The 230,686-nt window shown below is 56.5% G+C and carries 205 protein-coding genes, 1 tRNA gene, 1 pseudogene and 1 riboswitch; of the genes and pseudogenes, 117 read left to right on the forward strand and 90 right to left on the reverse strand.

Annotated elements, in window-relative coordinates; genetic code table 11:
- Window positions 1-165: 165 nt before the first annotated feature.
- The 3 genes from phnD (at window position 166) to ADN01_RS06130 (ending at window position 4,054) form a co-directional block, all read left to right on the forward strand.
- The gene (gene phnD, locus ADN01_RS06120) at window positions 166-1,335 is read left to right on the forward strand and encodes a phosphate/phosphite/phosphonate ABC transporter substrate-binding protein (RefSeq protein WP_147239050.1); all 1,170 of its coding nucleotides are present in this window, start codon (window positions 166-168) and stop codon (window positions 1,333-1,335) included.
- Between the two features lie 142 nt (window positions 1,336-1,477).
- Complete coding sequence (phnC, locus tag ADN01_RS06125) at window positions 1,478-2,230, forward strand: phosphonate ABC transporter ATP-binding protein (protein ID WP_062418408.1); 753 nt, start codon at window positions 1,478-1,480, stop codon at window positions 2,228-2,230.
- A gap of 108 nt (window positions 2,231-2,338) precedes the next feature.
- Window positions 2,339-4,054, forward strand: a complete 1,716-nt coding sequence (locus tag ADN01_RS06130) for an ABC transporter permease subunit (protein ID WP_201778645.1) — start codon at window positions 2,339-2,341, stop codon at window positions 4,052-4,054.
- A 75-nt stretch (window positions 4,055-4,129) separates the two neighbouring features.
- Here ADN01_RS06130 and aguA read toward each other — a convergent pair whose 3' ends face one another.
- From aguA to ADN01_RS06150, 4 genes are all read right to left on the reverse strand, one after another.
- On the reverse strand, window positions 4,130-5,224 hold the full coding sequence (gene aguA / locus ADN01_RS06135) for an agmatine deiminase (protein WP_062418410.1): 1,095 nt from the start codon (window positions 5,222-5,224) through the stop codon (window positions 4,130-4,132).
- A 2-nt stretch (window positions 5,225-5,226) separates the two neighbouring features.
- Window positions 5,227-6,567 (reverse strand): APC family permease, encoded by a 1,341-nt coding sequence (locus tag ADN01_RS06140; protein WP_201778646.1) that lies wholly within the window; start codon window positions 6,565-6,567, stop codon window positions 5,227-5,229.
- A 69-nt stretch (window positions 6,568-6,636) separates the two neighbouring features.
- Window positions 6,637-7,665 carry a putrescine carbamoyltransferase gene (gene ptcA / locus ADN01_RS06145; RefSeq protein WP_062418412.1) on the reverse strand — a complete coding sequence of 343 codons (1,029 nt, stop codon included), beginning with the start codon at window positions 7,663-7,665 and terminating at the stop codon, window positions 6,637-6,639.
- 25 nt (window positions 7,666-7,690) lie between these two features.
- Window positions 7,691-8,179 carry an Lrp/AsnC family transcriptional regulator gene (locus ADN01_RS06150; protein WP_062418413.1) on the reverse strand — a complete coding sequence of 163 codons (489 nt, stop codon included), beginning with the start codon at window positions 8,177-8,179 and terminating at the stop codon, window positions 7,691-7,693.
- 180 nt (window positions 8,180-8,359) lie between these two features.
- Between ADN01_RS06150 and ADN01_RS06155 the strand changes: the two genes are divergently transcribed.
- Entirely contained in the window at window positions 8,360-8,965 is a 606-nt protein-coding gene (locus tag ADN01_RS06155; protein WP_062418414.1) for a queuosine precursor transporter, read from the forward strand.
- Here ADN01_RS06155 and ADN01_RS06160 read toward each other — a convergent pair.
- Entirely contained in the window at window positions 8,959-10,176 is a 1,218-nt protein-coding gene (locus ADN01_RS06160; RefSeq protein ID WP_062418415.1) for a radical SAM protein, read from the reverse strand. The two genes, ADN01_RS06155 and ADN01_RS06160, sit on opposite strands and share 7 nt — an antisense overlap.
- A 91-nt stretch (window positions 10,177-10,267) precedes the next feature.
- Here ADN01_RS06160 and ADN01_RS06165 point away from each other — a divergent pair, with 91 nt between their 5' ends.
- Both ADN01_RS06165 and ADN01_RS06170 read left to right on the forward strand, forming a co-directional pair.
- Window positions 10,268-11,908, forward strand: coding sequence for a PucR family transcriptional regulator (locus tag ADN01_RS06165; RefSeq protein WP_062418416.1), 1,641 nt, complete (start codon window positions 10,268-10,270; stop codon window positions 11,906-11,908).
- 221 nt (window positions 11,909-12,129) lie between these two features.
- A complete protein-coding gene (locus ADN01_RS06170; protein ID WP_062418417.1) occupies window positions 12,130-13,710 on the forward strand; it encodes an APC family permease in 1,581 nt (526 codons plus the stop codon).
- Window positions 13,711-13,806: 96 nt separating this feature from the next.
- On the opposite strand, the gene ADN01_RS06175 is transcribed toward ADN01_RS06170, so the two are convergent.
- Window positions 13,807-14,718, reverse strand: a complete 912-nt coding sequence (locus ADN01_RS06175; RefSeq protein WP_147239052.1) for a patatin-like phospholipase family protein — start codon at window positions 14,716-14,718, stop codon at window positions 13,807-13,809.
- A gap of 65 nt (window positions 14,719-14,783) precedes the next feature.
- Between ADN01_RS06175 and typA the strand changes: the two genes are divergently transcribed.
- Complete coding sequence (gene typA / locus ADN01_RS06180; RefSeq protein ID WP_062418419.1) at window positions 14,784-16,643, forward strand: translational GTPase TypA; 1,860 nt, start codon at window positions 14,784-14,786, stop codon at window positions 16,641-16,643.
- A gap of 2 nt (window positions 16,644-16,645) precedes the next feature.
- Here typA and ADN01_RS06185 read toward each other — a convergent pair whose 3' ends face one another.
- The gene (locus ADN01_RS06185; protein WP_062418420.1) at window positions 16,646-17,371 is read right to left on the reverse strand and encodes a hypothetical protein; all 726 of its coding nucleotides are present in this window, start codon (window positions 17,369-17,371) and stop codon (window positions 16,646-16,648) included.
- 40 nt (window positions 17,372-17,411) lie between these two features.
- On the opposite strand from ADN01_RS06185, the gene ADN01_RS06190 reads away from it, so the two are divergent.
- Entirely contained in the window at window positions 17,412-18,740 is a 1,329-nt protein-coding gene (locus ADN01_RS06190) for an MFS transporter (RefSeq protein ID WP_082142797.1), read from the forward strand.
- Here the strand turns inward: ADN01_RS06190 and ADN01_RS06195 are convergent.
- Genes ADN01_RS06195 through ADN01_RS06210 form a run of 4 tightly spaced genes read right to left on the reverse strand, consistent with a single transcriptional unit; the run spans window position 18,693 to window position 24,030 of the window.
- Window positions 18,693-20,303 carry a proline--tRNA ligase gene (locus tag ADN01_RS06195; protein ID WP_062418422.1) on the reverse strand — a complete coding sequence of 537 codons (1,611 nt, stop codon included), beginning with the start codon at window positions 20,301-20,303 and terminating at the stop codon, window positions 18,693-18,695. The two genes, ADN01_RS06190 and ADN01_RS06195, sit on opposite strands and share 48 nt — an antisense overlap.
- Window positions 20,304-20,316: 13 nt before the next feature.
- Window positions 20,317-21,279 carry a prolyl aminopeptidase gene (gene pip / locus ADN01_RS06200; RefSeq protein WP_062418423.1) on the reverse strand — a complete coding sequence of 321 codons (963 nt, stop codon included), beginning with the start codon at window positions 21,277-21,279 and terminating at the stop codon, window positions 20,317-20,319.
- A gap of 46 nt (window positions 21,280-21,325) precedes the next feature.
- Entirely contained in the window at window positions 21,326-22,999 is a 1,674-nt protein-coding gene (locus tag ADN01_RS06205; RefSeq protein ID WP_160318387.1) for a phospholipase D-like domain-containing protein, read from the reverse strand.
- Window positions 23,000-23,022: 23 nt separating this feature from the next.
- Window positions 23,023-24,030 (reverse strand): tyrosine-type recombinase/integrase, encoded by a 1,008-nt coding sequence (locus tag ADN01_RS06210; protein ID WP_062418425.1) that lies wholly within the window; start codon window positions 24,028-24,030, stop codon window positions 23,023-23,025.
- A gap of 580 nt (window positions 24,031-24,610) precedes the next feature.
- Between ADN01_RS06210 and ADN01_RS06215 the strand changes: the two genes are divergently transcribed.
- The gene (locus ADN01_RS06215; protein ID WP_062418426.1) at window positions 24,611-25,666 is read left to right on the forward strand and encodes a DNA gyrase C-terminal beta-propeller domain-containing protein; all 1,056 of its coding nucleotides are present in this window, start codon (window positions 24,611-24,613) and stop codon (window positions 25,664-25,666) included.
- A 9-nt stretch (window positions 25,667-25,675) separates the two neighbouring features.
- On the forward strand, window positions 25,676-26,326 hold the full coding sequence (locus ADN01_RS06220; RefSeq protein WP_062418427.1) for an MBL fold metallo-hydrolase: 651 nt from the start codon (window positions 25,676-25,678) through the stop codon (window positions 26,324-26,326).
- A 29-nt stretch (window positions 26,327-26,355) separates the two neighbouring features.
- Here the strand turns inward: ADN01_RS06220 and ADN01_RS06225 are convergent, their stop codons facing one another.
- A complete protein-coding gene (locus ADN01_RS06225) occupies window positions 26,356-28,320 on the reverse strand; it encodes an aldehyde ferredoxin oxidoreductase C-terminal domain-containing protein (protein ID WP_062418428.1) in 1,965 nt (654 codons plus the stop codon).
- Window positions 28,321-28,458: 138 nt separating this feature from the next.
- On the opposite strand from ADN01_RS06225, the gene ADN01_RS06230 reads away from it, so the two are divergent.
- The 7 genes from ADN01_RS06230 to pckA all read left to right on the forward strand — a co-directional run bounded on the left by ADN01_RS06230 (window position 28,459) and on the right by pckA (window position 36,623).
- Window positions 28,459-28,845, forward strand: coding sequence for a VOC family protein (locus tag ADN01_RS06230; protein ID WP_062418429.1), 387 nt, complete (start codon window positions 28,459-28,461; stop codon window positions 28,843-28,845).
- 8 nt (window positions 28,846-28,853) lie between these two features.
- Window positions 28,854-30,116, forward strand: coding sequence for a nickel-dependent lactate racemase family protein (locus ADN01_RS06235; RefSeq protein ID WP_062418430.1), 1,263 nt, complete (start codon window positions 28,854-28,856; stop codon window positions 30,114-30,116).
- Between the two features lie 12 nt (window positions 30,117-30,128).
- Window positions 30,129-31,583 carry an MFS transporter gene (locus ADN01_RS06240; RefSeq protein ID WP_062418431.1) on the forward strand — a complete coding sequence of 485 codons (1,455 nt, stop codon included), beginning with the start codon at window positions 30,129-30,131 and terminating at the stop codon, window positions 31,581-31,583.
- 43 nt (window positions 31,584-31,626) lie between these two features.
- A complete protein-coding gene (locus ADN01_RS06245; RefSeq protein ID WP_062418432.1) occupies window positions 31,627-31,992 on the forward strand; it encodes an Asp23/Gls24 family envelope stress response protein in 366 nt (121 codons plus the stop codon).
- Complete coding sequence (gene nusB, locus ADN01_RS06250; protein ID WP_075071017.1) at window positions 31,989-32,426, forward strand: transcription antitermination factor NusB; 438 nt, start codon at window positions 31,989-31,991, stop codon at window positions 32,424-32,426. The genes ADN01_RS06245 and nusB overlap by 4 nt, the downstream gene beginning before the upstream one ends.
- Window positions 32,427-32,647: 221 nt before the next feature.
- Window positions 32,648-34,990, forward strand: a complete 2,343-nt coding sequence (locus tag ADN01_RS06255) for a carboxypeptidase regulatory-like domain-containing protein (protein WP_062418434.1) — start codon at window positions 32,648-32,650, stop codon at window positions 34,988-34,990.
- Window positions 34,991-35,015: 25 nt separating this feature from the next.
- A complete protein-coding gene (gene pckA, locus ADN01_RS06260; RefSeq protein ID WP_062418435.1) occupies window positions 35,016-36,623 on the forward strand; it encodes a phosphoenolpyruvate carboxykinase (ATP) in 1,608 nt (535 codons plus the stop codon).
- Between the two features lie 74 nt (window positions 36,624-36,697).
- On the opposite strand, the gene ADN01_RS06265 is transcribed toward pckA, so the two are convergent.
- Entirely contained in the window at window positions 36,698-37,444 is a 747-nt protein-coding gene (locus tag ADN01_RS06265) for a prepilin peptidase (protein WP_062418436.1), read from the reverse strand.
- Window positions 37,445-37,446: 2 nt separating this feature from the next.
- Window positions 37,447-38,742, reverse strand: coding sequence for an MFS transporter (locus tag ADN01_RS06270; RefSeq protein WP_062418437.1), 1,296 nt, complete (start codon window positions 38,740-38,742; stop codon window positions 37,447-37,449).
- Window positions 38,743-38,880: 138 nt separating this feature from the next.
- On the opposite strand from ADN01_RS06270, the gene ADN01_RS06275 reads away from it, so the two are divergent.
- Genes ADN01_RS06275 through ADN01_RS06295 form a run of 5 tightly spaced genes read left to right on the forward strand, consistent with a single transcriptional unit; the run spans window position 38,881 to window position 44,863 of the window.
- Window positions 38,881-40,131, forward strand: coding sequence for an MFS transporter (locus tag ADN01_RS06275; protein WP_062418438.1), 1,251 nt, complete (start codon window positions 38,881-38,883; stop codon window positions 40,129-40,131).
- 9 nt (window positions 40,132-40,140) lie between these two features.
- Window positions 40,141-42,684, forward strand: coding sequence for a DEAD/DEAH box helicase (locus ADN01_RS06280; RefSeq protein ID WP_062418439.1), 2,544 nt, complete (start codon window positions 40,141-40,143; stop codon window positions 42,682-42,684).
- On the forward strand, window positions 42,684-43,919 hold the full coding sequence (locus ADN01_RS06285; RefSeq protein ID WP_082142800.1) for a ribonuclease H-like domain-containing protein: 1,236 nt from the start codon (window positions 42,684-42,686) through the stop codon (window positions 43,917-43,919). The genes ADN01_RS06280 and ADN01_RS06285 overlap by 1 nt, the downstream gene beginning before the upstream one ends.
- A gap of 12 nt (window positions 43,920-43,931) precedes the next feature.
- Window positions 43,932-44,501, forward strand: a complete 570-nt coding sequence (locus ADN01_RS06290; protein WP_062418441.1) for a class I SAM-dependent methyltransferase — start codon at window positions 43,932-43,934, stop codon at window positions 44,499-44,501.
- Between the two features lie 11 nt (window positions 44,502-44,512).
- Window positions 44,513-44,863 carry a putative signal transducing protein gene (locus tag ADN01_RS06295; protein WP_062418442.1) on the forward strand — a complete coding sequence of 117 codons (351 nt, stop codon included), beginning with the start codon at window positions 44,513-44,515 and terminating at the stop codon, window positions 44,861-44,863.
- Here ADN01_RS06295 and ADN01_RS06300 read toward each other — a convergent pair.
- From ADN01_RS06300 to ADN01_RS06380, 17 genes are all read right to left on the reverse strand, one after another.
- Entirely contained in the window at window positions 44,860-45,717 is an 858-nt protein-coding gene (locus tag ADN01_RS06300; protein WP_062418443.1) for an aminotransferase class IV, read from the reverse strand. The genes ADN01_RS06295 and ADN01_RS06300 overlap by 4 nt on opposite strands.
- Window positions 45,714-46,340, reverse strand: a complete 627-nt coding sequence (locus tag ADN01_RS06305) for a nucleotidyltransferase family protein (RefSeq protein WP_075071018.1) — start codon at window positions 46,338-46,340, stop codon at window positions 45,714-45,716. Before ADN01_RS06305 ends, ADN01_RS06300 begins: the two co-directional genes overlap by 4 nt.
- A complete protein-coding gene (gene yqeB / locus ADN01_RS06310) occupies window positions 46,341-47,147 on the reverse strand; it encodes a selenium-dependent molybdenum cofactor biosynthesis protein YqeB (protein ID WP_201778647.1) in 807 nt (268 codons plus the stop codon).
- Window positions 47,148-47,167: 20 nt separating this feature from the next.
- A complete protein-coding gene (locus ADN01_RS06315; RefSeq protein WP_062418446.1) occupies window positions 47,168-49,393 on the reverse strand; it encodes a xanthine dehydrogenase family protein molybdopterin-binding subunit in 2,226 nt (741 codons plus the stop codon).
- Window positions 49,394-49,444: 51 nt separating this feature from the next.
- Complete coding sequence (locus ADN01_RS06320) at window positions 49,445-49,813, reverse strand: hypothetical protein (protein ID WP_062418447.1); 369 nt, start codon at window positions 49,811-49,813, stop codon at window positions 49,445-49,447.
- Window positions 49,814-49,815: 2 nt separating this feature from the next.
- Window positions 49,816-51,228 (reverse strand): FAD binding domain-containing protein, encoded by a 1,413-nt coding sequence (locus ADN01_RS06325; protein WP_075071019.1) that lies wholly within the window; start codon window positions 51,226-51,228, stop codon window positions 49,816-49,818.
- Between the two features lie 16 nt (window positions 51,229-51,244).
- The gene (locus ADN01_RS06330) at window positions 51,245-52,039 is read right to left on the reverse strand and encodes an XdhC family protein (RefSeq protein ID WP_082142801.1); all 795 of its coding nucleotides are present in this window, start codon (window positions 52,037-52,039) and stop codon (window positions 51,245-51,247) included.
- 7 nt (window positions 52,040-52,046) lie between these two features.
- Window positions 52,047-55,055, reverse strand: coding sequence for a molybdopterin-dependent oxidoreductase (locus ADN01_RS06335; RefSeq protein ID WP_062418449.1), 3,009 nt, complete (start codon window positions 55,053-55,055; stop codon window positions 52,047-52,049).
- Window positions 55,055-55,819, reverse strand: coding sequence for an FAD binding domain-containing protein (locus tag ADN01_RS06340; RefSeq protein ID WP_062418450.1), 765 nt, complete (start codon window positions 55,817-55,819; stop codon window positions 55,055-55,057). The genes ADN01_RS06335 and ADN01_RS06340 overlap by 1 nt, the downstream gene beginning before the upstream one ends.
- Window positions 55,820-55,948: 129 nt before the next feature.
- Entirely contained in the window at window positions 55,949-56,947 is a 999-nt protein-coding gene (locus ADN01_RS06345; protein WP_062418451.1) for an LLM class flavin-dependent oxidoreductase, read from the reverse strand.
- Between the two features lie 44 nt (window positions 56,948-56,991).
- Window positions 56,992-57,594: a 2-phospho-L-lactate guanylyltransferase gene (gene cofC / locus ADN01_RS06350; RefSeq protein ID WP_062418452.1), complete on the reverse strand. Its 603-nt coding sequence runs from the start codon at window positions 57,592-57,594 to the stop codon at window positions 56,992-56,994.
- A gap of 93 nt (window positions 57,595-57,687) precedes the next feature.
- A complete protein-coding gene (locus ADN01_RS06355) occupies window positions 57,688-58,224 on the reverse strand; it encodes a 2'-5' RNA ligase family protein (RefSeq protein ID WP_062418453.1) in 537 nt (178 codons plus the stop codon).
- Window positions 58,224-58,991 (reverse strand): coenzyme F420-0:L-glutamate ligase, encoded by a 768-nt coding sequence (cofE, locus tag ADN01_RS06360; RefSeq protein ID WP_062418454.1) that lies wholly within the window; start codon window positions 58,989-58,991, stop codon window positions 58,224-58,226. Before cofE ends, ADN01_RS06355 begins: the two co-directional genes overlap by 1 nt.
- Window positions 58,992-59,000: 9 nt before the next feature.
- The gene (npdG, locus tag ADN01_RS06365; RefSeq protein ID WP_062418455.1) at window positions 59,001-59,687 is read right to left on the reverse strand and encodes an NADPH-dependent F420 reductase; all 687 of its coding nucleotides are present in this window, start codon (window positions 59,685-59,687) and stop codon (window positions 59,001-59,003) included.
- A gap of 29 nt (window positions 59,688-59,716) precedes the next feature.
- Window positions 59,717-61,057, reverse strand: a complete 1,341-nt coding sequence (gene ssnA / locus ADN01_RS06370; RefSeq protein ID WP_062418456.1) for a putative aminohydrolase SsnA — start codon at window positions 61,055-61,057, stop codon at window positions 59,717-59,719.
- 1 nt (window position 61,058) lies between these two features.
- The gene (locus tag ADN01_RS06375) at window positions 61,059-63,860 is read right to left on the reverse strand and encodes a molybdopterin-dependent oxidoreductase (RefSeq protein WP_062418457.1); all 2,802 of its coding nucleotides are present in this window, start codon (window positions 63,858-63,860) and stop codon (window positions 61,059-61,061) included.
- Window positions 63,861-63,878: 18 nt separating this feature from the next.
- Window positions 63,879-64,772, reverse strand: coding sequence for an FAD binding domain-containing protein (locus ADN01_RS06380; protein WP_075071020.1), 894 nt, complete (start codon window positions 64,770-64,772; stop codon window positions 63,879-63,881).
- A 193-nt stretch (window positions 64,773-64,965) separates the two neighbouring features.
- Here ADN01_RS06380 and ADN01_RS06385 point away from each other — a divergent pair, with 193 nt between their 5' ends.
- The 8 genes from ADN01_RS06385 to ADN01_RS06420 are packed head-to-tail and all read left to right on the forward strand — an operon-like array spanning window position 64,966 to window position 72,266.
- A complete protein-coding gene (locus ADN01_RS06385) occupies window positions 64,966-66,345 on the forward strand; it encodes a dipeptidase (protein ID WP_062418459.1) in 1,380 nt (459 codons plus the stop codon).
- Window positions 66,346-66,353: 8 nt separating this feature from the next.
- A complete protein-coding gene (locus ADN01_RS06390) occupies window positions 66,354-67,286 on the forward strand; it encodes a DUF1385 domain-containing protein (RefSeq protein ID WP_075071021.1) in 933 nt (310 codons plus the stop codon).
- Window positions 67,287-67,315: 29 nt separating this feature from the next.
- Complete coding sequence (locus tag ADN01_RS06395; RefSeq protein ID WP_062418461.1) at window positions 67,316-67,903, forward strand: helix-hairpin-helix domain-containing protein; 588 nt, start codon at window positions 67,316-67,318, stop codon at window positions 67,901-67,903.
- A gap of 29 nt (window positions 67,904-67,932) precedes the next feature.
- Window positions 67,933-68,379 carry a GatB/YqeY domain-containing protein gene (locus tag ADN01_RS06400; protein WP_062418462.1) on the forward strand — a complete coding sequence of 149 codons (447 nt, stop codon included), beginning with the start codon at window positions 67,933-67,935 and terminating at the stop codon, window positions 68,377-68,379.
- A gap of 2 nt (window positions 68,380-68,381) precedes the next feature.
- Entirely contained in the window at window positions 68,382-70,556 is a 2,175-nt protein-coding gene (locus ADN01_RS06405) for an HD family phosphohydrolase (protein WP_062418463.1), read from the forward strand.
- The gene (gene ybeY, locus ADN01_RS06410) at window positions 70,553-71,011 is read left to right on the forward strand and encodes an rRNA maturation RNase YbeY (protein ID WP_062418464.1); all 459 of its coding nucleotides are present in this window, start codon (window positions 70,553-70,555) and stop codon (window positions 71,009-71,011) included. The genes ADN01_RS06405 and ybeY overlap by 4 nt, the downstream gene beginning before the upstream one ends.
- A gap of 4 nt (window positions 71,012-71,015) precedes the next feature.
- Window positions 71,016-71,399 (forward strand): diacylglycerol kinase family protein, encoded by a 384-nt coding sequence (locus ADN01_RS06415; RefSeq protein ID WP_062418465.1) that lies wholly within the window; start codon window positions 71,016-71,018, stop codon window positions 71,397-71,399.
- 6 nt (window positions 71,400-71,405) lie between these two features.
- The gene (locus tag ADN01_RS06420; protein ID WP_062418466.1) at window positions 71,406-72,266 is read left to right on the forward strand and encodes a TIM barrel protein; all 861 of its coding nucleotides are present in this window, start codon (window positions 71,406-71,408) and stop codon (window positions 72,264-72,266) included.
- A gap of 43 nt (window positions 72,267-72,309) precedes the next feature.
- On the opposite strand, the gene ADN01_RS06425 is transcribed toward ADN01_RS06420, so the two are convergent.
- Complete coding sequence (locus tag ADN01_RS06425; RefSeq protein ID WP_062418467.1) at window positions 72,310-72,963, reverse strand: response regulator transcription factor; 654 nt, start codon at window positions 72,961-72,963, stop codon at window positions 72,310-72,312.
- A gap of 106 nt (window positions 72,964-73,069) precedes the next feature.
- Here ADN01_RS06425 and ADN01_RS06430 point away from each other — a divergent pair, with 106 nt between their 5' ends.
- Window positions 73,070-73,633 (forward strand): cysteine peptidase family C39 domain-containing protein, encoded by a 564-nt coding sequence (locus ADN01_RS06430; RefSeq protein WP_062418468.1) that lies wholly within the window; start codon window positions 73,070-73,072, stop codon window positions 73,631-73,633.
- Here ADN01_RS06430 and ADN01_RS06435 read toward each other — a convergent pair.
- Window positions 73,594-74,367, reverse strand: a complete 774-nt coding sequence (locus tag ADN01_RS06435) for an exodeoxyribonuclease III (protein ID WP_062418469.1) — start codon at window positions 74,365-74,367, stop codon at window positions 73,594-73,596. The genes ADN01_RS06430 and ADN01_RS06435 overlap by 40 nt on opposite strands.
- Before the next feature lie 71 nt (window positions 74,368-74,438).
- On the opposite strand from ADN01_RS06435, the gene ADN01_RS06440 reads away from it, so the two are divergent.
- The 12 genes from ADN01_RS06440 to ADN01_RS06495 all read left to right on the forward strand — a co-directional run bounded on the left by ADN01_RS06440 (window position 74,439) and on the right by ADN01_RS06495 (window position 83,536).
- Complete coding sequence (locus tag ADN01_RS06440; RefSeq protein ID WP_062418470.1) at window positions 74,439-74,843, forward strand: response regulator transcription factor; 405 nt, start codon at window positions 74,439-74,441, stop codon at window positions 74,841-74,843.
- A 14-nt stretch (window positions 74,844-74,857) separates the two neighbouring features.
- Window positions 74,858-75,226 (forward strand): DUF192 domain-containing protein, encoded by a 369-nt coding sequence (locus ADN01_RS06445; protein ID WP_075071022.1) that lies wholly within the window; start codon window positions 74,858-74,860, stop codon window positions 75,224-75,226.
- 112 nt (window positions 75,227-75,338) lie between these two features.
- Entirely contained in the window at window positions 75,339-76,616 is a 1,278-nt protein-coding gene (locus ADN01_RS06450) for a peptidoglycan DD-metalloendopeptidase family protein (RefSeq protein WP_160318389.1), read from the forward strand.
- Between the two features lie 181 nt (window positions 76,617-76,797).
- Complete coding sequence (locus ADN01_RS06455; RefSeq protein ID WP_160318390.1) at window positions 76,798-78,303, forward strand: hypothetical protein; 1,506 nt, start codon at window positions 76,798-76,800, stop codon at window positions 78,301-78,303.
- Between the two features lie 5 nt (window positions 78,304-78,308).
- A complete protein-coding gene (locus ADN01_RS06460; protein WP_062418474.1) occupies window positions 78,309-78,749 on the forward strand; it encodes a hypothetical protein in 441 nt (146 codons plus the stop codon).
- A gap of 22 nt (window positions 78,750-78,771) precedes the next feature.
- A tRNA-Arg gene (locus ADN01_RS06465) sits at window positions 78,772-78,847 on the forward strand.
- A 33-nt stretch (window positions 78,848-78,880) separates the two neighbouring features.
- Window positions 78,881-79,408 carry a thiol peroxidase gene (gene tpx / locus ADN01_RS06470; protein WP_062418475.1) on the forward strand — a complete coding sequence of 176 codons (528 nt, stop codon included), beginning with the start codon at window positions 78,881-78,883 and terminating at the stop codon, window positions 79,406-79,408.
- A 13-nt stretch (window positions 79,409-79,421) separates the two neighbouring features.
- Window positions 79,422-79,847, forward strand: coding sequence for an Hsp20/alpha crystallin family protein (locus ADN01_RS06475; RefSeq protein ID WP_062418476.1), 426 nt, complete (start codon window positions 79,422-79,424; stop codon window positions 79,845-79,847).
- A gap of 131 nt (window positions 79,848-79,978) precedes the next feature.
- Window positions 79,979-82,453, forward strand: a complete 2,475-nt coding sequence (lon, locus tag ADN01_RS06480; protein ID WP_062418484.1) for an endopeptidase La — start codon at window positions 79,979-79,981, stop codon at window positions 82,451-82,453.
- Window positions 82,446-82,805: a response regulator transcription factor gene (locus ADN01_RS06485; RefSeq protein WP_062418477.1), complete on the forward strand. Its 360-nt coding sequence runs from the start codon at window positions 82,446-82,448 to the stop codon at window positions 82,803-82,805. The genes lon and ADN01_RS06485 overlap by 8 nt, the downstream gene beginning before the upstream one ends.
- Entirely contained in the window at window positions 82,798-83,313 is a 516-nt protein-coding gene (locus ADN01_RS06490; RefSeq protein ID WP_201778648.1) for a MogA/MoaB family molybdenum cofactor biosynthesis protein, read from the forward strand. Before ADN01_RS06485 ends, ADN01_RS06490 begins: the two co-directional genes overlap by 8 nt.
- A 22-nt stretch (window positions 83,314-83,335) precedes the next feature.
- Window positions 83,336-83,536 (forward strand): CDGSH iron-sulfur domain-containing protein, encoded by a 201-nt coding sequence (locus ADN01_RS06495; protein WP_062418478.1) that lies wholly within the window; start codon window positions 83,336-83,338, stop codon window positions 83,534-83,536.
- Window positions 83,537-83,555: 19 nt separating this feature from the next.
- On the opposite strand, the gene ADN01_RS06500 is transcribed toward ADN01_RS06495, so the two are convergent.
- From ADN01_RS06500 to ADN01_RS06525, 6 genes are all read right to left on the reverse strand, one after another.
- A complete protein-coding gene (locus ADN01_RS06500) occupies window positions 83,556-84,701 on the reverse strand; it encodes a DUF58 domain-containing protein (RefSeq protein WP_236690986.1) in 1,146 nt (381 codons plus the stop codon).
- A 128-nt stretch (window positions 84,702-84,829) separates the two neighbouring features.
- Window positions 84,830-85,807 (reverse strand): AAA family ATPase, encoded by a 978-nt coding sequence (locus ADN01_RS06505; protein WP_062418480.1) that lies wholly within the window; start codon window positions 85,805-85,807, stop codon window positions 84,830-84,832.
- On the reverse strand, window positions 85,791-88,160 hold the full coding sequence (locus ADN01_RS06510; RefSeq protein ID WP_062418481.1) for a YfhO family protein: 2,370 nt from the start codon (window positions 88,158-88,160) through the stop codon (window positions 85,791-85,793). Before ADN01_RS06510 ends, ADN01_RS06505 begins: the two co-directional genes overlap by 17 nt.
- Window positions 88,157-89,728, reverse strand: a complete 1,572-nt coding sequence (locus ADN01_RS06515; protein ID WP_075071023.1) for a hypothetical protein — start codon at window positions 89,726-89,728, stop codon at window positions 88,157-88,159. The genes ADN01_RS06510 and ADN01_RS06515 overlap by 4 nt, the downstream gene beginning before the upstream one ends.
- On the reverse strand, window positions 89,721-91,892 hold the full coding sequence (locus ADN01_RS06520) for a YfhO family protein (protein ID WP_147239054.1): 2,172 nt from the start codon (window positions 91,890-91,892) through the stop codon (window positions 89,721-89,723). Before ADN01_RS06520 ends, ADN01_RS06515 begins: the two co-directional genes overlap by 8 nt.
- Window positions 91,892-93,403, reverse strand: coding sequence for a hypothetical protein (locus tag ADN01_RS06525; RefSeq protein WP_062418487.1), 1,512 nt, complete (start codon window positions 93,401-93,403; stop codon window positions 91,892-91,894). The genes ADN01_RS06520 and ADN01_RS06525 overlap by 1 nt, the downstream gene beginning before the upstream one ends.
- Before the next feature lie 126 nt (window positions 93,404-93,529).
- Here ADN01_RS06525 and ADN01_RS06530 point away from each other — a divergent pair, with 126 nt between their 5' ends.
- Both ADN01_RS06530 and ADN01_RS06535 read left to right on the forward strand, forming a co-directional pair.
- Complete coding sequence (locus tag ADN01_RS06530; RefSeq protein WP_062418488.1) at window positions 93,530-94,231, forward strand: zinc ribbon domain-containing protein; 702 nt, start codon at window positions 93,530-93,532, stop codon at window positions 94,229-94,231.
- Window positions 94,232-94,234: 3 nt separating this feature from the next.
- Window positions 94,235-96,727, forward strand: a complete 2,493-nt coding sequence (locus ADN01_RS06535) for a HEAT repeat domain-containing protein (protein WP_062418489.1) — start codon at window positions 94,235-94,237, stop codon at window positions 96,725-96,727.
- A 50-nt stretch (window positions 96,728-96,777) separates the two neighbouring features.
- Here the strand turns inward: ADN01_RS06535 and ADN01_RS06540 are convergent, their stop codons facing one another.
- From ADN01_RS06540 to ADN01_RS06595, 12 genes are all read right to left on the reverse strand, one after another.
- Entirely contained in the window at window positions 96,778-97,092 is a 315-nt protein-coding gene (locus ADN01_RS06540) for a DUF167 domain-containing protein (protein ID WP_062418490.1), read from the reverse strand.
- Window positions 97,093-97,094: 2 nt separating this feature from the next.
- Window positions 97,095-97,358 carry a YggT family protein gene (locus ADN01_RS06545; protein WP_062418491.1) on the reverse strand — a complete coding sequence of 88 codons (264 nt, stop codon included), beginning with the start codon at window positions 97,356-97,358 and terminating at the stop codon, window positions 97,095-97,097.
- Between the two features lie 22 nt (window positions 97,359-97,380).
- Window positions 97,381-98,112 carry a YggS family pyridoxal phosphate-dependent enzyme gene (locus ADN01_RS06550; protein ID WP_062418492.1) on the reverse strand — a complete coding sequence of 244 codons (732 nt, stop codon included), beginning with the start codon at window positions 98,110-98,112 and terminating at the stop codon, window positions 97,381-97,383.
- A gap of 18 nt (window positions 98,113-98,130) precedes the next feature.
- A complete protein-coding gene (pgeF, locus tag ADN01_RS06555) occupies window positions 98,131-98,919 on the reverse strand; it encodes a peptidoglycan editing factor PgeF (RefSeq protein WP_075071024.1) in 789 nt (262 codons plus the stop codon).
- A complete protein-coding gene (locus ADN01_RS06560) occupies window positions 98,906-99,925 on the reverse strand; it encodes a DUF2085 domain-containing protein (RefSeq protein WP_062418494.1) in 1,020 nt (339 codons plus the stop codon). Before ADN01_RS06560 ends, pgeF begins: the two co-directional genes overlap by 14 nt.
- On the reverse strand, window positions 99,922-100,467 hold the full coding sequence (locus tag ADN01_RS06565; RefSeq protein WP_160318392.1) for a TlpA family protein disulfide reductase: 546 nt from the start codon (window positions 100,465-100,467) through the stop codon (window positions 99,922-99,924). Before ADN01_RS06565 ends, ADN01_RS06560 begins: the two co-directional genes overlap by 4 nt.
- A 12-nt stretch (window positions 100,468-100,479) precedes the next feature.
- Window positions 100,480-101,199 (reverse strand): cytochrome c biogenesis CcdA family protein, encoded by a 720-nt coding sequence (locus tag ADN01_RS06570; protein ID WP_062418496.1) that lies wholly within the window; start codon window positions 101,197-101,199, stop codon window positions 100,480-100,482.
- Window positions 101,200-101,226: 27 nt separating this feature from the next.
- Window positions 101,227-102,312 carry a L,D-transpeptidase gene (locus ADN01_RS06575; protein WP_082142805.1) on the reverse strand — a complete coding sequence of 362 codons (1,086 nt, stop codon included), beginning with the start codon at window positions 102,310-102,312 and terminating at the stop codon, window positions 101,227-101,229.
- A 40-nt stretch (window positions 102,313-102,352) separates the two neighbouring features.
- Window positions 102,353-103,900 (reverse strand): histidine ammonia-lyase, encoded by a 1,548-nt coding sequence (hutH, locus tag ADN01_RS06580; protein WP_062418498.1) that lies wholly within the window; start codon window positions 103,898-103,900, stop codon window positions 102,353-102,355.
- A 10-nt stretch (window positions 103,901-103,910) separates the two neighbouring features.
- Window positions 103,911-104,492, reverse strand: a complete 582-nt coding sequence (locus tag ADN01_RS06585) for a diacylglycerol/polyprenol kinase family protein (protein WP_236690981.1) — start codon at window positions 104,490-104,492, stop codon at window positions 103,911-103,913.
- Between the two features lie 147 nt (window positions 104,493-104,639).
- Window positions 104,640-105,089, reverse strand: a complete 450-nt coding sequence (smpB, locus tag ADN01_RS06590) for an SsrA-binding protein SmpB (RefSeq protein WP_062418500.1) — start codon at window positions 105,087-105,089, stop codon at window positions 104,640-104,642.
- Between the two features lie 18 nt (window positions 105,090-105,107).
- A complete protein-coding gene (locus tag ADN01_RS06595) occupies window positions 105,108-106,376 on the reverse strand; it encodes an MFS transporter (RefSeq protein ID WP_062418501.1) in 1,269 nt (422 codons plus the stop codon).
- Window positions 106,377-106,430: 54 nt separating this feature from the next.
- Here ADN01_RS06595 and ADN01_RS06600 point away from each other — a divergent pair, with 54 nt between their 5' ends.
- Genes ADN01_RS06600 through ADN01_RS06610 form a run of 3 tightly spaced genes read left to right on the forward strand, consistent with a single transcriptional unit; the run spans window position 106,431 to window position 108,507 of the window.
- A complete protein-coding gene (locus ADN01_RS06600) occupies window positions 106,431-107,630 on the forward strand; it encodes an aminotransferase class V-fold PLP-dependent enzyme (RefSeq protein WP_062418502.1) in 1,200 nt (399 codons plus the stop codon).
- Window positions 107,631-107,642: 12 nt separating this feature from the next.
- Window positions 107,643-107,867, forward strand: coding sequence for a hypothetical protein (locus ADN01_RS06605; RefSeq protein WP_062418503.1), 225 nt, complete (start codon window positions 107,643-107,645; stop codon window positions 107,865-107,867).
- Window positions 107,857-108,507: an alpha/beta hydrolase gene (locus ADN01_RS06610; RefSeq protein WP_062418504.1), complete on the forward strand. Its 651-nt coding sequence runs from the start codon at window positions 107,857-107,859 to the stop codon at window positions 108,505-108,507. Before ADN01_RS06605 ends, ADN01_RS06610 begins: the two co-directional genes overlap by 11 nt.
- Here ADN01_RS06610 and ADN01_RS06615 read toward each other — a convergent pair.
- Window positions 108,504-109,130, reverse strand: a complete 627-nt coding sequence (locus ADN01_RS06615) for an SH3 domain-containing protein (protein WP_062418505.1) — start codon at window positions 109,128-109,130, stop codon at window positions 108,504-108,506. The two genes, ADN01_RS06610 and ADN01_RS06615, sit on opposite strands and share 4 nt — an antisense overlap.
- A 77-nt stretch (window positions 109,131-109,207) precedes the next feature.
- Between ADN01_RS06615 and ADN01_RS06620 the strand changes: the two genes are divergently transcribed.
- From ADN01_RS06620 to ADN01_RS06635, 4 genes are all read left to right on the forward strand, one after another.
- A complete protein-coding gene (locus ADN01_RS06620) occupies window positions 109,208-109,792 on the forward strand; it encodes a zinc ribbon domain-containing protein (RefSeq protein WP_062418506.1) in 585 nt (194 codons plus the stop codon).
- A gap of 71 nt (window positions 109,793-109,863) precedes the next feature.
- Window positions 109,864-110,859 carry a P1 family peptidase gene (locus ADN01_RS06625; protein ID WP_062418507.1) on the forward strand — a complete coding sequence of 332 codons (996 nt, stop codon included), beginning with the start codon at window positions 109,864-109,866 and terminating at the stop codon, window positions 110,857-110,859.
- Between the two features lie 8 nt (window positions 110,860-110,867).
- Window positions 110,868-111,818, forward strand: a complete 951-nt coding sequence (locus tag ADN01_RS06630; protein ID WP_062418508.1) for a ribose-phosphate diphosphokinase — start codon at window positions 110,868-110,870, stop codon at window positions 111,816-111,818.
- A 55-nt stretch (window positions 111,819-111,873) separates the two neighbouring features.
- Complete coding sequence (locus ADN01_RS06635; protein WP_062418509.1) at window positions 111,874-112,725, forward strand: DegV family protein; 852 nt, start codon at window positions 111,874-111,876, stop codon at window positions 112,723-112,725.
- A gap of 45 nt (window positions 112,726-112,770) precedes the next feature.
- Here the strand turns inward: ADN01_RS06635 and ADN01_RS06640 are convergent, their stop codons facing one another.
- Together ADN01_RS06640 and ADN01_RS06645 are read right to left on the reverse strand one after the other, a co-directional pair.
- Entirely contained in the window at window positions 112,771-113,937 is a 1,167-nt protein-coding gene (locus ADN01_RS06640; protein ID WP_113918863.1) for an iron-containing alcohol dehydrogenase, read from the reverse strand.
- Window positions 113,921-114,244 carry a putative quinol monooxygenase gene (locus ADN01_RS06645; RefSeq protein WP_062418511.1) on the reverse strand — a complete coding sequence of 108 codons (324 nt, stop codon included), beginning with the start codon at window positions 114,242-114,244 and terminating at the stop codon, window positions 113,921-113,923. Before ADN01_RS06645 ends, ADN01_RS06640 begins: the two co-directional genes overlap by 17 nt.
- A gap of 103 nt (window positions 114,245-114,347) precedes the next feature.
- Between ADN01_RS06645 and ADN01_RS06650 the strand changes: the two genes are divergently transcribed.
- Both ADN01_RS06650 and ADN01_RS06655 read left to right on the forward strand, forming a co-directional pair.
- Complete coding sequence (locus tag ADN01_RS06650) at window positions 114,348-114,641, forward strand: hypothetical protein (protein ID WP_062418512.1); 294 nt, start codon at window positions 114,348-114,350, stop codon at window positions 114,639-114,641.
- A gap of 78 nt (window positions 114,642-114,719) precedes the next feature.
- Window positions 114,720-115,403 (forward strand): RluA family pseudouridine synthase, encoded by a 684-nt coding sequence (locus ADN01_RS06655; RefSeq protein WP_082142806.1) that lies wholly within the window; start codon window positions 114,720-114,722, stop codon window positions 115,401-115,403.
- 60 nt (window positions 115,404-115,463) lie between these two features.
- On the opposite strand, the gene ADN01_RS06660 is transcribed toward ADN01_RS06655, so the two are convergent.
- Entirely contained in the window at window positions 115,464-117,782 is a 2,319-nt protein-coding gene (locus ADN01_RS06660; protein ID WP_062418514.1) for a sodium-translocating pyrophosphatase, read from the reverse strand.
- A 367-nt stretch (window positions 117,783-118,149) separates the two neighbouring features.
- Here ADN01_RS06660 and ADN01_RS06665 point away from each other — a divergent pair, with 367 nt between their 5' ends.
- From ADN01_RS06665 to ADN01_RS06705, 9 genes are all read left to right on the forward strand, one after another.
- Complete coding sequence (locus ADN01_RS06665) at window positions 118,150-119,121, forward strand: ABC transporter ATP-binding protein (RefSeq protein WP_062418515.1); 972 nt, start codon at window positions 118,150-118,152, stop codon at window positions 119,119-119,121.
- Between the two features lie 16 nt (window positions 119,122-119,137).
- Window positions 119,138-119,875, forward strand: coding sequence for an ABC transporter permease (locus tag ADN01_RS06670; RefSeq protein ID WP_062418516.1), 738 nt, complete (start codon window positions 119,138-119,140; stop codon window positions 119,873-119,875).
- Entirely contained in the window at window positions 119,875-121,434 is a 1,560-nt protein-coding gene (locus tag ADN01_RS06675; RefSeq protein WP_062418517.1) for a GldG family protein, read from the forward strand. Before ADN01_RS06670 ends, ADN01_RS06675 begins: the two co-directional genes overlap by 1 nt.
- A 2-nt stretch (window positions 121,435-121,436) precedes the next feature.
- Window positions 121,437-121,994: a DUF4340 domain-containing protein gene (locus ADN01_RS06680; RefSeq protein WP_062418518.1), complete on the forward strand. Its 558-nt coding sequence runs from the start codon at window positions 121,437-121,439 to the stop codon at window positions 121,992-121,994.
- Between the two features lie 141 nt (window positions 121,995-122,135).
- On the forward strand, window positions 122,136-123,353 hold the full coding sequence (locus ADN01_RS06685; RefSeq protein WP_062418519.1) for a sigma-70 family RNA polymerase sigma factor: 1,218 nt from the start codon (window positions 122,136-122,138) through the stop codon (window positions 123,351-123,353).
- A gap of 171 nt (window positions 123,354-123,524) precedes the next feature.
- Window positions 123,525-127,112: a tetratricopeptide repeat protein gene (locus ADN01_RS06690; RefSeq protein ID WP_082142807.1), complete on the forward strand. Its 3,588-nt coding sequence runs from the start codon at window positions 123,525-123,527 to the stop codon at window positions 127,110-127,112.
- Window positions 127,113-127,129: 17 nt separating this feature from the next.
- On the forward strand, window positions 127,130-127,585 hold the full coding sequence (ndk, locus tag ADN01_RS06695) for a nucleoside-diphosphate kinase (RefSeq protein WP_062418521.1): 456 nt from the start codon (window positions 127,130-127,132) through the stop codon (window positions 127,583-127,585).
- 90 nt (window positions 127,586-127,675) lie between these two features.
- Entirely contained in the window at window positions 127,676-127,906 is a 231-nt protein-coding gene (locus tag ADN01_RS20315) for an FmdB family zinc ribbon protein (RefSeq protein WP_062418522.1), read from the forward strand.
- A gap of 2 nt (window positions 127,907-127,908) precedes the next feature.
- Window positions 127,909-128,748 (forward strand): SDR family oxidoreductase, encoded by an 840-nt coding sequence (locus ADN01_RS06705; RefSeq protein ID WP_062418523.1) that lies wholly within the window; start codon window positions 127,909-127,911, stop codon window positions 128,746-128,748.
- Here ADN01_RS06705 and ADN01_RS06710 read toward each other — a convergent pair.
- A complete protein-coding gene (locus ADN01_RS06710) occupies window positions 128,677-129,624 on the reverse strand; it encodes a COX15/CtaA family protein (RefSeq protein ID WP_062418524.1) in 948 nt (315 codons plus the stop codon). The genes ADN01_RS06705 and ADN01_RS06710 overlap by 72 nt on opposite strands.
- 198 nt (window positions 129,625-129,822) lie before the next feature.
- Here ADN01_RS06710 and argF point away from each other — a divergent pair, with 198 nt between their 5' ends.
- The 7 genes from argF to ADN01_RS06745 all read left to right on the forward strand — a co-directional run bounded on the left by argF (window position 129,823) and on the right by ADN01_RS06745 (window position 138,394).
- Window positions 129,823-130,752 carry an ornithine carbamoyltransferase gene (gene argF, locus ADN01_RS06715; RefSeq protein WP_062418525.1) on the forward strand — a complete coding sequence of 310 codons (930 nt, stop codon included), beginning with the start codon at window positions 129,823-129,825 and terminating at the stop codon, window positions 130,750-130,752.
- Window positions 130,753-130,760: 8 nt separating this feature from the next.
- Window positions 130,761-131,963: an ornithine--oxo-acid transaminase gene (rocD, locus tag ADN01_RS06720; RefSeq protein ID WP_082142809.1), complete on the forward strand. Its 1,203-nt coding sequence runs from the start codon at window positions 130,761-130,763 to the stop codon at window positions 131,961-131,963.
- Between the two features lie 30 nt (window positions 131,964-131,993).
- Window positions 131,994-133,307 (forward strand): acetyl-CoA hydrolase/transferase family protein, encoded by a 1,314-nt coding sequence (locus tag ADN01_RS06725; protein WP_062418527.1) that lies wholly within the window; start codon window positions 131,994-131,996, stop codon window positions 133,305-133,307.
- A 24-nt stretch (window positions 133,308-133,331) separates the two neighbouring features.
- Entirely contained in the window at window positions 133,332-134,792 is a 1,461-nt protein-coding gene (pyk, locus tag ADN01_RS06730) for a pyruvate kinase (protein ID WP_062418528.1), read from the forward strand.
- Between the two features lie 104 nt (window positions 134,793-134,896).
- Window positions 134,897-136,027: a hypothetical protein gene (locus tag ADN01_RS06735; RefSeq protein ID WP_062418529.1), complete on the forward strand. Its 1,131-nt coding sequence runs from the start codon at window positions 134,897-134,899 to the stop codon at window positions 136,025-136,027.
- A 31-nt stretch (window positions 136,028-136,058) separates the two neighbouring features.
- On the forward strand, window positions 136,059-137,546 hold the full coding sequence (locus tag ADN01_RS06740) for an MFS transporter (protein ID WP_062418530.1): 1,488 nt from the start codon (window positions 136,059-136,061) through the stop codon (window positions 137,544-137,546).
- Between the two features lie 2 nt (window positions 137,547-137,548).
- On the forward strand, window positions 137,549-138,394 hold the full coding sequence (locus ADN01_RS06745) for a sulfurtransferase (protein WP_062418531.1): 846 nt from the start codon (window positions 137,549-137,551) through the stop codon (window positions 138,392-138,394).
- 82 nt (window positions 138,395-138,476) lie between these two features.
- On the opposite strand, the gene ADN01_RS06750 is transcribed toward ADN01_RS06745, so the two are convergent.
- From ADN01_RS06750 to ADN01_RS06810, 13 genes and pseudogenes are all read right to left on the reverse strand, one after another.
- A complete protein-coding gene (locus ADN01_RS06750) occupies window positions 138,477-139,526 on the reverse strand; it encodes a 2-oxoacid:ferredoxin oxidoreductase subunit beta (RefSeq protein WP_062418532.1) in 1,050 nt (349 codons plus the stop codon).
- Between the two features lie 2 nt (window positions 139,527-139,528).
- Complete coding sequence (locus tag ADN01_RS06755) at window positions 139,529-141,370, reverse strand: 2-oxoacid:acceptor oxidoreductase subunit alpha (RefSeq protein ID WP_062418533.1); 1,842 nt, start codon at window positions 141,368-141,370, stop codon at window positions 139,529-139,531.
- A gap of 37 nt (window positions 141,371-141,407) precedes the next feature.
- Window positions 141,408-142,112 carry a FadR/GntR family transcriptional regulator gene (locus ADN01_RS06760; protein ID WP_062418534.1) on the reverse strand — a complete coding sequence of 235 codons (705 nt, stop codon included), beginning with the start codon at window positions 142,110-142,112 and terminating at the stop codon, window positions 141,408-141,410.
- Window positions 142,113-142,248: 136 nt separating this feature from the next.
- Window positions 142,249-143,136, reverse strand: a complete 888-nt coding sequence (locus ADN01_RS06765) for a helical backbone metal receptor (protein WP_062418535.1) — start codon at window positions 143,134-143,136, stop codon at window positions 142,249-142,251.
- Window positions 143,137-143,162: 26 nt separating this feature from the next.
- A complete protein-coding gene (locus ADN01_RS06770; protein ID WP_062418536.1) occupies window positions 143,163-144,338 on the reverse strand; it encodes a M20 metallopeptidase family protein in 1,176 nt (391 codons plus the stop codon).
- On the reverse strand, window positions 144,335-145,042 hold the full coding sequence (locus ADN01_RS06775) for a PIG-L deacetylase family protein (RefSeq protein WP_075071025.1): 708 nt from the start codon (window positions 145,040-145,042) through the stop codon (window positions 144,335-144,337). Before ADN01_RS06775 ends, ADN01_RS06770 begins: the two co-directional genes overlap by 4 nt.
- Window positions 145,043-145,046: 4 nt before the next feature.
- Window positions 145,047-146,075 carry a PSP1 domain-containing protein gene (locus ADN01_RS06780; protein WP_062418538.1) on the reverse strand — a complete coding sequence of 343 codons (1,029 nt, stop codon included), beginning with the start codon at window positions 146,073-146,075 and terminating at the stop codon, window positions 145,047-145,049.
- Window positions 146,076-146,078: 3 nt separating this feature from the next.
- Window positions 146,079-147,161, reverse strand: a complete 1,083-nt coding sequence (locus tag ADN01_RS06785) for an Mrp/NBP35 family ATP-binding protein (RefSeq protein ID WP_062418539.1) — start codon at window positions 147,159-147,161, stop codon at window positions 146,079-146,081.
- Window positions 147,162-147,183: 22 nt separating this feature from the next.
- The gene (locus ADN01_RS06790; RefSeq protein WP_062418540.1) at window positions 147,184-147,522 is read right to left on the reverse strand and encodes a hypothetical protein; all 339 of its coding nucleotides are present in this window, start codon (window positions 147,520-147,522) and stop codon (window positions 147,184-147,186) included.
- Window positions 147,523-147,538: 16 nt separating this feature from the next.
- Window positions 147,539-148,132 carry a 4Fe-4S binding protein gene (locus ADN01_RS06795; RefSeq protein ID WP_160318393.1) on the reverse strand — a complete coding sequence of 198 codons (594 nt, stop codon included), beginning with the start codon at window positions 148,130-148,132 and terminating at the stop codon, window positions 147,539-147,541.
- A gap of 42 nt (window positions 148,133-148,174) precedes the next feature.
- A complete protein-coding gene (locus ADN01_RS20320; RefSeq protein ID WP_062418610.1) occupies window positions 148,175-149,278 on the reverse strand; it encodes an NADH-quinone oxidoreductase subunit D in 1,104 nt (367 codons plus the stop codon).
- Window positions 149,279-149,536: 258 nt separating this feature from the next.
- A pseudogene (locus ADN01_RS20325) lies at window positions 149,537-149,932 on the reverse strand (NADH-quinone oxidoreductase subunit C); the annotation flags it as partial.
- Entirely contained in the window at window positions 149,910-150,518 is a 609-nt protein-coding gene (locus ADN01_RS06810; RefSeq protein ID WP_113918904.1) for an NADH-quinone oxidoreductase subunit B, read from the reverse strand. The pseudogene ADN01_RS20325 and the gene ADN01_RS06810, both read right to left, overlap by 23 nt.
- Window positions 150,519-150,707: 189 nt before the next feature.
- Here ADN01_RS06810 and ADN01_RS06815 point away from each other — a divergent pair, with 189 nt between their 5' ends.
- From ADN01_RS06815 to ADN01_RS06825, 3 genes are read left to right on the forward strand one after another with little or no spacing between them, the layout of a single operon-like run.
- Window positions 150,708-151,346, forward strand: coding sequence for a helix-turn-helix transcriptional regulator (locus ADN01_RS06815; RefSeq protein WP_062418543.1), 639 nt, complete (start codon window positions 150,708-150,710; stop codon window positions 151,344-151,346).
- 22 nt (window positions 151,347-151,368) lie between these two features.
- Window positions 151,369-152,709, forward strand: coding sequence for a uridine kinase family protein (locus ADN01_RS06820; protein ID WP_062418544.1), 1,341 nt, complete (start codon window positions 151,369-151,371; stop codon window positions 152,707-152,709).
- 25 nt (window positions 152,710-152,734) lie between these two features.
- Window positions 152,735-153,685, forward strand: coding sequence for a 1,4-dihydroxy-2-naphthoate polyprenyltransferase (locus tag ADN01_RS06825; RefSeq protein WP_075071026.1), 951 nt, complete (start codon window positions 152,735-152,737; stop codon window positions 153,683-153,685).
- On the opposite strand, the gene ADN01_RS06830 is transcribed toward ADN01_RS06825, so the two are convergent.
- The 4 genes from ADN01_RS06830 to ADN01_RS06845 are packed head-to-tail and all read right to left on the reverse strand — an operon-like array spanning window position 153,655 to window position 156,858.
- On the reverse strand, window positions 153,655-154,371 hold the full coding sequence (locus tag ADN01_RS06830) for a ubiquinone/menaquinone biosynthesis methyltransferase (RefSeq protein WP_075071027.1): 717 nt from the start codon (window positions 154,369-154,371) through the stop codon (window positions 153,655-153,657). The two genes, ADN01_RS06825 and ADN01_RS06830, sit on opposite strands and share 31 nt — an antisense overlap.
- Window positions 154,372-154,385: 14 nt before the next feature.
- The gene (locus ADN01_RS06835) at window positions 154,386-155,126 is read right to left on the reverse strand and encodes an ABC transporter permease (RefSeq protein WP_062418546.1); all 741 of its coding nucleotides are present in this window, start codon (window positions 155,124-155,126) and stop codon (window positions 154,386-154,388) included.
- Window positions 155,123-155,896: an ABC transporter ATP-binding protein gene (locus ADN01_RS06840; RefSeq protein WP_062418547.1), complete on the reverse strand. Its 774-nt coding sequence runs from the start codon at window positions 155,894-155,896 to the stop codon at window positions 155,123-155,125. The genes ADN01_RS06835 and ADN01_RS06840 overlap by 4 nt, the downstream gene beginning before the upstream one ends.
- Window positions 155,897-155,913: 17 nt before the next feature.
- Window positions 155,914-156,858, reverse strand: coding sequence for an ABC transporter substrate-binding protein (locus ADN01_RS06845; RefSeq protein WP_062418548.1), 945 nt, complete (start codon window positions 156,856-156,858; stop codon window positions 155,914-155,916).
- A 189-nt stretch (window positions 156,859-157,047) separates the two neighbouring features.
- On the opposite strand from ADN01_RS06845, the gene ADN01_RS06850 reads away from it, so the two are divergent.
- Window positions 157,048-157,887, forward strand: coding sequence for a DMT family transporter (locus ADN01_RS06850; protein ID WP_147239057.1), 840 nt, complete (start codon window positions 157,048-157,050; stop codon window positions 157,885-157,887).
- A gap of 57 nt (window positions 157,888-157,944) precedes the next feature.
- On the opposite strand, the gene glmS is transcribed toward ADN01_RS06850, so the two are convergent.
- Window positions 157,945-159,786 carry a glutamine--fructose-6-phosphate transaminase (isomerizing) gene (gene glmS / locus ADN01_RS06855; protein ID WP_062418550.1) on the reverse strand — a complete coding sequence of 614 codons (1,842 nt, stop codon included), beginning with the start codon at window positions 159,784-159,786 and terminating at the stop codon, window positions 157,945-157,947.
- Window positions 159,787-160,208: 422 nt separating this feature from the next.
- Here glmS and ADN01_RS06860 point away from each other — a divergent pair, with 422 nt between their 5' ends.
- The gene (locus ADN01_RS06860; protein ID WP_062418551.1) at window positions 160,209-160,415 is read left to right on the forward strand and encodes a hypothetical protein; all 207 of its coding nucleotides are present in this window, start codon (window positions 160,209-160,211) and stop codon (window positions 160,413-160,415) included.
- Between the two features lie 39 nt (window positions 160,416-160,454).
- Here the strand turns inward: ADN01_RS06860 and ADN01_RS06865 are convergent, their stop codons facing one another.
- Window positions 160,455-162,623 (reverse strand): aldehyde ferredoxin oxidoreductase family protein, encoded by a 2,169-nt coding sequence (locus ADN01_RS06865; RefSeq protein WP_062418552.1) that lies wholly within the window; start codon window positions 162,621-162,623, stop codon window positions 160,455-160,457.
- Between the two features lie 201 nt (window positions 162,624-162,824).
- Between ADN01_RS06865 and ADN01_RS06870 the strand changes: the two genes are divergently transcribed.
- The 21 genes from ADN01_RS06870 (at window position 162,825) to ADN01_RS06970 (ending at window position 186,456) form a co-directional block, all read left to right on the forward strand.
- Window positions 162,825-164,348, forward strand: a complete 1,524-nt coding sequence (locus ADN01_RS06870) for an AAA family ATPase (protein ID WP_062418553.1) — start codon at window positions 162,825-162,827, stop codon at window positions 164,346-164,348.
- 4 nt (window positions 164,349-164,352) lie between these two features.
- Window positions 164,353-167,034: a WD40 repeat domain-containing protein gene (locus ADN01_RS06875; RefSeq protein ID WP_062418554.1), complete on the forward strand. Its 2,682-nt coding sequence runs from the start codon at window positions 164,353-164,355 to the stop codon at window positions 167,032-167,034.
- Window positions 167,035-167,039: 5 nt separating this feature from the next.
- Window positions 167,040-167,546: a nucleotide exchange factor GrpE gene (gene grpE, locus ADN01_RS06880; RefSeq protein WP_062418555.1), complete on the forward strand. Its 507-nt coding sequence runs from the start codon at window positions 167,040-167,042 to the stop codon at window positions 167,544-167,546.
- A 2-nt stretch (window positions 167,547-167,548) separates the two neighbouring features.
- Window positions 167,549-169,138, forward strand: coding sequence for an Hsp70 family protein (locus tag ADN01_RS06885; RefSeq protein WP_062418556.1), 1,590 nt, complete (start codon window positions 167,549-167,551; stop codon window positions 169,136-169,138).
- Between the two features lie 32 nt (window positions 169,139-169,170).
- Complete coding sequence (locus ADN01_RS06890) at window positions 169,171-169,551, forward strand: DUF1257 domain-containing protein (RefSeq protein ID WP_062418557.1); 381 nt, start codon at window positions 169,171-169,173, stop codon at window positions 169,549-169,551.
- Between the two features lie 24 nt (window positions 169,552-169,575).
- The gene (locus tag ADN01_RS06895) at window positions 169,576-169,785 is read left to right on the forward strand and encodes a DUF2997 domain-containing protein (protein WP_062418558.1); all 210 of its coding nucleotides are present in this window, start codon (window positions 169,576-169,578) and stop codon (window positions 169,783-169,785) included.
- Between the two features lie 15 nt (window positions 169,786-169,800).
- Window positions 169,801-170,364 carry a 4Fe-4S single cluster domain-containing protein gene (locus ADN01_RS06900; protein WP_062418559.1) on the forward strand — a complete coding sequence of 188 codons (564 nt, stop codon included), beginning with the start codon at window positions 169,801-169,803 and terminating at the stop codon, window positions 170,362-170,364.
- Window positions 170,361-172,610 (forward strand): WD40 repeat domain-containing protein, encoded by a 2,250-nt coding sequence (locus ADN01_RS06905; protein ID WP_062418560.1) that lies wholly within the window; start codon window positions 170,361-170,363, stop codon window positions 172,608-172,610. Before ADN01_RS06900 ends, ADN01_RS06905 begins: the two co-directional genes overlap by 4 nt.
- A 28-nt stretch (window positions 172,611-172,638) precedes the next feature.
- A complete protein-coding gene (locus ADN01_RS06910) occupies window positions 172,639-173,913 on the forward strand; it encodes an MFS transporter (RefSeq protein WP_062418561.1) in 1,275 nt (424 codons plus the stop codon).
- A 105-nt stretch (window positions 173,914-174,018) separates the two neighbouring features.
- Window positions 174,019-174,375, forward strand: coding sequence for a rhodanese-like domain-containing protein (locus tag ADN01_RS06915; RefSeq protein ID WP_062418562.1), 357 nt, complete (start codon window positions 174,019-174,021; stop codon window positions 174,373-174,375).
- Between the two features lie 262 nt (window positions 174,376-174,637).
- Window positions 174,638-174,751, forward strand: a riboswitch (glycine riboswitch).
- Window positions 174,752-174,885: 134 nt separating this feature from the next.
- Window positions 174,886-175,278 carry a glycine cleavage system protein GcvH gene (gcvH, locus tag ADN01_RS06920; protein ID WP_062418563.1) on the forward strand — a complete coding sequence of 131 codons (393 nt, stop codon included), beginning with the start codon at window positions 174,886-174,888 and terminating at the stop codon, window positions 175,276-175,278.
- Window positions 175,278-176,630: an aminomethyl-transferring glycine dehydrogenase subunit GcvPA gene (gene gcvPA, locus ADN01_RS06925; RefSeq protein ID WP_062418564.1), complete on the forward strand. Its 1,353-nt coding sequence runs from the start codon at window positions 175,278-175,280 to the stop codon at window positions 176,628-176,630. Before gcvH ends, gcvPA begins: the two co-directional genes overlap by 1 nt.
- The gene (gene gcvPB, locus ADN01_RS06930; protein WP_062418565.1) at window positions 176,623-178,086 is read left to right on the forward strand and encodes an aminomethyl-transferring glycine dehydrogenase subunit GcvPB; all 1,464 of its coding nucleotides are present in this window, start codon (window positions 176,623-176,625) and stop codon (window positions 178,084-178,086) included. Before gcvPA ends, gcvPB begins: the two co-directional genes overlap by 8 nt.
- Before the next feature lie 151 nt (window positions 178,087-178,237).
- On the forward strand, window positions 178,238-178,390 hold the full coding sequence (locus ADN01_RS06935) for a pilus assembly protein (protein WP_236690984.1): 153 nt from the start codon (window positions 178,238-178,240) through the stop codon (window positions 178,388-178,390).
- A gap of 260 nt (window positions 178,391-178,650) precedes the next feature.
- Window positions 178,651-179,856, forward strand: a complete 1,206-nt coding sequence (locus ADN01_RS06940) for a saccharopine dehydrogenase family protein (protein ID WP_062418566.1) — start codon at window positions 178,651-178,653, stop codon at window positions 179,854-179,856.
- 89 nt (window positions 179,857-179,945) lie between these two features.
- Window positions 179,946-181,229, forward strand: a complete 1,284-nt coding sequence (locus tag ADN01_RS06945; protein WP_201778649.1) for an aspartate aminotransferase family protein — start codon at window positions 179,946-179,948, stop codon at window positions 181,227-181,229.
- 20 nt (window positions 181,230-181,249) lie between these two features.
- Window positions 181,250-182,950 (forward strand): aldehyde ferredoxin oxidoreductase family protein, encoded by a 1,701-nt coding sequence (locus tag ADN01_RS06950; RefSeq protein WP_062418568.1) that lies wholly within the window; start codon window positions 181,250-181,252, stop codon window positions 182,948-182,950.
- Window positions 182,910-183,224 (forward strand): MoaD/ThiS family protein, encoded by a 315-nt coding sequence (locus ADN01_RS20195; protein ID WP_082142812.1) that lies wholly within the window; start codon window positions 182,910-182,912, stop codon window positions 183,222-183,224. The genes ADN01_RS06950 and ADN01_RS20195 overlap by 41 nt, the downstream gene beginning before the upstream one ends.
- A gap of 71 nt (window positions 183,225-183,295) precedes the next feature.
- Window positions 183,296-183,823 (forward strand): type 1 glutamine amidotransferase domain-containing protein, encoded by a 528-nt coding sequence (locus ADN01_RS06960; protein WP_062418569.1) that lies wholly within the window; start codon window positions 183,296-183,298, stop codon window positions 183,821-183,823.
- A gap of 15 nt (window positions 183,824-183,838) precedes the next feature.
- Window positions 183,839-185,050, forward strand: coding sequence for a metallophosphoesterase (locus ADN01_RS06965; RefSeq protein WP_160318394.1), 1,212 nt, complete (start codon window positions 183,839-183,841; stop codon window positions 185,048-185,050).
- Window positions 185,047-186,456 (forward strand): leucyl aminopeptidase family protein, encoded by a 1,410-nt coding sequence (locus tag ADN01_RS06970; protein WP_062418571.1) that lies wholly within the window; start codon window positions 185,047-185,049, stop codon window positions 186,454-186,456. Before ADN01_RS06965 ends, ADN01_RS06970 begins: the two co-directional genes overlap by 4 nt.
- 96 nt (window positions 186,457-186,552) lie before the next feature.
- Here ADN01_RS06970 and alaS read toward each other — a convergent pair whose 3' ends face one another.
- From alaS to ADN01_RS07005, 7 genes are all read right to left on the reverse strand, one after another.
- Window positions 186,553-189,288 carry an alanine--tRNA ligase gene (gene alaS / locus ADN01_RS06975; protein WP_062418572.1) on the reverse strand — a complete coding sequence of 912 codons (2,736 nt, stop codon included), beginning with the start codon at window positions 189,286-189,288 and terminating at the stop codon, window positions 186,553-186,555.
- Between the two features lie 168 nt (window positions 189,289-189,456).
- Window positions 189,457-192,222: a C25 family cysteine peptidase gene (locus ADN01_RS06980; protein WP_062418573.1), complete on the reverse strand. Its 2,766-nt coding sequence runs from the start codon at window positions 192,220-192,222 to the stop codon at window positions 189,457-189,459.
- The gene (locus ADN01_RS06985) at window positions 192,219-197,615 is read right to left on the reverse strand and encodes a tetratricopeptide repeat protein (protein WP_062418574.1); all 5,397 of its coding nucleotides are present in this window, start codon (window positions 197,613-197,615) and stop codon (window positions 192,219-192,221) included. Before ADN01_RS06985 ends, ADN01_RS06980 begins: the two co-directional genes overlap by 4 nt.
- Window positions 197,616-197,667: 52 nt before the next feature.
- Window positions 197,668-197,973, reverse strand: a complete 306-nt coding sequence (locus ADN01_RS06990) for a hypothetical protein (protein WP_160318395.1) — start codon at window positions 197,971-197,973, stop codon at window positions 197,668-197,670.
- 77 nt (window positions 197,974-198,050) lie between these two features.
- Window positions 198,051-199,226 carry a sigma-54-dependent transcriptional regulator gene (locus ADN01_RS06995; RefSeq protein WP_062418576.1) on the reverse strand — a complete coding sequence of 392 codons (1,176 nt, stop codon included), beginning with the start codon at window positions 199,224-199,226 and terminating at the stop codon, window positions 198,051-198,053.
- Between the two features lie 3 nt (window positions 199,227-199,229).
- Window positions 199,230-201,176 (reverse strand): ATP-binding protein, encoded by a 1,947-nt coding sequence (locus ADN01_RS07000; protein ID WP_062418577.1) that lies wholly within the window; start codon window positions 201,174-201,176, stop codon window positions 199,230-199,232.
- Window positions 201,173-202,594 carry an RNA polymerase factor sigma-54 gene (locus ADN01_RS07005; protein WP_062418578.1) on the reverse strand — a complete coding sequence of 474 codons (1,422 nt, stop codon included), beginning with the start codon at window positions 202,592-202,594 and terminating at the stop codon, window positions 201,173-201,175. Before ADN01_RS07005 ends, ADN01_RS07000 begins: the two co-directional genes overlap by 4 nt.
- A gap of 101 nt (window positions 202,595-202,695) precedes the next feature.
- Between ADN01_RS07005 and trmFO the strand changes: the two genes are divergently transcribed.
- Genes trmFO through ADN01_RS07035 form a run of 6 tightly spaced genes read left to right on the forward strand, consistent with a single transcriptional unit; the run spans window position 202,696 to window position 209,025 of the window.
- A complete protein-coding gene (gene trmFO, locus ADN01_RS07010) occupies window positions 202,696-204,093 on the forward strand; it encodes a methylenetetrahydrofolate--tRNA-(uracil(54)-C(5))-methyltransferase (FADH(2)-oxidizing) TrmFO (RefSeq protein WP_330218295.1) in 1,398 nt (465 codons plus the stop codon).
- 10 nt (window positions 204,094-204,103) lie between these two features.
- Window positions 204,104-204,970: a M28 family peptidase gene (locus tag ADN01_RS07015; RefSeq protein WP_062418580.1), complete on the forward strand. Its 867-nt coding sequence runs from the start codon at window positions 204,104-204,106 to the stop codon at window positions 204,968-204,970.
- Window positions 204,971-205,016: 46 nt separating this feature from the next.
- Window positions 205,017-206,246 (forward strand): sensor histidine kinase, encoded by a 1,230-nt coding sequence (locus ADN01_RS07020; RefSeq protein ID WP_062418581.1) that lies wholly within the window; start codon window positions 205,017-205,019, stop codon window positions 206,244-206,246.
- Between the two features lie 13 nt (window positions 206,247-206,259).
- The gene (locus ADN01_RS07025) at window positions 206,260-207,462 is read left to right on the forward strand and encodes an aminotransferase class I/II-fold pyridoxal phosphate-dependent enzyme (protein WP_062418582.1); all 1,203 of its coding nucleotides are present in this window, start codon (window positions 206,260-206,262) and stop codon (window positions 207,460-207,462) included.
- A gap of 7 nt (window positions 207,463-207,469) precedes the next feature.
- Entirely contained in the window at window positions 207,470-208,819 is a 1,350-nt protein-coding gene (gene hflX / locus ADN01_RS07030; protein WP_062418583.1) for a GTPase HflX, read from the forward strand.
- On the forward strand, window positions 208,816-209,025 hold the full coding sequence (locus tag ADN01_RS07035; protein WP_062418584.1) for a hypothetical protein: 210 nt from the start codon (window positions 208,816-208,818) through the stop codon (window positions 209,023-209,025). Before hflX ends, ADN01_RS07035 begins: the two co-directional genes overlap by 4 nt.
- Window positions 209,026-209,065: 40 nt before the next feature.
- On the opposite strand, the gene rpmF is transcribed toward ADN01_RS07035, so the two are convergent.
- Window positions 209,066-209,263 (reverse strand): 50S ribosomal protein L32, encoded by a 198-nt coding sequence (rpmF, locus tag ADN01_RS07040; RefSeq protein WP_075071031.1) that lies wholly within the window; start codon window positions 209,261-209,263, stop codon window positions 209,066-209,068.
- A 72-nt stretch (window positions 209,264-209,335) separates the two neighbouring features.
- Between rpmF and ADN01_RS07045 the strand changes: the two genes are divergently transcribed.
- From ADN01_RS07045 to secF, 5 genes are all read left to right on the forward strand, one after another.
- A complete protein-coding gene (locus tag ADN01_RS07045; protein ID WP_160318396.1) occupies window positions 209,336-210,010 on the forward strand; it encodes a class I SAM-dependent methyltransferase in 675 nt (224 codons plus the stop codon).
- A gap of 42 nt (window positions 210,011-210,052) precedes the next feature.
- Window positions 210,053-210,781, forward strand: coding sequence for a PP2C family protein-serine/threonine phosphatase (locus ADN01_RS07050; protein ID WP_062418586.1), 729 nt, complete (start codon window positions 210,053-210,055; stop codon window positions 210,779-210,781).
- Window positions 210,778-211,827 carry a potassium channel family protein gene (locus tag ADN01_RS07055; protein ID WP_062418587.1) on the forward strand — a complete coding sequence of 350 codons (1,050 nt, stop codon included), beginning with the start codon at window positions 210,778-210,780 and terminating at the stop codon, window positions 211,825-211,827. Before ADN01_RS07050 ends, ADN01_RS07055 begins: the two co-directional genes overlap by 4 nt.
- A 107-nt stretch (window positions 211,828-211,934) precedes the next feature.
- Window positions 211,935-213,413, forward strand: a complete 1,479-nt coding sequence (gene secD / locus ADN01_RS07060) for a protein translocase subunit SecD (protein WP_062418588.1) — start codon at window positions 211,935-211,937, stop codon at window positions 213,411-213,413.
- 12 nt (window positions 213,414-213,425) lie between these two features.
- Window positions 213,426-214,349 carry a protein translocase subunit SecF gene (secF, locus tag ADN01_RS07065; protein ID WP_062418589.1) on the forward strand — a complete coding sequence of 308 codons (924 nt, stop codon included), beginning with the start codon at window positions 213,426-213,428 and terminating at the stop codon, window positions 214,347-214,349.
- A 60-nt stretch (window positions 214,350-214,409) separates the two neighbouring features.
- On the opposite strand, the gene ADN01_RS07070 is transcribed toward secF, so the two are convergent.
- From ADN01_RS07070 to ADN01_RS07080, 3 genes are read right to left on the reverse strand one after another with little or no spacing between them, the layout of a single operon-like run.
- The gene (locus ADN01_RS07070) at window positions 214,410-214,829 is read right to left on the reverse strand and encodes a hypothetical protein (RefSeq protein ID WP_062418590.1); all 420 of its coding nucleotides are present in this window, start codon (window positions 214,827-214,829) and stop codon (window positions 214,410-214,412) included.
- Window positions 214,826-215,731 (reverse strand): fructosamine kinase family protein, encoded by a 906-nt coding sequence (locus tag ADN01_RS07075; protein ID WP_075071033.1) that lies wholly within the window; start codon window positions 215,729-215,731, stop codon window positions 214,826-214,828. Before ADN01_RS07075 ends, ADN01_RS07070 begins: the two co-directional genes overlap by 4 nt.
- On the reverse strand, window positions 215,731-216,297 hold the full coding sequence (locus ADN01_RS07080) for a low molecular weight protein-tyrosine-phosphatase (protein WP_407936233.1): 567 nt from the start codon (window positions 216,295-216,297) through the stop codon (window positions 215,731-215,733). The genes ADN01_RS07075 and ADN01_RS07080 overlap by 1 nt, the downstream gene beginning before the upstream one ends.
- A 74-nt stretch (window positions 216,298-216,371) precedes the next feature.
- Between ADN01_RS07080 and ADN01_RS07085 the strand changes: the two genes are divergently transcribed.
- A complete protein-coding gene (locus ADN01_RS07085; protein ID WP_062418591.1) occupies window positions 216,372-217,655 on the forward strand; it encodes a hypothetical protein in 1,284 nt (427 codons plus the stop codon).
- Here ADN01_RS07085 and ADN01_RS07090 read toward each other — a convergent pair.
- On the reverse strand, window positions 217,645-219,615 hold the full coding sequence (locus ADN01_RS07090; RefSeq protein WP_062418592.1) for a hypothetical protein: 1,971 nt from the start codon (window positions 219,613-219,615) through the stop codon (window positions 217,645-217,647). The genes ADN01_RS07085 and ADN01_RS07090 overlap by 11 nt on opposite strands.
- 112 nt (window positions 219,616-219,727) lie before the next feature.
- Between ADN01_RS07090 and ADN01_RS07095 the strand changes: the two genes are divergently transcribed.
- From ADN01_RS07095 to rffA, 9 genes are all read left to right on the forward strand, one after another.
- On the forward strand, window positions 219,728-220,456 hold the full coding sequence (locus ADN01_RS07095; protein WP_062418593.1) for an MBL fold metallo-hydrolase: 729 nt from the start codon (window positions 219,728-219,730) through the stop codon (window positions 220,454-220,456).
- On the forward strand, window positions 220,453-220,899 hold the full coding sequence (locus ADN01_RS07100) for a YcgN family cysteine cluster protein (RefSeq protein WP_062418594.1): 447 nt from the start codon (window positions 220,453-220,455) through the stop codon (window positions 220,897-220,899). The genes ADN01_RS07095 and ADN01_RS07100 overlap by 4 nt, the downstream gene beginning before the upstream one ends.
- Window positions 220,900-220,916: 17 nt before the next feature.
- Complete coding sequence (locus ADN01_RS07105; RefSeq protein WP_062418595.1) at window positions 220,917-222,089, forward strand: lycopene cyclase family protein; 1,173 nt, start codon at window positions 220,917-220,919, stop codon at window positions 222,087-222,089.
- A gap of 115 nt (window positions 222,090-222,204) precedes the next feature.
- On the forward strand, window positions 222,205-223,128 hold the full coding sequence (locus tag ADN01_RS07110; RefSeq protein WP_062418596.1) for an alpha/beta hydrolase: 924 nt from the start codon (window positions 222,205-222,207) through the stop codon (window positions 223,126-223,128).
- Window positions 223,129-223,274: 146 nt separating this feature from the next.
- A complete protein-coding gene (locus ADN01_RS07115) occupies window positions 223,275-225,299 on the forward strand; it encodes a hypothetical protein (RefSeq protein WP_062418597.1) in 2,025 nt (674 codons plus the stop codon).
- A gap of 11 nt (window positions 225,300-225,310) precedes the next feature.
- Complete coding sequence (locus ADN01_RS07120) at window positions 225,311-226,279, forward strand: glycosyltransferase family 2 protein (protein WP_062418598.1); 969 nt, start codon at window positions 225,311-225,313, stop codon at window positions 226,277-226,279.
- Window positions 226,280-226,282: 3 nt separating this feature from the next.
- Window positions 226,283-226,993, forward strand: a complete 711-nt coding sequence (locus ADN01_RS07125; RefSeq protein WP_062418599.1) for a WbqC family protein — start codon at window positions 226,283-226,285, stop codon at window positions 226,991-226,993.
- The gene (locus ADN01_RS07130; RefSeq protein ID WP_062418600.1) at window positions 226,990-227,628 is read left to right on the forward strand and encodes a class I SAM-dependent methyltransferase; all 639 of its coding nucleotides are present in this window, start codon (window positions 226,990-226,992) and stop codon (window positions 227,626-227,628) included. The genes ADN01_RS07125 and ADN01_RS07130 overlap by 4 nt, the downstream gene beginning before the upstream one ends.
- A 17-nt stretch (window positions 227,629-227,645) precedes the next feature.
- On the forward strand, window positions 227,646-228,785 hold the full coding sequence (gene rffA / locus ADN01_RS07135; RefSeq protein WP_062418601.1) for a dTDP-4-amino-4,6-dideoxygalactose transaminase: 1,140 nt from the start codon (window positions 227,646-227,648) through the stop codon (window positions 228,783-228,785).
- A gap of 62 nt (window positions 228,786-228,847) precedes the next feature.
- On the opposite strand, the gene folB is transcribed toward rffA, so the two are convergent.
- From folB to ADN01_RS07150, 3 genes are read right to left on the reverse strand one after another with little or no spacing between them, the layout of a single operon-like run.
- Window positions 228,848-229,201: a dihydroneopterin aldolase gene (gene folB, locus ADN01_RS07140; protein ID WP_062418602.1), complete on the reverse strand. Its 354-nt coding sequence runs from the start codon at window positions 229,199-229,201 to the stop codon at window positions 228,848-228,850.
- On the reverse strand, window positions 229,194-229,979 hold the full coding sequence (locus ADN01_RS07145) for a prolipoprotein diacylglyceryl transferase (RefSeq protein ID WP_062418603.1): 786 nt from the start codon (window positions 229,977-229,979) through the stop codon (window positions 229,194-229,196). The genes folB and ADN01_RS07145 overlap by 8 nt, the downstream gene beginning before the upstream one ends.
- The gene (locus tag ADN01_RS07150) at window positions 229,979-230,554 is read right to left on the reverse strand and encodes a redoxin domain-containing protein (RefSeq protein ID WP_062418604.1); all 576 of its coding nucleotides are present in this window, start codon (window positions 230,552-230,554) and stop codon (window positions 229,979-229,981) included. The genes ADN01_RS07145 and ADN01_RS07150 overlap by 1 nt, the downstream gene beginning before the upstream one ends.
- Between the last annotated feature and the right edge of the window lie 132 nt (window positions 230,555-230,686).

The raw sequence follows: 230,686 nt of genomic DNA on the forward strand, positions 1-230,686 counted from the left end.
ACCAGTTATGATAAAGGAGGTCGGTCGGCATTGGTTTACTCCGTTTCTAAAATGCTTCCGGAAAACCTATTTTAGTGGAGATCTGGTGCCGATCAACTATTCTTTTGTTAAAGTGTCAGGTGGCTAGTCTATTTGCAACAGGGGAGTATGATCGGGTAGACGTGGGTGGCATTCACCCAAAACCTAGACAAGGAGAAGAAAATGCATCAGAAAAGCCGTTTCCCTTACCTGCTGCTTGCTGTTACGCTCATTTTTGCTTTTGTTTTGAGCGCCTGCCAGCCGGCTGCAACCCCGACTCCGGAACCTGCGGCGCCTGTTGAGGCCCCGACTGAAGCTCCGAAGCCGACCGAACCGCCCGCCGAACCGACCGCTGTGCCGGAACCGGAAGTGGGCTCGCCGGAACACCCGATCAAAGTTTTGTTCGTCCCCTCCGTGGACGCTCAGGTGATCGTGAGCGGCGGTCAGGTGATGGCCGATGCGCTGAACAAAGCGACCGGCATGACCTTTGAAGTGACCGTGCCGACCTCGTATGCCGCGACCATCGAAGAAATGTGCGCTTCACCGAAGGACACGATCGGCTTCATCCCTGCGTTGGGTTATGTTTTCGCGAGCGAACTTTGCGGCGTGGATGTCTCCTTCAAAGCCGTACGCCGCGGTTTTGATGTTTACTGGGCGCAAATTCTGGTCGCCCGTGACAGCGACATCAAAGAGCTCAAAGACCTGAACGGCAAGAAGTGGGGTTATACAGACCCCGGTTCCACCTCCGGTTATATGGTTCCCTTGGCGATGTTCCAGGATATGGGCATCACCCCGGGCGAATCGGTTGAGACTGGCGGACACCCTCAGGCGGTCAAAGCCGTGTACAACGGCGAAGTTGACTTCGCGACCACCTTCTTCAGCCCGGCCACCAAGCCCGAAGGCGAAGAGCCCTGGAAAGTTGGCGATGATCCTGAAATCCCGGCTGACAAGATCGAGAGCTGCGCGCTGACCGAAGATAAGAAAAGCATTGTCTGCGACGGCTGGGTGGTGAATGATGCCCGCGGTAACATCCGCGAGGAAGCTCCGGATGTTGTGCAGAAGGTGCGCATTCTGGCCATTTCCCCCGCGATCCCCAATGACACGCTTTCCTTCAGCCCCGAATTCCCTGCGGAAATTCGCGCGAAGATCGAAGCCGCTCTGGTGGAATTTGCGAAGACCGAAGAGTGGAATAACTCAATCGGAAACAAAGATTTCTACGGCTGGTCTGGTTTGAACCCCGCCGAAGATGCGGAATATGACTTCGTCCGCAAGATGGTGGAAGCTGCTGGCGTGAAGTTGGAAGATTTGGGTAAGTAAGTTGTTTTGATGTACATTCCCCGGGCAGATGAAAATCTGCCCGGGATTCCTGTTATTTATCTGAAATCATTTTTTCCAGGCGAGAATCCCCAGCCGAGCAATTGGCTTTCATAACATTACCCAGGCGACACCCCAGAAGATCATGTTAAAAGTCTCGAAACTAAAAAAAGTATATGATGGCGGCGTCCAGGCGCTTGAAAACGTTAGTTTTGAAGTGCCAAAGGGACAGTTCCTGGCCGTAATTGGATTGAGCGGATCCGGTAAGTCCACCCTGCTGCGGTGCATTAACCGGTTAATTGAGCCTACCGAAGGGAAGATCATTTTTGACGGCGAAGATGTGACCGCAGCGTCTGAAGACGAACTTCGGCATATTCGCCGGAAAATCGGAATGGTTTTCCAACATTTTAATTTGGTCCAGCGCTCCTCTGTGTTGACGAATGTTTTGGCAGGGCGGTTGGGTTATGTGAACCCGGTTTGGAGTCTGTTCAACCGCTTCCCTGCGTCGGATTTGGAAAAGGCGATGCGCGAGCTGGATCGGGTGGGAATTGCTGATAAGGCAAAATATCGGGCAGACGAACTTTCAGGAGGCCAACAACAGCGGGTTGGCATTGCACGGGCGATGATGCAGGAGCCGCATTTGGTGCTGGCAGATGAGCCGGTGGCCAGCCTGGATCCGGTGTTAGCGCACAGCATTATGCAGTATCTGGAAAAAATCAACAAGGAAGATGGGGTAACGGTGCTGTGCAGCCTGCATTTCTTGGATTTGGTGCACCGGTATGCTGACCGTGTGATTGCTTTGAACCAGGGGCAGCTGGTTTTTGATGGTCTCCCTCAGGAGATTAACGACGAAAAATTCAAAGAAATTTACGGACGCGACGCGGAACGCGTAGGCTAAGAGGGTGCGAACGTGAAGAACCTTAGACAAATTGGGAAAAGTGCCCTTCTTGGGGTTGCAGTGCTGATTGCATTGGTGATTTACGCGTATGGGTTCAAAGTCACAAAAGTGAACCTCGACGAAACCCGTTCACCGCGCCGTCAGGAACAGTTGGTACGCATCTTGCGCGCATTGGCACGTCCAGACCTTGTGACCTATGATCAAGAAGAATATGTGGTGAACGCCCCCGTTCATGTTCCCTGCCCGGCGGGTGGGTATGAGGCTCCTGCGCCGAACACTGATGAACCCTATATGATCGTCACACCGGCTTGTGTTGAACCTGGCGGAACCGTGGTGGTGAAGGGCTTCAATTTTAACCCGGGAACGACTGGCCCATTGAGTTTTATCCCTCCCAGCGAGGTGAGCCTGCGGATGGGGAATATTCAAGTGGGCGCGGACGGCACGTTTGAAATTGAGGCTAAAGTCCCCAAACGCGAATCAGATGAAAATCAATATGTTCGCGCGATCACCCGCAAGCAGGTTGGGGGGCCGAAAATTTCACAAACAGCGGTTGATACGTGGGATAAAATTGTTGAGACGGTTTTCCTGGCCTTGTTAGCGACCACGATTGGTTTGCTTTTCGCGGTTCCTTTGAGCTTTTTTGCGGCGCGGAACTTGATGAAGGATGTCAACAGCCCATTGACGGTTGTGGCGTTGAATTTGCTGGCGATCCCGATTGGGCTGTATCTGGGCGGCAGACTCGCTGGTTGGATTGGCGGACTGAGCCAGGGGATTGACAGCATCGTGATTATGCTGTTAACCGTGATCCTGGGGCCTGTCATCGCTTACTTTGGCCTGCGGTGGGCCTTGCCGCAGGAAGAGTTGACCACGCCAACTTTGCAGACGCGGGTGATTCGCATCCTGGGGCTGGCCGCGGTGGTGTTTGTGGCCATCTTTAGCCTGTACATGCTCTCGGCGCTGGCGATGCGCATTGGGGATGCCTTGGAAATCGCGTTGGGGGCCGCGGGTTTCTTGGGAACCTTCCTGGCAGATCTGGGCGATATTCTGGGCATGGCGCTGGCTGTGATCACAGCTTTTGTGGGAGCCGGGGTGTTGAGCGGCCTGGCGGGGCGGCTGGGCAAATTCCTTGTGCGCGGGGTTCAGGCTAGAACAGCAAAAATTGTAATGATCGCGCTCGCTATAATTTCTGGAGCGGCGATTTTCATTCTGATCATGATGGGGATCAACTGGCTGTACCAGTTTAACAAGCCGGAATTGATTTACTATTGGCCGGGGGTGCTGGGCGCACTGGGCGGACTGTTCCTGGGTGTGCGGATGAAGCCGCGTGATCCATTCCCGATTGGGATGGTGATTTACAACCTGGCGCGGACGATCTTCAACGCTTTGCGTTCGATCGAAGCGCTGATCATGGTGATCGTTTTCGTGGTTTGGGTTGGGATTGGTCCTTTCGCGGGCGTTTTGGCGCTTTCTCTCCATACGGTTGCGGCTTTGGCCAAACTGTACTCGGAGCAGGTGGAGAGCATTTTGGTCGGCCCATTAGAGGCCGTCACAGCTACGGGCGCAAACCGGCTGCAGACGATCATCTATGCGGTGATCCCGCAGATCATTCCGCCGTACATTTCGTTCACGATGTACCGCTGGGATATCAACGTACGTATGTCTACGATCATCGGCTTTGCGGGCGGCGGTGGTATTGGCTTCCTGCTAATCCAGAACATTAACCTGTTGAACTACCGTGCGGCGAGCGCGCAGATGTTGGCGATTGCCCTGGTGGTGGCTTCTATGGATTACTTGAGCTCGGCATTGCGTGAGCGAACGGTTTAGTCAGACGTAATTGGCGAATGAAAAAGGCAGGCCGGGAAATAACCGCGGCCTGCCTTTTTTGATCAAAACATCGGATTACGGTTGGGGCTGCTGCTGGGTGATGCAGTGAATATTGCCGCCGCCTAACAGAATTTCCCGAGCAGGAATGGGGACAATGGTGCGATCCGGGTAGAGTACTTGCAATTCTTGTAGAGCTAAAGCATCATGAGGATCGTTAAATGTTGGCACGATGACGGCGCCGTTGCAGCAGTAATAATTGACGTACGAGCCCGCCAGACGGTCACCTGGGTTGCGGGGGAGGGTGCCCTCGGCTGAATCCACGCCCTGGCTTTCCTCTTCTGTGATGAAGATTGGGTTGGGAACGTGAATTTTATGCACTTCCAGGGCGCGACCGCGCGCGTCAGTGGTTCGGCGCAGCCGTTCGTAAGCGTCAGCGGATATCTCGTACTGAGGATCCTGCTTGTCATCGGTCCAGGCCAGAGCGATGACCCCTGGGCGCACGAAGCAGGCGATATTGTCTACATGCCCGTTGGTTTCATCGTTGAAGATGCCTTGACCCAGCCAGATGATCTTTTGAATATTGAGGTAGTCTTGCAGGTAGGACTCGATCTCGCCTTTTGAAAGTTCCGGATTGCGGTTGGGGTTCAGCAGACATTCTTCGGTGGTGAGCAGGGTGCCTTGTCCGTCGACATGGATGGAGCCGCCTTCCAACACCAGAGGGGCTTTGTAGCGGTCTACGCGTTCTAATTCGGCCACTTTGCGAGCAACCTTGTTGTCGTTGTCCCAGGGGAAGTATAAACCGCCTGTAAGGCCGCCCCAGGCATTGAATTCCCAGTCCACAACGCGGACGAGACCCTGGTCGTTTTTGACAAAAGTGGGGCCGCAGTCGCGCATCCAGGAATCGTCGTAAGAAAGTTCCACCACCCGAACGGTGGGGGGTAACAGGCTGCGCGCGTTGAGGTACTGGGCGTTGGATACCCCTATGGTGAGCGGCTCGAACTGCGCAATGGCTGCGGCGACCTGGGCAAACGTCTTTTGGGCGGGCTTTGCTCCCAGGCGCCAGTTGTCGGGGCGTTCTGGCCACAGCATCCAAGTGCCGGCGTGAGGCTCGAATTCACCGGGCATACGAAAGCCGTCCTGGCGGGGCGTGCTTGAAAGCGTTGCAGACATGGCTATGCCTGGACTTTCCTGCGTGCGGCGAGAAAGAGAAGGAGTTCGCCGAGCAGAAGGGTGACAGCTACGCCGATCAGGATGGGGGCAGCATAAGCCCAGTCAATCGGCTCGCCCGGAACCCAGATAAAGAAGACGATCGCCTGGATGATGAAAAGCTCGCAGATCACGGCGACGATCCGCGCGACACCATTGTTCACTGGAACGCGGTAAGGCCGTTCGCGGTTGGCGTCCGTCTTACGCAGTTTCAAGAAGGCGGGGAACAGCCCCAGGTAGGGCATGAGGAAGACCATCGAGGAGAATGCGAACAGGGTCCAGAACAGGTCTTCGGCGCTGCCGGCCATAAAACCGTAAAGGACGATCACCAGGGTGGAAACGGCGCCGGTGAGGATGAAGGCACTGACAGGGGTTTTATTGACAGGATGGAGCCGCCCAAAAATGGCAGGCAATTCGCCTTCGCGGGCGGCTTCGGCGGCGGTGCGGTTGGCGCCAATGGTCCAGGTGACCATATTGGCCAGCAGCGTGAAGAGCGCGCCGATGCCCAGGACGGTGACAATGGCGGTGCCTGCGGCAGATTGGCCAAAGATGATGGTGAGGGTATCGATGATGCCCTCAACCAGCCCAAGCTGATCCAGCGGAAGGGCCATGAGCATGCCCAGGGTCCCCAGGATGTAGAATAGGGCAATCAGCGCACCGGAGATGATGATGGCCCGGGGTATGTCTTTGCCAGGGTTGTGCATTTCTTCAGCGGCCCCGGACATCAATTCGAACCCCATGAAGTTATACACGATGACGGGGAGGAAAGCTAACCCCGCGTCCCATTTGGGGAGGATGCTTTGAAAGGAAAGATCATTAGCAATGCCGTTGCGCGAGGCAAACACGAAAGCGCCAACCCCAATGACGACCATGATCAGACCTTTCAGGAAGGCGCCGATATTGGGAATCCATTTGCCAGCATCCAAGGAGATAATGCCAAAGCCGACGGTTACCCATGTGGCGATGACACCAATGAGGATCTGTCCCCATAGGCTGAGGTCGGGGGCAAACAGCTGAGAAAAGATGCCCGCGAAGGCGATATATACTGACGGCATCCACAGGGCGACATTAATCCAATAGAGCCAGGTGGTGCGGGCAGCCCACTTTTCGCCGAAGGCCTGCTTGATCCACACGTACAGACCGCCTTCTTCGGGATAGGTGGTGCCTAACTCGGCAGTGATGAGCCCGTAGGGGATGAAGAACAGGAGCAGGGTGATGATCCACCAGGAAATGGCCGACGGGCCGATGGCGGCTGAGGGGGCGACTGTTTCGATGACGAGGATGGCGCTGACAGTGAAAAGGGTCATGTCCAACCCGCGGAGGACTTTTTTGAACCCTTTCGGGCTCGATTGTGGTTTTACAGCTGTGGTCATTGTTTAGGCTCCGTTCATGAATTTCTGATCGATGAACCCTTCGATTTTTCCGGCGTGGTAGCTGCGCAAGGCTTCGGAAGGCTTCTTTAGGCGGGGGTATACCAACCAAACCATCAACCCTTTTTCGGTATGCAGGCGGTTTTCGGATTGATCGTAGATGATGGACTGGGGGCAATCCATGACTTCATCGGTGACTTCGACACCGCGAGAAGCGGGCAGGCAGTGCATAAATTTACAATGGGCGGGGGCTTTCTTGAGCAGGTCCATGGTGACCTGGTAAGTAGGCATGAAAGCGGCGCGGCGCTCGGGGATCTGATCTTCTTGATCCACCCACCACCAGAGATCGGTGTAGATGAAATCGGCGTTGCGAACAGCTTCGACGACATCTTCGGTCACGCGCACACTTCCACCGGAGGCAGCGCAGTTGGCGTTGGCGATGTCCATCCAGGCCTGGGGGGGCTGATATTTCTTGGGGGCGGCGTGGGTGAAGTTCATGCCCAACTGTGTGCAGATGTGCATGAGGGAGCTGAGTACGTTTGTGGCATCCCCGATAAAAGTGACATTGAGGTCTTCGAGCTTTTTGCCTGCGGGCATGTGCTCCATCATGGTCACTACATCACAAACGACCTGGGTGGGGTGGTTGTAGTTGGTCAGCCCATTGATGACAGGAACTGTGGCTCCGGCAGCAAAACTGGTGACGGTTTCATGCTTGAGGGCGCGGATCATGATGACATCCACCATACGCGAGATTACCTGGGCGGTGTCGTAAATGGATTCGCGCGCGCCCAAGTGAATTTCGCCGGGCTTGAGATAGAGGGCATGGCCGCCAAGTTCAGAAATGCCCACTTCAAAGGAAATGCGGGTGCGGGTGGAAGGCTCTTCAAAGATCATCGCCAGCGAGCAATCTTGAAGCAATTTGGGTGTGGCTCCTTGTTTGTCAGCCTCTTTGATCTGAAGGATCAGGCTCATTAAATCCAAAAGTTCGGCTTTGGTGAAATCTTGAGTGTCAATAAAGTGGCGAAGCGGTTTCATACACAAATTCCTTTCAGGAGGGGGATTATGGATTTGAGAAGGAGCCAAAGTCTTCTTGTTTGGGCATCCATTCATCAATATTTCTCAAAATTCGAGGGACAAGGGCATATCCGGTAACTTTGATCCCAGGGATAGATGGGAGAACTGCGCGGATGAAATCTCGAAGCGCACCGTTATCTTTGAAGCGGGCTTCAATGGAGATTTCTTTGGTGCCTTGGCCTAAAGCCAGATAACTGATTTCCTGCATGGCAAGCAATCGGGCGATGATATCTTCTTCAAGTTGGGGATCGGCTTCGATGAATATGTCCGCGGCGGTGGCATAATTGAAATAAGCCGGGTTGACCACTGCGGTCAGGCGGACAGCGCCGAGATCTACCAGGCGGTCAATGCGCTTGCGGATGGTGCGTTCATTGGCCCCCAAAAGGCGAGCGATTTCTGAAGAAGCTATACGAGCGTTTTTCTGTAATTCGGTGATGATTTGGTAATCGAGCGTATCCAGGAAGTTTGTGTGCATCTTACCTCGCTTTGAAGTTCCGAAACGGAACAAATAAATACCGATTACGACATAATTATACAAAATCTGAGAGCCGCTTCCAAGTTATAAATGTCATGAAAAAGAGGAGATTCCGCACGGTTATTCAAATTCGTTTATAATCGCTGGGCTTTTATTTTGATCTTGCTTGCGGAGGACAGGTTGATTTCTCAGTTGTTGGTGAGCATTTTATATATTGCGGCGCAGATGCTTTCGGATATTGGCAGCCTGCAGATTGTCCGATTTGCTGGATTGTCTTTTGATGCTGGCACATTTATATACCCCATCACATTCACCCTACGCGATCTGGCCCATAAGACTCTGGGCGTTAAGGGGGTGAGGGTGTTAATCCTGGCGGGGGCAGGGATTAACGTTTTGATGGCGGGATACTTCTGGTTTGTTTCCACTTTGACCCCGGATGAAGCAGCAGGCAGCAGTGCGCTATGGGGGAGCGTGTTGGCGCCCGTTTGGAGAATCACTGCAGCCAGCATTGTGGCTGAGGTGATTTCCGAACTCCTGGATACAGAAATCTACCGGTTGATCGTGGAAAAAGTCACCCGCAAATATCAGTGGGCGCGTGTGTTGGTTTCCAACAGCCTGAGCGTGCCCGTGGATTCATTCGTGTTTAGTTTTCTGGCTTTCTATGGAACCATGCCCACGGAAATCGTTTTTGCGATTGTAGGAGCGAATATTCTGATAAAGATGCTGGTGACCGTGTTTAGTTTGCCGTTGATCTATACCGTTCGGGAACAGCAGGAAGTTCAATAGACAAATTCGCGGATGTCATAACGGCTGATGTGGGGAACGCCGCTGGATTCTGAGAAGCGCAGGGACGCGTTGATTTCTTCCGCCTGAGCGGCTCGCTCGGCAGCATTGAGCGGGCCGTATTCGTGTGCATAAGCCGATCGAGTGTATTCCATGCTCTCATGTTCGACCAGCTCCGAAAAATAGATGATGTCTTCGAGGTCGAGCTGCATTGCGTTGAGGATGCGAATGGTCTCGCGTACATGCTGAGCGGCATATTTCTTGCCTCCGACGCCCAGAAGAAAGATGACACCAACGGAAATCCCCGCCTTTTTAAGCAGAGCAACGGTTTGCACAGCGTCCGCGGCACTTCCGGACTTCTTGAGCGAACGTAGAAGCTCATCGCTACCAGTCTCCACGCCGATGTAAACCCGTTTTAACTGCATTTGGGCCAGGGTGTGGTAATCGGCGGCGGTTTTCTTTTCACCGCTGAAGCCGTCAAGGAATGCGAAAATTCCGCCGAGTTTTTCGACGGAAAACGTATTGTGGGTGATTTCCAGAAGGGGAACCAAGCGCTTCATAGGAATGACCAGGGCATTTGCATCGCCTAGAAAAATCGTACGGCGCAGGGATAGACCCTTTCCCAAATAATCGCGGACGGCCAGGGAGTGGACAGAAAATTCCTGCGGAGTTTTGATGTGAAAGGGACGGGATTTATAAAAATCACAAAAGGTGCAGGTATTAAAGGAGCAACCTTCGGCGGCTTGCAGGACAACAGCCATGTACTGATCGGGGGGCAAAATTCCCACGGGTTTATAGACCTGGGCGTATTGAGCGGCATCGGAAAGAGACTGCACCCAGGTAAAGTTCGCTGCGGATTCGAGGGCGGTGATGAGATCTGCATTTGCGGGAGGCTGAACCTCCGCTGTGCCATTTTGCAAGGCGATTAAGAGATCGGAGACAAAAGACTGCGCATAGCCAATTAATTGCTGCGATTCTTCGGCCGAACACCAGCGACGACCGCGCTCTTGAGTGGGGGAGATCCATTTCGCGATGACCTTCCCGTCGAGACCGCGACGGTAGGAGACGTTATTCATCATCGCTGTCCACAGTCGACCTGCCAGATCCCAGGAGAAAACAGCAGCATCTGTTTTGGTTTCACAGCTCAGGGTGAGGCTATTGCTCTTCCGGCTGAGGGTGATTTTTTGATTCTGCCACTGCCCAAGGTGGATCATACGAATTGCGCCTCCAGAATTTAATTGCGTAAGAAAATTATATGCTAGAATTTTGCAATATCCATTCCCCATGTTCTACTAAAGAAACCATATGCCTTTAACCCTTCAAACTGCTTTAGATACGCTGCCGATATTTTCCACCGCGAGCGTTATCGCTGGCCAAGGCGGATTGGGTCGAGAAATTCGTTGGACGCATATTGTTGACAATCCAGATATCTTGCCCTGGGTGAGAGAGGGCGATTTACTGTTAACGACAGCGTTTGCGATTAAGGATCACCCTGAGTCCTCGCAGGAGTTGGTGGCTAATTTACAGTCGAAGGGTCTGGCGGGGATGGTGGTGGCGGTGGGGCGGTATGTGCTGCAAATTCCGGCAGCAATGGTGGCGGCAGCGAACCAGCTGGACTTCCCCATTTTGACACTTCCGTGGGATGTGCCTTTTGTGGAGGTGACTCACGCTATCCACGAATTTTTACTGAAGGAACAGCATGCGCTGACGGAACGGTCCCTGACCATTCACACGGTGCTGACGCAGCTAGTAGTGGATGGGGGCGGTCTGGATGATCTGGCTGCAAAATTGGCGGCGCTTCTTCAACGATCGGTCACGATTGAGGACGATGCTTTAAATTTGTTGGCCTCTGCCTATTGTGAAGTCACGGATGAACTGCGAGATCGTAGTGTGGCCGAGAAGCGAACTCCCAGTGAGGGCATTCAATACTTTCGCTCAATCCGATTGTTTCAAGATCTGCAAAATGATCCGCGCCCAAAATATGTGGCGCCTGCCCCGCGAATTGGTATGACGCTGGAGCGATTGGTTTCACCAATCCTGGTTGGGTCACAATTGTACGGCTATATTTGGATCATTGCTGAGGCTGATTCGCTCTCTCCCATTGATTTCCTCGCTATTGAGCGGGGGGCGGCTGTGGCGGCGCTGGTGATGTCTCGGGAACACGCAGTATATGAGGCTGAGCAGCGTGGGAAAATGCAAATATTGGGGAGTTTGATTGACCCAAGTTTATCCAAGAATGTTTACGATCTGACAGACACTTTGGGAAAATTGGGGTTGAAGGGCGATTACCAGGTGGCTGCATTTGAGGAAATCAGCTCACCCCCCAAACGGCTGGATTTGCTGGTGCCAGTGATTGAGCAGACCCTGCGAATGGAAAACATTCAAGGGACCGTTGTTGAGTGGGGACGGAAAATTGTGGTTTTGATGGGAGACCTGCATAACGGCATTGGGCGTGAGGTTGTTGAGAAAATCGTTGCAAGCGGATCTCTGCACGGCGCTGAACTGCTAGCTGGGTTAAGCGGAACAGTACGCCAACCAGCCGCTGTACGAGCCTGTTATCAGGAAGCCTCCGAAGCCTTACATATTGGCAGGGTATTATGTGCCTCTGGCCGCCGTATTTGGGAGTTTGATCGGCTAGGATATTTGCAATGGCAGACCGTGATCCCCGAAGACCTCCGCAAAGCCAGTTTCTTTGAAAAGGTTGTGGAGCAAATTGCCAAGTATGACGAGGAGCGCGGTACAGATTTCTTGTTGACCCTGGAAGTATATACGGATGAACTAGCGAATGCGCAAATCGCGGCGAAAAAGTTATTTGTGCACCGCAACACCTTACGACAACGTTTATTAAAAATAGAAGACTTATGGGAGGTTGACCTCAGCGACAGCAACGCATTGATCAACTTGCATGTGGCGATCAAGGGTCTACGCTTGCGAAAAGCACATTAATTGTGCATGTTGAACAGCGGCTGCACTTAACAGGGGTTTTTTCTTGTGCAATATGGACTTTGGTTCACAGCCTCTTTTGATATGATTAATTCTGATATAATCCCCACTCTTATTGAAAATTAATGATATTTGGTTGATTCGGTTTCTGTTCGGCGTTCTTTTACCCGTTTTGCAGAAAATTCTCCACCCATTTTTCAGCGCAGGCTTCAAGGAGGAAGAACATGAGTGAGATTAACCATCAAGCGGTCCATGAGATTTCTGTGGAGCGAAAGAAGCTCAAACGGGAGTTGACCGTGCTGCCTTTATTCGGCTTGATTTATTTCACAGTGTGCGGCGGTTCGTTTGGCTCTGAAGCGATGGTGGGATGGTCGGGGCCGGGGATGGGGCTGCTGCTGCTGATCATCACTCCACTCATCTTCAGCATTCCGAACATGCTGATGGTGCGGGAAATGAGTTCGATGATGCCGGCAGAGGGCGGCTACTACCACTGGGTGAAGCAAGCTTTTGGACCGTTCTTCGGGTTCATCACCGGCTGGATGAATATCGTCGTGTCATGGGTGGATGTTGCTATCTATCCGGTACTTGCGGCGTATTACCTGGGGTATTTCATCCCCGTTGTACGAAACGGCATGATGGTTGGCGACACGTTCATTTCCAGCAATATCATTTCATGGGTGGTCGCCCTGGTATTAATCTGGCTCATTGCGGGCCTGCAAATTCGCGGCGCGCGTCTGGCGGGTCTGACCACCAACTGGCTAGGCGTTTTGATGCTTTTACCGCTGCTGATCATGTCCATTTTTGGGTTTATCAATTGGGCACAAAGCGGAGAAACGATCGCCATTCCGCTGCTGCCTGACGGTGAGACCTTCGTTGGGGCGTTTTCGGTCGGGCTGTTTGTGGCGATGTGGAATTTCATGGGCTGGGAACTGCCGACTTCGGCGGGAGATGAGATTGTAAATCCAAAACGAACGTATCCAATTGCGATGGCATTGACGCTGGTGGCTGCGATTGCGACCTACTCAATTCCCATGGTTTCCGGCCTTTTTGGTGGGGCAGGTGCGGATGGGATGTACCAGTTATGGGGCATCGAGGAATACGCCACGGATGAAGGCATTGGGCCGGTGCTGGCGGATTATGGGGTGAGTGAAGAGCAAATCGCCAGTTGGGGTGTAGATCCTACGGCGGCGATTGGGTGGGAATATCCAGAAATTGCACACATGATTGGGACGAAGTTTTCTGGGGAAGACGGCGCCCTGGCAGCCTTCTTGGGTACGATTGTAACAATTTCGGCGATGTTCTCGATGATTGGGTTGTTTATCGGGAACAGCCTGGGTGCCAGCCGGGTTCCTTTTGCTATGGCGGCAGATGGGATGATGCCGCGCTGGTTTGTGCGGGTGCATCCGAAGTTTGGCACTCCGTGGGTGTCTATTTTGGTGGCAAGCCTGGTATTTAGCGTGCTGTCGCTGAGTACTTTTGCCTTTCTGGTGGTGGTAGATGTCTTTCTGAATGTCGTGGCGTTGATGCTGCAGTTCCTGTCATTATGGAAACTACGCTTTTCACACCCGCACGTGCCGCGGCAGAGAGTGCCGGGCGGTTGGTTTGGGTTGGTTTTGGTGACGCTGCTGCCTTTCTCGATCATCATTCTGGCGATCGTCAGCCAGGTGCTCGAAGAAGGATTTAGTTCGATTTGGCTGGCTTTGCTGGCGATTGTGGTGGGTGTGGTGGTTTATTTGCTGAACCGGAAGTATGTGAAACCTGGGGTGCCTGATGTAAACCCGTGGGAGCCTGGATCAGCAGACTAGGCAAATATCCGAACAAGCAGAAGCACCGGCAACCTGATTTGTTTGCCGGTGCTTCTCTTTCGATTAAATGCGTGTAGCCATATATTCATACTTTTTTCATCGCATCTTTTCCATCAATAACGGCAAAACCTCCAAAGCCGAGGTCTCGCCGCAAGCGATGATTTCATCCGTGCGTGCAAAGCCCATGAAGATAGTGATATCTTGAGGGATGGAAGGGTGGAGATAAAATTCTGGCTTGACTTGTTCCAAATGCGCCTGTGTAAGTTTGGCTACCATCATCAACTCAGCCCTGTAGAAATCCAGAAAGAAATCCGGGAATGGGAACGGCCAGCTAGGGCGCATATTAATCTCTTGCCAGGGCAGTTCCAGCAGCGGGTTAAATTGCACATCCACCGCAAGGATGATATCTGCGCCCATTTCGCGGACCTGGCGCACCGGCAAGTTATTCAAGACGCCGCCATCCACCAGACGGCATCCATCCATTTCTAGAGGGGGGAATAAGCCCGGAAATGCCGTTGTAGCCAATACAGCGGGCAACAGCGGGCCGGAGGATAAGGTCACTTCCCTGGCTGAGATCAAATCCGTCGCTACCAGCGCCAGAGGAGTCGTCAGCTCTTCAATACAGATTTCTTGAGGAAACAGGGTCGTGAGGTATTCCTGAAACTGCTTTCCTTTTACAATTCCTCGTGTAGGGCTGGATACATCCACCAATTTGATCATTTCCCGCATCCGTGTAATGCGGCGGGCCTCTTCTTCCAACACATCAACTGAAATACCTGAAGCATAAGCTGCGGCAATCAAGCCGCCCATGCTTGTCCCGGAGATGCAATCAATCGGGATACCCGCGCTGGTAAGAATTTTCAGCACCCCAATATGCGCCAACCCACGCGCGCCGCCTCCGCTCAGGGCCAGGCCAATTTTTGGTCTTGTCATTATGAAATCTCCTTTGGCAAAAATCAGGCCAACATCCGGCCCTTCCCAAACATGGTGTAGTTTGGTATCATTCAATGTTGCACGCCGTCCAACGATGGGCGGCTTTGATTGTGTTTATGCACATTATAAAAGGTTGATCTATGCAAAGTCAGCGAAAAGATTTACGCAATATCGCAATTGTTGCCCATGTTGACCATGGCAAAACTACGCTAGTGGATGGAATGCTGCGCCAGGCTAAAGTGTTCCGAGAAAATCAACATGTGATTGAACGTGTGATGGACTCTAATGACCTGGAACGTGAACGCGGCATCACCATTTTAGCAAAGAATACCGCAATCACCATCCCAGATCCAGAAACTGGGGAAATTGTCAAAATCAACATTGTGGATACGCCTGGACACGCGGATTTTGGCGGAGAAGTGGAACGTGTTTTGAATATGGTCGATGGGGTGCTGCTGTTAGTAGACGCCGCTGAAGGGCCTATGCCGCAAACACGTTTTGTGCTGAAAAAGGCGCTTGAAATGGGGCTGCGCGCCGTGGTTGTGATCAACAAGATGGACCGAAAAGATGCAGAGCCGGACCGGACTCTTGACGCCACCTTCGATTTATTTGTTGAACTGGGTGCAAATGAAGAGCAGGCTGATTTTCCGATCATTTATGCCAACGGAATCACCGCAGAAGCCGGCACCAGTCACGAACTATCCCCAAACTTACAGCCCTTGTTCTCAGCGATTTTAAAACATATCCCTGCTCCGCGGATTGAAATGGATGAACCCTTCCGGATGTTGGTGACCAGCCTTAGTTATGATGACTACCGGGGTGGTACGGCAATTGGGCGGATTCATTCGGGAAAAATTACGGTGGGGCAGCGCCTGGCCCGCATTCTGCACGACGGCCAAACCCTCTATGAAAAAGCTCAGTATCTGTACCAATTTCAGGGTCTGGGAAAAGTTGAGGTTGAAAGCGCTGAGGCAGGCGACATTATTGCCATTTCCGGATTGGAGCGGGTAGAAATTGGGGAGACTCTGGCGGATGCCGATCAACCCATGGCGCTGCCGCCAATCACAGTTGAGGCGCCCACCGTGCGAATGACTTTTGGGGTGAACACCTCACCATTCACGGGGAGAGAGGGAAAATGGGGCACGTCGCGGAAGCTGCGCGAGCGTTTGTTTGGTGAGCTGCGCAACAACGTGGCTTTACGCGTGGAAGAAACCGACAGCGCCGACACTTTTATCGTTTCAGGGCGGGGTGAACTGCACCTGGCGATATTAATTGAGACCATGCGCCGTGAGGGATATGAGTTTCAGGTATCCAGGCCTGAGGCTATTTTTGAGCGCGGGCCGAACGGGGATATGCTGGAGCCTTTCGAAGAAGTTCACATTGAAACCAGCGCAGATACGGTGGGCACCGTAGTGGAAATGCTGGGGTCGCGACGCGGGAAGATGGTGGATATGGTCAATAATCCGGATAATTCCGTCCACCTGACGTATATTGTCCCAACCCGCGGTTTGCTGGGCTTCCGCTACCAATTCCTGACCGCTACACGCGGCATGGGGATCATGAACTCAATTTTCCGAGGCTACGAACCCCTGGCGGGGCCGATCCTCTCACGAACTTCAAGCTCAGTGGTTGCGTGGGAAAGCGGAACTACCAGCACTTATGGACTGAAAAACGCTGAAGAACGGGCAACTTTGTTCATTGGCGCAGGTGTGGATGTGTACGAAGGCATGGTTGTTGGCGAAACGCCGCGGCCCGAAGATTTGGTTGTCAATGTGTGCAAGAAGAAACATTTGACCAATATGCGATCATCCAACAAGGATATAGAAATCCGCCTGACCCCGCCGCGGGAAATGAGCATTGACGAGGCAATTGAGTATCTGGCCGAAGATGAGCTGCTGGAAGTCACCCCGGTCGCTTTCCGCATCCGTAAGCGCATCTTGAATACTGAGGAACGCGGAAAGCAGACCAAGAAAGCCAAAGAGATGTTGGGTGAGTCATGAAATCACCTGGGTTGTCGGTAAAGCTTCCACAACCGGTTGAGGCAATCTTCCAATCGGGAAGCTAACTCAGGGCCGCGATCGGTGGTGACATCGTCGGCATTTTCAAAAACCACATAGGGAACTGGACGGTTTTGGATGGTGATCCATTCTGGGTCTGAACTGCTCAACTCCGTCCAGTCCTCTTCTTTATACAGGCGTTCCAGTTTTTCATCTGGCAGGCCGTGTTCCAAAATACTGTCGGGACGGTCTGGATTGAATCGTCTCCGATTTTTCCGGAGAGACTCCTCCCACGGGACATTAACATAGAGAATGGCCATTCTTTCAGCAATAGCTGGATCAATATGCTGAAACGCAGAACGATAGCCGCCGTGCTCTTTTCCGCGGGAGAACTCCAGGAGGGCGGTCACATCCACGCCAGTGTTGACGTCACGGCAGGATTTTTGGTATTCGAGGCAAATGCGCTCGATGAGCAGGTCCCAAAGATATGGGTATTTGAAATTTTCCTGATCGTCTGTATGGAGACGAGGTAAACCCATTTTCGAAAGGAGTCGGTCCTCTTCAAACCAGGCCCACAACATGGGAAAATCATCAATTTGATGAAAATCCCCAACATGAAAGCGGGTTATCCGCTCTGATTTGGGCAGGTTTGTGAGAAAATGAATAATCTCACTTTTCCCAGCCGCCGGACGAGCAATCAACAGCAAGATGTCGAAAACAGAGGATTGCATTTTTTCTCCCAATTCAATTCGAAATTAAGGCAATTTTAGCATGGAACTCGATACGTGCCAGGAAACAGCAGAAGCTGCAAACTCATCGACACCCAAAGCGCCCGCCATCGTTGATGCGAAGGTAGTGAAACGAAACTTCTTTTACGGGGTCACCAATGGGGTGCTTTACATCACCGCAGAAACTGTTTTAGATCCGACTTTAGTGTTGGTCAGCTTTTTGAGTCAACTGACACAATCGCCAATATTGCTGGGGTTGGTCTTACCGATTCGCGATGGGGCCTGGTCGCTGCCGCAGCTGTGGGTATCGGGCTTTTTGCAGAACCAGCGTCACAAGCTGACGTTTTACCGCCAGAGTTCGTATGTCCGCATCGCCAGCTGGGTCTTATTGGCGCTTACCATGAACCTGGTCCATGAGCCGCAAAAACTGCTGATTGCATTTTTCACTGTGTATATCCTCAGCTCGCTGGCGAACGGTCTGGGAGGGCTGCCGTTCTTAGAAATCGTCAGTAAAACCATCCCTTCTGTGCGACGGGGTGAGTTTTTCGCCTGGCGTTTGGGGCTGGGTGGGCTTTTAGGGGTGGCCGGCAGTTTCTTTGTTCGGTGGGTGCTGGATCCCAGGAGCGGCATCGTCTTTCCATACAATTACGGCCTTCTTGCCAGCCTGTTTTGTGTTTTGGCTACGATCTCAATGATTGTTTTCTATAAAGTGGAAGAGCCGCTGGATCCGGTTGTGGTGCAGCGCAGCTCATTCGGTGAACAATTTAGGCGCGCACTTGTGGCGCTTAGAGAGGATGTGGATTACCGCCGGTATCTGGCGATGCAAAGCTCATTCTTGATGGCTGGCTCGGCTGCGCCGTTTTTTGCCGTGTTTTTGCAGCATGAATTGGGCGGCAGCCCGGCGATGATCGGCGTGTATCTGGCGGTAGTGACGGCAACCAACTTGCTGGCAAACATTGGCTTTGGGCGGATTTCTGGAAAAGTTGGCTACCGCAAGGTGCTCATCCTGGCCGCAATCGCCGGCACATTGATGTCTATCCTGGTGTTATTGCTGAGTGTACTGGCCAAACCAATGGGAATCTCGACACTGGCGGCTTCTTTGTGGCTTCTGCCGGTATTTTTCCTTTCCTCCATTCGCGGAACTGGCAATGGCGTCTCTTCCAGCAGTCTCCTGCTGGGGATCACGCCCGAAAAAGACCGATCATTGTATATCGGCTTTACCAACACCATTCTTGGCGGGGTGCTGCTGCTTACCGGCGCAAGCGGTCTGCTGGTGAATGCATTGGGCTACCCGGCGCTCTTCGGGTTCACAATCTTGATGCATTTATCCGCTTTGTTCTTCGTGCTGAAGATCCGCCAAAAAGGTTTGTAAGGCTTCGGGGATCTCCGAAAGCGGAAGCACCTGCCGTTCTTCTTGGGCGCGCGCTTTCCATTCTACGCCACCAGCCTTGAGGGAGCGGTCGCTGAGGGTAAGCCGAATGGGCAGACCTATGAGGTCGGCATCGGCAAATTTTACCCCGGGTGATTCGTCGCGGTCGTCCCATAAGATTTGAAAGCCGGCCTGGGTGAGTTCCTGGGCCAAGGCCTCGCCCGCAGCTTCGCCGCCCCGCAGGGTGACCAGATGAACATCCAAGGGACTCAACGCAGCCGGCCAGCACAGACCTGCTGGATCACAATTTGCTTCAGCAGCGGCGCCTAACCAGCCGTTGACAGAAATCTCACAAATCGCGTGAGAGGCTGGTTTTTGCTGACCCGAAGGATTCAGATACGTCACAGGTAGAGCAGGGGAGTGCCTGGATGATTCGGCCAGAGGTACTGCTGAGACTACCTGCAGCGGCTGTCCGCAGTTTGGACAGGGGTGACCGGGCTGCACCATCGCAAAATCAGCGGTGAGAGAAGGTTTGTAATCTCGACCCAAATTGACGTTGCGCAAATGGGTATCCTCTTGATTGGCCCCAGCCACGAGGTTGGGCGCAGATGCAGAAGGATCTGCCACAACATACACGCCGCGCAAACCCACCGGAGAGGCAAAGCCAGGCACAGCGCCCACTGCGCGGATTTCGTCCTCCGATGCAGGGCGTAAGGAGGAAGCGCCTAAGGCTCTCATCAATTTGTGCTCGTTGACCTCCAGATCACCGCGGATAACAGCAAAAACGAAGGTTTCTTTGTGCCCTTCGGGTCGGTCAAATCGTGCTACCAGAAAAACGGCTTTAGCCGTTTGCGACGCAGAGATATTCAAAAAGGAAGCTAGTTCGTCAATCGTCTTGACTTTTGGGGTATGCACCGGCTCCACCGGCAGCAGTTCTGCCTGCGGAACGGCAGGGCGCTGAAACTGCGCAGAGGCGAGCGGCGCACCGTAACAACAGTGGGGACAAAAGGCAAAATCATGAGAACCGCCAGGGTGAATGAAGACCTCATAGATCGAATGGTTGAACTTATCCTCCAGGGTCTGGTAAGGAATTCTGCTCTGCGTTAACAACTGCGTAATCTCACGCTGCATCTGCGCTGCCCAAGCCTGTAATGCTGTATCATCTGCTGCGGTGCAGCAAAACACAGTTTTTTGCAGCTGCGGAGGGTTGAGCAAGCCTGCATTGGATTTGAACTTTCGGTTTTCCTGCTTCACTTCGGCGAATAGAGTGCGCGGGAGATCTTTGTAAGAGCGGATAAAGGGGCGCAGGATGTTGGCAAAAGATTCCACCTGGTTCTCATTCATACTCCCACCAGGCGGAAGGATCACTTCTTGGGTGGGGGTGAAGGAGCGAACCCGTTGAACCAGCTTTTGCAGCAGCAGTGCGCCTAAGGGGGGAAAAGCAAGCTGATACCCAGGGGTGAATGTGATGCAGCCTGCTCGAAAGAGAAAACGAGCCCCCGGCGCATCAATTTCGGATGGAGCTTCGCGAAGTGTGCGCAGCAACAACTGGCTCATGCGGATCATATAAGCACCGTCCTTAGACCTTAAGACTGCGAAAATCATTCGCCGCCTGAACCAATTCCTGGCTGATGCCTGGTTCGTGAGCGGAATGGCCCGCCGCCGGCACAATTCGCAACTCCGACCCCGGCAGGCTTTTATGCACTTCCCAGGCTGTGCGCATGGGGCAAATCAAATCATAGCGTCCCTGCACAATGCGGCAGGGCATGCCCAACAGTGAAGATTTGATTTGATTCAAGAGGGCATCATCGCTAGGGAAAAAGGCGCGGTTGATCATGTAATGGCATTCAATGCGGGCGATAGCCAGAGCATTACGCGGGTCTTCTAAGTAGCTGGCGGCTGCATCGGGGTCAAGGTTCAAGTGAGCAAGTCTGGCCTCCCAGGTGGACCAGGCGACGGCCGCCTGAAGCCGTGTGGCTTCATCCTCAGAGGTCATCCGTTTATAATACGCACTGACCATATCCTGGCGTTCAGAAAGCGGGATGGGTTCCAAGAAATCTTCCCAGGCGTCCGGGTAAATCTGCGAAGCCCCTTGCTGATAAAACCAGCTAACTTCAGAAGAACGGCAAAGGAAAATACCACGCAGGATCAGGCCTATGGCGCGCTGGGGGTGCTGAGAGGCATACGCCAGGGCCAGGGTGCTGCCCCAACTGCCGCCAAACACCAACCATTTTTCAATCGCCAGGGTCGTGCGAAGAGTTTCGATATCCTGAATCAAGAGCGGGGTGGTATTCTCCCGAATTTCAGCATAGGGAGTAGATTTTCCGGATCCGCGCTGATCGAAGAGGATGATACGGTAATGGTTGGGGTCAAAAAATTGACGATGAGCAGGGCGGCAGCCGGCACCCGGACCGCCGTGTAAGAAAACCACCGGGGTACCGTTCGGGTTGCCGGATTCCTCATAGTACAGAGTATGCAGATCGGATACCTTGAGTTCGCCAATGCGATAGGGTTCAATCTCAGGATAAAGTTCAGTAGTCATAGTTGGGTCCTTTGAAGTGTATTTGAAGAGGGTTGCCAGATACAGTTTATTCGTGCCCAGAGAACACCTGGCGGTCGCGAAATTTGTAGCTGCGCGAGGAAGGATTGAAATAGATATTACTCCAGGCCTCCGCTTCTTCCAAATAGCGATCTGGTGATTCGACCGCGGCATAAATGGTATTCAGAAATGCGCGCGACTTATAATGATCAAACATACGCATGAATTCCGTGGCCATAATGGCCGCCAGACGTGAATCACCTTTGATTAAGAAGGCGTTTTCGTCATTTTCGCGGCAGGATGCACGGCTAAAATTGGCAGAACCTACCAAGACCGCAGGGGTATCACCCCAGGGATCGATGACCATCAATTTGGTGTGAATCTTGTGTTTTCCAAAAGCACGGGCATCCCAGCTTTTTCCCATGTAGGTTTCCAAGCGGGTGGGGGTGAAAAAGCGAGTGTTCTTGCGGCTTAGGCCTTCGATGCTCTTTGTTGCAGTGCTGTTAGCCAGGCCGTATTCCACAACGGCTTCTGGGTTTTGGCCCAGGGCTTGCTTGAGGCGCGCATCCATCCCAAAGGGCGTGCTCAACAAGATGACGCTTTTGGCTTCGCGAGTCAGTTCAATGGCCGCGTCCACGATGTGGTCACGGCGAACGGGAGAGAAATACACCCCCGATAGGCTGCGAGTCGGATGGTAGGTGATATTGGAGAGCGAAAGCGCCTGGATTTGTTCTGGCGTGCGCGGTGGGTTTTCACGGCGGCTGGTGGGAAGGTTGGACGCTAAAATTTGGAAATACTGCTCATACGCATCGGCCACGGAAGGCTGCTCAAAGGTCAATGCCAAATTGGTCTGCAAGTAAAAGCCGGCCTCGGTGAAATTGGTTGTGCCAACCCATAAATGAGTGGGGCTGCCGCCCGTCAACCGGACGACAAACTTGTTGTGGCTGATTTTCGGCCAGGTGCGCGGAATGGAAATGGCAGGTTGCGCCAGCCCAGCCTGGGATAGGATGTGCTCGCTTTCTTCGGCAGTATCATTGGGAGATTGCCCTTTGTGATAGACGATTTTGACATCTACCCCCCGGTTGAGGGCTTCTTTCAAGGCACTGGCGATTTCCGGATCATGAAATTCATAAATTGCCACGTGCAGGCCGTCCCCCTGGCCGGCGGCAGCGATAAATTCCAATAACGATTCGCGCAGGCTGCGCGAAAGCCAGCGGTAGGCGGCGCCATTGGGAACTTTGGATGGCTCCACATTGTGGAATTCCGTCAGATAGGCGTGGGCCGAGGTGACCCCACGGTTGACGTAGACGCCCACGTGATCCTGGTCATACAGGCTGGGGCGCGCCCACAAACGCACGGGGTCTAACAAGCGGGTGGATTGCCCGTGCTCCAGAACGGGAAAAATCTCGTACTGATAGGCATAATTGGCGCGAACGGTGTAATCGGACCAGCGAAAGCGCTGAAAAGGGGCTTTAGCCGAGGATACTTCAGGACCTTCTGTGTCTTGATCTTTAAACCGTTTCTGCCCCGAAAGCCAGATCATGCGCTTCATTTCGCCGGTATCGGGATCATACGAGGCGCGGCGGACGGCAAATCCTAAGAGTCCTTTGCGGTCGTAGGTCGGGTCGATATCCCAGCCTAGAAGGATGGTGTTTGTGCCGACTAAGGCTGCGCCCGAAAACGGGCCTTGTTCGGCGCGGACTACTGGTTGATAAGTCGGCATCACCATACTGTACCTCCTGTGGGTTATTCCTCAACAGTGGGGGCATCCTTGGTTTCAAATATTTGATAATAGCCGCGGTCTAACTCATTGTCTGACAAATGGGCGTAGCGCTGCGTCACGGCGATGTTGCGGTGGCGCGCCAGCTCCTGAGCCAGTTTCAAGTTACCCGAAGCCTGGAGGATGCGGGTGACAAAGTAGTGCCGAAACGAGTGGGGGGTGATGCTGCCTTTCGCTTGTGGGCCAATGGCCAGCATAACACGTTCATTGACGATATTGCGTCCAGTAGCAGTAGTGATGGCACTGACCCGCTTCTGATTGCCGCGATCATGACGAGCAAAGAGGGGGAGGGCGGTCAGCGGGCGGCCCGAAGCACCGTCCATTTGCGCTCGCGCGCGCAAGTAGTCTTCCAAGGCGCTTTGCGAACGGCGGGTAAAGCGGATGACGGCTTCGCGATTACCTTTCCCGATGATCACCGCGCGGCCTTCCTGCCAGTTTAAATCTCCGCGGCGCAAGTTGCAGGCTTCATGTACGCGAAGGCCGGTGTCTGCCAGTGTGATTAAAAAGGCGCGGTCGCGTAAATTGCGCAGGCGCTCTGGCTCGTTCTCTACGGGGGCATGGAGCAGCCCTTCAGCGTAATCAAGGACTTTTTCGATATCATTCTGTGGAAATTGAGGCAAGCGTATCCCCGGGCGGCGGGCGCGCTGGCGGATCAACAGGTGTACGCGCGGTAAATTGATGGGAGCCAGGTTTTCAGCGGCGAGAAACTCAAAAAATCGGCTAAGCACGGTCAGGTGAAGACGTTCGGTGGTGGGGGCTTTATCGCGCATAGCGGAAACCAGCCAGGTTACCGCGTCTTCTTTGAAGGCTGTGATGGGGGAACTGGCTGATAGCCGGTGAGCTGGCAGCACCTCGGTTTCGAGGAATTTCATCACGTTGCGGTAGGTGCGGGTGGTATTCTGGCTGCGCGCCAGGGACACACCTTCCAAAAAACGATCGACAGCCTCAGAAATCGAGATGGTTTTGGCACTCATGGGATTATTATCTCACAATTGGATCAAAAGGAATACAGAGAGTATGTGAATTAATTCACAAATAGAATATGAAAAGAGGACCCACATAATTACACAACAGTTTGATAAATCCCTGTAAATGAATGGCTATAACTGCACTCAGGAGGTTCGGAAAAGGAGGTCAAAAAGAGTTCTGAAATCCAGATGGAGAATTTGCCAAGGGGGTGTGAGAGATGAACTCCAGCGGGTTATGCGCTAACCCTATCTAAATGTGGGATGTTCGGTGGGTTAAACTCAAAAAGAGACAACAAGAAGTGGGTATTTTGGGATCTTGTCAATTCGATATTGTTTTTGATAATGATACTTATCAAAAACAATAACCGTTGTTTTTTACATGCACCTCCTCAAAAGCTCCCCCTGCTGTCGCTTCATCGTGAATCTCGGGCTAATTTCTTTTTTTCATACCATGTTGGTGAACAGATGAGGAAATAGTCCGAGCTGGCGATCCAACCACTCGTACTGGGCTTTTATGGCTGCCCCCCTCCCCCACTGAAATGATGATAAAATCACGCTATCTTAATGACGGCTTTATGAGGTAACCATGCAGCGACCCGATCTACGGCCCTTACCCGACGATGTGCGCAAATACATCGAATTTCTGGAAGCGAAAATTCAAATTTTAGAAGCCCCACGAGCAGCTCGCACAGCAGCCTCCCGCAGCGAAACGGTTGAGCGCGAAGCACCGATCAATGAGGAGCCGATTGCCCAAGAGGCCGCATCACAATATCAATTACTCACCATTAGCCAACAGGGTGTCGTAAAACGTACAGAACGGCATCTGTTTTCCCGCCAACACCGCGGTGGTATGGGTGTTTTTGATCTTGAGGTTCAACCTCCCGATCAGCCAGCCGCACTGGCTTGCCTGACAGCTGCGCAGCATTTTCTCGTGTTCACCAATCACGGCCGGGTTTTCCGATTCGCTTCCGGTAAATTGGAACTCAGCCCGGTGCGCAGCCGCGGTGAAGATATTTTTGACCGGATCCCATTCGAGGCCGGCGAAGCCGTGGCGGCGATCTTGCCGGAACGGGCTCAGGGATATGTGGCGATGGTGTCCGCTTCCGGAAGGGTTCGCAGCCTACGGCATCATCTCTTTGGCGAGCATATGAAGCCGGGCGTTTCCGTGTTGAATTTCCAGGAATACGGTCCCCTGGCCAGCGCCTGTTGGACGAGCGGAGACGGCGATATTTTTCTGGCCACCAACAACGGCATGGGGATTCGGTTTAATGAAAAATTGATCCCACCTCAGGGAGATTGGGGGATCCGTCTGGCAGAAGGCGCTCAGGTGGTGGGAATCGCGCCGGTGTACGATGACAGCCGTTTGTTCCTGCTCGGCGCGGATGGACGCGGGACGGTACGTGTGATGCCCAGTTTTGCGGCCAACAAGAGCCTGGGCGGCAGCGGGAAACAAACCATCAAAAATGCGCAGGTGGTAGGCATCGCCGCTCTGGAGCGCAATCAAGACCTGTTCGTTCTATCGCGTTTGGGCAAGCTCATCCGCTTTCCGGCGAATGAGGTGTCAGAAACAGAGGGCGTGGTACAAGGCGTTTTGTGCATGAGTCTGCGCGGTGATGAAGTTGTGGCACTGCTCAACTGCTAGACAAGGCCAATGATGAAACCCATTTACCCCGGTGTTTTTCGAAGCAGGTCGCTGTTTGCCAATCAATTTATCCTGAGAAGTGGCGAGCAAAGCCTGGTGATTGATGTGGGCTTGCCCGGGTTTGGACAACATTTGTTGGGCACCATCCAAAAAACGGGCGCGGATCCCCACACACTGGCGGCGATTCTGATCACCCACGCGGACGGCGATCACTTTGGTGCATTGGCGGAAATTCGGGCTGTCAATCCTGCTCCCGTGTATGCGTCCCCGCAGGAAGCCGAAGCCATTCAAAAAGGCGTTTCCTCGCGCGCGCTGAAGCCGCGCGGTTTTGAAAAATTTCTCTACAGCGCCGTTTCTCCGCTATACCGCCCATCCGCGGGTGTTGTTGATCACTTGTTGGAACCCGGCCAGATCCTGCCGTTTTGGGACGGCTTGCAGGTGCTGGACACACGCGGCCACACACCGCAGCACGTATCTTTTTTTGCAATTGAGCATGGGGTTTTATTTTCCGGCGATTCCATCCAAATCGCCAGAAAAAAGCTGCTCCCCTCTTCAGGCGGGAATACCTGGGATGAGGAGCTAGCGAAGCAATCTTTTGAAATGCAATTAGCCCTGCATCCCGCTGTCATCTGCGGCGGGCACGGCATCTGGGTTCGCTAGCCCTGCCTGCCCCCCCCCTGCCCTGCCGTCTATTTTTGTAACATGCCGTGCTCCTGGTGCTGCGGCTCATCCACTCCTTCAGCAAAGGCATCGCACATACCCTGGAACATTTGTTCCCAATAATCCCGCGCCGCGGCCCATTTGTCAGTGCGGAAGCGCTGTACCCACTGCTCCAGGTCGGCGTTCTTCAGTCCGCGTTCCAGCCACCATTCCAGATAGGCATGAATCAAATCCACCACCCGTTCACTTTCCCAAAAATGAGATTGGTGGGATTGGAAATCGTGGATGCTTTTTGCTAATTCAAAGTTCACCCGCCAAAAATCCAACTGCAAGTCAAAATGGCTGAGGGTGATATCATCCACAATATCTTCGACCCAACGGCGGTGGAAGCGGCAGGAACCGCTGTTTTCAGAGTAGAACTCATACACATTGCGTTCTACATTTTTTCGCCCCAACGCATAAGGGGGCATAAAATCTACCCCGTAGTAGGAGAAATACTTGCCCATCAGCGGCATGGGGGCAAACATCCCAGGAACCCAGTACTGGTTGGGAACCATACAGCCGTCTTCCCCGTGGGCCGTGTACACGGCACGGTCGATGGAGCGGATGCCGTATTTTTGATCCAACCATTTGGCTGCAGAGCGGATCCCCTTACGGAAGGGTTCGCCCTGGGGTGTAAACAAGATCATGCGTAAAACAGCCTCCGCGTAGCGGGCGTTATGCATGGATAATTCCGCCAGCGCTTCTGGCTGCATATCGCTGATAAAACCAAAGCGGGGGCCGTCTGCCGGCAGACCAAAATCCTGCGGGGGGATCAGTTTTTCCGCCACCAGCTCCATCACCCAGGCAATTGTGCCGCCCGTCTGGATCGAATCGAGACCCATGGTATCCACCCACTTGTTGATGTATTCAGCCGCGCGCTGATCGAAAATGCCGCAGGTGGGGCCTAAGGCCTGGTAAGGTTCGTAGTCTTTTTTGTACTCGCCGATGTATTTCTTGCAGACAATTGCGCAAGGCTCACCGCAGTGATCGAAGTTGCGGGGCGCGATCGTCTCCTGGTTGAACTGCTTGAGGTAATGCTCCACAATCAGCTTTTCATGTTGTTCAAAACGGCGCTGGCTGGGTTGATACACGGAGGTATAGTTGTAGCTGAAGAGGCGGTCCTCAGCTTCGTGCATGTTGACCCCAAAGGTGCCGCCAGTGTCAAACTTCGGCACATAGCGGTATTTCTGACTGAGGATCATATCTGCGGCGATGGCACGCTGGCCGAAGTGAGCCAGGAAATATTCATCCAGCTCTTTGCCTTCTTTCATAGCCGGGTCCTGCCAGTCGCCGCCAAAAACGATTCCGGCCACATGGTGATGCTGCAATAAGCGCGACCCCAATCCACCGCGGCCAGCCCAATCATCCACGATACTGATATCGCCTTTTTTAATGGCATTTGAACCGATGGCGCCTTCACGCGTCAGGCGTGCGCCTGGGCCCACCGTGAGGATGCGCCAGGCGTCGCCGTCAAAATCCCCCTGGTATTTCTCAAATAAATACCGCTGGAGTGCATAAAAGCCTTCCCAACCGCGCCCGGTCTGGTCGGTGTACCCAGCCCATATGGTTTCGGGCTGCACAGGATCCAGACGAACGGTATATTCACCGTTGCGGTGGTTGATAAACAGAACGACATCTTGGGTGCTTTGGCCGCGCAGCCATACGTAATTTACGCCCACGCGGTGGAACACATACATGGCGCCGCCCAGCGCAGAGACATAAAATCCCTGCCACTGCGGCGAATAGCCGGTAAAGATCATGCGGCGCGTTCCGGGCAAAGGTGAACCTGCCAGGAGCCCGCCGCCAAAGGTCATTGATTCGGGGTCTTTTTGAAAACGATCCCACCCGTATTGCACAGGGCCGATCAAACTTTGATCTGTGGGGCAGGCGATCCCCCACTCCCCAGAGGACAAATCCACAGTTAATTCGTACAGAACTGAGCGGTTTCGCATAATGAACTCCCTGAGCGTCAGCGTTTAATCCAGCGAATTATACTTGAATTATCCATTCGGCGCGGAATTCAGAACCTTTGCTGCGGGTTCTGTGTTAAACTGATAAAAGTTCCACACCCTATTCCGGCGAGTGTGCTCATGCCTCTTCATGCGATTGAACGACTAATCACCTTTCTCTATACACAAAAACTTGCCGAAACCGCCCATTTTTATGAAAACTTGCTTCAATTGCGCCTGGTGCTGGATCAGGGGGATTGCCGTATTTATGAAACTGCTCCGCGAGCCTATGTAGGTTTCTGCAAACGAATGCAGCCCGAAGGTCAGACGCGGGAAGGCGTGATCTTGACCCTGATCACACCGGATGTGGATGATTGGTACCGATCTTTATGCGCACTCGGGGCTGAATTTGAGCATCCGCCAGTACTGAATCCCAAATACCAGATCTATCATTGTTTCCTGCGAGATCCCAACGGTTACCGGATCGAGATCCAGCAATTCATCCAGCCGTTTGACATTCAGGAGTAAAGCCGCCAATGCCCACATTCTCACTGCCCTACGGAAAAACAAAACTGAGCTTTACTCTTCCAGATTCCGTCCAGGTAGACACGCTTTTACCACCCAAAGCCATCCCGCCTGCCCCACCTGAAACACTGATCGCCAATGCTCTTCAGAACCCAGCAGCGGAGGCACAGGTTCGCGCCAAAGGCGGCCGCCTGACCGCCGCAATTGCCATCAACGATAAGACCCGGCCAGTCCCTCACCAGCTTTTACTGCCGCCGTTATTGAAATGGCTGGAAAGCCTGGGCATCCTGCCTGAGCAGATTCATTTCTACATTGCCACCGGAACGCATACCCCCACTCCGCCAGAAGAATTCCACCGCATAGCTCCAGAAGCCATCATTCAGCGATATTCAATTGAATCGCATGACTGCGACTGTGCCGAAAACCTAACCTTTTTGGGCGATACCCAGGCCGGCACACCGATCTACGTTAATCGCAAGTACTACCAGGCGCAGCTAAAAATCGTTGTGGGAAATCTGGAGCCGCATCATTTTATGGGCTTTTCGGGCGGGGTCAAAAGTGCCTCTATTGGTCTGTGCGGGCGAGAAACCATTAACAGAAATCATGCCTTTCTGACCCATCCGAACGCTCGTGCGGGGATCTATGAAGAAAACCCCATGCGTCAAGATATTGAAGAAATTGGGGAGCGGATTGGGATTGACCTGGCTTTAAACACGGTGATGAATGTTCAAAAGGAAATTATCGCGGTCTTGTTTGACAACCCCAAAGCGGTGATGCGCGCCGGCATTCCGCTTTCCTTGCAGGCCACCCAGGTGCAGCTCACCGAACCGTACGACCTCGTCATCGCTTCGGTGGGCGGTGCACCTAAAGACCTCAATTTATATCAATCCCAAAAAGCGCTGACTCATGCTTCGATGGTCGTACGCGACGGCGGCATGGTGATTTTGGCGGCGGAGTGCGGGGAAGGCTCTGGCAGCGCCAGTTTTGAGAAGTTCATGGAAGACGTGGATACATATCAAGAAGCGATTGCGAAATTTACCCGTGAAGGCTTTCGCGTAGGGCCGCATAAAGCCTTTCAGATCGCCCAACAAGCCGCCAGGAGCCAAATTTACCTGGTTTCGGAGATGCCCAAGGAACTTACCACCCGATTCTTGCTTCACCCCGCTGAAAGCCTGCAATCTGCAGTGAATCTGGGCATCCAGCAGCTGCCGGCCACGGCCCGGATAGCCGTGATGCCGTATGCAACCAATACCTTACCCATTCAAGCCCCTTAGGAACCAGAACGCATGAAACGAGACATCCGGTGGTATGACTATTTGACCCTCAATGCCTTCTGGATGGGTCTGACAACCCTCTCCCAAACGATGACGCCGTTGATCATCCCACTGCTGGTGCAGCAGTTCGTAGGCGAAGCCCTCAAGGGCACCTATTACGGCCGGCTGCGGTTGTGGACCTTGATGACTGCGCTGCTGGTGCAAGCCCTAATGGGCATGTTATCAGACCGTTCAAACCATCCTTGGGGACGGCGGCGGCCTTTTATTGTGGCGGGCACTCTGGGGTTGATCGTAGTGCTCACCCTGGTGGGCTTCACCGCGGGTCTGGAAGGGCTGGGCGGCTATTGGGTGCTGTTCACCCTGATCATTCTGCAAATGGTGGCGGCCAACACAGCCCACGGCGCACAGCAGGGCTTGATTCCTGATTTGGTGCCCAACGATCTGCGCGGCCGTTTCTCTGGGGTGAAGGCGGTGCTAGAAGTCCCCATTCCTGTGATTTTGGTTTCCTTCACCATCGCCCGTCTGGTTGCATCGGGTAATTTGTGGGGCGGGCTGTTGGTGCTCATGTTCATTCTGCTGCTTTGTATGGGATTGTCACTGCTCATTCCCGAAGAACGCAATCAGCGCGAATATGAGGCGTTGGATTGGCAGCCTTTCCTGCGCCTGGTGGTGATGACCGCTACCTTCACACTGGTAATTCTGCTGATGGAATGGGTGATCCAGGGGGTGAGCAGCCTGGCCGCGGGCCTGTCATCCACCGCCGTCGTAGCTGTTTTGTTTCTGGCCGGTGTGGTGTGCATGGGCGCAGCTGTGATCCTGGGGGTATGGTTCAGCGTGCGTGTAGGGCTGGGAAAAGACGCGGTAAGCAATTCCTCGTTCACATGGTGGGTCATCAGCCGGTTGGCGTTTTTGGTAGGCTCCACCAATTTGGCTAGCTTCACGGTTTATTTTCTGCAAGGCCGCTTTGGGTACGTGGGCGAACAGGCGGCCAAGCCTGCCGCACAACTGACCATGTTCGTCGGCATCTTCATTCTGCTTTCAGCTATCCCTTCAGGATGGCTCTCGGATCGTTTTGGCCGTAAACCGATGCTGGTGCTCAGCGGGATTGTCGCCGCGGTCGGAACATTGTGTGTGATTTTTGCGCCAGGGATGAGCGTCGTGTACCTGGGCGGCGTACTCATTGGCATGGCCACCGGTTTATTTTACGCGGTCAACTGGGCGTTGGGAACTGAAATTGTGCCCAAAGCGGAGGCTGGAAGGTTTTTAGGGATTTCGAACCTGGCTGGGGCTGGCGCGGGAGCCGTGGGCGCTTACATCGGCGGTCCGATTGCAGACCACATCACCCGCCTGGCGCCGGATCTGCCCGGTGTGGGGTACGCGGCTTTGTTCGCCATCTACGCCATTTTGCTGCTCTTTTCCGTCCTGGCTTTGAAGGGCATTCACCAAAAGCCAGCTACCGTGAATTAGAATATCAGTTATAATTACCCTGTACGTTAACCTGGAGAATATTATGAGCGATCAGACGAGACCCCCTGGAAAAACTACCATTGCGCCCGATGTGCTAACCAGCATCGCGCGTTTGACCACACTCAGCGTCCCCGGCGTCAGCCGTCTCACCACCATCCCTGGAACCGTAGATCGGTTTCTCAAGCGGGCGGACACCGACGGCGTACGCATCAGCGTTGAGAACAATACCGTTTACGCTGATTTATATGTGGTTCTCCTACAAGACGTCAATGTCCGCGACGTGAGTCGGAACATTCAACAGAAAGTTGCGCGCGCCATTTCTGAGATGGTTGGCATGGAAATTGGCAAGATCAACGTACATGTTGAAGACATTGATTATCCATCAGACCAAGAATCTTCCAACCTATGAAATCACGCACCAAGGCACGAAGTGTCGCCTTGCAAGTTCTTTACGAAATTGATCTCACGGGTCACCCCATCGGGACGGTTTTTCAAACGCGCCTGGATACCGAACCGTTGGACAAGAGCACCGCTGATTTTTCCTGGCAAATTATTGCCGGGGTGGTTCCATTGATGGCAAAACTGGATGCTTTTATCGCCCAACACGCCCCGGAATGGCCCATGGATCAGGTCGCGATCATTGATCGTAATATCTTGCGCATTGCGGTGTGGGAATTCGCTGTATCAGAAACCACGCCGGTTAAAGTGGCCATTAACGAAGCCATTGAATTAGCCAAACTTTTCGGCTCAGACAGCACCCCGCGTTTCGTCAACGGCGTCTTGGGGAGTCTGGCCAACCGACAGGCAGAAATAAAGAAAGCCTTGGGCTTAACAACGCTCTAAGATCATCTATTGGATTGCCCGACGGACAGGCCAATTCGGGCAAGCTTAACAGGGGTTATATGACGCGAAGAAATCGCTTGCTACAAAAAGCTGGTGGATTTCTGATTAGTTTGACCTTGCTGAGCGTGTTAAGCGGTTGTTTTTCTGTACCTGCTGTCCCCCTATCCCCTACCCCACCGCCTACCCCCACCCCAGCGACGCCGTCGTTTGACACTACCTTTGTGCTGCGCTGGGCTGGCACTGGCCCTGGGCTGCAAAATGTGGCCTTGGAAATACTGGATGAGGTGACCGGCCTGAGCCTGAATCCGCAGCGCTATGGGATGGAATCCCAGGGCAATAACACTTTCAAGGTCACCATCCCCATTCCCGCGGGGTCCCTGATCAAATACCGCTACATTCTTGCCGGTTCACCGCCGGTCATGGAGGCCTACGCTGCTGATCAAGCGGTGCGTTACCGTATGGCGTACATCACCTCGGCCCAAGAAATTCAAGATGTTGTGGTGGGTTGGACGGATCGGGCAGTGGGGGTTAAAAACGCCGGGCGGATCATCGGTAAGATTGTGGATGCAGCCACACGTGCGCCAATTCCGGACGTGCTGGTGTGTTCGGGCGGACAGCAGGCACTTTCCAGCGCAGACGGCTACTTTATCCTTGAAGGGTTGGCGCCCGGAACACACAACCTGGTGGCTTACCCCATCAACGGCTCACATCAACCCTTCCAACAGGGCGCTCTCATCGCCGAAAACGCCACCACTCCGGCTGAATTTGCCCTCAGCCCATCAAAAATGATCCAGGTCTTGTTCCTGGTAAAAATTCCTGATAGCGACCCTAATGCCGTAGTGCGTTTGGTGGGCAGCCTGTATGGGTTGGGGAATATGCACGGCGACCTGGCGGGCGGGATCAGCGCCCCGGCCTCACGCGCACCGGTGATGACCCGGATGCCAGACGGACGCTACAGTCTGCTTACATCGTTACCCGCCGGTTGGGATTTGCGCTACAAGTACACCCTGGGAGATGGTTTTTGGAACGCGGAGCACCGCGGAGACGGTAAATTTCAAACCCGCCAGGTGATTCTGCCCCAGCAGGATGTGGTCATCGAAGATGTGGTGGAAACCTGGAAAAGCGGAGGCAGTTCTGCGCCTATCCAATTTTCCGCGACCGTCCCCGCAAATACGCCGGAAACCGATATCATCTCGATTCAATTTAACCCGTACGGCAGCCCGGGCGGATGGACGGAACCTATCCCCATGTGGAAGCACCGCGGGCGGGAATGGCGTTTTACGCTCTACAGCCCGCTGGGCATGCTGCGTGAGGTGGGCTACCGTTATTGCCGCAACGACCAGTGCGGCGCGGCAGACGACGCCGCCACCAAAGGGGTGAAAGCTAACGGGTTCCCCTTCTCCACCAGCCCGATCCAACAATTATTCCAAGATGACATTGCCAACTGGGCCTGGATGAAGAAGCCCAGCCAGCCCACAGCCGTGGTTGCGATGAACATTACCCCCCGCGACCGTAGTTTTTGGGTGGGGGTGGAACTCTATCAGCGCGATGCTTACCGTCCTTCCTGGCTGACGTACTCCATCGAGGGCTTTAAAAATATTCAAAACATCGGCGGTAAACAGGTGGTGCTTTCACCTACCTGGACGTTCACCCGCGAAACGCCGCCGATTTTGCAGCCGTCTGCGGGTAAAGATCCTCTGGCTTATGATACGTTAGCTCTGCTCCAACAGGCGAAGGCAAATCAATTGGATGGAGTGTTATTTCCGCGCGTCCGCGCCAATAAAACCCTGAGCAAATGGTGGGCAGAAGCCAAACGGGATGACAGCTGGTGGCAGAGCTGGTTTGACAGATACACAGAGTTTTTACGGCATCAGGCAGCCCTTGCCCAACAAACCGGTGCTTCTGCAATCATTTTGGGTGACCCTGGAGTCGCCCCGGCCTTCCCGGCAGGCGCGCTCAGCGACGGCAGTCTATCGGGTGTTCCCGATGATGCCCTGGATCGCTGGGTGAATCTAATTGACCAGGTGCGCGGCCTCTACAAGGGCGAAATTTTATGGGCGGTTAACGCCTCAGAAACACCCCCGCCGCAAGAGATTTTGGTCAAGGTAGATCGTATTTACTTGTTGTGGTCTGTACCGCTTTCGGCGTCTATGGAACTGGACCCATCTGCGATGGCCGCAGAAGCAGGTCATCAGCTAGACGAAAAAGCGCTCCCGCTGGTGCAGTCTACAGGCAAAGGAGTTGTGCTGGGGATGGAGTACCCATCGGCGCAAGGAGCGGCCAGCGGCTGCGTACTGGCGAAAGATGCCTGTGTGCGTTTTGAAAACTTGTATCCATTGCATCCTGACCAACCAGATGCAGTTATAAATCTGGACGAACAAACCCAGGCATACAATGCCGTGTTAGCTGCGGTCAATCAACGCGAGTGGATCACAGGCATTTTGAGCCGCGGGTTCTACGTGCCCGCCTTGTTGGTGGATAAATCCGCTTCGGTGTATGGAAAACCGGCTGCGGATGTGCTCTGGTATTGGTTCCCCCGACTGTCTGGACAGCCGGAATCATGAATTCCTATAAGGAGGATGTGCTCTAATGAAATCTGAAAGCCTTGTCGGCGTTACAAGATTGGAAGATCAGGGGTTAAAGCACCTCAAAGCAGCTTTATTCAACCTGCCCCCAGCCGCCCTGGTGGAACAATCGATTGAACGGAGCGAGGCAATCTTATCCAATTCGGGCGCAGTGATAGTGAACACCGGGAAGTTTACCGGCCGATCCCCGAACGACAAGTTTGTTATTCAGCACAACACCGCCCAGGATGACGAAATCTGGTGGGGAAAAGTGAACGTGCCGATGTCAGAGGAGGCCTTTGATCGTCTGCATCAAAAAATGCTGGCCTACCTCCAAGGGCGTACAGTCTACATCAAAGACATGATGGTGGGCGCACACCCCGACTATAAGCTCCCCATCCGCGTAATCACCGAAAAAGCCTGGCAGGCCTTATTTTCGCATGATTTGTTCATTCGCCCCACCGCAGAGGAACAGATCACGCATACACCCGAATACACTATCCTGGTTTGCCCAGATTTTAAGGCAGACCCCAAAGTGGACGGAACCCGCTCTTCCACCTTCATTCTGGTCAATTTTCAAAAGAAGCTGGTGTTGATCGGCGGCACCCACTACGCGGGCGAGATCAAAAAATCTGTTTTCACAGTGATGAATTATGAAATGCCGCGCCGGGGCGTGCTTTCCATGCACTGCTCGGCTAACGTAGGTGCCAAAGGTGATGTGGCCTTATTCTTTGGCCTTTCGGGCACGGGAAAAACCACCCTTTCCTCCTCCCCCGACCGCCAACTCATTGGGGATGATGAACACGGCTGGTCCGATACAAGCATCTTTAATATTGAGGGCGGTTGCTACGCCAAAACGATCCGCCTTAAACCCGAACTGGAACCGCTGATTTGGGATGCATGCCAACGTTTTGGGTCGGTTCTGGAAAACGTGGATTACAACACGGACAGCAGGAAGATAGACTTTGATTCGGAACGGTTTACCGAAAACACCCGCGGTGCATATCCGTTGGATTACGTAGCCAACCACGTGGAGAGTGGCTATGCTGGTCATCCCGAAAATATCTTCTTCCTCAGTGCAGATGCATTTGGTGTGCTGCCCCCCATTTCGCGGTTAACGCCCGAACAGGCCATGTATTATTTCCTGTCGGGCTACACCTCAAAACTGGCAGGCACGGAGAAAGATTTGGGCAGCGAGCCGCAGGCCACCTTCTCCACCTGCTTTGGCGCGCCCTTTTTGCCCCTTCACCCAGGGCGCTATGCTGACCTTCTGGGCGAGAAGATCCAAAAGCATCAGGTGCGTGTGTGGTTGATCAACACCGGTTGGTCCGGCGGCGCGTACGGCACTGGCTCGCGCATTAAGCTGCCGTACACACGCGCCATGATCCGCGCAGCCCTCAACGGAGAACTGGACCGCATCGCCATGCAAAAGGACCCCTATTTTGGGCTTTCGGTGCCGGTTAGCTGCCCGGATGTGCCCGCCGAGATGCTTCTGCCCCACACGCTGTGGAAAGACACCACTGCTTATGAGAAACAGGCGCGCGGCTTAATCAGCCGCTTCGAAGAGAATTTCAAGCAGTTTGCCCAGCAAGTTCCGGCCGAGGTGGTTAAGGCTGGCCCGCACAACGGGTAAGCGAAATCAGGCTGTAACCATAAAACGCCAACAGCCCCTGCTCGGACTGTTGGCGTTTTTTATTGCATCTTTGATTAAGGCCGGTAAAGAAGGAAAATGGCGGCCAGGATTAAAAAGGGCGCATAGGGAATGGCGGTGAACATTTGATATTTGCGCCGCAAGACAGCAACCAGAATGATGCCGGCGCTGGTGACGCCCCCCAACAAGATACCAAACAGCAATCCCAGCGTGATCCCCGGCCAGCCCAGGATCAAACCTAACACCCCGCTCAAGTTCACATCGCCAAAGCCCAGGGCGACTTCTTCAACTTCCTGTCCTCGGCGTTTAGAGATAAAGCGCGCAAACAGCTCACCAAAATAATACAGCACCAGCATGACGCCAAAACCTGCTGCCCCGCCGATGAGGGTTGTGGTCAAGCCGTGCAGGTACCAGCCCAGGGCCAACCCGCCCAAGGCCCCGGCCAGACTCACCGGGTGCAATATGATGCGGTATTCCAGGTCGGTGATGGCTACCAGGGCAAAATAAGCCAGAAGTAGACTGCCCACCCAAAACCCCAGGCGCGGCGGTGTCCACAGCCACAAGGCCAGCACCGCCAGGGGAAAGGCGACAAGAACGATCCAGGTGCGAACAGAGGCCCGCATCTGGCAGCTGGGACACGCGCCCCCCGGCCAAAAGAACTGCATCGGCGGGAGGGGTTCGTGGCAAGAGGTGCAGACAGGTGCAGTGAACCGGCGGTGGATGGGCAGCACATCGGCCAAATAATTCACCGTACAGCCCAAGCCGTAACCGAACAGGAGTACACCGATCCAGACGAGGTTCATGGTTACGCCGCCTGCGCCGCAGACTTTTCGTTCGCCGCCCGCTGGGCCATTTGGCGGCGCAGAACCTGCACGTCCCGCGGCACAAAATGCGCGGTCACCAAGAAAAAGATGAAACAGAGCGCCCAGGCGCTCAGGCAAATCCAGAGAATGGCCGATTGCAGCGAAAAGGCGTCCGCGATGATCCCCGCAATCAACGGGGCCAGGGCTGAACCGATGGATTCAGAAAAACTCAGCAAAGCATTGGCCGTGCTTCGCACTTCTGGCAAAGTCACATCATAAACCGTAGAAAGCACGTTGGGGGAGGCAAAGGGGATAAACAACGCTGTCGCGCAAAGCAGCACCATAAATAACCCCGTCTGCTGATTGGGAACATTCATGGTGAAATACAGAAGCACCGCGCCGATAATGACCCCAATGGAGGAAATATAAGCCCGACCGCGCGGCGTGCGCTTAAACCACAGATCACCCAACGCCCCGCCCAATGGATACCCGGCAGCCAGAATGAGAATCGCCGGAACCATGGTGATCAGGATAGTATTTTCTGCATACCCGCGATCTTTTTCCAAATAAGCAAAAAACCAGTAGGTAATCACATTCCAGGGAAACACCCCAAAAAAGCCCTGTACAAACAGCAGGATCAGGCTGGGCTTTTTCACCAGGTCGCGGGCGATTTTCCATTCAAAGCGGTAGATGCCAATTTCCGCCAGGTTTTCGAATTCCGGTTCGCTTTGACCGCGCAGAGGATCCTTGACCCAGATGAAGATGCACACCGCCAAAACGATGCCCAGACTGCCGGTGATATAGAATATGGCCCGCCATCCGATCACACCGCCCAGAAGCAGTGCTAAAACCATCCCCAGCAGATACCCAAACGGCATGGTCAGTTGGAGCAAGCCGTAGATTTTTCCCCGCACCTGCGGGCCAAAATAGTCCGAGATCAGGCTGTACAAACCCGGGTAGCTAGAGTCGTCTACGCCCGTTGAAGCCCGGCTGGCCACGAACCAGCCGTAAGTCGGCGCGACAGCGCTGAACCAGGTGGTAACACCCCAGATCAACGAAGCCAGAGCCAACAGACGCGCCCGCGCATAGCGGTCATAAAGCCAACCCCAAAGCGGGTATAATACAGCACCGACAATTAGCGCGCCCGTGAACACAGCCCCCATTTGGGTTTGCGTGATTTGAAATTCTTCCATGATGTCCACAGTCAGCGGCCCGATTAAGAGACGATCGGATTGGTGTAGGAGCATGAAAGCGAAGAAAATCCAAACGGCAATCCAACGTGTTTTTTGAGAGGGCATCGTAGGTTTCTCTCCTGAGATTATGGATCGTTGGGAACAGCGAACACTCCAGCTGCAAGTAAGAGTATAATCTGGAATATGAGGAAAGGCAAACGCCCGCTCGTTCGTGTTCTTTCATCACTCTTATGAGGTAGCCTGTTGGCCAATTCTCGTTTTCCAGCCCTGCAATTTCGAAATTACCGGATCTTTTGGCTTGGCCAGTTCGTATCGCTGATCGGCACCTGGATGCAGAGTACCGTCCAGCCCTATTTGGCGTACCAATTAACGGATCAGCCTATTTATCTGGGCCTGGTTGGGTTTGCCAATACCCTGCCGGCCTTTTTGTTTATCTTACCCGCCGGGGTCATTATTGAAAGGCTGAACAAACGCAAAACTGTGATCACCATGCAGATTGTGATGATGCTGCAAGCCTTTACCCTGGCTTATTTGGCCATCACCCACCAGGTGACCATCTGGCACATTGTGGGTTTGACCTTTATTTTGGGGTTTGCCAATTCCCTCGAAATCACTGCGCGCCAATCCATGCTGATTGAGCTGGTAGATCGTGAGGCGCTGCCGAATGCCATCGCGCTCAACTCCACTATTTTTAACGCTGCCCGCGTGATTGGCCCATCTCTCTCGGCGCCGTTCTTGATGCTGCTTCAAAACACGGGAGAGGGCTGGGCCTTTTTTGCCAATGGGGTTTCTTATCTATTTGTCATCATCGGTCTGTTCATCATCCAAACCAAACCCAAGCAGTTGGCGCAGAACGATCACCGCCTCAGCACAGCGGACTTCTTAGAAGGTCAGAGATTTATCCGCAGAACGCCGATCATTCTGTTCATTCTCATGTTAGTTGCCATCCCCAGCTTTTGGGGCTTTCCGTTTGCCCAGCAGATCCCGGTTTTTGCCCGCGACGTTCTGAAAGCCGTGGGGGACACCAATGCCGTCGTCGCCGGGAGGAACAGTTTGATGGTTACAACGCAGGGCGTAGGCGCCCTCGTGGCTGCGGTGACCCTGGCCGCTTTCAGTACCATGCGTCATAAAGGGCGATTGCTGATGATCGGTCAGATCGTCTTTGCAATCGGGCTGGTTGGTTTGGGTTTCAGCCGCTCCCTCTACCAGGCAGTTCCATTTATTCTGATGATGGGCTGGGGCACTGTGACTCAGCTGGCACTGGCCAACACCTTGATTCAATTGACTGTGCCGGATCACCTCCGCGGCCGGGTGATCAGCAGTTACCTGTGGGTCATGAACGGTATTGCCCCCTTCGGCAGTCTGTTCTTGGGTTGGTTGGTGCAGACCGTTGGAGCCTCAACCGCAGTGATGATCGGCGGTTCGGTTTGTCTGGTGGGGTATCTTGGTTTTCATTACCTTCGCCCGGATATTCGGCGTTGGGGCGGCACATAAGGCAGTCTCATGATGACGACTCTTTCCCCCCTCGAACAAATTCTGTCCCGCTGGCAAAATGAGCCTGGGATCGCTGCCAATATTGTCGAAACCCGAGAAATTCCAGCCAGAGAGGCCGTATTCGGGGAGCTGTTCGAGGACATCCACCCCGGCCTGAAGCGCGTTCTTGAATCCTCCGGGATCACCCGAATCTACAGTCACCAGGCCGCCGCGTTTGAGGCCGCATCTGCCGGTCAAAACGTGGTTATGTCTACAGGAACCGCCAGCGGGAAATCGTTGGGTTATCAGCTGCCGGTGCTAAACACCTTGCTGAATGATCCTGCTGCCAGAGCCTTATTCTTGTTTCCGACCAAAGCTCTGGGTAATGATCAGGTGCGGAGCATCACAGCTCTTTTACAGATGCTTAACCCCATCAGCGGAACCGTCCCCATTCACGCGGCCGCTTACGATGGGGATACCCCGGCCTCGCAGCGCTCGTCTATTCGTGCTCAGGCGCGTATATTGCTTACAAACCCCGATATGCTGCATATCGGTATCCTTCCTCACCACACGAACTGGGCGGAATTCTTTCGAAGCCTGCGTTATGTGGTCATTGATGAAATCCATATCTATCGCGGCGTTTTTGGCGCACATTTAGCCAATTTGGTGCGCCGCCTGAAGCGCGTCTGCCAGTTTTACGGCGCATTCCCCACCTTCATCATGACCTCCGCCACCATCTCGAACCCGCGGGAACACGCCGAGCATCTTGTGGAATCCCCGGTGACGCTCATTGACCAGGACGGTTCCCCCGCTGGACGGCGCTTCTTCCTGATCTACAATCCGCCGGTCATCCACCCCGATTTGGGGCTGCGGCGCTCCGCGGCCGCCGAGAGTGTGCGTTTGGCCCAGGATTTGTGGGCGGCCAAGATGCAAACCCTCATTTTTGTCCGTTCGCGCCGGGCGGTGGAAATTTTGCTGCGCGATCTGCGTGATAAAACCAATTCCAACGATGTTCAAGGGTACCGCAGCGGCTATCTCCCCCAAGAGAGGCGGGCGATTGAAGACGGCCTGAAGCAGGGTGAGGTTCGTCTGGCGGTATCCACCAACGCCCTCGAATTGGGTGTGGATATCGGTGGGATGAACGCGGTGATCCTGGTCGGTTATCCGGGCAGCATCGCCACGATCCGCCAACAAGCTGGGCGGGCCGGGCGGCGGCTGGGCGACGCCCTGGCGGTGTTGGTGGCTTCCGCCGCCCCGCTGGATCAATACCTGGCTCGCCATCCCGAATATGTGCTGGAACGATCGCCTGAACACGCTCTATTAAACGCCGATAATCTGGTGATCCTCCTTCAACACCTGCGCTGCGCGGCCTTTGAGCTGTCCTTTCAAGAAGGGGAAAAATTTGGAGCTGTTCCTATGGATGTGCTGCAAGGTCTGATGGAATTTCTTGCGGCAGATCGCCAGGTTCATCATTCAAATCAACGCTACTTCTGGATCAGCGATCAATATCCTGCTAACTCCGTTTCTTTGCGCACTGCTTCGGCTTCTCCCTTTCGCCTGCTTTCTACCCAAGACCCTCTCCGCATGGAAACGATCGGTGAAGTGGATGAAGCCAGCGCGAACTGGATGGTGCATCCCGGCGCCGTCTACCTGCATGCCGGCCGCAGCTACCAGGTGGAAGCCCTGGATTTTGAACAGCATCAGGCTCGCCTCCGTCCTGTGGAACTGGACTACTTCACCGAACCCATCCGAAAAACCACTGTGCAGAAAATTTCTACCCTCAAAGAAGAAGAAGTCCCCGGCGGGATCAAGGGATACGGCGAATTGTTGGTGACTACCCAGGTGGTTGGTTATCGTGAGATCCAGTGGTTCACCCGTGAAACCCTGCGCATGGTGGACCTGGAAATGCCGGCCACCCAGCTGCGCACCGTGGGGTATTGGGTTTACTTGAACGAGGCCAGCCTGGAACAGCTGAAGCGGAGCGGCTTTTGGCGCAGCGACCCGATCCAATATGGGCCAAATTGGGAGCGGCAGCGCCAACTCGCACGCCAGAGGGATCGTTACACCTGTCAAGCCTGCGGCGCGGCTGAAGGAAGAAGCCCCCATCATGTGCACCATAAAACCCCCTTCCGTATGTTTACATCGGCTGCAGAAGCCAACCGACTGGAGAATTTGATCACCCTCTGTCCAGCCTGTCACCGGCAAGCCGAGGCGCAGGTTCGCGTCCGCAGCGGGCTGGCAGGCCTGAGCTATCTCATGCGCCAAATCGCGCCCCTGATTCTGATGTGCGATTTGAGCGACATTGAGACCCATGTGGATCATGAATCCGTCTTTTCTGAAACCTGTCCCGCTGTGGTTCTCTACGACCAGATTCCAGACGGTATCGGCCTGAGTGAAAGCGCGTATCAGGAGCATCTGCTGTTGATGGCGCAGTGCCGTGATCAGCTCGTCCATTGCGGCTGCCCAGACGGCTGCCCGGGTTGTGTGGGCCCATCTCCAGAAAATGGGTTCGGCGGCAAGCCCGAAACCCTGGCCATGCTCAACCAACTGGTTCCTTTCGAGGATCAAAATTGATGGAATCGCTCTTTGATCGCCTGAAATCATTAGGGGTACAGGTAGGTGCAAAGGAGACACCTGCCCGGCTTCCAGAAGAAGAATCTAGAGAATTTCCCATTCAGGAAGTAGTTCCCGGCGAAGATGTGCTCACCCCGTTTGGGCCGGTGTTTGTCAGCCGTAAGCTCTACGGGCCGGAAACCCTTCAGGGTTCTGTGCCGTTGTGCGAATTTCGTGAAGTTGAGATCCTGGCGGAATGGAACCGCACACCAGAACTTAAAGATCTCCATCCCCATTCCTATCTCTTTCTGGACGCCGAAACCAGCGGGTTATCTGGCGGCGCAGGAACTTTTGCGTTCCTGGTAGGTATTGGCTTTCTATCCCCTCAGGGATTTGAACTTCACCAGATCTTCTTGCGCGACCCAGGGATGGAAGCCGCATTCCTGGCCTATATCGAACAGTTGGCTGCGCGATTTAAAGTGATTGTTTCCTTCAACGGAAAAGCTTTTGATATTCCGCTGCTCAACACACGCTTCACTTTATACGGCTTTCAAAATGTTTTTTCGGAACACGTCCACGTCGATCTGCTTCAGTTGGCCCGCCGACTGTGGCGAGACCGACTTCCCAGCCGCCGATTGGGCAGCCTGGAGAATGAAATCCTGGGGCTGGAGCGCACTGCCGAAGAAGTCCCCGGTTGGATGGTCCCCGAGCTATACATTGATTATCTGGACCATCAGGACGCTCGCCCGCTGCAAGGCGTTTTTTATCACAACGACATGGACATTGTCTCGATGGCGGCACTTTTTCACCTCTGCGCGGATATTTTGGCTCAACCTAACTCGTCTCGCTCCCTTCCCGGCCTCGATCGAGCTGCTCTGGCACGGCTGTATGAGGACCTGGGGCGCATTCCTCAGGCGTTGAATTTATATGAAAGCGCTTTGCAGCAAGGCGATCTGCCGCCAATCCATTTTGCGCAGACCCTTCATCGCTACGCCCGAATTTTCAAACGACGCGGGGATTGGCAAACCGCCGCCGACCTATGGAGCCGCGCCGCCGACCTCGGGGATGCCGAAGCCTGCATCGAATTGGCAAAATACTGTGAACACCAGCTTAGGCACCCTGGCGAGGCCATTATTTGGACGCAACGGGCGCTGCAAGCCGGCATTCCAACTCATTGGACCCCTGCCCAATGCCGCGATTTTGACAGCGAGATTCATAAGCGGCTTGCCCGCCTGAAACGCCTGCTCGCTCCGTGATAGAATAAATGTATGGCTCAATCTGATTCAATTCGTTGGGATGAGCGCTACCGTGAAGCGCAGTATGATCATCCCCTTCCGCCGCGCCGGCTTCTGGTCGAAAATGCGTCGCTGCTGCCCAAAGGGGGGCGCGCGTTAGATATCGCCGCCGGCACAGGCAGAAACGCGTGCTTTCTGGCGCAGCGGGGCTTTCAGGTGATCGGCGTGGATGTTTCCTGGCAGGCCATTCACCGCGCTGCTCGGTTTTCTCCTGCTGCGCATTGGGTGCTGGCTGATCTGGAACATTTCTCCGTTCCTGAATGTGCGTTTGATGTGATCCTGAATTTTTATTATTTGCAAAGGAACCTTTGGCCTGTCTTTTGCCGGGCGCTGCGTCCGGGTGGACTGCTATTTCTGGAAACCTTAACTCAAGACATGCGCTTGCACCGGCCTGACCTTCAGGACTGTAATTTGCTAGCCGCCGGTGAATTAGCAAATGCTTTTCAGCAAATGGAGACCCTATATCATTTTGAGGGCTGGGTTGAATCGGATCATGGAAAACAAAAAGCTGTGGCGAGTTTGATCGCACGGCAGCCTACATAAGGATGACGGCTATGGAAGATTTGTACGAAGTCGTTTATCACGCCGAAGGGCGTTTGGAAGCCTCAATGATCCGTCTCTATCTTGAATCATTCGGCATTCGCGCTTTGGCTTCTCAGGAAAGCGTCGGCTTGACCTACGGACTCACGGTTGGGCCGTTAGGGGTGTCCAAGATCTACGTGCCCCGTGAAAGCGCGCCGGACGCTCGCAGAATCCTCATGGAACTGGACGAGAAGATGGGCGTTTCAGCTTTGCTGACCAACAGCCTGCGAGCCCTTCAACAAGAAAAGCGAAAGCCTCTGCGCGCCCCGCAAAACCACGCAAAAGGCCTTCGCCCTTATTATGCGAAACGGGTTCGCTACTAAACGAACAGCTGTTCCAGGCTTTCTTTCAAAACGATCTGAAAGGCCTCCATCAAGGCCTTTGTTTGCTCGCCAGGGCGGCCGTCCCCAATGACATGCTGATCCACCTGCACCACCGGTAAAATCGCCCGACTGGCGCTGGTGATAAATGCCTCTTCTACCTGGGGGATTTGCCGGAGCGGGAGGGGTTCTAAATGAATGTTGATGCCCAGATTCCGGGCCGCCTCAAACACCATCAGGCGGGTAATCCCAGATAAGACTCCCTCTTCCGCGGTCCAAATTTCGCCGTTTTGGATGGCAAAGAAATTACTGCTCAATCCCTCCAGGATAAATCCCTGGGGATCCACCATGAGGATTTCTTCCACCTTTTGCTCAGATGCCTGTACAGTCTGCTGTGCGGTATGCAGAAAAGCTGTCAATTTAGCTTTGGGATTGCTGCGCTGCATTTTTCGGGTGAGGGTGTGAACCCCGCGTTCATAGGCTTCTGGCGGCGGGGTTTTCAACGGCTCCAGGCTGATATACACATCTCCGACATGCTTCGTTAAGTCCAATGTCAGACGAATTCTGGCCTCGCCGTGCGGATAGCGCTGCACAGCCAGGGACAATGCTTGCCGCAAAACCGCCTCGTCCATCGGCACCGGTCTTGAAAGGGTAAGCAGTGCGGTTTCTTGCAGGCGGCGAAAATGTTCGTCAAGTTTCGGAACCCAGGCTTTCTGGTACGTTCTGAAGGTCGTATAGGCTCCTTCGGGCAAAACACCCGAAGCTTGATTCAAACCAATCACGGAATCAGGAAGAGAGATTGCCAATAAAAGCGGGTCACCGCCAAAATTCACCCTCCAAACCGCTGTGTCATTCATTCAGGCACTTCTCCATGATCGAAAGATCGAGGTTTCTCGCGGGCGTAATCTTCACGCGTATCCACATCCCGCAAGATCGAATCGGAATCCGTTTCAAAATACAGGATTTGATGGGCGTGGGCAGACAGGAATTCTCGCATGGTTACGCTGGACGGCAGGCCAGCGATTACATCCCAAAACCCACGAGCGATCACCCAGGGGTGTCCGCGGCGCATCTGGTAACTGGGAACCACCAAAAGGGGCTGCTTTTCTTGATACACATCCATCAGTCTTCTCACCGTGTCCAGTTCCATCTGCGGTTGGTCCCCCAGGGCCACCAGACAGGCGCTGACGTCGGCCGGCATGGCGGCCAGCCCCACCTGGAACGTGGTCAGCATGGATTCATTTTCAAACTGCGGGTTTTTCACACAGACTGCCGGATGCCCGTAAAGGGTTTCTAAAATTTCGGTATGCGCTCCCCCGGTGACAACCACAATTGGACTGGCCCCGGCTTCATGCAGCACACCGACCACATGCGAAATTACCGTTTGCCCCTCACCCCACGGCAAAATCAGCTTGGGTTCGCCCATGCGTCGAGAGAGGCCCGCCGCCAGGATGACTGCTCCGATCCGATTCATGATCATTCAGGCGATTTTGGCCCGCAGCGCTGGCCGGCTTAAGATGGCTTCTAACACACCCCCGCCCACCGCCAGGGATTTATCAGACACCATATAGCAATACCGTGGTTCGCCTCGCGGATCCAGGTCGCCAATCTTCATTCCCGCTTCTACTGGCAATCCGCTCATCAGGATCCCGCGCAGCACGCCGAACCACGGTGCTGTCACCTCATGCCCCGCGACGCGCGCGATCAGCTCGCCCTTCTGGATCACGCTCCCAATGGCTGGAATGACTTCGATCTCGCCGTCTGCTGGTGAACGCAGCACGCGGTCCGCCTCGTGATTCAGCACCGCTTCGGGTATACGCGTATCATTTTGCGCCTGCCCTTGCCAGTAAACCCGCCCCATGCAGTGCCCGCGGTTAGTTTCTACGACCGCATGACAGTCTTGCCCAGCGGTGAATCCTGGGCCAATGCCGATCACAAGAGCGGCAGCATCCAGGCCAGTCTCCGGCGGCCGCTTCAGCATCCGGCAGTCCACCAATACATCCGGCTGATAGGCAGACAGACAGGTCAAATCGGGGTCCACCAATACAGCCACATCTCCCTGTTGATGAACCACCTCGGCCTCGTCCACTGCGTGAATGAGCTGTCCGCTGACACCTTCAACATCAATATTCTTTTGATAAACTGCCTGACCAAAAGAAACCAATCGTCTCACCATCACCGGAGCTGACAGCTCCGTGACAAGAACCCTAGCTCCGGCACGATACAAACGTAAGGCAATTCCGCTGGCAAGGTCCCCGCCGCCGCGGATCAATACTTTAATGCTCACATTGCGCCTTCCTCTAAACGTTATTTGCCTTGCTGCAAGCCTTCCAAAACGCGTTCTGGGGTTAGCGGAAAACGGTCAAACCACACACCAGTCGCCGCATGCAGCGCCGCGGTAATGGCTGGAACCAGCGGTAAGAACGGCATTTCGCCCATCCCGCGCGCACCCCACGGGCCAATCGGGTCAGGGTGTTCCATAATGACAGACTGCACCTGATCGGGAATGTCCAACACAGTGGGGATCAGATACGTGGAAAGCGTTTTGGTGATAACCTCTCCATTTTGCTGGATGAAGTTTTCCAAAATTGCGTACCCTGCAGCCTGAACCACGGCCCCTTCAATCTGTCCCTGCACCAGGCGCGGGTTGATCGCCTTCCCCACGTCATCTGCACAAATTACATTCAGCAAACGGATCTGGCCGGTTTCAACGTCAACCTCAATATCCACCGCCTCAGCCACATAGCCATAAGAGAAATTCGGTTCCGATTTGCCGGTCTCCGGATCGTAAGGTGTGGTTTTCGGCGGTCGGTATTGGAAAGTAGCCCGCGCGGGGCGCTCCTCATTTATCCACTTCTGCAGTGCCTCCTGCGCTGCGCCGCGAATGGCGTTTCCGGCCATGAAGGTCATCCGTGAGGCAGAGACACTCCCCGAATTTTCGGTCACAGCCGTATCAGAAGCCACCAGCCGTACCCGAGTCAAGGGCAGCCCCAGGGCTTCTGCCGCCATTTGCAGGAAGACGGTGTGAGCGCCCTGCCCAACCTCAGCGCCGGCATGGTACAAGACCGCCTCTTCCACTTTGTCTTTCCCATGCAGCTCAATGGTCGCCCAACAATTTTCAGGCGCACCAAATGAGAAGCCCACATTCTTGAACGCGCAGGCAAACCCGCGACCTCGTTTTTTATGCGCAGAGGATATTTGTACGGGCTTTTTATTTTCAGGCAAAACATAATTCGCATCTTCCAGCTGCCAGCCTGCTTCTTGGGCGCAGGCTTCCACAACTGCCTGGATGCTGACACCTTTTGGCAGCGGTGTCCCCACAGACAGCAGCGAACCTTCCTGCAGCAGATTGCGGCGCCGAATTTCCACCGGATCCATCCCCAGCGCCTCAGCCAGTTTGTTCATCTGTGATTCCGCCGCAAAAGCCCCCTGCGGGCCGCCAAAGCCTCGGAAAGCACCATTGGGAATGGAATTGGTGTAAATTGCGTACGAATCCACGCGCACATTTGGAATTTCATAAGGACCGGTGCACATCAGCGTAGCGTTTCCAAGCACCTTGGTGGAAGTGTAAATATACGCCCCGCCGTCAGCGTACACATCCACATCCGCCGCAATGATTTTCCCCTCGCGGGTCGCTCCCCAACGTGTGCGGATGTGGTACGGGTGGCGTTTATGATGCCCAAACATTGATTCTTCGCGGGTCCACACAATTTTCACTGGACGGTGAATACCGCGTTCGCTCAGGCGCAGGACTGCTAAACCCAAAACAATCTGCACCGACATATCTTCACGCCCGCCAAATGCACCGCCAATCGCAGGGTAAATCACGCGCACCCGTTCGAGCGGCAGGTTCAGCGCATGGGCGATCTGTTCTTGATCCTCATGTGTCCACTGTCCGGCCACCACTACCGTGACGCGCCCTTCCTCGTCCATATACCCCAGCCCCGCTTCAGGTTGCAAGAAAACATGTTCTTGGGCGGGCGTATCATAAACACCTTCAACTACGACATAGGCTTCCTTGAGTGCCGCTTCAGCATCCCCTTTGCGGATGCGGTAATGGCCAAACACATTCGACCCGCGGTCTGGGTGCAGCAAAAAAGCGTCTGGTTTCATCGCCGCCAGAGGGTCTGTGACAATTGGGAGATCTTCATATTCGACATGGATCGCGTCGCGAGCCTGTGCTGCAATGGCTTCCGTTTCCGCCACAATCACCGCCACCTGGTCGCCCACAAACCGCACCCGGTCGGTAAAAGGTTTGCTGGCTCCGGGGCCGCATAGCACCGGCTGATCCGCAACGATCAAGCCGTATTCATTAACTGGCACATCTTTGGCAGTCAAGACCGCCAGCACCCCGGGCATCTGCTCAGCCAGGCTGGTGTCAATTCGTTTCACAATCGCATGCGGCCGGTGGCTGAACAGGATCTTCATATGAACCTGCCCATCCATCTGAATATCGCCAGGGTAAAGCGCTTCTCCGCGAACTTTGCTGACTGCATCCACCCGCTGTATAATCTTACCCACAACCTCTGTCATCGCTGCAAAGCCTCCTGAACTCACCCTTACAGATCATCATCCCGTCTCAGGTTACCGTTTATAGCGTTTCCCGCGGTACTGCACCGGGGGTACGTCGTACGGCCCATACCGTGGGGGAGCAAATATCTGGTAAAGCGCAAACGAAAACAGCGAAAAAACCGCGAAGAGCAGGAACATGAGCACTAGCGTCAGGCCGGCCTTGATGTAAAAATAGGGTTCGATGATCGGCGAAATCATATCCGGCGTGATTCGAAGCCAATGATATTGCTTGTTCAGATCAAACAACACCAATGCTCCAAAGTAAGACAAAATGGGGATCAAGACAATCAGAGCGAACCCCACCCCACGCCAGATGGGATGAATTTCTCTGGTTTTGGGTTGTTGGTCTGGCCGACCGGTGTACGAGCTGTATTTTCCCATTCTTACCCTCGCTGAGCCGCCTTATCAATCGCCTGAATGATCTTGTAATACCCCGTGCATCGGCACAAATTGCCGGTAATTCCCTGCTGAATTTCTTCCAATGTTGGATGCGGACGTTCTTCCAGCAGTTTGACCGCAGACATCACAAAACCGGGCGTGCAGTAACCGCATTGAACCGCATCCTCGGTGACAAAGGCCTCCTGAACGGGGTGCAGCGAATCCGCTTCGGAGATACCCTCAATCGTGCGGATATCCGCGCCGTGGGCACGTCCCGCCGGAACCAGGCAGCCCATCACCGCGATCCCATCCAGATACAAGGTGCACGCCCCGCACTCTCCTTCGCCGCAGCCTTCTTTGGAACCAATTAAACCTGCATCCTCGCGCAGTAAATGAAGCAGTGTTTTTTCGTAACCGCTTGCGAAAGAATACCGTTGGCCGTTAATGGTCGTTTCAATCGGCTGAGTGCCGTCAAATTGGACCATCTGTTCCAGGTGGCTGGGCACGTTGACCGGTTTTCCCCACAGTAAAACTGGTGATTCCGGCAGGTTTGCATGCTCTGTATGGTTGTGGATCGCTTCCAACGCCCGTTTGGTAATTAGTCGGGCCATATGGCTGCGGTACACCGCCGAACTGCGCAAATCGTTAATCGGCTTCGCAGCTTCTCTTGCCAGTTCTCCCGCCTGCTCAATAACCTCTGAACTCAGCGCTTTTCCAACCAGGAATTGCTCGGCTTTCACAGCATGGATGATCACCGGCGCGACTGCGCCCAGAGTGATCACCGCTTTTTGAACGATCCCGCCCTCCAGGCTTAATACCACCGCCACATTGACCAAAGAAATGGCCTGCGCACGTCGCAGTGCAAATTTGATGAACATTCCGCGCTGGCCGGAGCGCATGGCGGGGAAGAAAATGTCCACTACCATCTCATCTGAGCGCATCACCGTCTTGCGCACACCCGTATAGAAATCCGCCAGATCTACCACACGTTCCCCAGTCGCAGAACGTAAACACAATTTTGCGCCCAACGCCATCAAGGGAGAAATTGTATCGTTGGCAGGTGAGGCCGTAATCAAGTTACCGGCCACCGTCCCCCGATTTCGAATTTGTGGAGATCCCACTTCCCAGGCCGCCAGCGCCAGCGGCAGCGCGTATTCCTGGATCAGCTTGGAACCCACGCAGTGGTTGTGTGTGACCAGCGGCCCCATGTGGATCAGCCCATCTTCATCCATCTGGATGACATCCAGACCCGGAATGCGGGAAACATCCACGAGCGTTTCAATTCCTTTGCGCTGTCCGCGTTCTAACTCTAAAACTAAATCGGTGCCCCCCGCAATAATGCGTGCCTTTTCACCCTCACGCGCAAGGATATCGAGGACTTCTTCAATAGTTGTTGCGTTGATGTAGTTTTTCCACATAGCTCCTCCACACCACTTATTGTTTCATGCTTTTCCCAGTGCCGCCATTTTGCACCATGATTATCTCTGCGAGAATACTCACTGCAATTTCTTCGGGAGTCTCGGCTTTCAATTCCAACCCAATCGGTGAATGTACCCTGTCCAGCTCCGCCTCAGTAATATCGGTTGATTCTAATATTCCTTTGCGTGTGGTAATCCACCGCCGCCGGGACCCAATTACGCCGATATACCCAACCGGCTGCCGCAGCAGGGCAGGCAGCCCCTCAATGTCCACATTTGAACCACGCGTGGTAAGCAGTAAGTACGTAAAGCGGTTCATTTCAATGTGCTGCGGAATCTCCTGCATGGGAACACTCAGATACAAATCCACATCCGGGTTTTCTTCCGGTGTACAGAGCTCAGGGCGGTCGTCTGAAATTACCACACGGAAATCCAACCATTTGGCCAGATGAGCAACCGCCTTCCCCACATGTCCGGCGCCCACGATGACCACCACCGGCTTGGGAAGAATAGGTTCAACGAAGATATCCAACTGCCCTCCGCAAATTCCGGGGTCGCCTGCTTGTGGGTTTGACATATTGTAGTGTAACACACGGTTCTTGCCGTCTTCAAGAGCTGCTTGTGCCTCTTGTAAAACGCGGTTTTCCACTTCTCCGCCGCCCACCGTGCCAATGAAACTCCCATCGGGGTACACCAACATCTTGCTTCCCGCGTGCCGCGGCGTGGAGCCGTGTGTGTTCATGATGGTACAAACCACACCGGCTCCACCTCGTTTTTCCAGTTCAGCTAAAGCTTGATAAATCGATTCCATCTCTACCTTATTCTTTATTCTGCATCGCCAGCCACACCCGCTCTGGCGTCACAGGGTTAATATCCACATTCGCGCCGCAGGCGTCCAACACTGCATTGCCCACAGCCGGCGCCACCCCGTCCAGGGGGATTTCTGCTACGGCTTTCACGCCAAAGGGATGCGACGGCTCAAAGGTTTGAATGAACAGCGTGGACAAATCCGGCATTTCATCGGCCCGGAAAATGTGGTAATCCACCAGATCACGTTCCAACGCCGCGCCTTTTTCGTCATAAAGCATTTCTTCGCATACTGCGTAGCCCAAAGCCTGGGTCATACCGCCTTCTACCTGCCCAGAAGCGGTGATGGGGTTCACGATCACGCCGGAATCAACCGCCATCAGCAGTTTGTCCACCGTAACCTGCCCCGTCTCAAGGTCTACCGTCACCTCGGCAAATTGCGCAGCAAACGGCGGCGGAGAAACCGGTGAGACGTAGGAGCCAATCCCCATGATTTGTTCTTGATCCTTGTGGTGCAGGGAATCGTGACCAACCTCTGACAATGTCACAAACCGCTTATCCGGAGCCATTGCCTTGCGGTCTTCCAACAAAATATCTTCCGGTCGAACCGTGGGCCCATCCCCGCGATCATTCAACATGCGCGCCGCACGAATCTTGATCCGTTCCGCCGCCTGTTCCGCAGCCCGTACCGCCGCTGCCCCAGATATATAGGTCGTGCTGGAGGCGTATGCACCCTTATCAAAGGGGGTAAAGTCGGTGTCGGAGGAATAGACGATCATATCCTCAACTGGAACGCCCAGCACTTCGGCCGCCATCTGTGCCAACACAGTATCAGAGCCGGTGCCCAGGTCAGTCGCCCCAATCAACAGGTTAAACGAGCCGTCATCATTCATCTTGATGCTCGCCCCGCCCATGTCCAGATACGGGATGGCCGTTCCCTGCATTACCATCGCCACGCCAATCCCGCGGCGCAAGTGGGGTTTCCCCGGCACCATATGCCATTCCGGATTCCCAAATTTCGAATCCCAGCCCATTTCGGCACGCCCCTGGCGCACACAATCTTCAAGCCCCACTGTATGGATGATTTCAGGGTTAGGTTCGCGGCCTTCGCTCCATGCGGTACTGAAGGGATGCAGTTCTCCAGGGCGAATGGCGTTCTTCAGACGGAATTCCAAAGGATCTAATCCCAACTCGCGGGCGATCTTTTCCATGTGCCGCTCGACCGCCCAATATCCTTGGGGAACGCCGTATCCGCGAAACGCTCCCGCTGGCGGATGATTGGTGTACACAATATCCGCGTGGAAACGGATGTTCGGGGATTCACGATACGGCCCATCGCCCACATATAAAGCCATGGATTTATGGCCGGTATTGCCCGTCACCGTTAAAGCGTGACAGCCGTAAGCGCCCGTATCGCTGAGGGCGATCATTTCGTTCGCGGTGAGGGTGCCGTCCTTCTTAACGCCGGTCTTCATATGAATCCGCATGGGGTGGCGCGAGCGGGAGGCGGTGAATTCCTCTTCACGCGTATACTCAAACAAGACCGGCCGGCCAGTTGCAATGGTTAAATGCGCCGCCACATCTTCGATGAGCACTTCTTGCTTTCCGCCAAAACCGCCGCCAATGCGCGGTTTGATCACCCGGATTCGTTTTACAGGCAAACCCAATACCGGTGCTAGCATCCGGCGCACATGGAAGGGCACCTGCGTGCTGGTTCGGATCACCAGGCGGTCATCCTCATCCCAATAGGTGACCACCACATGCGGTTCAATGTGAGCCTGCTGAACTTTGGGGACCTCATACTCTCCTTCGAAGATGAAATCCGCCTCTGCAAAACCCTTATCCACATTCCCGATATCAATATGAATTTCTGCCGCCAGGTTCCGTTTCGGATCAGAATCAGCAAAATTGACATATTCCGGCTCATCATGCAAAATCACCGCGCCGGGCTTCATGGCGTCCGCTGGGTCCAGCAGTAACGGCAGTTCTTCGTATTCAACTTCAATCAGCTTCAAGGCCTCATAAGCAATCTCAGCCGTTTCAGCAGCCACAAAGGCTACCCGATCACCCACAAAGCGCACTTTCTTATCCAGAGAGAACATATCCAGCGGCCCAGGGATCGGGTCCGACTGGCCGGCAGTGGAATAAACCACCCGTGGCAGATCCTCCCATGTCAGCACAGCCGCCACCCCAGGCAACGCCCGTGCTTTGGACACATCAATTTTCTTGATGTTGGCATGCGCCACTGGGCTGTGTAAAACCTTAGCGACCAACATCCCCCGCATTTCCATATCCGCGGTGAACGCTGGCTTACCCTGGACAAGTTTGATTGCGTCAACCTTGATGTCTGGCTGGCCAATACGTTGGTATGGCTTCATGCCAGAGGAATCCGTCCAGATTTGCGGCATGATGCGCGTCTGGGTTTCAAGACCTCCGCCAGCCGGCTCTTCCGGTTCACGATTCTCAACAGGATGGAGAGGATCGCCGCTATCCGGCATCGGCGCATTGGAAGGGTACAGCGGTTCCACTGGTTCGCCGCGCAAAACCGCCGCCGCGCGTTGTACCGCCTGTACTGGCTTTAAATAACCCGTACAGCGGCACAAAACGCCCGAGAGGACATCCCGAATTTGTTCATCGGTGGGATTCTTCTCCTTTTCAAGCAGCGAGCGCGCCGCCAGCACCATCGCTGGGGTGCAGTAACCGCATTGCACAGCGCCGACCTCAATAAATGCCTGCTGGATCGCATCCAGACCGCTGGTCTGCTTCCATCCTTTTCCTTCGCGTTCACCCACATTCTGCACGGTCTGAATGGTGTGCCCTTCTGCTTGTGCCGCCAGCATACCGCATGAATTGACCGGCTTCCCGTCTAGTAGCACAGTACAGGCTCCACACTCACCGTTATCACATCCCCCAAACTTCACTTCAAAAAATCCAGCATTCCGCATGAACGTCAGAAGGGTCGTATTGGCAGGGGCCTCTTGTTCGATGCTTTTCCCGTTAATGTTCAGTGTGAGCTTCATCACTTCACCTCCACATCCCGCAAGCAGCGGGCTGTCAGCGTGGTTATTTCGTGTTCAATGAATTCTACAGAATATCTCGATGTAAAATAATGGCTACACGCATTAACAGCAGTTTCAATCGCTCCGCTGCTGTCCGTACCGTCCAGGACCAACACCACCCGCTCCATCAATCGTCCGCCGATCACGATCCGCGTCCGCCCCGACGGCCATCTCGCCGCAGATGCCATGACCAGGGCCACATCTGCCGGGCTTCTCCCCACCGCATGATACGCAGCTCGTGCATTCAACGGCAGGGTAATTTGCGTCATCAACGCCCCGAACGGCAGATCTGCTTTTTTCGTCGCCAGCCAATCGCCCAGGCTGATTTCTTTCCCACCCGGTTCCCAGGTTAATTGCGCGTCTAGCGCCAAACACACCGCCGCAAATGGGCTGTGACCTCCCCCGCTGACCAATGTCCCTCCGGCAGTGGCCATCTGCCTCAAATTGTGGCTAGCCTCAGCCCGGATAACGTCCACCAAAACAGCCGGAGACTGTGGATCTTCAAGCAGCCCTTGCAGCTTCACACCGGCCCCAATTTTCAAGTTCTGCCCTTCAACCCGGGTCGCGTGCAGGGGCAGCGCCTGGATGTCAACCACCGCAATAGACTGCTTACGGTATCGGCTCAGACTTGTGCCGCCGCCTAACGGGACCGTTGGTGGCGCACTTCGACCCAACAGTGATAGAGCTTCTTCCATTGTGTGAGGGCGGTGATATTCAATAATCATTTTTCACTCTCCTTGTCGGGGCGTTTCCCTGCCCATCCAGACAAATTGGCTTCAGTAGATGTGTTGACCACCCCTGGGAAGTTTCCCTCCCAAGGGTGGAGATCAGGATCGGTAAACTTCCTTTTGCGTTTACTGGGTCGCAAAAGTGTCAATCAGCAAACGCACATCGCCGCCCACCGGATATAAGATCGGGCAGGTGCAGCCGTTTTTCACATATTCAGCGACTTTCGCTTTGGCTTCCGACGGCGTTCCAGAGGCCGTAATGCGCAGGATCAATTCTTCCGGAACCAAATGCTTGGCTTTCTGAATCTGCTCATGCGTGGCAGGCCACCCTAAAATGGATTGGATCTCAGCCACGACGTCCATGGAAACGCCAGATGCCTTGGCGATGTGGGGCTGCTGGGCCAGATATTGGGTCAGCAGTTCACGCGAGGTGTCAATGGCTTTATCATGGTCTTCATCCACCGAGCAAACCACCAGCTGCGGCCGGTCAATGTCGTCGAGTGTACGGCCCGAAAGCTTCGCGCCCGCTTCTAACAATTCCAGGGCTTTGTGGTTGTATTCCGGAGGTACGCAGTAATTCAACACAGCGCCGTCCGCAATCTCACCTGTCATTTCCATCATCTTATCGCCGGTGGCGCCGATAAAAATGGGCACATTTCGCGGCTCCCGGCGGCCGTGAACCACATCCAGTTCAATCCCGTCCACATTGATAAATTCGCTGTGGAATGTAACCCGCTCCATATTGAGCAGTTTGCGCAGAACGACCACCGTATCGCGCATGGCCTGAAGCGGTTTTTTGCGGTCAATCCCCACATTTTTCGCCAGCGGATCCCACCACGCACCAATACCGCAAATCACACGGTTCGGCGCCAGATCGTCCAGGGTCAAAAAGGTCGCCGCCAACAGGCCGATGTTGCGCGTCCAGTTATTGATCACCCCAGAGCCTACGATTAACTTCTCGGTAACAGCCGCATACGCCGCCATAGGTACGATCGCGTCGCGCACCAGTCGGCTTTCAGCCTGCCATACTGCTTCAAACCCACGTTTTTCGGCATATTTCACATAATCCAGGCCGTCGCGTAAATCATGCGAATCCTGCAAATAAAGGGCTACACGGTCGCTCATGAGTTCCTCCAAAATTGGTTAAGGGCTGGGCGTTCTACCTCTGGTTAAACCTGCTCCACCTGGTTGAGGTATTCAAGGTCTTCCGGAGAATCAAGGTCGAACGCAAGGGTTGGAAGTGACAAGATTTCTAACCGGGTTCCGTGGGCTATCGCCTGTTTTTGATACCGTTCCACAGATCCCTTTCCAAAGGTTACTTTGAACATTTCAATCGGGTTAATCAGCACTACATTAACCCCATCGTTTTTTCGGTCGGGAGCAATGATCATCTCAGGCGGTTGAACCGCGTGAGCCAACATCGTTTGCACATCTTCCGGCGCCAACAATGGTAAATCTGCTGCTACGATCAGTAATGCGCGGGCAGCGTAAGCCCTTGCCACCGCCGCGGCTCGCTGCAAAACCACTTCGAGCGGCGAGTTCGGGTCTTCCTGTAAGGTTCTCGCCCCGTAATCGCGTGCCATAGACAGGACAGAAGAATCACGGCTGATCACCAGGACCTGATCGATTTCCTGCACGCTGGACAAAACTTGCAGCGTATTTCCCAACATGGTAAGGTTTAATGTTAAGCGTTCTTCTTCGTCCAATACATCCGATAACTGCGGCTTGCTCATTCGTAAAGGCTTTACTGGAACGATTGCCCAGAGGCTCATCAGCTTTGCAGCCCTCCATACAGAAATTGATATATTAAATTATACTCCCGCGCGCCAGTCATGAGCCGTCAGCTCAGGCAGCAAAATTCCGCTTCACAACGGGATTTTTCGGTAAATGCCCTCCTCGTGATCAGTTTGATAAATTACAGCCAGATTATTGATCTCAAAAGAATACCGCTCAGGTGGTGTTGGAATCAGCGCATCCAAAGCACAAGGCGCTTGCCGCAAGGTTCCATCGTGATACACCATCGTGATGTGCGGCATCCATACCGCCGGGGCATAATACGCATTGATGCCCTTTGCCCGCAGGCTCAATACGGCCCACAATTGCTGGTGCATTTTCTGAATCGCTTCAGTCTTCAATACCCCAAGGGTCACCGTGGGGAAATCCCCTGGAAACACACCGTACCCCCACACATTCGCCTGTGTTGGCGCAAAATTGCGTGATAGCCGCTCAAGCTCAGTCATACTACCCTCAAGCTCCAACTCCTCTACCGCCATCCAGGTCAGATGCGGCTGATGAACCGCCTGTAAGTCTTCTGATTCACATACAGTCTCTGCCGGGGCCTGAGCTGTTTTGCCAGACCATACCTGACTTTCGTTAACCAGAGAGACAATCGCGATCATCATTATCGAAAAAGATCTTGTTCCTTAGGCCGGATTATTTCCGTCAAAGTCGAATTTCGCAAAGCATAGGGGAAGCCGCGAACATGCACTGCGGGTGATCCCTCCGCTGCCTGCCCCATCATTAAAGAGGCCGCCGCCGCCAATTCATCCGCCGCCCCAATTTGGGTGATCCGCAGTCGAAAACCAAACAAATCCGGCACACCGCGCATATCCACCACCCCTGGCACACCCGCCAGCCCAATGGTGACGCCTACCGTCCCATTCCGCCAGGCTCTTCCGTGCGAATCAATGATACTGACGCCAATATGAATATGGCTATGCGCATATATTTGCTCTTGCAGCCGCCGGGCGGACGCATCTGGATCTTCTGGCAGCAATAATACCCAATCCTCTTCTTTTCCCCACGGGCCGCGCACATTCGAATGATCAATTCCCGCGTTTGCGCAGATAAACCCCAAACGGTGCTCGACGATGATGGTGTTCAATCCCGTCCGCAGCACCGCCCGGCTTTCTCGCAAGATCAATTCCAGCAGCCGCGCATCTTTCTTTGTGATCTCTCCCAATTCATTCGCGCGAGCTGAGGGCTCAACCGTGCTCAAATTCACCAGCCTTCCTTCAGCTTTCGACACAATTTTCTGGGCAAGTACCAGAATATCGCCGTCAGCAATTTGGATATCCGTCGCCTCCAGCGAGTGTATCAACAATTCCGCAAGATCATCCCCAGGTTCGATGAGTGGGAAATTGCTCAGGGGGGTTAACACCAATGACATGCGCTCTCCCTATACCCGCCGCGGAATTCCCGTGATCCGAATCCCAGAAGATTCAACTCCATATTTTTTATTCAGGCCGATCAAAATCGAGGTTAAGCCTTCGACAACCACAGAATTTTCAATAGGCCCAGCATCCCAACCGATCAGCCCCGCATCTTCTACCAGCTTGATCACCGTTTCGCGGGCAGCCTTGCTGCTGCCGGTTACCAACACATCGCACTCCACATCCTCGCCAGACAGCAGGTTCTCATAGGAAATATTTTGGAAGGCGGCCACCACTTCTGTTGCCTCTCCCACTATCTCTTTGGCTTCTTGCGCCGCGCTGCCGGCCGGGGGCATTTGCACCTTGGTCACCTTCGGCGGAACCAGCGGCACCGTCACATCCACTAAAATCTTCCCCGCTAAATTAGGCTTGACACTTTCCAGCATGGTTCGATGCGCCGCAAACGGAACCGTCATCACCACGATATCCGCCTGTTCAGCCGCTTCGGTGTTCGTAACCCCCTGAATATCCGCTTTCCCGCCCGTCATCTGCAGTACATCATCCGCCGCGGCCTGAGCTTTTTCAACCTGCCGCGAACCGATCAAGATCTTGTATCCAGCCTTTGCCCATGCAAACGCCAGACCTTTACCTTCTTTGCCGGTCCCCCCCAGGATGGCAATTACACGAATGGTCACTTCCGGGTTGTCGCTCATTCTCCTCCTGATGCAATAAAAGGATGCCTTTAAAACTTCTGGTTATAACGCTCCCATACCTGCGGGGCGATGCGCAGCGCTTCTTCCATCACCGCGGCCTCATCCAAAACCAGGATCTTCCGGTCGCGCATGAGCACTTTACCCGCCACCATCGTGGTAGTGATCATGCTTTCATTGAAGCCAAACAAAATGTGCCAGGGGGCGTTGCCGCCCGTGAAGGGCGTAAACGGCTTGTAATCCACAAAAATCAGATCTGCCCAGGCTCCTGGCGCAATCACACCCACAGGTACGCCGCCAAATTGAGTCTGCGCCAGCTGCTGGTTGTTATAAACGGCCATTTCCACCAGGTCATAGCCGCCCATCCGCCGCGGATCCAAGTTCCAAAGTTTGTGCGCCAGATAAGCGGTTTTCCATTCCTCCCACATCGCGTTGGAAAAACCGTCATTTCCCATGCACACTTTAATGCCCGCCCGCATCATCGATTCCACCGCGGGCAATCCCACAGCATTATTCATATTCGAACGCGGTTGATGGCTGACCCAGGTTTTGGTTTCTGCCAGATAGGCAATCTCTTTTGCGTCCACATGTACCGCGTGCACGATGATCGAACGGTCGCCCAAAATGCCAAATTGGTGCAGCCGGTCCACGACACGCTTGCCAGTTTTCGCCAAGGAGTCATACTCATCCACCGAATGTTCGGCCACATGAATATGAAAGCCGTAGCCCGATGGAATTTCCGCCCGGCAGCGCTCCAGGGTTGCATCCGAAACCGTCAGGCTGGCGTGAATTCCAAAAGTGGCCGCCAACAGCGGATTCTTTTCCTGTTCCACCCGACGGATAAAGCGCACATTCTCACGGATCCCCGCCTTCGAACGATCTTCGCCGTCCCGGTCAGTCACCTCGTAACACAGCGAGCAGCGCAACCCCGTTTCTCTCGCAGCCTCCGCCACAAGGTCCAGCGATCCGTCGATCGCGTATGGTGAGGCATGGTGATCAATCAACGTCGTGGTGCCGTGTTTGATGGCGTCTATCATGCAGACCAGCGCCGAATACTTCACCGCCTCATCGTCCAGCGATTTATCCAGCGGCCACCACAATTTCTCCAATATTTCGGGAAAGTCCTTGGCGGGTGAACCAGGGATAGCCATCCCGCGCGAATAGGCTCCATAAAAATGGGTATGCGCGCAAATGTTCCCCGGCATCACGTACTGTCCGCCCGCATCCAGCTTTTCTTCCTGCGGGTAGCGCGCCGTCAGGTCGGCCTGCGGCGCAACTTCCACGATTATCCCATCGCGAATAAGGACGGCATAAGCGTCCAATATCCGGTTCGGTTTTTCCCAGGTCAAAATCTTACCGTTGACAATCAGCATACTAACCTGCCTTTTCCGCCGCTAAAGCCTCGGCGATTTTTTCTTGATCCACCGGCAGCGAGTCCACCCGCACACCGACTGCGTTGTAAATTGCGTTTGTAATGGCCGGCGTGGTGGGAATGCTGACGATTTCGCCGATTCCCTTGGCCCCATACGGTCCGCCGGATGTCGCGTGCTCCACGATGATCGAGGTGATTTCCGGCGTGTGCGTGATGGACGGAATACGGTAGCGTGCCAACCGGTCGGTGACCACCCGACCCTCATCCAAAATGAAATGCTCCGTCAGCGCATTCCCCAACCCCATCATCACACCCCCTTCCACCTGCCCTTGCAGACCCAGGGGGTTGATGGCGGTTCCCACATCCGTCGCCGCCACAATGCGCACCACGCGCACTTCACCCGTCAACCGGTTCACTTCCACTTCTGCGGCCTGCACCCCAAACCCAAAAGCAAAGTGCATATCACCTTCTTCACCCAACGGGCGGGTGGCCGGGGCCCAATACTCAAACATCGACCGCGGCGCGCGTCCTTCGCTCTGCATCTCGGTTGCCAGAGCGCCCAGAGGGATTTCCTGGCCGTTCACCTGCGCCAGCCCCTCGACAAAGCGGATCTGTTCCGGCGGGACGTCGTACTTTTCGGCCAGCATCGAGGTCAGCGCCTGCCGCAGCGCCACAGCCGCCCCTCGGGCAGCATTCCCGGTCACATACGTCTGCCGTGATGCGGTTGTAGGGCCGCCGTCCGGGGTCAAATCCGTATCCGACAGCAGTACATGGACGCGTTCGCCGCGCACCCCAAACTCCTCTGCCACGATCATGCGCAAAACCGTCACCAACCCCTGCCCAATCTCTGCAGCCGAGGTGCGCACTTCCAAAGTCCCATCGGGATACAGTTCAACTTCCGCTCCGGACTTATCCGGCGCGCCGCCGCCCAAACCGGTGTTCTTGTAGGCCGCCGCCAATCCCCAGGCCCGCACAAGATGGGGGCTGCCTTCCACTTCACGCGGCGCAAATGGGTCTGGGCCAGCCAGCCGGTGTAATTCAGCCTCCACTTTCTCAATGCACTCCACCAACCCCACACTGTCGCGCAGCACCTGACCGGTATTGGTGATACTCCCCACCCGCAGTGCATTTTTCTTGCGCAGTTCAATCCGATCCATGCCTAACCGTTCGGCCAGCATGTCCATCAGCGATTCCACCGCAAAAGCCGATTGAGTTACCCCAAACCCGCGGAATGCGCCCGCCGGGGGGTTATTCGTATACATCGCATAACAATCCGCTTTCACGTTGGCAATACTGTACGGGCCGGAGGAATGTGTGGTGGCGCGGGTCATCACCTTTTCCCCCAACGAAGCGTAAGCACCCGTATCCCCATAGAGCTCCGTTTCCGCTGAAACCAGCGTCCCATCCCGCATAGCGCCCATCTTCACCCGTATTTGGGTCGCATGCCGCTTGGGATGCACCACCAGGCTTTCATGCCGGTCGAAAAGAATCTTCACCGGCCGCTGTGTGGCGTTTGCCAGCAAAGCCGAGTGAATCTGCCCCATGATATCTTCTTTCCCGCCGAAGCCGCCGCCGATCAGGGTTCCAATGATCCGCACCCGTTCCTCCGGCCAGCCCAACGCGCGAGCCACCTGGTTGCGGTCGGCGTATGGGATTTGCGATCCGACATATACTTCCATGCGGCCTTCATCGTTCACCCGGGCGATGCTGCACTCCGGTTCTAAAAATGCGTGGTCGGTCGTTGGCGTGTGGAACACATGCTCCATCACCACATCTGCCTGTTCAAAGCCGGCTTCCGTGGAACCTTTTCGTACTTTAATGTGCTTGAGCAGGTTCCCACCCGGGTGCAGTGCCTCCGTTTCGGGTTTACGCGCCTGCACCGGATCTTGAATGACTGGCAGCAGTTCGTATTCGGCTTCTATCAAGTCCAAAGCCTCAGCGGCGATCTCTTTGGTCTCCGCTGCCACAATCGCCACCGTATCCCCCACGTAACGCACGCGCTCGCCAATGCCAACCATCGTCGGCCAGTCGGGGATCACCAGGCCGTGGTAATGATCGCCGGGAATGTCTTCGGCGGTCAAAACAGCCCACACCCCCGGCAGATTCCTGGCTTCGGATACATCCAGTTTTTTCAAACGCCCGTGCGGGATTCCAGCTCGCTTCGCCCGCCCATACAGCATCCCTTCAAATTTCAAGTCATCTGTGTAAATGGCTGCACCAGTGGTTTTTTCCACTGCTTCCGGACGCATCTCAACCCGTCCAATCACCTTCTGTGCGCGGGCCGATTCTTGAATTTGAGGCGGCTGTACCGGCTGTCCCGTACGCATCGCCTCCGCCGCGGCCAAAATGGCGCGTTCAATCGTCGGATAGCCAGCACACCGGCACAAGGTGTCCTTGAGCGCATGGTGAATATCCTCAGCCGTCGGCTCAGGCTTTTTCAGCAGCAAAGCATAAGAAGTCATAATCTGGCCAGGGATGCAAAAACCGCACTGCACGGCGCCGTGCAGGATAAAAGCCTCCTGCAAGGGGTGCAAGTGGTCTTCATCTCCACTGATTTGCCGCAGCCCTTCGATCGTGAGAATATTGCGTCCCTGAGCCCGCACCGCGGGGAAAGTGCAGGATAAGATCGGTTTGTTATCAATCAGAACCGTGCAGGCTCCGCATTCCGCTTCATTACATCCAATCTTGGTTCCCGTCAGTCCCAACCGCTCGCGCAGCATCTCCGCTAACATTTCGCCTGGGCGGGCAGGCAAACGCACCTGCTTTCCATTAACGATACACTCAATCAAGGTTTGATCTGTCATTCCACTGCTCCTTCACCATTAAACCACGTGAGAGACGGGGCCACCTGCCCGCTGCCAGACCTTCTGAATCACCTCACGCAGCAGCACACCAGCCAGTTTTTGACGATATTCCGCTGTTGCTCGCTGCGGGCTGGTGCGGAATTTGACGCTATTCAGCATAGCTTTCAACCCATCGCTCAAACTTTCTTCGTTGTAGGGTCGGCCGCGCAAAGCGTCTTCTGCGGCGGTAATCCGCTGCGGAATTGGGCCAGACGGCCCCACCGCGATACGAATATCTTGAATGCGATCCCCGTCGCGCTCCAACCAGGCAGCCATATTGATCACTGGCAGCGCAACCCCCTGCGGCCGCATGATGCGGCTAAAACCAGAAGCCTGATTTGCTTTTCGCACCGGCAGGTAAAAACCAGAGATAATTTCGCCGTGAGGGTCTAAAGCCGATTTTCCTGGCCCTAAGAACAAAGTATTCAGCGCCTGGCGTCTCAGTCCCTGAGCGCTGGCAATCTCTACTTCAGCATTGAGCGCCATAATAGAAATCGTCCCATCCGCCGCGGGCAGCGCATGGGCCACATTCCCACCCAATGTGCCGGTGTTGCGCACCTGCGGACCGCCAATCAACCCGCTCGCTTCGCTTAACGCCTGGGCGTGTTCCAACACCAATTCGGATGTGGTAATTTGATTCAAGGGAACCGACGCGCCAATAAACAGATGCGTCCCGCGCATTTCCAACACCAGCATCTCTCGCACCTGGTTCACATCCACCAGGGTGTCCACAGGCGCGTGTCGTCCTTGCTGCAAATCCAGCAACAAGTCTGTGCCGCCAGCGATGACGCGGGCAGAACCAGGAGTCTGGTTTAACAGCTCAATTGCTTCGTCTAATGTGGAAGGGAGGTAATAGTGATTCCAGATAGTCATAGGGATCGGTGGCCCAACTAGTTGGCGGCACTTTTCGACGGGTTATTTGGATTTCCCGACGCCGATTCAGGATGGCCCTGAACCGACCACCGAACCTTACTATAAATGATTGTAGCAAATCAAATTCTACAGCGCAATAGCCTCACAGCCGGATTTCGCATATAATCATAACAGATCGAATAGGAGATAAGTCATGCCAAATCATCGCGCCGCCGCATTGGATTTCTTAAACGCTCAGGAACACGTCGCCCTGGAACGATTGACTCAGCTTTGCAGTATTCCATCCGTGTCCACAGACCCCGATCATGCTGCCGATATGCTGAAGGCCGCCGATTGGATTGCCGATCAATTCAAATATATCGGCCTGGATCATATTCAGGTTTTTCCCACGCAAAGACACCCCATTGTATTTGGTCAATACTGCGCGGACAGCATCGACGCCCCCACCGTTTTGATCTACGGGCACTATGATGTCCAACCGGCTGCCCCCCTGGAACTGTGGCATTCAGACCCCTTCACGCCTGAAATTCGCGAAGACCGGCTGTATGCCCGCGGCGCATCTGATATGAAAGGTCAGGTTGTGGCGGCCATTCAGGCGGTGGAGGCCGTCTTAAAGACCAATCCCCTCCCTGTCAACATCAAGTTCATCATCGAGGGCGAAGAAGAAATCGGTTCCCCCAGTATGCCGCAGTTCTTGCGCGAGCAAAAACAGATCCTCTCATCCGATGTCTGCCTCAATCCCGACGCTGGTATGGTTTCCCCTACCACCCCCACCATCAGCTACGGACTGCGCGGCCTGGCATATTTTGAGCTGTATGTCTACGGTCCCGATCACGACCTTCACTCGGGTATGTTTGGCGGCGTGGTGCACAATCCAGCCCACGCCCTGGCTGAACTGATCGCCGGAATGCACGACGATCAACAGCGCATCACCCTCCCAGGTTTTTACGACAGCGTGCGCACTTTGACCCCCGATGAGCATCACGAATTCAGCCGTCTTCCGGTCAGCCGTGAATCGTATCTGCGTCAGACAGGTGCGCCAGAGCTGTGGGGAGAAAGCGATTTTCTGCCCCAGGAACGTGTCGGCGTCCGTCCCACCCTGGATGTCAACGGCATGATCTCCGGATTTACCGGCGCCGGGTCAAAAACCATCATCCCCTCTCAGGCTATGGCCAAAATTTCCATGCGTCTGGTTCCCGATCAGCAGCCCGCCGAAGTTGCCCAGCAGCTGCGCCAATACCTGGAAGAACGCGCCCCCAAGACCATCCGCTGGGAACTGAAAGATATGCAGGGAGCTCCAGCCAGCATAGCGGACCGCAATCACCCGGCTGCGCAGGCCCTGGCCAAAGCCATGGAACAAGTCTGGAATGTGCCCCCCATTTATAAGCGCGAGGGCGGGTCCATCCCCGTGGTGGGCGCCATGCAGGATATTCTGGGTGTTGAATCCGTGTTAACCGGTTTTGGCTTGCCAGATGATAACATTCACTCACCCAACGAAAAACTTCACCTCCCAACCTGGTATTCAGGGATGAAGGCCTTGGTCCATTTCTTTTACAACTTAGTCGAGGCTTAAAGGTTACCATGTCCACTCAAGAACGTATGCCTTCCTATGGGGGCCAGGCCCTCATCGAAGGGGTCCTCATGCGCGGGGCGCGTTACGTCGCGGCCGCCTTTCGTGCGCCCAACGGTGAAATCATCATCAAATCAGAGCCCCTGGGCAAAATTTACACCAGCCCGGTGCGCAAATGGCCGTTTCTGCGCGGCCTCATTTTGCTTTGGGATGCCCTCGGCCTGGGAATTCAATATTTAACTTTCTCCGCGAATATTCAAGGGGATGAAGAAGAAAAAATCGAAGGCCCCAAACTGTACCTCACCCTGGGTCTCTCAATGGGTATCGCCATCCTGATTTTCTTCGTCGCGCCCTCTGCCATCGCCCACCTCTTTGAAAACTGGCTAAAGCTCTCCACCTGGTGGGGCAGCGTCATTGAAGGCGTCGTTCGCCTGGCCGTCCTTATTGGTTACGTCTGGGGTATTGGGAAAATGCCCGAAATACGCCGCGTGTATCAATACCACGGCGCTGAGCATAAAACCATCAATGCCTTTGAAGCCGGCATTGAACTGACCCCCGAAAATGTGCAAGCCTGCTCTCGCGAGCACCCTCGCTGCGGCACCGCTTTTCTGCTCACCCTGGTATTGCTGTCCATCGTGGTATTTTCGCTGTTGGGCCCTCTGCCCATCTTCTGGCGCTTGGCTTCCCGCATTCTCCTCATCCCCCCATTGGCGGGCGTTGCCTACGAAATCATCAAATTCACCGCCAACAACCTCACTAACCCCATCATAAAGTTCCTCATCCGGCCCAATCTGGCCATGCAAAGCCTCACCACAGCCGAGCCCGATCTGCCCATGTTAGAAGTTTCGATTGCCGCCTTCAACCGCATGTACGCCCTGGAGAACCAGGAGATGTCGCTGCAAAACGCTTCGGTTGCTGCAAAACAAGAGGGGGCGGCTGTCTAAAATCAGCGCTTAGACGGGAGGGGATCCGTTTGAAAACCTGGCAGCATTATCTGATCGCCTTTTTCTTGGGCATCATTGCGACCTGCGTGCTCTACATCATCGCCAGGCAGCCCGTTGGTGAGCCGGTCGTCCTTTTACCCATGCCCACCGAAGGTCCCATTCTGGTGGATGTTGCCGGCGCAGTCAATCGCCCCGGGGTCTATGCCCTTCCCCCCGACAGCCGCGTCTTTCAGGCTATCGAAATGGCTGGCGGATTCTCCACAGAAGCCGACCCCAATTCGGTGAATAAAGCCCTGCGCCTGAATGATGAGAACCGCGTGTACGTTGCCAAAGTGGGCGAATTACAGGCCAAAAGCAGTGCCGGGCTATCTGCTGCGGACCGCACCGGGGTTAGCCTGCCGAAAGATACTTCCTCTCTGGTGGATATCAACACGGCCACCGCCGCCCAATTCCAGGATCTCCCCGGCATTGGTCCCACCCGCGCTGCGGATATTGTGAATTATCGTGAGAAAATCGGGGCTTTTGCCACCCTCGAGCAATTAATGGATGTTCCAGGGATCGGGCCAACCACCTTTGAACAAATTCGCCCCCTCCTAACCTTAACCCCAGCAGACTGATCCGATCCAATTTGGAGTAAAATAAGGATATGACCACTAAAGAAAAGCTGGAACAAAACTTAAAAGATGCTATGCGCTCCAATAACGAGCTGAATAAACGCGTCATTCGTCTGGCGCTCTCTACGATTAAATTGGAAGAGGTGAATAAGGGCAAACCGCTCGAAGAAGCCGATGTCTTAAATGTGCTTCAAAAAGAAATCAAAATGCGGCGAGAATCCATTGACGGTGCCCAAAAAGCGAACCGCCCAGACCTCATCCAGGGATACCAGGAAGAAATTGATGTTCTTTCCACGTATCTCCCCAAGCAGCTCACCCCCGAAGAGCTTCGTGCCCTGGCGATTGAAGCCATCCGGGAATCAGGGGCGGCTGCGCCTGCGGATATGGGTAAAGTGATGAAAGTCCTGCTGCCGCGCGTACAAGGGCAAATCCCCAACAGTGAAGTCAGCCAGGTGGTTCGGGAACTGCTCTCCTCCTGATCATGAGTCTACCCGCCTTCCAGGATCGCTTTCGAAAGGCCAATCGCAATACCCTGCGGTTAGGCCTTTTGCTCATGGTGGCGGTCCTGTCGTTTGCCTCACTGGTGCTCCCCATCGCCCTGCGCCCATCTTCTTTCCCACTCAAAATTGGGGATGTCTCTGCACAGGATATTCAGGCCCCTCATGATCTCACTTACGCCAGCGATGTCCTCACCGAGATTAAAAGGACCGAAGCGGAATCGGGTGTCCCTCCCGTTTACCTGCCCGCCGATCCTGGAATCACGCGCCGCCAAATCGAAAGCCTTCGTAATGCGCTCGCGTACATCACCGCCGTCCGCGCCGACAGCTACGCTTCTTTAGAAGAAAAATACGCCGATCTGGCCATGCTTAAGCAGCTCGACCTCGATTCGGAAAGTATGGCCCAAATCCTGGGGCTCAGCGACGCACGCTGGGAAATTGTTCAGCAAGAAACACTTGGGGTTTTAGAACAGGTCATGCGCAACACCATCCGCGAGCCCGATCTGCGAGATGCCCGCCGCAACGTTCCCACCCTGATCAGTTTTTCGCTGACCCAGGAGCAGGCGCAAATCGTCTCCAATTTGGTCACGCAGCTCATCGCGCCCAACAGCCTGCTCAGCCAGGAACTTACCGAAAAGGCCCGCGCCGAAGCCCGCGAGACCGTCCAATCGCTTGATCGCACCTACATTGCCGGTGAAACCATCGTTTCCCGCGGTCAGGTGCTCACCGCTTTAGATTGGGAAGCCCTCGAAAAATTCAATCTGGTCAAACCGCCCACGAATACGCAAGATATGATCGCCGCAGGGTTCATCGTCGCCCTAAACACGGTCTTCATTGGCCTGTATTTCGTTCGCCGCCGTCCCGCTGTGGTCGCCGATTCTCGCAGCCTACTGGTCATTGCTCTGACATTTCTGCTCTTCTTGTTCAGCGCCCGCCTGGTGATCCCCAACCGCGCCATCCTGCCCTACATCTTCCCCCTGTCCGCCTTTGGCCTCACCATCGCCAGCTTGTTCACGTTGGAAATCGGCCTGGTGGTTTCGCTGAGTTTGGGCATCCTGGCCGCCTATGGGCTGCCCTACAGCCTGGATCTCACCTTGTTTTACGTATTGTCCAGCATATGCGGTGTACTCATCTTGGGGCGCGCCCGGCGCATTGCCAGTTTCTTTTGGGCAGGCATTGGAATATCCGGAGCCGGGGCAGCCATTATCCTTGCATACCGCCTGCCGGATACCATTACGGATTGGATTGGTATCGCCACGCTGGTAGGTTCCTCTTTTCTCAACGGCATGGCGGCCGCCAGCTTGAGTCTGCTGCTTCAATATTTTCTTAGCCAGCTTCTGGGTCTGACCACCGCGCTCCAACTTTTAGAGGTGTCCCGGCCCGACCATCCCCTCCTGCAGTTCATATTGCGCAGCGCCCCCGGCACCTACCAACACAGCTTGCAGGTGGCCAATCTCGCTGAACAAGCGGCCGAGGCTATCGGCGCAGACGGTTTACTCGTGCGGGTTGGAGCTATTTTCCATGACGCGGGCAAAGCCATGAATCCATCCTTCTTTATTGAAAATCAGCTTCCCGGGCGCCTTAACCCCCATGATGACCTCGACCCCCGTGTCAGTTCCCAAACCATCATCAGCCACGTCAGCGATGGGGTCACCCTGGCAAAAAAGCACCGTCTGCCGCCTCGTCTGCAGGATTTCATGTGCGAACACCATGGCACCCTCATCACTCGTTATCAATATTCGCACGCGGTCAAAGCCGCTGGTGACCGCCCCGAATTGGTGAATATCGAAGACTTTCGCTACCCCGGCCCAGCCCCGCGCTCAAAAGAAACCGCGTTGCTCATGCTGGCCGACGGCTGCGAGGCGCGCGCTCGCTCTGAGCTTCCCAAGAATGAAGAGGAAATGCGTCTCCTTATCCGTAAAGTCTTCGATTTCTGCCAGCGCGAAGGCCAGCTGGATAATACCTCCCTCACATTACGCGACCTCAACCGCGCGGCGGATTCGTTTACCAAAACGCTGCTCAACACTCACCATCCCCGCATCCGCTACCCAGAGCTGCAGCCGAACCCGTCCGCCGCAGAAGCCGCCCTTCCTTTTCCATCTCCGGCGGCCGAATCTATCCCCACCCAACCGCAAAAAGATACCAGGCAGGAACCATGATTGATCTGCAAATTACTGAGCCGTTGGAAACCCAAGTGTCTCCGGATGCCCTTTTGACAGCCGTCCAGGCCGCCCTGAATTACCATGACCCCGCTCTGGATGTGAATTTAACCGTGGCGGTGGACACCGATGAGACCCTCCACGCCTTGAATCTGCAATACCGCGGTATCAACGCCCCCACTGACGTGCTTTCTTTCAACGCCGATGAAATTGACCCGGAAACAGGTCAAACCTACCTGGGCGATATCCTCATCTCCTATGACCGCGCCCTGGCCCAAGCAGAAAAGGCTGGCCACCCGGTCCAAAATGAACTGCAATTGTTAGCAGTCCACGGAACTTTGCACCTGCTCGGCTATGATCACAGCCAGGAAGACGAGAAACAGCGCATGTGGGCCGCCCAGACGGAAATCCTGGAGCGCATCGGCTGCCGCATTCTGCAGCTCCCCGAAGATTAGGCGTATGGTCAAATTTTTCTTGAAACGTGCGATTTCATTTCGCCACGCCTTTGCCGGGTTTGCCTACGCTCTGCGCACTCAGCCAAACACGTGGATTCATGTCGCCGCCACGATCGCGGTGCTGGTGCTGGCCGTTTTGCTGCGGTTACCCGCCGTTCATGTGGCCGTTCTTATTCTAACCATCGGGGCAGTCTGGACAGCCGAGTTAGTCAATACCGCCGTCGAAGCTCTGGTCGATCTGGCCTCCCCCGACCATCACCCGCTAGCCAAAATCAGCAAAGACACCGCCGCAGCGGCCGTCTTGGCCGCTGCGGTCGCCGCCGTTTTAGTGGGGCTGCTCGTTTTAGGCCCTCCGCTGCTCAAGCTGCTGCAAAGCTGGGTCAGGTAGATCACCATGCAAAGTTCGAATCTCGCCAATTTCCGCTTTGGAACTGTCGGTTCCCCCCAATCCACGCCCAAAAAGCCCGGCGGCAGCGTTGGGGCCGTGCAACAGACCGCGGTTTTGGGTCTCTCCGCCCTGGAATTGGGCTGGGTGCAGTCGGTGCGTGTCACCGAAGAAACCTGCGCCGCCATTCAGTCTGCAGCCAAAGATCACAACGTCGCTCTCAGCGTCCACGCGCCCTACTTCATCAACCTCAACGCGGATGCCGAGGAATGGCCAAAATCCAAGAAGCGGCTCATGGACGCCGCCTATTACGGTTGGCGGGCTGGAGCAACCGATATCATCTTTCACCCTGGTTCTTATTTTAACCAGCCTGCCGCCCAGATCATGCCGCGGGTTATCGAACGTTTGCAAAGCTGCGTCGAAGAGACCCTGGAACGCGGGGTTGAAGTTCGTTTTCGCCCGGAGACAATGGGAAAATCCGCCATGATCGGTTCCCTGGAAGACACCCTGGAGATGAGCCGGCGCATCCCCAACGTGTTCCCCTGCCTGGACTTTGCCCATCTCCACGCCCGCCCAGGCGACGGCTCGGTGAACACCTACGATGAATGGCTGTCCATCTTGCAAACCTATGGCCAGGCGCTCGGCTCCGCCGCCCTGCAGCACCTCCACATCCATCTATCCGGCATCGAATATTCTACCAAAGGCGAGCGGAACCACCTGCCGCTGCGGGAATCAGATTTGGACTTGGACGGCCTGTTCACCGCCCTCAAAACGGTGAATGCAGGAGGTCGCATCCTCTGCGAAAGCCCTGTCATGGAAGAGGACGCCTTGTACATGCAGCAGCTCTGGGCTGCAAAAAACGACCCCTAAGCCGTAGTGCTTAAGGGTCGTCTCTGTGTGATCCTGCCTTGTCCTACAGGTATTCTTTCAGGCTGTGCTCCACGGCGTAAGCTGCCGCCTCGGCCCGGTTACTGACCCCCAGCTTCGACAAGATGCTGCTCACATAGTTGCGCACCGTACCCTCGCCCAGGAACAACGCCTTGGCGATTTCACGGTTCGTCTTCCCTTCGGAGACCAGCAGCAATACGTGTTTTTCTTGCTGGCTTAAGTTCGCAAAGGCCGAAGCCTCCTCTTCTTTCACCGCCCGCCGCACTTCTTGGAACACACGCTGGGTCACCGCCGGGTCCAAAAGCGCCTCGCCACGCCCCACTGCCTCCAATGCGCGGATCAGGTCGTCGCGGCTGATCTGCTTCAACACATATCCAGACGCACCCGCCCGGATGGCCGCAAACAGCATTTCATCTTCCGCGTAAGAGGTCAACATCACCACACGTGTATTTGCAAAATTGCGCGTAATTTCTTCGCACGCTTCGATGCCCGAAGCACCCGGCAAGCGGATATCCATCAACACCATATCGGGTTGGTGGCGAGCGGTCAGTTCAATCGCTTCTTTTGCATTCCCAGCCTCATCCACAACTTCAAACTGTGGATGATGTTCAAGCAAGGAACGCAGTCCCAAACGCACCACTTCATGATCATCCACAATAAGGATCCGCTGTTTTGCCATATCCGTCAATTTTCCTCCGACACTCTCTTCGCTGCCTGCGCAGCGCGCTAAACGGCAAATTCAATCCGATTGCTAAGATCAAACTAGTAGAAGTATACTACATCGTATGCAAAATCACCTTACAGTCTATTCACCATATACGGGCCAGCTCCAGCAGCACCATTTTTTTCAGAACCAGACCAATGACTGTGGGCCGTGTGTCATTGCTACCATCAACAACGCTTTGCAAACCCGTCCGTTCCACTTCTACACCCTCTCGCAGGCCCTGAACCGCTACACCAGTAAAAGGCTTCCCCCAGATCGCCTGGCCAATTCGGCCACTTTTCCCTGGGGCATGGTCCGCATCCTCAGGCAGCTGGGCTTCAGCGCCAGTTGGCGTCTGTGGGCCAAGCCAAAGGACTTGCAGCGCGTGAGCACCCCAGGCCTGATTCTGGTCACCATCACCGGTCAATGGTCGCCCCTGTGGGCACATTACATGCTCCTGGTCGCCCTCGACCCACATCGCGGCCCCGGCTTCATCAACCCGGCCCTTCCTCAGCCAGAAATTGACTGGCGTCCCCAGGCACAGTTCTTCAAAGAATGGAACGCCTTCGGCCGCCAACTGGTTGAAATTCGCGTCAATTCCCGCGCTTACACGGATAAATCCAATTCCAGTGTCACCGGGCAGTGATCCGACCCCTCGACATCATCGTGAACCACCACATCTTTGACCTTCGGCATCAGCTCTGGGGTCACCAGGAAATAGTCCAGACGCCAGCCAATATTCCTGCGGCGCGCCGCCATGCGGTACGTCCACCAGGTGTACTGCACCCGGTCGGGATACAAAACGCGATACGCATCCATAAACCCGTGATCTAAATATTTCTGCACCCAGGCGCGCTCTTCTGGCAAAAATCCTGAAGTTTTCTGATTCTCTTTTGGGTTGGCCAGGTCAATTTCCTGATGCGCCGTGTTGAAATCTCCGGTGATGATAATCTGTTCTCCCTGCGCGCGCAGTTGCGCCGTCAGCTCTAACAGACAGGCGTAAAAATCCAGCTTATAATCCACCCGCTCCTGCCCGCGCTGTCCATTGGGGAAATAGATGATGAAAAGCCGAAAAGCATCCGTACGCACCCAAATCACCCGCCCTTCATCATCAAAGCGCGCGTCGCCCAGCCCAACCCCCACCTCAAATTTCTCGATATTGCGCACATAGGCAGCGACCCCGCTGTACCCGGGGCGCTCGGCTGGGTTGAAAAACGCCTGATAATCCATGAACGAGCGCATTGAATCGCTCAGCTGATCCGTTTTTGCCTTGATCTCTTGCAGCCCCAAAATATCCGGCATCTGGCTTTGCGTCCATTCATACAGCCCCTTACCAGCCGCCGCCCGTATCCCATTCACATTCCAGGTTGTAATTTTCATGTTGTGATCCTCTTTTTATTGCATTATCAAACGGGTGTGGTAAACTTAATCTTATAGTAGGAGGTCAATGCATGCAACCTAAAAATCCCACTCGTATTGTCTATATCGAGGACGACGTCGAAATGATTGACCTCGTCTCGCTGATCTTAAGTCGCCGCGGTTTTGAAGTGAAGGGTGCCCACGGGGGCAGGCACGGCCTCGATATGGTCGCCAAAGAGAATCCGGATTTAGTGCTGCTCGACCTCATGATGCCAGACCTGGATGGTTGGGATGTATATCAGCAAATTAAAGCCGATGAGAACACCCGCCATATCCCCGTCATCGTCATCACTGCCAAGGCCCAACCGATTGATCGCGTGCTGGGCCTGCACATCGTCAAAGTGGACGATTACATCAGCAAGCCCTTCCACCCACAGGAACTCCTGGACAGCATCGAGCGCGTTCTCACCAAATCCCAAACCGAGGAACAACCCTGATTCTTTCCGCGCCTATGCAACAATTCTTAATTGTTAACCAGACTCACCCGATTTCAAACCCGATTGCGCTTTCCCTCTGTGATACATTTTGGAGCCGCTTCCGCGGGCTCATGCTTCGCCCCTCTCTGCATCCTGGTGAGGGGATCATTTTGGCTGAAAACAGCCAAACCGTACTCAATGCGACCATTCACATGCTCTTCATGCGTTTTGATATCGGCGTCGTATGGCTCAACCGCGAACATCAAGTGGTAGACCGGAAAATTGCGCGCAAATGGCAGCTTGCCGTCGCGCCCCAGGCCCCGGCAGCCTACATTTTGGAAATCCATCCAACACAGCTTGAGCAATTTCAGGTGGGTGATTATGTTGAATTTCAGCCGCAGTAAACCCTGGGGCAACTTCTTCCTGCTGCTGCTCATTTTGTTCCTCACTACCCCTCCTGTGCAGGCTCAAAATGATCCCCAGGGCCCCATCTACGTAGTCCAATCTGGTGATACGTTGAATGTCATCGCCATGCGTTTTGGCGTCTCAGTGGATGACATCATTCTGGTCAATAACATCGCCAATCCCAACCTGCTGGCTGAAGGGACCGAATTAATCATCCCCGGCCTGGAGGGTGTTTCGGGTCGTCTGGTCACCCTCACAGTACCCTTAGGGCAAAATCTGCTCAGCCTTAGCCGCGAACACGGCGTGTCCATTGAAAAACTTGCCCAGTTAAACCGGCTCACCAGCCCCCAAGAAATTTATGCCGGCAGCAACCTGATCATTCCCCAAGAAAGTCAGGACGCAGCCCTGTTCCCTGGCTTCAATCTAGCAGCCAATCAGACCTGGTTGGAAGCGGCCGTTTTAGCTGACCTTAATCCCTGGCAACTGATGGAAATTAACCGTCATGGTACTTCTGCCAGCCTGGTCAGCGGGCAAATGCTCTATCAGCCTGGCCAAAATGCCAACGCTCAATTCAGCGCCATTTCGCCGGTGATTACATCCATTTCGATCCTCCCCCTGCCATTCATCCAAGGCAAAACGTCCGTCCTGCGGGTCGAAACCAATCAGCCAGTCAAACTCACTGCCAGACTCTTTGATCAGGATTACATTCTTTTTGAACAAAGCCCCGGCGAATACTTATCCCTCATTGGCACACCCACCCTATTGGATCCAGGCCTGGTGCCCTTTGATCTCAACGGCAGCCTGACGGAAGGTTCCACCTTCAGCTATTCACAAATGATCCTCCTCGATCCCGGCTATTATGGGCAGGACCCCCCATTGGAAGTCGATCCGGCGACTTTAGACCCCGAGGCGATGAAGTCGGAGGAGGAATTTGTCACCAGCCGCACCTCCACCGCCAGCGCCAAGCGGCTTTGGGAAGGTGCCTTTGCCTATCCAATTGATGAACCCTGCATCCGTTCCTGGTTTGGCAACCGCCGTTCTTATAATAATGGGGTCTATACCAGTTTCCACGCGGGGTTGGATTTTGGCGTGTGCGCACAAAATTTGAATATCTACGCCGCAGCTCCTGGAAAAGTGGTGTTCGCAGGCCCGCTGGCCGTTCGCGGTAATTCTGTCATTATTGATCACGGTTGGGGTGTTTATACCGGCTATTGGCATTTGAATCAGATCGCCGTAGCCGAAGGTGATGTTGTCGACGTGCGCCAGGTCATCGGCGAAGTCGGAGCAACCGGCCGGGTCACCGGCCCTCACCTGCATTTTGAAGTTCGTGTCAATGGTTTTGCCGTAGATCCCCTCGACTGGTTGGAGACCGGCTATCCGCAGCCCTAAAGATCGTTGTACAATCAAAAAAAGACGATCATGATTTAAGGTATAATTTACGATTGTAATCAAACATCCATTGCGAGAGAGTAGAGTAAGGCTAATGACAAACCCCCGCTTTTCGCTTCAAAAAGACTACTGGACTCAATTTTCCCTCCAAAATGATGATTTGGAGTTTCTATACAATCACTTGCTGGAAATCGAAATACCCCTGACCCCCATTGAATTGGTCCGCGCTCTCGTAGATAACCGCATCAAAAAAGAAAAGCAGCATCTAGAAAAGAATCAGGCTGCCCAGGGTAAAATTTATCTCCCCAAAGATTCCTATCAGCCAGATGAAAAAATTGTCCTGCCGCAGTTCAATTGGCGCGAAGGTCGTGTTCTTTCCGTGCGCGAGGGCGTCAACCCCGACAGCGCCCCATTCCAGGTGATTGAGGTTGAACTTGACGACCAGACCGTCACCCATTTGGCTGCCAATTTTGCGGAGCATGCGCTGAATAACCCCGTTTCAGCCGCCAGTGAAGACGAAAATTTGGACGTAGAGGAAGTCATTAAGAGCCACGGCAAATCTTTGCTAAGCAGCCTCAATGCCGAACTGGAATCCAACCCGGATCTGGTGCGCATCGCTGGGCGCTGGTTCCCTCGCTCCCTCCTGGTGGATGTCAACATCGGTTATCTCAATTTGGCCGAAGCTCTGCTGGATATGGAAGAGGGCGGCCCTTTGAGCACCCAGTCCATCCTGGAACAAATTGAGCTTCCCACCGACGTCAATCTAAAGCTGACCGAATTTTCCTTGAATCTGGCCCTCGAAGAAGATGGCCGTTTTGATGAAGTCGGTCCCTCGGGCGAAGTCCTTTGGTACCTGCGCCGGCTGGAGCCAGAGGGAGTGCAAAACCCTCCCAGCTTTCTACGCTATCAATCTCACCAAACCGTAGACGTCAGTCTGGTGGCACCCCTGCTGGAAATGTTCGAAGGCCACATCGAAGACGATTTGGAAGACAACATGTGCCGTGAAGGCCAACCGGACAAAGAAATTGCCATATCTCTGATCTTCCCCCATTGGCGCGCTGGAACCCTGCCCTTGTGCGAAGAAAACATGCACATCTTCCCTACGGCTATCGAGTCGCCGCGCGTGCTCTTCACCTTTGTGGATGCAATCACCGGGGAGCGTTTTCCCGGCTGGGTCGTGCGCCAGCACCGCTACATCTTCGGCCTGGAAAAATGGTACGCCAGCCAGGAGCTGATGCCTGGATCCGTCATCACCTTGAAAAAAGGGCAGAAGCCCGGCGAAGTCAGCATCCATTCTGGCAAGCGCCGCCCCACCCGCGAATGGGTGCGCACGGCGTTAATTGGTGCAGACGGCGGCATTGTCTTCGCCATGCTTAAGCAGTTGGTCTCCAGTCAATTGGATGAACGTATGGCCTTCGGCATTCCGGATGTCAAGCCCTTCGACGATATCTGGAACGCCAGCAATAAACAACGGGGCTCCTTAGAGCAAACCGTCATGTCGATGATGCGCGAACTGGCCAAACTTACCCCCCAGGGCCATGTCCACGCCCAAGAACTGTACGCGGCCGTCAACATCGTGCGCCGCTGCCCGCCTGGGCCCATCCTTCAAATGTTGGTTACGCAGCCCTGGGCTTCCCATCTAGGCGATTTATACTTCCGCCTGGATGACAAACCCCAAGAAGGATAAATGCCATGCCTGATGGAAAACGTTACAGCCTGATCCGACCGACCACCGACACGCCCCTGCACATTGATTTTGAGTGGTGGAAAACCCACGATAACAACTGGCGCATCTTTTTGCAATCCTGCCTTTGCCCAACCCATCAGGCCGCTTTTGCTGCAATGGATCATGACAGTCAAATTGATTTTGTGGACCCGCAAACTGCCGAAGTCCACAGCATGGACGGCCTGCAGCATGTACTCATGAGCCACTGTGCTCGCCAGCCGGAATTCATCAATGTGAACACCACCTTGGTGGATGGGGTTTTTCGTGTATTTCTGGCCAACGGCAACGCACCCCTTTCATCCAAAGAATTGGCTGAAAAAATCAATCGCCCACCCGAAACTATTCTTCGGACACTTTTGGGCCCAACCATTTATAAGGGTTTACGTCCATTTCTTCAGGGGAATTAGTTTTCCCACGGTTTGCAATCCCGCCCTTGTAGCTCAATGGACAGAGCAGCGGCCTTCTAAGCCGTTGGTTGTGAGTTCGAATCTCACCAGGGGCGCCATTTCTTTCTAGGCGCAGAAATCAGGAGGAGAACATGGATCCACAGCGCACCATCAAATTTGCCGGAGCAGATGCCAACATTCTGGGTGAAGTCGTTAAAGTCGGTGACCTTGCCTCCGATTTCCATGCCCACACCCAGGATTGGCGCTATGTCTCCGTATTTGAAGAGACCGCTGGGAAAGTGCGTATTCTGGCCGCGGTACCTTCCCTCGAAACCGGCGTATGCGACCGAGAAACGCGCCGCTTTAACACCGAAGCCGCAGATTTGAGCCAGGAAATCGCCATCATCACCATTTCGGCAGATCTGCCCTTTACCCAAAAGAAGTGGTGTGGAGCCGCCGGAATTGATCAAGTTTTGGTGGTATCGGATCACAAGGAAATGGACTTCGGTCAGAAATACGGCTGTCTCATAGAGCAGCCCCGCCTGCTGACCAGAGCCGTATTTGTGGTAGACCGTAAGGGGATCATCCAATACGCAGCCTACATGAACGCCCTGGGTGATGAGCCGGATTACGAGGCGGTGCTCAACGCCGCCAAAGCTGCCCTTAACAGCGGCGGATGACAGGAAGGCTAAGATGATCACGGTCAAGTATATTTCGAAACCAGCGCGCAGCGCAAGTTCGTCCATTGGGGACCCATTCCTCAGCTCCACCATGGTCGCCTGGCGTTCCTCCCTTCGCCCGCATATCTTCCGCCCGCCCACGGATCTCTACGAAACCGATCAGGCATTGATCGTTCGCGTGGAAATTGGCGGTATGAACGAAGATGATTTCAATATCGTTCTCAGTCAAAACCTTCTCCTCGTCCACGGCCTACGCTCTGACCTCGAAGAAAAGAAAGCTTTCCTGCAAATGGAAATTCCCTTTGGCGAATTTTCCACCGAGGTAGAATTCACCATTCCGGTGGATCTTGATCGCGCGGAAGCACAATACGATAATGGGATCTTGTGGATTACCCTGCCCAAGGCCTCTCCTCACCAAGTCAAAGTGAATAAAGACTAACCTTTATGGCAGCTACCCGATGGCATATCACACCCGAAGAAATCACCCGTTGGACGAGTGAAGAAGAAGATGAATTCATGGGGGACTGGATCTTGGATTTCTTAAAATTTCAAACGGAATCGTCGCAGCAAATGCCCTCTTTACCCGATGACTCACCCTCCGATGAGGCGGTCCTGATTGAGAATCCCCAGATTCCAACTGAACTGCCCATCCTGCCCTTACGTGGTTTGGTGGTATATCCCCTCACCGCGGTTCCATTAACCATCGGCCAACCTCGATCGATTCGCCTGGTGGATGATGTCGCCAACAGCGAGCGCCTCATCGGCCTCATCGCCGCTCGCGACCCCGAAAAAGAAGCCCCCAATCCGGATGACCTGTATCAGACCGGCACCATCGCCATGATCCACAGGCTCTTCCGTGCCCCCGACGGCACGATCCGCCTGGTGGTTCAGGGGCTTTCTCGCTTTCGCGTCGTAGAGTATCTCCAAACCGAGCCGTACCTCAAAGCACGCATCGAACCTGCGGCCGAGATTGAAGAAGAAGGCATCGAGATGGAAGCCCTGGCGCGCAATGTCCGCGACCAGTTCATCCACATCACCGAACTGATCCCCTCGATCCCGCGCGAATTCGTCAATTCGATTGCCTCCATTGAAGGCTCCCTTCAAACCACCTACTCAATCGCTAACTTCCAGCGCATGGATTTGCAGGATGCCCAGGATATTCTGGAGTTCGACTCCACCCGGGATAAGCTGCTGAAATTGGTCTCCATCCTCACGCGTGAAATCGAAATGCTCGAGTTGGGCCAAAAGATCCAAAACGAAGCCCGCTCCGAAATTGAGAAAGTTCAGCGCGAGTACTTCCTCCGCGAACAGCTCAAAGCTATTCAAAAAGAGCTGGGAGAGCGGGACGAGCAAACCGCTGATGTTGAAGATTTTCGCCAGAAAATCGAAAAAGCCGACATGCCAGAAGAAGCCGCCAAACAATCCCAGCGCGAACTGGATCGGCTGTCACGCCTGCCTACTTCTTCTGCCGAGTACGGCGTCATCCGCACCTATCTCGATTGGTTGGTATCCCTGCCCTGGAATACCCACACCAGCGACAACCTCGATATCACCCATGCCCGTGAGGTCTTAGATCATGATCATTACGGGTTGGAAGACATCAAAGCGCGCATCCTGGAGTTCCTCGCCGTACGGAAACTGCGTTTGGAACGCCGCGAAGAGCTTTCCCAAGATTTGCGCGATGACCAAATCCGCCGTGAGCGCGAAGGGGTCATTTTATGCTTTGTCGGACCTCCGGGCGTAGGCAAAACCTCTCTAGGCCAATCTATTGCCCGCGCCCTCGGTCGAAAATTTATCCGCATTTCGCTGGGCGGCATCCGCGATGAAGCAGAAATCCGCGGGCATCGCCGAACCTACATAGGCTCTCTCCCAGGGCGGATCTTGCAGGCGCTTCGCCGGGCCGAATCGAACAATCCGGTCTTTATGTTGGATGAAATTGACAAAATGAGCGCCGATTTCCGCGGCGACCCCGCCTCCGCTCTTCTGGAGGTGCTGGACCCTGAACAAAACTCAGAATTCCGTGATCATTACCTGGAAGTGGCCTTCAACCTCTCCCAGGTCATGTTCATCACAACTGCCAACACCCTCGAAACCATCCCTGCCCCCTTATTGGACCGCATGGAAATTATCCAGCTAGCCGGGTACACCGAGGGTGAGAAGGTAAAAATTGCCAATCAATACCTGGTTCCCCGTCAACTGCGTGAAAACGGCCTCCGCCCCGGAGAGGTCGTCTTTACCGAGGCCGCCATCCACATCATCATCCGCCAATACACCCGTGAAGCTGGTGTGCGCAACCTGGAGCGCGAATTGGGGTCGGTCTGCCGCAAGGTTGTCGCTCAGTTAGCAGAGGACAAGCTAGACGTTTACGAAATTGACGCCGATCAGGTGCGTAAATATCTGGGGCGGCCTCATTTCCAGGGGGATGAGGAGATTTCCATGCGCACCTCAGAACCTGGTGTTGCCACCGGTTTAGCCTGGACCCCCGTCGGTGGAGACATCTTGTTCATTGAAGCCACGCGCATGCCCGGAGCGAAAGGCTTTCAGACCACCGGCTCCATCGGAAAGGTCATGGAAGAATCCGCCAAAGCGGCCCTGTCGTATGTGCGTTCCCGCGCTGAGATTTTGGGCCTGCCCGCAGATTTCTTTGACCACTCCGACATCCATCTCCACATCCCTGCTGGGGCACAACCCAAAGATGGTCCTTCCGCCGGGGTCACCATTGCCACGGCCATCGTATCCCTGATCTCCGGAAAGCCGGTTCGCTCCGATGTGGGTATGACGGGCGAAATTACTTTACGCGGCCAGGTGCTGCCCGTAGGTGGGATCAAAGAGAAGGTATTGGCAGCCCACCGCTATGGCCTCAAAACCATCATCCTTCCGAAAAAGAACCAGGAAGACTTAGAAGATCTCTCAGAAGAAGTCCGTACTGCTTTGAATTTTATCTTTGCAGAAACCGTTACCGACGTAATCCATAATGCTCTGGAAGAACCGGCAAAACCGGCTTCCAGGTCCGCCAAGAGGGGCAGGCAAACAAAACATGAGTAAAATTGTATTGATCGAAGACGACATCACCATGCGCACCCTGTTAAAGACCCTGCTGGAATTTGAAGGGTTTGAAGTCTCCATATATGGCGAAATCGAAGAAGATAAAGTCGCAGAAATGCTCAAGCAGGAACAACCCCAGGCTTTGCTTCTCGATGTCCATTTGCGTAAAGGCAGCGGCATCACCATCCTGAAGTCCATTCGTGAAGACCCCCAAATTTCCACGACGCGTGTGATCATGACCTCTGGCATGGATATGACCAGCCAGTGCCTCGATGCAGGCGCAGATCATTTCCTGCTCAAGCCCTACATGCCCGACGACCTCATTAATTTGCTGAAAGACAGCCGTGACTGACCGACCGCTGCGCGTTGCCGTTCTGACCATCTCCGACCGCTCCTCAGCCGGTCAGCGCCCCGATCTCTCCGGCCCAGCCCTGGCTGCGGAAGTTGAGAAGTATGGTTGGACCTGTGTTCAAACGGCTGTCGTGCCAGATGAAATATCCCAAATCGCCTCCGTCCTGGTTGCCTGGGCTGATTCCCGACAATGCGATCTCATCTTGACCACAGGCGGCACAGGCTTTGCCCCTAGAGACGTAACCCCCGAAGCAACGCGTTCCGTGCTGCACCGCGAGACCCCAGGCATCGCCGAGGCAATCCGCAGCCGCAGCCTGGCAATCACCCCCCACGCCATGCTTTCGCGCGCCATCTCTGGTATTCGCGGCCAATCGTTAATCATTAACTTTCCAGGCAGCCCCAAAGCCGCCGTAGAAAGCCTGGGGTTCGTCGCTTCAGTCCTTCCTCACGCCGTCCAACTGATCTCCGAGGATCCACAATCAGAACAGGGTCATCAATTAACCCAGTAAATTAATCGCGAAGAGGTGTCGAATGCCCGAAATTACCAACGCTGAAAAAAATGGAAAGCTGCGCGTGATCGTCAAATTAAAGACCGGCGAGCGTATTTCGATTTGTCGCTGCTTTGCCTCCAAAGAATTCCCCATCTGCGACGGCTCTCACCGCGAACTGCCCTTCAACATCGGTCCAGCCGTCGTTGAGGCTGTGAACCCAGAAGAGGAAAAGCCAGCCTAACTTGTCATAGCCGAGGGGGTTAAAAGCCAGATTCGAGTACTTCCTGCAAATCTGAGTCTTTTGTCATTACTGCCACAGGAACATTCCTGCGCTGCAGCGATGCGACGTGCTCTAAAATCGAATTGTGCCCGCCAAAAGACACGGGGTCAATGTAAACCACTACCGGGTGGACGCCGCGTTGTGCCAGAGAAATGGAGGCAGTTACCACGTTTGTATCTGTGGCCGCAGAAATTAAGATCACCGTGCTCCCCCGTGGCAGATGGTCCAACTGCCCCAATACCACAGCGTCGAGCCCCATGGTCCCCTTGCAGCGCAGCAGAGCCAGCGTTTCTAGGATTTTTGACAACTGCCTTTCCCCCCGTTCGGCTGCATGTACCACCAGGTACTGCCCTGCGCTGCAAAAGCCCAGAGACTGTCCCCGCATCAGGAAATATTTCGCCACTGAAGCCGCTGAAGATACGGCATACTCGAAGGAGTCTTTGGGCAGGATTCGTTCGCTCTTGTGCTGCCACAGCCAAAATTGGTCAATACGCGTCGGCTTGTTGGCCCTTTCCAGGCTGAAATGCGTTCCTGCCTGTGCGTCCACAAAAATCCACACATCCGCCCGCGGGTCCTGTTCAAATTCCTTCACCATCAAGTGATCTTTGCGCACACTGGTCGGCCAGTGGATGCGGTTCAGCGAATCTCCCGGCGCATATTCCCGCACGCTCGCCGCGTGGGGCGTCACCTCGTGGGTTTTCAGCCGTTTCGCGCGCCCACCCGGCAGCAGCCCCGGAGGAAACGGGAACACGCGTAAATCCACTGTCAGCGGTAAAACCAACAGACTTTGCCCGCCGGGGATCTTTCGCCGGTAGGCAAAAATTCCAAACGGGTCGCCGGCATACAGCGAGGTCGGCCCTAACTGAAATTGCCCCCGTTCCTGTAACAGCGTATAGGCCGAGTACCCGCGCACTTCATTTTTGGCCAGCCAGGAAAGCACCCGCGACCCTCCGCATCCAGGCAAATTGGACTCATTGCGCACATCCACCCAGGAGCGTTGGAACGCGGACAAATTTTCGATCTCAAATCGCTCTTCAAAAACCTGTCCCAATTGTTGGCGCAATCCGCGCGCGAATCGCCTCACCGCAAACCTTCGCACCGAGAACATGGCCAAGATGAAGCTCACCAGCAGCAATAAAATGCACAGGTAAATGAGACGGTAAAATATGCCGGTCTGGGTCGGGTTCAAAACTTTAACCGCGGTCCAACAAGCCAACATCACCACCAGAATAGCCCAAAACGTGTTGCGAACTCTCATCCGGCGCGGTCGGGTTTCTCCAGGTTTCCGCCTGGGATGGATACATTATGAAGCACTTCTTGAATGATGGTTTCAGCGCTGATATTCTTCAGCCGCGCCGCCGGATCAATGATGATACGGTGGGCCAAAACAAAGCTCGCCAACCCCTTCACATCATCAGGCAGCACAAAATCCCGCCCATTGATCGCGGCCCGTACCTGTGCCGTCCGCACCAGGCTCAAACTGCCGCGTGGGCTGGAACCCAGGTACACATCGGTGTTGGTGCGCGTTGCCCTCACCAATTCCACAATGTACCTTTTCACTGGTGGTGACACGTAGACATATTTGACCATTTCCTGCATTTGCAGCACTTCTTCCAACGGTGCAACTTCGCTCAGGTCATTGATCGGGTGATTAATTTGTTGAAGCTCCAGGATATGCACTTCATCCGCAAGTGCCGGGTATCCTAGCCGCAACCGCATCAAAAACCGGTCTAACTGCGCTTCTGGAAGCGGGAAGGTGCCTTCATACTCAATCGGGTTTTGGGTGGCCATCACCAAAAACGGATCGGGCAAGCGGTGCGTCACCCCATCCACCGTGATCTGCCGTTCTTCCATCGCCTCCAATAATGCAGACTGTGTTTTGGGCGTGGCACGGTTAATCTCATCTGCCAGCACAATCTGCGCCATCAAAGGCCCCGGACGGAATTCAAACTGGCGCGTCACCTGGTTAAAAATGGACACACCCGTCACATCCGAAGGCAGCATATCTGGCGTGAATTGGATGCGGCTGAATTGACAGCCCAGGGATTTCGCCAGCGCGCGGCTGACCATGGTTTTTCCTACGCCGGGAACATCTTCCAAAAGCAAATGCCCCTGACAAAGCAGCCCCGTCACGATCAATTCCAGGGTGTCGCGTTTGCCAACAATCACCCGTTCCAAATTCTCAAGGATGCGGGAGCTAAAATCTTGAATGCGTTCAACATCCAGTTCCATAATCACTCCTCAGCTTCTTCGTTAGCGGCTTTCGTGTGCGCAGGATTATCCCCCATGTTATCACAAATATCAAACTGGAAAAAGTCACCCCAGCACCCCAATAGAAACTCGCCGGTTGATATCGGAAGGCAATCGTGTGCCGCCCAGCCGGCACTGCTGACGTCATGAACACCCCGTACGCCGGGTAGATTTGCTGCCATTTCCCATCCAGCTCGGCGCGCCAGCCCGGATAATGCACACTCGCCGCGGTCAGCCACCCATCCGTTTCTGCCTCATAGGTCACCAGTATTTGCTGCGCGCTTTTTTGTATTGTGAGATATTTGACTTTACCAGGATTGCACTCGCCAATCACTTCACGGCGATCCCCTTCCACAATCAACATGGGAAATTCGTTCACCACTTGCATCGCGCCCGTCACAGCCTTTTGCAGTTCATCCCTCGGAACCATCTGCGCGCAGCTGTGCCAATGCAGCCAATCACCCCCTTCCAAAGGCTCGTATCGTACCCCTAGAGGGGTGAACGCGTCCAGTTGTTCCACCGCAGATACATCGGCTGTGCGCAGCCAGCGCTTCAAAGCCTCGTCTGAAAGCCCCTCAGCAATTTCTTGCCAAATCATATACCGGGCCGGGACAAAGGGGTCAAAGTTACCCACCAGCGCCGCACCGTCCAAAAGGTTCAGATTCGGCAGCAAAACCGCTCGCACATGCCGAGGGTCCTCAATGGGTTGGTAATCCTCAAATCGCAGGAAACGTCGGAATTTGAGTTGGTATTCATCCTCCGGCGAAAGGTACACCCTCCCACCGCTGGGGATGTCTGATCGCTCTGCCATCGCATAAAAATGCTGAGGAACACTCGGAATCAAGTGCCGATTCGCCGTCCACAAATCCGCACCCACCCACAACACAACCCCTGCCATCCAAATCCACCGCCACCGCATACTGTTATGCGCCGTGGGATGAGTTAAGGTTAAAACACCCGCCCCCAACCCCCAAACACCCGCCAGGGCCGCCGCGCGGATGAACGATGGACTGACGTTGCCCATCATCATCCAGGCCGCGCCAGCCCCCAGGGTCACCGCAAAACCGCCCGCCGTCGCCAGCCGGGTCCAATACAGACCTTTGCCTGTCGGCCGTTTCCAAAGGTCGGTGCCCAATCCCGTCAGCATCGCCAGAGCAAACGCGGTCCACACCAAAAAGCGCGACGGCGCATTGAACATATCAAATGTCGGAACATGTTCAAACAAGAAGGGGAAGATGGGCAGGTTTTTCCCCAATCCCAATACAATCCCACCCACCGCAAACCCCCATAAAAACACCGTGCCTGTCCTTTTGGATGCGGCTCCCCCCTCTGCCGGCTTCTTCCACCCGCCCACCAGCGTGCGCAGGGCCAGCAGCAGCGGCAGCAGTCCCAGATACAGCGCGTCTTCCCAATAATTGGCATATCCCCAAAAATCGCCCGTGCCCGGATTGCCAAATAAATCCGGCGCCAATAAGGACAGCAGCCGCCACGGCCACAGAGAATAGGTCAGCGCCGTTTCATAATCCACCGCGGACGAGCGCTGCGATTGGAGCAAGAATTCTGCCGTCGGCACCAGCTGCACCGCCGCGATCATCCCAGCCAGCATGCCAGCCGCCAGGAACATTCCTGCCGCGCGGATCATCCCCAACGCTCTCTCGCTGCGCCACCCGCCCACAACCACCCATACACCCGCCAACATCAAAATATACCAGCTCAGCTGCGCATGCCCTGCCAAAAGCATCAGCGCAGTCGGCAGTACCAAAGACCATCTCAGCCAACTCAGCCTTTTTTCGGGGGTCTCTTCAGGGCTTCCAAACGGCGAGGCAATTCGGTTCGCCCCCAGGATCACAAAAGGCATCCACGCCCCAGCCCAAATCATGCTGAAAAAATTTACCCGCCCAATCCAATATTGCCCAAAAGCAAATGCCATCGCGCCCAGAACCTGCCCCAAAGGAGACACGCCCACAGCTTTCAGCAGCCGTATCATCCCCCACCCGCCCCACATCAGGTGCAGCACAATCAGCAGCGAAAAAGAATAAGCTAACGCCTCATTCCCACCCACAGCCGCAAACACAAAGGTGATCCAGGTGGGCGGGTAAAACAAGGCCGATTGATAATTCGCCATCAGCGGCGCGCCCATCCCATTCAGCGCGTTCCACAGGGGCAATTCCCCTCCCAGCAGCATCTGCCAGGCATGCGCCCGCCAGGGGATAAACTGAAGTCCCGCAGTGCCCCAATACAGTACCTCTCCACCCACCAGCAGCCTTGCAAAAAGCAGGATAGGCAAGATCAGAATAGGCACAACGGTGAGGGGCAGTCGATGTAAACGCTTCATGGTGAATATTCCACAGCATACAGGGTATATCCCTCCACCTCAGCCAGTTCCGTCAGCCAGGGGAGATTTTTTGCGGCGCCTCGTCCCGCATCGTTGGGTGTAAACAACACGTGCGTCACCCTCTGGGCCGCCAGCCATTCCAGGTCGCCATTCGCCGGATCTGCGAGAAAAGTCTCGACCTTCGGGCGCAGTTCGCGCAGATGGGCGCTTTCAGGTCCGTGCCCAATCAACGTAAATTGCGGCGTCCAGGCCGGCAGCGCATTCGAAGTATCGTATTCCGCCAGAATCACCGCGTCCTTCGGCAGCAGTTGGCGAATCTTCAGAAACATCGCTGTTTCGGGGCCGGGGCGAAACACCGGCGGCCGCACTGCCCCAACCGCCAGGCCGCCGCCCGCCAGCAGAATCACCGCCGGGATAAATAGGGTCACCCCCACAACCCGGGCTGCCCGTTGAATTCGGACGGAGGTTCGCAGATAACCAAGCAGTGCCAACACCACACACGCTGCCCAACCTCCCTCCGTCAGCCTTCGCTGTAAATCATACGGTAGGTATGCCGCAGGGATGAACACCGCTGCCCAGAGAAGAAAAAATACACCCGTTCCATTTCGTTCTCGAAGTACAGCCCGTCCACCCCAGATCGCCAAGGGGATCACCGGCGCATAAGCCAGGAAATAATCACTCAGCGGCGGGGAAGTGATCAAATTTTGTTGAGCCCACACCCTCAAGTATGGGTCCGTCAGAAAACATACTCCTGTATAAATCACCAAAGGCGCTGCGAAAAGCCCCAACCAAAGCGCCGTACGCAGGAACCGCCGCAAATCCCAGGCCCAGTTCGCCAGGCGTGCAAACATTAGCCTTCCTGCGCCGTATAATCCCACCACACCCATGCCGATCATCAGGCTTTGCGGCTGCATCAGTCCCGCCAGGAGCCAGCTGATGCCCGCCCCCATTCGTTCTTTCAGCAGCACATCCTCTTGCTCACTTTTCAGAAGGACGTACAGCCCCCAAAATAAAAAAGCCCGCTCCCACACCAAATGGGGCAATCCTAAGACTGACAAAAATCCGAAAGCCTCCGGGGAATAGAACTCCAGCGGAGTCCGCTCCTGCCACAGCACCTGCATCCCAAACGGCGCCAGCCAACCAAGTCCCCCGCCCGCCATCACCAGAGCCGCCCCCACCCACCGCACTCGCTCAGAAGGAAAGAACAATGAGAATAACCGCTCCAGCACAAAGGCCAGGGCAAATATCCCCACAATGCGGAACAAATGGAACAGCACCACCAACTGCACATGCTGTCCGGGGATCGAGGTCAATTTTCCTAACAGCAAATAAGGCAAAAATGCCAAAAAGCCAGTTTGCGGCATATTGGTATAAGGCGTGCGAAACAGCCAATCCCCTTCTGCACCTCGCAGCATTTTGGCGATGTACGAGTTACCGTCTTCCACCCCAAAGACAAAGCCGGTGAAGCGCGCCTCGCCTTCCTGAGCGAAACCCAACAGATACGGCAAGGTCGTTAGAATCGCCAGGGCCACCGCCAGAAGCACCCATCCGCGCCGCGCTCTATCCATTCCCAGGCTCCTTCCGCGTGACCATCAACCCAAACACCGCGCCCGCCAAACTCAAAATCGAAATCACCCCACCCGCATAAACCCATGTTGGCCGGTACACCCATTGAACAGTATGTGTGCCGCTGGTCAGCTTTACACTCCGAAAAACCCCTTCCGCTGTCTTCTCTTCTGCCGCCGCACCATCCACAATCACCTGCCACCCCGGGTAATCCATCTCCGAAATCACCAACAGTCCTGGGCCTTGCACTTCCAGCCAGATTTGGTTCGGCTCGCGGCGGACCCACCGCACGGCTTTGCTGCCCGCGGTGCAGTCGGGGGATTCCGCGCTCTCCACCCACGCTCGCGGGCAGGCCAGAGTGTTTTCATAAATCCAGGTCGTCCCGATCACCCGATCCAGAATCAACCCTTCCGCGTCCAAAGGATATTCCGCTGCCACATAGCGTACGTTCAAACGGCCCAGGCGTTCTGCATTCGGTGTATAAAACCGGTTCGCCGCAGCCGGTTCTCCCTCCGCAAACGGCGGAAGAGTGACCCCGTAGCGGCTTCGCGGCACACCGCTAGCCGAGTCAAAAAACTCCGCGTAGGCGTCCCACTGCAGTGGGTCCACCCCATCTGCCAGTTCCAGGCGATAAGCCGCGGCGCTGTGCTGAGGAATCGAATACGAGGGGGAGTAAATTCGAAAAATTCCCGGTTTCGCCGCCAGATACTGCGCTGCCGCGGCCCCTTCTCTCGCCACCTCTATCTCAGTGCGGTAGCGCATCAGGCTGCGCTGATTAAGCAGCAGGTCGCCCAAAATCACCAGGAAAACGATTCCCAACCAGGGTAAAGGACGAATTTTTCCATAGAGCCGCAGAAAAATCAGCAGCGCGCAAACAATGCCCAACACCCCAGCCCAAACAAAAGCTGCTGGCACAGGCCGCACCGCGGCTGCCATCCCCAGTCCAAACACGCCCAAAGTCCCACCCCAGGCTGCCAGGGTTAGATTTAACCAACGGCTCTTGTGTGGAGGCTCCATCAGCAAACCGCTCAGGCCGATTGCTGCCAATACGATCACCGCCAGATCTGCGAAAAATAAAGCCCGCGCCGGCACGCGCAGCAAATTCAACCCCGGCAGCTCCCCCAAAACGCGCGCCAATGGCAGCCGGTCGCCTAATGAAAACATTAACGCAAAAACATAAACTGCCGCCCAAATCCATTTTTGCCGCTGGTTCGATTGCGAAAACACCCCCACCCAGGCCAGAAAAACTGCCATGATTCCAGGGTAAAAAATCCACTCCGCATACCCGCCGAAATTGGGCACCACCAGGTTCAGCAGCCTTCCCGGTTCCAGTGAAAACGCCAACCGGTCCGCGCCAGACATCGCAGCCCGCGTGGACAACCGCGAATACTCACCGAGCGGCAGCAAAACCGCCGCCGCAGCCGCCGCTGCCAATCCCACCTGCACACTTGCCCCCTTCGCCAGAACCCAGGCTGCATCCAAAACCGCTTTACCTCCTGCTTTCCGGCTTGAGGTAATGCCTTGAAGCGCGCTCCAACCGTACATCACCGCCATATAAAGCCCGCAGTATGCTGCCCAACGCACATCCGCCAGGGCGGCCAGCCCCAACCCCATCCCCACCATCAAATTAGGCTGCCAGTGAAAACGAGCCTGCCCGCGAGCCTGCTCCACCCATTCCATCAGCCACGGAGTCCAACACACCGCCCACACCAGGGTCAAATGGCCCGCCCCGATGTGCGCCGCCACCTTGGGCATCAGCACAAACAGGCATGCGCCCACCCACGCCGCAATCGGGTTAGCCGTCGTACGCCGGACCAACCGTGCCGTCCCCCACCCGCCCAACAGCAAATGCAGTCCGCTGACCAGGTGATAGCCAAACGGCAAGGGCAGTACCCACAAAAGCCACGCGGGCGGATAAAAAAGGCTGCTCAACGGGTTAGCCGAAAACGGGTATCCGCTCAGAATCAGCGGCGACCACAACGGCACAACTCCCCAGCGAGCCAGACTTTCGCGAATCCACATGAAATTCGGGTGGTGGCTGATGGTCAAATCAGAATAATTCCCCTGAAACGGATATGCAAACCCATCCGCTCCGATGAAGAGGGAGGCAGCGCACATGCCGATCAAAACAACGGGAAGAATCCGTTCAATCTGTCGAGTTTTCATCACGGTTCGACGCGGTAAATACTGACGTTGTCTTGTTGATAGACGGCCGTCAGCGGTAGCGTATCAATCCCTGAAAGCTGTCTTTCGCGCGGGCCCCAAAATACCAGTGTCGCCCCAAGCTCCCGCGCCGTATTCATTTCCTCGCCCGGGGCTGCCAAAAAAGCGGCTAAGGCTCTCTGCTTGGTTTCTGCAAACGTCGTCTCGTATGGATGGCCATACACCACTCGCCGCCCCGTTTGCCCAGGCAGGATCATGCCGATATCCTCGCTGGCCAAAATCACGCTGTCCGCCGGACTGTTTGCAGCCATCCATCGCATGGCTGCCTGTTCACTGGTCTGAAGGTACAGCTTCGGGGGGTGCTGGTACGCCCCCAGAATGCTTGCCAGCAAAATCAGAACATTGGTCATAATCGAGGTGATCAGCACACCGTTCCGAATCCAACGTGTCTTTTTCCGCGCCGCCAGCTGTGCTGCTGTCCCACCCGCCAGCACTGCCAGGGGAATATATAATCCTAACAAAAACCGGCGCTGCAAATTAAAGGGCAATATTGAAAGCAGGATCCCCGCCGCCACCCAAATTACCACAGGATCCTGCAACAGTTCGCTCAAGCTCTTCCGTCTCCGCCAAACAGCCATACCTGCCAATACCAACACGGGGGAGAAGGATACCACCACATCCCAGGCCGGGGGTGAAAGAGTCACATTTTGTTGGTTCCACTGCGCCAGCTCAGGGTGAGTCAGAATTTGCAGGTACTGTCCCACGAGCGCCAGCCCTCCAGGCACACAGCTCGCCAGCACCGCCAACCAGGGGACCTTCTGCCGAAACACCAACCGCGCTGATATCCCAATCGCTTGGATGGTGCACAGGACCACCACCCCAAAAGGCATGATCAACGCCAATGCCGCACTCAAAGCCGCCGCTGCCGCTGCTTCGCCAATACTGCTAACGCGTTCTGCTTTTTGGATCAAAATCAATAACAATGCCAGTCCGATGGGGAAGTGCGGGTTTACAAAAGCTGAGAAAAAGGGATATGCCTCTGCCACCCACATATCTGCCGTAAATGCCCCGCCCAGGCTCGCCAGCCACCCTAGCCCCGCACCGAACAAGCACAATGCGAAGGTAAATTCCAGCCTGCCCGCTGTAGTCTTCTCATGGTAACGTTCCACAAATCTGCGCAGGGTCAGCGCCAGCGCCAGCGCCCCCGCCAAACGGGCTGCGTGAAAAACCAGCCACAGCGGTGCATGCAATATTCGGGCGATGTGCCCAAGTGTCAGGTAAAAAACAAATAAAAAGGAGCCTTCGCCCGGCTCCGCCGTGAACGGTAACCGAAATAACCATTCACCCGCTGCCCCTTGCTGCATTTTTGCAAAGTAGGAGTTGCCGTCCAAGGGGTTAATCAAGAACCCGACAAAAACCCAATCCGACCCCGCCGCTGCCCATGCCATCAAATAAGGCAGTGTGAGGATCGTCAAAAACACGCCTGTCACAACCCAAAAGACCTTCCCTCGCATACGCTCAACCACCTTTCTTCTCAAAGTATACAGGGAAATGAAATACCCAACAAACCGGATCTATGCTGAAAATATTGCCCCTTCCCATCCGCCCCCCATTTGCACATCAAATAGTATAATTTTTACATGAATCAAGCTGCCCTTCTCTTCCAACTCCAGGTCGTTGACAGCGAAATCGAACGCTTGCAGGCTCGCATCGCCGAAATTGACGCAGCGATCGCCGCTGACCAGCAGATTGCTCAGGCAGAACAAGCCCTCGCCGATTCTCGCAAAGCCAATCAGCAGGCCGCGCACGCCTTGCGGGCAGTGGAGGAGAACGTCAAATCCCTCCAGATCAAAATTTCCACCTCCGAGGCCAACCTGTACGGCGGCAGGATCAAGAATCCCAAAGAGCTGCAGGACCTCCAAAGTGAAATATCATCTCTCAAAAAGCGTTTGGCCGCAATTGAAGATGAGCAGCTCACCGCGATGGTCAGCCTGGAAGACTCCGAAGCGGGCGAGAAAAAAGCCTCCGAGAATCTCACCCTGGCTCGCGGTCAGGCAGCCAGCCGCCATGCCGAAATGTTAGGCGAAAAAGATCAGGCCGAGCAAAAAATCAGCCGCCTGAACACCGAAAGAAACGCCCACCTCAGTTCGCTGGACCCATCAACCCTGGAAATCTACCGTACTTTGCGCAAACAAAAGCGCGGGGTTGCCGTGGTCAGCGCAGCGGATGGTGCCTGTTCAGCCTGCGGTGCTGAGCTTCGACCAGCCGAATTGCAGGCAGCGCGTTCTCCCCAAGGGTTAGCCTATTGCAGCACATGCGGCCGCATTCTGTACGCAGGGTAAATCATGCGATTCTTAGCGGATTTCAGTTTCGATCAAATCTCCTTTTGGCTGGGTTTCCTGGCAGCCTCCCTGGTGTGGTGGATTTTTATGCGCTCCCGCCGCCACCTGCCCGGGATCAAGAAATACGTCCAGCTTAAACTCGAACAGGCTCGCGAAAGAAACCGCGCAGGGGTCAGTGCATATTTTCGCCAGGAAGCCCTGCGCCGTGCCCAACGCCAACACATTGCCCGAGGCCTTTTCCCCCTGGAAGAAATTCTCATCCCTCCCAGGCTGTTCATCCCTCCCTCCTACATTGAACCCCAGGCGGAAAACCAGCCCGAGGGTCTTGCTGCTCAAATTGTCCCCTATTTGCCAGATTGGCCCGAATTCTTAGCGCCTTTCCATTACCCATCGCTGACCCCCGCTCAGGCTTTGGAACACGGTATCCGCCTCGCCATCGTCGCCCCACCCGGCGGGGGCAAATCCGTCGCCCTGGCCGATCTGGCCCTCCACCTCGCCCGCAAAGATACCCAGGTCGCCAACCTCGACCGCCGCTTCCCCATCTATCTCCACGCCCATGAGATCAGTTGGGCTGTGGATCCAAAAGAGGCTTTCACCAGTCTGGTGAAAGCAGCCGCACGGCAGGTTCCGGCTTTTGTCGCCAACCGCGTATCCCATTTCCTGCACGAAGTCTTCACAGAAGGTCGGGCCGTCCTGCTGATTGACGGCCTGGATGAACTCCCCTCCACAGCAGCTGAAAACGCCTCTCGGGCATTGGGGCAGTGGTGCCTCACCTTCCCCCAGTTATTCATCGCCGTCACCGCCAACCCGGATGAGTTGGACGGTCTGGTCAGTCTGGAATTCTTCCCCCTGGCGGTAGCCCCCTGGACGTACGAAGAACGTAGAATCTTCGCCATGCAGTGGCAGGAACGCTGGATCAGCCGCATTTTGCCTGAAGTCAATAAACGCTTGGGCATTTCCGGCGTGGATCCCGATCTGCTCGCCCATTGGATCCTCGACCGCACTAGCGACACTCCCTTGGAATGGACGCTGAAAGTCTGGGCAGCCACAGCCGGCGACATGATCGGCCCAGGGTACCAAAACGCCATGGATGCCTTCATCCTGCGCACAGCCCACCCCAAGCTTCCCCGCCAGGCATTGGCGCGTCTCGCCTATCAATTCTTCCAGAGTGAATCGCCAACCCTGCCTTTCTCCCAGTTAGAATCCATTCTTGGCAAATTAAAAATCACCATCTCTGCGGGCACTGAGGATGAATTTGCCCCCGTTAGTACAGCAAAGCCTGCGAAAAAGAAGAAGCAGAAAACCACCCGTGTTTCCTCTGGTGGGATGGCTCTCGATCAATCCATCCAAAACGGTCTCTTTGCCGAATTCCCCGGCGAACAAATCGCCTTTATTCATCCGGTCATCGCTGGTTATCTTGCGGGAGAAGCAGAGGACCAGGAATTTGAACTCTGGATCAAAGAAAGCTCTGCTTGGCCGGTACAGCAATCCCTCTTGGCTTTTCAAGCCGCTCGCGACCTGCCCTTGCACTACATCACCCGCACCTTACAAGACCCGCCGACTCCCCTGCATGTCCATCTTTTGCGTCTGGCCCGCTGGCTCAAGTTCACCCGGCCCAACGCTTCCTGGCGTGCCCCCGCCATGCGTAAATTGTTAAACAGTCTGTATGATGACAGCTTGCCGTTCAGCATTCGAGCAAAATGCCTATGCGCAATTTTGCAGTCCAGCGACCCATCCTTGCCCACCCTCATCAAGCAGCTGCTAACAGCGCCCTCCGCCGTCTTGCGCCAGTTGGTCATCCTGGGCGCGGGCGTACTCGGTGACTCATCCTTGCTCAGCCCCGTCCTGGATCGCTACGCGGATCAAGAAGAAGGCGTGCGCATCGCTGCCTGCCTGGCCGTGTCTGCCATCGGCGGAAAAATGGCCGCCGACACCCTGATGGAAACCCTCCTGCACGGGGATGATGCCCTTCGCCAGGCCGCTGCCGAGATGCTGGCTGCCGCCCCTGGCGGCCACGACATCCTTCGCGATGCCGTCAACAGCACCGATCTTCTCACCCGCCGCGCAGCCATCCTGGGTCTCACCTATGTCAACGAAGACTGGGTGAAAGTCATGTTGGAAAAAATCGCCATCGAAGATGGCCAATGGGTGGTGCGCAACGCAGCGGGTCAGGTTTTGGAAATGCAGCGCGGCGAAAACCATCTGGCCCCCAGGCCGCTTCAGCCGCCCAGCGAATCTCCCTGGCTCATCACCTATGCCAGCCAGCAAGGGCAAGGCATCTCTCCGGGCACTGAAGCGGACGATTTGCTCTTGCACGCAGTTGGCTCCGGTAGTCCCGATGAAAAAGTGCGCGCTTTGCAATACCTGCGCACCAAACCCTCCCCCGAAGTCGCCCAGGCCGTCACCGACCTGCTGAAAACCTCTGACCCGCGCGTGCGCGAAGCCGCTGCCTATGCTCTCTGGCAGATCCATTCTGCCTCAGCCAGCCGACAATAAAAAAGCCGCCCGGATCGCAAAATTCGGGCGGCTGTCTTTTCCAAACCAAGCTATGATAATTTTTCGATAATCTTTGACTGCACCGTGCCTGTGTCCAACCCCGTCACGGTCACCAGCTTGTCCAACCCGCTTTTGCCAGCGACGATATCCAGGCGCGCCACATCCACCCCCAGAACTCCCGCCAGAAAGTCTAACAGGCTGTTGTTCACCAGGTCATCGGTGTCCGCGCTCGTCAAGCGCACTTTGACGGTTCCGTCGTTCAGGATTTCAGTAATCTCATTTTTTCGCGCGCGCGGAGTAACGCGAATCGCCAGAGCTGCGCCCCGCTGTCCGTTATGCAGTCGGTATTTCCGTGGATCATCCATAGTTACCCCAGTCCTCGCAGTAGGCTGACCAGCAAAAATTCAACAATTTGAACCAAAATCACCAGAATCAACGGGCTGAAATCAATCCCTTGAATTGGGCGAACCAATTTCCGAATGGGGTCCAGCATCGGGTTGGTAAACCGGCCAATAATGACGCGCACGTTATGATACGGAGGCAGAAAATACGAAAGGACAATTTCTGCTAAAACCAGCAGAAAGATCGCCCTGGCCAACAGATTGATAAACGTGATGAGATAAACGACCATGCTTCTATTATACCCAACTTCCTCAAGGAGTCTTATAAATTCGCGGCCCAACGATGGCGGTTCCCAGGCGCACTAAAGTCGCCCCTTCCTCAACTGCCACCGCATAATCCATGCTCGTTCCCATAGACAACTCATCCCAACGACATTGTGGGTATCGGTCCTGAAGTTTCATCTGAAGCTGCTTTACTCGTCGAAAAAATGGCCGGACGTGTTCCGGGTCTTCATCCAGCGGCGGCATGGTCATCAATCCGCGCATTTCCAGATGAGGCAGACGCAGAATGTCTTCAACCGTCAGGAAAAAAACCGCCTGGTTGTCTGCATCCCAACAAGGCAGCCCAAATTTACTTTCCTCTCCGCTGACGTTCACCTCCAGCAGCACCGGCAGTTTTTTGCCGGTCTCCGCCAGTCGCCGCTCCAACTTTTCTGCCAAAGACAAACTGTCTAGCGATTGCAGCATAGCAAAATGATCCGTCACGATCTTGGCCTTGCGGCTCTGCAAATGGCCAATCATGTGCCATTCCACCGCCTCACCGCGCAGATCCTCAATCTTGGCCAGGCTTTCTTCGGGATAATTTTCACCCAAAAGGGTCGCACCTGCCCGAACTGCGGCACGCACCGTTTCAATGGGTTGCGATTTGGTCACAACCACCAGGCGCACCCCGTTCACCGGTCGGTTTACACGGCTGCAGGCAGCTTCAATCTGCGCTTGCGCCTTGGCCATATTGGCGCGAATCAGTTCTACCCGATCTTCCATCCCTTTTCGCCTCCATACTCAATCTGCCAGCGCCAGAATCGCCCCCAGGCGGCCAGTCCGCCCTTTTTCCGCTCGATGAGAAAACCACAATTCCACATCGCAAGCCGTGCACATCTGGCTGGTTTCTATCATGCCCACACCTGCCTCAGCCAGCGTCAGACGGTTTGCTTTCCATAAGTCGAGATGGGTTTTTCCATCTACACCCAAAAGCAGCTCCCCGGCCTCCATCCCAAACGCGCCCTGCACCTGCCGGATCACATCCTCACCCACCGCGTAATGATCCGGCCCAATCGAAGGCCCAATCACCGCTCGCAGGTCTCCTGGTTTGCAGCCGTAATGCGTTCTCATCGCCGCCACAGCCGCCGCAGCGGCTTTTTTTACCGTACCTTGCCACCCTGCGTGCGCCAACGCCGCCGCATGCCGAACCGGATCATACAAAAAGATCGGCACACAATCCGCAAAGCGCATAAACAGGGTCACATCTGGGGAATCCGTCAGGATGATATCTGCTTGTTCGTGAGGAGCATCTAACGGCCGCGGCAGTCGCGAAGCCCTGGCCTCCACCCCGTGCACCTGCCAGACATCAAAAACGCTTTCAACCCTTCTTCCTAGGGCGGCAAAGATCCTGCGTCGGTTCTCAATCACATGGGCGCGTTCATCCCCCACCGTTCCCCCCGTGTTTAATGACGCCCACGGCTCCGGGCTGACGCCCCCTTTACGTGTAAAAAAGCCGTGAATCACCCGTTCCGTAGGCAGGCTGTCAAAAGTCAGAAAATGAACTCCGTCCGGTGACTCATGAAATTTCATGCGCTTGCGCCTTAATCTGGGGTTCAATTTGTTCCCAAACTGCCTGCTTGCGCAGCATCATCCGGTAGGTTTCCCGCATAGCATCCTCGATCATGGGGAAAATATACCATGCGGTGGTGAGTCCAAACAAAACGCCGGTAAATGTGCGCAGGAAGGGTGTGCTTTCACGGAAAATATTCAGGTTAAAGGGCAGCTGCATCTCCGTCAACCCAGGCAGCTGCGACAGCCCATCCAGCCCTATCGGCCCCAGACCAATAATCACCCATACCAGCCACGGGATCACCTTAATCTTCCGCCCTGTGATGGCAAAAAGCACCGCAAAAACCACCATCGCACCGTAAATTGCCACATCTCGCTGGCACAAAGCCACTTTATAGCCGAGGCGCTCATTGCCAACAAAGCGCCTGGCGTTCCATAAATCCACCGTGCTTTCACCGGCTAATTCTTCGTAGGTAACAACATTCTTCATTCCGGCAAGCTCCCGCGGATAATACGGCTGTTCGCCAAAAAGGAAGAAGGATCGAAATGCAAATTGGTGGCAAAGAGGACTGTAGATCGTATAAATGACCTGCGCAGGCCCTTTGGCCCCGATTTTCATCAATGTGGGGGCCAAAAACGGCAGGCCCGTATACAGACCCAGGAACAAAATCATGAAAAGCATGTAATTCTTACTGAACCACAGCGAAAACCGGTCTGACCCCGTCATCTTGGGCAAGCGAATATTGGCTTTTTGGGCTTCATTTTGCGTTTCCAAACGCGTCAAGCGGTCTTTTGCCGCCCCAAAAGCCACCACCAGTTCTTGCGAGGTAATCGGCCACTTGAGTCGGTAAGGGCCAATTTCCACCATTGGCACAGCGTGATGATACGTCTCTTGCAGCACCGGCTCGCGGGTGATGTCCACTGTCAGCACATGGTGCGGAAATTCCTCATTCAACGCAGCCAAATCCGCTGCAACCTGATCTGCTTCCTGGCTTTCAGGTTTTCGATAAAGCGTAACAAGTATCATGGCTGCACTCCAATTTTTGCCAGATAATCTGTAAATAATTGCCGGTTCAGCTCACCCACATGCTGCGCGCGCAAAACGCCTTCCGCATCCACAAAAAAAGTCGTTGGCAATCCTCTCACCATCAACTGTTTTTGCATTTCCTTATTTTCATCCAAAAGAATCGGGAATGTCAGCCCCACCGACTCTGCAAATTCTTCAGCCGTCTCCCGGCCCTCCTCCGGGTTCACCGCCAGAATCACAAATTCTTCTGGCCGTTCGGAAAATACTGCCTGAAAAACGGGCATTTCTTTCTTGCAGGGTTCGCACCACGACGCCCAAAAATTAATCACCACCGGCATCCCGCGAAAATCGCTCAGTCGAACCTTCTCACCATCCAGCCGTGTCAGCTCAAAATCGCCGATCGGCAGGCCGCGTTCTGGGGCACGCTGCCGTCCCGTTCCGCTGCCAGTTTCACGGGGAGTCAGGCTAGGAGCAAGAATCCCCCAGCCAATGATGCCGCCCAGCACAAATCCAATCAAGAGGATGAACGCGATTTTCTTCACGCCCTGCACCCATCACAGGCCCAGGTCAATCCAGGGCGCCCATTGTGCAAGCTGCTGAAAAGTCCCCAAAAAGAGCAGAACACCCACGATCACCATCACCACACCCATGCCCACTTCCACGTAGTGCATTGCCTTGCGGTATTTCCGCAAGATAAAGGTTACCCACCCAATCCCCAGCGCAGCGATCAAAAAAGGCACTGCCAGGCCCAGAGAATACACAGCCAGCAGCAGCACGCCCTGCCCCAGCGACTCACCGGTGGCCGCCAGCGTCAAAATCACCCCCAGGGTCGGCCCCACGCAGGGCGACCAGCCAGCCGAAAAGAAAATTCCCATCAAGAAAGAGGAGAAGTAGCTGCGCCGCTGATCCAGGCGGGTCTGCGGGCGCAAGTCATATTCCAAAAATGGGATCCGGAAAATGCCGGTCATATGCAGGCCAAACAGGATCACCACCACACCGCCAATTTTTGCCAGAATCGGCGTGATGTTGTACATGAGCTGACCCAAAAGAGAAGCCACCAACCCCAGGCTGATGAACACCAGGCTGAAGCCCAGAACAAACGCGAATCCATGGAAAAACGTATTCAGCTTATCCTGTGCTGCACTGCGCTGGCTCACCGCCGCCGCCGAGCGTCCGCTCATGTAACTGACGTACGCAGGGACGAGAGAAAACACACAGGGGGATAAGAAGGAAGCCAGTCCAGCCAGGAATGCAAGACCCAGAGATACAGTCATTGGGCGCAGCCTTTCAGTGAGAACAAATCATGCCTCAATCACCCGTACCACCGTGCTCGGCTGAGGCCATTGAATGGTGATATCGCCAGGGTCCCACCCAATCTGCGGGGCTGTCCAACGAAACACCCATTTTGAATCTTCCGGTAAGCAGTTGACACACCCATGCGAGCGCGGTGTGCCGAAGTCGTTATGCCAAAAAGTCGAGTGGATCGCCACGCCCTCGCCCACAAACAAGGTCGTCCAGGGAACCCCCAGGGTATCCCACCCTGATTCGGTAGATCCGCCTTGCATGTGAAAGGAGATCGCCTTTCGCCAGATCAGATGATCCCCCAACGGGGTGGCCCAGGTGTTCACCGCTTCGCCCGCCGCGTTAAACTTGCCGCCTGATGAAATCCGGCAGAAAAACACCTCGCGGTTATCCTCATAGCAAGACAGAATCTGGTGATTCAAATCCACTACCACCAGTTTATTTTCCACGTCGGGATTAATCGGCTCCACTTCTTCGACCGTTAGCGGCCGGAAGGCCTCTGCTGCACACCAGAAACTGTCCAACCCATACCGCTCCGTCACATGATACAGCACCTGCCCCTGATCGTTCTTACGCACATCGTCAATCCACAGGATCTGGCTGTAATACAGGCGCGGCCTTTCCACGCTTTGCAGCCAGGGGGAATTCGGCGGGCTTTTCAGATAAATATCCACATACGGGACGGTAACCTCCGCCCACATGCCCTTGCCCAGGTTGCTGGTCGGCAGGTCAAAAACAGGCTGGTTGGGTCGGTTCCAAACCGGCTGCACCGACGGCGCGTATAAGTAGCCGTTGGGGGTTTCCACCCAGCGTTTACTGAACACCCCACCCGGGGCCTCTCCGATCACCTCGCGCAGCCAAACCACCACCGAATCTTCATACAGCTTTTCAACAATGGGCGCCTCAGGGTGCGGGCGCGTCCGCAAATTGATCCAGCCGCCTGTGCAGTTGCGCCCCAGCCGCTCGGCATCCGGCCATTCAGCCGCCTGCTGCGTCCATTTAAGCCAGGGTTGGGCCGCCAGCATCCCAGCGCCAAAGATAGCCCCCTTGATAAATTCACGTCGTGTGTACCGTTTTCGATTCATAGGACAAAGATAATAGGAAAAACCGCCTTTGTCAACCTCGCTATTTGTTCGTGTCAAAGCTGGTGGGGATGCGCTGCTTCCGGATCATCTGCTGAATTGCTTCAATCTCCGGTCCCCATAAGGCGTCCCCGGCTTGGTACGGCACCTCTTTGCGGATCGCCTCCAGCGCCGCCTGCGTGCCAGCCCCCAACTGCCCATGGGGGTACTGGCGAAGCCGCAAATCTACCGCCCTTGCCGCCGAATACAGCTCAATCGCCAGCACATGCGTGGTATTGTCCACAATCTGCCGCGCGTGCCGCGCTGCCGTCATGGCGTTCGCGTTGTGGTCTTCCTGCTCACCCGATGTCGGCAGGGAATGGACGCTGTCGGGCGTGGCCAGGGTTTGGTTTTCCAAAACCAGACTGGCCGCCGAATATTGCGGCATCATCAAGCCCGAATTCAATCCCGCCGCGTCCATCGAGTCCACCAGCATGGGCGGTAAACCGCCGTTGAGTTTCCCATCCGTCAATCGAAAAACCCGCCGTTCCGAGATCGCCGCCAGCTCGCTGATTGCGATTCCCAGATAATCCATCACCATTCCAATGGGTTCGCCGTGGAAGTTGCCCCCTGAGATAGCCACATCCGGATCAAAGATCAGCGGGTTGTCTGTGGCGGCGTTGATTTCACGCTCCACGATCTTTTCCACAAATTCCAACGTATCCCGTACCGGGCCTTGCACCTGTGGAGCGCAGCGCAGCGAATACGCATCCTGTACGCGCCCGGCTTTGTCCAGCAGCGTGCTGCCTTCCACCACCGAGCGTAAATGCGCCGCGGTTTCCATCTGCCCCACTTGCCCGCGGGCAGCGTGAACCCGCTCATCGAAGGCTGCCGAACACCCCAACAAAGCCTCCAGGCTTAAGCCCAAAGCCACATCTGCCACCTCAACCAGGTAGCGGCTGTCTTCCACCGCAAAGGCTGCCAGCGCCGCGCAAAAGGTAGCACCGTTATTCATCGCCAGGCCTTCTTTCGGCCCCAGGATAATGCGCTCAATACCCGCTTCGCGCATCGCCTGTTTACCGCTCATCACCCGGCCCTCAAATTCCGCCAGCCCCGATTCTTCCTCACGGTCTTCTTCATCCGTTGTCAGTACCAGAGCCATATGCGAAAGCGGCGCAAGATCGCCAGAGGAGCCCAAAGACCCCTGCGAAGGAATCACCGGGGTCACCCCCGCGTTGATCATCGCCAGCAGGGTTTCCACCACAACCGGCCGCACCCCTGAAAAGCCTTTCACCAGGGTGTTCGCCCGCACCAGCATCGCCGCACGCACCACCTCGGTGGGCAGCGCCGGGCCGGTTCCAATCGCATGGCTCAAAATCAGATTTCGGCTCAAGCGTGCCGAATCTTCCTGGGGAATACGCTTATCCGCAAAAATGCCAAACCCTGTGTTAATCCCATACACCGGGGCGCCTTTTTGCAGGATCTCTTGCAGCCGCCGGTGAGATTCGGCGATTTGCCGTCTGGCTTGTTCGCTCAGACCCACCTTCTCGCCCAATCGGGCTGCGCGCACGATCTCTGCCAACGTCAAATGAAAGCCGTCCAATAGGATCATAGCTGTTCCTCTAAAGAAGAATAAACCCAAGCAGCACCGCGGCCACCGGCACCGTGATGTTATCAATGTCCGCGAAGGGGAATGACTCCACGAGCGTGCCCACAAAAGCAATCACCGTTACCGGCAGTATAAATCGTGAAAACGGCCCCGCAAAAACCCCCGCGTTCACATACAATGCCAGCACGCCCAGGGCAAACACCCATCCCCCCAAAAACATAGCTGCCGATCCCGCCCAGGATTTATTCGCCGACCAGGGCAGCCGTGTCCCCCCCATACGCTTGCCCAAAATATCGGCCAACCCATCCCCCCCGCACAGCAGCATCAATGCAATGATGCCGATGGGTGAATCCAGCCAAAACCACAAAGTCAACACCACGAAGACAATGCCGTAAAACAACGGCCCGCGCAGAATCTCTCGCCGGTCGCCGTGCCGCGACATCGCGTCCACTGCCGCCTGATCTTTCATCAGGCCTAAACCGACCATCGCAAATTGAATGGTAATGCTCAGAGGAACCAGGGCGGCCAGCCAGCGCGCATACCACACATCCGGAAACAGCAGCCAGCACAAAACAAAGATTGGACCAGTTCCCATATGGATGATCTTTCGGCTCAATGGGCCGCTAATCCACCCTCGGTGAGCCAGGAAATCGTTCAGCCGAAGCCAGAGCAAAGCCATCAGAAAAGTGATTACCAGTGCGATCCAGACGTTTCCCAGCATTATTCACCTGTCAGAAGTAGATTAGCGGATCCGCTCTCGCCGTTCGATTTCGCGATCCATGTCTTTCTTGGCTAAATCCTGCCGCTTGTCGTACAGCTTTTTGCCTTTGGCCAGCGCAATCTCCAGCTTGGCCCTTCCATCCTTTAAATAAATCCGCACCGGCACGATGGTCACCCCTTTTTGCCGCACCGTATCCCAAAGTTTTCGGATTTCGCGCTTGTGCATCAAAAGGCGCCGGTCGCGCACAGGGTCATGATTGTAACGGCTGGCAGGGTCATACGGCGCGATATGCGCCCCTACCAGCCATACATTTTCGCTGTCCGCGCGCACATAGGCCTCAGATAGGCTCACCTGGCCCGCCCGAATCGATTTAATTTCACTGCCTTGCAGGGAAATTCCCGCCTCAAAGTGCTCTAACAGGAAATATTCAAAATTGGCTTTGCGGTTGGTTGCGATGACTTTGATGCCCATGCGACCATTTTAACACATCTACCCCCAGCGGAGAATGGCACTGCCTGCTAATAATCGTCCAATCCCAAAGATCAACAGCGCTCCCGCCATCCCCACAGCCTCGCCCACCAGTGGGCCGCCCAACGAGCCAATTAAGATCGCCCCGTTCGCCAGAAGGTGATACCAGGCCAGATACGCGGGTTTATCTCCGGCGGGAACTTTCTCGAGTAAATAATTAATGTAAGCCACATTCACCACCGACCAGGCCAGCCCGCCCGCCAACGACGTGATACTGAACACCATCAGCGTCTTGCTGAAAATCAACAAAACCGGGTAAAGGCACAAAAGCGCCACCCCCGCCCCTGTCATTTTCTGATTCCCCCAGCGCCCTACCATCCGGCTGCCAAACAACGAGCCGATAAATACCGTCACGTAAAACAAGCCGTTGCCCAAGCCAATCACCTGGTCGCTCAGTTTTAGCGTATTCACCATATAAATAGGGAAGATCGGGATCGCCAGATATTGAAAAAGGTGAAAAAAGAAAAACAGCAGCAGCGTCCGCCGGAACGGCCCGCCCAAAATGTCCACTCGAAGCATTTGCTTCAAGTTCAGAAACACACTGCGCCGAGAGGTTCCGCTCGCTGCCGCAGTTGGGCTGACCGGGATCGTTTCTTTGGGCCGCACAAACCACAGTTCCACCGAACTCATTGCCGCGCCCACAAAGCCAATCGCAAAAACAACCTGATAGCCTACGGGGAAGGCCATGTTATCCAATAACTGCCCACATACGATGGTGGAAACGATTGTCGTCAAGCTAAAAAAGGCGTTGCGTACACCGCTGACGTAGCTGCGCCATTCCACTGGAACCGCTTCGGCAAACAATGCATTGAACCCGATGTTCAACACCACCGCCGGCACACTCATTAACAGAGTCGCCCCAATGATCACCCACACCTGAGTCAAATTGTCAAAAAAGAACGGCAGGAACGGAAAGAACAGGTAAAATCCGCGGTGCAGCACCGATCCCCAAAACACCCCTTGGTGTACCGACCGTTTCTCCAGCCAGCGCCGCGCAGCAAACGTAAAAATCAACGCCACCACCGCCGGTGCCGCCCCAATAAATCCAATCTGCCCCGAGCTCGCCCCCAGGCGCGTGGCATAGACAGTCAAAAAGGCCAGGATGCTGCCGTTAAGCACCCCAAACCAGCTGATATCCCAATATAGATGTTTAAATACCGCCCGATATTCTTCCGGAACTGGCCGGGACGGACGAAAAGGACGCAGGATCGTAGAAAACAAGTTTTGCATTAAGCTTTACCCAATTTTGGTCATTCCACAATTGCTTGAGTATAATTTGAATCCATGCAAACGAAAACCTTTTCGAACTTACAACTTAAAGACGAATTTCTCCTCGACCCTGAGGTGATCTTCCTCAATCACGGTTCCTTCGGCGCCACACCTCGCCCGGTCTTTGATAGCTATCAAAACTGGCAGCGCCGCCTGGAAGCTCAACCGGTCAAATTCTTAGGTCGTGACGCCGGCTCCCTCCTGGCCAAATCCAGAGCCTCCCTCGGCCGCTATCTGGGCACCCAGGCAGACCAGTTGGTCTACGTCACCAATGCCACCACCGGCCTCAACATTGTGGCCCGCAGCCTGGCCCTGAAACCCGGTGATGAGGTACTGACCAGCGATCACGAATACGGCGCGCTGGATCGAACCTGGAAATTCCTCAGCAAGCAGCTCGGCTTCAAGTACATCAACCAGCCCATTCCCCTCCCCCTCACCTCCCCAGCAAAATTTGTGGAAGACTTTTGGGCCGGCGTCACCCCCCAAACACGGGTTATCTTCCTCAGCCACATCACCTCACCCACCGCTGTCATCTTCCCCGTGGAAGAGATCTGCCAGCGTGCCCGCCAGATGGGCATTCTAACCATCATCGACGGCGCGCATGCCCCCGGCCAGATTCCCTTAACCCTCGATCAATTAGGCGCGGATTTCTATTCCGGCAATCTCCACAAATGGCTGTGCGCCCCCAAAGGCTCCGCCTTTCTCTACGCCCGTCCCGAAGTCCAGCATCTCATCCAACCCCTCATCGTCAGTTGGGGCTGGGAAAGCGAAAACCCGGGCATCTCCCAATTTGTGGACTACCTGGAATGGGCCGGCACCCGCGACATTTCGGCCTTCCTGGCGGTTCCCGATGCCATCAGTTTCCAACTGGCTCATTCCTGGGACGCTATTCGTGCTGAATGCCACCTTTTAGCCGCCAACACCCAAAACGAAATTGCCCGCCTCACCCGGCTGTCCCCCCTGCACAGCCCGGATCCCTATTGGTTCATGCAGATGGCTTCCTCTCCCCTTCCGGCTAACCTCGATCCGCTCTGGCTCAAAGAAGCCCTTTACGACCGTTTTCACATCGAGGTCCCTGTCATGAAATGGAAAGATCAGGTGCTGATCCGCTATTCTTTCCAGGCGTACAACAGCCTGGCCGATTCAGAGGCGCTCATTCAAGCTCTTGAAAGCCTTCTCGCCGAGAAAGCGTCCCCGCATTCAGTTGCCCCTTAAGGAATATTATCCGTGCGTGATCTGCGCAAGTACGCCCGCCAAACCAACACCCGCCTCATCGTAGGCGGTATCTTACTGCTGTTCATCGTCGGCATCGGGCTGATCTATCTCCTCTATGGGCCTGCCGCGGCCAGCATGGGGTTCCTGTGTATGGGGGTCGGCCTGATTCCCCTCCTGATGATCTTCCTCTTCCTCTGGGTGATCGAATGGGTCACAAAAAAAGCCAATGACAACTGAACCGCAAACCGTTTTGGATCAGGGTTGGATTTTCCGCATCCGCAAAGGCCAGCCCGATAAGCATCCTGTCCCGCTTTTGCTGCTGCACGGGTGGACCGGGGATGAAACCTCTATGTGGATTTTTGCCCAGCACCTTCCCGCTGCTGTGCCCATCCTGGCCCCCCGCGCTCCCTTGCCCGCCGTCCCCAGCGGCTACAGCTGGGCCAAAGTCACCCAGGGTGTGCGCTCGCGCATGGAAGATTTTCTGCCCGCTGCTGCCCAAATGCTGGCACACTTCGACCGTCATCTAAGTGAATTGGGCCTCTCCAATCAGCAGTTCGATTGGATGGGTTTTAGCCAGGGCTGTGCTTTGGGCTACGTGCTCTCCGCCCTCGCCCCCGCGCGCATCCGCCGCGCCGCTGCCCTTTCGGGGTTCATGCCTGCGGGTGTGGAACCGGCCATGCCAGAAGATGCCCTCGCCGGTTCTCATTTCTTTGTCGCTCACGGTTCGTTGGATGAGATCATCCCCATTGAATCTGCCCGTCAAAGCGCCGCTGCGCTTCAGGCCAAAGGCGCAAAAGTGACCTACTGTGAAAGCCCAGTAGGTCACAAACTTAGCTCCGGTTGTTTTCAGGGTCTAGAGGAATTTCTCTCCGCTTAACGACCCTGCGCCAACGAGAACACCCCAACCAACACCCCAATGGCCGCCAGGCTGACAATGATCAGCCCCATAGGAATGCCCCCCACAGTCCCATTCCCAGGGCTGTTGTCCTGAAAAGTTGGAATAGCCAGCGGCGGGGGTGCAGTAAAGGTCGGCAGCCGCGTGACTTCAGCCGTCACCACAAACTGTGCCGCCAGGGTCGGATCAATCGTGATGGTGGCGATCGGCGTGGGGGTGGGCGGCGGCTCAATGATCGGCAAGCTCCCCGGCGAAAGATCCACCAAAGGTGAATACACCCAGGCCAACCCGCCAGGGATACCAGGATATTCAATCAAAATCCAGTCCCCACCTGCCGACCGCCCTTTAGCGTTTGCCACCTGCCCTGCCAATAACACGCCCACTTTATCATAAAAATATCCTGGGCCAGAACGGATATTGATTTGACTCTCGTTCTCCAGCTTCACCCGCACCGTCGGCCCTCCAGGCGTGCTGGTGACCGTCGGTAAATCCGCCGTCGGCCGTTGGGCAAGCACCCGCTTTGGGCTGGACGGCAGCCAGATCATTGCCGCCAACATCAAGCCCACAAAGAAAAACAGTCCAGATCTTAATACCATCTTTTTCATACCTACTCCTTCGCAAACGGGAAAATCCCGTCCTTTTTTACCCACGGTTTCACCGCATTTTGATTATAATCGATACCATGGAACCACGAATCTACCACGGTGATTTTAAACCTTCCACGTTGGCTCAGGCCTTAATTGGCCATTTTAACCGCGGGAATCTTCGCGTGCAGCAATTGGGAGATGACCAAAAAACCATCGTCCAAATTGCCACCCGTGAACGCCCCACTTCAGGAGGGAGCACCGCCCTGACCGTACATCTTCATGCGGTTGCGGACGGTGTCATGGTGCAGGTCAGCCAGCAAGCCTGGTTGGGCGTCGCCGCCAGTCTGGGTATGACCGCCATCGCCGCCCTGCGCAACCCCTTCAGCCTCCTCTCTCGGTTGGATGATCTGGCCCAGGATGTGGAATATCTGCAATTGCGCGACCAGGTTCTGCAAATTCTGGATACTGCCGCCAAACGCATCGGCAGCGGTCACGAATTGAGTGAACGCCTGCGCCGTTCAGTATGCAGTTACTGCGATACGCCCAATCCCGTTGAAGCCTCCAGCTGCAGCGCTTGCGGAGCACCCCTGGGTGATGTTCAACCTCTGACCTGCCGCAAATGTGGATTTGTCGTCCGCCGCTCCGAAACCCGCTGCCCCAACTGCCAGAATCCACTTTAAGCCCACCTGCTCCCACCGTCCAGGACCAGGCAATCTCCCGCCTCCATGAACCAGCCCCATGCAGGGTGCAAATGAATAACGCCATCACAGATATCCCAGGCATACAAGTAGGTCAAGCCCAAGATCTCCAGGCCCTCACCGGCTGCACGGTGATTCTGGCAGAGGATGGAGCTGTCTGCGGCGTGGATCAACGCGGCGGTGCCCCCGGTACACGTGAAACTGACCTTCTCCGTCCTATGCACCTGGTCAATACCGTTCATGCCGTGGTCCTCACCGGCGGTTCCGCTTTTGGGCTGGACTGTGCATCTGGGGTCATGCGCTATTTGGAAGAGCAAAAAATCGGCTTTGACACCGGCTTTGCCCGTGTGCCCATCGTCCCCGCCGCCGTTTTATACGACCTCGGCATCGGCAGTCCTTCGCGCCGTCCGGATGCCGACATGGGCTACCAGGCCGCCCTGGCCGCCTCCACACAACCGCCGCTTCAAGGGAATTTTGGCGCTGGCACAGGCGCAACCGTGGGGAAGATCTTAGGCCCCGCTAACGCCGTAAAATCAGGTATCGGCACAGCCTCGCTGGAAATCGGCGGAGGCGTCAAAGTCGCCGCCATCATCGCCGTCAATGCCTTTGGCGATATCGTGGATCCCGAAACCCACCACATCCTGGCCGGCGCCCGCACCACCACCATCGGCGGCCTCCGTGTGGGCAGCGGTGAAACCTTCGCCGACACCGAAGCCGTCATGCGCACCTTTGCCGGCCGAGCCATCCTCAGCTTTACCGCCGGGCACAACACCGTCATCGGGGCAGTCGCCACCAACGCCAAACTCACCAAAGAAGAAGCCAACAAAGTGGCGCAAATGGCCCATAACGGTCTGGCCCTCACCATCCGCCCGGCCCACACCATGCTTGACGGCGACACCCTTTTTGCCCTGGCGACCGGCAAAAAGAAAGCAGATGTCAACCTGGTGGGCGCCTTCAGCGTACATGTGGTTGCTCAGGCGGTAGTAAACGCCGTTCTTGCGGCTGCCCCCGCCGGCGGGCTGCCTTCACATTCTTCGCTCGCCGTATAGAGGCCCCCATGTCTTCGCACCCCCTGCGAATTTTCACCGGCTCTGCCCATCCCCAGTTGGCCATCGAGATCGCCGATATCCTGGGCGTTCCCCTGGGGCGTTCCACCACGCGCCACCTTCCCGACAGCGAAATCCATGTCATGATCGATGAAAACGTCCGCGATCAAGATATTTTTCTCATCCAGCCCTGCGGTGAGCCGGTCAACGACAATTTCATGGAACTTTTGCTGTATTTGGATGCCTTTCGCCGCGCCAGCGCCCACACCGTTACCGCCGAAATCCCCTATTTTCCTTATGCCCGCCAGGACCGCATGGCCAAAGGCCGCGAGTCCATCAGCGCCCGCGTGGTAGCTACCTTACTGGAAGCTGAGGGTGTCAACCGCGTTGTCTTTGTAGATATCCACAATCCTGCCTCCCAAGGCTACTTTAACATTCCTGTGGATCCGCTCAGCGCCATCCCCGTCTTGGGCGAGTATTTCCGCCGCCCAGAATTCGCGGACTGCGCTGTCGTCTCACCCGATGTCGGCCGTGCTGGGCTGGCCGGAAAATTTGCCGAATTTCTCAACCTGCCCTTGGTGGTCATGCACAAACGCCGCACCAATTTCCAAGAAACGCGCACCACCCATGTTGTAGGGGATATCAAAGGTCGCCGCCCCATCATCATTGATGACATTATCGCCAGCGGAAGCGTCTTAAAACAAATTGATATCTTGTATGATCAAGGCGCCGAGGGCAAAGCCTATTTTGCCATTACCCATCCAGTTTTATTGCCCCCCGCCCTGGGCATTCTCGCCAACCATGAGCGCATTGAGAAATTGGTGGTCACCAACACCCTGCCTGTTGCCCCTTTCAAACGCTCAGAAAAGGTAGAAATCTTATCTATCGCACCCCTTCTGGCTGATATCGTTGACCGCATCCACCACGGGCGCAGCATCTCCGAAAGGCTGGTTTTATCTTGATCATCTTCTTCATCCAGTCAACCCATCCAATCATCTTACGGAAAGGAAATTTGCAATGGTCAAAATCGTAACAGATACCACCTCTGGCCTCACCCTTGAGCAGGCCGCCCAATTGGGTATCCCCTTCATTCCGCAGATCATCGTTTTTGGAAACGAAAACTATCGGGATGACACCGAAATTGATACCAAGACCTTGCTCACCAAACTGCGCGCTTCATCATCTCTTCCGAAAACCGCTGCGCCCCCGCCTGCCCTGTACAACCCTATCTATCAAGAGGCGGTTGAAAAAGGTGAAACCGTCATCGTTATCTGCCCTTCGGCGGAATTATCCGGCACCGTCCGCAGCGCCACCATCGCCGCTCAGGACTTCCCCGGAGCTGACATCCGCGTATTTGACACCCGCACCATCGCAGGTGGTTTGGCCTCAATGGTGCTGCAAGCCAACGAGTGGGCCAAAGAAGGGCTGGACGCGGACACTATCATGGAAAGACTGGGGCAAATGTCCCGCCGTCACCATATCTATTTCCTCGTTGACACATTGGAATATCTGTATAAAGGCGGCCGCATCGGCGGCGCCGCCGCTTTGTTCGGCAGCATTTTACAAGTCAAACCCATTCTCACCCTGCGCAACGGCCGCGCCGAGCCTTTTGAAAGTCAGCGCACCAAGAAGCGCGCCCTCGCCCGCCTGATGGAGATCGTTGCGGAAAAATACCCCAAATCCAAACCTGGCTACCTGTCGGTTATGCGCGGTGAAGCTGAAGAGGAGGCCAAAGCCCTCGCAGAGCAGTTCAGCACCCAGCTCTCCATCCCCAATGTACCCCTCTATCTCATGCCGCCCGCCATCCTCGTACACGCTGGGCCGGGTGTGCTGGCCGTCTCCTTCTTCGCCGAAGAAGAAAACGCCTAGCGATCCCTTACTGCCATAAAATAAAAGGCGCCTTCACGGCGCCTTTTAGGATTCAAATCCTTCTTCGAGAATCTCAATCAATTCTTCTGGCCTCAGCGCAATCGGGTTGGCACGCATACTGCTGGCTGCCTTCGCTTTCTCAACGATCGTCCCAAAATCCTCCCGCCGCACCCCCAGGTCTGCCAGACCGCGGATTTGCAGAGTCTTGCGCAGTGCTTGCAGCTTCCGCACCCCATCTTCCGCCGTAGCCCGTTCCGATCCGGTCAGCCATTGACCTACTTGCTCAAACCGTCGCATAAGCCCAGGGCTGCCGCGCCCAGCTTCGGCACAGCGCAGGTTCACACGCGTCACCGCCGCCAAAAGCGCCGCGCAGATTTCGCCGTGTCCGGCAGTGCACATCCCCCCGATCGGCCCCGCCAGCCCATGCACAGCCCCCAAACCCGCGTTGGCCAACGCCAGCCCTCCCAACAGACTGACCCAGGCCATCTTCGTCCTCGCCCCCAGATTCTGTCCGTCTTCATACGCCGCAGCCAGCGCGTCGCAGGCCGTGCGCAGTCCTTCCTCGCAGAACAAATCGGTTATCGGGTTGGCTCTCAGGCTTAAGGCGGGTTCCAGCACCTGCGTCAGCGCATCCATCCCCGTCGCCGCTGTCACCGCCGGAGGCACACTCAACGTCAGAGTCGGATCCACCACCGCTGCTTGCGGCAGCAGCCAGGGGCTGCGCAGACTCACTTTCACCTGCGCATCTGGCACACCCAGAACGGCGTTCCGCGTCACCTCACTGCCAGTTCCCGCCGTGGTCGGGATCGCGGTTACGGGTAAGGGACGGCAGGTCAGCGGCAGATTCTTGCCCACTACCTCCAGGTAATCGCTGGGCGGCCCGGGATTGGTGGCCAAGGCTGCAATCGCCTTCCCAGCATCCATCACGCTCCCGCCGCCTACCGCTGCCACCTGGCCCGCGCCCATCTTTCGCGCCGCCTCGCCCCCCTGAGCAGCCGTGTCTACCGTCGGTTCGCCAGAGATGACAAACGGTTCCCACGCCAGCCCAGCCAGATCCAACTGGCGGGTTAACAGGCTAACAACCTTTGCGTTTTTTCCATGCACCACCAAGATCGGGCCGTCCACCGCCGCTAGCAGGCTCGTGATTCTCTCGATCTGGCCGCAGCCAAAGTGGATAGACCCTGCGGTCGCAAAATCAAATTTCCATTCCATAGCCCCAGGCCTCATCCGGCGTGTTCAGACTGCGGTACGTCAGCCCTTTCCGCGGACCGTCCATCATACTGTCCACAGCGTCCCGCCAGGTCAGATAATGCGCCGTCTCCCGGTGCAGAGCTTGATCCCCAGGTGTGCGGTAAACCTCCAGCAGGACAAAATTTGCCGGGTCGTCTTTTTGCTGGATCAAGTCAAAGCGCACGATTCCCGCCTCTTTGCGGCTGTTGCGCGCGTTCTCCGCGCTCGCTGCGACAAAATCTTCGATCCTTTCTACTTTCACCCGAATATTCACCAAAACGATGTGCATCCTTCCTCCTTTTTGCTGCCGTTTGGTGCAGCCCACATCTGTCATTCTGGATACAATTATAGATAGGATTTCAATTTTACCCAAAACGAGAGGGAGGCAAATCATGGCGATCAAAGGGATTGATGAAATCACCGGCAAAACCATTGAGCGCGTCATCGTAAAACGAAAAAAAGGCGCTCCAGGCTATGGCTTTGGGATGCAGGTCTTTCTGCTGTTCACCGATCATACCTATTACGAATTTTTTTCCGATTGGTTGATTGGTTTTACCGGCAGGGTATACGAAGGCGGCCGGGAAGAAGTGCTGCGGTATGTCAGCGACGCGATGGAGGTGGAATATGAAGCCTATCTGGATGAAAACGGCCGCCCTGCCAGTTTCCGGCCAAAAAGCGAAAGCTGATTCACCTGCTCTTCTTCACCGCCCAAAGCGCCAATCCCCTCCGCACTCAGATCGGCGCTTGTCCAGTACAATCAAGGCATGATGCCCGTCCCGCTGGATATTCTATTTGAGGATGAGGCCGTCCTGGCCGTCAACAAACCCGCCGGCTTGCTGACCATCCAGGATGGCTACCAGCCCCACCTTCCCCATCTTTACGCCCAAGTCGTTCAGTACCTTGGCCAGGCCTGGATCGTTCACCGCCTGGATAAAGATACCAGCGGCCTGGTTTTATTTGCCAAAACCGCCCCAGCCCATCAAAGGCTCAGCCTCGCTTTTGAACAGCGCCAGGTGCAAAAGACCTATCTGGCCATCTGCCTCGGTCAGCCCACCTGGGAAACACTCACCGTCAACCGCCCCCTGCGCATCAATGTTGGACGCCGCCACCGTACTATCGTAGATCCCAGCCGCGGCCAGCCTGCTCGCACTGATTTCCACGTCATTGAACGCTTTTCCGATTGCGCCTTGGTAGGATGCTCTCCCCATAGTGGCTACACGCATCAAATTCGCGCGCATCTCTTTTCCATCGGCCATCCCATCCTTCAAGACCCCTTGTATTTTTCCGCTGCCGCGCCACCTCCAGCCCAGCCGCCCATCCAACGGCTGGCTTTGCATGCCGCCCAGATTCACCTCACCCACCCGTTCACCTTCCAACCCCTTTCACTTCAGGCTCCAACCCCCACGGATTTTCTGACCGCGATCCAAGCCTTACGTCACTCCGTATAAAAAAGCTGGAACAGGCGTTGTTCTGCCTGTTCCAGCTGCATCCAATTACTTGCTGCGGTCTTATTCCGCCACAGGCAGTTCGGCCATCGGCTTCTTACTCTGCCAGATCGCCCACACCAGCGCAACGGCCAAACCAGCAACCACCAGCCACCCGCCAACACCCAGTTCACGGTGCTGCACGATCACCGGCGCAGCCAACAAGCTGACCATATTCACCACTTTGATCATCGGGTTCAAAGCCGGGCCGGCCGTATCCTTCAATGGATCGCCCACCGTGTCGCCCACCACACCAGCTTTGTGGCGCTCAGAGCCCTTGCCCGTGTTCTTCTCCAGGCTGCGCGGCTCGTCTTCAATCGCCTTTTTGCTGTTATCCCAGGCGCCGCCCGCATTGGCCATGAACACCGCCAGCAGCTGACCGCTCAAGATCACGCCCGCCAGGAAACCGCCCAGCGCCTCAACCTGCAGCACCAGACCCACCAATAGCGGCATCACCACCGAAATGGTCGCCAGCGGGATCAATTCTTTCTGCGATGAAGCTGTGGAAATCGCTACCACCTGCGCATAATCCGGGGTCTTCGTGCCTTCCATGATCCCAGGGATGCGGAACTGCTTGCGGACCTCTTCCACAATCTGACCCGCCGCACGGGACACGGCCTTAATAGACAGCGAGCTGAACAGCCAGGGCAGTGCGCCGCCCAAAAGCAAACCCACGAACACTTTGGTATCCGAAACGCGGATCGCGTCCATGCGCAGCAGACCCAATTGCTCCTGCACCCGACCCACATCCGTGATATAGGAAGCGAACAGGCTCACCGCGGCGATCACCGCCGAAGCGATGGCCACGCCCTTGGTGATGGCCTTGGTCGTGTTGCCCACCGCATCCAGGTCAGCCATAATCTGGCGTGCTTTCAGGGTGTTCTCATCTTCCATACCGTGCCAGGACATTTCGCCAATACCGTTAGCGTTGTCCGAAATCGGTCCGTAAGAGTCCATCGCCACGTTGTTGCCCGTGTGGCTCAACATACCGATACCCACCATCGCCACTGCGTACAAAACGTAGGTGGGGTTCGATTCATTTCCATACAGGAAGATGGCCAACACAAAGCTTGTCGCAACCACCACCAACGCCCACACGCTTGATTCCATACCCACCGACAGACCCGAGAGGATCGTGGTCGCCGGGCCGGTTTTGGTGGATTTGACAATTTCCTGAACCGGGGAACGCCGCGTCGAAGTGAAGTATGAGGTCAGCGGGTTGAAGACCACCGCCAGCGCCACGCCGATCGTGGTCAGCATGCCCAACCGCCAGTCTTTGGCGTACACCATCGCAACGACAAAGGCCCACACCACCGTGTTGACGCTGGAGACTTCGTACGAGCGGAACATAGCTTCTTCCGCATCGTGTGCGCGCAGGAATTTTATGGGGAACTTTTCCCAAATCGGAACAGTGAACGTTCCCAGAATGGAGCTGATCACGCCAATGGCACGGATGATCAACGGATAAACGATCCAGCGCAGTTTCAGGTCCGACGGGTCAATCGCCACCAGGGCCAGGCCCAGGATCAAACCGGAAACGATGGTGACTTCATAACTTTCGAAAATGTCCGCGGCCATACCAGCGCAGTCGCCCACGTTGTCGCCCACCAGGTCCGCGATCACCGCCGCATTGCGCGGGTCATCTTCGGGAATATCTTTTTCAACCTTACCTACCAGGTCCGCGCCTACATCCGCAGCCTTGGTAAAAATGCCGCCGCCCACGCGCATAAACAACGCCAGCAGCGTACCGCCGAAGCCAAACCCCAATAAAGCGTCTGGCGCAGCCCGACCGAAAATGATGAAGATGATCGTACCGCCGAACAGACCCAGGCCATCCGTCAACATGCCCGTGATCGTCCCGGCGTAATAAGCGATGGACAGCGCTTCGTTAAAGCCGCGGCGAGCCGCAGAAGCAGCGCGCACATTCGCTTGAATCGCCATGCGCATGCCCAGTTGACCCACCAAAAGCGAGAAGAAGGCGCCCATCACAAACGCCACCGTGCGGCCGACCGCGATGATGAAAGTGGTATTTTCTGGGAATTCTTCCACCGCTTCCACCGTCGGCGGCACAATGTACACGCTCAGGAACAACGCAACCGTCAAGAGCAAGATCGCGGGTAGAATCGTTTTGAACTGGCGATTCAAATAGCTATCCGCACCAACCCGAATAGCGTTCCACACTTCCTGCATCTTCTCGGTGCCTTTGTCCTTGTTCAGGACGGTACCTCGCAGTAACCATGCGTAAAGCAGGCTGACAAATGCGGTGATCATAACTCCGACAATGGCAATCTGTTCGAAGTTATTCAAACCGTGCCTCGCAAGGCCTAACAGATTAAGATCCATGGTTCCTCCGCACGATATAAGGATATGAACTTAAAACACCGTGATATTTTGCACTTTTGAAAGTGCAGTTTCAATTTTACATCAATTTGAAAGAAAAGCAACACTTTTTATAGCTTAATTCCCTGTGTTCATTTCAATCGTCAATCGCAGCCTCCTTCTTCTCTATTGTAACCCCGTTAATATAGATTAGGATTGCATTAGAATTCATTCTACTTATTGACTTTTGTCGCGCCGTTGTTGTATAGTTTTACTCGATCTGAAAAGGTTGTCAATTCCTCAAGCACACCCATCGAAGCGGGCGGATCCAAGAATCCGCTCGTTTCGTCGCATGGACTACAGCATAAGATAGACAAGCGAGGAGCAAGGTATGATCCGAGTATCCAATTTGACCAAAGATTACGGATCGCGCAGGGCCATCAGCGACTTAACCTTCAACATCGAAAAGGGAGAGATCGTTGCTTTTCTCGGCCCCAATGGTGCGGGTAAAACCACCACCATGCGCATCCTCTCTGGTTACATGCCCCCCTCCCAGGGCATTGTAGAAGTCAACGGCTTCGATATTATTGAACAATCCCTTGAAGTGCGTCGCCTGGTCGGTTATCTGCCAGAGACTGTGCCATTATACCCGGACTTAAGCGTTTTCGAGTACCTAAAATTCATGGCGGATCTGCGCAAAATTAAACAGGCTGAAGACCGCGTGGATGAAGTGATCGAAATGGTTCGCCTCGGAGACCGCAGCAACAGTTATATCGGAAACCTCTCCAAAGGCATGCGCCAGCGCGTAGGTCTGGCTCAAGCCCTTCTGCACAAACCCGAAGTCCTCATCCTGGATGAACCCACGATCGGCCTGGATCCTGCGCAAATCATCGAAGTGCGCAATCTCATCCGAGAAGTGGGGCGTGAGCACACCGTCTTGCTTTCCACCCACATCCTGCCAGAGGCTCAGCAGGTTTGCAGCCGCGTTCTCATCATTAACAAAGGCAAGATTGTCGCTGAAGATACCACCGAAAACCTGCAAAACCGCCTAACGGGTTCCGTCCGCTTCCGCATCCGCCTGCGCGGCGACGCCTCTGCAGCCGCCCAAAAAATCGGGCAAATCCACGGCGTCCTGCATGCCCAGGCTGCCGATACCGACCTGGTCGAATTTGAATCCGCTCCAGGCCAGGATGTCCGCGCCGAAGCCGCCCGGGTCATCGTCCAAAGCGGACTCGACTTGTTGGAGCTTCAGCCCGCCAGCCTGAGCCTCGAAGACATCTTCTTGCAGCTCACGCAAGAAGAAGAACCTGCGCCCACACCCGAATTGGGCCAGCCAGAACCCGCCCCAGAGATGGAAGCCTGATCGAGGGTATGAAACCATGCACAACATTTGGGTAATCGCCAAGCGCGAATACAAACTCTTCTTCATCAGTCCTATCGCTTATGGACTGCTCTTTGTAACCCTCCTCACTTTAGGCGGGTTTCTATTCCTGGATATCCTATACGCCACCCAGACCCAGGCTTTTGTCCCCAACATTCAGCGCACCTTCCAGCTCTTCATCTTCCCACTGCTCTTCCTCTCCGTTCCCGCCATCACCATGCGCACCCTGGCCGAAGAGAATCGCGCGGGTACTCTGGAGCTGCTCCTCACCGCTCCGGTGACCGATTGGGAACTCGTCTTCGGCAAATGGCTGGGCACCTTCTTCTTCTTTGTCACCAGCATTGCTCTCACCCTGGTGTACCCGCTCATCCTTAACTCCATTGTGGATCCTGGGATTGATCAAGGGGTCCTCATCAGCGGTTACATCGGCCTGATCCTCATCACCGCTGCCATGAGCGCCATCGGCGTCCTCGTTTCCTCTTTCTTCCGCAATCAGGTCGCCGCTCTCCTGGTCACCTTTGGGGTGATCATCCTCTTCTGGGTCATCGGCAGCCCCGCACAGTTGGTGGATGGGGTCGCAGCCGACGTGCTGCGCTATCTCAGTCTGACAGAACATTTTTACGACAGCTTCCTCATCGGCCTGGTCCGCATTCAGGATGTCGTCTACTACCTCAGCATGACAGCCATCGCACTCTTCTTAGGATCCATCTCAGTTGAAGCCCGGAGGTGGCGGTAATGAACACTCAGTGGCGAAAATTCGCGCCTTTTGGCCTGTATCTGGCCCTCACGGCTCTGGCGGTTTCTGTTGGCTTGTATATTGTCCGCCGCACCTTTGATTTACCTCTGCAAATTACCCTGGGGCTGGTTGTGCTGGGTCTGGCAGCCTTCGTCATCCTCGACCCTCAGAAAACGCGAGAGCTTCTCACCGGCCGGCAGGCCAAATACGGCAGCAACGCTTTCCTGATGACACTGGCCTTCATCGGTATTCTCGTGGTCGTCAATGTCCTGGTCTTCAACAATTCAAAATCCTGGGACTTGACTGAAGACAAACAGCACACACTCTCCAAAGAAACCCTCGAGACCCTCGAAAAACTCCCCGAGCCCATCATTGTGCAGGCCTTTTTCAGCAGCCGCTACCCCTATTCCACAGAACAGACCCGCACTCTGCTGAACAGCTATGCCGATAACAGCGCCGGGAAACTCACCTATGAGTTCATTGACCCTGAAGCAAATCCCATCGCTGCACAAAACGCGCAGATCACTCGCGACGGCACTCTGGTTTTCCGCATGGGCGACCGCTCAGAGCAGGTGACCTACGCCGACGAAACCGAAATGACCTCGGCCCTCATCCGCCTGGCCAACCCCGGCGACCGCACGGTCTATTTCCTCACTGGCCACGGTGAATCCCCCCTGGAGCCCGCCGGAGAAATGTCCCTCAGCCAGCTCAAAACCGTGCTGGAGAGCAAGAATTACACAGTAAAATCGTTGGATCTGCTCAGCAACCCGTCTATCCCTGAGGACGCACTCACCATCATCATCGCTGGCGGCCTGAAACCCATCTCCGACCAGGAAAAAGAACTTTTCAAAGCCTACCTGGAAAGCGGAAAATCCCTGGTGGTTCTTTCTGAACCCCCGGCAGTCTCCGGCACCGAAGGCGTTGTTTCTCCATTAGAAACCTATCTCTCCGAATCCTGGGGCATCACCCTTGATAATGACGTGGTTATTGACCCCAACGTCAACCCGCCCCTCATCGCGGTCTCAGATACAGCCTCCTACGGCAGCCATCCAATCACCGAACGCCTGCAGGGTATGGCCACCATCTTCCCCACCTCGCGCTCCATCACCCTTCAGACTGAGCTGCCCGAAAATGTCAGCCTGACCCCCCTGGTAGTCACCTCACAAAACGCCTGGGGCGAAACCGATATCAACAGCATCGAATCGAACCAGGTCACCGTGGACGCCGCCAGCGATCATGTTGGCCCCGTAACCCTGGTCGCAGCCGCTCAGAACACAGCCACCCAGGCGCGCCTGGTGGTGGTGGGTGATTCTGATTTCCTCAACGATACCTATTTTTCCAACTACGGCAACGGCGACCTGATCGTCAACGCCATTGACTGGGCTGCTGCGCAGGAAAACTTGCTCAACCTTACCCCTAAGCAGACCACAGAGCGCGTCTTAATCACCCCAGAAAACTACCAGATCGGCTTGATGTTCCTCATTCTGGTCCTGGTCATGCCCCTCGCCGTGGTCGCCCTGGGCGTCACCGTCTGGATTCAACGCAAACGCAGGATGTGAAAATGATCCGACGATCCACTTGGGTTCTCCTCATTATTTTCCTGCTGGCTCTCGCAGGCCTGCTCTTCCTGTCGCGCCGTCCGCAAGGGCTGAAGGTCATTCAAGACGCCACGCCCACGGCTGCCCCCATCACGTTTCTGGACTACGCTTCCGAAGATGTGGCCCGCCTTACCATCCAGCCCAAAGGACTCCCCGCCTTTACGCTGGAGCGCAGCCCGCAATCCCTATGGCAGCACCTCGCGGTAGATCCGCGCCCGCTCGACCCGGCTAAGGTGGAAGAATTGGTGGCAACCATCCCCACCCTCCAGGCTCAGAGCCAGTTGGATGCCGCACCGCCTGATTCGGCCACCGGTTTGCAAAGCTCGCCCATCCTCATCACCCTGGAATTCAAAGATGGGCACAAAACCACCGTCCGCTTCGGCAATCTGACCCCCACCAGCTCCGGCTATTACGCCCAGGTGGACAGCGGCCCAGTGGTGGTGCTGAATAAAACATCGTTCGATAATCTTTCACCATTAATGGCTTTGGGGGGCCTGGTGCAGCCGGTTCCAATGCCCTGACGTTTTGTACAGAGCTGGCACCGCTGTCGCTATTGCTTTTTATCTGGAAAATGTGTATTCTGGAATGGATAACAGCCTTCCATTCCAGCTCATTCTGAATGTTAAATTACTTCGCTTGCGAAGAGGAATATACGCGTGTCTATGGATGACGAACTGATTACTGTAGTGGATGATGATGAGGAAGAGTATCCTGCGATAGCCCGGTTAATTGAAATTGGGCGCCAGAAGTCCTATGTAACCATCGATGACATCTTGCACTTCTTCCCAGAAGCCGAACAAGATGTCGAGCAGCTGGAAGAAGCTTTTGCTGCTCTGATGAGCGCCGGGATTTCGTATATTGAGGATACCAACCTTGAGGAACCCTCTGACGAAGAGTTAGAGATGGATTCTGACCGTGTGCGCACTGAGAGCGCCGAACCTGAAGCCAATTTTGACGATCTAGCCAATATTGACACAGACGATACCATTGGGTTGTATCTTAAAGAGGTCAGCCGCGTTCCATTATTAAACGCGGAGGAAGAAGTCGAGCTTGCCCAGCGCATTGAACGCGGACGCATGGCGCGCGAAGAGTTAGCCCGCGGCAATGTCAGCATGCGCCGCCGCATGGAACTTCGCCGCCTCATTGAAGATGGCTGGGCCGCCCGCGAGCACCTCATCACCGCCAACTCGCGCCTAGTCATCTCCGTTGCCAAAAAATACATGGGGCGCGGTGTCCCTTTTCTGGATCTCATTCAGGAAGGCAACATCGGTCTGATCCGCGCCACCAAAAAGTTCGATTACCGCCGCGGGCATAAGTTTTCCACCTATGCCACCTGGTGGATCCGCCAGGCCGTCACGCGCGCCATCGCCGATCAGGGCCGCACCATTCGCGTCCCCGTCCATATGGGCGACCAGATCAATAAGCTTCTCCGCATCCAACATCAGCTCACCCAGCGCTTAGGCCGCGAGCCCTCGGTGGAAGAACTGGCAGAAGCCCTGGATGTTCCCCCCAAGAAAGTGGAGAACATGATTCAGGTGGCCCGCCGCCCGCTGTCGTTAGAAACTCCCACCGATGACGAAGAAGATTCGGTCTTGGGTGATTTCATCGAGGATGACGAAGCGCCGCCCCCCGATGACACTGCCACCTACAACCTGCTGCGCGAGCATCTTGAGGAAGTCCTCAATTCGTTGCCCCCGCGCGAAGTCCGCATCCTCCAGCTCCGCTACGGTCTCCTGGACGGTCAGGCTTACACCCTCGAAGAAGTCGGACGCAAAATGGGCGTCACCCGTGAACGTGTTCGCCAGATCGAAGCCCAGGCCCTCAGCCGCCTGCGTCACCCCACCATTCGCCGCAAACTACGCGACTACCTCGGCGATTAGCGGCTTGATATTCGACCTTACCGCGCGATCCCCCCTCTCTGGGCGGTCGCGCGCTTTTTTATCCTGTGATAAAATGCTATTAATCGTCAATGTTCGTTGCAATTTCACAGATCACCGGTCTTTTCGCAGTGGATTGGGGCTAACCGCCCTAAATCATAAGGGAGGCGCTTCATGCCGAAAGTTTCGTTAAGAGTGTATAACCGGGAAATCGAAAGTCTGATTAGCCGCGGCCAAACGGAAGAAGCGATTGCGCACTGCAAATATATCCTTAAGCAGTTTCCCAAACACATTGACACCTACCGCTTATTAGGCAAAGCCTATCTGGAATCACAGCGCTATACCGAAGCCGCCGATATCATGCAGCGCGTTTTGGCCGTAGTCCCAGATGATTTTGTCTCTCAGCTCGGCATGGGAATTATTCGTGAGGACGAAGGCAATATGGATGCTGCTATCTGGCACATCGAACGCGCCTTCGAAATCCAGCCCACCAACAAAGCCGTTCAGGATGAACTGCGCCGCTTATACGGCCGTCGCGACGGCAGTGAACCCGCCCGCATTCGCAACACCCGCGGCGCACTGGTACGGCTCTACGCCCGCGGCGAACTGTACAATCAGGCCATCGCCGAATCCCGCGCTGCCCTGGCCGAAGATCCCCGCCGCATTGACCTGGAAATTATCCTGGCGCGCATGTATTACCTATCTGGCAAGAAGGTGGAAGCCACCGAGGTTTGCGGCCGCCTGATCCAGCGCCTGCCCTTCTGCTATGAAGCCAACCGCATTCTGGCTGAAATCCTGCCCACCACCTCGCGCGCCGATGACGCCCGTGTCTATCAGCAAAACATCAATGCGCTCGATCCTTACGCGGCCTTCCTGACCACCGCCATCCGCACCACCGATCAAGTCCCCGATAACGCCGTGATGTTGGAACGTCTGGAGTACATCCCCACCCAGGCTGCCCCAGATCAGCCCGCCTGGGCGCAGACGGTTGGCGTCCAACTGGAGGAAGAATCCGCCGATACCCCCGATTGGCTCATCGCCCCCCCCGGAGAACCCTCCGCCGCCGGCTCACAGGCAGAGGAAATCTCCTTCGAACCTGCTGCCAACTCCGATGAAACCATCCCCGACTGGATGAAAACCGCGGGATGGCAGCCCTCCACCGGACCCGAAGAGCCTGTCTCATTTCTGAGCGAGGAGGAGCCCTCTGAAGGCGCCTTGCCAGACACGCCGGTTGCCGCCAACATCCCGGATTGGCTCAAAGAAATGGCACCTCCCGCCCAGGATCCATCCGAAAGCGGAATCTCTTTAGACGCTGTCAATCCTGCGGAAGACGAACAACTGAAAGCCCTCGAATCGCTGTTGGGTGAAGCCAATTCCGCTGGTGAAGCCCCTCTGCCTGCCACCCAGCCCGCCGAAGCTCAGCCCGACCTTCCGGACTGGTTCTCCGCAGTCACCGAAGAAAACGCTGCCCCTTCGCAAGATGACCTCCCCGCCTGGTTAACCCCGCAGGAAGGCGAGCTTTCACCCGCAGACTCTGCACCCTTCGAGCTTTCACAAGCCGCTGCTGAATCAGAAGTTCTTTCTGCCGAGACCAAGGCGGCGCCCGCCGCTGAATCAGAGCCGGCAGACGATCTTCCTGACTGGTTGAAATCGGATGATTCCCCCAGCCTGATGGATGCCTTTGGCGAAACCTCCGCCGAGACGCCGCTTGCTACTCCTTTAGAATCAGGGGAAACCACGGCTGAACCCCCCGCAGGCGATTTGCCCGATTGGCTCGCACCGGTGGAGGAAGTTGCCCCGGCTCAGGAATTCCCCGTCGAGCCGCAGCAACTCCCTGAATGGCTGCGTCAGGTCGAAGCCGAAGAGCCTGCCGCCGAAATAGAAGGTGAAGCCCCCTTCATCTCCACCCATGACCTGACCCAGGAAGCCGCCGCTCCAGCCTCCGCCTTTGCCGCCGAAGATGCCCTTCCCGAATGGCTCCGCGAATCCACCTCAGCCGCAGACGAAACCGCGACCGCTGAGCCCATTCAGGATGCATTCACACCGCTTGAAGTCCCGGAGACCCCAACCTTCGAGCCGCTTCCTGAGGTCATCCCCAACTCAGCATCGTTTGCGGCTGAAGATGTTGCCGAAACCACGGGTGAAGTGGATCATGCACAGCCTGCCCCCGCCGCAGAAGGCGATATGGACGAAGCTTTCGCCTGGCTTGAATCGCTGGCTGCCCGCCAGGGTGCCGAGGAAGGTCTGCTCCTCAACCCTGAAGATCGCCACAGTGATACGCCTGAGTGGCTCCAAGCCGCCGAATCCGAGCTGCCGTCCTCCTCAGCCGAGTCTGCGCCCGTCAGCGAGGAGAGCCTGGAGCTGCCCCAAGACCTTCAGGTTTCGGACGAAAGCCCGGTTAGCCTAGTGGAAGAAGAACCGCCCGCCCCTTCCGCAGTGGAAGCCTCTGCCCCCGCCGCCGAAATTCCCGCCCCCGCCGCCGAAAGCGACATGGACGAAGCCTTTGCCTGGCTCGAATCCTTAGCCGCCCGCCAGGGGGCCGAAGAGGGCCTCCTGACCAACCCCCAGGATCAACCGGCGGCCATGCCCGATTGGCTCCAGGCAGAGGTGGAAACCCCTGAGGCTGAAGTTCCTGTTAGCTCGGAAGCTGAACTTGTTGAAAGCGCGGAGAGTCCCGCCGAACCCGAACCCATCGAAGCGGCCTCCTCACCATTTATCGAGGTCTCCCCGGTCTCCGAACATCCCGCAGAAGAAACTCCGTCAGAAGCGGCGCCGGCCGTTTCTCCCTTACTGACATCGGATAGTTCGGCCGCCGCCCCCGATGACCTCGACTCGGCTTTTGCCTGGTTAGAAAATCTAGCCGAACGCCAGGGCGCACAAGAAGGATTGCTCCTCCAACCTGAAGATCGCCTGGAAACACCGCCCACCTGGATTGAAGAGACTGCCGCTGCTGAAGAGCCGGCAGAAGAAACCCCTGCTCCCACGTTGGAAGATACCGCCCCGGTTCGCGTCAGCCCAGAGCCTTTTACCGCGGTCGAAGAACCCGTCTCCGTGCCGCCCACTGCCGTCGAGGAAACCCCCGATGAGCTGTCTGAATCCGAAGAGGTAATTGCACAAGAATTTCCATCGGCAGTCGAAGAGGCTGCCGATACCCAACCCTCCATCGAATTGCCTTCCGCGGAAGAGGATCTCCCTCCTCTCCCGGACTGGCTCAAGGGTATAGAAGAAGAAACCGACAGCGTGCTCGAAGCTGCGCCGCCGTTGGACTCTGCCCTCGAAGAAACGCCCGCCGCGCCGGTGGAAGAGCCGTTCGCCGCGGCAGAAGAAAACGCCGCTCCCATCGCCGAGACCGAAGGCGAAGCTCTCTTTGCGGAAGTCCCATCCGCGGAACTTCCCGCCCAAGAAATGCCTACCGAGGAAGTCGCTGCAGCCGAAATGCCAGCGGAACCAGTCTTCTCCGCGCCGCCTGCGGTATCTGTGCCGGTGCAAAGTACCCTGGATCCTGACACCGCCCAACAGCTTCTTGCCCAGGCTCGCGGCGCCCTGGATGAAAACCAGGTCGAGACCGCTGCTGAAACCTATGCGCAATTAATTCAATCTGGAGCCAATCTCGATGAGGTCACGCAGGATCTCAAAACCGCTCTCTTCCGCTACCCCATGCAGATTGAGCTGTACCAGGTATTGGGGGATGCCTACTTAAAGACCGATAGGCTTCAAGAAGCCTTAGATACCTTCACCAAAGCAGAAGAACTGCTGCGCTAATCTTTCAGGAGGTCATTTTGGAACGTACTTTCGTGCTGGTCAAACCAGATGGTGTCCAACGGGGCTTAATGGGTGAAATTGTCCAGCGTCTGGAACGCCGTGGATTGAAGCTGGTTGCCGCCAAATTTCTGCTCCCCTCGCTGTCTTTAGCCGAGCGCCACTACGCCGTCCACCTGGGCAAGCCCTTTTACCCCGGATTAATCCGCTACATCACCTCCGGGCCCGTCTTGGCAATGGTCTGGGAAGGCCCGCGTGCCGTCGACCTCGTACGCCAAACCATGGGCGCCACCCGTCCCTGGGAAGCCGCCCCCGGCAGCATCCGCCATGATTTTGCCGTGGAGATGAGCCGCAACTTGACCCACGCCTCGGATGCGTTGGAAACCGCCGAACAGGAGATCGCCCTGTGGTTCAGTCCGGATGAATTGGTGAGCTGGGAACGCCCCCACGAAAACTGGTTTACCGGCCCCAATTAACGATTTTGTCGAAAAAACCCTAGCACAGAACCGCATCTGTACCGCGGGCCTGTGCTTTTGATTTGTCATGATCGGAGAATGGAGGTTACCATGCCCTTATACGAATACAAATGCGCCGATTGCGGAGCTGTTTTTGATACGTTCCGCTCGTTTAAAGAAGCCGATGATCCCATCCCCTGTAAAACCTGCCGCGGAGTTCATACCCGCCGCCTTCTTTCCCGCGTCTTCGCTTCGGTGGATGGACGCGCGGTCTCGGGCAGCTCCAGCGGCGGTTGCAGCGGCTGCAGCGGCGGTTCCTGCGCTGGCTGTGGAGGGCACTAATCATGCCCGCGGCTGCGCCCCCTTTGGTTTTCATCACCGGCGGCTCCTCGGGCATCGGTCTGGAGCTTGCCCGCCAGTATGCCCGCACCGGGGCCAGCCTTTGCCTGGTGGCCCGCCGCCCCGACGTACTGGCTCACGCCGCCCAAGAGGTGCAGTCCCTCTGCCTGAATCCCGATCAGAAGGTTCACTATCTCACGTTGGATATTTCAAAGCGCGCAGATGTACTTGAAAAGCTCACCGCTTTTCAAGAGTCTGTAGGAATCCCGGATATTCTCATCAACAACGCCGGAAATGTTCAGCCCGCCGAAGCCGTCAATGCCCAGTTAGACGACTACGAAGCCATGATCCAATCCAATTACCTGGGCGCTGTGTATGTAACCAAAGCCTTTCTGCCCGCCATGATCGCCAGAGGCACAGGCTGCATCGTCAACATTTCATCCATGGCCGGGCGCGTAGCGGTTTATGGATACACCGGCTACGGCGCGTCCAAATTTGCCCTGCGCGGGTTTGGTGAGGCCCTCCGTTCTGAGCTTAAGCCCCTGGGGATCCAGGTCTCCAACGTGTATCCAGCCGACACGGACACGCCGCAGTTGGCCTACGAAAGCCGCTACAAACCGCACGTCACCAAAGTGCTGGCCGGCACAGCCAACGTCATGTCCCCCCAGGCCGCCGTCCGTCAGATCATCGCCGGTGTCAACAAAGGCAAAAGTACCATCATTATCGGTTTCGAAAGCAAGCTCTTCGACCGGCTGCACGCCGTCGCCCCGGGCTTATTTAACTGGATCATGGACGGCATCATCGCTCGCGCGCTCCGCGGCCTCCCCCAGGGTGATTCCAAATAAGATCACCACGCCCGCCCAAATCAAGTCTGCCACCAACAAATGCACAATCTGCATCCACACCGGCGCCAATAGGATCACATTTAATCCGCCCAGAAATAGCTGGGCAATCACCAGGCCGCGAACCGCCAGCACCAGCTTGCTCGTGGGGCCGTGCCGTTCGCCGCGAAACTGGGCCAAAGCCACCAGCAGGATAAATCCGCTCACCACCACCGCCAGAACGGGGTGAATCACCCGCAGGCGGATCAGGAAATGCGCTGTCTCCGAAAGGTCCGCCTGAAACCCTTCCACCAGGGACGAGGACGGGAATAAGGTGTCGCCCAGTGCGGTGATCGCCCCGCTGGCCCCCAACAGCACCATTCCCAACGCCCCCAGCAAAACGCTCAGGCTGCGCCACCCGCGCCACCGTAGCCGGTGAGGCTCACCAAACATCACCCACCAGCCGGTGAGTCCCAGGAAAGCCAACAGCATAAAGGTGTTCACCAGGTGACCCGCCATCACCGCCGCTCGCGCCGCCGAATCGTTATCAGCCACCAGGCCAAACAGAACCAGTCCCGCTCCCAGCAGCGCTTCCGTCACAGTGAATGTCAGACTTAATCCCGCCCCCCAGCGGATCAAGCTTCCTCGCGCATAGCGCCGCCGCGTCCATACCACCAAAGCCACCACCAGCACCAGGGCAGCCCCGCTGGTCAGGCGGTGCACAAATTCGATCACCGTTTCCACCGCTTCCGGCCGCGGTAGAATCTCGCCGTTACAGGTCGGCCAATGCGCCCCACAGCCCGCCCCCGATCCTGTTGCACGCACAAACGCCCCCCATAAGATCACCAGAATATTGTAGCCAAACACCACCCAGGGAAAAATCGGCTTGCGAGTGTTCATCCGCACCTCCTCATGTCTATTCTACTGATCGCTCGGGCGTTTGTCCATCTTTGCCGCGGTGAAACCCCATGCAGCGCCGTTCCAGCTTTGAGTGACATTCCTCAAACAATCTTCATCCAAAAATCGTAGCACCCCCACTTTCGGATATGTTATACTTTGTTTTGAATTTATTCACCCCAAAACAAATGAGGAGCATCCATGAAACAGGATTATATTGCCGTATCCGACTTTTCCCCAGCGCAAATCCAGGAAATGCTGGACATCTCGTTGAACTTGAAGAAGGAATTGAAGGCAGGCGGGAATGCGCCGATCCTCAAGAATAAAGTGATGGGGATGATTTTTCAAAAGCCCAGCCTGCGCACGCGGGTGAGTTTTGACATGGCCATGCGGCAGTTGGGCGGCGACGCCCTCTATCTTTCTCCCAATGAAATCGGTCTGGGCCAGCGCGAATCCATCGCGGATGTTGCCCGCGTTCTCTCCGGGTACGTAGACGTCATCATGGCGCGCGTTTTCTCCCACGACCACATTCTCGAATTGGCCAAGTGGGCCAGCGTTCCGGTCATCAACGGCCTCAGCGACTACAACCACCCCTGCCAGGGCATGGCCGACGCCCTCACCATTGTGGAAGAGTTCGGCACCCTCAAAGACATCAACGTGACCTTCATTGGTGACGGTAACAACGTGGCCGTTTCCTTGATGCACATTGTCGCCAAACTCGGCGGCCATTTCACTCTGGCCAGCCCCGAAGGTTACGATCTGTCCGAACAGGCCGTCGCCATCGCCGACAAAATCGCCGAGACCTCCGGCAGCAAGTTCCGCTATCTGCGCGATCCGCACGAAGCGGTAAAGAACGCACATGTGATCTACACCGACACCTGGACCAGCATGGGGCAAGAAGCCGAAGCCAAAAAGCGCGAAGCCGTCTTCCCGCCCTACCAGGTCAATGAAAAGCTGGTGAGTGAAGCTGACAAAAACGCCATCGTGATGCACTGCTTACCCGCTCATCGTGGGCACGAAATCACCGATGAGGTGGCCGACGGCCCCCACTCACGCTTGTTCCCCCAAGCGCATAACCGTATGCACGCCCAGAAAGGCATCCTGGCCTATATCTTCGGCGTCGGAAAATGAGAGAAAGGTTGAAAGCACAAGACTTCATTCAACTCGAAGAACAATTTGGCGCTCACAACTACCACCCTTTGGATGTTGTCATATCCAAAGGGCAGGGCGTTTGGGTCGAAGACGTAGAAGGCAACCGCTACCTGGATTGTTTAAGCGCATATTCTGCGCTCAACCAGGGCCACGTCCATCCCAAAATCCTCAAAGCTCTGGTGGAGCAAGCCAGCAAGGTCACCCTCACCTCGCGCGCCTTCCGCAACGATCAGCTTCCTCTGCTGTATAAAGAACTTTCTGAGCTGAGCGGCTACGAGATGTCGCTGCCCATGAACAGCGGCGCTGAGGCCGTGGAGACCGCCATTAAGGTGGCCCGGAAGTGGGCATACCAGACCAAAAAAGTACCCCGCCACCAAGCCGAGATCATTGTGGCGGCTGGGAATTTCCACGGCCGCACGGTGTCCATCATCTCCTTCTCCACAGAGCCGTCCTACCGAGATGATTTTGGCCCCTTCACGCCCGGGTTCGTCACTGTTCCTTATGGTGACGCGGCCGCCATCCAGAGCGCCATCACACCCAATACCGCCGCCGTCCTCCTGGAACCCATCCAGGGGGAAGGCGGTGTCATTATCCCCCCTGCGGGTTATCTGCAATGCGTCGCCGATATTTGCCGCCAGAATCAAGTCCTCTTCATTGCCGATGAAATTCAAACCGGCCTGGGCCGCACAGGCAAACTCTTCGCCGCCCACCACGAAAACGTGCGCCCTGATATGGTCATCATCGGCAAAGCCCTATCCGGCGGCTTCTATCCGGTCTCCGCAGTATTGGCAGATCGCGACACCCTGGGGCTCATCCGCCCCGGCGAACACGGCTCCACCTTTGGCGGCAATCCTTTGGCTGCCGCTGTGGCACGCGCTGCCTTGCAGGTCATTGTGGAAGAAAAGCTGATCGAAAATTCAGCCGCTCTGGGTGAATACTTCTCCGACCAATTAGCCGAGATCCCCAGCCCGCACATTAAAGAAGTCCGCGGCCGCGGTTTGCTCATCGGCGTTGAGCTGAAACCAGAAGCCAAGGGTGCCCGCCGTTTCTGCGAAGCGCTGAAATCCAAAGGAATATTGGCCAAAGAAACCCACGACCATGTCATCCGTTTCGCGCCTCCGCTGATCATTGACAAGGAAACCATCGACTGGGCTTTGGAACGAATTCGCCCCGTTCTGATGATGCCGTAATTTAAACAACGCAACACCTGGGGTTAACCTATGGATTGGCAGCAAAAATACGCATCGAAGATCTTCACCCCCGATGCCGCAGTTCAAGCTGTGGTTCAATCGGGCAGCCGCATTTTTATGACGGGCAACTGCTCCGTTCCCCAAGAGCTGCTCGCCGCCCTTGTCCGCCACGCGCCCAATGTGCAGGATGTAGAAATCTGCCAGGCTCTGGCCATTTGCGCCGCAGATTACGTGTCTCCTGAGATGGAAGGCCACCTGCGCGTGAACACGCTCTTCATCAGCGCCAATGTCCGCAAAGCGGTGCATGAAGGCCGTGCAGATTTCACGCCCGTGCTGCTGTCAGAGCTGCCGCTCTTGTTCCAGCGCCGCATCATCCCGCTGGACGCCGCCCTCATCCACGTTTCCCCTCCGGATGCGCACGGCTTCTGCACCTACGGCATTGAATCGGGCCTCACCAAATCTGCCGCCGAGGCCGCCAAGGTGGTCATCGCCGAGGTAAACCCTCACATGCCGCGCATGCTCGGCGATACCTTCATCCACCTGGATGATATTGACTACCTCGTGCCCGTCAATTACCCCCTGGCTGAGCTGCGCATGGGCAGCGAAGGCGATCCTGAGGTGGTGGAAAAAATCGCTGGCCACATCGCCGAACGCATCCCTGACGGTGCCACCATGCAGCTCGGCATTGGTTCCATCCCCGACGCGGTGCTTAACTATCTCATGTCCAAAAAAGACCTGGGTCTGCACACCGAGCTGTTCTCCGATGGGGTCATCCGCCTGGTCAACGCCGGGGTGCTCACCGGTGCGCGTAAGAGTCTTCACCCTGGCAAAATCATCGCCGGGTTCGTCATTGGCTCCAACGAGCTGTATCAGTGGGCCAACGACAATCCCCTCATCGAGCTGCACCGCACCGAATACGTCAACAGCCCCTTCACCATCGCCAAAAACGACCGCATGGTCGCCATCAATTCAGCCATCGAAATTGACCTGACCGGCCAGGTGTGTGCCGACAGCATCGGCCCCAAACTGTACAGCGGTGTGGGCGGTCAGCTGGATTTCATCTACGGCGCATCCCTCTCCAAAGACGGCCTGCCCATTATCGCCCTGCCCAGCACCACCACCCTGCGGGACGGCACCGTCATTAGCCGTATCACCCCCATGCTCAAGCAAGGCGCCGGCGTGGTCACCTCCCGCAACCATGTCCACTACATCGCCACCGAATACGGCATGGTGGACCTTTACGGAAAAACCATCCGTCAGCGCACCCAACTGCTCATCTCTGTCGCCCATCCCGATTTTCGCGATGAGTTAACCCATCAAGCTAGAAAATTGAATTACCTCTAGCCGCCCGGAAAAGAGGATTCTGCTATGCTCGAACGTAAAGCGAAAATCGTAGCGACGATTGGTCCCACCAGTCAGGATGAAGCCGTCTTTCGCCGCCTGGTGGAGTCGGGTTTGGATATTGCGCGTTTGAATTTTTCGCATGGAACCCATGCCGAACACGCAGAACGCATTCAGACCATTCGCAAGGTCTCGGCTGAACTGTGCAAACCCGTGGCCATCCTCCAGGATCTGCAAGGCCCCAAACTGCGCGTCGGCAGCCTTCCACCCGAAGGGGTCGAGTTGGTCGCTGGCAGAACCCTCGTTTTAGCTCCCGTCGACAGTTCGCCAGCCGAAATTCAAGCGCCCGCCGGAGCCACCATCGTTCCGATGGACGTGCCCAATCTGGTCAACAGTCTGCAGCCCGGTAATCGCATCCTCCTGGATGACGGCCAGTTGGAGCTGCAAGTGGTTCGCCTGGGGAATAATTTCATCGAAGCGGAAATCGTCCTCGGCGGCATCCTCAAATCGCACAAAGGGGTCAACCTTCCCGGTGCCAATCTCGATATCCCCGCCTTGCAGCCCAAAGACCTGCAAGATCTGGCATTTGGCTTACAGCAGCAAGTAGACGCCGTCGCCATCTCCTTTGTGCGCACCGCCGAGGACATCGAAAAAGTTCGACGTGCCATCCGCGAACTGGACCCCAGCCAGGCTGACCTGCCCATCATCGCCAAATTGGAACGCCCCGAAGCCATCGAGAATCTGGAAGGGATCCTGAAAGTGGCCTACGGGGTCATGGTAGCCCGCGGCGACCTGGGGGTCGAAACCTCCCCTGCCTCGGTGCCCATCATGCAAAAGAAAATCATCGAAGCGGCGAACCGCCACGGCCGCGTGGTCATCACCGCCACGCAGATGCTCGATTCCATGATTCATAATCCTCGCCCCACCCGCGCCGAAGCCTCAGACGTCGCCAATGCCATTTTTGACGGCACCGACGCGGTCATGCTTTCCGGTGAAACCGCCAGCGGCAGCTACCCCATCGAAAGCGTGATGATGATGGATACCATCGTCCGCGAAGCCGAGCGCAATTTTGCCCAGTGGGGTCATTGTGACGACGTCCGCGAAGAGCCTGCCGATGACGATGCCATCTCCATCACCCGCGCAGCGCGCGAACTAGCCCACGACCGCAACGTCACAGCCATCGCCGTTTTCACAGAAACCGGCCGTACCGCATTATTAATGTCCAAAGCCCGCCCCAAAGTGCCCGTCATGGCTTTTACCCCTGATGAGCGCACGTTACGCCGACTAGTACTCTATTGGGGAGTCACGCCCTTCCTTGTGCCGTTCTCATCCTCAGTGGAATCCATGTTGACCCACGTGGACAACGCCATTGTCGCCTCCACCTCTGTCCGCGCGGGGCAGCAGATTGTCATGATCTCGGGTTTTCCGGTTGGAGCGCGCCGCCCACCCAATTTTGCCATCTTACATACCGTCGGCGCGCGTTACTAGCCCGCCGCTTACCCGAAATCCAAGTGCCGTGGTCTACGGCACTTGGATTTTCAACGTGTAACGCTGATTCCATCTGCTTCACCGCTGAAAGCCCCGAGGGCTAAATGAAAGTCAGAAAACTGGATACCGAAAACAAACGAGACCGTTCCAAATTCATCCAATTTGCTTTTGACCTTTATCATGAATCCCCTTATTGGGTGCCCCCCATTCGTTCCGATCAAGAAGCTCAGCTCAACCGTGGTAAGCACCCTTTCTACAAGCATTCCATTGCCGACTTCTTTGTCGTAGAAAGCGGCTCCCAGGTCGTCGGACGGGCAGCCGTGCTTCACAACCGCAAATTCACCAGCCATCACCAGGACCCGGCTGGATTTTTCTATTACTTTGATTTCATCGAAGATCCCCAGGTCGTGCAGCAGCTCAGCGGAGCCTGCCTGGATTGGTGCCGCCAGCACGAGCTCACCAGTCTGCTGGGCGCGCGCGGCTTTACGCGTTCCAGCGGGGTCGGCGTTCTCGTCGAAGGCTTTGAGTTCCTGCCCGCGATGGGCATCGCATACAACTACCCTTACTACGGCCCCCTACTGGAAGCCGAAGGATTCGTCAAAGAAACGGATCACCTCTCCGGTTATCTTTCCGTCGAACACCAGCCTCCACCTCAAATTTATCAGATCGCCGAAAAAGTCAAACAGCGCGGGAACTTCTGGGTTAAAAGCTTCACTTCAAAAGCGGAAATGGCCGAATGGATCCCCCGAGTCAATCAGGTGCACCACGAAGCCTTTCTAAACAATCCCAATTTCATCCCCTCTACCGATGAAGAATTTGTGGAAATGGCGCGCACCATGATCCAAATTGCCAACCCGCGCATGATTAAACTGATCGTCCACGGAGAAAATGAGGTTGCAGGTTTCATCATCTCGTACCCAAACATCTCCAAAGCCCTCCAGCGCACCAAAGGACGAGTTTTCCCCTTTGGTTGGATCGACCTGCTGTTGGAGAAAAAACGCACCTCCTTGGCGGACCTCAACGGCGTAGGCCTCTTGCCCCGCTACCAGGGCCTGGGCGCCAATGCCATGCTCTATGTCGAACTCGAAAAAACCCTTCGTTCGGTTCCAGGGTTAAAACAAGTGGAAATCATCCAGGTGGACGAGCGAAACTTCAAGAGCCGCTCCGACATGGAAAATATGGGTGTGACCTGGCAAAAACGCCACCGCACCTACCGCCGCCGGATTGAACCTTAGCACGACCATCCCTTATCCATCAGGAGTGACGATGAGCCAATCCCTCGAAGTCAGCAGCGTCGATTCCCCTCGGACCCGCCCATTAAAAAGGATCACCAAGATTTTTTACGGCTCTGGTGATTTTGGCCGCGCCAGTTTCAATACCCTACGGCAGATCTTTTATGCCATCTTTTTGACCGATGTCGTCGGCATTGACCCCCGTCTGGCGTCCATTGCCGCTCTGGCTGGCATCGTTTGGGATGCCATCAACGACCCTCTGGTGGGCGCCATCAGCGACAATGTGCGCACTCGCTGGGGCCGCCGCCGGCCTTTCCTCATCCTCTTCTCCATCCCCTTTGCCCTGGCTTTTATTCTGCTGTGGTGGGCACCACCCTGGCACAGTCAGGGTCTGCTCCTGCTGCATGTCACCCTCGCCTACATGGTCTCCGACACCATCCAAACCCTGGTCACGGTACCCTATCTGGCCCTCACTCCCGAATTGGCCGAGGATTATGACGATCGCACCTCGCTGACCAGCTTCCGCATGTTCTTTAACCTGGTGGCTTCTATGGTGGCAGCCGTCGCCGCCCCCTCCATCGTTGATGCCTCTGTCAAAGCCGGCCATACCTTACAGCAGGGGTACATCACCGTCGCCGCCATCTTTGGCGGCATCGCTGTTATCCCCTTCTTTCTGATCTTCTTCACCGTCAAAGAACGCCCCATCTCCAACGAAGTTCAAGAAGAAACCCTCACATTCAAGCAGACCCTCCAACTGCTGTGGGCCAACACCCCCTTCCGCTCTGCCACCGGCATCTACGTCCTCAACTGGATTTCGGCGGATGTCGTTTCCCTCATGATCCCTTATTACTTGCTTTACTGGATCTCCCAAGGGGACTTCCTGGCGAAAATCAACATCTTTGGCCAAAAGGTAGCCACAGAATCCGTCGTCTTGGGCGTGCTCATGCTGACTGCCACACTCACCGTACCTTTCTGGAACCACATCGCCCACCGATTTGGAAAGCGCAGCGCCTATATCAGCGGGATGGCCATGTGGGTCATCGTTCAAATCAGCATCTTCTTTGTCTACCCCGGCAGCTACGGTCTCATGATCGGCCTCATCGTCCTGGCCGGCATTGGCATTTCCAACGCCCATATTTTGCCCGAATCCATCTTTCCAGATGTGATTGACTGGGACGAGCTGAGGACCAATCACCGTCGCGAGGGCATGTATTACGGTGCGATTAATTTCATTCGCAAACTTTCCTCAGCCCTCGCCATCTTTATCTCCCTTCAGGTGCTGGGTTGGTTTGGCTACCAATCCCCGCCGGAAGGGGCGGTCATCTTCACCCAGTCCCCGCAAACTCTCACGGTCATCCGCCTGCTCACCGGCCCCCTGGTGGCCGTTTTCCTGGTCGCCGCCATCCTTTTCGCCTGGAACTATCCCCTCAACCGTGAAAAGCAGGCACGCATCCGACGCCTGCTGCAAAAGCGGCAAAAACAGCCTCAGACCGCTGCCGTCTTACTCCATAAGGAGATCTAGCAGTGAAACCGATCCTCTCCGCTCAAGAACTCTCCGCCCACCTTGGCGACCCCTCCTGGGCAGTTGTGGACTGCCGCTTCGACTTGATGCAGCCGGAGTGGGGACGCCAGGATTTTGAGAAAGCTCATATCCCTGGGTCGCTCTATGCTGACTTAAATCGGGACCTGGCTGGCCTCCACACAGCACAGACCGGCCGCCACCCCCTGCCTGAGATCCTCACTTTCCGCCAATTTCTCGCGGCACAGGGACTGTCGCCGGATAAAACCATCGTCATGGTAGATACGGCTTTTGGGGCTTTTGCCGCCCGCCTATGGTGGATGCTGCATCAAATTGGCTATGCGAATATCGCTCTCCTCGACGGCGGTTGGGCTCAATGGCAAAAGTCCGGTCTGCCCGTGGAATCTGGCCCCGCCGCACCTGTTTCCCTGCCCCTTTCCGCCATTCCGGAATTCACCACCTTTGGTGCTGTCTCCCTCCAGGAAGTCGATCAAATCCGCCTTTCCCCCCACCATAAACTCATTGATGCTCGCGCTCCCATCCGTTTTCAAGGCAAAGAAGAAACCATCGACCCCGTGGCCGGTCACATTCCAGGGGCGGTCAACCGTTTTCACGGCCAGAACCTTACCAACGAAGGATTGTTTAAAACCCCTGAAGAGCTGCACGCCGAATTTTCCCAGCTTTTGGCGGGAACCCCACCGCAAAACGCGGTCGTCTATTGCGGCTCTGGCGTCACCTCCTGCTTCCATCTGGTCGCCATGAAATACGCTGGCCTGGATCTTGCCCGTTTATACTCTGGTTCCTGGAGCGAATGGATCCTTGACCCCCAACGCCCCATTGCCGTGGAATAATGGCACAAGTAATTGAACGAAAAAATCACCGGCCTGGGGATCATCGCTGCCCAGGCCGGTGATTTGGTTTAAAGATCTCAGTTTAGAACATGCTCGCGTTCAGCGCATCAATGCTTTCGCGCGTCGGGCGCAGCCGGTCAGAACTCATCCGGTTCAAGGCTTCATCCGGCAGATTATACAGGTCGTACATCGAAGGCTGTTCAGTGTTGACGTAGATTAAACCGGTCAGCAAGATACCATTCTTTTCAGCCTCGTCCATCATCGCCAGCGCTCGCCAACGGTTGGAGGGGTCGTAATCGCTTTCCAGCTTCTTCAGCACCAGGCGTGAGCCGTCGAACAGCTCCACCTCGCGCACAGATCCCTGCTCGAAGTCTTCAATGGTGATTTCTTCGCGCGCCGGCACAAAAGTGATATCGTGCAGCGGTGTCTCGTGCGCCTTCCCATACACATACGAATGCAAGGACTCATCATGATTGTGGAAGGTCACACACGGGCTGATGATGTCAATCACGGCGATGCCGCGGTGGCTGAAGGCCGCCTTGATCAATTCCTTCACCTGCTTGGGATCGCCCGCAAAAGAGCGCGCCACAAAGGTCGCATTCGCCACCAAGGCTTCCATGCAGATATCCACCGGCGTATACGGGTTATGGCCTTGTTTTTTCAACTCCAAGCCTTTTTCGGCCGTGGCCGAGAACTGCCCCTTGGTCAAGCCGTAAACCCCATTGTTTTCCACAATGTACACAAACGGTAAGTTTCGCCGCACCAGATGCTTGAACTGCCCCATCCCAATGCTGGCGGTATCCCCATCGCCGCTCACCCCAATGCCCTTCATCCGGTGGTCGCCAAACATCGCGCCCAAAGCCAGCGAAGGCATACGGCCGTGCAGACCGTTGAAGCCGAAGGATCGTCCTAAAAAGTACGTCGGGCTTTTGGAAGAACACCCAATCCCGCTGAATTTTGCCACCTGTTCCGGGACCAAATCCAGCTCGTAGCAGGCCGCCACAATCTGGCTGGCGATGGAATTATGGCCGCAACCCTGGCAAAGCGTGCTGGGTGCGCCCTTATAGTCATTACGAGTAAGGTTCGCAGCGTTAACTGAACCGCGACCAGCTTCGGCAATTTGTTCGCTCATGGTTATTTTGCCTCCTGGGTCATAATCTGTTCCCGAATCCACCGTGCCGTCAGGGGTAAACCGTCCAAATGAGAGACCTGGATCAGGTGCGTCGCCAGTTCAGGGTTATCCAGGGTCAGCAGCTGCTTCAGCTGCCCATCGCGGTTCAGCTCCACCACATAGGTCCGCTCGTGATTGCGGATAAATTCCTTCACTTGTTGGCTGAACGGGTAAGCCCGCACACGCAAATAATCGGTGGGCAAATCTTCGGCCAGCATTTGATCCCGTGCCTCAATCACCGCCGCATCCGCCGACCCCATCGAGATGATCCCGATCTTGGCGTTGGGCATGGTGTGAACCTCGGGCAGCGGCAGATGTTCGCGGCTGCTTTCAAATTTCGCCAACAGGCGGTTCATCATCCGTTCCCAAACATCCGGCTCTTCGGTGTATCGGCCGAATTCATCATGACCGGTACCGCGCGCGAACCAGGCGCTGCGCGGGTGGCGGTTGCCAGCCACCGTGCGGTACGGGATAAAATCGCCGTCCACATCCAGGTAGCGGCCCCACTGCCCGTTGCCGCGCTCAATCATCTTCTGCAAATCTTCTTCCCACAGCACTTTCCCGCGGTCCATCGGCTCGTTGGGGTACTCAAATTTCTTACACATCCACTGATTCATGCCCAAATCCAGGTCCGACATCACGATCACTGGCGTCTGGAAATGTTCGGCAATATCCAGGGCGCGCCAACCAAATTCAAAGCATTCGGTCACCGACCCCGGAATTAAGATGATAAAGTTGGCATCCCCGTGGCTGATGAACGCCGCCTGGGTCAAGTCGCCCTGCGCCGTGCGCGTCGGCAGGCCCGTGCTCGGCCCCACCCGCTGCACATCCCACACCACCACGGGCGTTTCGGTGTAGTACGCCAGACCCATGTATTCCGACATCAGGCTCAGACCAGGCCCAGAAGTCGAGGTCATCGAGCGCAGCCCAGCCCAGCCCGCTCCAATCGCCATGCCGATGGCAGCCAGTTCATCTTCCGACTGCACCACCACACAGGTGTCTTTCCCCGTCACCGGGTCTTTGCGCAGCATCGGTAAATATTCCTGGAAGGACTCCGCCAGCGAGGACGCCGGGGTGATCGGGTACCAGCCCACAAACTGCACCCCGCCGTAAATCGAACCCAGCGCACCCGCCGCGTTGCCGTCCGCCATGATGTAACCCTCGGTGGCGTTCATCGGCTCCACCCGGTAGTTGTCTTTCTTCTCCAGGTTAGCCTTGGCCCATTCTGCCGCCGCCACAACCACATTGTAGTTGGACATAATCGCAGATTTTTTGCCCTTAAAGTGGAAATCCAAAGCCTGGTAAATTTTTTCCAGGTCAATTCCCAGCAGGTTCGCCAGCACACCTACATACACCATATTGGCGATGTAATCGCGCAGTTTGGGGGGGACTTCCGCATCTTTAGTCAGTTTCTTTACCGGCATCGGGTACACGTGAATATCCGTGCGCGTCACTGCCAATTTGATATCATCTGGGTACAACAGCACCCCACCCGGCACCACATATTCCTGTTCTTTCGAAAAAGTAGCGGGGTTCATGGCCACCACAATATCATCTTTTTCCAACCGGGCCAGATACCCTTGTTTGCTGATCCGCAAGGTAAACCAGGTTGGCAGACCTTGAATATTGGAAGGGAAAATGTTCTTGCCGGTCACCGGAATACCCATCTTGAACAATGCCCGCAGCAAGGTGGTGTTTGCCGTAGCGCTGCCAGACCCGTTCACGGTCGAAAACGTGATGCAGAAATCGTTTACGATCGCTTGGGTCTGCTGATTTTCCGTTACGGCAGTTGGTTCTTGGGTCATAGAGTCTCCTTGTAGGTAGATCAAAGAGGTAATAGGGTCATTCAAATTTTTGACGCAAAACCGGAGGCTTATTGCGCTGTGCCAACAAGCCTATATGCTCAATCATAATGTTGTAGCCGCCTTCAAAATTACCCGCACAGATCGCTTCGACCATCTTTTCGTGATACAGCCACACCTGCTGCAAATACGCGATATCCGTGTAAACATCCAGGCCAGCAGCCTCATACAGATTCCAATACGCCTCCAGCAGCCCAAACACAAAGGGATTCTCTAGGCGCCGGTAGATTAACAAATGCAATTCACGATGTTCCTGATGGGGAATTTGCGGAACCGGCAGTCCTAGTTTTTCCTTGGCACTCTGCACCAAGGTCCGCATCTGCGCATAATCCGCCGCCGTCAGAAGACTGACTGCCTCAAACCAATAGGAGGTCTCAATGTGATAGCGCAAATCTGAATAATGCTGGTAATGGTTCGCATCCACCGCCAACGCATACGCCAGGCTGGTTTCCGCCGCCGGGCGAAAAGAATACGGCAGACAGCGGATACCCGTTCGGGGCTTCACTTCCACCAACCCCAAAGCTCGCGCCACCTCCAACTGCTCCCGAAGCGCAGCAACGCCGACCCCCAATTCACGGCTGAGGTCGGCTAAAGAAGGAATCTGCTGACTGTCGCTCTGAGAACTCTGCGCCAGGTACTTTAAGAAATCAGAAAGCTGATCAGCGTAGCTGCGGTCGCGTGCCATGTCGCTCTTTCGTCAGAATAATTTAATTAATCTGATGAATCTGACTAAAAAGAGTATAGCACGCCCTGATGGAACTGTCAATAATCTGATAAATTACATAAATCACCAATACACGCGCTGAATGTATGCCGCTGGGTTATCCCTGATAACGTGAAAACAGGTCAGGGATTTCCGTCAGAACTTTACCCAGTTGGGTTCCAGGCCAAAACAGCAAACTGCCCTCCACCAGGACCACTCGACCTGCCTTGCAGGCGCTGGTCCCGGCAAACGCGCTGTACACATCCTCCATCCGATCATTTCCATAGGCATACGGCTCCGTCGGCAGCAGAATCACCTCCGGGTCCGCTCGCAGCACCTCTTCCAGACTCACCCGTGGGTAACGCGTATCCCGCTCCCCAGGCTCCTCCCCGGGTTGATCCTGTAAGTCGTTTTCCAAGGGGAAATGCCGTTTTCGATCGGCAAAGATGTTCGTCCCGCCCAACCCCTTTAGCAGATCAGCCGGATACGTATCCTGATTAAAGGTCATCCACCAGCGCTGTCCCGCTTCGCTCACCCCTTCCCAAATTGGGCAAAAATAGCGCATGGGAAGCACATCCACAATAGAGAGCAGCGCCCACTCGTAGGCCTTCTCCAATAAATGCAGACGTTCTCGTGCGATCGTATCCGGAAAAAGGCTGTCCAACTGCCATAAATCCTGGATGGCTTCGGCGACCGTTTTGGGAAACTGCACCCACACCGGCAGCCCGCTCTCCATCAGAGCTTCCACCGCCTGCCGGTCGTTTTCCTCTTGGTTGGCGATGATCAAATCCGGCTCCAGCCCCCGAATTTTCTCCTCGTCCAGGCTTTTCGGCCCTCCTACTCTTTGAATACGGTCTGCCCATTCTGCAGGGTAAGCGCAGTAATCCGTGACGCCCACCAGACTCGCCCCCAGCCCCAAATCCAGCAGACTGGCGGTGACAGACGGCACCAGAGACACAATCCGCTCCGGCGGTTTCGAAAATTGGATTGCGCGTAATTGCCCCATCGTCTCCCTCCCATACCACCGTGCAGCTAACTCTTCTTATGGCTCAGTTCCCAAATCCCCGCGGCCATCAATCCCGCCCCATACGTCAGGGCCTGCTCGTCAAAATCAAAACGCGGGTGGTGGTGGCTGTAGGTCAACCCCCGCTCCTTGTTTGCAGATCCTACAAAGAAGTATACGCCAGGTACGCGTTCTAAGAAAGCGGAAGCGTCTTCGGATGCCATCGTTTGGCAGTCAGCATCCACATGCAGTTCTGGAAACTCTTTCCTGAACACCATTTCCAATCGCCCCGTCACAGTTGCGTCGTTCACCACCGCTTGCGTCCATTCCTCAATTTCCACTTCCACCTCACACCCCATCGCCTGCGCCGTCCCCTGGCACACGCTGCGAATGCGCTCCCCCATCCTGGCTTGCACCCCTGGTTCAAAAAAGCGCAGCGTCCCGCCAAATTCAGCCGCCGCCGGAATCACGTTCAAAGCCTCCCCGGCATGAAACGCACCCACGCTGATGACACCGGTCTTCAACGCGGAAATATTGCGTGAAACAATGGTCTGCAAAGCCGTGATCATCTGCGCCCCCGCCACGATGGGATCTACCGTCTGATGAGGCACCGCTCCATGCCCGCCGACCCCGCGAATTCGCACCTTGAACACATCCGCCCCTGCCATCACCGGCCCCTCGCGCAGCCCAACCCACCCCGCCGGGCGGTCGTTCCACAAATGCAGCGCCAGCGCAAAATCACACCCTTCAGCCGCGCCCTGCTCCACCATCTGAAAAGCCCCGCCCTGTCCTTCTTCCGCGGGCTGAAAAACAAAGCGCACCTGACCAGCCAATTGCTCTTTCCGGCTCGCCAGCATCCGCGCCGTGGTCAGGCCAATGGCTACATGCCCGTCATGTCCGCAGGCGTGCATCACCCCCGGGCTGACGGATGCATAATCCGCTCCCGTTTCTTCCTGAATGGGCAGCGCATCCATATCAAACCGCGCCAGGATCGTTGGGCCGGGTCTTCCCCCTTTTAAGGTTCCCACCACACCCGTTTCAGCAATGCCGGTGACAACTTCCAGTCCCAATTCCTCTAACTGCCGGGCAATCAGGGCTGCCGTCCGCGTTTCCTGAAAACCCAGTTCCGGGTGTTGGTGCAAATCCCGCCGAATTGATTGATTGAAAGGGAACAGTTCATTAGCCCAATCCATCCATTCACTCATGGTGCTGCCTCCAATTGAATCCTACGGAATCCTTCTGAATACCCCCCTTGCCCATCTCGTTCAGCCGCAATTGCGGCAATAAACCGTTCGCGGTCGCGGTATTGACTTTTGTGACACAGCAGCGCCTCCAACCGCAGATCAAACCATTCGCTCACATCCAACCGCAGGTTGGGTGCGCCTGTGTGCGCCAGCCACAATTCCCGCACGCGGTGCGGCTCGCAGCCTTCATCGCGAAGTTCAGGGTAATACCAGGGCAGAAACGCCGCCGGATACACCGCATCCGCGCATATTTCCCCGCAGGCGCGGTGATCGCAGTGGTTAACGCTTTCCCGTTCTGGAAAAAACAAAGTCGGGTCCAGACTCACCACCACCTCAGGCCGCACCTGCCGGATAACACGCACCACTGTTTTGCGCGTTTCAGCGTCTGCACGCAGATACCCATCCTCATAATCGTAAAAAATAACGCTTTCCACGCCCAGCAATTCTGCTGCCTGGCGCTGTTCCTCCTGCCGGGTATGCTTCAGGGCTTCCAAGTCCGCATCTGCGCGCTTCGTACCACGGTTTCCGGATGTCAGAATACAAGAAATTACCCGGTGACCCTCATGGGTCCACCGGGCAATCGTACCACCGCAATAAAATTCCGCATCGTCAGGGTGCGCCATAACGACCAATATCGTCTGCGGACATTCCCAACTCTCAATCATCAATCTAACTTCGGCGCTTTTTACCCCCCCGCCGGCGGCGTTGAGGCCTGGGGACGTTGGGCGCGCCTGGGCGCGGCTCTGTGCGATTCGCTTTCGCACCCTCAGGCAGCGATGAGGATTCTTCTGCCGCGGCTTCCTCAGTATCGCTCACCTCATCCCGCACGATTTCGCGGGTGGGCTGGGGTGAATCAATTTTCTGCTGAAGCCTTTCCAATTCCTCCGCGGGCTTAATCTCTTCCCGCGGGAATTCGCGGCGGCCTTTTTCCGGAATTTCCACAATCACTGCGTCTCGCAGCGGCACCACGTCCACCACCTTGCCTTCGCCGATGGGGGTAATGACCCGCTTATTACGCTTGGGCAGCTTCTGACGGGCGGCCACATACGCGTCGTATTCATAAATCAAGCAGCAGCGCAGCCGCCCGCACATGCCGGTGATTTCCGTCGGCGTCAACGAGATGCCCTGCTCTTTGGCCATGCGAATAGAAATGGAGCTAAAATCACACAGGAATTTCGAGCAGCAGCGTGTTTCTAAACCGCAGGCGCCCATCCCGCCCAAAATCTTGGCCACATCGCGCGGCCCGATCTGGCGGATTTCCACCTGCGAAGGGGCATATACTTTCTGCATATCCTGCCGCAAACTCTTCAGTTCAACCCGTTCTTCGGCTTCGGTATTGAACATAATCGCCAGGCGCGAGCCGTCAAAACTGTACTCCGCCGCCACGATCTTTACACCTGAGAGGTTCAGCGCCACCACCCGCGCCCGGCAGGTGGAAACCACCTCTTGTTCCCGCTGCTGCCACACCTGCCGCAGCATGAGGTCGCGCGGGGTCGCCTTGCGCTCAATGGCTTTCAGTTCCAATTCAGCCGGAATGTCCCCTTCTTCCAGGCGCTGCGCCACCTGCCCAAGCTGCCAGCCGCGGCTGGTTTCCACCACCACTGCATCCCCCAACCGCAGATCCGGAAACGCAGAAGCGTCAAAGTGATACACTTTTCCAATGCGGGTGAATCGCACGCCAACAACAATATGGGCCATAATTTACTCAATCACTTCAATCGTCGGGGCGCTCACTTTGGTGAGTGCTTCAACGCTCAGTCTGGCTGCCGTCTTTTCCGCCACATCCTGCAGCGCCTTCGCAGAGGGAGACTCCGGCGCCGAAACCATAATCGGAACCCCATTATCTCCACCCTTGCGAACGGAGGGATCCATCGGGATCCCACCAAAATACGGCACGCCGAACATCTTGGCCAATTGCTCCCCGCCGCCTTGTCCAAACACGTCCATGCGCGTTCCGTCGGGCAGTTCCAGGTAGCTCATATTCTCCACCACGCCCAACACCGGCACATTCAGCTGTTTGAACATCTCCAATCCGCGGCTGGCATCTTCCAGCGAAACTTGCTGCGGCAGGGTCACAATCACGCCGCCGCTCAACGGAACCGACTGCGCCAGGCTCAACTGCGCGTCGCCCGTTCCTGGTGGCAGGTCGATCACCAAATAATCTAGTTCGCCCCAGGCCACGTCCGCCAAAAACTGGCGGATCGCAGAATGCAGCATTGGGCCGCGCCAGATGAGGGCTTGTCCTGGCTTCACCAGAAATCCAATGGACATCACTTTCACGCCGTAAGCTTCCGCAGGAACCAGTTTACCGTCCTTGGGGGGAGGAAGCCGCTGCACGCCCATCATCGTGGGGACATTGGGGCCGTAGATATCTGCATCCAAAAGCCCTACCGCAGCGCCGCTTTTCGCCAACGCCACGGCCAGGTTCACAGCCACCGTACTCTTGCCCACGCCCCCTTTGCCAGAGGCCACCGCCACCACGTTGCGCACCGGTAAATCCAAAATTCCACGCGGACGGCCGTCTGCGGGAACTTGCGCGTCCAGGGTCACTTTCACCTCAGTCACCCCTTCCACAGCCATCGCTGCCTGGCGTGCCTCGTTCTCAATTCGGCCCCGCAGCGGGCAGGCAGGCGTGGTCAACACAATGCGAAAACTTACTTTACCGTCCTCCACGATCAGATCCTGAATCATGTTCAAAGACACCAGGTCTTTATGCAGTTCAGGCTCTTGGACGGTCGCAAGTTGTTTCAAAACCGCTTCTCTCAAGTTGGATGGATCCGTCATCGATGATTTCTGCCTTTCATTTTTAGTCAGCAATCAAGCCGCCTGACTTCCGAATAAATAACTCAACATCTTGCCGCGCCTGTTGAAATTGATCCGCCAATTCCTGATCACTTCCCCGATAGCGCCGGATGGTTTGCCGGGCACACAGCGTACATCCTTTCATCGCCCGGAACGAATCTGCGTTGCAGGTGACGCACCCCCCCAGCCGCACCATCATATACACAAAAGCCATCCGCTCTTCCAGCGGTGCGCCTTCATCACCCACCTGCTGGATCAACTTTTGCCAGCTCCCCCCGCGCACATCCTCCAGACTTTGGATCAGGCGCAGTGGAAATAACAATTCTGTGTCCGAATTATACATCCTGGCTCCGAATCCCTCAAGCAGCCGTTCCCGCCGGGGGCCGCGCCGCGGCTTTTGCCGCCTCTTTGGCCGCCTTCTCAGCTTCTTCGCGCCGGTAGCTTGTCGGGCGAATTTCAGCATAATATGAGGCGGGTTTTAACAGCCGCTCTTTGTTGAGAATATGGTGCTTATGGCGGTCGTAGGATGCCATCTCATAATCGTGATCCATACGGATGGCATCAAACGGACAAAATTCTGCGCACATCCCGCAGTTCATGCAAACGTCCACATCAATAAAGAACTCCGCAGGCGTCGGTATCGGCTTTCCCGTGGCCGCATCAACGGACCGCTCAATCCAGATGCACTGCGGGGGACACACCTTCGCGCAGATACCGCAGGACGTGCAGCGCACCGCCTTTTCGCCGTCCTCCTTGACATCATACACCAAAAACGGCACAAATCGAAATTCTTCTGGCACCGGCAGTTTTTCTTCGGGATACTGAATGGTAAAAATCCCGCGCGTATCACTGCTGCGCCGCATTTCAATCCCTTCGGCAGTACCGTATCGTTTCCGGCCCACCTTGAGATCTTCCAGGTAGGTATCCACAAAGTGCCTGAGGGTGATCAGCAAACCGCTTAAGATTCCTTTTCCGTTCATGTTCGTATTCCTCCTTTAGCGGTCCACTTCACCCAGCACAATATCAATGGAGCCAAGAATGGCGACCACATCCGCCACCTTCCCGCCGCGCGACATGGGCGCCAGGCTGGTCAAATTGATGAAGGTTGGAGCACGGACATGATACCGCCAGGGGTTAGGTTTGCCGTTCGACACCAGATAAAATCCGAGTTCACCTTTGGGTCCCTCCACACGTCCATACGATTCTCCAGCCGGAACACGCACCTGATAGGCTGGTTTTCCAGTCATGATTGGCCCTTCAGGAAGGTCGCGCAGCGCCTGTTTTAAAATACGCACGCTCTGCCGCATCTCTTCCATCCGCACCAAATAGCGGTCGTATATATCCCCATGCAGTCCATACGCCACATCAAATTCAAAGCGGTCGTAGATCGAATACGGCTCCGCCCGCCGCACATCATAGGGAACCCCCGACGCGCGCAAGACCGGGCCCGTCGCCGAAAGTGCAATCGCATCTTCCGGGGTTAAAACGCCCACCCCTTCACAGCGCTGCCGCACAATCTCATTTTCGGTCAAATAGCGGTCAAATTCATCAATTTTCCGCGGCAGCCGATCGTTCACCAATTCTTTAGTCTTCTGCACCGCCTCAGGGCTCATATCGCGCGCCAGGCCGCCGAATCGGAAGTAGTTGCACATCATGCGCGAGCCGCTGACCATCTCAAAAATATCCACGATCAGTTCCCGCTCTTTAATCCCATACAGCGAGGGCGTAAAGAAGGCCCCCAGGTCATTCAGTAAAAAGCCCACTGCGATGAAGTGGCTGACAATGCGGGTCAACTCCGCCATGATCACGCGAATGTACTCCGCCCGCTCCGGCGGCTGAACCCCCATCAACTTCTCCACCGCCAGGGCATAGGCGAAGTTGTTGCTCATCGAAGCAATGTAATCCAGACGATCCGTGAAGGGCATATTCTGCAAAAACGTGTTCCGCTCCGCGATCTTCTCGTGGTTGCGGTGCAGGTATCCCATCACCGGCTTCAAGTCCAGAATCTTTTCCCCTTCCAGCAGCGCCACCATACGGAACACCCCATGTGTTGATGGGTGCTGAGGGCCCAAATTGACCACAATCGCATCCGTCTTGATTTCAGGATGCTGTGCCTGCTGCACCCGGAATAAGGTCTTATACAGGGTATCGTCCGCGTCTGGAACCAACGATTCTGGGTCAAACCCAGCCGGGTAATCCACGTTATCCGCAAAGGGGTTCAGGTCTTCTGCCCGCCGCACCTGTCCTTCCGGCCAGCGGCTCTTATACGGCTTAGCTTCTTCTTCAAAATAGGGCTCGTGCCAATCCTTGCGCAAAGGGTGTCCAGCAAACCCTTCCCAGGTCAAGATTCTGCGCAGGTCGGGATGCCCCTCAAAACGAATGCCCAATAAATCGTACGCCTCCCGCTCCTGTAATTCGGCCCCTGGGTATAAGGGCACCAGTGAAGGTACTACCGGGTTGTCGCGCGGCACCTGCACTTTATAAACAAAGATCGGCCCTCCGGTCGTGCGGAAGACGTGGTAAACCACCTCCAGCTTGCCCTCTGGCAGATAATCTACACCCGTGACTGAAGACAGCAAATCATATCCATAGGTATCGCGCAGGGCCTTGGCCACGGCCAATAAATGCTCCGTCTCCACGATGTAACCCTGATAACCAGCGCGGTCATCCGGCCGCACCCAATCCGGAAAGATCGTATCAAGCTGCGGGACCAGCGTCTGCGTCTGAAGATCACTCATTCTCCACCTCCCCATCCGCGGTCTGTGCCGCCTTTTTTGCTGCGCTCTGCTGCCGGATCAGGTCAAACTTGCGCGGGTCCATCAAATCGGGGCCGAGTACCGGAATAGGAATGGGCTGGCTAGGCGCTTTGCTGTACCAGCGCGAGGTCGCGATGGACTCCTGTTCCATTTTCTTTTGCAGCGTGATCAGTCCATTCAAAAGGGATTGCGGGGTGGGCGGGCAGCCCACAATATACACATCCACCGGGATGAAGCGGTCCACCCCTGAAACCACCGTGTACCCCTCTTTGAAAGGCCCACCACCGCAGGCGCAAGCCCCCATCGCGATCACATACTTCGGTTCCGGCATCTGGTTATACAGCCGCACAATGGTCGGGATCATTTTCTTCGTCACCGTGCCCGAAACGATCATCACATCCGCCTGGCGCGGGCTGGGGCGCATGACTTCCATCCCGAACCGAGAGAAGTCATACCGGCTTGCCGCCGTCGCAATCATTTCAATCGCGCAGCACGCCAGGCCGAACATCATCGGCCACACCGAATTGGATCGTCCCCAATTGTAAATTTTATCCAGCGTGGTCACCGCCACCTGCGATTTCATTTCCTCAGGGATTTCGTATGGTTCGGTTCTTCGCTCCTGTTCACTCATCCCGCCACCTTCCTTTGGATTCCATATTCAATTCGTGTTGGATCAATTCGTTTGTGAATTTTTTCTATTGTAACATGGATACCCCCTCAGTCAAGCAAAGATTAAAGTAAAATTTTCTTTATTTTATTGTATAATCACCGTATGGATCAACCCACGTCTGACCGTATCCTGGCTTACCTGCTCAAACACCGCACCGCCTCGGTGGCGGATCTCAGCCGCGCCCTGGGCCAAACCCGCCCCAATCTTCAATATCACATCGCCAACCTGCTGCGCGCCGGGAAAATTTCGCCAATTACGGTAGACACCTCCTCTCATCGAAAAGGTCGTCCCGAAAAATTCTATGCGCTCGCCGCGGATCAAAAACCGGAAAACTTGGCAGCCCTGGCTTCTGCCCTCCTTCGCCTTATTGCCGAAAATCCCGGCCCATCCACGGTGGATTTGCCAGTAGAATTAGCGCAAGTGATGATGCCCAGTCCGGCCGTCCCTCCCAGTCTCACCTTGCGCATGCAAAATTGCGTCCGTCATTTCAACCAACACGGCTATGACTCCCGATGGGAAGCGCATCAATCCGGCCCCCGCCTCATCTTCCGCGCCTGCCCCTACTGGCGTATCATCCATAATCATCCTGAGTTATGTCAAATGGATCAACACATCGTCCGCCGCCTCACAGGCGCTGCCGTCCAACAGCACAGCCGCATTCACCCCGCAGATCCGACCTCCTCATGCCTGTTCACCCTGGAAACCGAAGCGGCCAATTCTTCAAATACTGCTCCATGCTGACTTAGATTAAGGCAGGTGAAAAATGTCCTCTATTGAAAAGGTTGTCAAACGCTCCGGCGCAATTGTCCCCTTCACCCCTGACCGCATCACCAACGCCATCTACCGCGCAGCCGTCGCCGTGGGCGGGCGCGATCGTACCATCGCCGAAGGCCTCAGCCAGCAAGTGGTCGCCCTGCTCGAACGCAGCACCCCGCCCGGCCATATTCCCACCATCGAAGAAATTCAAGATCTGGTGGAAAAAGTCCTCATTGAAAACGGCCACGCCAAGGTGGCCAAGGCCTACATCCTGTACCGCGATGAACGCGCCCGCCGCCGCAAAGAGCGCGCCGAACGCGCCCAAAGCCCCTCCGGCAACATCCCCTGGGCCAAAATCTGGCATGTCCTCGATTGGGCCGTCACTCACCATGTCCACACCGTCGAGGCCTACAACCAGCGTGTCCGCCAGGGTGAAATGGCGCAGATTATTCAGGAATCTGAAGCCGCCTATAACGAAGACATCGAAAACGCCGTGGAACTCATTGCCCCTCGCCGCGGCGAAATCAAGGTGGTCATCATCACCGGTCCTTCTTCCTCCGGCAAGACGACCACCACCATCAAAATCGGCCAGCATCTCCGCCACCTGGGCGTCAAGCTGGTCACTCTCAACGTGGACCATTACTTCTTTGATCTGGAGCTGCACCCCAAAGATGAATTCGGCGATTATGATTTTGAAACCCCGCAGGCGCTGGACATCTCTTTGATTAACCAGCATCTGGCACGTCTCATTGCTGGTGAAGAGGTGCGTATCCCCTTCTACGATTTCAAAACCGGCCACCGCACCAACGACCACACCCCCATGAAACTGGCCGCTGGTGAGGTGATTCTCATCGACAGTCTGCACGGTCTCTACCCCGCCATGACCGAGAGCATCCCCGATGAGCAAAAATTCAAGGTGTATCTGGAGCCGCTGCTGCAAATGAAGAACGCCGAAGGCGAGTATGTGCGCTGGACCGACCTGCGCCTCATCCGCCGTATGCTGCGCGACGCCTCTCACCGTGCCTACGACCCCACCCGCACCTTGGAGCATTGGCATTATGTGCGTTCCAGCGAATTGCGCAACATCATCCCGCAAATCGGCACCACCGATTACATCGTCAACAGCGCCATGCCCTATGAGTTGTCCATCTACCGCGCCCGCTTGCTGGAAAGCTTCCAGAAATGGGTCGACAGTTACCGCAGCGACCCGCTGCGCCAAGACGCCTTCACCCGCGCCGAGCGCATCCTGAAGCTCTTGCAAACCATTGAGCCGCTGGAAGGCGATCAGCTCATCCCCAAAGACTCCGTGCTGCGCGAATTCATTGGCGGCAGCGTCTATTCATACTAAACCCCCACAAAGGCCGTCCTCCGTCATGAACGCCCCCACATCCTCCTCGCTGACCCTCTTCCAACGTTGGTGGCTGGCCGTCCGCCCAAAAACACTTTTTGCCTCTATGGCCCCCGTGCTGGTCGGCTGCGGCGTCGCCATTTTCCACCGCGGCCCCTTCCGCCTGGGCGCTGCCCTGGCCGCCCTTCTGGTGGCCGTTCTGTTTCAAATCGCCGCCAATCTCATAAACGATGTGGCCGATTACTCCAAAGGCACCGACACCCACGATCGGCTGGGACCCACCCGCGTCACCCAGGCCGGCATCCTCACCCCCGCCCAGGTGTGGCAAGGTGTGGGGGTCATCGCTCTGCTTGCCGCCGCCTGCGGGCTGTATCTCACCTCTCTGGCGGGCTGGGGCGTTATCGGGATTGGCTTGAGCGCCGCTCTAGGAGCTGTGCTCTATTCATTGGGACCGTATCCCCTCTCTGATTACGGCCTGGGCGACCTTTTCGCCATGATCTTCTTTGGGTTTGTGGCTGTGTGCGGCACTACCTGGGTGGTCAGCGGCACGCTCCCCTGGGCAGCCTGGCCTGCCGCCGCCGGGGTAGGCGCTCTGGTCACCGCTATTTTGGTGGTCAACAATATCCGCGACATCGAAACCGACCGCCGTGCCGGGCGCATTAACCTCCCCATCCGTTTTGGCCGCCAGGCGGGTGAAACCGAATACGCCAGCATGCTCATTCTGGCCTTTGCGGTCCCCCTGCTGCTGTTTATCCTCTTACAGGGGCAGGTGTGGCTGCTCCTGGTGTACGCCGCGGTCCCCAATGCGCTTCGGGTCTTTCGCCAGCTCCGCGCCGCCCAAACCGGCCCCAGCTTCAACCAGCTGCTGGCCAAAACCTCGCGCCTGACCTTTCTCTACGGCGCACTTCTGGCAGCCGCTCTGGCCCTCAGCGGCCTGATCCCTGTTCAGCTTTTCGGGTTTTTCACCGCAAAGTGAATCGCCATGGTCCCAAACATGCGCTTACAGAACTGCACCGGCCAAAAGCCCACCGCTTCCATACGCGCCGCCAGTTTATCCGCCGGCAGAAAATGCTCGGTGGTGTCCGGCAGGTAGGTATACGCCTCGGCATGGCCGGTGAGGATTTTCCCCATGAAAGGGATCACGCGGTGTAAAAAGAAGCCGATGAACGGCTTGAGTAAGTTTTCGGCAGGCGGGGTCGTATCCAGCGAAACCACCGCCTTCAGCGGCTTCACAACCCGGCACTGTTCGCGCAGCGCACCGTTCACGTCCGGCACATTCCGCAGCAAATAACCTGAGATCACCCCATCAAAGGACTCCGTGGCGAAGGGCAAATCCATTGCATCCGCGATCACCCAATGGATTTTCTCGGCGCCAGGGCGTTTTTTGCCAACCTGAATCATCTCCGGCGTAAGGTCGCTGGCCACCACAACCGCCTGTGGGAACTGTTTTTGAATCTCCAGGGCAATATCCCCCGTGCCTGTGCCTGCGTCCAACACCCATTGAGGCCCACTTTTCAGCTCCAGCTTCCGAATGGCCTCTTTGCGCCAGCGGATATCTTGCCCAAAGGTCATTACCCGGTTCAGCAGGTCGTAGCGTTGGGCAATTTGCCCAAACATGGTGCGCACTTTGCGCGTATGTTGCGTATCTTCGGGTTTTGCCATGAAGTCAAACTCTCCTACCGGATAAACTGCCAGGGGCATAACCGCCGGTGCAGCACATCCGCCAAAAAATACAGCCCCAACCCTAACAGGCTCATCGCCAACACCCCCGCGTACATCTTGGAGTAATCCATAAAGGTGCTGCCGTGGATGTAAATATAATACCCTAGCCCGCGGCTGGTCGCCACCAATTCCACCACGTACAACACCGCCACCGCCGTGCCGATGGACTGCCGCACTGCCGTCAGCACCGCCGGCAGGCTCGCCGGCCAGTACACAAAACGGAACAACGCCCGCCGCCCCGCTCCCAGGCTGCGCACCGAATACACCAATTCCGGGCGAATCCCCTCCGCCTGATCGCGCACCAGCACCAGAATTTGGAAAAACAGGATCAGGAAGATCATCACAATCTTCGATAGATCGTTAATCCCCAAGAATAAAGCCACAATCGGCACAAACACCACCTTGGGGATCGGGTAGAGCAAGTAAATCACCGGCGCAAAAATCTGATTCAAGCGCTGCGACTGCCCCAAGGCCAACCCCGCGGGAGCAGCTAACAGAATACTGATGACCATCGAAGCTGTCACCCGCCACAAACTGGCCAGGAAATGTCCCCCCAACTCTCCGAAAATTTCAGCAAAAAACACTCCCAAAACCACTACGGGAGAGGGCAAAATCGGCCGCTGAATCACCATCGCCAGCGCCTGCCACGCACCCATCAACGCCAGCAGCGCCCAAAACGTGTGCGACCTTTTCATGCCGTCTCCCCCAACATCTCGCGCAGTTGCGAGCAGATGCGCCGATACCCTTCGCTGTCTGCATACCCCTGTCCCCCCGCCTCCGGGTTATCCACCACCTCCGCACTGCGGTTGGTGCGGTTGCGTAGAATCAAGATCTTCTGTCCCAAAACTGCCGCCTCTTCGATGGAGTGGGTCACAATCACGCTGGTTAACGGGCTTTCTTGCCGCAGCTGCAGCACAATCTTCTGCAAATTTTCTCGTGTCGGCGCATCCAGCGATGCAAAAGGTTCATCCATCAGCAGAAGATCCGGGTTCAGCACCAAAGTGCGCGCAATCGCCGTACGCTGGCGCTGCCCGCCGGAAAGCTGCCCAGGGTATTGTCCCCGCACAGGCTCTAGCCCCAACCGCTCAATCCAAAACCGCACCCGTTCATCCATCACCGCGGGCGGTGTCGTTTCCGGCGCATGTTTCCCGTCTGGGCCGTAAAAATCACGAATCTTAAACCCCAGGCGCACGTTTTCTTCCACGGTGGCCCAGGGCAATAAACCAAAATCCTGCAAAATCAAACCCGTGCTGGGGCGCGGCCGTTCCAGAATCGCCCCATTCACCCAAACCCGTCCGGCTGTCGGCGCTCGCAGCCCCGCGGCTAAATACAGCAGCGTGCTCTTGCCGCAGCCCGAAGGCCCCAAAACCGCCCAGGCTTCCCCGCCGCCGATCTCCAGCGAAAAGCGCTCAAAAATAAGCGGCTTGGATGGGTAATGGTAAGAAAGCTCCTCCAAACGGATCATCTAGCGTCTCTGATCGCTCACGGTAAAAAGCTGGCGTCCACGCAGTCAGCATACTGCAAATCTTTTTGAATCAAACCTTTCTCCCGCGCCCACTGCATCGCGTCGGCGAATTGCTCTTCAGAGGGCACCGAAGCCAGCGGGTAATCGGGCAGCACATAGTCTTTCAGCAGCGGCTCGGGAACCAGCTTCAATTCGGCCAGCAGCCCGTTCCAGCGGGTTTTATCGCCGTTGATGGCCGTCACCGCCTGTTCAACCCCAGCCAGCACCTTACGCACAGCCTCTCCCTGCTGATTCAGGGTTTCAATCCGAAAGGCCAATACCGAATGGCTGACTTCCGGATAACTGGTATCGTCTATGATCACCCTGGCTCCATTTTTAATGGACAGCGAAGCCAGCGGGTCAGGCATCACCGCCGCCTGTACCTGCCCCGAATCCAAAAAAGCCATGCGGTCAGAAATCTTCGGCACTGCCACCTTGGCAATATCGGTTGGGGCCATCCCCGCCTTTTCCAACACCCGGTCGGTCATATATTCGATCACCGTCCCTTCCGAGATAGCAATCGGTACCCCCGCCAAATCTGCCACGGTGTTGATCCCGCTGTCCTTTGACGCCAGAATTCGGAACATGGGCGTCGTCACAGTTGTGGTGCGTAAAAAGCGCACAGTCTTGATCTGCGGTGTCTCTTTGTTGTAGATCATATTGACCACTACTTCGGTCAAAATGCTGTCCACCTGCCCGCTTTGCATCAATTGGTCGCGCTCTGGGGCTGAGAGCACCGGAACGATCTCCACCTCAACCCCCTGTTCTTTAAAGTATCCCTCTTGCTGCGCCACGTAGATTGGCAGCGCGTCAATCACCGGCAGCACAGCAATTCTTACCTTCTGCTGTTGGCTTGCTTTGGGCGTACAAGCTGTCAACAGCACTCCAAAAACCAGAACAATCTGCCAGAATCGCCGCATCATTGGTTTCCTCCATCTTCCTCTTCGTGAAGTAATGGTTCAATTTTCACACAAAAACCACCAACGATGGTTATTCTACCAGACTCTCCCTCCCCTCGCCGGGGTGAGATTCACGCTCACCACGCTTGCCGAATCATTGGTAAAATGGGTTGAATTGCCCCCTCACCCACAGCGAAAAAGGAACCCATCATCGTGATTGCAATCTTCTTAGGATTAATGGCCGCCCTGGCTTGGGGTGGTGGTGATTTCGCGGGCGGCCTGGCCAGCCGCCGTATCGGCGCCTATTTGGCGGTTTTTTATGCCGAACTGGTCGGCTTTGTGGGGTTAATGCTGGCGGTGCCCTTCATCCGCGAGAGCCTGCCGCCCTTCTCCCATCTGCTCATCAGTGCCGCCGTAGGGGCCATTGGCTCCTTCGCCCTGATGATCCTCTACCACGCCATGACCACCGGTCTGATGAGCATCGCCACCCCCATCTCTGCCCTGTTGGCCGCTGCCCTGCCCATCATCATCGGCCTGTTCACCGACGGCGCGCCGGGAATGCCGCAGTGGCTCGGTTTTGCCTTTGCTCTGGCGGCTGTCTGGCTCATCTCGCAGAATGCCAACGATGAGCGCGCCCATATTCACCAGTTGGCTGACCTCAAATGGCCTTTTCTGGCCGGCCTGGGTTTTGGCCTTTACTTTGTCCTCATCAACCGCGTCACCCAGGAAGCCGTCTTCTGGCCCATGTTGGCCTCGCGCATCGGCGGCACGGTGGTGCTGACCGCCTATATCCTTCTGCGCCGCCCTTCTTTAAAAATCAGCAAAACTGCCTGGCCCTTCATCCTCACCAATGCCGCCCTGGATATCGGCGGCAACCTGCTCTACATTCTGGCCGGTCAATCCGGCCGCATGGACGTCGCCGCAGTCATCGCCTCTCTTTACCCCGGCGGCACGGTCATCCTCGCCTGGATCTTTCTCAAAGAACGCCTCAGCCGCACGCAGGCCTTCGGCATCGTCTCAGCCCTGGCTGCTATTGCCTTGATGACCCTCTGATAAAAAAACCGGCCTCTCCAAAAATAGGGAAGCCGGTTTGCTGGTCTGTCGAGATTCTTATTCCACCGTCACCGACTTGGCCAGATTGCGCGGCTGATCCACATCCAGCCCGCGCTGCGCCGCGATGTGATAAGCAAACATTTGCAGCGGAATCACGGTCACAATCGGGCTCAGCAGCCACGGGCATTTCGGCACCCAGAAAATGTGATCGGCCAGGTCCGGCACGCGCGTGTCGCCCTCGGTTGCCACCACCAGGGTGCTGCCGCCCCGCGCTTTTGCCTGTTCAATCTGAGAAATCATCTTCTCGTACCACGGGTCCAGCGGCGCAATCGCCAGCACAGGCATATCCTTATCCACTAGCGCAATCGGCCCGTGCTTCATTTCACCAGCCGGGTAGGCTTCTGCATGGATATACGAAATTTCCTTGAGCTTAAGCGCACCTTCGTATGCAATCGGCATATTCACCCCGCGCCCCAGGTAGAGCATATGCGCCGCGTCCTTCATTTTCCGAGCAATGGGGATAATCTCGTCTTCCCGATCCAAGCAGCGTCCCACCAAATCCGGCACCAGCCGCAAATCCGCCACCAAATCAAAGCGCTCTTTCTCGCTCAGCGTCCCGCGCAGATCACCCAGCAGCACCGCCAGCATGAACAAATCCACCAGCGGCGCGGTGAACGCCTTGGTCGAAGCTACGCCGATTTCCGGCCCAGACTGCATGGAAATAAACCCATCCGCCACCCGCATGGCCTGCGAGCCGATGGCATTCACGATGGACCACAGTTTGGCCCCGCGCTGCCGTCCCTCTTCCATCGCCGCCAGGGTATCCGCGGTTTCGCCCGATTGGCTGATGGCCAGCACCACCGTATCCGCGTCCACAATCGGGTCGCGGTAACGAAATTCTGAAGCGATATCCACTTCAGTGGGGATGCGCGCGATCCGCTCTAAATAAATCTTCCCCACCATGCCCGCGTGCGCGGCCGTGCCGCAGGCGGTGATGATGATCTTCTTGATCTTTTTAGCGCCTTCAGCGTCCAGATTCAGCTGCGGCAAGCGGATTTTGCCGTTATCAAAATCCACCCGCCCCGCCAGGGTATCCGTCAGGGCGCGCACCTGTTCGTGAATTTCCTTCTGCATGAAATGACGAAATTCACCTTTTTCCGCTGCCACCGGATCCCAGGCCACCGTATGCACCGTGGGGCGAATTTCCTGTCCTTCCAGGGTGGTCACCTGCAGCGATTCACGCGTCACCACCGCCATCTGCCGCGATTCCAAAAAAACCACCCGGCGGGTATGTTCCAAAATGGCTGGAATATCCGAAGCCACAAAGTTTTCCCCTTCGCCCAGGCCCAAAACCACACCGCCCGCGTTTCCAATCCGCGCCGCCACAATTTTGTCTGGCTCGCGTGAGGACATCACCACCACGCCGTGCGCCCCCTTCAGGTTGTTCAGCGCCATGCGCACCGCGGTCACCAGATCGTGATGCAGGGCATAGTAACGTTCCACCAAATGCACAATCGTCTCGGTGTCCGTGTCCGAATTAAACGTCACCCCTTCTGCACCCAGTTCCTCGCGCAGCTCTAGGAAGTTTTCCACAATCCCGTTGTGCACCACCACAAATTCCCCCGTGCTGCCCAAATGCGGGTGCGCATTGCGCGCGTTGGGCACGCCGTGCGTGGCCCAGCGCGTGTGGCCAATGCCCACGTTGCCCGAAACGGGCTTTGCCTGCACCAGCGCTTCCAGTTGATTCAGCTTACCCGCATCGCGCCGTACCTCAATATGGCTGTTTTCCAACACGGCCAGCCCTGCCGAATCATACCCACGGTATTCCAGGCGTTTCAAACCCGCCAGGATGATGGGGGTCGCATTTTTGGGGCCGATATAACCCACGATTCCACACATAGAATTTCCTCCATGTCAGTACATCATTTTCGAAGCGCACGCCGCACCAGTCTGGCACGGGCGCATAACCGGCCTGCTTTACCGAACAAAGCAGGGATCGAAATCCACTCGTTTTTTGGTTTTGGATGGAGGGAAAGTTCGGACAAAATCCGGAGGGCTTCCGCTGATCTTTCGATTTTCCCGGCGATTGCCGGTTAGCCCTGCCCCGCGGCAGGGAACCCTCTTCCTCGTCACCTGTTCCTTGCCCCACCCCAGAACAGGTCATGCGCTATTTTTTTCTTTTCCATCCGCCGATCGTTGATGATCGCTCTCGCTCCACCTCCGTGTTTACAGGTTATCGGCATTATACCCGATATTTTCAGGGTGGGTATAATGGATGTATGCCCTTGTGTGGCTGTCTTCATCTCAGGAGGTCATCCATCATGTTAATTATCGCCGAACTTAAAGACCAAAACGGCCAGCCCATCGCCATTCTCACTGTCCCGCCGAAGGAATTTAAAACGGGGTCCAAAGGCTATTACGCCAACGCCAAAACCGTCATCGAGGGCAAGAGCTATCAGGTGCAAATCCAGCTGGTGGAAATCGGCTCCAAAAAAACCGCTTCAGATGAAGGCACCCCCAGCGCGTGATCAACTGAGGGTGCCCATCTTGCCAAAATCCAGACTTGCCTAGCTCTTGTGGTGCTTCTGGATCACTTCCAGTACCTCTGGGAAGTCAATCCCCAGCCGTTTCACCGTTTCCAGCGTCGGAACACCGTTCATATCCCACCCGCGGCGTTTGTACACGGCATCCACCAGCATCTCATAGCGGTCTTCTCGGTATTTGCGCAGCGCAGCCACCTTCTCTGCCGTGCTCATACCATCAATATTGATTCCAGCATCGTTAATCAAGGACTGATCGTAGCGTTCCTGCCTTGATTCATATTCCAGCTCGGTCACCGGTCCCATCGCCCGGTACGGTGGGTAATCATAGGCGCGCGTGCCGTACCCGCAGCGCGCATTGAAGATGCGCTGGAAGGTATACACACGCTCCGATTGCAGCATCAAATCTTCAATCCCCACCTTGACGCCGGTCACGCCCTCATACAGCCAGGTGTAGTTTTCCACATGCTCCGGCACTTTAGCAGGTTCTTTGGCGGTTTTGTTGCTCTCCGGGATAATATCATTCCACGGCAGTTTGCACAATCCGTGCAGACTGAACCACGTCCGCCAGATGGGGAAGTAATGCAGCGCCTCAGCCTTCGCCTCAAAAGTCGGCAGCTGCTTGTGCACCAGTTCCATGAAAATCAACCAGGCTTCGTCGTGCTGCGCGCCCTTCGAGGCCAGCGCGTACCCGCCTTGCTGAGTCAGCGACTCTTTGGTCATGTATTCGGAAATCTCAAGACCCTTCACTTCCATACCGATGTCCTGCAGGAAAGCCGCATCCGCGCCAAAATGCTCCACAAAGTATGCCTTCATATGGCGAATGCCCTGACCCACAATCAGACCAAAGCCCTCGCCCCGCGCCATCTGATGCAGCAGTTCCAACGCCGCATCCGTGTTCCCCCAGGTAAAATCCAACCCGCCGGTGTGTTCTTTGGTCAAAATGCCGTTTTCCCAGCATTCCATCACAAAAGCGATCGAGTTCCCCGCCGAGATCGTATCAATCCCGTAGGTATCGCAGTAGAAGTTCAGTTCCAGAATATCGTTCGGGCAGAAAATATTCAAATTCGAACCTAAGCCGCCCAGGGTTTCATACTCTGGCCCATCCACAAACACCTTTTGGCCCTTGTAAGGCCCAGAGCGCAGTTCGTATTCATTCACCGCGTGAGCGCAGGCCATCGTGCAGCCGTACCAACAGCCGTCCGGTCCACGCCGGTCAAATTGCGGCTTCCACACGTCTCCGGCGATCTTATGGGCCTCGTCATGCGCCCCAAAGCGGTAATTCTGCGTGGGCAGCAGGTCGAAGCGGTTCATGATTTCCACGAGATACGGGGTTCCCGTCCCGCGCATATCGTTTTGCGATTCGTCAAACTGCGTGATTTCCCGATTGATGCGCTGTCCTGCCTTTTGCAGCAGCGCCATATCCGCCACACCGTTGCTGTTGGCGTTCATATTGCTGTAGCGCACCACAATCGCCTTAATGTGTTTATCGCGCAGTACCCGGCCGGCCCCACCGCGCGCCGCTTGTTTATAGCGGATTTCATCCCGCCGTGGATCATAATAACTCACGTTCAAACCGCACATGGCCACATGGTCGGCCGCCTGCCCGGCGGACACCACCGAGATGCCTCGTTTTTCCTTGGGGGTATCCCCGTACATATCCGTCAGCAGCCGCGCAATCAAATGCGTGTCCACCGGCTCCAACGGAGCCGTCTCCACCCGCACCTCACCCAGATCACCGTCTACGATGATAATGACGTCCTGTTCGGCCTTGCCCTGAATTTCAATCGCATCCCAGCCAGCAAACTTGAGATACGGGCCAAAATAACCGCCGCTGTTGCTGTCAATCGGTACACCCGTCTGCGGCGAAATGGTCACAGCTGTGCATTTCCCGCTGCCCGGGTAATTGGATATCCCCCCAATCACACCCCCCGTAATCACCAGCTCATTCTCCGGGTCGTTCCAGCGCGTTTCGGGGCGCGTTCCATTCCACAGCAGCCACAGCCCAAACCCTCTTCCGCCTGTGAAAACCCGTTTCATCTCTTCTGTGACCGGTTTGCTCTGGATCGTTAAATCTCCAAGATTCACATACAGCGTACGGTTTGCATAGCCGCGCTCCACAGGCCGCAGATCATAGGAAAACTCAGCTAGAAGTTGATGCGCTTCACGCGCTGCAGCAGGCGAAAGAACGGTCATGAAAAGTCTCCTCCGGAATATGAGTGGGGCCGAATCCAAAATGCCCTCATTTTATTATAGCCATTCGCCTTCCGTCTGCGAAAAACACATTTCCTCAACCGGGGCGACAAATGTCACCAGTCCACCCTCACGGTGTCAGGCGCGCGCTGGCAAGGCAAGGTATAATACCTTCGCATTCCCGAATCACACCTGGAGCTTCACATGTCCTTTGAGGAACAACTCGACCTATCTCTGCGTTCACGCTTCACTTTGCTGCTCATCACCACCCTGGAAGAAGAGCGCGTTCTGGAAACCATCCGCGCCCTCTGCGACCGCTTGCAGCGCACCGGCCTCACCTGGGATCTTGCAGACGGTTTCCAATGGTTGACCAAACCTAACGGTGTTCTTCCCCAGGCGCGCGATCCGCAAACCGCCCTCGACCAAATTGAAAAATTCACCTCCCCCACGGCGCTGTTTATCCTCAAAGATTTTCATGAATCCTGGACAAACCCGCAAATTAAAAGGAAGCTGCGCTCCCTCGGACAAAAGCTCAAACAAACCCAAAAATCCCTGCTCATCACCGCGCCGGTTTCTCGCGTTCCCGATGAACTCCGCGATGAATTTGTGATTATCGAACACCCTCTCCCCGATGCCAGGGATATGGAACAGGTGCTGAAAAACCTCACCGGCCAGCCCGGTGTGCGCGTCAATCTCACCCCGCTGGGGCGCGAAAAAATCGTTCAGGCAGCCCTCGGCCTCACCTTTGCCCAGGCGCGGCGCGTGTTCTCCAAAGCCCTGGTCACCGACGGCATATTAGATGACCGCGACATCCAGTTGATCACCGACGAGAAAAAACAGATCATCCGCGAAAGCGAAGCCCTGGAATTCTACGCCGTCAGCGAAACGCCCGAAGATGTCGGCGGTCTCGAAGTGCTCAAAGCCTGGCTGCGCCTGCGTGAAACCGCCTTCTCACAGGAAGCTCGCGATTACGGCCTGCCTGCGCCCAAAGGCATCGCCCTCATCGGTATCCCCGGCACAGGCAAAAGCCTGACCGCCAAGATGATCGGCGGTCTTTGGCGCCTCCCCCTGCTGCGCCTGGATGTCGGCGCACTCTTCGGCTCGCTGGTGGGTGAATCCGAAGAACGCAGCCGCCGCGCCCTGCACCTGGTCGAAACCGTGGCCCCCTGCATCCTCTGGATTGACGAGATGGAAAAAGCCCTGGCCCACGGCGGCCTGGATTCCGGCACCAGCACCCGCGTGTTTGCCAGCATCCTCACCTGGATGCAGGAAAAAACTTCTCCCGTCTTTGTCGTGGCCACCGCCAACGATATCGCCGCCATCCCCCCCGAGCTCCTGCGCAAAGGCCGTTTCGACGAAATATTCTTCCTGGATCTCCCCACCGAGGATGAGCGCCGCGAAATTTTCACCGTCCATCTGCGCAAACGCCGCCGCCTGCCTGAAGATTACGATCTCGACCGCCTGGCAGCCGAATCCTATGGATACGTCGGCTCTGAAATCGAACAAGCCATCATTGACGCCATGTACATTGGCTTCAACGATTCGCAGCGCGAATTTACCACCCAGGACATCTCCACCGCCCTCAAACGTCAGGTTCCCCTCTCCATCTCTCATCGGGAACGCATCATGGCGCTGCGTGCCTGGCTGGCCGAAGGCCGTGCCCAATCCGCTTCCTTCTACGAATCCGGTGAAGCCGCCACGCGGTTCGTCGATATAGACCCATCCTAATCTCATGCCGCCTGCATCGACCCAGAATTTCTCGCTGCTGCGCGCCCTGCTGCTCAATTCGCTGCCTGCCGCCCTGGGGGGCAGCTTTTTGCGCGCCCTGGCCCTGCAATTCCTCATTCACAAAATCTCGCGTCCCTCCCATCCTCAGGCGCTCATCGTTCTCGCCCAGGGCGTCTCCGCTCCGCTGGATAGTGAAGCCCGGCGGCAAATTGCCGCCTGGGTCGATAAGATCAAACCGTCCTCCGGTTACGATTCGCTTTGGGAAAGCTGGAAACAATCGCGCAGCGCCGATCTAGGGCAGGCCCTGCGCGTGCTCAACCGCACCGCCCAGCCAGCCTCCCCCGCCTATGCCCTCAGCCAAATCACCCTGGGCTATGATCAGCGCCTGGCATCTTCCTCCTCCAGCCGCACCGTGCGGCAGGTGATTGACCTTTTCCTCTCCGATCCCCAAGAAAACGTCCGCGGCGCCGCCGAACAAATCCTCCTGCACTTGAAAAAAACCGAGGCGGTGGAAGCCCTCTTCGCCGAATGTCGCCAGCGTAAAGAGCCTCGTCTGGCCGAATTAATCCTGCGCGCAGCCTATCCGGTCTCCCCATCCTTTTCAGCCGAGGTGTTGGTGTTCAGCGCCTTGCTCACCAATCACCCTGAAACCCTTTTCAACCTCTCACCCGAAGGTCTGCCCTTTCTCTGGGAATATGCCCAGGGCAGCGACGCCGTCCTGGCGGAGCGCGCCCAATTCTGCCTGCACAACCTCCAGCACCCCGAAACCATCTCTCGCTTCGCCGCGCAGTGGGCCGAATCTCGCACCCCAGAAATGGAAGCCGTGCTGCTGCATGCCGCCTATGTCCCCGCCGCCTCCGAAGGGCTGCGCCTGCTGTGCGCCCTTAAAGTTGGCCGCCAGGATATCGCCCGACGCACTTCGCCCGCTCAGCTTCAAGATCTGTTTACCTTTACCCAGGATCCAGACCCTGAGATCGCCGCAGCAGCCCGCGCCGCGCTGCTCTCCCTGGAAGATCAATCCGCCCTGGATGCCCTTTGCCAGCAGTTCCTGGACACACAGGACACCGCCCTGCTAGAGCTGATCAAAACCGCCGGTTATTTGCCCACGAATCCCGAAGACCAGGCCGCGGTCTTATTCCTCACCGGCCAGTATGACCGCTATGACGCTCTGGACTTCGACCAGCGCCTGCTGCGGACCTTCTTCGCGGCTACCACCCAACGGGGCTTGCGCCAAAAGATCGTCCGCCGTGTGCAGGAGGCCGGCCGCGTACAGTACCTCACCATCCTGACCGGTTCCGATTTTCGCTCCACCGCCGCTGTCACCAGCCGCGATGAAGCCTCGGTGATGATTCGCGTCCTGGCTGCCAACCAGGAATGGGAAAAGCTCTGGCGGCTCATTTTTGAGTTCAACCTCAGCAGCGGCCTGGAAGCATTGCAGCGCCTGCAGAGGCAGCATTGGCTGCCCGCCGCCCCTGAGGATCAGCTCTGCTTTCAGCAGCTGCTCGAGTTGTCTCAGCAGCCCATGCAAAAGGACGCCCAGGCGGCCGCCCAGGAAATCCCCTGGGTTTTGGAACGTGAGCGCCTGCGCGTTTCCGGTCGGGTAAATGACATTGCCTTTTCGCCCACCGATCCCCATCTCATCCTGGCCACCGATCGGCGCCAGGCGGTCATCTGGGACTATCAGCGCGCGCAAGTCGCCCAAAAAATCGGCAAATTTGACCATTCTCTGGGTTCTGTGGAGTATTCCTCCACCGGTGAGGTCTATCTGGCGGAGCGCACCAACTCCCTCACCGCATCTTGCGGGCTGTACGGCTGGAAAGAAGGCCAACTACGCAAAATTGGTGCTCACAACGGTTCCATCACCGCCCTGCGCCCATTGAAAGATCAGCGCGTGCTCACCTCTGGCCGTGACTTCCGTGCTTATATTTGGGATGCCCGCCAGTCCAATTCCGCCGTCGCCGTGCCTCTCAACGACAACTGGCCCCGCTCCGTGGCCGTTTCTGACGATGAAGTCTGGATGCTGGTATTGCATGAAAGCCTGGACCTCATTCGCCTGGATGATCTCACCTATCATTTCTTCACCTTTCTGCGCACCAGAGCCGCCCGCAGTATCTATCAATTCGCCCTCTTCACGCCGGAACCCTCCCAATTCCTGGCTGCCCAGCGCAACGGGGAGCTGCTGCTTTTCACGCCCAGCAAAGACCACGAAGCCTATTATGTCGGCCGTAAACGGCACAAGTTTTCCTCCTCTCTGGCGGGCCTGGAATTTTTGGATGACCGCAGCGGCATCGTGGCTGCCACCACAGCCGGAGAGATCCAATTGCTCTCCTGGCCGCAGCTCAAAGTCAACCATTCCTATTCGTCTGGCACACCCCTCACCTCGCTGTGCCTTTCCCCCGACAGCAGCTTTCTGGCCGTGGGCACCACTGCTTCCAATCTCACCCTCTATGATCTGCGCCAGTTAAAGATTCCAGACCTCCTATCGATGCCCTTAGGCCAGGCCACCCAGGCGCATTTCGCCGCCCTGCAAACCCTCCTGCAGAGCAGTGCCCCCCTCAGTGGCCCGCTGCGCAGCGCCCTCCAATGGGTGTACCTGTGCCTCTCGCAGCGTTTTCGCTTCGATGTGGAAATCGGCGCCATACCCACCCTGACCGTCGGTGAATTTGATATTCTTCTTGAGGAGTGAAGTCCATGTCCCCCTGGTTTTCGTCCAACCAAGAACCGCAGCGCGAAGAAATTCACGAATTTCAAAATAAGATCCAATCCCTGCAAATGGAACTCACCGAGCGTGATAAAATCATCGCTGCCCTTCAGGCCGACCTGACCCGTTTGCGGCTTCAGCAAGATGAGCTGCAAAGTGCCGCCGTCGGTCAGGCCCTTGAGCAATATATCAAAGACATCGCGCCCACCGCCGTTCAGATCTACACGCAAGCGTATTTGCTGGAATCCCAGACTCGACCGGTGGCCGCAGAAAGCATCGCCCTGGCTGCTGTCCGATTGCTGCACGGTCTGGAGCCGCTGGGATTCCAGACCATCGGTGAAATCGGGGCAAACGTCAGTTTTGACCCCACCCTGCACATGCCCCTCAGTCCCGATTCTGAGCCCGGGTCAGGAGAAGCTGCGGTGATCCGTCTGGTAGGGATTGCCTTCCGCGGTCAGGTGCTGCGCAAGGCAGGTGTGGAACGTAGAAAGGATTGAGCATGGCCGGCCGTTTAGCTGTTGATTTTGGCACCTCCAACACCGTTCTGGCACTCTGGGATCCCACCCATCAGGAAGGGCTCCCGCTGCGTCTGTCAGAGTATTCACGCTCTTATCAGCAGGACGGCTCACCCGTCTATGTCATCCCCTCACTCATCCACTACGCCGAAGACGACCGGCGTTGGATCGGCAGTCAGGTCATCCAGCGCGGCCTCTACCAATCCCAACGCACCTTTCGTTGGATGAAGCGCTACATCAGCAGCCGCAGCCCCATTCGCGTGCGTCTCAACGGCCGCGAGATCACTCCCTATCAGGCAGGTGAAGATTTTCTTTCCACCCTGCTGCTCTTCGCCGGGGAAGAAACCGGCGCCAACCAGGAAGAAGTCGCCTTTTCCGTGCCGGTGGAGGCCTACGAGCATTACGAAAACTGGCTGGTCAAGGTGGCCGAAAATGCCGCCATGCCGCGCTTTCGCCTGATTGATGAGCCTTCAGCCGCCGCCCTGGGGTACGGTGCCCACATCCAGCCCGGCAACGCTTATCTGATCTTTGATTTTGGCGGCGGCACCCTGCATGCTGCCGTCGTCCTCATGGAAGCCGAAGCCTCTCAAGACGGCGGGCGCCGCTGCCGGGTGTTGGGCAAAGCCGGGCGCACCATCGGCGGGACCAGTATTGATCAATGGTTGTACATGGATTTTCTTAAGCGCAATCAGCGCCTGGAATCCGATGAAGAAATCCGCCGCCTTTCCAATCTGCTTCTGGTCGAATGTGAGCGCGTCAAGGAGACTCTCTCCTTCCAGGAATCTGCCGACCTGAATCTAATCAACCCCGATTCGGGCGAGATGCTTTCCGCCGCCTACACTCGTTCCAACTTCGAAGAAATCTTGGATCAGCACGAACTGTACGCCGGCATCAACCACACTGTCCGCGGGGCCATCAACGCCGCCCGCGAACGTGGGTATAACGAAGAATCCATCCAGGCCGTTCTCATGGTCGGCGGCTCCAGCCAAATTCCCTCCGTGCAGCGCACCTTGCGGCAGTACTTTGGCAAAGAGCGCGTCTTTTTCAACCGCCCCCTGGACGCCATCGCCCGCGGGGCCGCCGCCTTCGTGGCCGGGGTGGATTTCTTCGACCATATCCAGCACACCTACGCCATCCGCTACATCAACCCCCAAAAAGGCACCTACGATTACCATCCCATTGTGCCCAGCGGTACGCGCTACCCCACCACCCAACCCGTCTCCCGCCTCACCATCAAAGCCTCCTATGACGGCCAGAATCAGCTCGGTCTGGCCATCTACGAAATGAGTCACAACACCGCGCCCAGCAAGCCGGAGATGGAGCTGGTCTTTGACCCCACCGGAGCCGCCCGCGTCATCCAGTTGTCTCCGCACGAACAGGAACAAAGAACCCTGTATTGGATGAACGAATCCAGCCCCACCTTCCTCAGCGCCGATCCACCTGCCCGTCAGGGTGAAGCCCGCTTTGAGGTAGAATTCAATATTGACGCCAATAAGCGTCTCACCATCACCAGCCGCGATCTGTCCACCGGAACGCTGACCCATAAGGACTTCCCGGTGGTTCGCTTAGTATAATTGCTGGAACCCATAGGTTTTTGGAGGTCAAAATGTCGCATTTCTCTCGCATCAAGACCAAACTAGTTGAACGTGTGTATCTCCTGGCGGCCCTGAAAGACCTGGGCTACCAAGTTGAAGAAGGTGATTTAAAGGTGGGCGGCTTTGCGGGCGCAAGTCAAAAAGTGAACATCAAAGTCAAGTTAAACCTCAGCTACGATATTGGTTTCCGCGAGACTCCTACTGGCTACGAACTGGTGGCCGATTGGTGGGGCGTTCGCGGTCTGGAAAAAGATGTCTTTCTTGATAAACTCAGCCAACGCTATGCGTACCATGCCACCCGGTCGCGCCTGGAAGAACAAGGCTTCACCCTGGTAGAAGAAACCACCGAAAAAAACGGCGAAGTCCGTTTGGTTCTGCGCAAGCTGGCCTGACCCTCAGGCAAAGGAGATCGGAACATGGATCTGCAAGAGATTGAGATCACCATCAACAAAAAGGGGCAGGTAGAGATCCACGTGCGCGGCGTCAAAGGCAAAGCCTGCCTGGATCTGACCCAAAGCCTCGAAGCCGCCCTGGGGGGCGAAGTCCTCCTGCGCGAAATGACCCCCGAAGCGCTGGACGAAGACAACCCCCTGGGAAATTCACAGCAGTTGACCACCAAAAGCTAAGGCCAGTACCCTGCCGTGACCTCTGCGCTTCAAGTGCACCATCTGGAACCGTCCAGCAAGGTGAACGGCCCCGGCCAGCGCGCCGTAGTGTGGCTGCAAGGCTGCACCCTGGCCTGCCCGGGCTGCTTCAACCCGCTGACTCACGCCCCCAAGGGCGGAGCCTCCTACGCAGTGGATTCCGTCTATCAGTGGGTTCAATCCCTGCCGCCAGAAAGCACTGGTCTCACCATCTCCGGCGGCGAACCGCTCCAGCAGCTGAGCCCCCTCATTCAACTGCTCCAGCAGGTTCGCGCCAACACCACCCTCTCGGTCATCCTGTTCACCGGGTACACCTGGGAGGAAATTCACAAAATGCCGGGGGCGTCCGCTCTCATGGGTCTGTTGGATGTGTGCATCGCTGGCCGCTTCCAGCAAGCCAGCCGCCTCGCTCATCATTTGGCCGGATCTGCCAACAAAACCTTCCATTTTCTCACCAGCCGTTACAGCCCAGCCAATTTCGAGCAAGTGGAGCAGGCTGAAATCATCCTGGCCCCCGACGGCGAAATTCGCATCAGCGGCATTAATCCGCCCGCCCTATGACCCCCGAAGATCTGCACGCCCTGGCCAAGTTTCTCAGCAGCGCCAACCCCCAGACGTTGGAGTCCAGCGCCCTGCAGCAATTCTTATTGCTGCGCGGGGCCGTGGCCGCTCTGCAGGACGACGGCTCTCACCAGGCGGCAGCCTTTTTAGCCCAGGCCGCCGCGGATTGCCCCATCCCAGAAACCCGCGCACTGGCCCTTCAGGCCCTGGGGCTAATGGCCTCCCAGGGTTCTCCCGATGCCCTTCGCCAGCTTTTTGACCTGTACTTCACCTGGGGCAGCCCAGACACTGCCCAGCAAATTATCACCCGCGGGCTTATCCATCCGGACCCCCAGGCGCAAAATGCCTTCGCCTTCCTCACCCAGCCGCCCGACCAATGGGCCAGTCAACCGCAGGCCTACACCGCTCTCACCGCCTTCTATCGCCAGGCCGAGCCGGCCGTTCAGAAGCATCTCCTTCAGGCAGCCAAAAATTACCACCTGTCCCCCTGGATCTGGATCGTCACCATCGCAGCATCCCCCGATCAACCCGAAGCCTACGCGGACATCCTGAATCACGGCTACCCCACCCTCAATGGCGAGCTGCGCGCCCTCTTCCTCGCTGTTCTGTCCGAACACATACAGAAGGGCAGTCAGCCAGCTGCGGATGCACTGGCGGCTTTATTCTTACGTTTCGACGATCCCCAGGCCCTGCAAACAGCCGTAACCCTCAAAGCCGCCCCATCCGACTCGCTGCAGCGCGCCTTGTTCTTCTTCCTCTCCGGCCAATGGGCGGAATACGAGCGCGTAGATTTTAACCACACGCTGCTCACATCGCTTTACGAAAGTGCCTCACCCGCTCTTCGCCGCCGCATCCTAGCCCAAAGCCGCACCTCCGGCCACATCGAATGGCTGAACCCGGCTGGCGCGGTCCGGCCGCGCTGGCTTTCGGAGCTTTCTCCCGCCGATTGGCAGGCAGCCGTCCAATCCCTGGCCCAATCCGACCGCACCGCGGATCTGTGGAAGCTGATCCTGGTTTCCCCGCCCACCGAATCGGTGCGCATCCTCGACGTCCTGCGTTCGCTCCAATGGCAGCCGCCCAACGCAGAAGACCGCGGCTTTTATTCCCAATTGTTAACCCTGGCGGGCGATTGTCTCAAGACCCCTTTCACCCTGCCTCAGCCGCGCCGCCTGAAGGGGCTGGAAGCTGTGGTATCGTCCCTGCTCTTCGAACCCTCCGGAAAACATCTCATCGTCGGAACTGCTGCCTCGGCCATCCACTTCTTTGATATTCCTCATTGGGACTTGCAGGGTCAGGTCATCCTGGCTCCCACCCGCCCCATTCGCACCCTGGCGGTCAACACCCAGGGCTCCTATCTGGCTGCCGCGGGCGGTGATAACGCCGTCCATATTTTCCGCCTGGATAATTTTCAGCTGGCCAAATCGATCACCGGCCACACCAATTTGATCCGCGGCCTGGCCATCGCCGCCGATGAACGCACCCTTTACAGCGCCGGGTTTGACGGAACCGTGCGCGCCTGGCGCTTTCCCGTCGGCGGGGAACTCTGGCAGGCTGCCCCTGGGGATCAGGAAATCACCGCGCTGCACTGCTCTGCCCAGGGCGACCTGCTCATCACCACCGGCAGCCTCGGCAAATTGCACGTTTGGGGCGCAGCCGACGGGCAAATGCTCTGGGAGCTGTCCGCGCATGACGGCCCCATCACCGCTTTAGCCCTCTCACCCTCCTCCGCCGCTGCGGTCACCGCCGGGCGCGACAGCCGTCTGTGCATCTGGAATTACGCCAGCGGACGCAGCCTGAACCAGTTCAGCCTCTCTTCCGAAACAGGCCGCGCCACCTGCCTCGTCCATCACCCCACCGCCTCAGCCGTTTTCATGGGGGATGACCGCGGTCAAATCACCTGCTGGAATCCGACCAACGGACAGGCTCTGCTGCCTGCGCTCACCAGCCATTCCAAAACGGTCCTCGCTGCCGCCATCTCACCCGACGGGCGCTTTTTGGTCACATCGGGCATGGAGGGCGCTTTGCTTGCCTGGGATTTAGAGCTCTTCCTTTTAACCCATCAGAATCTAGAACAGCTCACCCCAGCCGCTTTGCCGCGCGTGCAAAGCCTGCTGACCGCTGCTGCCCGCCCAACAGAGCGCGTCTGGCTGTCCTATGTGCTAGAAATTCTCCGCCGCCGTCAAAAATACGAAATCGAACTGGGTTCCGCTGTCATCCAGGCCGGAGAATTTGATATTCAGCTATAATGAATAAAACCAACTGAAAGAAGGTTCCATGATTCAGCTGTTTCAACGCTTGATTCGTTGGTTTTCTACGCCCCAAAGCAGCCCAACGATACACAAGCGCAATTTTGTAAATGTTCAAATTGACGCCATCGGTGTTGGCCTGGCCAACGCCGCCGCGCCCTTCTTACCGGTTTTCCTCGCCCGCGAAGGGGCCTCCAATCTGGAGGTCAGCCTGCTCACCACCATGCCGGCCGTCACCGGCCTGCTGCTGTCTATCCCCATTGGCCGCCTGCTCCAGCGCCAGCGCGACATCGTCCCCTGGTTTTCCGGCTCCCGCCTGCTCTATCTCACCTCCTACGCTCTTACCGGTCTGGCCATCTGGCTGGTTCCCAAAGATTCTCTGATCTTCACCATCCTGCTCGTCTGGGCTTTAGTCACCATCCCCCAGACCGCCCTATCCATCTCCTTTTCCGTTGTCATGAACGCGGTGGCTGGTCCGGTCGGCCGCTTTGAGTTGATGAGCCGCCGCTGGAGTATTCTCGGACTCACCACTTCCATCACCGTCATGGCTGTGGGCTGGACCTTAGATCGGCTGGCTTACCCCCTCAATTACCAGATCGTGTTCCTAGGCCTGTCCATCGGCGGGCTGATCAGTTACTATTTTTCCAGCCACCTCACCCTGGAAAAAGTCACCCCGCCGGCCGAAATCCGCGCTCGTTCCATTCGCGAAAGCGTCCAAAACTACCTGTCCCTCATCTCCTCCCAGAAAGCCTTTGTCAGCTTTGTGGCCAAACGGTTGGTTTACAACACCGGGGCCATCCTCTCCGTCCCCCTGCTGCCTCTCTACTTCGTGCGCGAGGTAAAAGCCAGCGATTCCTGGATCGCCACCATCACCACCGCCCAGACCGCCATCCTCATCCTCGGCTATTTCTTCTGGACCCGTCAATCCCGTTCCAAAGGCGCGCGCAAAGTCCTGCTGTGGACCACGTTCGGCCTCTCGCTCTACCCCCTGGCCGTGGCTCTCACCCATCAGGTGGGACTCATCGCCATCTTCGCCGGCGTCGCCGGTATCTTTCAGGCTGGGCTGAACCTGGTATTCTTCGATGAGCTGATGAAAACCGTGCCGCCCGAGTACAGCGCCACGTTTATCTCCTTTTCTCAAAGCCTGGAATACATCCCCTCCATTCTTGCCCCCCTCCTGGCCTCATTCTTGGCCAGTTGGATTGGCCTGGGCGCCGGCTTGCTCATCAGCGCCGCCTTCCGCCTGATTGGCTTTCTCCTGTTTTTCTTTGAAAAGCAATCCCCAGCTTCCGCTCGCGCTTAAATGTTGGATGAGAGTTTGGATTTTTGCGCCAATTTCTGCTAAGATTGGCTATAATATTGATGATATTTACGATCAGCATTATCTGTATAGAAGACTGAGGCCGCTATGAAGAGAAGCAAAGCCAAACTAAAACAATCCAATTCTGCCCCTTTATTGATGATCCTGGCTGGCACCGTGCTGATCGTCTCTATCCTGATCTGGCAGGTTGTCACCAGTGCCCAAAGCGCAGCCAGCACCGCCACCCCGGTGGGTGAAATCCCGGTAGACCGCATATCCCGCGTCGCCCTTGAACAGGCCAAAACCGCTTTTGACACCAAGGCTGCCGTGTTTGTGGACGTGCGCAGCAGCGGCTCCTTCCTCAACCAGCATATCACCGGCTCCGTGAGCATCCCCCTGAACGAACTCCCCAGCCGGCTGGGCGAGCTGGGCAAGCAGGATTGGATCATCCCCTATTGCACTTGACCGAACGAAGAGAGCAGCGCCCGTGCGGCGCAAATCATGCTGGCCAACGGATTTACCAACGTTACCCCACTCCTGGGTGGTTTTGAAGCCTGGATCAATCAGGGCTATCCGGTTCAACCATAATCACACGCCGGCGGGCAAAAAATTTCCGTCGGCGCGCATATCCAAAACCCAATCCGATTAACTTGACTCAAAAAATTTCCGCTTTCTAAATATTGCGGATATAATAGAATGGATCCCTCAGTGGATCAAAAAATATACCCATGAAAGTTGGGAAGAGACCCGTCAAAAGGATCTGACGGGCACCGAAGGGGCAAATTTGCTCCCCCGCAAGGCGCAAATGAAACTCTCAGGTACCAGGGACCCTGCTTTCTACCCCTCTGAAAAGTCGCAAGACACCCACGGGGCAAGCCTCTCCGCAGGCGAATCTCTCAGGTTGATGACAGAGGCAATCCAGTTCCGTTCGCGCAATCGAATACCCGCACCCTAATTTTCTTCAGGAGGAATGTCGTGAATATTCCAGCTAATTTAAAGTATGCCGAAACCGATGAGTGGGTCCTGGTCGAAGGCAATGTCGCTACCATTGGTATTTCCGATCACGCTCAGGATCAACTGTCGGACATCGTCTTCGTCGAAATCGTGGTTTCTGAAGGCGATACCGTGAAGAAAGGGGCTACCTGCGCCACCCTCGAATCTGTGAAAGCCGCTGCGGATGTCAACCTGCCCGTCTCTGGCAAAGTTGTCGCCATCAACGAAGATCTCGCCCAGACTCCCGAAGTGGTCAACAGCGATCCCTACGGGAAAGCCTGGATGGTCAAAGTTGAACTCGCCAACCCTGGCGAACTGACCGGTATGATGGACGCCGCTGCATACGAGAAATACTGCGCGGAACGGAGTCACTAATGTATATTCCCCATACCGATGCGGAACGGGAGGCGATGCTCCGAACCATCGGCGTTAAGAGCCTGGATGAACTTTTCCAGGACGTGCCCGCGGAATTCCGCTTTCCGAAATTAGATCTGCCCCCGGCGCTCACCGAAATGGAAGCCGTGGCGCAGCTTCAGGAACTGGCTGGGGCCAACGAAAACACCCGCGATCTGGTGTGTTTTCTCGGCGCAGGCGCCTACAACCATTTCATCCCCGCCGCTGTCGACAGCTTGCTGCGCCGCGGCGAATTCTTCACCGCCTACACCCCTTACCAGCCCGAAGTTGCCCAGGGAACCTTACAGGCCATCTTTGAATACCAATCCCTGGTCGCCAACCTGACCGGCATGGATGTCAGCAACGCCTCGCATTACGATGGGGCCACCGCCGCAGCCGAAGCCGCCGTCCTGGCCTACCACCATTTCCGCGGGAAGCGCGGCAAAATTGTGCTGTCGCCCTCCCTCAACCCCATGTTCCGTGCCACCGTGCGCACCTACATGGACGGATATGAAGGCCTAGTACTCACCGGCGATGAAGCCAGCGTGGATCCCTTCCTCACACCTGAGGATTTGATCCCCATGGTAGATCAGAACACTTCCATGGTCGCGGTGCAGTATCCCGATTTCTTCGGGCGCGTCTTTGATTACACCGCCCTGGCCAAGGCCGTCCACGAAGCCGGCGCGCTCCTCGTCGTCGCCGTCAATCCCACTGCTCTGGGCATGCTCAAAGCCCCGGGTGAGTTTGGCGCAGACATCGTGGTGGGCGAAGGCCAGCCTCTGGGTATCCCCATGTCCTTTGGCGGCCCCTATCTGGGCCTCTTTGCCACCAAGAACGACTTCATCCGCAAAATTGCCGGCCGTCTGGTCGGCGAAACCGTCGATGCCCAAGGCCGCCGTGGTTACGTCCTCACCCTCACCGCTCGCGAGCAGCACATTCGCCGCGAAAAAGCCACCTCCAACATCTGCACCAACCAGGGCCTCATCGCGCTGGCCTCCGCCGTGTACATGAGCCTGCTGGGCAAGCACGGCCTGCGCAAAGTAGCCGAGCTCTGCTATCACAAAGCTCACTACGCCGCCAGCCGCATTAATCAAATTGAGGGCTACAGCCTGTGCGCCAACGCCCCCTTCTTCCATGAGTTCGTCGTCTGCTGCCCCAAACCCGTGTCCGAAATCAACGCACACTTGCTGGATCACGGCATCCTGGGCGGCTACGATCTGAGCAAGGATTATCCCGAATTGAGCAATCACATGCTCCTGGCCGTCACCGAAATGAACTCGAAGGAAGAAATTGACATGCTGTGTGATGTGCTTGCGGAGGTGAACCATGAGTGACCCCACCATCTTTGAAATGTCCTCCCCAGGCCGCATCGGTGCTCGCTTCCCCGAGCCGGATGTCCCATTGGCGGAACTCCCCCAGGAATTCCTGCGCGAAAACCTGCCCATGCCCGAACTGTCCGAAATTGACGTGATCCGGCATTTCACCAATCTCTCGCGCAAAAACTACGCCATTGACGTCGGCTTCTACCCTCTCGGCTCCTGCACCATGAAGTACAACCCGCGGGTCAACGAGGAAATGGCGCGCCTGCCCGGTTTTGCCCACACCCACCCCCTCCAGCCCATCGAAACCGTCCAGGGCAACCTGGCCATGATGTATGAGCTGCAGGAATGGCTGAAGGAGATCAGCGGCTTCAAAGCCGTCACCCTCCAGCCCGCTGCCGGTGCCCAGGGTGAATTCACCGGCGTGATGATCATCCGCGCCTACCACCGCTCCCGCGGCGACCTGCAGCGCACCAAAATCATCATCCCCGACTCCGCCCACGGAACGAACCCCGCCACCTCCGCCATGAGCGGCTTCGAAGTCGTCCCCGTCCCCACGGATGCCGACGGCAACGTGGATATGGCCGCCCTGCGCGCGGTGTGCGATGAGCACGTGGCTGGTCTGATGCTCACCAACCCCAACACCCTGGGCCTCTTTGACTGCAATGTCAAAGAGGTTGTGGACCTCATCCACAACTGCGGCGGTCTGGTTTACGGCGACGGCGCCAATTTGAACGCCCTGCTGGGCATCGTCCGCCCGGGCGATCTCGGCTTCGACGTCATGCATTACAACCTGCACAAAACCTTCTCCACCCCGCACGGCGGCGGCGGCCCTGGTTCTGGCCCTGTGGGCGTCACGGAAGCCCTGGCCGAGTTCCTCCCCGGCCCCATTGCCGGCATTGTTGAAGAGGGTGACGAAGAAATGGCCCCGCTCTACGGTTGGGTCATGCCGGCCAAATCCATTGGCCGCGTAAAATCCTTCTTCGGCCAATTCGGCATGATGGTTCGCGCCTACACCTACATCAGCATGTACGGCCCTGACGGCATGCGCAGCATTGCCGAACACGCTGTGCTCAACGCCAACTATCTGCTCGCCCGCCTGCGCGATACCTACAAAGTGGCTTACGACCGGGTGTGTATGCATGAATTTGTCCTCGAAGGTCACTTCGCCGACGCCCCAGAGATTCACGCTCTGGACATCGCCAAGCGCCTCATTGATTACAACATCCATCCGCCGACCAATTACTTCCCCCTGATCGTCAAAGAAGCTCTGATGATCGAGCCGACCGAAACCGAGAGCAAGCAGGTGCTCGATCAGTTTGCCGAAGTGATGGTCAAGATTGCGGAAGAAGCCCGCACCTCGCCCGAGCTGCTCAAATCCGCCCCCCACAATACCCCCGTGGGCCGTCTGGATGAAGTCAAGGCCGCCCGCGATCTGGTGTTGTGTTGCTGGGTTCCCGATAAAGCCTGATCCTTCTCAGGTATCACCAATGCAGTCCGCAGCCGCCGCAGGTTTCTCTGCGGCGGCTGTTTTTAGTCTCACCTTACAATTTTGTTAGTTGCAGGGTTTCATCATTCTTACGATAATAAAACTGAATCCATATCCACAGAGAAGGGAGGTGATGGAGATGCTGTTTGCACCGTTCAGCAAAGGCCAGGGGCTGATGGAATATGCTTTGATTCTTGTTTTGGTCGCTGTTATTGTAATTGTAATTCTTGCCCTGCTCGGCCCCGGCATCGGCAAAATGTTCAGCGATGTCGTTCGAAATGTTTGAAAAGGTCAGATCTTTTCACTTCACCTCAAAGCGCCCCTCTTTACCGAGTGGGCGCTTTGTGCATTGTGAACAGCCAACACTGTGCTAAGCCGACTCGTTTCGTACCGCTCAAATCCCTATACTGAAAAAGGACAGGTTGCGCGTGCAGTCTGCGGCCCATTAATAATGCATGGATGCCCTCCCGCTCGCCAGCTTTCTGTGCCGTTCCTCATCAATCACACCCAACCGCGCAATGAAAATCAAAAAGGAGTGAATATCTCATGAAGGTTCTACTCGTCGGCGTAGGTGGTGTCGGTGAAGCCATTGCCGTCATCGCGTCAAAACATGCATGGCTCGAAAAAATGGTTCTGGCAGACTATAACAAGAACCGCTGCCTGGAAGTTCAGCAAAAACTAGGCGACCCCGACCGCTTCCCGGTGGAATGGGTGGACGCCAGCAAGCAAGATCTGATCGAAGAGTTGGCGCGCAAATACGGTGTGGATCTCATCATGAACGCCTGCGATCCCATCTATAACGAGCCGATCTTTGACGCGGCCTATGCAGTCGGCTGCAACTACATGGATATGGCCATGACCCTCTCCTGGCCGCATCCTGAAAACCCCTTTGAAAAACCCGGCGTCAAATTGGGCGATTACCAGTTTGAACGTGCTGAACTGTGGCAAAAAAAAGGCCTCCTGGCCCTCGTCGGCCTGGGGGTCGAGCCGGGCATGGCGGATGTGTTTGCCCGCTACGCCCAGGATTACCTCTTCGATGAAATTGAGGAAATTGGCATTCGCGACGGCGCCAACCTGGAAGTGCGCGGGTACGAATTTGCCCCCAACTTCTCCATCTGGACCACCATCGAGGAATGCTTGAATCCCCCGGTGATTTGGGAAAAAGACAAGGGTTGGTTCACCACTGCGCCCTTCTCGGAACCGGAGGTGTTTGAATTCCCCGAAGGCATCGGGCCGGTGGAATGTGTCAATGTGGAACACGAAGAGGTGCTCCTCGTCCCCCGTTGGGTGAAAACCAAACGCGTCACCTTCAAATACGGTCTAGGCGATCAGTTCATCTCCGTCCTCAAGACCCTCAAAATGCTCGGTCTTGACAATAAAGAGCCGATCAATGTCAAAGGTGTTATGGTGGCTCCTCGCGATGTTGTTGCCGCTTGCCTCCCGGATCCTGCCCACCTCGGCGACCACATGTTCGGCAAAACCTGCGCCGGAACCTGGGTCAAGGGTGTCAAAGACGGCAAACCCCGCCAGGTGTATCTGTATCAAGTCGCCGATAATGAGACCTGCATGCGCGAATTCAAATGCCAGGCCGTGGTAGCCCAAACCGCTTTTAACGCCGTCATTGGCATGGAGCTGCTCGATTCTGGCCTGTGGAAGGGAACCGGCGTCTTGGGCCCCGAAGCTTTTGACCCCATCCCCTTCATGGAACGCATGGCCGGCTACGGTTTCCCCTACGGCATCAAAGAAATGTGATTTGCCGCGTTTGAACAACCTGGTTTGGGGCGGTGGCCGCCTCAAACCAGGTTTTAATGACACTGATCTTCAGTGAAAGGAGAAAAAACGTGTCGGATCTTCACCAATATGAAGCCCAAAAAGCCAAACTTTCGCCGGTTTGGACCCACTCCACACAAATTATCGTTGACCACGGTAAAGGCAGCTGGCTGTACGACATCGACGGAAAAGCCTATCTCGATTTCACCTGCGGCATCGGCGTTACCAACACCGGCCATTGTCACCCCACCGTGGTCGCGGCCATTCAAAAACAGGCCGGGCTTTTGCTGCACGGCCAGGCCAATATTATCTTCCACAAGCCCATGCTGGAGCTGGTCAGCGAGCTGCAAACCATCGTCCCGCCCCACCTGGACGGCTTTTTCTTCAGCAATTCCGGTGCCGAGGCCGTCGAGGGCGCGGTCAAATTAGCTCGCCATGCCACAGGGCGCACCAATGTGATCGTCTTTCAGGGCAGCTTCCACGGCCGTACCGTCGGCACCATGACCCTCACCACCTCCAAAACCATCTACCGCGCCGGCTACCAACCCCTCATGCCGGGCGTTTTTGTGGCCCCCTACCCTTACGCCTACCGCTACGGATGGTCCCCAGAACAAACCAGCGAGTGGTGCTTGCAGGAGCTGAAACTCCTGTTGCTTTCACAAACCGCCCCCCAGGAGACCGCCGCCATCCTCATCGAACCCGTCCTCGGCGAAGGCGGCTATGTGGTTCCCCCCACCAGTTTCATGCAGGAACTGCGCAAACTGTGCAGCGAACACGGCATCATGCTCATTGCCGATGAAATCCAATCCGGCTTTGGGCGTACCGGCCGCTGGTTCGCCCATGAATATTTCAACATCCAGCCCGACATCATCACCATCGCCAAAGGCCTGGGGTCAGGGTTGCCCATCTCCGGCGTCATCTCCACCCAGGAGATCATGAAAAAATGGATCCCCGGCTCGCACGGCGGCACCTTTGGTGGGAATGCCGTGGCCGCCGCGGGTGCAGCCGCCACCATCCGCGCCATGCGCGGCGAGAATATGCTTCAAAATGCCCTAGATCGCGGCGAGCAGCTGGTCACCGGCCTCAAAGCGCTCCAGGCCCAATACCCCAACATCGGCGATATTCGCGGCTTGGGCCTGATGATCGGCACAGAATTCCGCACCGTCGATCACCAACCCGACAAGAACACCGCCAAAGCCGTGGTGCAGGCCTGCCAGGAACGAGGTATGCTCCTCCTCACCTGCTCCACCTGGGACAACACCATCCGTTGGATTCCACCGTTGGTGGTCACGGCCGAAGAAATTGACAAGGGCCTGTCCATCTTCGCGGAGGCTCTGGCGGAAGTGATAAAATAGGCCTCAAGAGGAACATGGCCATGAAAATTTGTCGTGTGAACGTCGAGCAGCAAACCAGCTCCTGCGAAGATGTCCCCGAACCTTGGGTTCGCCTGGGGGGGCGCGGGTTGATTGCCCGCATCCTTTTGGATGAAGTCCCCCCCGCCTGCGAACCGCTGGGACCGAATAATAAGCTCATCTTCACCCCAGGTTTGTTAGTCGGCCACATGCTCTCCAGCTGCGACCGTCTTTCGATCGGCGGCAAAAGCCCGCTGACTGGCGGAGTCAAAGAAAGCAACGCAGGCGGTTCCACCGGCATGGCCCTGGCTCTCTTGGGCTTCCACGCCCTCATTTTTGAAGGCTGGCCCACGGACTCAAGCTGGTGGGTGGTGGTCATTTCTCAGGACGGCGTTCGCTTTGACCCCGCTGAGGATTTGATCGGCCTGGGCGTCTACGCCAGTGCCGCCCGTCTGATCGAGCGGTACGGGGAGAAAGTCGCCCTGTCCCTCATCGGCCCCGGCGGCGAAATGCAGCTGCTGGCGGCCGGCATTCAGAACCTCGACAAAGACCGCGTTCCCTCGCGCATCAACGCCCGCGGTGGGCTGGGTGCCGTCATGGGTTCCAAACACATCAAAGCTGTGGTCTTTGACACCGCCGGAACCAGCAAACCGCCCATTGCCGATCCTGCAGCCTTTAAAGCAGCCCAAAAAACCTTCACCCAGGCCCTCATGGCCCATCCCCAAACAGCCGCCTACCGCGACTACGGCACGGCCGGCATGGCCCGTATGTGCAATAGCCTGGGCGCCCTCCCCACCCGCAATTTCTCCTCCGGCCAGTTTGAATCCGTCGAGACCATCTCCGGCGAGCACATGCGCGAGGCCTTGCAGCAGCGCGGCGGAGCCAGCGAAACCACCCATGCCTGCATGGCTGGCTGCACCATCCGCTGTTCCAATGTGTACGCTGATCCCCAGGGAAAAGAAATCGTCTCCCCCCTGGAATACGAAACCATCGGCCTGATGGGCTCCAACCTCGGCCTCACCGACCTGGATGACGTCGCCCGCCTCAACTGGCAGGCCAACGATCTGGGGTTGGATACCATTGACCTGGGCGCTGCGCTGGGCGTGGCCGCCGATGCGGGCGTACTGGCGTTTGGGGATGCCCAGCGCGCCCTGGAATTGATGGATGAAATCCGCGCCGGAACACCCCTCGGCCGTCTGCTGGGCGGCGGTGCAGCCCTCACCGGCAAAGCCCTGGGTGTGCGCCGCGTGCCCGTGGTCAAAAATCAGGCCATCTCCGCCTATGATCCTCGCGCTATCAAAGGCACCGGCGTCACCTATGCCACCACCCCCCAGGGCGCCGATCACACCTGCGGCCTGACCATTCGTGCCAAAGTGGACCACACCAATCCCGAAGGCCAGGCAGCCCTGTCGCGCACCGCTCAAATTAACATGGCCGGATACGACACCCTCGGTGCCTGCATCTTCGCTGGGTTTGGCTTTGCCGTCGTCCCCGAGACCATCCCCGCACTCATCAACGCCCGCTACGGCTGGGGCGTGCCGCCGGACTTTCTGCAAGTCTTGGGCCGCCAAACCATTGAGCTAGAAAAAGAGTTCAACCGCCGCGCCGGCTTTACCCCCGCGGACGACCGTCTGCCCGAATGGATGACACAGGAACCTCTCACCCCCACTGGAGCCGTTTTTGATGTGCCGGCTGAGGACCTGGATCAGGTGCATAACTGGTAAACCCGTGCAGATCCTCGTTCGTCTGCATACCACCCTTCAAATTCACACGCCTTCCGGTCTCCAGCGTCAGGTCACTGCCGAGGTCCCGGAAGGCGCATGTGTATCAGACCTTGTCACAATGTTGCCCCTTCCCCACATCCCTTTGGATGAGATCATCCTCGTCTGCAATCATAAAGTCTGCCCGCCCGATCATCCTTTGCAGCCAGGCGACATCGTAGATCTCATCCCTGCCCTGTCCGGCGGCTCGCAGCAGCAGACCCCGAACAATATTTGACAATCCTCTAAGAATTGAGTATATATACCTTAGATCAGTTGTTTCCGGCCTTTTTAAAAAGGATGGACACCATGCGCCTGATCGGAACTCGTGTTGTGTTTCATGTCGCGCCGGAATTCGAAGATCTGGAATTCTGGGTGCCGCTGATGCGCCTGCAAGAAGAAGGCGCGGAAACTGTGGTGGCGGGGATGGCCGCGGGTGATGTGTATCAGGGAAAACACGGCCTCACGGTTCGCACTCATGTCGGCTTTGACGATGTTCATCCAGCCGATTTCCGCGGGATGGTGATCCCCGGCGGCTGGGCGCCCGACAAGCTGCGCCGTTTTGAAAGCGTCCGCTCCCTGGTGCGCGAATTTGACCGGCAGCACAAAACCATCGCCATGATCTGTCACGCCGGTCTGGTGGGCATCAGCGCCGGCATTGTCAAAGGGCACTTCGCCACCGGCAGCGAAGGCATCAAAGATGATCTGATCAACGCCGGAGCGGTGTGGCGTGATGAACCCGCTTTTCGCAGCAGTCATCTGGTGTGGGGACGGGTGGTCGCCGATATTCCTGCATTCTGCCGTGAATTGGTCGCCGCCCTGCGCGAACACAATTAAAAGCACCTGCTCAGGGTGTCTGCAACGGAGCTTTCATTGAAGAACGCCCAGGATTTCAAACAATACCAGAGCTTCCCCGGTGTACACGGCAACCCCTTTGACGTAATTCTCCACACGGCCAACCGCATCCAATCCATTCCGGCAGTGGGCTTTGCTGGGATTCTTGGGCTGATCGCCTTCCTGCCGCCTTTCCAGGGTTGGCCGTACCATCTGGCGCTGTTGGGTTTCTTCCTGCTCGATTGGCTCCTCGTCGGTCTGCTGCCCCTCACCCGCCGCTCCTTCGGTCCACCTCAACCTGCCGTATTGGCCCTATCAGTCCTGCGTCGTGTGGTGGGGTTTCTGCCCGTGCAAATTTCTGTGCCGCTGCAAGTGATCGGCGTTTTCCTGGTCATCTACGCTTTTTGGATAGAGCCGCACACCCTCAAAGTCACCCGGCAGTCCCTGGTCTCGGATAAGCTTCCCGCCAGAACCCGCCTCAAAGTTTTGCATCTCGGCGATCTGCACATCGAACGCATCACTCGCCGCGAACGTCTGCTCCTGCAAAAAATCCAGGCGCTCAAGCCGGATGTGATCCTCTTTTCGGGGGACATCCTCAACCTCTCCAATTTGCGCGATCCCGTCTCCTGGCAGGCCGCCCGCGAAGTGCTCTCCGCCTGGCGCGCTCCCGGCGGGGTTTTTCTGGTCAGCGGCAGTCCCGCCGTGGACCTTGAAGACGTGCTGCCGGAACTGCTCAAAGGCCTGCCGCTCACCTGGCTCCAAAACGAAACCGTCGAGCTTTCTGTGCAAGGGTCGCCAGTCTCCCTGATTGGCATCTCCTGCACCCACCGCCCGTTTGCAGACGCTGAAACCCTTCAGACGCTGCTTGCGGCCCGCTCCGCGCAGGAGCCCTTCACCATCCTGCTCTACCACACCCCCGATCTGGCCCCCGAATCCGCCGCCGCTGGGGTAGATTTGCAGCTTTCCGGCCACACCCACGGCGGGCAGGTGCGCCTACCGCTGTGGGGCGCGCTGGTCACTGGTTCACTCTATGGCAAGCGTTTCGAAGCTGGGCGCTACAGCCTCCCGCCCCTGACCCTGTATGTCACCCGCGGTCTCGGTATGGAAGGCCTGGGCGCGCCGCGTGTGCGCTTCCTCTGCCCTCCCGAAATCATCCTTTGGGAGCTGTCTGGCAATTCTCAACTCCCTGGGTCTATCCCAGGAAATCTCAACCTTATGGAGAAAAAATGAAACCCACCCTGCTTGATCGTAATCCCATTTCCATCCAAGTCGTCCAAAAAGCGACCGCCCCCCTCACCATCCGGCTGACCCCCGCCGCCGAAAAGACTGCCCCGGGTTTGCCCGGCAAACAGGTCGGCGAAATTCTCGTCTTTCCCACTGCCGGAGGCCAGGAAGTCCTGGTTTCCCTGGGTGACGCCGCCAAAATCACCGCGGATGTCTACCGCCAGGCAGGCGGCGCCTTGGCCGTCTGGTTCCGCAAGCTAAAAGTCGAGCGCGCTGCCTTCGCTGCTGCCGATCTGACCGAAGCGCAATTCTCGGCCTTTTGCGAAGGGCTCTTCCTGGGCGCATTCACCTTCGACCGCTACAAAAGCGACGCCGAACCCGTGGTGAAAACGGAGGTCGAATGCATCGGCGGTTCTGCCGCGGTGATCGAACATGCCCAGGCGCTCTGCGCGGCCGTGAATCTGGCGCGTGATTGGGCTCATGAACCAGCCAATGTGATCAACCCCGTTACCCTCTCTGGGCGCGTTCAGGAGCTGGCCAAAGAATTCGGCCTGCAGTACCGCGAAGTGGACGAGAAAGCCCTGGAAAGCATGGGTGCTGGTGGCCTGTTCTCGGTGGGCAAAGGCAGCCAGGCCAAACCGCGCCTGATCATCCTGGAGTACCCCGGAAACGGCGCCCCTGCGGGCACCAAACCCGTCGTCCTGGTGGGCAAAGCCATCACCTTCGATACCGGCGGCTATTCGCTCAAGGGCACCGAAAACATTCAGGGGATGAAAGGCGACAAATGCGGTGGGGTCACCGTTGCCGCCACCCTCATGGCCGCCGCCGCCCTCAAGCTCAAGCAGCCCTTGGTGGGTCTCATTCCCGCCGCCGAGAACATGATCTCTGGTGACGCCTACCGCCCGGATGATATCCTGCGTATGTTGTCCGGTAAAACCGTTGAGATCATCTCCACCGATGCCGAAGGCCGCCTGATTCTGGCCGACGCGCTGACCTACGCCCAGAAAGAATTCACCCCCCATGCGGTCATTGATCTGGCCACCCTCACCGGCGGGGTGGTTGTGGCCCTGGGTCGCGTGCGCGCGGGTCTCATGTGCAACCACGACGAGCTGGCCGAGCGTCTGGCCGCTGCGGGTGAGGCCACCCACGAACGTATGTGGCGCCTGCCCCTGGATGATGATTACGCGAAAGCCATCAAATCCGACGACGCCGACATCAAAAACTCCGGCGGCCGCGAAGCCCAACCGGTCATCGGCGGCATCTTCCTCAAGCAGTTCGTCTCCAATGACGTTCCCTGGGCGCATGTAGACATCGCCGGTGTGGCGGACTCCCCCAAAGATGACACCTATCGACCGAAAGGCGCCACCGGTTTTGGCGTGCGTATGTTGGTGAACTACCTCGAATCGCTCTAAAGCGAATATTCAACAATAAAGACACCCCCGGTTTGAAATGGGGGTGTCTTCGTTTAATGTTAGCCCTAGGAATAAATTGGCTATACGCAGTTAATCTCAGCTCAGCCGTTCTTCCACATATCCCGCCACGGCCGCAATCGCCTCCGGCAGCCGCGCGGCGTCTTTTCCGCCCGCCTGCGCCAGGTTCGGCCGCCCGCCGCCGCTGCCGTCAATCTTCTTCGCAATCGTCTTCAGCAAGTCGCCTGCGTGCAGCCCGCGCTTAATCAGATCGTCCGTCACCGCCGCAATCAGCACCGGCCGGCCCTCCACCGCGCTGCCCACCACCACCACCCCGCTGGCATAGCGCTGGCGGAAGCGGTCGGTCATCTGCCGCAAAGTATCTGCATCCGCATTGGCCAGAGTCACCGCCAGCACCGGCACACCTTTCACCTCAGACACGCCGTCCAGCAGGCGCACAAATTCCAAAGCCGCCGCCTCTTGCCGCAGGTGCATCATGCGTTTGTGCTGTTCGGCCAGCTCATCTTGCAGCAGTTCAACCTTCACCGGCACATCTTCCGGCGTCCCGTTCAACAAGTTGGCCGCCCGCTTCAGCGCCCGGAAGCGGCGCTGCACCAGTTCATAGGCCGCCCGCCCCGTCACCGCCTCAATGCGCCGCACGCCTGCCGCCGCCGAGCTTTCGCTCACGATCAAGAACAGGCCAATGTCGCCCGTCTCTTCTACGTGCGTACCGCCGCACAGCTCATACGAGAACGGGTCTCCGCCGCCGATGGCAATGGTGCGCACCATATCCCCGTACTTCTCACCAAACAGAGCCATCGCGCCTTCTTCAATCGCCTTGGCCTGCGGTTTGATTTCGATCTTCAGCCGGTAATTCTCCAGTATCGCGCGGTTCACCCCAGCTTCAATCTTCTCCAATTGTTCCGGTGTCACCGCTTCAGCATGGGTGAAGTCAAAACGCAGCTTGTCCGGCGCCACCAGCGAACCGGCCTGGCGCGCATGCCCGCCCAAAACGGCGTGCAGTTCTGCATGCAGCAGGTGCGTGGCGGTATGGTTGCGGATCGTGTCCCGCCGCCGGGCTTCGTCCACCCGCGCAACAGCAATTTCACCCACCCGCGGCTCCCCCTGCACCACCCGGCCCATGTGCACCAAAATGCCCGCCGCGGGCCGGCGAATATCTTCCACCTGAATTTCCCAGCGCGGCGATCCCGCGGAAACAATCGTGCCCATATCCGACACCTGACCGCCCGATTCAACATAGAAACACGTCTTGGGCAGCACCACTTCCACGCTGTCGCCCACCGCTGCCGCCGCCACAGGTTCCCCTTCGCGCACCAACGCCAGGACTTCTCCCTCAACCTCCAGGGTGGAATACGGGTCGTAGGCCACCCCCTCCTTGCCCAGCTTGCCTTTGGCAGTCAGGTCTTCAAACACGGCGCGGTAAATATCCACATCGTCGCCGCCCATCGCCCCAAAGGCCTTCCCCGCCCCAGAAGCAATCTTATGATCTTCCATCGCCTGGCGGAAGCCGGGTTCATCTACATCCAGATCCTGTTCGCGGGCAATATCCCGTGTGATCTCCAACGGCAGGCCGTGGGTGGCATACAATTCAAACGCCCGCGCCCCGTCCAAGACCCGCTGGCCGCTCGCGCGCAGCTCATCAAAATAACCTTGCAGAACGCTCAGGCCGCTTTCTACCGTACGCTGAAAGCGTACTTCCTCGCGCGTCAGACTGTCCAGAATAGCGGTGCGGTTGCGTACCAGCTCAGGATAATGCTCGCCGTAAATCGCGATCACCTGTTCCGCCACCTGCGCCAGGAACGGCTTGGTCAAGCCGATTTTCCCGCCAAAGCGTGCCCCGCGGCGGATGATCATCCGGCACACGTAGTTGCGCCCTGTGTTCCCCGGAACCACCCCATCCGCGATCAAGAAAGATGCCGCCCGCGCATGATCCGCAATCACCCGGTAAGGGGTGAAATTCTCGTCCCGTTCAGCGTCGCTGTGGCCCGTGATCTCTTGAACCACTTTCATCAAGGGCAGCATTAAATCGGTGCGGTAATTGGAGTTCACGCCCTGCATAATGCGCACAATGCGCTCAAAGCCCATGCCCGTATCCACATGCATGGAAGGCAGCGGCTCCAACGTCGTCGCGTTGATGCGGTTGTATTGAATAAACACCAGGTTCCAAATTTCCAGGTAGCGAGCGCAGTCTCCGTTCACACGGCATACATGCCCGGCCACGCCCTTCTTGTCGCAAGCGTCCGGCCCCAAATCGATGTGAATTTCGCTGCACGGCCCGCACGGCCCGGTGTCAGCCATCTCCCAGAAGTTATCCTTGCGGCCGTAATACAGCACCTGATCCGGGTTGATCCCCGGCTGCTTGCGCCAGGCCGAGGCCGCTTCTTCATCCGTGGGGATGTCGCCCTTATCATCTTTAAAGCAGGTCGTCCACAACCGCGCTTTGTCCAGTCCCCACACCTCGGTCAGCAGCTCCCATGCCCAGGCGATCGCCTCAGCCTTGTAATAATCGCCGAACGACCAGTTGCCCAGCATTTCAAAGAACGTATGGTGCGAATCGTCGCGGCCCACATCGTCCAAATCGTTGTGCTTGCCAGCCACGCGCATACATTTCTGGCTGTTCGCAGCCCGCGTGTACGGCCTGTGATCCGTTCCTAAAAACACATCCTTAAACTGGACCATACCGGCGTTGGTGAACAGCAAAGTCTGATCTCCCCCCGGAACCAATGAGGAGGAAGGAACAAAGGTGTGGCCTTTGCTGATGAAAAAATCAATAAAGGACTGCCGGATATCTGCACCGGTCCATTTCTTTTCCATAAATCGCACTCCTCAATCGGGTTTCATGAAGTCGAATCAAAACAGTGTGCCCATTATAAACGAGACCCCCCTAAGAATCAATTCTGCACCCATCTCCCTGCATAAAACACACCGCTCCAGGGCTGCCCCAGAGCGGTGTCAGGCCTTGCAGGATCTTGCGGCCGCAATTTAACGTGACACAGCCAGCTTGACAATTTTGCCCTGCGCGTCCAGCGTGGCCCGCGCGAAGTGATGATGCACGTGCTGGGCGATCTTCACCTGCTTTTCCAGGGTCACCACCACGCGTCCATTGGCGTTCTGTGGAACCGCGGCGCCGTTGGCTTGCTTGGGGCTGTTGGCGCTGTGCTGCCGTCCAAAACGCACCTCTGCATGATCCAACCCCGGCAGGTAAGGGGCCACCACCTGCTTCACTTCCAGCAGCGCCTCTTTGGTCACGCCCTTCGGCAGGCTGCCCTCTGCCTCAGCCGATTCCTGTACGGTGTTCACCGTTGGCGCGGTTTTCAGCCGGGCGATGTTTTTGCCGTTTGCCCGAAATCCTTCCCAACTGGCCAACGGGTCGCCGTACAGCACAAACGAAATCAGCGTCTTCTGATCCTCAGCATCCAAAAAGCCCTGCCGCCGGGTCATTTCTTTTACCAGATCCAGCCGCGCCCGCAGCAGCGCCTCACCCACTGGCCGTCCATCGCGCAGGTGCTTCCAGAAGTATTGTCCCAACAGATCCGCACCGATCAAAGGGGTGGCCACAGAGCCGTAGGCGATCACCGTCGAAGCCACCACCGCCGTGCTGCCGATGGATAAAAACCGCAGACACAACGACTGCGCCTCGCTTTTATTTTCAATCAGCCCGCCGTAACACGCCTCTGTAAACACCACCTTGGGCGCGCGCCCATTTTTTGCCAGGTCTTTTGCGCTCAATGCCACGGGATAGTCGGGGCCGCTGTGCGCCTCCGAAAAATCGCGCTGTCCATACCATTCGGCCGTATCCGGCAAGCCGTGCAGATTGTAGTAACCCACATCCACATGCGTCAGCCGCTTCGGTTCAAAACTGCCCGAAAACTCCGGCGGCGAAACCAGCAATGCTTTTCCATCCCCCACCGGCCGAAAAGCCGCCAGCGACGAGCGCCGCCACACCGAAGCCGAGTAGCCAAAGCTCGGCGCGCCGGAGGAAGCTGGGGCAAAAGACCGCAAGAAAGGAATCCGGTCAAGCCACGACACCAGCATCAGCAAAGGTTTCACCCAGGCAGGCGTCACCTTCCATTGGCTGTGGTAGCGCGTCATGCGCCGGATCTGCTCCAATAGCATGCCCGCGTCCGAGCCTTTTTCACCCGGGATACGCCCCACCGGCCACTCTGCCACGAAATAATTCGAATCCAGGGTGGCGTACGGGTTGTCGGACGGCACCTCAGCGTCGTCGTCATCGCTGGGGTTGGGCAGCCGGTGGTGCGGCACCACATCCGGCCCGCCGATGATCACCAGCGCACCAATCATCTGCCCTTTTTTCGCCAAAGCCTGATCCAAATCCGTCAGAGCTAATTTTAACTGCCAGGGATCCACGGCTGCGTCCGCGCTCATCCCCGCCGGACCGTCACTTTTCACCGCATCCGGCAGAAATACCAACCCGCTCCAATGCCGCCGTTTGCTGACTGCTTCTGCCAGGCGCTGCATTTCGCGCTCAATGATCTCCGCCGTCTGCAGGCCATACTTCTTTTCCAGACCCGTGTGCGTGCTGAAAACCACATACACCGGGTAACGTCCATCTGCACGCGGAGCTTCCGTCTGCTGCAAACGTTCCGCCAGGTGATCCAAAACCGCGGCAACCTCCTGTACCCCCTCGCTGACCGCAGGGCTGCTTTTCGCCTCGCTCACCTGCGCCGCAGGGGCCGCCTCCGGGGCTGCCGCCACAGGATCCAAGCTGCCTTCTGTGCGTTCCAGGCTCTGCACGAAAGCCTCTAAGGTCTCTTCCAGGGATTCGCTCGCCTCAGCCGTCTCCTCAATGGGGCTTTCATCCCCAACCGCATGCCCCAGGCCCTCCTGAGCAGCCGTTTCGGTCGCGGGTGTTTCTTCTGCTGGGGCTGCTGCGTCGGCGGTTTCCGCCGCTGCTTCCACAGCGATCCCTTCCCCTGTCGCCAGGTTGTTCCCGCCCAGTCGTGCGCTCACATCCACTGGCACAGGCAGATCAAACGCCATCTCCAATCGCACCGGCCACAGCGGACGGTAACGAAATGTCTCTCCCCACAGCCGCACCGGAATCTGCGCCGCCGGATCGTTGGACACCGCCTGATGCAATAACTGCACAGCGTTGGCTTCTTGCCCCGCCCGCAGATCCGCATCCGCCAGAGCCAGGGTAAACACCAGTGTGTCCGGCCAGCGCGTGTGGTAAAGCTGAGCCAGCTGCCGCCGTGCGGCCGCGTCCTGTGTCTGCATCGCAATGCGCAAATGCAGGACAGCCGCCAAAGCTGAAGTGGGCATCATCCCCAACGCCGCGTAGACGCCTGCTTCTGCTTGCGAATACTCACCTGCCAGAATCAATTTTCGCACAGTCCGCAGCTGCGCATAAGCCTGCGGCAGCTCTCCGCTGGTTTTCGAATCCCAGCCCAAAACAGCCGCCTGATACCCGGCCTCTTGAGCCATTTCAGGCTTGTTTTCGCGGTAGGCCTCGGCCAGCGCCAGCTGCACCTGAACATCTTCAGGATCTTGCGCCGCCAGTTTTTCTAAAATCGGGGTCGCCAGGTCAAGGCGGCCCTCGCCCATCCACGCGCGCGCCAGCGCCCATTGGACGGTCAAATCGCCGGGAAAAATGGCCAGCCAGCTCACCGCCGCCTGCCGGGCAAATCGGTAAGACCGGCTTTCTAAGGCTGCCGTCAGCAGCAGCACCAGCTTTGCGCGGCCGATGATTTGAACGCCGCCAGAAGGAGTTTCAATTTTTGGGTTCATGGGTAGGCTTTAGCCTCCTGAGGGTTATGCACCAGGTTCAGTGCAATAATCGCGCCAAGCTGTTTGCGGATCTGCACATCCCCCGGGGCCAGATGTGCCGCCTTGCGCAGCATGGCCTCTGCCCCGAGGTAATCTTTGTTATCTCGCAGCAGAATTCCTGCCTGGGTAAAGGCTCGCGGGTCTTCAGGAGCCACCTGAGTGGCCTTTTGGTAAATTTGCAGCGCTTGCAGCGTCTCCCGCCGGTCAAGGTATGTTGCTCCCAAATCCAAATACGGGGCCAGTTCTGCCGGAGCCAATCGTACCGCCTCGCTGAAATGGTATATAGCCTGATCCAGCTGCCCCATCTGCCGCTGAATGCGCCCCATCAAGTAATGGGCATCGTACCGGCCGCTGTCCAATTTGATCGCCGTCTGCACCAGTTTTTCCGCCCCCAAAACATCCCCAGAGGTCAGTTTTGCCCGTCCAAAGGCCAGGAACGCCTTTGCATTTTGCGCGTCAAGGGTCGTCAGGCGCTGGTACAGCGGCATAGCTGAAGCCACACCCTCCAGGCGTTCCACCAATAAGGCTTGTTCAAATAAGACGACTGGCTGGTCAGGGTGCTGCGCCAAAAATCGAGACAGCACCCGCAGCGACTCACGCTCCTGCCCTTGTAAAACTAGCGCCCGCCCCGCCAGGAGTGCAGCGCTGCTTTCCGCCGGGTCGCGGCGCAAGGCCTCATTGGCAAACGCCAACGCTCGCAAACCGTCGTTCATATCCATGCAAATTTCACTGCAAAGCAGCGCCGGGGCTGCTGATTCTGCTTCCAGGCGGCAGGCCAATTCTGCGCACTCCAGCGCCTCACGGTGCGAGGTAATCGTTCGGTAAGTGCGCGCCATCGTCATCCACAAATCTGCGGAATCCGGGTGACTGCGCGTGGCTTTCGAAAGTAGTTCTAAAGCGCGGAACGGCAGCGACTGTTCCAAATAAGCGCGCGCCAGCAGCACCGCATAACGGGCGTCTTCGGGCCGTTGTTCGGCCGCCGCCTCCAGGTGCTGGAGCATCGAGCGGCCCTGGTTCAGCGATTCCGCCAGCTGCCCCGCCCAAACCTGCCATTCCGGTTCGTCCGGCCAAAAACCTACCGCCTTCTCCAAAGCCGCCAGCGCCAACGGCAGATCCCCGGATTTTTCGGCCAGTAAAGCCAGAACCACATGCCCCAAAGGATCATTGGGCCGCCGGGCCACCACCCCACGCGCCAATTCCACCCCTTCCTGCGGCTCCATCTCCTGATGGCACAACGCCGCCTGCAAAGCCACCTCCGGTGCGTCCAGCTCCTGCTGGGCCACTTGCAGCGCCAAAGCGCAGTTGCGCAGCTGCCTCAGGATTAAAATCATGCTTTCCACCGCCTGTGCGCCCTTCAGCGTGTTCACCAATCCGCGCACATTCTGAGGGGTCATCTGGAACAGCGATTGCCCCAAGCTGCGCCACAACTGCACCTCGCCGTCCGGCCACAATCCTTCCAGTTGGGTCAGCGCCATATCCAACTGTTCATAACGGTCAGCCCCCAAAACTTGCATCCCAGGCAGCCGCGTGACACAGCGCAGCTCTTGCAACAGACGGAAACGCTTCACCGCCAGCACTAAGGTTCGCACCAGGTCATAATTGGCTCGCGGTTCCTCCGGTTGGCGCGCCTGTCCGCTGATCGCTGCCGCAGCCGCCGCCTCCCAATCCTCCAATTCCATCCAGGCCTGCACCAAAGACCGTTCCGCCGTGCGCAGGCAGGCTGGCTTCCAATCATACAAGGCAATTTTGCCCTGTGCCCGGCGCTCTTTCTCTGCCTCAAAAGCCCGGCGCGCGCTGTCCATCGCTTTGCGGCCCAGCGTCCAATTTCCAGCCCGCACCTGCAGACGCGCTGCTGCGCTCCACAGCCTCGCATTTTCAACCTGTGCCGCCCACTGCATCACCTCGGCCGCGTCAATACCCTCGCCATTGCCGGCGTTGAGGGTATGTTCCAAAGTCAGCCCCCAACAGGCCGCCCAGGCTGCGGGTTGATCCCGGCGCAGATTTTCCACTCTGGCCGGGTCCAGATCGCTCAGATGCACATATTCCGCTGCGCTGGTCTCATCCATCATCGCCCAGGCACATTCCGCCGCCAGCACGCGCACCTCCAGCGCTTCTGGTCGAGCTTCCAGCGCCATTTCAGCGTAATTTAGAGCCTGCGCCGTCTCCCCATTCGCCCGGTTCCACACCGCCAGTCGCACCCAGCGGTCCACCGGATCAGTTAAGGAGGCTAGCCATTCTTCTGACAGGACCCCATGCTGCAAATCCATAAACCCCGCCGGTTCACATCGCAGACTTTGCTCCACACAGGCCGCCGCCGCCTGATACCGCCCGCTGGCCGCCAGCAGGTCAGCCTCAAACACCAAAAACACCGGGTCTTTTGCCCGCTGTGAGTCACTCGTGCGGATCAAATCAAGCGCATCGGTCAGACTGCCTGCCTGCGCTAACATACCAGCGGTCTCAAAGCGAATTTGGCGGTTCTCAGGAGCTGCCTGCTGGGCATGCTGTAGAAAAGCCAATGCAGCAGAAGCATTGCCCAACCGCAGCTGTAAATACGCCGCGCGCCGCAGATGCTCTCCCTGAACAAAAGCCAGGCAGTCCAATTCCTGCAAAGTAACCTGCGCCCCCAGGATATCCCCTGCCATGAGCTGCGCCTCTGCCAGCCGCACGCGGATTTCGCCGTTATCGTTTTCCAATTGGGCCGCGGTTTGCAAAGCTTCAACCCCCGCTTCCCAATTCCCCAGCGCAGCCGAAAGCTCCGCAAACCAGCTCAACTGATCCAGGTCGTTCGGCGCTAAGCGTAATGTCTGTTTGGCGCTCTGCATAGCGTCATCCGTCAGCCCGGCCTGCCAGTACACCTCGGAAAGCAGCCGCTGCAGCGGCAGGTTGTGCGGTTGACCCTGGGCAGCTTCGCGCAAGAAGGCCAGCGCTGCTTCCACCTTGCCCTGTTCGGCGCAAGCCCGGCCTAATCCTGCCTGCAGCCGCCCATGCCATTCCGCCTCGGCTGCCTCTGGATAATTCGATAACTCCTGATACAATCCCTCCGCCGCCAGCCATTCCCCTTTCAAGAGCTGAAGCTCAGCCTGTAAAACCTGTGTGTGAAAATCGTCCGGGCGTAAAAGCAAAGCCTTGTTCAGGGCTTCCTGCGCGGTTTCCAATCGTGCTGGGGTCTCTTCCATCATCGTGCGGCGCTGCAGCGGATTGGCAAAACTGAGTAGATTTTCGGCATAACGCACAAACCATTCCGGCTGCGCCTCCGCCGCTTGGATTGCCGTTTCTAACAAAGGCAAAGCCCGTCCAAACTCGCCCTGCGCGCTGAACACATTCCCCAAAGCAAAGGATAATTCCGGGTTTTGCGGCCACATGCGGTTGGCTTCTTCCAAAACCCGCAGCGCCTCACTTAAATAGCCCAGATCCGTCAGCGTCCTTCCCAATTTCAGTGCGATGGGCAGCGACGTGGGCTGTAAATTGGCCGCCTTGCGCAGATACGGCAGGGATTCACTGGGGGAACCCTGGGCCAGATACGCTTCAGACAGCAGGAAATTCAAGCTGCTGGAATTGGGTGCTGAAAGCACCCCCGCGCGCAGCGTTTCCAACCCGCGCTGCACATCCCCCAACCGCTGATAAGCCTCAGCCAAAAGTATCCAGCTCTGATCGCTTTCCGGGAACATTAAAGTCGCCCGGCTCAAGAACGGCACTGCCAGAGCCGGCTGATTTTGGGACATCATCGCCTGCCCCATCAGGCGGTTGGCTTCCTCATGGTTGGGTTCCTGCTCCAAAATCCGTTCGCAGGCCTGCGCCGTCTCCTCAAAGTGTTCGGCAGCCAGCGCACTGCGCGCAAAAGCCAACCAGTCGCCTTGCTGAGGCTGAGCAGCCAGGTGCAGAACCTGCCGGCGTTCTTCCAACGCCTGTTCAAATTCCTTCCCGCGCTCCAAAAGGTCGCCCATCCGGCGGTGGTTCTCCTCTGCCTCCGGAGCCCACATCAACGCCAGCCGCGCATAGTGCTGCGCCTGGGTCAGGTCATTGTTGTCTTCGTACAGGTCGCTCAAACGCCGGATCAGACTCAAATCCAGCGGCCGCGCTTCGAACAAATGCCGCGCCAGGCGTAAAGCATCTTCTGTCAGGCCCAGATCGAGCAGCGCGTCAACTGGCCCCACTGCGTTCCATCCCAGGCAGATCTGCGGCTGGGCTGCTTCCAAAGCCGCCCCTTCGCCCGCCACCAGTTGATCCACGGCCCGGCCGGCCATTTCCAGTGCCACCTCTTGCTCACCGCGCTGACGAAGCTGCACAGCCCGGTAAATTCGCACCAGCGGGTTGGCATGACCGTCCGGCAGATCAACGCCCACCTCTGCCGTTCCCTTGGCCAAAGTCAATTCTGCGGCCAACTCACTGGAGATCTCGCCCAAAGCTTTGGTCTGCGCCCCTGCTGGCCTCGCCTGACCGGTACGAACCAACAGTTCCAATGCCGCCTGCCATTTTTTCAACGAATCTTGCGCTGCTCGGATCTGCTGTTCAGCCACGTCGGGCTGCCCGGCGTAGTGGTACAGAGCAGCCTGAACCTGCGCCTGATACGCGGTCTTGGCCAACCCTTCTGCGCTCCAAACCTCCGCTGCCGCCTCTTCGTTGGCGTTGTTTCCATTCAGCAATCTCGCCAACAGCATCTGCGCCAGTTGATTGACCAATACTTGCTGCCCCAATTGCTGCAGATGCTTCAGCCATCCCACCCAGGCGGTGGGTTCATAACGTTCCAATACATCCATCAGCAGCCGCAGTCGTTCTTCACCAGAAAGCGGATTACTCAGGAGCACATGCGTCACCAGCCAGACGACTTCTTTGCCGTCCAGCGCACCGGGCAGCGACATCAGCATCTCATCGGGGTCAGGTACCAGCCCAAACAATACGGCCAGCGGGGTTGCCCAAAAGGTCACATCTCGCCCGCCTTTGCCCGATGCCAACTCCGCCGGAAGCCCCGTCCAGCGCTTCGTCACCCGCCGCCGTTCACGCAGCGCCAGCGCTAACAGCCCGGCTTCTTCCAAATTTTTCGGGCTTTTCCCGCTGCGCAGAGCCGCTTCATAGGCGCGAATGGCCTTCTGCCGTACCCCAGCTTCCACTTCAGGCAGGCTCGCCTGGCTCAAGTAAGCTGGCTCATACGCCAGTCCCAGGGCTGTCAGCGCCACTGATGCCAAAGAAAGCCCCCCCGCCAGACGCTCCGGGTCGGCGAAAATACGTTTGGCTGTCGCGGTTTGCTCCAGGCAGGTGCGCACCAGACGGTCATTCCACAATGCAGACAGCCAGGGGCTTACCGCGTCCGCTGGCTGGTACTTTTGCACTTCCATGCAAAACTCAAGAAACTGCATAATTGCTCCTATAGTTTTGATGTGCGCGTTCGGTTGCTTGCATCCTATCCAGTCAGGCTTGCCGCAAAATCACATAGGCCAGGAATATCAGCATCATCCCCGCCACCACCAGGAAAACCCCCACGCCGGTAGCGGTGCGAATCAGCTGGGTTAAAGAGTCCAGCAAAGAAGCCGCATTGCCCACCAGGCCCGAAACCTCCTCCGCCAGTCCTTTCTTAACCAGATGTGCGGTTTGTTCGGCAATCAGCTTCAGGTCCTGCCCCAACACCCGGCTCACCAGCACAAACACTCCCGCACCGAGTGTGATCACCCCCACCGAGAACAGCACCAGGGCCATCGTAGAAAATAAGCTGTGCATAGAAAAAGAAAACATCATTGCCTCCCGAATCTCTATTCAAGAGGCAATGATGCAAGATGCGTGCCAGGTTTTCAGTTTTAAGCCGCGCTTTGAATGATGTCCGCGGGCAAATGTTCCAGGTCCACCACTTCCTCGTCGCAAAACAGCAGGGCCCGTTCCACCGCGTTGCTCAGCTCACGGATGTTCCCCGGCCAGTCATAGTCTTGCAGGGCTTGCATCGCCCGCGGGGACACATCCCGCACATTCACCCCCATGCGCGCGTTAAACTTGCGCACAAAGAAGCCAATCAGCTCCGGCACATCTTCTTTTCGTTCGCGCAGCGGCGGCAGGTGCAAATCCACCACCTTCAAACGGTAATACAGGTCCTCGCGGAACTGGCCGTTTTTGATCATCGTCTTTAAATCGCGATTCGAGGCCGCCAAAATCTGCACATCCACCTTAATCAGGTTGGTGCCGCCCACCCGCCGGAAGGCGCGCTCTTCCAACGCCCGCAGCAGCTTCGCTTGAATATCCACTGGCATGGATGAAATTTCATCCAAGAACAAAATACTCCCATCCGCCACTTCCATCAGGCCTGTTTTCCGCCGCTCCGCGCTGGTGAAAGCCCCCGCCTCATAGCCAAACAATTCCGCTTCCAACATGGTAGATTGAATCGCGGCGCAGTTGATGGCGATGAATTGTTTCCCAGCTCGCGGGCCAATGGAATGAATAAAACGCGCTAACACCTCTTTGCCGGTTCCGGTTTCACCCGTAATCAACACCGAGACAGAAGCCGCCGCCGCCCGCTGCGCCTGCGAGGCAATCGCTCGCATGGGTTTGCTTTGCCCCACAATAAACTGCGCTTGCTGTTGGTCTCTCTGCCGCAGGTGATCTAACTCCCGCCGCATCGAGACAATCTCACACGCCCGCTTCAGCGATTGCTCCAATTGGTTGATCTGAATGGGCTTGTTTAAAAAGTCGTGCGCGCCATCCTTCATCGCCTGCACGGCCATATCAATCTCGCCGTAGGCTGTGATCATGATCGTCGGTGGGCGCAGCGGCATCTTGGAGATTTCATACAGCAAATTTGGCCCGTACCCGTCCGGCAGGTTCACATCCAGCAAAACCACATCCCCCGACCCGCGCCGCAAATGTTCGCGCGCCTCGGCCAATGTGCCCGCCGTCAGCACCTCATAGCCCATTGGGGTCAAAATTTCCTTAAAAAAGGTTCGGGCGTTTTCTTCATCATCCACAACCAATACGCTGATCGCCATGCCTTATTCTCCGTCTTCTTCCATCGCCGGCAGCAGGACCGTGAACACCGTCCCTCCCGGAAATGAGTTTACTTGTATGCTGCCGCGGTGTGCCGTCACAATCCGCTTGGTGATTGCCAGCCCCAAGCCCGTCCCGCGCGGGTTATGGGACACAAACGGTTCAAATAAGCGGCCCTGCAAATCCTCTGGGATCCCAGGCCCGTTATCCGAAACCGTGATTTCCACCTGCTTGCGGTTCGGGATGGCGTCGCTCGGCTGTACGTGAATGGCCAGGGTGCCGCCGTTCCCCCTGCCCATCACCTCCACCGCATTGCTGATCAAATTGGTGAACACCTGCTCCAACGAGCGCGAATCGCCAAACACATCCGGCACATCCTGCGCCGCCTGGAAAAATGAACGCACGTTCACGCGGCTGAAGCGCGGCTGCCAGCGGTCCAAAATGCGCTGCAAAAGCGCCTGCACGTCCACCCGTTTGAAAGACGACTCGATCGAACGGGTCGAGGACAGCACCGATTCCATCAAATGTTCCAAGCGCCCGCAGTCCCCTTGAATACGCTGAATCACATCCTGGTTAGGATCATCCGAGGCCAGGCGCGCCGCTAAAACCTGTGTGCCCATCGAGATGTTGTTCAGCGGGTTGCGCACCTCGTGGGCAAAAATGGCGGTAATATCGCCCAGCATGGCGCGGTGCTCCAACTGCTGAGTGCGTATGCGCGTTTCTTCATGCTCGCTCACATCCGTCATCACCACCAGCACAGCCGTCACATCCTCATCCCGCTGCACCGGAAAGGTTTGAATATGGGCCGGGATAGTAAGCCCATCGCGCCGGTGCACCGAAACCACTCCCAAATTCAGGGTCGGCACACCTCGTTCCACCGCATCCTGCAATGCCCGGATCAAGCCCTCCGGCCCGATCAGGATATTTTCAACCGGCTGCTGCCACACTTCCCAATCCGCATACCCCAACATCATCTCCGCCGATGGGTTAATCCCCTGAATGGTCAAATCAGGAGAAATGACCACCACCCCTTCTTGAATATTATCAAATACTGCGCCGCGAATCAGGTTTTGTCCCAACGACCGCTCTTGTTCACTGCGCAAATTGGCCAGCAGGGTGTTCAACTGCAGCGACAGGCTCAGCAGCCCAGCGATAAATTCCACCATCGCCTGCAGCGCGTCCATCTGCGTTTCTTCCATGCCCGCTGCCACAAACAGGCCGAAGATACCTCCCTCCAGGCCCAGGGGCATCGTCACCACATAGTCCAGTCCCGCAATCCGCGCCGCGCGGTGAATTTCGCCTGACACCCGCTTCCCTGGCCGCCACACGCTTAGCCCAGTCAACCGCAGCAAATCCGCCGTAGAAATCTCCGCCGGAAAAACCTCACTCGCTTCACAGGAATGCGTTTTGATCAGCCGCGGGAACTGGCTGTTGGCCTCATAAATGCACACATGGCTGGCCGGCAGGACAGATTGAATGTTGCCGAGCGCCTGTTCCAGGCAATGCGAAAAATTCTCGCAGTCCAACTGCCGAAGTAAGGACAGCGCCCAGGTGTATATTTCACGCGGATCCCAATTCAAGGCATTTTGACGCGCCTTGCTTTCCTCAAAGACGACCACCGTCCACATGCGCCCCCGCCCCAACGGGAACAAGCGCGCATTCACGCTGGTTGCCGCTCGCCGTGCCCGCCGAACCTCAATCCCCTCGGCCTCGGCCGCGTTCAAATCCAGCCCGCTAGCCAAATCGCCCACAGGCTTACCCATCACCCCCAGCTCAGAAAAAGCAGTCCATTGGAGGAATGCCTGGTTGGCGGCCACAATTTGCCCCTGTTTTGTGGTGCACACCACAGCCGCATCTTGCATCAGGTTCAGCAAGGTCGTCACATCTTCCAACGTCAGGCTGGACCCGCGCAGGAAGCTTTGCAAAGTAGTTGAAGGGCTGGCGGTGCTCATAAGGATTTTGCCATCACCCCCATCCGCAAATGGGCTGGCAAAATACCTTCCATCGCTCGATATTTGGCCACAGTGCGCCGCGCCACCTGAAAGCCGCGGTCCGCCAGCATATCCGCCAGTTCCGCATCGCTCAGCGGCCGCGCCTCGTCTGCGATCATCTCTTTCAAAACCGAGCGCACATTCATACTCCGATCAAAGAACGCGGAGAGCGGCACAATCCTCCGATTCGGCAGCTGCACAGTCTTATTGGCCACCGCGCGCGAAATGGTCGATTCATGCACACCCAGTTCGCGGGAAAGCTGCGCGCGCGTCAAAGGCCGTAAGTATTTTTCACCCTGCAAAATGTACCCGCGCTGGAACATAACCACTTTTTGAATCAAACGCTGAATGGTGTAATTGCGCTGCTGCAAGCACTTCACAAACAGCGAAGCCTTCTCAATGTCCTCGCGCCAGCTCTCTTTCATTTCCTCATCCGCCGACTGCACCGCCTTCCGGAACATCGGGTTCACCCGCAGAGTGCCTGCGATCGGCGTGATGATTTCCACCACCAAAGGTTTTTCAGGGTCTTCGTTGTAATATCCAATTAGAATATCTGGGTGGTGATAAACGTTCAGCTGTGCCCCGCTGGGTTGGCGCACATCCCCCCAATGCGAGCGCGCCGGGAAGGGGTACAGGTTGTCGCTGATAAATTGCACAGCTTTGTGCACCTGCGAAAGCGGCGCATGGAATTTTCGCGCCAGGTCGCCGTACAGTCGGCGGCTCAGCAAATCCATCCCTTCCATCACGATCGGGCGTGCCAGCCGCGGGATGGTGGAGCCCACTTCCTCCAAAACATCCATCTGCACCAACAGCGCTTCGCGCGGGCTGCCAGACGCCACTCCCACCGGATCAGCGTGTTGGATCAGGCGCTGCACCTTTTCCACCATGCTCAGCGGCACATGCAGATAACGCACCACCTCCACCAGAGGGATCGCCAGCAGCCCATCTTCATCCAGGTTGGTCAGCAAGTAGGCCGCCACTTTGCGCTCATCCCCCTCCAAATCAGGCGCGATCTGCCGCAGCACATAGGTGGGCAGTTCCTCCCAGGTGGCGCTGAAATTATCTTCCGGCAAGTCGCCTTCTCCACCCGATGAACGCGGCCCATCGTAGAATTCATCTCGTGGGGAAAGATAGATGATCGGTTCATCCATCAAGTCCGTGGCCGGCGCACTGCAAATGGGGCAGTGGCCCTGATCCGGCAGCAGGCGGTGGCAGGACGGGCAGCGGCGTTCTTCCACCAGCTCAAGCGCGGGATTCGAAGCCAGTTCCGCCTCAATTTGTTGACGCAGCTCGCCCACAGGCAAACACAGCAGCGTCATGGTTTGCGCCAGATGCGCGGTGGTCAGCGGTCGCAGAGAGGGAACGTGAATTTGAAACATAAGTCACCTGCTTGAGGTAAGATGAGTATAGATCGCCTCGCTGAACGTTGCAAGTTTTATACCAGGGCAATTTTTAGGGTTCTCAAAGCGATTTTGGTACAATTTGGTCATCTTCTTGCATCCCAGGTGTCCCTATGCCCCACTGTACCGTCGTCGGCGGCGGCCTGGCTGGTTGTGAAGCCGCCTGGCAAGCCGCCCAACGTGGACTGAATGTTACCCTCTATGAAATGCGTCCCGCCGTGCCCACCGGCGCCCATACCAGCGGCCAATTGGCTGAACTGGTCTGTTCGAATTCCCTCGGATCCAATCTGGTAGACCGCGCCTCCGGTTTGTTAAAAGAAGAGGCCCGGCGGCTGGGTTCCCTGCTGCTCACCTGCGCTGAATCCTCCGCTCTCCCTGCGGGCGGTGCGCTGGCCGTGGATCGTGAGGCCTTTGCCGCTCAGGTCACGCAGGCCGTCGAAAACCACCCCCGCATCCATTTGGTGCGTCAAGAGGTGCAAAGCCTGCCCCCTGCCCCTGCTGTCATTGCCTCTGGCCCCCTCACCTCGCCCTCTCTTTCGGCTGCCCTGCTCCAGCTCACCGGCGAAGACCATCTTTTCTTCTTTGACGCCATCGCCCCCATCGTCTCCGCTGAATCCATCGACACCGCCGTCGCCTTCCGCGCCTCACGCTATCAGCATGACGATCCCGAAGCCGGGGATTACATCAACTGCCCCTTCACCAAAGAAGAATACTACACCTTCGTCGAAGCCCTACGCAGCGCCGAGCGCATTCAACTTCGTGAATTTGAGCAGGTGCTGGAAACCGGCGTGCGCGCCGGCGCCAGCCAATTCTTCGAAGGCTGTCTGCCCGTCGAAGTCCTAGCCCTGCGCCACCCCGACGCGCTGGCTTTTGGCCCCATGCGTCCCGTCGGTCTCAAAGATCCGCGCACCGGCCGCCGCCCGTATGCCGTTGTGCAGCTTCGCCAGGATAACCTCAGCGGCAGCCTCTACAACCTGGTGGGCTTTCAAACCAACCTCACCTTCCCCGAACAGCGCCGCGTCTTGCGCCTGATCCCGGGTCTGGCCCAGGCTGAATTTGTGCGCTACGGTCAGATGCACCGCAACACCTTCCTGGCCTCTCCGCGCCTGCTCCATGCCGATCTGCAAAGCCGTCAGGTTCCCGGGCTGTTTTTCGCCGGTCAAATTACCGGCGTGGAAGGCTACATGGGCAATATTGCCACGGGTCTGCTCGCTGGGCTGAACCTTTCTCGCTGGACGCTGGGTCAGCCCACGCGCGCCCTGCCCACCGACACCATGCTGGGCGCCCTCTGCCATTACATCACCCATGCCGATCTCAAAGATTTTCAACCCATGAAAGCCAATTTTGGCATCCTCCCCGAGCTGCCTCAACCGGCTCGCGGCAAGCGGGAGCGCGCAGCGCAGTATGCCCAACGCAGCCTGGACTCCCTTCAAAGCTGGATGGAATCATTGGAGAGCCGCCATGCCTCTTCGGAATAAACGTCTCTATATGTTGATTGCCTTAGCAGCCGTGGTCCTCACCGGCCTGCTGGGCTGGCTCTATCTGCGCAATCGGCCGGCCGCCTTGCACTTCGATGGTCAACGCGCCTACCAACACGTAGAAACTCAGCTGGCCTTCGGGCCGCGCACCCCCGGTGCCCCGGGTCACGCCGCGCTGGTGGATTGGCTCGTGAGTACGCTCACCGAATCCGGCTGGAATGCTCGTGTTCAGGAAACCACCGTCCAGGGGCGGCCCGTCCGCAATGTGGTTGCCCAGCGCGGCAGCGGCAGCCGCTGGATCATCCTCGGCGCCCATTTTGACACCCGCGAATTCGCCGACCAGGACCCCGACCCCAGCCAGCGTTCCCAACCCGTCCCCGGTGCCAACGACGGCGCCTCCGGGGTGGCTGTGCTCCTGGAACTGGCCCGCAGCCTGCCCGCCGATCTGGATGCTGAAATCTGGCTGGCCTTCTTTGACGCCGAAGATCAGGGCGAGATTCAGGGCCAAAATTGGATCGTCGGTTCCGAATATTTCTCCAGCCAACTGAAGGGACGCCCCGATGCCGTCGTCATCGTGGATATGATTGGGGATGCCGATCTCAACATCCATCCCGAACGCAATTCCGATCCCACCCTCACGGAGCAAATCTGGGAGCAAGCCGCCCGTCTGGGGTATGCCAGTCAGTTCCCCCTGGATCCCAAACACCGCATGATTGACGACCATATCCCATTTATCCGCCGTGAAATCCCCGCCGTGGACTTGATTGACTTTGATTATCCCTACTGGCACACCCTGGCAGACACCGCCGACAAAGTTTCGAGTGACAGTTTGCAGGCCGTAGGCGATACTTTATGGCACTGGATTACTGACGATTAGCAATTGGCAAATCCGCGATCCTGACGTAAACTTGTATTGATTCGATATGATGCACGAAGTCGAGCTTCTTCAGAAAATTCGTCCCATCTGGCTCCACCGCGCCGTGCAACTGCTGGCGCGGGGTACCAGCGTGCGTGAGGGCATCACCCACGAAATGGGCGAGTTTTTTGATGCCTTAGAACAGGCCATCGAATCCGGAGACCCCAGTTGGATCGATCCTTCGCTCAACGCCTGGGCCTCGTCCCTCACCGAAACTGACCTGGAAGCCAACACCAGCAGCCCCACCGGTTTTGTCAGCCAGCTGCTCAACCTCACCCTTGGCGTCTGCTTGGAGAATCTCGACTCCGCTCAGGCCTTGCAGATGATCTCGGCCCTCATGCCCAGCTTCACCCATGCTTATGAGGCAGTCGCCAAAGCTGAGATCCAAACTCGCATCGCTTACGTTTCCAATCAGCTCACCCAGGTGCAGCAAACCCTCGACCGCCTCGACCGCTCCAAATCCGATTTCATCGCCGTCGCCGCCCATGAGCTGAAAACCCCCCTCACCCTCATTGACGGCTACACCGCCATGCTCCGCGAAGCCAGCGAGAAAAATGGGCGCGACGCCAACGACTTTGTCCTCCTCACCGGCATCTCCAACGGCACCCGCCGTCTGCGTGGTATCGTGGATGACATGATTGACGTCTCCTTGATTGACAACAATTTGTTAAAACTCAACTTGCAGCCGCTGTGGCTCAACCGCCTCTTCCAGGTGTTGGAAAACGAAATCAAGCCCGCCCTGGCCGAGCGCAATCAGCGTCTGGAAATTGATTCCTTCCCCGGATGCAGCGAGATGACCTTCGGAGACCCTGAGCGTCTGATGCAGGTGTTCCGCAATCTGCTCATCAACGCCGTCAAGTTCACCCCCGACGGCGGCCGCATCCACCTCAGCGGACGCAAGCTACCCGGTTTCATCGAAGTCACCATCGAAGATAACGGCATCGGCATTGATCCCGAAGATCAGCTGGCCATCTTTGAAAAATTCGGCACCATCGGCAACACCGCCCTGCACTCCTCCGGAAAGATCAAATTCAAAGGCGGCGGACCTGGCCTCGGCTTGCATATTGTCAAAGGCATCGTAGAATCCCACGGCGGGGCTGTGTGGGTTGAATCCCCAGGCTGCGACGAGATCAAATGCCCGGGTTCCACCTTCCATGTGCTCCTGCCCATTCGCGTTGAGCCGCCAGACGAGAAAATGGCGCGCATCTTTTCCCCTCTCACCCAAAACCAACCCTAAAGAAGACCTGAACATGAGCCTGACACCTTCTCAAACAAGCACCGACTTCATTCAGCCTGCAAACCGCATCGCGAATTTTCAGCCGTATTTCTTTGCATCCCTCAATAAAGTCATCGCCCAGCTCAAAGCCGAGGGTATGGATGTCGTCCGCATTGACATGGGTTCGCCAGACCTGCCCCCCGCGGATTTCATCATCGAAAAACTGGTCAGTGAAGCACGCAAGCCCAACACCCACGGCTATTCTCCCATCGGCGGCACAGCCAGCTACCGCGAAGCCATCGCCACATACTACAAACGGCGATTTAATGTAGATCTCGATCCGAAAAAAGAGGTGTTGGGATTAATTGGCTCCAAGGAAGGCCTTTTCAACCTCAGCCAGGTGCTCTTAAACCCTGGGGATATCACCCTGGTTCCCGATCCCGGCTATCCGGTCTATTCCGCGGGCGGGCTGATTGCAGGCGGCGAGGTGGTGTATGTACCTCTCCTGCGCAAGAAGGGCTTCCTGCCCGATCTGGACGCCATCCCCGCTGAGGTGGCTGCAAAAGCGAAAATCCTCTGGCTGAATTACCCCAACAATCCCACCGGCGCAGTTGCCTCGCTGGAATTCTTCCAAAAAGCGGTCGAATTTGGCCGCCAGCATCATGTGGTCATCGCCCACGACGCCCCCTATGCCGATATCTGCTTCAACGGCTATATCGCCCCCAGCATTTTGCAAGTCCCAGGGGCCAAAGAGGTCGCCGTTGAGTTCAACTCCCTGGCCAAAGCCTACAATATGGCTGGCTGGCGCCTGGGGATGGCGGTGGGCAACGCCAAGGTGGTGGGCTATCTCGACACCTATAAAAGCCAGATGGACACGTCCCATTTTGGCCCGGTCTTTTCCGCAGGTGTTGAGGCCCTCACGGGCGACCAAAATTGGCTGGAAGAGCGCAACCTGATCTACCAGGAACGCCGCGATATCTGTCTGAAAGCCCTGCGTGAAGTCGGCTTTGATGTCGATACGCCCCCTGCGGCCATTTACGTTTGGGCGCATTTACCCAAACCCTACACGGACGACCTGGCCTTCTGCGACCAGTTATTGCGCGAGGCCGGCGTCAGTATGACGCCAGGCGTGGTTTATGGCGAAAACGGCAAAGGTTACATCCGCATCTCGTTAGGCACAGAAACCAAACGAATTGCCGAAGCCATGCAGCGCCTGGTCAAGTGGATGAAAAAATAAAACCTACATGGCAAAAAAAATACCTGAACCTACCAAAGCCCCGCAGTCGCGCGCCTTTTTAGTTGGCGTTGAATTTCGGGGAGAGCAAACGATTCTGCCTCTCGAAGAATCACTTGAAGAATTGGCCCTTCTGGCCAAAACCGCCGGGCTGGAGGTGGTGGGCGAGCTGACTCAGCGCCTCGATCACCCCAACCCCGAAACCTATATCGGCGCCGGAAAAGTCGAAGAGCTGCAAATGCTCGTCGAAGAAACCCTGGCGGAAGTCGTCATTTTTGACAGCGAGCTTTCCCCCCGCCACCTGCGCGAGCTGGAAGAGCGCCTCGGCCCCAACGTCCAGGTTTCAGACCGCACCGCCCTCATCCTCGAAATCTTCGCACAACATGCCTCCACCCGCGAAGGCATTCTGCAAGTGGAACTGGCCCAATACGAATACCGCCTCCCGCGCCTCACCCGCGCTTGGACTCACCTGGCGCGCCAGGCGGGCGGCGGCGGCGGCCGCACGGGCAGCACTGGCGGCGTGGGTCTGCGCGGCCCCGGCGAGACCCAGTTGGAGGTGGACCGCCGCGAAATCCGCAAACGCATCAGCAATTTGAAAGCCGAGTTGGAAAAAGTCCGCGAGCACCGGCAGCGGTATCGCGCCCAACGCAAACGCAATCAGGTCCCTGTGGTCGCCCTGGTTGGCTACACGAACGCTGGCAAGTCCACCCTCCTCAACACGCTGGCTCGCTCCGAAGTCTACGTGGCCAACCAGCTTTTTGCCACCCTCGACCCCACCACTCGCCGCGTCGACCTGCCCGGCAGCCACACCGTGCTCTTCACCGATACCGTTGGTTTCATCCAAAAGCTCCCCACCCAGCTCGTGGCCGCCTTCCGTGCCACCCTGGAAGAAATCAGCGAAGCCGACCTCCTTGTGCATGTTGTGGATATCACCCACCCCAGCGCCCAGGCACAGTGGCAGTCCGTCATGGCCACGCTTGAAGAAATTGGCGCGGGCAGCATCCCGGTCTTGACCGTCTTCAACAAAATAGACCGTCTCAAAGATCCCTCCGTTCTCGAAGCGGCTTCCGCGGCCATCGGCAACACCTTGCCCATCTCCGGCCTCACCGGCCAGGGCCTGCCGGATTTCGTTCGCACCCTGGAAACCATGCTCTACGAAACCCTCACTCCGGTGCATGTCCACCTGCCCTATCAGCAAGGCCAGCTCATTTCTATGTTCCACGAGCACGGGCAAATCAGCCGCGTTGAGCATGTACGCGGCGGGGTGCAAATTCAGGGTTTCATTCCTGGACGAATGCTCACCCGCTTCCAGCCCTTCCAGGTCAAAAAGAAACCCGAAGCTGAAGAAAGCGAGGAATGATGCAGACTCTCTCTCATTGGGTGGATCAGCTGTCCGATTTTTTTGCCCACCGTAAAGGCCTTCTCCCCCTCATTGGCATAGCCCTGGTGGCAGCAAATTACATCATCGTTCTCATTGCCCCCGGATGGTTAGCCAGCACCAACCTGCTCCTCCACCTGGGGGTCATTGTGGCCATTTTGGGCTTCTTACTGGCCCGTGCGCTTTAGCTGCTTAAAACCAAACGGGCCGTTTTTCGGCCCGTTTGGTTTATTTCTTCTTATCTTCGCTGGGTTTTTCAATTACTTCCCGACCAGCATAGTGACCACAATTCGGGCATACCGTATGCGGCAAGGACATCTCACCGCAATTCGAACACTGCACCAGAGCCGTTGGCGTCAAGGCATCGTGCGCGCGGCGGCGGTCACGGCGACCTTTTGAAAGTTTACGTTTTGGAAGCGGAACCATGAACCTCTCCTTTAGTCATCATAAAGCCATGTTAACGGGGTAATTATACTTTTAATGGATGGAATCTGCAAGGTGCACACTCAATTTCTCGTTCGCACACTGCTTTGGTTCTTTGAACGGCTTTACACTCAGCTCGCCTGGGCCTATGACATGGTAGCCTGGCTGGCATCGGCGGGCCGTTGGAACCGCTGGGTGCTGTCCGTAAGCTCATTCGTCGAAGGCTCCCGTGTACTAGAGCTTGGTCACGGCCCCGGCCGCCTCCTCGCGGCCCTGGCCCATGACCATCACTCGGCATTTGGCGTCGACCTCAGCCCCCAAATGACTCGCCTCACCCGCCGCCGCCTCTTGCAGGCGCGCCTGCCCTTGCGCCACGCCCGCGCCCAAGCCCAATCCCTGCCGTTTCCCTCCGCCCATTTTGATACCGTCGTATCCACCTTCCCCGCACCCTACATCACAGACCCTGCAACCTTGCAAGAAATCTACCGCGTGCTGCGCCCCGGAGGTAAATTATTGATCCTTCACAGCGCCGTCCCCCTGGGCCGCCGCCCATCTGAGCGCCTGGCTCGTTTCGCCGTGTCTTTTGCGCGTTCCGAAGAGCAGTTGGAACACCTGCGCGGTCGGCTCCAAGCCGAATTTCAACAAGCAGGGTTCGCCGGGTCGGCCCGTTGGGCCCCTGTCCCGCCGGACAAGCTGCTGATCTTTGAAGGCCGCCGTCCTGTCGAAAAACCCGCCCCCGCCTTGCTATAATGACTGGTACAAATTACAAGTTTTTGTTGTAAAATTCATAGTATGGAAATTCAAGTCGCGGTCGCCAAAATCAATCGTTACGGCTCCCTCGAAAGCGGTGACACGCTGGAAATTGTGGAACGCCCTTCGGGGGGGGTCTCTGTCGTTCTCGCCGATGGTCGCGCCTCTGGAAAAAGCGCCAAAGCCATCTCGAGCCTGGTAGTTCGCAAAGTCATCTCCCTCTTGGCCGAGGGCATTCGCGACGGCGCTGCCGTGCGCGCGGCTTCCGATCTGCTGTACACCGAACGAGAAGGCCACGCCACCGCTTACCTCAACGTGCTCTCCGCCGATTTGGAAACCAAAACCCTGGTGATTGCGCGCAACAACCCCACACCCATCTTCATCGCCCAGCGCGAACGCATCGAATGTCTCTCAGGTGAATCCGTTGCCATCGGCGGCTCGCGCAACATCCGCCCCGCCATCACCGAAATTCCCCTGGAACCCGGCACCACCGTGGTACTCTATACGGACGGCCTCCTCCAGGCAGGCTCACGCATCGGCCAGGGTTTGGATATCTGCATGCTCCTGGAATCCCTCCTCGAAGATCAAGAACCTACCTCACAGGAGATCGCCGATACCATCCTTGCGGATGCCATCCGCCTGGATCAGGGTCAGCCCAACGACGATATGTCGGTGGTGGTCCTGCGCACGCGTTCCGGCGCACGCGATTCTATCCGCCGTATGACCGTCCGCATTCCGGTGCTTAATGACCAGGATTCCTCTATGGCATGAGCGACCTCATCCATAACAGCACCCGGCGTAAATGGAAAGCCAGTCTGCGCGACACCTTCTTGCTGCTCCGAGAGTTTCGCGCTCCGCTGGCTTTTTTTGTCCTCCTCGTCGTCGGCGGCGGGGCGCTCTTCCATGCCCTTTCACAAAATTCCAGCACCCCCACCCGCAGTTTCATCGAAAGCGCTTACCAGATTCTGACCATGACCTTTTTGCAGTCCAGCGGCGATTTTCCCACCCGCTGGTATTTGCAGCTCTTCTATTTCATCATGCCCATCGCTGGTCTTGCCCTTTTGGCGCGCGGCCTAACCGATTTTGGCGTGATGCTGTTCAACCGGCGCAGCCGGGTTAAGGAATGGGAAATGGCTGTTGCATCTACCCTCAACCACCACACAGTGCTCATCGGCTTAGGCCACTTAGGCTACCGCGTCGTCCATAAACTGCACGAGATGGAACAGGACGTGGCCGTCATCACCATCGAATCCGACCGTGATCTGATGGAATCTGTGCGCGCCCTGGGCATTCCCGTCATTGAAGATGACGGCCGCCGCGAGGTGGTGCTGGCCAGCGCCGGAGTTCCGAGCGCCCGCGCCATCGTTCTATGCACCCAAAATGACAGCCTCAATCTGCAAATCGCCCTCAAAGCACGCAGTATGAACCCCGATATCCAGGTCATCGTCCGCATTTTCGATGACGACTTCGCTCACGCCCTACAGGAGCAGTTTGGTTTTCAAGCCCTCAGCGCCACCGGCATGGCCGCTCCCGTTTTCGCTGCCTCCGCCGCCAATGTGGATATCACCCCGCCCATCACCATTGACGGACAGGCCAACAGTCTGGCGCGATTTGTCTTACAATCTGACTCAGCACTGATCGGTAAAACCGTGGAAGAGGTCGAAAACCAGTACCAGGTCAGTATCGTACTCATCATTCAAAACGGCCAGCGTGTCTATCATCCCCAGGGTGCGCTGCGCCTGACCGCTGGCTGCGACCTGGCCCTCCTGGGCAGCCCCAACCAGATCAACCTTTTGGTGCACGCCAATCACCATTAATTCCCCGCTTTTCCGCTCCCCTACTCATTCCCTCTCATCGGGGGTATAATCGTCCCTACCCCGCCAGCCAACGGCTGGAATTTGTTTGAATCGGAGGCCTTTGACGAATGAGTCGACGCTTAGTAAACATTGTTTTGATTGTGATCTTGTTGGGGGTGGCCATTTGGGTGGATATCCCGAAAGAACAGCCCTTAAAGATCGGTGATTTTTCCCGCCCCGGTAATTTACAGCTTGGTTTAGACTTGCAAGGTGGCCTTCAGGTCCTCTTGGAAGCCGATGTCGCCGCTGACGCCGTGGTTGACGCCGGCCAATTGGAAACCGCCCGGCAGATTCTTGAAAACCGTGCCAACGGCCTCGGTGTCAGTGAGGTCGTATTCCAGGTTGCTGGTGACCGCCGCATCATGGGCGAATTCCCCGGCCTCAAGAATCCCGAAGAAGTGGTCGCCACGCTGAAAGAAACCGGCCAGCTTGAATTCGTGGATTTAGGCGATGAATACCTGCCCGACGGTACGGTGCTGAAGACGGAACAGAACACTTCTGCCGCCCCTGCCGATCCCCAGGCCAGCGCGGAACCCACCCTCACCACCGAAGAAACCATTGTTAAAACGGTGGAAGCCGGCCGCACCGCCGTAGCTCAGGGCACCCTCGTTGTGCCGGATGCTGAAGCCACACCCCAGCCCGCTGACGCCACAGCCACGCCCGAAAAAGTTTATAAAACGGTCATGACCGGTGACAAAATCAAATCGATTTCGGTCACCACTGATGCTTTGGGCAAATACGTGGTTGATTTCGAGCTGAAAGATGACGGCACAGCCATCTTCGCCGATTACACCAGCAAGAACGTCGGCAAATTCTTGGCCATCGTTCTGGATAAGAAAATTGTCTCCGCCCCCCGCGTTGAATCGGCCATCACCGAAGGCCGCGGCCAGATCTCTGGCGGGCAGAATGGTTTCAGCTACGAAGAAGCCAACAACCTGGCCATTACCCTGCGCTATGGTTCCCTGCCCATCCCCCTCAAAGTGGTGGAAACCCGCGTTGTCGGCCCCACCCTGGGTCAGGACTCGCTGAATAAGTCCATCCTGGCTGGCCTCATCGGTTTCCTGCTGGTCATCCTTTTCATGACCATCTACTACCGCCTCCCGGGTGCCATCGCCATTTTGGCCATCATCAGCTACGCCGTGATCACTCTGGCCGTCTATAAGCTCATCCCGGTCACCCTCACGCTCCCAGGCATTGCTGGCTTCCTGCTATCAACAGGCGGCGCGCTGGACGCAAATATTCTCATCTTTGAACGCCTGAAAGAAGAGCTTCGCGCCGGCCGTACCCTCAAACAGGCTATGGACATCTCCTGGAAACGCGCCTGGCCGTCCATCCGCGATTCAAACATCGCCACGCTCATCACCAGCGCCATCCTCTTCTGGTTTGGCTCTGCCTTCGGCGCCAGCATGGTCAAAGGCTTTGCGCTCACCCTGGCTTTGGGTGTGGCCATCAGCCTGTTCAGTGCCATCGTGATCACCCGTACCTACCTGGGTCTGGCCGTGGATGGCCTCAAAATCACCAAGACTGCCCGCTGGTATGGCGCCTAGGAGGTTGTAAAAATGCTCAATATTCTTGGGAAACGTTATCTCTTCTTTGCTTTATCCTTAGTGCTGATCGTGCCGGGTCTCATTGTCATGGCCGTCATGGGTCTGCCCCTGGCCATCGATTTCACTGGCGGCTTGCTGCTCGAAGTCAAATTTGACACCATCGCTGCCCCTGCCCCTGCCGATGTCATCCAGCTCTACGAGGAACTGGGAATCACCAACACCAATGTCCAGACCAGCGGCGATAACATCCTCATCATCCGCTCTTCTTTCGTGGATGATGACACCCGCGCCAGCATCATCTCGGCCATGACTGAACGCTTCGGCGCAGAACCCGTCGTCCTGCGCTTCGACTCGGTCGGCCCCACCATCGGTCAAGAAGTCACCAGCCGCGCTGGTTTGGCAGTGGCAGTGGCTGCCCTGGGCGTGATTCTTTACATCACGTTCGCTTTCCGCGGCATCCCCCATGCCTTCCGCTACGGCGTCTGCGCCATCATCGCCATGCTCCACGACGGTCTGGTGGTGCTCAGTATTTCCGCCATCGGCGGGCACTTCTTCGGCTGGCAGATCGACTCGCTGTTCCTGACCGCCCTGCTCACTGTCATCGGTTTTTCCGTCCAGGACAAAATCGTGGTGTTTGACCGCATCCGCGAAAACAGCGCCATCTTCCGCAAGCTGGATTTCGAAAAATTGGCCAATCACTCCATTGTGCAGACTCTGCAGCGCTCCATCAACACCCAGTTGATGACCTCCGAGTTCATGCTCCTGGCTCTGGCTCTCTTCGGCGGCGTCACCCTGCGTGAATTCGCCATTATCCTGCTGGTCGGTCTGTTCATGGGCACCTATTCTTCCATCTTCATCGCCGCCCCCTTCCTGGTGGTTTGGGAAAAGCGCGAATGGAAGACCTGGTTCAAAGGCAGCAAAACAGCCTCTGCATAAAGTCCTTTCAGCAGCAGTTGCTTTCCTCCGCTTTTCAACGGCTCAGGTTACCCTGAGCCGTTACTTTTTCTCTTGCGCCGCTTCCTTGCCAGACCTTGTGATCATTAACGCCCCCGTCAATGCCAGCAAACCCGCCCCATCAAACCAGATAAAGCGGGCAGTTGTCGCCCGCAAAGGTGCGTGTCCCTCCGGCAAGGTCGCCAATAAAACCACCTCGCCCATCAAGCCAATCGCCTGCATCAGCCAGGCCTGCCGCAGTGAAAGGCGGTTTTTCACCGGGTGCAACAGTGCAAACGCATACGGCACGTTCCACATCAAGAACAAAATGCCCATGCTGCGCACCATCACCTCACCAGCCGTGCCTTGCAGCTCAAACGCCCCCACATACGCCTGCGGCTGGATCAAAAACGCCAGGGCGCACTGAACGTTAAAAAACAGCACCCCTCCAATCCACAAACGCGCCCACCGCAAGCGTGTCATCGCTTTGTCCCCACCAACCCGGCATAGCGCCGCAGAATCGCATCCACCGCGCCGCCGTAACCTTCGCCGAATAAATTCAGATGGTTCAGCAGATGATACAGGTTATACAAATCCGCCCGTTCGTGAAAACCGGGATCCAACGGCTGCGCGCTTTGGTAAGCCTGATAGAAACGCGCCGAAAATCCCCCAAACAGCTTTGTGAAAGCGATCTCCGCCTCACGGTCGCCGAAATACACCGCCGGGTCAATCAGTACCGCCTCACCGGCCCGCCCCGCCAGCACATTCCCACCCCATAGGTCGCCGTGCAGCAGCGCCGGTTGGCGCGGCACCCCCTCCAGGAAATCCCCCAGGTGTGCGATCAGCCAATCCAGACGGCGGGCACGTTCCGGCGGCAAACAGCCGTTTTGCGCCGCCCAATCGCGCTGAAAGCCCAGGCGCTGCTCAGCAAAAAACTGCACCCAATCCCTATTCCATGCATTGCGCTGCAGGGCCGCCCCCAGATAATTGTCCCCGGAAAACCCGTACCCCCCGGCCCCCCAGGTATGCATCTGCGCCAGACTCTCCCCCAGCCCTTCCCAATTCATTTCTCCCCACCGGCTGGTCTCAATCCACTCCATGAGAATCCAGCCCAGACCGTACTCCTCCTGGTCTGCCGCGTACACCTGCGGAATCCGAACGCTGTGCGTCTCGGCCAGCGCTCGCAGCCCTTCAGCCTCTGCCAAAAACATCCCTGCCGGAGGGTTGGGGTTCCACTTGAAACAATACAGCCGCTGCTCCGTCTCCACCCGTATCAGGCGGTGGCCGCTGCCGGTGCCCATCGCCTGGCAGTCTGTCATTGGCGTGCCGTCCCCGCAGCGCGCAAGCGCATGACGAAGGAGGGTTAAGCCGTCCGGCGCAGACATTAGAACTTCTCTTGTTCGCGGATTTTGCGCAGCAGTGCCTGACAGCCTGTTTTGATCAGTTGGTAGCTGCGTTCAAAATTGTGGTCATAATAGGGATCAGGCACGTTCAGCACCTTGCTGCCTTCAGCAAATTCCAGCAAACGCGGGGCTGTCTTGCCAATCTGCGCCATCTCGCGCAGGTTTATTTCATCCATCGCCACCACAAAATCATAGGTATCAAAATCATCCAGCGTGATCTGCCGGGCGCGTTTTTCCTGACGAAAGTCCACCCGATGTGCCCGCAGCACCGCCATCGTCCCGGGGTGAATCTTCTCACCCACTTCCCAGGAAGTCATCGCTGCCGATGCAATCTCAAACCGGTCAGTCAACCCAGCCTCGTTCACCAAATGCTGAAACACCGCCTCAGCCATCGGAGAGCGGCAAATATTACCGGTACAGACAAACAGCACGCGTATCTTTCGTTGGGTCATGATCCTCAGCTCTTGTAAAGTTAATTTTTTCGAAACCTGGCGCCGCACCATTCGGGCAGCCTTTAAGATTTTACCATGCCCCTCTCCCGCCTCCATGTGACTTCCCTCCCGGTTTTCCCCCGCCCTTGTCCTTTCTCGGTTAAAATCACCATCATAAGGAGATCTTCCGCATGAGCGATGGCACACGGGATTTGTTACTCAGAGGCCGTGCCGCGGCCAAGGCAGCCGAAGTGCAGGAAGCCCGTTTCTATTTGGAATGGGTGCTGCGCCTCGATCCGCCCCTCTCAGAACGCAGCGAGGCCCTCTTCTGGCTGAGCGAAATCGCCGATCCACCCTCGGCCGTCCTCCTGCTGCAGGACCTCCTGAGCCAGGACCCCACCGACATGCGCGCCAGGAAAAAGCTGGCCATCCTGCAGGGCAAACTTAACGCCCAGGAAGTCATTGACCCCAACCAGTTCCGGCCCAAGCCAATTTCCGATCTGCAAAGGCCGCAAGCCGATCGTTTCACCTGTCCGCAGTGCGGCGGGCGCATGACCTATTCTCCCGACGGTCAAAGCCTGACCTGCGAATATTGTGAAATTCATTCCCCCACCCACTCATCCTCCGTGCCCGCGGTGGAGCATGACTTTGTCACCACCCTGGCCACTGCGCGCGGGTTCAGTCAACCCACCGCCACCCAGGTACTCGATTGTCAGGGCTGCGGCGCCAGCTTTCTGCTCACCCCTCAGCAGTTAAGCATGGTTTGCCCCTACTGCGGCAGTAATTACGTCGTCCAGAACACGCAGTCCCGCGAGATCATCCCGCCCACCGCGGTCGTCCCCATTCAGATTTCTGAAAACAAGGCCCGCAAAGCCCTCATCCTGTGGTTCAAGCAGCAGAAGTTCGACACCCTGCCCCAGGTGCTGCCCGCCCGCTGTGTCTACCTGCCGGTATGGGCCTTCAATTTCGGCGGCTTTATCCAAAGCCGGTATGCAATCAATCTGATGATTAGCGAAGTGAGCACCGCCGAAGATCACCCCGTTTCACGCCAGAATGTGCTCGTCACAGCCACCCGTTCCCTGCCCGCCGTCCACCGCCCCACCCTCGAAAGCACCTGCCTGGACACCATTCAGCCCTTTCACACCAAATATCTCTCGCACTGGCCCGCCGAAACCTACCAGATTCCCATCGCAGAAGCCTCTTTGCAAGCGCGGGCGATGGCACTGGAGAAAGAAAAGGAGGATATTCGCGCCGAACGGGGCCAGTCCATCGGTCAGCTCACAGTCTCCTCCAGCCGCATGTTCATCGAATCGTTTAAATTAATTTTGATCCCAGTCTGGTTGACCCGCTATCGCTTCGCTCAGCAGGATTTTTCGGTGATGATTCACGGTCAGAGTGGGCAGGTGAACGCAGAAAAGCCAGCCCAGGGCATTTCGGGCTGGCTCAATCAGCTGTTATCTGCGTCTAAGGATTAAGCGGGATCAGCGTCCCCAGGCAGTAGCGTTCGTCGCTCCCCACCAACGGCAGCACCCGCACGCGGTCGTAGCCTGCACGCACGGCTTTGTCCGGCACCGCCGTCACCCGCGCAGAAAGGCCCCCCGGCTCGCTCAAATAGGCCGTCCCGACCCGGATTCGCGCCAGTTCTTCTCCAGCCTTCAGGAACACCAACTCGTACTGATCGTTGTGGTCCGCCCCCACCTGCATCCACGCGGCCTGGAGGATTTCTGGGAATTGCACTTCAACCCCGCTGTCGTCCATCACGATTCCCATCGAACAGTCCGTGCCGTTAGCCCATACGGTGCTCACCGCCTCGGCGGAAATCCGCTGCATTCCAGGGTATTGGTAAGCGTCCCGTTGAATCAGGTGCTCGTACTGTCCGGTGTTCATCTTCCAAATTTCCACCAGGCGCCGCGGATCGCTCAGGCTGCCGCGGGTGATCAGCAGCAGCTTGTCGTAATATTCACGCAGCTGTGCATCTTCCAGCTTATTTTCCTGAAGCATTAGTGATTGCAGATAGCGCTCCGGCAAAATCCGCTCCATATGGCCAATGCGCCAATTCACCATGCGTTTGGCCGGAATACGCGCCAGCAGCGGGTCTGCCAAAGCCAGCCGGTCCAACACATACACATCCGGCCCTGCGAAGAACCCATACAGCCCAATGCCGTAGTTATCCGCCACCACCTTGCCTTCGTTCTTGGCAGCCTCACCGTACTGTCCCCAATAAAAATCGGGCAGCTGTAAAAAGCGTTCCGCGTTCAGCAAACCGGTGCCGCCGTAATACAGCATACGCTCGTCCAAAACGCCGTGGCTGCCCACGTGCACCGGCCCGCGGTCAATTTCACCATAATCGGAAATGTGCAGGGTGGCATTCTTTTCCGAAAGGCCCACCAACAGCACCAACGCGTATAACCCCGCCGCTGCCCAGGGCTGCACCTTTCGCAAATCCAAGCGCACCAGCAGAATCGCCGCGCAGATCAGCGGAACGGTCAGGAAGCGCCCGCTCATAAAGTCACCGCCCACCTTGACCACATACGCCAGGTACGCCAGCATGCCCGCCGCCAGAAGCAGCCCGCGCTTGTCGCGCTGCACTGCCGCTGCACCCACTCCCGCCGCCGTCAGCAGCAGCGTGATAGGATCAAACTGGATCGAGTTGAGCAGATACAGCAGCCCCTGCTGCACATACTCACCGGAGGGGATGCCCGTATTCAACTTGGCATAGGCCGTATTCGGGAAGGGAAACCCGTAATAGAATACGGCGAAAGCCTCCCACACCAAAAAGGGAATCTGCCCCGCGGCCATCCACCACAGCACATTTTTCACTTTGCGCTGTTCCCACAAGGTGTAAACCAGCGCCGGTAAGAACACCAGGGCCGTGTCCATCCGGTTTAGGATCCCCAACGAGGCCGTAAACGATAACCAGAAGGCCTTGTTTTTCCCAGACGGCATGCGCCAGAACAGCACAAAAAAGACCACAATCAGCAGGTGGCTGAGTGGGTTTTCCAGGCCGCTGGTCGAAAAATCCACAAAGGCTTTCGAAACCGTCAGACCCAAGACCGCCAGCCCCGCACCCCAGGCCGATTTAGCCAGACTGCGCGTCAGAATCCCCAGCGTCACCGCGGTCACCGCCGCCGAAATCGCCAGGCTGGTCAGGTAAATCTCATGCGTGATCCAATAGAAGAAGCTCAGCAAAAACATCCACAAAGGATGGGTGAACACCTGCACCCGTTCGGTCACATTCCAGGTCAGCCGGTAGCCGTTGATGAAATTATCCACCGTGCGAAAGGTAATATAGGCGTCGTCGCAGATCCACGCCCGGCGCAGCAGCGTCAGAAAAAACAGCAGAAGCAGCGCAGCCGTGAACAGATTCAACGGGCGCTCGGAGGCAGGTTCCGCTGGAGCGGTGGAGGGAGAGGCTTCCATCAGTTCAGGGGTCATGGCGTTCTTTCGTAGCAAGAGATGGGTCAGGCGCGCCTAATTATACCCGCACTCACCCCGCTTCCTGAAGTCTTCTGCTACAATACACCCAATGTAATCCACCGGAGGCCGCTTGAACCGCAAATCCGCCCTACGCATTACCGTTTTATACGACAACCGCAGCACCAACCCTGCCCTCAAAGAAGCCTGGGGCTTTTCTGCCCTGCTGGAACAAGAAGGGCTGAACTTGCTCTTCGACACCGGCGGCGACAGCCCCACCCTGCTGCACAACATGGCCGCCCTGGGCATTTCTCCCACCCAAATCCAGCGCGTTTTCCTCTCCCATTTTCACGAAGATCACACCGACGGCCTGGCCGGGCTCATCCAGGCTGGCGCCCAGCCGGAAAAAATCTATTTTCTAGCCGCCACCCCCGAGGCCTACAAAGCCCGGTTTCAGGCCCTGGGGCCGTATCAGGAAATCACCGCCCCCGCGCATCTGGTCGGAGATTGGTACACCACCGGCGAGATTTCTGAAAACACTCCCGAACAGGCCCTCATCACCCGCTTCCCGCACAGCCAGGTGCTGCTCACCGGCTGCGCCCACCCCGGCATTGTCCGCGTCACCCAGCGTGCCTACGCGCAGTATTCAGCTCCCTTCGCCTGGGTTGGCGGTGGTTTCCACCTCAAAGATGCCTCGCCCGAAAGCGTAGATGACACTCTCACCGCGCTCAATGCCCTTCCCATTCAAACCCTCTCCCCGGCTCACTGCACCGGTGACGCCGCCATCGCACACATTCAAACCGCACTCGGCCAGCGCGCCCGGCCTCTTCAGGTCGGCGCCGCCCTGGAGTTCGCCCCATGACCCCCACCCAACCTTTCTGGAAAATCAAAACCCTGGCACAAATGTCGCCGCAGGAATGGGAATCCCTGTGCGACGGCTGCGCGCGCTGCTGCCTGTACAAGCTCCAGGACGAAGAGACCGGTGAGATTTATTACACCGATGTGGTCTGCCGCCTGCTGGATACCCAGCGCTGCCGCTGCACCGCCTACCATGAGCGCACCGTGCTCATGCCCACCTGTCTGGTGCTCAACCCTGACCTCGTCCAACAGCTCAAGTGGGTGCCCAAAACCTGCGCTTACCGGCTGCTGGCCGAAGGTAAAGACCTGGAATGGTGGCATCCCCTCGTTTCCGGTGACCCTTCTACTGTTCACGAAGCCGGAATCTCTGTGCGCTGGAAAACCCAGGCAGAAAACGAAGTGGACATGGATAATCTAGAGGACTACATCGTCGATTGGCTGGGCTAACCCACAGGAAGGATGAGATGGGTCAAAATCACACCGAAACCTATGATTATATCTTCACCGGCGGCGGCGCGGCGGGTCTCAGCCTGGCCCTACACCTGGCCGACAGTCCCTTGCGCGACAAACGCATGCTGATCATTGACCTGGAGCAGAAGAAACAAAATGACCGCACCTGGTGTTTTTGGTCCGATCAACCCAGCCGCTATCAGCCCATTCTTTACCGCTCCTGGGATGAAATTGCCTTTGAGTCCGAAAGTTTCTCCCACACCTACGCTCTGGCTCCCTTCCGTTATCACATGCTGCGCGGCATTGATTTCTACCGCCACGCCCAAGAAACCCTGCGCAGCCTCCCCAATGTGACCTTTCTCCAGGCCCCGGTCGAATCCGTGCAGGACGGCAGCCAGCACGCCCAGGTCACCGCTGGCGGCCAAACCTATGCCGCGGAGTGGGTCTTTAACAGCCTCTTTCGCTCCTCCGAGTTCAAAATCACCGACCCTCGCTATCACGATGTCAAACAGCATTTCAAAGGCTGGGAAATTGAAACCGAAACGGATGTCTTTAACCCCCAGCGCCCGACCATGTTTGATTTCCGTACGCCCCAGCACGGCGTGATGCGCTTTGTCTATATCCTGCCTTTCTCTCCGCGTCAAGCCCTGGTGGAATATACCCTCTTTTCAGCAGATTTGCTCCCCCCTGCCGAATATGATCTGGCCTTGAAAGCCTACATTCAGGACGTGCTCAAGCTCACCCATTACCGCATCGAGGCCGAGGAATCCGGCGTCATCCCCATGACCGATCAGCCCTTCCCACGCCGCGCGGGTCAGCGCATTCTCAATATTGGCACCATCGGCGGGCGCGTCAAGCCCTCCACCGGCTACGCCTTCCTGCGCATCCAGCGCGATTCCGCCGCCGTGGTGCGTTCCCTCACCCAACACCACCACCCCTTCCACATCCCCGCCGACCCAGCCCTGGCCCGCTTCAACGACCGCATCATGCTCCAGCTCATGCAGCGTCAGGGGCCGAAAATGAAGGGGATCTTCACCGACCTCTTCATGCACAATCCCATCCATCGCCTTTTTCGGTTTCTCAACGAAGATGCCACGATCGGTGAAAACATCCTCCTCATGGCTTCTTTAAACCCCTGGCCTTTCTTGTCGGCTCTGTTCAAATTAATCCGCTCCAGACAGGTCTAGACCTCTTCATCTCATCCGTCAACGCACCTTCCCCAATTTCCGAAAGACGGTTAAAATCAGGCCGGTTAAAAGTACCAATGAAAAATACCTCTAGGTTTCCAGCAGTGGGGGCAAAATGAGTTCTTTCGTGATCTGGATCTTCATCGGGCTTCTCGCCGTCATTCTGGGAGCTGGCTTATACTTTGCCGGGCGTGTGGTGCTGCCCAATGTCATCCCTTCCGAAAAAACTTATGAACTTGAGGTCCGCCACGGCAAACTGGACGAGGTAGAATTTAACCGCTGGCCCAAGCAGTATGTCAAAATCCGCTCGCCTCACAATTACCTGATTAACGCCATCTATATCCCGCATCCCAACGCCAACAAAACCGTTGTCCTTTCGCACGGCTTCACATACAGCCTGTTCGGCATGGTGAAATACGCGCCCATGTTCCGCAAGCGCGGTTTCAACGTGCTTATCTACGATCTGCGCCACCACGGAAAGACTGGCGGGTGGAACACCACCTTTGGTTTCTACGAAAAATTAGACCTTAAAGCCGTGGTCACCTGGGCCTACGACAAGCTGGGCACCGGCGGCAAGGTGGGCGTCTTTGGGGAATCCCTGGGAGCCGCCCTGTCCTTGCAGCACGCCGCCCTCGACCCGCGGATTTCTTTTGTCATCGCGGATTGCCCCTTCTCGGATCTTAATGAACTGCTCGCTTACCGCCTGCGGAACGAATTTCACCTGCCTGCCTTTCCGCTGCTTCCCGTCTCCAGCATGATCTGCTGGGCGTTCACCGGCATGGCCTTCCGCAAAGTGTCGCCCCTGCGAGAAATGCCGGAAATTGAGGCGCCCATCCTCTTGATTCACGGGGATCGAGACACTTTTGTCCCCAAAGAAATGTCCATCGCCCTGCTGGCCGCGGCCAAAAACAGTCGGCTCACCCGCATCTACCTGGCCCCCCAGGCCGAACACGCCGAATCTTTCTGGACCAATCCCACTGCCTACGAACAGCAGGTGGACAACTTCCTGCGCGACATTCAGGCCATCCCCCGCGGTTAAAGCTCACCGCTCCAATCTCATGGTAAAATTCGAAGTCGGGCGGCAAACCCTGGCCCGTTGAGCTCACCTGCTCCGGGCACTCCTCACTGGGCTGCCCGTTTCGTTTTTCAAGATCACCGGCTCTGCCGCAAGGAGTCATTCTTCGCGTGTTTAAACGCTTTTGGTCCTGGCTGCGCTTTCCTGCATTCCTGCTCATCCTCTGCATCGCCTCCTATGGGCTCCTGGCTTCCGCCCTGGGTTTCTATTGGGATGATTGGCCCATGGTCTGGTTCGCTCACACCTTAGGCCCAGCCGGTTTCACTCAGGTATTTTCTTCCGACCGTCCCTTCCTGGCGGGCATTTACGTCATCACCACCGCCCTGTTCCAGACCTCCCCCCTCCCCTGGCAGATCTTCGGCCTGGTCACGCGCTGGCTCACTGCCCTGGCGGTATATTGGACCGTGCAAAAAATCTGGCCCGAACGGCGCATGGCCGCCGCCTGGGTTGCGGTTTTATTTGCCGTTTTCCCCGGCTTCAAGCAGCAGCCCATCTCTGTGGTGTACAGCAACGGCTTCATCCTCCTGGCCAGTTATATTCTTTCCCTGGGCTGCATGTTGGCCGCCGTCCGCCAACCCCAACGCCGCTGGCTGTGGACGGTCCTGGGCGTGCTCACTTTTGCCCTCTGCACTTTTTCCACCGAGTATTATGTCGGCCTGGATCTTATCCGCCCGATTTTGCTTTGGTTGGTGCTGCGCGAATACATCCCCACCTGGAAAGAGCGCGCCAAATCCGCGTTTTTCCATTGGCTGCCCTACCTGGGAGCCATGTTGGCCTTCTTGATCTGGCGCGTGTTCGTCTTTGAATTCCCCACCTACCAGCCCGAGCTGATTGATGCCGCTGCCGCCAGTCCGGTAGCTGCCGCTGGCGGTCTGCTCTACCGGGTGGTGCAGGATGTGTTCACCTCCTCCTGGTTGGTGTGGGCCTTGCCTTTTCGCTTCCCCGCCCTCGAAGATTTTGCCAACGTCTCTGGCGCTGCCTTCTGGCTCATCACCACAGCCAGTCTGCTCCTCACTCTGCTGGCCGTACTGCGCTTCCTGCCCGAAGAATCTGCCGAACCGCACAAGCGCGTAGCCTGGTCGCATCAGGCCATGATCGTCGGCGGCCTGGCCATGCTCTTTGCCGGTTGGCCGTTTTGGATCACCAACCTGCCCCTGGGCGTGCAGTTCCCCTGGGATCGTTTCTCCCTGGCCTTTATGTTGGGCAGCTGCATCTTCGCCGTGGGCTTGTTGGAATGGCTGCTGCGCAAGCACCTTCAGCGCGTGGTGCTGCTGTCGCTGGTTGTGGCCATGGCCGTGGGGTCTAATTTTGAAACCGCCAATTCTTACCGGCGCGAATGGATCACCCAGAAGGATTTCTTCTGGCAGCTTTCCTGGCGTGCCCCCGCCCTCAAACCCAACACCCTCCTGGTCACTCAGAAAATGCCGCTGATCTATTACAGCGACAATTCCCTCACCGCCCCCCTCAATTGGCTCTACGCCCCCGATAACCACACCAATACCCTGCCCTATTTCCTGGCCTTCACCGAAGTCCGTTTGGGCGCGGCCATTCCCGCTCTGGAAAAAGGTCTGCCGGTGGTGCAGGAATACCGCAGCGCCCGCTTTGAAAGCAGCACCGATCAGGCCCTGGTCTATTTCTACTCGCCGCCGGGCTGTTTGCGCCTGCTTTCGCCCAGCCGCGATGACGACCTGCCCATCCTGCCGCGCGAGGTCCGCAAAGCCCTCAAGATTTCGCACCTCAATCAGGTCATCCCGGATCCCGCCTCTCCCGCCAGCCCGCCTGCCCACATCTTCGGCGCAGAGCCTGAGCACGGCTGGTGCTATTATTATCAAAAAGCCGATCTCGCCCGCCAGACCGGCAATTGGGAGCAGGTGGTTTCCCTGGGTGAAGAGGCTTTTTCTAAAGGTTTTGAGCCGGCTGAGCCTTCTGAATACATGCTCTTTGTCGAAGGCTACGCCCGTGCCGGGCGTTGGCAGCCCGCCGCAGATATGGCCGTCAAGACCGACCAGCTCGCCCACAGCCTGCAAAGCCCCCTCTGCCGCTTGTTGAGCCGTTTGGAAGCCAAAACGGCTCCCCAGGGCGCCGACGCTCAGGCGTTGGCTGGAGCGCGCGAACAGATCGAATGTCCCCAGTAAAGGAAGCAGCCATGACCCAAGCTGGAACTTCCGCCCTGCCGGTCGAATCGCTGTCCGTGGTGGTGCCGGTATATAACAGCCAGCCCTCCCTGGCCCTGCTGGTTCAGGCCCTGGCCGCCGAACTGCCCTCTTTAGCCGGTCAATATGAGGTCATTCTGGTCAACGACGGCAGCCGGGATGCCTCCTGGGAAGAAATTCAGCGCCTCTGCCAGCTTTACCCCTGGCTGCGCGGCATCAACCTCATGCGCAATTACGGACAGCACAACGCCCTGCTGTGCGGCCTGCGCAGCGCCCGCTTTGCCGTCACCGTCACCATGGATGACGACCTCCAGCACCCCCCGTCTGAAATCCCCGCCATGTTGGCCAAATTAAACGAGGGCTATGATGTCGTTTACGGCTTTCCCCGCAAGCTTCCACACGCCCTCTGGCGCAATCTCTTCTCCCGCCTCACCAAAAAAGTGCTCGCCTTCGTCATGGGCATTCCCACCGTCAGCGAAATCAGCGCCTTCCGCGCCTTCCGCACCCACCTGCGCGACGCCTCTCTGCATTACCAAAGTCCGGGCGTGATCATTGATGTACTCCTCTCCTGGGGCACCTCCCGCTTCACCAGCGTGCCCGTCCACGAAGAGCCGCGCAAAATCGGTCATTCTAACTACAATTTCGCCCGTCTGGCCGCTCAGGTCTTTTTGATCCTGACCGGCTTCAGCACCGTTCCCCTGCGCATCGCCAGCTGGGTGGGTTTCCTGTTCACCCTCTTTGGCCTGGCGGTGTTTATCTACGTGGTCGCCATTTATTTCACCCTCGGCAGCATTCCCGGCTTTCCCTTCCTGGCCTCCATCATTTCCCTCTTCTCCGGCATGCAGATGTTTGCCCTCGGTATCTTCGGTGAGTACCTCGCGCGCATCTTCGACCGCAGCATGGACCGCCCCACCTACGTCATCCATCAACAAACCCCACCGGTCTCCGATAAGGACGTCTGAACCATGCGCGTGGTCATCCTCCAGCCGTCTTACATCCCCTGGCGCGGGTATTTTCACCAAATTGCCCTGGCGGATGTGTTTGTTTTTTATGACGACGTCAAATATGACAAGAACGGCTGGCGCAACCGCAACCGCATCAAAACCCCGCAGGGGCCGCAGTGGCTCACCATCCCCGTCCTGAATAAGGGCGTCGAAAGCCAACACACCCCCATCCACGAAATCCGCATCAACGACCAGACCGATTGGGCCAAAAAACATTGGAACGCCCTGCAGACCAACTATGCCCGCGCCCCATTTTTTGACGCTTACGCCAGCCAGCTCTCGGCCTTCTATCTCAGCCGCCCCACCTACCTCACCGATCTGACCATCCCGCAGACCGTCGCCCTGGCCCGCCTGCTGGGCATCACCCACACCCGTTTCCTGCGCTCTTCGCAGCTCACCGGCCTGAGCGGTGTCAAAACAGACCGTCTGCTGTCCATCCTCACCCAGCTGGGCGCCACCCACTACCTCTCCGGCCCCTCTGCACGTGATTATTTGGAAGAAGATAAGCTCCGTCAGGCTGGGATTGCGTTAGAATACATGCAGTATTCCTACCCTTCTTACCCCCAGCTGTATCCGCCCTTCGAAGGCCAGGTTTCCATTCTGGATTTGCTGTTCATGACCGGTCCAGATGCTTTGGACTACATTGTGGAACAAAAGGACACCCCCAAATGACCCAACCACCGCTCTCCTCAAACCACCTGGATGAGGTTCGCGAATACTTCGCGAAAACCCTGGAAAATTTTGGCGCCACCGCCCGCGGTGTGGATTGGAATTCTGATGATGCCCGCCGCATCCGTTTTGATCAGCTCGCCAAAATCATTGACCCCTCGCAGCCTTTCACCCTGCTGGATTACGGCAGCGGCTACGGCGCCTTCGCCGGGTACATGCTGGATGTCCACCTGCCCTTCACCCGCTACATCGGCTATGACATCGTTCAATCCATGATCGAACAAGGCCAGCGGGATTACCCCGATACAGACCGATTCCTCTTCACCGACCAGCTTTCCGAGGTACCCACCGCCGATTATGCCGTGGCTTGCGGGGTGTTCAACATGAAGCTGCGCGCCGCTTACGAGGAGTGGACCCCCTTTGTCTTGGATTGTCTCAAGGTGATGAACGAACGTTCTCGCCGCGGTTTCTCGGTCAATTTCCTCACCAAATATTCCGACCCCGAGAAGATGCGTCCCGACCTGTATTATGCTGACCCGTGCTACTTATTTGATTACTGCAAAACCCATTTTTCTCGCAACGTGGCCCTGCTGCATGATTACACCGTTTACGACTTCACCCTGCTGGTTCGCAAATAGCCGTGGGGAAATTTGCCATGCCCGCTCCCGTGATTGATTTCAACCGCCCGTCCCTGGCCGGGAAAGAACTGGAATACATCCAGGATGCCTTCTCCCGCGCGCACATTTCCGGCGACGGCTATTATTCCAAGAAATGCCACGCCTTTCTGGAGACCACACTGGGGGTTCGCCGCGCCCTGCTGACCACCTCCTGCACCCACGCCCTAGAAATGGCCGCCCTTCTGCTGAATATTCAGCCGGGGGACGAAGTGATTGTGCCCTCGTTTACCTTCGTCTCCACTGTCAACGCCTTTGTCCTGCGCGGTGCGCGGCCCATTTTCATTGACATCCGCCCCGATACGCTCAATCTGGACGAAACCCGCCTGGAGGCCCTCCTCACCCCCCGCACCCGCGCCGTTCTCCCTGTTCATTATGCCGGCGTGGCCTGTGAAATGGATACCATTCTCGAAATCACCGCCCGCGCCCAGGTGCCCGTGGTGGAAGATAACGCCCACGGCCTGTTTGGGCGCTACAAAGGCCGTTTCCTGGGTACCATGGGCGCCTTAGCCACCCAAAGTTTCCACGAAACCAAAAACATCACCTGCGGCGAAGGCGGCGCCCTGCTCATCAACCAGCCCGATCTGGTGGAGCGCGCCGAGATCATCCGGGAAAAGGGCACCAATCGCAGCCGGTTTTTCCGCGGCATGGTGGATAAATACACCTGGGTGGATGTCGGCTCCAGCTACCTTCCCTCCGACATTCTGGCCGCCATCCTCTTTGGCCAGCTGGAAGCCTGGCAGACCATCCAAGCGCGGCGGCAGTGTCTTTGGGAAACCTACGCAGCCGGCTTATCTGCCTGGGCTTCCGCACACGACGTACGCCTGCCCTTCGTGCCAGAAGATGCCCAGCAGGCCTACCACATGTTTTACCTGCTGCTGCCCTCGTTGGAGATCCGCACCCGCCTGATTCAGCACCTTAAAGATCGCGGCATCTACAGCGTTTTTCACTACCTCCCCCTGCATCTTTCGGATATGGGTCAGCAATTCGGCGGCCGCCCGGGGGACTGCCCCGTCACGGAAGATGTCTCCGACCGGCTCCTGCGCCTGCCCTTCCACAACGCCCTCACCACTTCCGCCCTGGAACAGGTCATTTCTGCCCTGCACGATTTCACCTTCTAAGAAAACGCTGCCCGTCTGAACTTTGAGACGGGCAGCGTACTGATTTAATTCACTTGCGCGGCTCACTCGCGTCCGCGTTCAATTTCCACGCCCACCGAACGCGCAAAGCGCACCGCGTCCGGTTTTTCCACCCTCACCATCACCCGCTGAACTTTGTTTTCCAGCAAGCACAGGCGGGCAATATCCTCCGCCAGCGCTTCCACCGTGTAGCGGTGGGCTGTTTCAACCAGAGCAAAGACCTTGCGCGCCACCACGCTGTAGCTGACGCTGTCTTCGATGCGGTCTGTCGCCCCTGCCACAGAAGTGTCCATGTAGAGAATGATGTTGATCAGAATATCTTGCGGTTCGGCGCGTTCCCGGTCGCTCACCCCAATGACCCCGCGCACCAACAAGTCCTTCACCAAAACCTTATCCATTTGTCACTCCTGTTGGTTCTGAAAGTGGTTCATCCACAAACACCAGCCGCCTTCCTACAGCAAAAACCCCCACAGCCAAAATACCCCAGGCAATCACCTGCCCGGCCGGAAGCCAACCCAGCCACAGCGTTTGTTCCGCCAAAAAGGTCTCTAAAACAATACGCGCCAGCGCGCTCAGAGCCAAAAATCCCCAAAAAACGCCGCCTGGCCGCACCCCCCAACCAAAAACGCCCAATTTTCCTGCTTCCCGCGGCCAAATTAAAATGCCCACCCCCAACGCCAAAAGCGTCTCGTACACCTGTGTTGGGTGGCGCGGAACCCCCCATAGATTTAATCCCCAAGGCAGGTCCGTCGGGCGCCCGTAGGCGCTTCCAGCCGCCAGGTGCGAAAGGCCCAACCCCACCATCACCACCGCGGCCGCCGGCATCAGCGCATCAAACGTCTCCGCCCACCCCAGCCCTTTGCGCTGGGTGTAGATTAGCACCGCCAGGGCAGCCGCCAAAAGCCCGCCCCACACATCAAAAAGCTCCGGGTTCAAAGCGATGATGTTCAAAGGCGCGCGGGTGAAGGCGGGTAAATTTTGCAGCACATAGCTCGCCCGTCCACCTACAATTCCCACCAGCAGCCCGACCAGGGTGATATTATCGATCATGACTGAGCTCAAACCGAATTTTGGTGCATGGCGGCCGGCTTGAGATACGCCAATCCATAGCGCCGCCAGAAGGATCAGCCCCGGCGTTTGAATAGAAAGAGGCCCAAGCTGCAGGGTCGGCAGCATCAGCGCACCCCTTCCAGCAAGGACTCAGCGCGGGTGTACAGCAGCGCATCGCTCAGCGGGCCGCCCATGACCACCTCTTGAATCACCCCATCTGCATCGATGAAAAATGTGGTCGGCAGCGCACTGATACGGTACTGCCGCGCCACCTCGCCGTCCTCGTCCATCACCACCGGAAAAGTCAGACCCAGCGTATCCACAAAGTTTTGAGCCGCTTCTGTGCTGTCCTGAAACGCAAGGTTCACCGCCACGATTTGCAGCCCCTGATCCGCAAACGTCTCATAAACAGACTGCATCGCCGGCATCTCTTCCTGGCACGGCGGGCACCAGCTGGCCCAGAAGTTCAAAATTACCGCCTGCCCGCGCAGATCCTCCAGCGTCAGGCTGTCCTGATCCAACGTGTTCAAGGTAAATCCGGGGGCACTGAACCCTTCCTGCGGCGCGGTTGAACGCTCTGCGGCTTCGGTTTTTGGCCCAAACTGCGCCGTCCCCACCACCCACAGCGCCGCGGCAGTCAATACCACCGCTGAAATCCAGCGCCAACCTTTTCGCGTCAAAGGGCCCAGAGTGATTTTCATGCGCTCAATCTTACGGGGAGAATGAAGTTATGTCAAGCAATGAAAATTCACCAGCCATTAGCCTGCATGGTAAAATGATAAGAATGGCTGCCGCCATTTTTTCTCGCTTACAGCAGGGTGTCCAAACCCTGT

The organism is Levilinea saccharolytica (assembly GCF_001306035.1).
In the GTDB taxonomy this organism is placed as follows: Bacteria; Chloroflexota; Anaerolineae; order Anaerolineales; family Anaerolineaceae; genus Levilinea; species Levilinea saccharolytica.

Coding starts and splice junctions, on each gene's coding strand:
- ADN01_RS06160 (WP_062418415.1), bottom strand. CDS start 10,176: ATGATCCACCTTGGGCAGTGGCAGAATCAAAAAATCACCCTCAGCCGG.
- ADN01_RS07000 (WP_062418577.1), bottom strand. CDS start 201,176: ATGAGCACCGCCAGCCCTTCAACTACTTTGCAAAGCTTCCTGCGCGGG.
- ADN01_RS06285 (WP_082142800.1), top strand. CDS start 42,684: ATGGAATCGCTCTTTGATCGCCTGAAATCATTAGGGGTACAGGTAGGT.
- ADN01_RS06910 (WP_062418561.1), top strand. CDS start 172,639: ATGATTCAGCTGTTTCAACGCTTGATTCGTTGGTTTTCTACGCCCCAA.
- ADN01_RS06400 (WP_062418462.1), top strand. CDS start 67,933: ATGACCACTAAAGAAAAGCTGGAACAAAACTTAAAAGATGCTATGCGC.
- hflX (WP_062418583.1), top strand. CDS start 207,470: ATGGCAAAAAAAATACCTGAACCTACCAAAGCCCCGCAGTCGCGCGCC.
- ADN01_RS06570 (WP_062418496.1), bottom strand. CDS start 101,199: ATGACTGTATCTCTGGGTCTTGCATTCCTGGCTGGACTGGCTTCCTTC.
- ADN01_RS06970 (WP_062418571.1), top strand. CDS start 185,047: ATGAAACCCACCCTGCTTGATCGTAATCCCATTTCCATCCAAGTCGTC.
- ADN01_RS06185 (WP_062418420.1), bottom strand. CDS start 17,371: ATGCAATCCTCTGTTTTCGACATCTTGCTGTTGATTGCTCGTCCGGCG.
- ADN01_RS06760 (WP_062418534.1), bottom strand. CDS start 142,112: ATGGCACGCGACCGCAGCTACGCTGATCAGCTTTCTGATTTCTTAAAG.
- ADN01_RS06950 (WP_062418568.1), top strand. CDS start 181,250: ATGAAAATTTGTCGTGTGAACGTCGAGCAGCAAACCAGCTCCTGCGAA.
- ADN01_RS06215 (WP_062418426.1), top strand. CDS start 24,611: ATGCAGCGACCCGATCTACGGCCCTTACCCGACGATGTGCGCAAATAC.
- ADN01_RS06290 (WP_062418441.1), top strand. CDS start 43,932: ATGGCTCAATCTGATTCAATTCGTTGGGATGAGCGCTACCGTGAAGCG.
- ssnA (WP_062418456.1), bottom strand. CDS start 61,057: ATGCTGATTGTCAACGGTAAGATTTTGACCTGGGAAAAACCGAACCGG.
- ADN01_RS06775 (WP_075071025.1), bottom strand. CDS start 145,042: ATGATTGAGAGTTGGGAATGTCCGCAGACGATATTGGTCGTTATGGCG.
- pip (WP_062418423.1), bottom strand. CDS start 21,279: ATGACTACTGAACTTTATCCTGAGATTGAACCCTATCGCATTGGCGAA.
- ADN01_RS07085 (WP_062418591.1), top strand. CDS start 216,372: ATGAGCGATGGCACACGGGATTTGTTACTCAGAGGCCGTGCCGCGGCC.
- ADN01_RS06440 (WP_062418470.1), top strand. CDS start 74,439: ATGCAACCTAAAAATCCCACTCGTATTGTCTATATCGAGGACGACGTC.
- ADN01_RS06355 (WP_062418453.1), bottom strand. CDS start 58,224: ATGATGATCGCGATTGTCTCTCTGGTTAACGAAAGTCAGGTATGGTCT.
- ADN01_RS06165 (WP_062418416.1), top strand. CDS start 10,268: ATGCCTTTAACCCTTCAAACTGCTTTAGATACGCTGCCGATATTTTCC.
- ADN01_RS07005 (WP_062418578.1), bottom strand. CDS start 202,594: ATGTTTCAAATTCACGTTCCCTCTCTGCGACCGCTGACCACCGCGCAT.
- ADN01_RS06330 (WP_082142801.1), bottom strand. CDS start 52,039: ATGGAATCGATTTATCAAGCTTTAGCTGAACTGGAAAAACGAGGTGGA.
- ADN01_RS07130 (WP_062418600.1), top strand. CDS start 226,990: ATGACCCAACCACCGCTCTCCTCAAACCACCTGGATGAGGTTCGCGAA.
- ADN01_RS06905 (WP_062418560.1), top strand. CDS start 170,361: ATGACCCCCGAAGATCTGCACGCCCTGGCCAAGTTTCTCAGCAGCGCC.
- typA (WP_062418419.1), top strand. CDS start 14,784: ATGCAAAGTCAGCGAAAAGATTTACGCAATATCGCAATTGTTGCCCAT.
- ADN01_RS06655 (WP_082142806.1), top strand. CDS start 114,720: ATGATGCCCGTCCCGCTGGATATTCTATTTGAGGATGAGGCCGTCCTG.
- ADN01_RS06390 (WP_075071021.1), top strand. CDS start 66,354: ATGTCCACTCAAGAACGTATGCCTTCCTATGGGGGCCAGGCCCTCATC.
- ADN01_RS06280 (WP_062418439.1), top strand. CDS start 40,141: ATGATGACGACTCTTTCCCCCCTCGAACAAATTCTGTCCCGCTGGCAA.
- ADN01_RS06595 (WP_062418501.1), bottom strand. CDS start 106,376: ATGCAAAACTTGTTTTCTACGATCCTGCGTCCTTTTCGTCCGTCCCGG.
- ADN01_RS06740 (WP_062418530.1), top strand. CDS start 136,059: ATGAGCCAATCCCTCGAAGTCAGCAGCGTCGATTCCCCTCGGACCCGC.
- ADN01_RS06765 (WP_062418535.1), bottom strand. CDS start 143,136: ATGGGGCAATTACGCGCAATCCAATTTTCGAAACCGCCGGAGCGGATT.
- ADN01_RS06640 (WP_113918863.1), bottom strand. CDS start 113,937: ATGGAATGGAAATTTGATTTTGCGACCGCAGGGTCTATCCACTTTGGC.
- ADN01_RS06705 (WP_062418523.1), top strand. CDS start 127,909: ATGCCCGCGGCTGCGCCCCCTTTGGTTTTCATCACCGGCGGCTCCTCG.
- argF (WP_062418525.1), top strand. CDS start 129,823: ATGAAACAGGATTATATTGCCGTATCCGACTTTTCCCCAGCGCAAATC.
- ADN01_RS06935 (WP_236690984.1), top strand. CDS start 178,238: ATGGAGATGCTGTTTGCACCGTTCAGCAAAGGCCAGGGGCTGATGGAA.
- ADN01_RS06550 (WP_062418492.1), bottom strand. CDS start 98,112: ATGGAAGATCGGGTAGAACTGATTCGCGCCAATATGGCCAAGGCGCAA.
- ADN01_RS06535 (WP_062418489.1), top strand. CDS start 94,235: ATGCGATTCTTAGCGGATTTCAGTTTCGATCAAATCTCCTTTTGGCTG.
- ADN01_RS07150 (WP_062418604.1), bottom strand. CDS start 230,554: ATGAAAATCACTCTGGGCCCTTTGACGCGAAAAGGTTGGCGCTGGATT.
- ADN01_RS06960 (WP_062418569.1), top strand. CDS start 183,296: ATGCGCCTGATCGGAACTCGTGTTGTGTTTCATGTCGCGCCGGAATTC.
- alaS (WP_062418572.1), bottom strand. CDS start 189,288: ATGGAAAAGAAATGGACCGGTGCAGATATCCGGCAGTCCTTTATTGAT.
- ADN01_RS06815 (WP_062418543.1), top strand. CDS start 150,708: ATGGATCAACCCACGTCTGACCGTATCCTGGCTTACCTGCTCAAACAC.
- ADN01_RS07070 (WP_062418590.1), bottom strand. CDS start 214,829: ATGACACGCTTGCGGTGGGCGCGTTTGTGGATTGGAGGGGTGCTGTTT.
- ADN01_RS06875 (WP_062418554.1), top strand. CDS start 164,353: ATGCCGCCTGCATCGACCCAGAATTTCTCGCTGCTGCGCGCCCTGCTG.
- ADN01_RS06670 (WP_062418516.1), top strand. CDS start 119,138: ATGCACAACATTTGGGTAATCGCCAAGCGCGAATACAAACTCTTCTTC.
- ADN01_RS06615 (WP_062418505.1), bottom strand. CDS start 109,130: ATGAAAAAGATGGTATTAAGATCTGGACTGTTTTTCTTTGTGGGCTTG.
- ADN01_RS06430 (WP_062418468.1), top strand. CDS start 73,070: ATGCAAAATCACCTTACAGTCTATTCACCATATACGGGCCAGCTCCAG.
- ADN01_RS06475 (WP_062418476.1), top strand. CDS start 79,422: ATGATCACGGTCAAGTATATTTCGAAACCAGCGCGCAGCGCAAGTTCG.
- pgeF (WP_075071024.1), bottom strand. CDS start 98,919: ATGAAATTTCATGAGTCACCGGACGGAGTTCATTTTCTGACTTTTGAC.
- ADN01_RS06295 (WP_062418442.1), top strand. CDS start 44,513: ATGGAAGATTTGTACGAAGTCGTTTATCACGCCGAAGGGCGTTTGGAA.
- ADN01_RS06985 (WP_062418574.1), bottom strand. CDS start 197,615: ATGCAGTTTCTTGAGTTTTGCATGGAAGTGCAAAAGTACCAGCCAGCG.
- ADN01_RS06870 (WP_062418553.1), top strand. CDS start 162,825: ATGTCCTTTGAGGAACAACTCGACCTATCTCTGCGTTCACGCTTCACT.
- ADN01_RS06625 (WP_062418507.1), top strand. CDS start 109,864: ATGAATAACGCCATCACAGATATCCCAGGCATACAAGTAGGTCAAGCC.
- ADN01_RS06630 (WP_062418508.1), top strand. CDS start 110,868: ATGTCTTCGCACCCCCTGCGAATTTTCACCGGCTCTGCCCATCCCCAG.
- ADN01_RS06205 (WP_160318387.1), bottom strand. CDS start 22,999: ATGCCGACTTATCAACCAGTAGTCCGCGCCGAACAAGGCCCGTTTTCG.
- ADN01_RS06835 (WP_062418546.1), bottom strand. CDS start 155,126: ATGAAAAGGTCGCACACGTTTTGGGCGCTGCTGGCGTTGATGGGTGCG.
- ADN01_RS06560 (WP_062418494.1), bottom strand. CDS start 99,925: ATGATACTTGTTACGCTTTATCGAAAACCTGAAAGCCAGGAAGCAGAT.
- ADN01_RS06485 (WP_062418477.1), top strand. CDS start 82,446: ATGAGTAAAATTGTATTGATCGAAGACGACATCACCATGCGCACCCTG.
- ADN01_RS06385 (WP_062418459.1), top strand. CDS start 64,966: ATGCCAAATCATCGCGCCGCCGCATTGGATTTCTTAAACGCTCAGGAA.
- ADN01_RS06990 (WP_160318395.1), bottom strand. CDS start 197,973: ATGCACAGCTTATTTTCTACGATGGCCCTGGTGCTGTTCTCGGTGGGG.
- nusB (WP_075071017.1), top strand. CDS start 31,989: ATGAAATCACGCACCAAGGCACGAAGTGTCGCCTTGCAAGTTCTTTAC.
- ADN01_RS06750 (WP_062418532.1), bottom strand. CDS start 139,526: ATGAGCGAACAAATTGCCGAAGCTGGTCGCGGTTCAGTTAACGCTGCG.
- ADN01_RS06520 (WP_147239054.1), bottom strand. CDS start 91,892: ATGAAAACTCGACAGATTGAACGGATTCTTCCCGTTGTTTTGATCGGC.
- ADN01_RS06345 (WP_062418451.1), bottom strand. CDS start 56,947: ATGAGCGACCGTGTAGCCCTTTATTTGCAGGATTCGCATGATTTACGC.
- smpB (WP_062418500.1), bottom strand. CDS start 105,089: ATGGGCATCAAAGTCATCGCAACCAACCGCAAAGCCAATTTTGAATAT.
- ADN01_RS06305 (WP_075071018.1), bottom strand. CDS start 46,340: ATGATCATGAATCGGATCGGAGCAGTCATCCTGGCGGCGGGCCTCTCT.
- tpx (WP_062418475.1), top strand. CDS start 78,881: ATGGATCCACAGCGCACCATCAAATTTGCCGGAGCAGATGCCAACATT.
- ADN01_RS06995 (WP_062418576.1), bottom strand. CDS start 199,226: ATGGCGATCAGCGTATTGGTTGTGGATGATGAAGAAAACGCCCGAACC.
- grpE (WP_062418555.1), top strand. CDS start 167,040: ATGTCCCCCTGGTTTTCGTCCAACCAAGAACCGCAGCGCGAAGAAATT.
- npdG (WP_062418455.1), bottom strand. CDS start 59,687: ATGAGCGACAACCCGGAAGTGACCATTCGTGTAATTGCCATCCTGGGG.
- ADN01_RS06545 (WP_062418491.1), bottom strand. CDS start 97,358: ATGGTCGTTTATCTCATCACGTTTATCAATCTGTTGGCCAGGGCGATC.
- ADN01_RS06335 (WP_062418449.1), bottom strand. CDS start 55,055: ATGAAGCTCACACTGAACATTAACGGGAAAAGCATCGAACAAGAGGCC.
- ADN01_RS06820 (WP_062418544.1), top strand. CDS start 151,369: ATGTCCTCTATTGAAAAGGTTGTCAAACGCTCCGGCGCAATTGTCCCC.
- ADN01_RS06620 (WP_062418506.1), top strand. CDS start 109,208: ATGGAACCACGAATCTACCACGGTGATTTTAAACCTTCCACGTTGGCT.
- ADN01_RS06810 (WP_113918904.1), bottom strand. CDS start 150,518: ATGAAATCGCAGGTGGCGGTGACCACGCTGGATAAAATTTACAATTGG.
- ADN01_RS06575 (WP_082142805.1), bottom strand. CDS start 102,312: ATGAATCGAAAACGGTACACACGACGTGAATTTATCAAGGGGGCTATC.
- ADN01_RS06725 (WP_062418527.1), top strand. CDS start 131,994: ATGGATTGGCAGCAAAAATACGCATCGAAGATCTTCACCCCCGATGCC.
- ADN01_RS07080 (WP_407936233.1), bottom strand. CDS start 216,297: ATGGAGGCGGGAGAGGGGCATGGTAAAATCTTAAAGGCTGCCCGAATG.
- ADN01_RS07110 (WP_062418596.1), top strand. CDS start 222,205: ATGAGTTCTTTCGTGATCTGGATCTTCATCGGGCTTCTCGCCGTCATT.
- ADN01_RS06190 (WP_082142797.1), top strand. CDS start 17,412: ATGGAACTCGATACGTGCCAGGAAACAGCAGAAGCTGCAAACTCATCG.
- ADN01_RS06785 (WP_062418539.1), bottom strand. CDS start 147,161: ATGACGGATCCATCCAACTTGAGAGAAGCGGTTTTGAAACAACTTGCG.
- aguA (WP_062418410.1), bottom strand. CDS start 5,224: ATGTCTGCAACGCTTTCAAGCACGCCCCGCCAGGACGGCTTTCGTATG.
- ADN01_RS06220 (WP_062418427.1), top strand. CDS start 25,676: ATGATGAAACCCATTTACCCCGGTGTTTTTCGAAGCAGGTCGCTGTTT.
- ADN01_RS06980 (WP_062418573.1), bottom strand. CDS start 192,222: ATGAACCCAAAAATTGAAACTCCTTCTGGCGGCGTTCAAATCATCGGC.
- ADN01_RS06890 (WP_062418557.1), top strand. CDS start 169,171: ATGTCGCATTTCTCTCGCATCAAGACCAAACTAGTTGAACGTGTGTAT.
- ADN01_RS06610 (WP_062418504.1), top strand. CDS start 107,857: ATGACAACTGAACCGCAAACCGTTTTGGATCAGGGTTGGATTTTCCGC.
- ADN01_RS07050 (WP_062418586.1), top strand. CDS start 210,053: ATGGAAATTCAAGTCGCGGTCGCCAAAATCAATCGTTACGGCTCCCTC.
- cofC (WP_062418452.1), bottom strand. CDS start 57,594: ATGAGCCTCTGGGCAATCGTTCCAGTAAAGCCTTTACGAATGAGCAAG.
- ADN01_RS06755 (WP_062418533.1), bottom strand. CDS start 141,370: ATGACCCAAGAACCAACTGCCGTAACGGAAAATCAGCAGACCCAAGCG.
- ADN01_RS06420 (WP_062418466.1), top strand. CDS start 71,406: ATGCAAAGTTCGAATCTCGCCAATTTCCGCTTTGGAACTGTCGGTTCC.
- ADN01_RS06770 (WP_062418536.1), bottom strand. CDS start 144,338: ATGAGTGAATGGATGGATTGGGCTAATGAACTGTTCCCTTTCAATCAA.
- ADN01_RS06825 (WP_075071026.1), top strand. CDS start 152,735: ATGAACGCCCCCACATCCTCCTCGCTGACCCTCTTCCAACGTTGGTGG.
- ADN01_RS06315 (WP_062418446.1), bottom strand. CDS start 49,393: ATGACAGAGGTTGTGGGTAAGATTATACAGCGGGTGGATGCAGTCAGC.
- secF (WP_062418589.1), top strand. CDS start 213,426: ATGCTCAATATTCTTGGGAAACGTTATCTCTTCTTTGCTTTATCCTTA.
- ADN01_RS06445 (WP_075071022.1), top strand. CDS start 74,858: ATGCAACAATTCTTAATTGTTAACCAGACTCACCCGATTTCAAACCCG.
- ptcA (WP_062418412.1), bottom strand. CDS start 7,665: ATGAAACCGCTTCGCCACTTTATTGACACTCAAGATTTCACCAAAGCC.
- ADN01_RS07075 (WP_075071033.1), bottom strand. CDS start 215,731: ATGTCTGCGCCGGACGGCTTAACCCTCCTTCGTCATGCGCTTGCGCGC.
- ADN01_RS06240 (WP_062418431.1), top strand. CDS start 30,129: ATGAAACGAGACATCCGGTGGTATGACTATTTGACCCTCAATGCCTTC.
- ADN01_RS06780 (WP_062418538.1), bottom strand. CDS start 146,075: ATGGCCCATATTGTTGTTGGCGTGCGATTCACCCGCATTGGAAAAGTG.
- ADN01_RS06235 (WP_062418430.1), top strand. CDS start 28,854: ATGCCCACATTCTCACTGCCCTACGGAAAAACAAAACTGAGCTTTACT.
- ADN01_RS06265 (WP_062418436.1), bottom strand. CDS start 37,444: ATGAACCTCGTCTGGATCGGTGTACTCCTGTTCGGTTACGGCTTGGGC.
- ADN01_RS06320 (WP_062418447.1), bottom strand. CDS start 49,813: ATGGGAAAATACAGCTCGTACACCGGTCGGCCAGACCAACAACCCAAA.
- ADN01_RS06600 (WP_062418502.1), top strand. CDS start 106,431: ATGCAAACGAAAACCTTTTCGAACTTACAACTTAAAGACGAATTTCTC.
- ADN01_RS06690 (WP_082142807.1), top strand. CDS start 123,525: ATGCCGAAAGTTTCGTTAAGAGTGTATAACCGGGAAATCGAAAGTCTG.
- pyk (WP_062418528.1), top strand. CDS start 133,332: ATGCTCGAACGTAAAGCGAAAATCGTAGCGACGATTGGTCCCACCAGT.
- ADN01_RS06270 (WP_062418437.1), bottom strand. CDS start 38,742: ATGCCCTCTCAAAAAACACGTTGGATTGCCGTTTGGATTTTCTTCGCT.
- ADN01_RS06230 (WP_062418429.1), top strand. CDS start 28,459: ATGCCTCTTCATGCGATTGAACGACTAATCACCTTTCTCTATACACAA.
- lon (WP_062418484.1), top strand. CDS start 79,979: ATGCCCTCTTTACCCGATGACTCACCCTCCGATGAGGCGGTCCTGATT.
- ADN01_RS06635 (WP_062418509.1), top strand. CDS start 111,874: ATGGTCAAAATCGTAACAGATACCACCTCTGGCCTCACCCTTGAGCAG.
- ADN01_RS06300 (WP_062418443.1), bottom strand. CDS start 45,717: ATGAATGACACAGCGGTTTGGAGGGTGAATTTTGGCGGTGACCCGCTT.
- rpmF (WP_075071031.1), bottom strand. CDS start 209,263: ATGGTTCCGCTTCCAAAACGTAAACTTTCAAAAGGTCGCCGTGACCGC.
- ADN01_RS06375 (WP_062418457.1), bottom strand. CDS start 63,860: ATGACAGATCAAACCTTGATTGAGTGTATCGTTAATGGAAAGCAGGTG.
- ADN01_RS06515 (WP_075071023.1), bottom strand. CDS start 89,728: ATGGATAGAGCGCGGCGCGGATGGGTGCTTCTGGCGGTGGCCCTGGCG.
- ADN01_RS07020 (WP_062418581.1), top strand. CDS start 205,017: ATGATGCACGAAGTCGAGCTTCTTCAGAAAATTCGTCCCATCTGGCTC.
- ADN01_RS06685 (WP_062418519.1), top strand. CDS start 122,136: ATGGATGACGAACTGATTACTGTAGTGGATGATGATGAGGAAGAGTAT.
- ADN01_RS06340 (WP_062418450.1), bottom strand. CDS start 55,819: ATGATTATTGAATATCACCGCCCTCACACAATGGAAGAAGCTCTATCA.
- cofE (WP_062418454.1), bottom strand. CDS start 58,991: ATGTCATTGGTGTTAACCCCCCTGAGCAATTTCCCACTCATCGAACCT.
- ADN01_RS06845 (WP_062418548.1), bottom strand. CDS start 156,858: ATGATGCGGCGATTCTGGCAGATTGTTCTGGTTTTTGGAGTGCTGTTG.
- ADN01_RS07025 (WP_062418582.1), top strand. CDS start 206,260: ATGAGCCTGACACCTTCTCAAACAAGCACCGACTTCATTCAGCCTGCA.
- ADN01_RS06645 (WP_062418511.1), bottom strand. CDS start 114,244: ATGCACATCGTTTTGGTGAATATTCGGGTGAAAGTAGAAAGGATCGAA.
- ADN01_RS07035 (WP_062418584.1), top strand. CDS start 208,816: ATGATGCAGACTCTCTCTCATTGGGTGGATCAGCTGTCCGATTTTTTT.
- ADN01_RS07055 (WP_062418587.1), top strand. CDS start 210,778: ATGAGCGACCTCATCCATAACAGCACCCGGCGTAAATGGAAAGCCAGT.
- ADN01_RS06495 (WP_062418478.1), top strand. CDS start 83,336: ATGCCCGAAATTACCAACGCTGAAAAAAATGGAAAGCTGCGCGTGATC.
- ADN01_RS06195 (WP_062418422.1), bottom strand. CDS start 20,303: ATGATCCGCATGAGCCAGTTGTTGCTGCGCACACTTCGCGAAGCTCCA.
- ADN01_RS06790 (WP_062418540.1), bottom strand. CDS start 147,522: ATGTATAATTCGGACACAGAATTGTTATTTCCACTGCGCCTGATCCAA.
- ADN01_RS07015 (WP_062418580.1), top strand. CDS start 204,104: ATGTTGATTGCCTTAGCAGCCGTGGTCCTCACCGGCCTGCTGGGCTGG.
- ADN01_RS06510 (WP_062418481.1), bottom strand. CDS start 88,160: ATGAAGCGTTTACATCGACTGCCCCTCACCGTTGTGCCTATTCTGATC.
- phnC (WP_062418408.1), top strand. CDS start 1,478: ATGTTAAAAGTCTCGAAACTAAAAAAAGTATATGATGGCGGCGTCCAG.
- ADN01_RS06425 (WP_062418467.1), bottom strand. CDS start 72,963: ATGGCAAAACAGCGGATCCTTATTGTGGATGATCATGAAGTGGTGCGT.
- ADN01_RS06660 (WP_062418514.1), bottom strand. CDS start 117,782: ATGGATCTTAATCTGTTAGGCCTTGCGAGGCACGGTTTGAATAACTTC.
- ADN01_RS07100 (WP_062418594.1), top strand. CDS start 220,453: ATGACCCCCACCCAACCTTTCTGGAAAATCAAAACCCTGGCACAAATG.
- gcvPB (WP_062418565.1), top strand. CDS start 176,623: ATGAGTGACCCCACCATCTTTGAAATGTCCTCCCCAGGCCGCATCGGT.
- ADN01_RS06245 (WP_062418432.1), top strand. CDS start 31,627: ATGAGCGATCAGACGAGACCCCCTGGAAAAACTACCATTGCGCCCGAT.
- ADN01_RS06415 (WP_062418465.1), top strand. CDS start 71,016: ATGGTCAAATTTTTCTTGAAACGTGCGATTTCATTTCGCCACGCCTTT.
- ADN01_RS06435 (WP_062418469.1), bottom strand. CDS start 74,367: ATGAAAATTACAACCTGGAATGTGAATGGGATACGGGCGGCGGCTGGT.
- secD (WP_062418588.1), top strand. CDS start 211,935: ATGAGTCGACGCTTAGTAAACATTGTTTTGATTGTGATCTTGTTGGGG.
- ADN01_RS06530 (WP_062418488.1), top strand. CDS start 93,530: ATGAATCAAGCTGCCCTTCTCTTCCAACTCCAGGTCGTTGACAGCGAA.
- ADN01_RS06940 (WP_062418566.1), top strand. CDS start 178,651: ATGAAGGTTCTACTCGTCGGCGTAGGTGGTGTCGGTGAAGCCATTGCC.
- ADN01_RS06505 (WP_062418480.1), bottom strand. CDS start 85,807: ATGGAACTGGATGTTGAACGCATTCAAGATTTTAGCTCCCGCATCCTT.
- ADN01_RS06150 (WP_062418413.1), bottom strand. CDS start 8,179: ATGCACACAAACTTCCTGGATACGCTCGATTACCAAATCATCACCGAA.
- hutH (WP_062418498.1), bottom strand. CDS start 103,900: ATGATCCTATTGGACGGCTTTCATTTGACGTTGGCAGAGATCGTGCGC.
- ADN01_RS06665 (WP_062418515.1), top strand. CDS start 118,150: ATGATCCGAGTATCCAATTTGACCAAAGATTACGGATCGCGCAGGGCC.
- ADN01_RS07105 (WP_062418595.1), top strand. CDS start 220,917: ATGGGTCAAAATCACACCGAAACCTATGATTATATCTTCACCGGCGGC.
- ADN01_RS20195 (WP_082142812.1), top strand. CDS start 182,910: ATGTGCCGGCTGAGGACCTGGATCAGGTGCATAACTGGTAAACCCGTG.
- ADN01_RS06405 (WP_062418463.1), top strand. CDS start 68,382: ATGAGTCTACCCGCCTTCCAGGATCGCTTTCGAAAGGCCAATCGCAAT.
- ADN01_RS06380 (WP_075071020.1), bottom strand. CDS start 64,772: ATGACTATCTGGAATCACTATTACCTCCCTTCCACATTAGACGAAGCA.
- glmS (WP_062418550.1), bottom strand. CDS start 159,786: ATGTGTGGAATCGTGGGTTATATCGGCCCCAAAAATGCGACCCCCATC.
- gcvPA (WP_062418564.1), top strand. CDS start 175,278: ATGTATATTCCCCATACCGATGCGGAACGGGAGGCGATGCTCCGAACC.
- rffA (WP_062418601.1), top strand. CDS start 227,646: ATGCCCGCTCCCGTGATTGATTTCAACCGCCCGTCCCTGGCCGGGAAA.
- ADN01_RS06460 (WP_062418474.1), top strand. CDS start 78,309: ATGCCTGATGGAAAACGTTACAGCCTGATCCGACCGACCACCGACACG.
- ADN01_RS06650 (WP_062418512.1), top strand. CDS start 114,348: ATGGCGATCAAAGGGATTGATGAAATCACCGGCAAAACCATTGAGCGC.
- ADN01_RS06860 (WP_062418551.1), top strand. CDS start 160,209: ATGTTAATTATCGCCGAACTTAAAGACCAAAACGGCCAGCCCATCGCC.
- ADN01_RS06680 (WP_062418518.1), top strand. CDS start 121,437: ATGATCCGACGATCCACTTGGGTTCTCCTCATTATTTTCCTGCTGGCT.
- ADN01_RS07120 (WP_062418598.1), top strand. CDS start 225,311: ATGACCCAAGCTGGAACTTCCGCCCTGCCGGTCGAATCGCTGTCCGTG.
- ADN01_RS20315 (WP_062418522.1), top strand. CDS start 127,676: ATGCCCTTATACGAATACAAATGCGCCGATTGCGGAGCTGTTTTTGAT.
- folB (WP_062418602.1), bottom strand. CDS start 229,201: ATGGATAAGGTTTTGGTGAAGGACTTGTTGGTGCGCGGGGTCATTGGG.
- ADN01_RS06210 (WP_062418425.1), bottom strand. CDS start 24,030: ATGAGTGCCAAAACCATCTCGATTTCTGAGGCTGTCGATCGTTTTTTG.
- ADN01_RS06840 (WP_062418547.1), bottom strand. CDS start 155,896: ATGATCCGTTTGGAGGAGCTTTCTTACCATTACCCATCCAAGCCGCTT.
- ADN01_RS06525 (WP_062418487.1), bottom strand. CDS start 93,403: ATGCGAGGGAAGGTCTTTTGGGTTGTGACAGGCGTGTTTTTGACGATC.
- ADN01_RS07125 (WP_062418599.1), top strand. CDS start 226,283: ATGCGCGTGGTCATCCTCCAGCCGTCTTACATCCCCTGGCGCGGGTAT.
- pckA (WP_062418435.1), top strand. CDS start 35,016: ATGAAATCTGAAAGCCTTGTCGGCGTTACAAGATTGGAAGATCAGGGG.
- ADN01_RS06885 (WP_062418556.1), top strand. CDS start 167,549: ATGGCCGGCCGTTTAGCTGTTGATTTTGGCACCTCCAACACCGTTCTG.
- ADN01_RS06170 (WP_062418417.1), top strand. CDS start 12,130: ATGAGTGAGATTAACCATCAAGCGGTCCATGAGATTTCTGTGGAGCGA.
- ADN01_RS07145 (WP_062418603.1), bottom strand. CDS start 229,979: ATGCTGCCGACCCTGCAGCTTGGGCCTCTTTCTATTCAAACGCCGGGG.
- ADN01_RS06325 (WP_075071019.1), bottom strand. CDS start 51,228: ATGTGGAAAAACTACATCAACGCAACAACTATTGAAGAAGTCCTCGAT.
- ADN01_RS07090 (WP_062418592.1), bottom strand. CDS start 219,615: ATGACCCCTGAACTGATGGAAGCCTCTCCCTCCACCGCTCCAGCGGAA.
- ADN01_RS06140 (WP_201778646.1), bottom strand. CDS start 6,567: ATGACCCTTTTCACTGTCAGCGCCATCCTCGTCATCGAAACAGTCGCC.
- ADN01_RS06830 (WP_075071027.1), bottom strand. CDS start 154,371: ATGGCAAAACCCGAAGATACGCAACATACGCGCAAAGTGCGCACCATG.
- ADN01_RS06915 (WP_062418562.1), top strand. CDS start 174,019: ATGAAGAGAAGCAAAGCCAAACTAAAACAATCCAATTCTGCCCCTTTA.
- ADN01_RS06865 (WP_062418552.1), bottom strand. CDS start 162,623: ATGACCGTTCTTTCGCCTGCTGCAGCGCGTGAAGCGCATCAACTTCTA.
- ADN01_RS06675 (WP_062418517.1), top strand. CDS start 119,875: ATGAACACTCAGTGGCGAAAATTCGCGCCTTTTGGCCTGTATCTGGCC.
- ADN01_RS06585 (WP_236690981.1), bottom strand. CDS start 104,492: ATGGGAACTGGTCCAATCTTTGTTTTGTGCTGGCTGCTGTTTCCGGAT.
- ybeY (WP_062418464.1), top strand. CDS start 70,553: ATGATTGATCTGCAAATTACTGAGCCGTTGGAAACCCAAGTGTCTCCG.
- ADN01_RS06710 (WP_062418524.1), bottom strand. CDS start 129,624: ATGAACACTCGCAAGCCGATTTTTCCCTGGGTGGTGTTTGGCTACAAT.
- ADN01_RS06895 (WP_062418558.1), top strand. CDS start 169,576: ATGGATCTGCAAGAGATTGAGATCACCATCAACAAAAAGGGGCAGGTA.
- ADN01_RS06735 (WP_062418529.1), top strand. CDS start 134,897: ATGAAAGTCAGAAAACTGGATACCGAAAACAAACGAGACCGTTCCAAA.
- ADN01_RS06540 (WP_062418490.1), bottom strand. CDS start 97,092: ATGGATGATCCACGGAAATACCGACTGCATAACGGACAGCGGGGCGCA.
- ADN01_RS06225 (WP_062418428.1), bottom strand. CDS start 28,320: ATGCGAAACCGCTCAGTTCTGTACGAATTAACTGTGGATTTGTCCTCT.